Origin of the sequence: Salinivibrio sp. SS3 (assembly GCF_001722105.1) — a bacterium.
GTDB classification, from domain to species: Bacteria; Pseudomonadota; Gammaproteobacteria; order Enterobacterales; family Vibrionaceae; genus Salinivibrio; species Salinivibrio kushneri.
In genome coordinates, this window is the sequence record NZ_MEBQ01000023.1 from 57,672 (window position 1) to 270,468 (window position 212,797).

165 protein-coding genes, 2 pseudogenes, 2 CRISPR repeat arrays and 2 riboswitches (1 of these 171 running past the window's edge) are annotated in these 212,797 nt (G+C 49.8%); of the genes and pseudogenes, 62 read left to right on the forward strand and 105 right to left on the reverse strand.

All coding sequences use genetic code 11. The features are described 5' to 3' along the window. Positions 1 to 570, reverse strand: partial view of a cytochrome-c oxidase, cbb3-type subunit II gene (ccoO, locus tag BGL48_RS09505; protein ID WP_021023209.1) — the 5' portion only. Its footprint begins 45 nt before the window's first position; the window shows 570 of its 615 coding nt (coding positions 1-570); it begins with the start codon at positions 568 to 570; its stop codon lies off the left edge, out of view. Between the two features lie 13 nt (positions 571 to 583). Further along, the gene (gene ccoN, locus BGL48_RS09510) at positions 584 to 2,011 is read right to left on the reverse strand and encodes a cytochrome-c oxidase, cbb3-type subunit I (RefSeq protein ID WP_021023210.1); all 1,428 of its coding nucleotides are present in this window, start codon (positions 2,009 to 2,011) and stop codon (positions 584 to 586) included. 277 nt (positions 2,012 to 2,288) lie between these two features. Here ccoN and BGL48_RS09515 point away from each other — a divergent pair, with 277 nt between their 5' ends. Beyond that, positions 2,289 to 2,708: a hypothetical protein gene (locus tag BGL48_RS09515; protein ID WP_069362408.1), complete on the forward strand. Its 420-nt coding sequence runs from the start codon at positions 2,289 to 2,291 to the stop codon at positions 2,706 to 2,708. An 87-nt stretch (positions 2,709 to 2,795) separates the two neighbouring features. On the opposite strand, the gene BGL48_RS09520 is transcribed toward BGL48_RS09515, so the two are convergent. Continuing rightward, a complete protein-coding gene (locus BGL48_RS09520; RefSeq protein ID WP_069362409.1) occupies positions 2,796 to 3,356 on the reverse strand; it encodes a hypothetical protein in 561 nt (186 codons plus the stop codon). 142 nt (positions 3,357 to 3,498) lie between these two features. Here BGL48_RS09520 and BGL48_RS09525 point away from each other — a divergent pair, with 142 nt between their 5' ends. Both BGL48_RS09525 and BGL48_RS09530 read left to right on the forward strand, forming a co-directional pair. Beyond that, positions 3,499 to 4,689 (forward strand): FIST signal transduction protein, encoded by a 1,191-nt coding sequence (locus BGL48_RS09525; RefSeq protein ID WP_069362410.1) that lies wholly within the window; start codon positions 3,499 to 3,501, stop codon positions 4,687 to 4,689. A 2-nt stretch (positions 4,690 to 4,691) separates the two neighbouring features. Then, positions 4,692 to 6,812 carry an ATP-binding protein gene (locus BGL48_RS09530; RefSeq protein ID WP_069362411.1) on the forward strand — a complete coding sequence of 707 codons (2,121 nt, stop codon included), beginning with the start codon at positions 4,692 to 4,694 and terminating at the stop codon, positions 6,810 to 6,812. 267 nt (positions 6,813 to 7,079) lie between these two features. Here the strand turns inward: BGL48_RS09530 and BGL48_RS09535 are convergent, their stop codons facing one another. Further along, positions 7,080 to 7,370, reverse strand: a complete 291-nt coding sequence (locus BGL48_RS09535) for a DUF3634 family protein (RefSeq protein WP_046073224.1) — start codon at positions 7,368 to 7,370, stop codon at positions 7,080 to 7,082. 31 nt (positions 7,371 to 7,401) lie between these two features. Then, positions 7,402 to 7,851, reverse strand: coding sequence for a macrodomain Ter protein MatP (gene matP / locus BGL48_RS09540; RefSeq protein ID WP_069362412.1), 450 nt, complete (start codon positions 7,849 to 7,851; stop codon positions 7,402 to 7,404). Between the two features lie 184 nt (positions 7,852 to 8,035). Between matP and BGL48_RS09545 the strand changes: the two genes are divergently transcribed. Continuing rightward, a complete protein-coding gene (locus BGL48_RS09545; protein WP_069362413.1) occupies positions 8,036 to 9,691 on the forward strand; it encodes an AAA family ATPase in 1,656 nt (551 codons plus the stop codon). A 68-nt stretch (positions 9,692 to 9,759) separates the two neighbouring features. After that, a complete protein-coding gene (gene fabA, locus BGL48_RS09550) occupies positions 9,760 to 10,275 on the forward strand; it encodes a bifunctional 3-hydroxydecanoyl-ACP dehydratase/trans-2-decenoyl-ACP isomerase (RefSeq protein WP_069362414.1) in 516 nt (171 codons plus the stop codon). A 229-nt stretch (positions 10,276 to 10,504) separates the two neighbouring features. Here the strand turns inward: fabA and rmf are convergent, their stop codons facing one another. The 9 genes from rmf to pepN form a co-directional block, all read right to left on the reverse strand. Then, a complete protein-coding gene (gene rmf, locus BGL48_RS16015) occupies positions 10,505 to 10,675 on the reverse strand; it encodes a ribosome modulation factor (RefSeq protein WP_077458712.1) in 171 nt (56 codons plus the stop codon). Between the two features lie 191 nt (positions 10,676 to 10,866). After that, positions 10,867 to 12,777, reverse strand: a complete 1,911-nt coding sequence (locus BGL48_RS09555; protein ID WP_069362415.1) for an ABC transporter ATP-binding protein — start codon at positions 12,775 to 12,777, stop codon at positions 10,867 to 10,869. After that, the gene (locus BGL48_RS09560) at positions 12,764 to 13,018 is read right to left on the reverse strand and encodes a glutaredoxin family protein (RefSeq protein WP_069362416.1); all 255 of its coding nucleotides are present in this window, start codon (positions 13,016 to 13,018) and stop codon (positions 12,764 to 12,766) included. Before BGL48_RS09560 ends, BGL48_RS09555 begins: the two co-directional genes overlap by 14 nt. Further along, on the reverse strand, positions 13,015 to 15,144 hold the full coding sequence (gene rlmKL / locus BGL48_RS09565; RefSeq protein WP_069362417.1) for a bifunctional 23S rRNA (guanine(2069)-N(7))-methyltransferase RlmK/23S rRNA (guanine(2445)-N(2))-methyltransferase RlmL: 2,130 nt from the start codon (positions 15,142 to 15,144) through the stop codon (positions 13,015 to 13,017). Before rlmKL ends, BGL48_RS09560 begins: the two co-directional genes overlap by 4 nt. 646 nt (positions 15,145 to 15,790) lie before the next feature. Next, complete coding sequence (locus BGL48_RS09570; protein ID WP_069362418.1) at positions 15,791 to 16,345, reverse strand: cell division protein ZapC; 555 nt, start codon at positions 16,343 to 16,345, stop codon at positions 15,791 to 15,793. Between the two features lie 139 nt (positions 16,346 to 16,484). Beyond that, complete coding sequence (gene pyrD, locus BGL48_RS09575; RefSeq protein ID WP_069362419.1) at positions 16,485 to 17,498, reverse strand: quinone-dependent dihydroorotate dehydrogenase; 1,014 nt, start codon at positions 17,496 to 17,498, stop codon at positions 16,485 to 16,487. Positions 17,499 to 17,564: 66 nt separating this feature from the next. Next, positions 17,565 to 22,385: an NAD-glutamate dehydrogenase gene (locus BGL48_RS09580; protein WP_069362420.1), complete on the reverse strand. Its 4,821-nt coding sequence runs from the start codon at positions 22,383 to 22,385 to the stop codon at positions 17,565 to 17,567. Between the two features lie 203 nt (positions 22,386 to 22,588). Then, positions 22,589 to 22,807, reverse strand: a complete 219-nt coding sequence (locus tag BGL48_RS09585) for a DUF2835 domain-containing protein (protein ID WP_069362421.1) — start codon at positions 22,805 to 22,807, stop codon at positions 22,589 to 22,591. Between the two features lie 124 nt (positions 22,808 to 22,931). Further along, complete coding sequence (gene pepN / locus BGL48_RS09590) at positions 22,932 to 25,541, reverse strand: aminopeptidase N (RefSeq protein WP_069362422.1); 2,610 nt, start codon at positions 25,539 to 25,541, stop codon at positions 22,932 to 22,934. Between the two features lie 278 nt (positions 25,542 to 25,819). On the opposite strand from pepN, the gene pncB reads away from it, so the two are divergent. Continuing rightward, a complete protein-coding gene (gene pncB / locus BGL48_RS09595) occupies positions 25,820 to 26,992 on the forward strand; it encodes a nicotinate phosphoribosyltransferase (RefSeq protein WP_069362423.1) in 1,173 nt (390 codons plus the stop codon). Positions 26,993 to 27,089: 97 nt separating this feature from the next. On the opposite strand, the gene BGL48_RS09600 is transcribed toward pncB, so the two are convergent. From BGL48_RS09600 to BGL48_RS09615, 4 genes are all read right to left on the reverse strand, one after another. Next, positions 27,090 to 27,740 carry a hypothetical protein gene (locus BGL48_RS09600; RefSeq protein WP_069362424.1) on the reverse strand — a complete coding sequence of 217 codons (651 nt, stop codon included), beginning with the start codon at positions 27,738 to 27,740 and terminating at the stop codon, positions 27,090 to 27,092. A gap of 188 nt (positions 27,741 to 27,928) precedes the next feature. After that, the gene (gene prc / locus BGL48_RS09605) at positions 27,929 to 29,938 is read right to left on the reverse strand and encodes a carboxy terminal-processing peptidase (RefSeq protein ID WP_069362425.1); all 2,010 of its coding nucleotides are present in this window, start codon (positions 29,936 to 29,938) and stop codon (positions 27,929 to 27,931) included. A 17-nt stretch (positions 29,939 to 29,955) separates the two neighbouring features. Continuing rightward, a complete protein-coding gene (gene proQ, locus BGL48_RS09610) occupies positions 29,956 to 30,612 on the reverse strand; it encodes an RNA chaperone ProQ (RefSeq protein WP_069362426.1) in 657 nt (218 codons plus the stop codon). Positions 30,613 to 30,726: 114 nt separating this feature from the next. After that, complete coding sequence (locus BGL48_RS09615; RefSeq protein ID WP_069362427.1) at positions 30,727 to 31,185, reverse strand: GAF domain-containing protein; 459 nt, start codon at positions 31,183 to 31,185, stop codon at positions 30,727 to 30,729. A gap of 76 nt (positions 31,186 to 31,261) precedes the next feature. On the opposite strand from BGL48_RS09615, the gene BGL48_RS09620 reads away from it, so the two are divergent. Genes BGL48_RS09620 through BGL48_RS09630 form a run of 3 tightly spaced genes read left to right on the forward strand, consistent with a single transcriptional unit; the run spans position 31,262 to position 36,917 of the window. After that, entirely contained in the window at positions 31,262 to 33,061 is a 1,800-nt protein-coding gene (locus tag BGL48_RS09620) for an ABC transporter ATP-binding protein (protein ID WP_069362428.1), read from the forward strand. Positions 33,062 to 33,064: 3 nt separating this feature from the next. After that, positions 33,065 to 34,318: a paraquat-inducible protein A gene (locus BGL48_RS09625; protein WP_069362429.1), complete on the forward strand. Its 1,254-nt coding sequence runs from the start codon at positions 33,065 to 33,067 to the stop codon at positions 34,316 to 34,318. Then, complete coding sequence (locus BGL48_RS09630) at positions 34,281 to 36,917, forward strand: PqiB family protein (RefSeq protein WP_069362430.1); 2,637 nt, start codon at positions 34,281 to 34,283, stop codon at positions 36,915 to 36,917. The genes BGL48_RS09625 and BGL48_RS09630 overlap by 38 nt, the downstream gene beginning before the upstream one ends. A 243-nt stretch (positions 36,918 to 37,160) precedes the next feature. On the opposite strand, the gene BGL48_RS09635 is transcribed toward BGL48_RS09630, so the two are convergent. Continuing rightward, positions 37,161 to 37,994: a CvfB family protein gene (locus BGL48_RS09635; protein ID WP_069362431.1), complete on the reverse strand. Its 834-nt coding sequence runs from the start codon at positions 37,992 to 37,994 to the stop codon at positions 37,161 to 37,163. Positions 37,995 to 38,176: 182 nt separating this feature from the next. Between BGL48_RS09635 and BGL48_RS09640 the strand changes: the two genes are divergently transcribed. The 3 genes from BGL48_RS09640 to BGL48_RS09650 all read left to right on the forward strand — a co-directional run bounded on the left by BGL48_RS09640 (position 38,177) and on the right by BGL48_RS09650 (position 41,452). Next, the gene (locus tag BGL48_RS09640) at positions 38,177 to 39,646 is read left to right on the forward strand and encodes a protein adenylyltransferase SelO (protein ID WP_069362555.1); all 1,470 of its coding nucleotides are present in this window, start codon (positions 38,177 to 38,179) and stop codon (positions 39,644 to 39,646) included. Between the two features lie 169 nt (positions 39,647 to 39,815). Continuing rightward, positions 39,816 to 40,871 carry a 3-deoxy-7-phosphoheptulonate synthase gene (locus tag BGL48_RS09645; RefSeq protein WP_069362432.1) on the forward strand — a complete coding sequence of 352 codons (1,056 nt, stop codon included), beginning with the start codon at positions 39,816 to 39,818 and terminating at the stop codon, positions 40,869 to 40,871. A gap of 98 nt (positions 40,872 to 40,969) precedes the next feature. Further along, positions 40,970 to 41,452 carry a YajQ family cyclic di-GMP-binding protein gene (locus BGL48_RS09650; RefSeq protein WP_069362433.1) on the forward strand — a complete coding sequence of 161 codons (483 nt, stop codon included), beginning with the start codon at positions 40,970 to 40,972 and terminating at the stop codon, positions 41,450 to 41,452. A 113-nt stretch (positions 41,453 to 41,565) separates the two neighbouring features. Here the strand turns inward: BGL48_RS09650 and BGL48_RS09655 are convergent, their stop codons facing one another. After that, positions 41,566 to 42,303, reverse strand: coding sequence for a substrate-binding periplasmic protein (locus BGL48_RS09655; protein ID WP_069362434.1), 738 nt, complete (start codon positions 42,301 to 42,303; stop codon positions 41,566 to 41,568). A 479-nt stretch (positions 42,304 to 42,782) separates the two neighbouring features. Between BGL48_RS09655 and BGL48_RS09660 the strand changes: the two genes are divergently transcribed. The 4 genes from BGL48_RS09660 (at position 42,783) to BGL48_RS09675 (ending at position 48,071) form a co-directional block, all read left to right on the forward strand. Further along, positions 42,783 to 44,474 carry an NAD-dependent malic enzyme gene (locus BGL48_RS09660; RefSeq protein WP_069362435.1) on the forward strand — a complete coding sequence of 564 codons (1,692 nt, stop codon included), beginning with the start codon at positions 42,783 to 42,785 and terminating at the stop codon, positions 44,472 to 44,474. 118 nt (positions 44,475 to 44,592) lie between these two features. Beyond that, entirely contained in the window at positions 44,593 to 45,264 is a 672-nt protein-coding gene (locus BGL48_RS09665) for a SanA/YdcF family protein (protein WP_069362436.1), read from the forward strand. A gap of 230 nt (positions 45,265 to 45,494) precedes the next feature. Further along, entirely contained in the window at positions 45,495 to 46,865 is a 1,371-nt protein-coding gene (locus BGL48_RS09670; RefSeq protein ID WP_069362437.1) for an SLC13 family permease, read from the forward strand. A 123-nt stretch (positions 46,866 to 46,988) separates the two neighbouring features. Beyond that, complete coding sequence (locus BGL48_RS09675) at positions 46,989 to 48,071, forward strand: ketoacyl-ACP synthase III (RefSeq protein WP_069362438.1); 1,083 nt, start codon at positions 46,989 to 46,991, stop codon at positions 48,069 to 48,071. Between the two features lie 44 nt (positions 48,072 to 48,115). Here BGL48_RS09675 and nagK read toward each other — a convergent pair whose 3' ends face one another. The 3 genes from nagK to BGL48_RS09690 form a co-directional block, all read right to left on the reverse strand. Continuing rightward, positions 48,116 to 49,018, reverse strand: a complete 903-nt coding sequence (gene nagK, locus BGL48_RS09680; protein WP_069362439.1) for an N-acetylglucosamine kinase — start codon at positions 49,016 to 49,018, stop codon at positions 48,116 to 48,118. A gap of 124 nt (positions 49,019 to 49,142) precedes the next feature. After that, on the reverse strand, positions 49,143 to 49,892 hold the full coding sequence (locus BGL48_RS09685) for a tRNA-uridine aminocarboxypropyltransferase (protein ID WP_069362440.1): 750 nt from the start codon (positions 49,890 to 49,892) through the stop codon (positions 49,143 to 49,145). A gap of 122 nt (positions 49,893 to 50,014) precedes the next feature. Further along, a complete protein-coding gene (locus BGL48_RS09690) occupies positions 50,015 to 50,359 on the reverse strand; it encodes a DUF3802 family protein (protein ID WP_069362441.1) in 345 nt (114 codons plus the stop codon). Positions 50,360 to 50,709: 350 nt separating this feature from the next. On the opposite strand from BGL48_RS09690, the gene BGL48_RS09695 reads away from it, so the two are divergent. From BGL48_RS09695 to BGL48_RS09705, 3 genes are all read left to right on the forward strand, one after another. Continuing rightward, a complete protein-coding gene (locus BGL48_RS09695) occupies positions 50,710 to 53,853 on the forward strand; it encodes an ATP-binding protein (RefSeq protein ID WP_069362442.1) in 3,144 nt (1,047 codons plus the stop codon). A 128-nt stretch (positions 53,854 to 53,981) separates the two neighbouring features. Further along, positions 53,982 to 54,668, forward strand: a complete 687-nt coding sequence (locus tag BGL48_RS09700) for a DUF3334 family protein (RefSeq protein WP_069362443.1) — start codon at positions 53,982 to 53,984, stop codon at positions 54,666 to 54,668. Between the two features lie 405 nt (positions 54,669 to 55,073). After that, positions 55,074 to 56,522, forward strand: a complete 1,449-nt coding sequence (locus BGL48_RS09705; RefSeq protein ID WP_069362444.1) for a glyceraldehyde-3-phosphate dehydrogenase — start codon at positions 55,074 to 55,076, stop codon at positions 56,520 to 56,522. A 113-nt stretch (positions 56,523 to 56,635) separates the two neighbouring features. On the opposite strand, the gene BGL48_RS09710 is transcribed toward BGL48_RS09705, so the two are convergent. The 4 genes from BGL48_RS09710 to fruB form a co-directional block, all read right to left on the reverse strand. After that, a complete protein-coding gene (locus BGL48_RS09710) occupies positions 56,636 to 58,072 on the reverse strand; it encodes an IS1182 family transposase (RefSeq protein ID WP_069362445.1) in 1,437 nt (478 codons plus the stop codon). 125 nt (positions 58,073 to 58,197) lie between these two features. Then, positions 58,198 to 59,925 (reverse strand): PTS fructose transporter subunit IIBC, encoded by a 1,728-nt coding sequence (gene fruA, locus BGL48_RS09715; RefSeq protein ID WP_069362446.1) that lies wholly within the window; start codon positions 59,923 to 59,925, stop codon positions 58,198 to 58,200. 27 nt (positions 59,926 to 59,952) lie between these two features. Continuing rightward, positions 59,953 to 60,909, reverse strand: coding sequence for a 1-phosphofructokinase (gene pfkB / locus BGL48_RS09720; protein ID WP_069362447.1), 957 nt, complete (start codon positions 60,907 to 60,909; stop codon positions 59,953 to 59,955). Continuing rightward, complete coding sequence (fruB, locus tag BGL48_RS09725; protein WP_069362448.1) at positions 60,906 to 62,075, reverse strand: fused PTS fructose transporter subunit IIA/HPr protein; 1,170 nt, start codon at positions 62,073 to 62,075, stop codon at positions 60,906 to 60,908. Before fruB ends, pfkB begins: the two co-directional genes overlap by 4 nt. 428 nt (positions 62,076 to 62,503) lie before the next feature. Here fruB and cra point away from each other — a divergent pair, with 428 nt between their 5' ends. Next, entirely contained in the window at positions 62,504 to 63,517 is a 1,014-nt protein-coding gene (gene cra, locus BGL48_RS09730; RefSeq protein WP_069362449.1) for a catabolite repressor/activator, read from the forward strand. On the opposite strand, the gene BGL48_RS09735 is transcribed toward cra, so the two are convergent. From BGL48_RS09735 to rsuA, 7 genes are all read right to left on the reverse strand, one after another. After that, a complete protein-coding gene (locus BGL48_RS09735) occupies positions 63,514 to 64,602 on the reverse strand; it encodes a lipocalin-like domain-containing protein (RefSeq protein WP_083238516.1) in 1,089 nt (362 codons plus the stop codon). The two genes, cra and BGL48_RS09735, sit on opposite strands and share 4 nt — an antisense overlap. Positions 64,603 to 64,641: 39 nt before the next feature. Continuing rightward, positions 64,642 to 67,107 carry an ABC transporter permease gene (locus tag BGL48_RS09740; RefSeq protein WP_069362450.1) on the reverse strand — a complete coding sequence of 822 codons (2,466 nt, stop codon included), beginning with the start codon at positions 67,105 to 67,107 and terminating at the stop codon, positions 64,642 to 64,644. Then, on the reverse strand, positions 67,088 to 67,759 hold the full coding sequence (locus tag BGL48_RS09745) for an ABC transporter ATP-binding protein (protein WP_069362451.1): 672 nt from the start codon (positions 67,757 to 67,759) through the stop codon (positions 67,088 to 67,090). Before BGL48_RS09745 ends, BGL48_RS09740 begins: the two co-directional genes overlap by 20 nt. Positions 67,760 to 67,909: 150 nt before the next feature. Beyond that, on the reverse strand, positions 67,910 to 69,283 hold the full coding sequence (locus BGL48_RS09750) for an MATE family efflux transporter (RefSeq protein ID WP_235607519.1): 1,374 nt from the start codon (positions 69,281 to 69,283) through the stop codon (positions 67,910 to 67,912). Between the two features lie 97 nt (positions 69,284 to 69,380). Next, a complete protein-coding gene (locus tag BGL48_RS09755; protein WP_069362453.1) occupies positions 69,381 to 70,022 on the reverse strand; it encodes a DUF2913 family protein in 642 nt (213 codons plus the stop codon). Beyond that, positions 70,019 to 71,227: a Bcr/CflA family multidrug efflux MFS transporter gene (locus BGL48_RS09760; RefSeq protein WP_069362454.1), complete on the reverse strand. Its 1,209-nt coding sequence runs from the start codon at positions 71,225 to 71,227 to the stop codon at positions 70,019 to 70,021. Before BGL48_RS09760 ends, BGL48_RS09755 begins: the two co-directional genes overlap by 4 nt. A gap of 217 nt (positions 71,228 to 71,444) precedes the next feature. Beyond that, positions 71,445 to 72,137, reverse strand: coding sequence for a 16S rRNA pseudouridine(516) synthase RsuA (gene rsuA, locus BGL48_RS09765; RefSeq protein ID WP_069362455.1), 693 nt, complete (start codon positions 72,135 to 72,137; stop codon positions 71,445 to 71,447). A 288-nt stretch (positions 72,138 to 72,425) separates the two neighbouring features. Between rsuA and BGL48_RS09770 the strand changes: the two genes are divergently transcribed. From BGL48_RS09770 to rplY, 3 genes are all read left to right on the forward strand, one after another. After that, the gene (locus BGL48_RS09770; RefSeq protein ID WP_069362456.1) at positions 72,426 to 72,887 is read left to right on the forward strand and encodes a GNAT family N-acetyltransferase; all 462 of its coding nucleotides are present in this window, start codon (positions 72,426 to 72,428) and stop codon (positions 72,885 to 72,887) included. Positions 72,888 to 72,948: 61 nt separating this feature from the next. After that, the gene (locus BGL48_RS09775) at positions 72,949 to 74,754 is read left to right on the forward strand and encodes a DEAD/DEAH box helicase (RefSeq protein WP_069362457.1); all 1,806 of its coding nucleotides are present in this window, start codon (positions 72,949 to 72,951) and stop codon (positions 74,752 to 74,754) included. A gap of 191 nt (positions 74,755 to 74,945) precedes the next feature. Further along, the gene (gene rplY, locus BGL48_RS09780; RefSeq protein ID WP_046073181.1) at positions 74,946 to 75,227 is read left to right on the forward strand and encodes a 50S ribosomal protein L25; all 282 of its coding nucleotides are present in this window, start codon (positions 74,946 to 74,948) and stop codon (positions 75,225 to 75,227) included. A gap of 81 nt (positions 75,228 to 75,308) precedes the next feature. Here rplY and BGL48_RS09785 read toward each other — a convergent pair whose 3' ends face one another. The 4 genes from BGL48_RS09785 to BGL48_RS09800 all read right to left on the reverse strand — a co-directional run bounded on the left by BGL48_RS09785 (position 75,309) and on the right by BGL48_RS09800 (position 80,070). Next, on the reverse strand, positions 75,309 to 76,271 hold the full coding sequence (locus tag BGL48_RS09785) for an ion channel (protein WP_069362458.1): 963 nt from the start codon (positions 76,269 to 76,271) through the stop codon (positions 75,309 to 75,311). A gap of 85 nt (positions 76,272 to 76,356) precedes the next feature. Further along, positions 76,357 to 76,644 carry a DUF1289 domain-containing protein gene (locus tag BGL48_RS09790; protein WP_069362459.1) on the reverse strand — a complete coding sequence of 96 codons (288 nt, stop codon included), beginning with the start codon at positions 76,642 to 76,644 and terminating at the stop codon, positions 76,357 to 76,359. Between the two features lie 60 nt (positions 76,645 to 76,704). Beyond that, positions 76,705 to 79,071 (reverse strand): DNA polymerase II, encoded by a 2,367-nt coding sequence (locus BGL48_RS09795; protein WP_069362460.1) that lies wholly within the window; start codon positions 79,069 to 79,071, stop codon positions 76,705 to 76,707. A gap of 111 nt (positions 79,072 to 79,182) precedes the next feature. Then, on the reverse strand, positions 79,183 to 80,070 hold the full coding sequence (locus BGL48_RS09800) for a hypothetical protein (protein ID WP_069362461.1): 888 nt from the start codon (positions 80,068 to 80,070) through the stop codon (positions 79,183 to 79,185). 124 nt (positions 80,071 to 80,194) lie between these two features. On the opposite strand from BGL48_RS09800, the gene BGL48_RS09805 reads away from it, so the two are divergent. Then, complete coding sequence (locus tag BGL48_RS09805; protein WP_069362462.1) at positions 80,195 to 80,896, forward strand: DUF2786 domain-containing protein; 702 nt, start codon at positions 80,195 to 80,197, stop codon at positions 80,894 to 80,896. A 274-nt stretch (positions 80,897 to 81,170) separates the two neighbouring features. After that, entirely contained in the window at positions 81,171 to 82,193 is a 1,023-nt protein-coding gene (locus BGL48_RS09810) for an outer membrane beta-barrel protein (protein WP_069362463.1), read from the forward strand. Between the two features lie 86 nt (positions 82,194 to 82,279). On the opposite strand, the gene BGL48_RS09815 is transcribed toward BGL48_RS09810, so the two are convergent. Beyond that, positions 82,280 to 82,849, reverse strand: coding sequence for a gamma-glutamylcyclotransferase family protein (locus BGL48_RS09815; protein ID WP_069362464.1), 570 nt, complete (start codon positions 82,847 to 82,849; stop codon positions 82,280 to 82,282). Positions 82,850 to 82,960: 111 nt separating this feature from the next. On the opposite strand from BGL48_RS09815, the gene BGL48_RS09820 reads away from it, so the two are divergent. Together BGL48_RS09820 and BGL48_RS09825 are read left to right on the forward strand one after the other, a co-directional pair. After that, complete coding sequence (locus tag BGL48_RS09820; protein ID WP_069362465.1) at positions 82,961 to 84,448, forward strand: carboxypeptidase M32; 1,488 nt, start codon at positions 82,961 to 82,963, stop codon at positions 84,446 to 84,448. A 65-nt stretch (positions 84,449 to 84,513) separates the two neighbouring features. Beyond that, positions 84,514 to 85,161 (forward strand): HEPN domain-containing protein, encoded by a 648-nt coding sequence (locus BGL48_RS09825; protein ID WP_069362557.1) that lies wholly within the window; start codon positions 84,514 to 84,516, stop codon positions 85,159 to 85,161. A 646-nt stretch (positions 85,162 to 85,807) separates the two neighbouring features. Here BGL48_RS09825 and BGL48_RS09830 read toward each other — a convergent pair. The 6 genes from BGL48_RS09830 to BGL48_RS09855 form a co-directional block, all read right to left on the reverse strand. Then, positions 85,808 to 88,030 carry a dynamin family protein gene (locus tag BGL48_RS09830; protein ID WP_069362466.1) on the reverse strand — a complete coding sequence of 741 codons (2,223 nt, stop codon included), beginning with the start codon at positions 88,028 to 88,030 and terminating at the stop codon, positions 85,808 to 85,810. A 143-nt stretch (positions 88,031 to 88,173) separates the two neighbouring features. After that, a complete protein-coding gene (locus BGL48_RS09835; RefSeq protein WP_069362467.1) occupies positions 88,174 to 89,361 on the reverse strand; it encodes a TerB family tellurite resistance protein in 1,188 nt (395 codons plus the stop codon). A 22-nt stretch (positions 89,362 to 89,383) separates the two neighbouring features. Beyond that, positions 89,384 to 90,367 (reverse strand): hypothetical protein, encoded by a 984-nt coding sequence (locus BGL48_RS09840; RefSeq protein WP_069362468.1) that lies wholly within the window; start codon positions 90,365 to 90,367, stop codon positions 89,384 to 89,386. 66 nt (positions 90,368 to 90,433) lie between these two features. After that, complete coding sequence (locus BGL48_RS09845) at positions 90,434 to 94,057, reverse strand: patatin-like phospholipase family protein (RefSeq protein WP_069362469.1); 3,624 nt, start codon at positions 94,055 to 94,057, stop codon at positions 90,434 to 90,436. Positions 94,058 to 94,069: 12 nt separating this feature from the next. Further along, positions 94,070 to 95,689: a dynamin family protein gene (locus BGL48_RS09850; RefSeq protein WP_069362470.1), complete on the reverse strand. Its 1,620-nt coding sequence runs from the start codon at positions 95,687 to 95,689 to the stop codon at positions 94,070 to 94,072. 21 nt (positions 95,690 to 95,710) lie between these two features. After that, positions 95,711 to 96,772, reverse strand: a complete 1,062-nt coding sequence (locus tag BGL48_RS09855) for a helix-turn-helix transcriptional regulator (RefSeq protein ID WP_069362471.1) — start codon at positions 96,770 to 96,772, stop codon at positions 95,711 to 95,713. A 224-nt stretch (positions 96,773 to 96,996) separates the two neighbouring features. Between BGL48_RS09855 and BGL48_RS09860 the strand changes: the two genes are divergently transcribed. Beyond that, positions 96,997 to 97,632, forward strand: coding sequence for a GGDEF domain-containing protein (locus BGL48_RS09860; protein WP_069362472.1), 636 nt, complete (start codon positions 96,997 to 96,999; stop codon positions 97,630 to 97,632). A gap of 215 nt (positions 97,633 to 97,847) precedes the next feature. Then, positions 97,848 to 99,452, forward strand: a complete 1,605-nt coding sequence (locus tag BGL48_RS09865) for an ABC-F family ATPase (RefSeq protein ID WP_083238519.1) — start codon at positions 97,848 to 97,850, stop codon at positions 99,450 to 99,452. Between the two features lie 74 nt (positions 99,453 to 99,526). Here BGL48_RS09865 and BGL48_RS09870 read toward each other — a convergent pair whose 3' ends face one another. Genes BGL48_RS09870 through BGL48_RS09890 form a run of 5 tightly spaced genes read right to left on the reverse strand, consistent with a single transcriptional unit; the run spans position 99,527 to position 108,091 of the window. Further along, positions 99,527 to 100,105 carry a DUF1566 domain-containing protein gene (locus tag BGL48_RS09870; RefSeq protein ID WP_069362473.1) on the reverse strand — a complete coding sequence of 193 codons (579 nt, stop codon included), beginning with the start codon at positions 100,103 to 100,105 and terminating at the stop codon, positions 99,527 to 99,529. Further along, positions 100,105 to 101,568, reverse strand: a complete 1,464-nt coding sequence (locus BGL48_RS09875) for a DUF1566 domain-containing protein (protein ID WP_176719650.1) — start codon at positions 101,566 to 101,568, stop codon at positions 100,105 to 100,107. Before BGL48_RS09875 ends, BGL48_RS09870 begins: the two co-directional genes overlap by 1 nt. A 43-nt stretch (positions 101,569 to 101,611) precedes the next feature. After that, positions 101,612 to 103,888 carry a proprotein convertase P-domain-containing protein gene (locus BGL48_RS09880; protein WP_069362475.1) on the reverse strand — a complete coding sequence of 759 codons (2,277 nt, stop codon included), beginning with the start codon at positions 103,886 to 103,888 and terminating at the stop codon, positions 101,612 to 101,614. A gap of 9 nt (positions 103,889 to 103,897) precedes the next feature. Beyond that, positions 103,898 to 106,066, reverse strand: coding sequence for a TonB-dependent hemoglobin/transferrin/lactoferrin family receptor (locus BGL48_RS09885; protein ID WP_069362476.1), 2,169 nt, complete (start codon positions 106,064 to 106,066; stop codon positions 103,898 to 103,900). Positions 106,067 to 106,078: 12 nt separating this feature from the next. Beyond that, complete coding sequence (locus BGL48_RS09890; protein ID WP_069362477.1) at positions 106,079 to 108,091, reverse strand: prolyl oligopeptidase family serine peptidase; 2,013 nt, start codon at positions 108,089 to 108,091, stop codon at positions 106,079 to 106,081. Between the two features lie 165 nt (positions 108,092 to 108,256). On the opposite strand from BGL48_RS09890, the gene rrtA reads away from it, so the two are divergent. From rrtA to BGL48_RS09905, 3 genes are all read left to right on the forward strand, one after another. Then, positions 108,257 to 108,862, forward strand: a complete 606-nt coding sequence (gene rrtA / locus BGL48_RS09895; RefSeq protein ID WP_083238523.1) for a rhombosortase — start codon at positions 108,257 to 108,259, stop codon at positions 108,860 to 108,862. An 87-nt stretch (positions 108,863 to 108,949) separates the two neighbouring features. Next, positions 108,950 to 109,432, forward strand: coding sequence for a DUF2780 domain-containing protein (locus tag BGL48_RS09900; RefSeq protein WP_069362479.1), 483 nt, complete (start codon positions 108,950 to 108,952; stop codon positions 109,430 to 109,432). A gap of 119 nt (positions 109,433 to 109,551) precedes the next feature. After that, entirely contained in the window at positions 109,552 to 110,451 is a 900-nt protein-coding gene (locus tag BGL48_RS09905) for a DMT family transporter (protein WP_069362559.1), read from the forward strand. 112 nt (positions 110,452 to 110,563) lie between these two features. On the opposite strand, the gene BGL48_RS09910 is transcribed toward BGL48_RS09905, so the two are convergent. From BGL48_RS09910 to cas1f, 7 genes are all read right to left on the reverse strand, one after another. Then, a complete protein-coding gene (locus BGL48_RS09910; protein WP_069362480.1) occupies positions 110,564 to 112,303 on the reverse strand; it encodes a methyl-accepting chemotaxis protein in 1,740 nt (579 codons plus the stop codon). A gap of 614 nt (positions 112,304 to 112,917) precedes the next feature. Continuing rightward, positions 112,918 to 115,405: a CRISPR direct-repeat array (repeat unit 28 nt; unit sequence TTTCTAAGCTGCCTGTGCGGCAGTGAAC). Positions 115,406 to 115,555: 150 nt separating this feature from the next. Then, positions 115,556 to 116,203, reverse strand: a complete 648-nt coding sequence (gene cas6f, locus BGL48_RS09915; protein WP_069362481.1) for a type I-F CRISPR-associated endoribonuclease Cas6/Csy4 — start codon at positions 116,201 to 116,203, stop codon at positions 115,556 to 115,558. A gap of 9 nt (positions 116,204 to 116,212) precedes the next feature. Next, the gene (gene csy3, locus BGL48_RS09920) at positions 116,213 to 117,196 is read right to left on the reverse strand and encodes a type I-F CRISPR-associated protein Csy3 (protein ID WP_069362482.1); all 984 of its coding nucleotides are present in this window, start codon (positions 117,194 to 117,196) and stop codon (positions 116,213 to 116,215) included. 16 nt (positions 117,197 to 117,212) lie between these two features. Beyond that, complete coding sequence (gene csy2 / locus BGL48_RS09925; protein ID WP_069362483.1) at positions 117,213 to 118,205, reverse strand: type I-F CRISPR-associated protein Csy2; 993 nt, start codon at positions 118,203 to 118,205, stop codon at positions 117,213 to 117,215. Continuing rightward, positions 118,205 to 119,554, reverse strand: coding sequence for a type I-F CRISPR-associated protein Csy1 (gene csy1 / locus BGL48_RS09930; protein WP_069362484.1), 1,350 nt, complete (start codon positions 119,552 to 119,554; stop codon positions 118,205 to 118,207). The genes csy2 and csy1 overlap by 1 nt, the downstream gene beginning before the upstream one ends. A gap of 258 nt (positions 119,555 to 119,812) precedes the next feature. Next, on the reverse strand, positions 119,813 to 123,259 hold the full coding sequence (gene cas3f, locus BGL48_RS16490) for a type I-F CRISPR-associated helicase Cas3f (protein ID WP_069362485.1): 3,447 nt from the start codon (positions 123,257 to 123,259) through the stop codon (positions 119,813 to 119,815). Beyond that, on the reverse strand, positions 123,256 to 124,227 hold the full coding sequence (gene cas1f / locus BGL48_RS09940; protein WP_069362486.1) for a type I-F CRISPR-associated endonuclease Cas1f: 972 nt from the start codon (positions 124,225 to 124,227) through the stop codon (positions 123,256 to 123,258). Before cas1f ends, cas3f begins: the two co-directional genes overlap by 4 nt. 255 nt (positions 124,228 to 124,482) lie before the next feature. On the opposite strand from cas1f, the gene BGL48_RS09945 reads away from it, so the two are divergent. After that, positions 124,483 to 124,806, forward strand: a complete 324-nt coding sequence (locus tag BGL48_RS09945; protein ID WP_069362487.1) for a type II toxin-antitoxin system RelE/ParE family toxin — start codon at positions 124,483 to 124,485, stop codon at positions 124,804 to 124,806. After that, positions 124,799 to 125,083: a helix-turn-helix domain-containing protein gene (locus tag BGL48_RS09950; RefSeq protein ID WP_069362488.1), complete on the forward strand. Its 285-nt coding sequence runs from the start codon at positions 124,799 to 124,801 to the stop codon at positions 125,081 to 125,083. The genes BGL48_RS09945 and BGL48_RS09950 overlap by 8 nt, the downstream gene beginning before the upstream one ends. Positions 125,084 to 125,296: 213 nt before the next feature. Here the strand turns inward: BGL48_RS09950 and BGL48_RS16610 are convergent, their stop codons facing one another. Genes BGL48_RS16610 through BGL48_RS09955 form a run of 3 tightly spaced genes read right to left on the reverse strand, consistent with a single transcriptional unit; the run spans position 125,297 to position 125,867 of the window. Continuing rightward, positions 125,297 to 125,473, reverse strand: a complete 177-nt coding sequence (locus tag BGL48_RS16610) for a type II toxin-antitoxin system RelE/ParE family toxin (protein WP_218089802.1) — start codon at positions 125,471 to 125,473, stop codon at positions 125,297 to 125,299. Further along, positions 125,470 to 125,622, reverse strand: a complete 153-nt coding sequence (locus BGL48_RS16615) for a type II toxin-antitoxin system RelE/ParE family toxin (protein ID WP_218089803.1) — start codon at positions 125,620 to 125,622, stop codon at positions 125,470 to 125,472. Before BGL48_RS16615 ends, BGL48_RS16610 begins: the two co-directional genes overlap by 4 nt. Continuing rightward, on the reverse strand, positions 125,619 to 125,867 hold the full coding sequence (locus BGL48_RS09955) for a type II toxin-antitoxin system ParD family antitoxin (RefSeq protein WP_069362489.1): 249 nt from the start codon (positions 125,865 to 125,867) through the stop codon (positions 125,619 to 125,621). The genes BGL48_RS16615 and BGL48_RS09955 overlap by 4 nt, the downstream gene beginning before the upstream one ends. A 445-nt stretch (positions 125,868 to 126,312) precedes the next feature. Continuing rightward, positions 126,313 to 128,503: a CRISPR direct-repeat array (repeat unit 28 nt; unit sequence TTTCTAAGCTGCCTGTGCGGCAGTGAAC). A 218-nt stretch (positions 128,504 to 128,721) separates the two neighbouring features. On the opposite strand from BGL48_RS09955, the gene BGL48_RS09960 reads away from it, so the two are divergent. Continuing rightward, on the forward strand, positions 128,722 to 128,991 hold the full coding sequence (locus BGL48_RS09960) for a TIGR03643 family protein (protein WP_069362490.1): 270 nt from the start codon (positions 128,722 to 128,724) through the stop codon (positions 128,989 to 128,991). A gap of 334 nt (positions 128,992 to 129,325) precedes the next feature. On the opposite strand, the gene BGL48_RS09965 is transcribed toward BGL48_RS09960, so the two are convergent. Both BGL48_RS09965 and BGL48_RS09970 read right to left on the reverse strand, forming a co-directional pair. Further along, a complete protein-coding gene (locus tag BGL48_RS09965; RefSeq protein ID WP_083238525.1) occupies positions 129,326 to 130,504 on the reverse strand; it encodes an amidase family protein in 1,179 nt (392 codons plus the stop codon). A gap of 200 nt (positions 130,505 to 130,704) precedes the next feature. Beyond that, positions 130,705 to 131,871: a J domain-containing protein gene (locus tag BGL48_RS09970; protein WP_069362492.1), complete on the reverse strand. Its 1,167-nt coding sequence runs from the start codon at positions 131,869 to 131,871 to the stop codon at positions 130,705 to 130,707. 259 nt (positions 131,872 to 132,130) lie between these two features. After that, positions 132,131 to 132,218: riboswitch (glycine riboswitch) on the forward strand. Positions 132,219 to 132,221: 3 nt separating this feature from the next. Next, positions 132,222 to 132,299, forward strand: a riboswitch (glycine riboswitch). Positions 132,300 to 132,380: 81 nt separating this feature from the next. Between BGL48_RS09970 and BGL48_RS09975 the strand changes: the two genes are divergently transcribed. Continuing rightward, positions 132,381 to 133,799, forward strand: coding sequence for an alanine/glycine:cation symporter family protein (locus tag BGL48_RS09975; protein WP_069362493.1), 1,419 nt, complete (start codon positions 132,381 to 132,383; stop codon positions 133,797 to 133,799). Positions 133,800 to 133,916: 117 nt separating this feature from the next. Here the strand turns inward: BGL48_RS09975 and BGL48_RS09980 are convergent, their stop codons facing one another. Continuing rightward, complete coding sequence (locus BGL48_RS09980; RefSeq protein ID WP_241828147.1) at positions 133,917 to 134,591, reverse strand: HAD family hydrolase; 675 nt, start codon at positions 134,589 to 134,591, stop codon at positions 133,917 to 133,919. A 324-nt stretch (positions 134,592 to 134,915) separates the two neighbouring features. Here BGL48_RS09980 and BGL48_RS09985 point away from each other — a divergent pair, with 324 nt between their 5' ends. From BGL48_RS09985 to BGL48_RS10010, 6 genes are all read left to right on the forward strand, one after another. After that, on the forward strand, positions 134,916 to 135,500 hold the full coding sequence (locus tag BGL48_RS09985) for an FMN-dependent NADH-azoreductase (RefSeq protein WP_069362494.1): 585 nt from the start codon (positions 134,916 to 134,918) through the stop codon (positions 135,498 to 135,500). A gap of 216 nt (positions 135,501 to 135,716) precedes the next feature. Further along, positions 135,717 to 137,138, forward strand: a complete 1,422-nt coding sequence (gene sbcB / locus BGL48_RS09990; protein WP_069362495.1) for an exodeoxyribonuclease I — start codon at positions 135,717 to 135,719, stop codon at positions 137,136 to 137,138. 269 nt (positions 137,139 to 137,407) lie between these two features. Continuing rightward, a complete protein-coding gene (locus BGL48_RS09995; protein ID WP_069362496.1) occupies positions 137,408 to 137,911 on the forward strand; it encodes a hypothetical protein in 504 nt (167 codons plus the stop codon). Positions 137,912 to 137,996: 85 nt separating this feature from the next. After that, the gene (locus BGL48_RS10000) at positions 137,997 to 138,734 is read left to right on the forward strand and encodes an ABC transporter substrate-binding protein (RefSeq protein WP_218089804.1); all 738 of its coding nucleotides are present in this window, start codon (positions 137,997 to 137,999) and stop codon (positions 138,732 to 138,734) included. A gap of 203 nt (positions 138,735 to 138,937) precedes the next feature. After that, entirely contained in the window at positions 138,938 to 139,828 is an 891-nt protein-coding gene (gene cdd / locus BGL48_RS10005) for a cytidine deaminase (protein WP_069362498.1), read from the forward strand. A 97-nt stretch (positions 139,829 to 139,925) separates the two neighbouring features. After that, a complete protein-coding gene (locus tag BGL48_RS10010) occupies positions 139,926 to 140,825 on the forward strand; it encodes a DMT family transporter (RefSeq protein WP_176719651.1) in 900 nt (299 codons plus the stop codon). Positions 140,826 to 140,925: 100 nt separating this feature from the next. Here BGL48_RS10010 and BGL48_RS10015 read toward each other — a convergent pair whose 3' ends face one another. Further along, positions 140,926 to 141,546: a thiopurine S-methyltransferase gene (locus BGL48_RS10015; protein ID WP_069362500.1), complete on the reverse strand. Its 621-nt coding sequence runs from the start codon at positions 141,544 to 141,546 to the stop codon at positions 140,926 to 140,928. Between the two features lie 189 nt (positions 141,547 to 141,735). Between BGL48_RS10015 and BGL48_RS10020 the strand changes: the two genes are divergently transcribed. After that, positions 141,736 to 142,152, forward strand: coding sequence for a hypothetical protein (locus tag BGL48_RS10020; RefSeq protein WP_069362501.1), 417 nt, complete (start codon positions 141,736 to 141,738; stop codon positions 142,150 to 142,152). Between the two features lie 35 nt (positions 142,153 to 142,187). On the opposite strand, the gene BGL48_RS10025 is transcribed toward BGL48_RS10020, so the two are convergent. After that, on the reverse strand, positions 142,188 to 142,619 hold the full coding sequence (locus BGL48_RS10025) for a hypothetical protein (RefSeq protein WP_069362502.1): 432 nt from the start codon (positions 142,617 to 142,619) through the stop codon (positions 142,188 to 142,190). A 292-nt stretch (positions 142,620 to 142,911) separates the two neighbouring features. Continuing rightward, positions 142,912 to 143,277, reverse strand: coding sequence for a MarR family transcriptional regulator (locus BGL48_RS10030; protein ID WP_069362503.1), 366 nt, complete (start codon positions 143,275 to 143,277; stop codon positions 142,912 to 142,914). A gap of 262 nt (positions 143,278 to 143,539) precedes the next feature. Between BGL48_RS10030 and BGL48_RS10035 the strand changes: the two genes are divergently transcribed. Then, positions 143,540 to 144,226 carry a DUF2982 domain-containing protein gene (locus tag BGL48_RS10035; RefSeq protein WP_069362504.1) on the forward strand — a complete coding sequence of 229 codons (687 nt, stop codon included), beginning with the start codon at positions 143,540 to 143,542 and terminating at the stop codon, positions 144,224 to 144,226. 56 nt (positions 144,227 to 144,282) lie between these two features. Here the strand turns inward: BGL48_RS10035 and BGL48_RS10040 are convergent, their stop codons facing one another. Continuing rightward, entirely contained in the window at positions 144,283 to 144,927 is a 645-nt protein-coding gene (locus tag BGL48_RS10040) for an MBL fold metallo-hydrolase (RefSeq protein ID WP_069362505.1), read from the reverse strand. Between the two features lie 210 nt (positions 144,928 to 145,137). Between BGL48_RS10040 and BGL48_RS10045 the strand changes: the two genes are divergently transcribed. Next, entirely contained in the window at positions 145,138 to 146,886 is a 1,749-nt protein-coding gene (locus tag BGL48_RS10045; protein ID WP_069362506.1) for a GNAT family N-acyltransferase, read from the forward strand. A gap of 73 nt (positions 146,887 to 146,959) precedes the next feature. On the opposite strand, the gene BGL48_RS10050 is transcribed toward BGL48_RS10045, so the two are convergent. The 5 genes from BGL48_RS10050 to BGL48_RS10070 form a co-directional block, all read right to left on the reverse strand. Beyond that, entirely contained in the window at positions 146,960 to 148,735 is a 1,776-nt protein-coding gene (locus BGL48_RS10050; protein ID WP_176719652.1) for a L,D-transpeptidase family protein, read from the reverse strand. Positions 148,736 to 148,885: 150 nt separating this feature from the next. Then, complete coding sequence (locus tag BGL48_RS10055; RefSeq protein ID WP_069362508.1) at positions 148,886 to 149,983, reverse strand: DUF1513 domain-containing protein; 1,098 nt, start codon at positions 149,981 to 149,983, stop codon at positions 148,886 to 148,888. Next, positions 149,973 to 150,986 (reverse strand): imelysin family protein, encoded by a 1,014-nt coding sequence (locus tag BGL48_RS10060; protein ID WP_069362509.1) that lies wholly within the window; start codon positions 150,984 to 150,986, stop codon positions 149,973 to 149,975. Before BGL48_RS10060 ends, BGL48_RS10055 begins: the two co-directional genes overlap by 11 nt. A 25-nt stretch (positions 150,987 to 151,011) precedes the next feature. Next, entirely contained in the window at positions 151,012 to 152,409 is a 1,398-nt protein-coding gene (locus BGL48_RS10065) for a di-heme oxidoredictase family protein (protein ID WP_069362510.1), read from the reverse strand. 60 nt (positions 152,410 to 152,469) lie between these two features. Continuing rightward, positions 152,470 to 153,726, reverse strand: a complete 1,257-nt coding sequence (locus BGL48_RS10070; protein WP_069362511.1) for an imelysin family protein — start codon at positions 153,724 to 153,726, stop codon at positions 152,470 to 152,472. A gap of 412 nt (positions 153,727 to 154,138) precedes the next feature. Between BGL48_RS10070 and BGL48_RS10075 the strand changes: the two genes are divergently transcribed. Beyond that, positions 154,139 to 154,636 (forward strand): MarR family winged helix-turn-helix transcriptional regulator, encoded by a 498-nt coding sequence (locus tag BGL48_RS10075; protein WP_069362512.1) that lies wholly within the window; start codon positions 154,139 to 154,141, stop codon positions 154,634 to 154,636. A gap of 269 nt (positions 154,637 to 154,905) precedes the next feature. Here the strand turns inward: BGL48_RS10075 and BGL48_RS10080 are convergent, their stop codons facing one another. Continuing rightward, positions 154,906 to 155,766, reverse strand: coding sequence for an aldo/keto reductase (locus BGL48_RS10080; protein ID WP_069362561.1), 861 nt, complete (start codon positions 155,764 to 155,766; stop codon positions 154,906 to 154,908). A 288-nt stretch (positions 155,767 to 156,054) separates the two neighbouring features. Here BGL48_RS10080 and BGL48_RS10085 point away from each other — a divergent pair, with 288 nt between their 5' ends. From BGL48_RS10085 to BGL48_RS10095, 3 genes are all read left to right on the forward strand, one after another. Beyond that, positions 156,055 to 156,552, forward strand: coding sequence for a GNAT family N-acetyltransferase (locus BGL48_RS10085; RefSeq protein ID WP_069362513.1), 498 nt, complete (start codon positions 156,055 to 156,057; stop codon positions 156,550 to 156,552). A gap of 100 nt (positions 156,553 to 156,652) precedes the next feature. Continuing rightward, positions 156,653 to 158,968 (forward strand): methyl-accepting chemotaxis protein, encoded by a 2,316-nt coding sequence (locus BGL48_RS10090; protein WP_069362514.1) that lies wholly within the window; start codon positions 156,653 to 156,655, stop codon positions 158,966 to 158,968. Between the two features lie 208 nt (positions 158,969 to 159,176). Beyond that, positions 159,177 to 161,492 carry a methyl-accepting chemotaxis protein gene (locus tag BGL48_RS10095; RefSeq protein WP_069362515.1) on the forward strand — a complete coding sequence of 772 codons (2,316 nt, stop codon included), beginning with the start codon at positions 159,177 to 159,179 and terminating at the stop codon, positions 161,490 to 161,492. A gap of 55 nt (positions 161,493 to 161,547) precedes the next feature. Here BGL48_RS10095 and mukB read toward each other — a convergent pair whose 3' ends face one another. The 4 genes from mukB to cmoM are packed head-to-tail and all read right to left on the reverse strand — an operon-like array spanning position 161,548 to position 168,878. After that, complete coding sequence (gene mukB, locus BGL48_RS10100; RefSeq protein ID WP_069362516.1) at positions 161,548 to 165,999, reverse strand: chromosome partition protein MukB; 4,452 nt, start codon at positions 165,997 to 165,999, stop codon at positions 161,548 to 161,550. Then, positions 165,996 to 166,727 (reverse strand): chromosome partition protein MukE, encoded by a 732-nt coding sequence (mukE, locus tag BGL48_RS10105; RefSeq protein WP_069362517.1) that lies wholly within the window; start codon positions 166,725 to 166,727, stop codon positions 165,996 to 165,998. Before mukE ends, mukB begins: the two co-directional genes overlap by 4 nt. Continuing rightward, the gene (gene mukF / locus BGL48_RS10110; protein WP_069362518.1) at positions 166,708 to 168,072 is read right to left on the reverse strand and encodes a chromosome partition protein MukF; all 1,365 of its coding nucleotides are present in this window, start codon (positions 168,070 to 168,072) and stop codon (positions 166,708 to 166,710) included. Before mukF ends, mukE begins: the two co-directional genes overlap by 20 nt. After that, complete coding sequence (gene cmoM / locus BGL48_RS10115) at positions 168,069 to 168,878, reverse strand: tRNA uridine 5-oxyacetic acid(34) methyltransferase CmoM (RefSeq protein WP_106407335.1); 810 nt, start codon at positions 168,876 to 168,878, stop codon at positions 168,069 to 168,071. The genes mukF and cmoM overlap by 4 nt, the downstream gene beginning before the upstream one ends. A gap of 115 nt (positions 168,879 to 168,993) precedes the next feature. Between cmoM and elyC the strand changes: the two genes are divergently transcribed. After that, positions 168,994 to 169,767, forward strand: a complete 774-nt coding sequence (gene elyC, locus BGL48_RS10120) for an envelope biogenesis factor ElyC (protein WP_069362520.1) — start codon at positions 168,994 to 168,996, stop codon at positions 169,765 to 169,767. 86 nt (positions 169,768 to 169,853) lie between these two features. Here elyC and kdsB read toward each other — a convergent pair whose 3' ends face one another. The 5 genes and pseudogenes from kdsB to BGL48_RS10145 all read right to left on the reverse strand — a co-directional run bounded on the left by kdsB (position 169,854) and on the right by BGL48_RS10145 (position 175,819). Beyond that, positions 169,854 to 170,621: a 3-deoxy-manno-octulosonate cytidylyltransferase gene (gene kdsB, locus BGL48_RS10125; protein ID WP_069362521.1), complete on the reverse strand. Its 768-nt coding sequence runs from the start codon at positions 170,619 to 170,621 to the stop codon at positions 169,854 to 169,856. After that, positions 170,618 to 170,800, reverse strand: coding sequence for a Trm112 family protein (locus BGL48_RS10130; protein ID WP_046073143.1), 183 nt, complete (start codon positions 170,798 to 170,800; stop codon positions 170,618 to 170,620). The genes kdsB and BGL48_RS10130 overlap by 4 nt, the downstream gene beginning before the upstream one ends. Beyond that, positions 170,781 to 171,805: pseudogene (gene lpxK, locus BGL48_RS10135) on the reverse strand (tetraacyldisaccharide 4'-kinase). The gene BGL48_RS10130 and the pseudogene lpxK overlap by 20 nt, the downstream one beginning before the upstream one ends. Before the next feature lie 2 nt (positions 171,806 to 171,807). Beyond that, positions 171,808 to 173,562: a lipid A ABC transporter ATP-binding protein/permease MsbA gene (gene msbA, locus BGL48_RS10140; RefSeq protein WP_069362522.1), complete on the reverse strand. Its 1,755-nt coding sequence runs from the start codon at positions 173,560 to 173,562 to the stop codon at positions 171,808 to 171,810. A gap of 43 nt (positions 173,563 to 173,605) precedes the next feature. Then, entirely contained in the window at positions 173,606 to 175,819 is a 2,214-nt protein-coding gene (locus tag BGL48_RS10145; protein WP_176719653.1) for a DNA internalization-related competence protein ComEC/Rec2, read from the reverse strand. A 116-nt stretch (positions 175,820 to 175,935) separates the two neighbouring features. Between BGL48_RS10145 and BGL48_RS10150 the strand changes: the two genes are divergently transcribed. Continuing rightward, positions 175,936 to 176,493: a DUF2062 domain-containing protein gene (locus BGL48_RS10150; RefSeq protein WP_069362524.1), complete on the forward strand. Its 558-nt coding sequence runs from the start codon at positions 175,936 to 175,938 to the stop codon at positions 176,491 to 176,493. 204 nt (positions 176,494 to 176,697) lie between these two features. Here BGL48_RS10150 and lolE read toward each other — a convergent pair whose 3' ends face one another. The 3 genes from lolE to lolC are packed head-to-tail and all read right to left on the reverse strand — an operon-like array spanning position 176,698 to position 179,802. Continuing rightward, positions 176,698 to 177,936 (reverse strand): lipoprotein-releasing ABC transporter permease subunit LolE, encoded by a 1,239-nt coding sequence (lolE, locus tag BGL48_RS10155; protein ID WP_069362525.1) that lies wholly within the window; start codon positions 177,934 to 177,936, stop codon positions 176,698 to 176,700. Beyond that, positions 177,933 to 178,622, reverse strand: a complete 690-nt coding sequence (gene lolD, locus BGL48_RS10160) for a lipoprotein-releasing ABC transporter ATP-binding protein LolD (protein WP_069362526.1) — start codon at positions 178,620 to 178,622, stop codon at positions 177,933 to 177,935. The genes lolE and lolD overlap by 4 nt, the downstream gene beginning before the upstream one ends. Beyond that, positions 178,615 to 179,802, reverse strand: a complete 1,188-nt coding sequence (lolC, locus tag BGL48_RS10165; RefSeq protein WP_069362527.1) for a lipoprotein-releasing ABC transporter permease subunit LolC — start codon at positions 179,800 to 179,802, stop codon at positions 178,615 to 178,617. The genes lolD and lolC overlap by 8 nt, the downstream gene beginning before the upstream one ends. A 193-nt stretch (positions 179,803 to 179,995) precedes the next feature. On the opposite strand from lolC, the gene BGL48_RS10170 reads away from it, so the two are divergent. The 3 genes from BGL48_RS10170 to BGL48_RS10180 are packed head-to-tail and all read left to right on the forward strand — an operon-like array spanning position 179,996 to position 184,959. After that, complete coding sequence (locus tag BGL48_RS10170; protein ID WP_069362528.1) at positions 179,996 to 180,589, forward strand: hypothetical protein; 594 nt, start codon at positions 179,996 to 179,998, stop codon at positions 180,587 to 180,589. A gap of 4 nt (positions 180,590 to 180,593) precedes the next feature. Beyond that, positions 180,594 to 184,058 carry a transcription-repair coupling factor gene (gene mfd / locus BGL48_RS10175; protein WP_069362529.1) on the forward strand — a complete coding sequence of 1,155 codons (3,465 nt, stop codon included), beginning with the start codon at positions 180,594 to 180,596 and terminating at the stop codon, positions 184,056 to 184,058. A gap of 28 nt (positions 184,059 to 184,086) precedes the next feature. Then, positions 184,087 to 184,959, forward strand: coding sequence for a peptidoglycan binding protein CsiV (locus BGL48_RS10180; protein ID WP_069362530.1), 873 nt, complete (start codon positions 184,087 to 184,089; stop codon positions 184,957 to 184,959). A gap of 123 nt (positions 184,960 to 185,082) precedes the next feature. Here BGL48_RS10180 and BGL48_RS10185 read toward each other — a convergent pair whose 3' ends face one another. From BGL48_RS10185 to hinT, 8 genes are all read right to left on the reverse strand, one after another. Next, positions 185,083 to 186,414 carry a DEAD/DEAH box helicase gene (locus tag BGL48_RS10185; protein ID WP_069362531.1) on the reverse strand — a complete coding sequence of 444 codons (1,332 nt, stop codon included), beginning with the start codon at positions 186,412 to 186,414 and terminating at the stop codon, positions 185,083 to 185,085. Positions 186,415 to 186,677: 263 nt separating this feature from the next. Further along, positions 186,678 to 187,967, reverse strand: a complete 1,290-nt coding sequence (locus tag BGL48_RS10190) for an NAD(P)/FAD-dependent oxidoreductase (protein WP_069362532.1) — start codon at positions 187,965 to 187,967, stop codon at positions 186,678 to 186,680. 263 nt (positions 187,968 to 188,230) lie between these two features. Continuing rightward, the gene (gene ycfP / locus BGL48_RS10195) at positions 188,231 to 188,773 is read right to left on the reverse strand and encodes an alpha/beta hydrolase YcfP (protein WP_069362533.1); all 543 of its coding nucleotides are present in this window, start codon (positions 188,771 to 188,773) and stop codon (positions 188,231 to 188,233) included. 181 nt (positions 188,774 to 188,954) lie between these two features. Next, positions 188,955 to 189,800 (reverse strand): DUF6279 family lipoprotein, encoded by an 846-nt coding sequence (locus BGL48_RS10200; RefSeq protein WP_069362534.1) that lies wholly within the window; start codon positions 189,798 to 189,800, stop codon positions 188,955 to 188,957. Between the two features lie 18 nt (positions 189,801 to 189,818). Next, positions 189,819 to 190,682: a phosphotransferase gene (locus tag BGL48_RS10205; protein ID WP_069362535.1), complete on the reverse strand. Its 864-nt coding sequence runs from the start codon at positions 190,680 to 190,682 to the stop codon at positions 189,819 to 189,821. Beyond that, positions 190,675 to 191,310, reverse strand: coding sequence for a hypothetical protein (locus BGL48_RS10210; protein ID WP_069362536.1), 636 nt, complete (start codon positions 191,308 to 191,310; stop codon positions 190,675 to 190,677). The genes BGL48_RS10205 and BGL48_RS10210 overlap by 8 nt, the downstream gene beginning before the upstream one ends. 59 nt (positions 191,311 to 191,369) lie before the next feature. Then, positions 191,370 to 191,747, reverse strand: coding sequence for a DUF1425 domain-containing protein (locus tag BGL48_RS10215; protein WP_069362537.1), 378 nt, complete (start codon positions 191,745 to 191,747; stop codon positions 191,370 to 191,372). Positions 191,748 to 191,774: 27 nt separating this feature from the next. Next, a complete protein-coding gene (hinT, locus tag BGL48_RS10220; protein WP_046073123.1) occupies positions 191,775 to 192,125 on the reverse strand; it encodes a purine nucleoside phosphoramidase in 351 nt (116 codons plus the stop codon). Between the two features lie 203 nt (positions 192,126 to 192,328). On the opposite strand from hinT, the gene BGL48_RS10225 reads away from it, so the two are divergent. Together BGL48_RS10225 and BGL48_RS10230 are read left to right on the forward strand one after the other, a co-directional pair. Next, the gene (locus tag BGL48_RS10225; RefSeq protein WP_069362538.1) at positions 192,329 to 193,684 is read left to right on the forward strand and encodes a dihydroorotase; all 1,356 of its coding nucleotides are present in this window, start codon (positions 192,329 to 192,331) and stop codon (positions 193,682 to 193,684) included. Positions 193,685 to 194,338: 654 nt separating this feature from the next. Next, a complete protein-coding gene (locus BGL48_RS10230; protein WP_069362539.1) occupies positions 194,339 to 195,970 on the forward strand; it encodes an ABC transporter ATP-binding protein in 1,632 nt (543 codons plus the stop codon). 160 nt (positions 195,971 to 196,130) lie between these two features. Here BGL48_RS10230 and BGL48_RS10235 read toward each other — a convergent pair whose 3' ends face one another. Continuing rightward, positions 196,131 to 197,648, reverse strand: coding sequence for a fumarate hydratase (locus BGL48_RS10235; protein ID WP_069362562.1), 1,518 nt, complete (start codon positions 197,646 to 197,648; stop codon positions 196,131 to 196,133). A gap of 237 nt (positions 197,649 to 197,885) precedes the next feature. On the opposite strand from BGL48_RS10235, the gene pabB reads away from it, so the two are divergent. The 4 genes from pabB to BGL48_RS10255 all read left to right on the forward strand — a co-directional run bounded on the left by pabB (position 197,886) and on the right by BGL48_RS10255 (position 203,173). Further along, complete coding sequence (gene pabB / locus BGL48_RS10240) at positions 197,886 to 199,301, forward strand: aminodeoxychorismate synthase component 1 (protein WP_369801963.1); 1,416 nt, start codon at positions 197,886 to 197,888, stop codon at positions 199,299 to 199,301. Continuing rightward, positions 199,298 to 200,062 carry an NUDIX hydrolase gene (locus tag BGL48_RS10245; protein ID WP_083238531.1) on the forward strand — a complete coding sequence of 255 codons (765 nt, stop codon included), beginning with the start codon at positions 199,298 to 199,300 and terminating at the stop codon, positions 200,060 to 200,062. Before pabB ends, BGL48_RS10245 begins: the two co-directional genes overlap by 4 nt. A gap of 237 nt (positions 200,063 to 200,299) precedes the next feature. Next, positions 200,300 to 201,568 (forward strand): serine/threonine transporter, encoded by a 1,269-nt coding sequence (locus tag BGL48_RS10250; protein WP_069362540.1) that lies wholly within the window; start codon positions 200,300 to 200,302, stop codon positions 201,566 to 201,568. Between the two features lie 243 nt (positions 201,569 to 201,811). Further along, a complete protein-coding gene (locus tag BGL48_RS10255; RefSeq protein WP_069362541.1) occupies positions 201,812 to 203,173 on the forward strand; it encodes an L-serine ammonia-lyase in 1,362 nt (453 codons plus the stop codon). Positions 203,174 to 203,260: 87 nt separating this feature from the next. On the opposite strand, the gene BGL48_RS10260 is transcribed toward BGL48_RS10255, so the two are convergent. Together BGL48_RS10260 and nfsA are read right to left on the reverse strand one after the other, a co-directional pair. Continuing rightward, the gene (locus BGL48_RS10260; protein WP_069362542.1) at positions 203,261 to 203,848 is read right to left on the reverse strand and encodes an acetate uptake transporter; all 588 of its coding nucleotides are present in this window, start codon (positions 203,846 to 203,848) and stop codon (positions 203,261 to 203,263) included. A gap of 254 nt (positions 203,849 to 204,102) precedes the next feature. Further along, a complete protein-coding gene (gene nfsA, locus BGL48_RS10265) occupies positions 204,103 to 204,825 on the reverse strand; it encodes an oxygen-insensitive NADPH nitroreductase (RefSeq protein WP_069362543.1) in 723 nt (240 codons plus the stop codon). Between the two features lie 247 nt (positions 204,826 to 205,072). Between nfsA and BGL48_RS10270 the strand changes: the two genes are divergently transcribed. Then, positions 205,073 to 205,339 (forward strand): GrxA family glutaredoxin, encoded by a 267-nt coding sequence (locus BGL48_RS10270; protein ID WP_069362544.1) that lies wholly within the window; start codon positions 205,073 to 205,075, stop codon positions 205,337 to 205,339. A gap of 70 nt (positions 205,340 to 205,409) precedes the next feature. Here the strand turns inward: BGL48_RS10270 and BGL48_RS10275 are convergent, their stop codons facing one another. The 9 genes from BGL48_RS10275 to BGL48_RS10315 form a co-directional block, all read right to left on the reverse strand. Then, on the reverse strand, positions 205,410 to 205,682 hold the full coding sequence (locus BGL48_RS10275; RefSeq protein ID WP_069362545.1) for a DUF4282 domain-containing protein: 273 nt from the start codon (positions 205,680 to 205,682) through the stop codon (positions 205,410 to 205,412). Positions 205,683 to 205,726: 44 nt separating this feature from the next. Beyond that, entirely contained in the window at positions 205,727 to 205,990 is a 264-nt protein-coding gene (locus BGL48_RS10280; RefSeq protein WP_069362546.1) for a Txe/YoeB family addiction module toxin, read from the reverse strand. Continuing rightward, positions 205,987 to 206,229: a type II toxin-antitoxin system Phd/YefM family antitoxin gene (locus BGL48_RS10285; RefSeq protein WP_021022842.1), complete on the reverse strand. Its 243-nt coding sequence runs from the start codon at positions 206,227 to 206,229 to the stop codon at positions 205,987 to 205,989. Before BGL48_RS10285 ends, BGL48_RS10280 begins: the two co-directional genes overlap by 4 nt. 87 nt (positions 206,230 to 206,316) lie before the next feature. Continuing rightward, entirely contained in the window at positions 206,317 to 207,132 is an 816-nt protein-coding gene (locus tag BGL48_RS10290; protein WP_069362547.1) for an arylamine N-acetyltransferase family protein, read from the reverse strand. Between the two features lie 60 nt (positions 207,133 to 207,192). Next, a complete protein-coding gene (locus BGL48_RS10295) occupies positions 207,193 to 207,681 on the reverse strand; it encodes a GNAT family N-acetyltransferase (RefSeq protein ID WP_069362548.1) in 489 nt (162 codons plus the stop codon). 121 nt (positions 207,682 to 207,802) lie between these two features. Next, a complete protein-coding gene (locus BGL48_RS10300; protein WP_069362549.1) occupies positions 207,803 to 208,444 on the reverse strand; it encodes a LysE family translocator in 642 nt (213 codons plus the stop codon). A 126-nt stretch (positions 208,445 to 208,570) separates the two neighbouring features. Beyond that, positions 208,571 to 209,188 carry an FMN-binding negative transcriptional regulator gene (locus tag BGL48_RS10305; RefSeq protein WP_069362550.1) on the reverse strand — a complete coding sequence of 206 codons (618 nt, stop codon included), beginning with the start codon at positions 209,186 to 209,188 and terminating at the stop codon, positions 208,571 to 208,573. Between the two features lie 319 nt (positions 209,189 to 209,507). Then, complete coding sequence (locus BGL48_RS10310; RefSeq protein ID WP_069362551.1) at positions 209,508 to 210,563, reverse strand: lipase family protein; 1,056 nt, start codon at positions 210,561 to 210,563, stop codon at positions 209,508 to 209,510. Between the two features lie 627 nt (positions 210,564 to 211,190). Next, positions 211,191 to 212,039: a hypothetical protein gene (locus BGL48_RS10315; protein ID WP_069362552.1), complete on the reverse strand. Its 849-nt coding sequence runs from the start codon at positions 212,037 to 212,039 to the stop codon at positions 211,191 to 211,193. A 100-nt stretch (positions 212,040 to 212,139) separates the two neighbouring features. Here BGL48_RS10315 and BGL48_RS16620 point away from each other — a divergent pair. Further along, positions 212,140 to 212,259: pseudogene (locus BGL48_RS16620) on the forward strand (IS110 family transposase); the annotation flags it as partial. Positions 212,260 to 212,797: the final 538 nt, after the last annotated feature.

Genomic DNA, 212,797 nt, shown 5'->3' on the forward strand with positions numbered 1-212,797 from the left:
TGCTTCGATCTCTGTTTTCCCTTCAACTGATGCCTTCGCATTCGCGATGTCCTCATCAGTGTATGGCACACCGAATTGGTCACGGAATAACTTCAGCTTCGCGGCCGTTGTTTCCCCATCTAGCTTGTTTTCTGCTAACCAAGGGAAGCCTGGCATATTCGATTCAGGTACTACGTCGCGAGGGTTAATCAAGTGAACGCGGTGCCATTCGTCAGAATACCGATCCCCAACACGAGATAGGTCAGGACCTGTACGTTTAGAGCCCCATAAGAAAGGATGCTCCCACACGCTTTCGCCTGCAACGCCGTAGTGGCCATAACGCTCGGTTTCGGCCCGGAAAGGGCGCACCATTTGACTATGGCAAACAGTACATCCTTCACGCACATAAATATCGCGTCCTTCCATCTCTAAGGCCGTATACGGGCGAAGGTTATCTACCGGTTCAGTGGTTTGCTTTTGGTAAATCAGTGGTGTTATCTCCACCAGCGCACCAAAACTGATTGCAACGATAATTAAAATCGCGAGCAAGCCTGTATTTTTTTCTACTATCTCGTGGCGATTTGAACTCATTTAATCGTCCTCCTTACACCGCAGGCTCAAGCGATTTCAAGCTAGCTTCCGGCGCACGAATTGTTTTATATGCGTTGTAAGCCATCAAGAACATGCCTGATAGGAAAATTACACCGCCGATAAAGCGGACAAAGTAGAACGGGTAAGAGGCTTCCAATGACTCCACAAAGCTGTACGTCAATGTGCCATCCGTATTCACTGCGCGCCACATCAGACCTTGCATCACACCAGAAATCCACATGGCAACGATATACAGCACAGTACCAATCGTGGCAAGCCAGAAGTGTACGTTCACCAAAGACACCGAGTACATACGCTCTTGACCAAACAGCTTTGGAATGAGGTGATAAATGGAACCGATCGTTACCATCGCCACCCAGCCCAAAGCACCAGAGTGCACGTGTCCAATCGTCCAGTCGGTATAGTGCGATAACGCATTCACCGTTTTGATTGACATCATCGGCCCTTCAAACGTCGACATACCATAGAAGGACAGAGATACGATTAAGAAACGCAGAATCGGATCATAACGCAGTTTATGCCATGCGCCAGAGAGGGTCATAATACCGTTAATCATCCCGCCCCAAGAAGGCGCAAATAAGATCAGCGACATAACCATACCTACAGACTGAGTCCAATCAGGCAAAGCCGTGTAATGAAGGTGGTGAGGTCCCGCCCAGATATAGAGAGAAATCAATGCCCAGAAGTGGACGATGGAGAGTCGATAAGAGTAAACAGGGCGTCCCGCTTGCTTGGGAACGAAGTAATACATCATACCCAGAAAGCCTGCTGTTAGCAGGAAGCCAACCGCGTTATGTCCGTACCACCACTGTACCATCGCATCAACTGCGCCAGCATAGATGGAGTAAGACTTCATCGGTGAAACAGGGATTGCCATGCTGTTAACGATGTGCAACACCGCGATGGTCAGAATAAAGGCACCGAAGAACCAGTTGGCCACATAAATATGTGACGTCTTACGCTTGATAAGCGTGCCAAAGAACACGATAGCGTATGCGACCCATACCACCGCGATGGCGATATCAATTGGCCACTCTAGTTCCGCGTACTCTTTAGAGGTGGTGTATCCCATTGGCAGCGAGATGGCTGCAGAAAGGATAATGGCTTGCCAACCCCAGAAGGTGAACTCTGCTAACTTCCCTCCGAATAACCGTGTTTGACACGTACGTTGTGCAACATAATACGACGTTGCAATCAGCGCACTAGCGCCGAATGCGAAGATCACTGCGTTAGTATGCAGTGGCCGCAAACGGCTATACGTCAAATACGGAATATCAAAGTTCAGTGCAGGCCACACTAACTGGGCGGCAATAAGTACACCTACAGCCATGCCCACAATACCCCACAAAATAGTTGTTAGGGTAAATAAGCGGACAACGCGGTAGTTGTAGTCTTGTTCAAGCTGCTTAACTTGGCTCATATTGCATGCTTCCACTTTTAGTTAACTACACTCACGTTTGATACGGACGAAGCCTCCGCTTCGCCTGTTAACATACCATTTTTAAGAAAACGCCCCGTTGCGTATGGTTTTTAACCACTTTGCACACTCCGTTGCTATTTCTTTGTAAAAATGGCATTTTCGACCAGAATCATACTGTAGATACTGGTTAAAAAACAGGGTCTAACCCACACACTTAGTGCGGCTTACCTACCTTTCTTATAAAACTTTGACCTCTGTAACACGGAGAAAGCGACTCATGGCAGCAGAAAAACTCACTCGAGGACGACTCGCGCAAATTATCGTTATGCTTACACTTTTAGTGGTTGCTTTCTTCTGGAGGACGCTGGTCTATACACCCGGATTGACCATTATAGACTGTGAAGGGGGGCGTGGATTTTGTGGCACGTCACAATCTCAGCAAGCGATAGCGTTCTCGTGGAGAAAAGAGCAAGATAATGTAACTTTTTCAGCCACTTCATACCAAAAGCCACACTTGGCTTATTGGGGAGAGGAAGGGAATAAGCAGATCGAAATTAGCGATCAGCTAGACCGAAATGGGGAGAAGATCACGCTAACTTGGCAGTGGAAAACCCAAGATTTACCTCGCAATCCGATGAGGTTTAACCTTGTCTTTGATCGATATCAATTTAAATTTAATTACCCCAAAAGCGAGTGAAAAACTGCGGTTTAAAGCTTATTTTTTCTCGTTTATGACGATTATAAAAGAAAATGCTTATTTATGAGTGTTTCCTTTTTTATCTTGTTACAGCTTAATTTTAAACTCTTGATCATTAATGCTATTTGACTCATCACTCAAAAGAAAGCATACCAAAGGAGATAAAACTTCGCTCTTTTTACGCGACGGTAATGTTTCTACATCAGTGTTAATATTGTGATCCGACCAGAAACTTATACTGTTAATCCGTTGCAGGCGATTTGTAGCCGGCTTGTCATTGAGAGACACGCTACCCAGGTGCCTGTTTGTAGCAATAACGACACAACGAGCCTCCACCTGACAAAACGCATCTAACCCATCAATCCCCAGCGATTGTATATAGGCATGCCCGAGCTCAGAGACGATAACGGCACCGATAAAAGGGGAGAGTTGCGCAGTACACTGATCAAGCGTGACTTGGAGCGTATCTTGCGTGAGCGCAGGGGCTTCTTTAAACCTGACTCGGGGATCATGAGCGACAATGTCGAGCGCTGTCGTTTGATTATGATCGATAATAACAGGGGTATAGCCTTTCGCAGCTAATTGATAGGCGATAGTGGCACCTAAGGTGCAGGCCCCACCGAATAACGCAACGGGTCGACAATCCATGTTGAGCGCTCTAGCGATATAAATGAAGTGATAGAATACGTGATTTCAAGCGCGATTTCAGTGGGTAGCGCAATGATTTGATTGCCTGATACAAGTATCATTAAAATCGTGATAAATAGCGAAAACAATAACGAACGTTAAAATGAAAATAGCCACAGCATGCACACAACAACCAGACGCAGTGGACGCCGCGCAAACACTGGCGCGCACTTTATTGAGCCGCTTAAGCGCACCGAGGCTTTTAATGGTCTACTGCACGGAGCAATACGATGTTGATGCACTTCAGCGAGCAATGGTTGCACTCTTTCCTAGCGTGCCATTGATAGGTTGTACGACCTGCGGTGGTGTCATGACGCAAGCCGGTTACATCGAAGGGCCAACAGCCGCAGTGTGGGCTTGCAATGATGAAAAGGGGAGTTACGGTACATCCCTTGTGCCACATCAAGCCCATCGCCCAATACGCGATTCAGCACGTATTGCGCTTAATCAAGCCATAGAAGAGAGCGGCCGTTGTGGTGAACTTCCCAAACTCATCGCTTTACACAGTACACCAGGGGATGAGGAGACGACGTTAGCTGCCATTCGCGAAGAGTTGGGCGTATCGGTTCCGGTGATAGGTGGCTCAGCGGCGGCCGATACCGTCGGCGGACGATGGGCCATTTTCGATAACAAGCAAACCGCGCAATCTGGCATCGCAATCAGTGTTTTTTATCCAACCGCACGGGTGAGCTATTCATTCCACTCCGGTTATGCCGCCACAACGAAGAAGGCCATCGTTACAGAGGTACGTGGTCGCACCTTAGTGAGTTTGGATCACAAACCCGCATCGGTGGTTTATAGAGACTGGTACGAAGAAGAAACCGGGCAGACGCTAGACTTAGATGATTCGTTATTTGCGCGATCAACCTTGTATCCGCTCGGGACACAAACAGGCAAGATACACGGCTTACCCTATTACACCTTGTCACACCCCATGTTTGTGAACCAAGACGGACACATGGAGCTCTTCTCGCAAATCGCCGTTGGGCAAACCGCACACTTTATGACAGGCACCAGTGAAGGGTTAATCGCCCGTGCAAGTCGAGTCGTGGAATCGGCAAACGATCATGCATTGCGGACACCTCAACCTCTTGGTGGGCTGGCGATTTATTGTGCAGGGTGTATGCTTCACGTCAAAGATCGCCTGGATCAAGTCGCCGACAATATCAACACGGCCTTATACACTGCGCCGTTTGTGTGCCCGTTTACCTTTGGTGAACAAGGCCTGTTTAAGGGTGGGGAATTGTCCCATGGTAATTTAATGATCTCGGCTGTGTTATTTCATAAGGATTAATCATGACGTCGAAACGCGTATCGACCTTTGAACGTTCAGACTCTGACTCTTTACAAGAAACCTTATTTGAACTCAGTCGTGTTGAAGCAAGAGAAAAGCGTTTAAGGGAAGAAAACGACGCAATTTTATCGGCGATCTCAGCCATGACGGAAGCGACGTCAAAAACCGATATTTTTGCTTCCTTACTTGATGTGATCCGCCGGTATGTCAGCTTTGATAGCGCCGTGGCGCTAAGCCGTAACCGAGAAACAGAAGATGCGTTTCGCTGTTTAGTCTCGACTGAACGCTTGCTCGAAACCGTCACTTGGCAAACAGGGGATGTGTTTCGCCGCTGTGTGAGTGGCGAAACGGTTGCTATCTATAAACCTGGCATGGTGAAAGAGCTGCATTGCTTAACGCATCAATATGCCAGTTATTTACAAGGCACTGCGCTGATTAGCGGGCTGACGGTCAATGACAGTGAAGTCATGCTTATTTTACTGTCACACCGCCGTGATGCATTTAATAACGAAGCTCAGCAAGTAATCGACCGGTTTCGCCCCTTGATTGAGCGGACCATTATGGATATCGACTACCGCCATCGCCTCCATGCATTAGTGGGGAGTCGCACCCAGGAACTGAATGCTAGCCGCCAGCGCTTTCAAGACTTTGCCCAAACAGCCAGTGATTGGTTTTGGGAGCTCGATAACCAATTTCAACTGACTTACCTGTCGTCACCCAATACTGATACCGACATTGATGCTGAAGCCCTGCTGGCAAAACTCAAATCAGATGCCGAATTAAAAACGACGCTAGAAGAGTACATATACGCAGAAAAAGCCTTTAGCGATATTGAGTGGCATATAGCATCTCGTCACCATGATTATTGGGTCAGTCTATCAGGCCGTCCTTGCTACAATAAACGCGGTGAACTTGCAGGTTATCGGGGGACGGCTAAAGATATCACCGCGACCAAACGTCGCGTCGTTGAATTGCAGCAGGCGCGTCAGCAAGCTGAGTTGGCGAATAATGCCAAGTCGCAATTCCTTGCGGTCATGAGTCACGAGATCCGCACACCACTTAATGCTGTTTTGGGATTGATCGATGCGTTGCAACACTCTTCATTGACGCAAGAGCAAACGCAGTGGGTAGGGCAAATGGATAAATCTGCTCAGTTATTGCTGACATTGATCAGCGATGTGCTAGATTTGTCTAAAATTGAATCTAACCGCTTTTCACTTTCTCCCTCATTGATGAAGCCCAGCGATAGTGTGTCGAATGTCTATCAACAGTTGATTGAGCGGGCTGATAAAAAGCGCATTAACCTCTCTGTCAGTGTCTCTCTTTCTGTGCCTAACACCTTGTTTATGGACGAGAACCGCTTTACGCAAATACTGCTTAACTTGGTGGCCAATGCTTTAAAATTCACGGACCGTGGTGGGGTGACAGTGTCACTTGACGCTCATGGTGAGCACCTTGAGCTATGGGTGAGAGATTCAGGAATCGGTATCGACGAAAAGCAGATTGATCGAATCTTTGAGCCTTTTACTCAAGCGGATGGCAGCATTACTCGCCGCTTTGGTGGTACCGGCCTCGGATTATCCATTTGCAAAAAACTGGTAGAGATGATGGGAGGCAGTATCCACGTAGAAAGTGAGCCTTATCAGGGAACTGACTTCTGCGTTCGCTTGCCGATTGTCGAAACACCTCAAGATGCAGAAAAGTACCAAGCACCGCCCAATGTCCCGCCTGATGCCGTGCAGCCTATGTCGATATTGGTCGCCGAAGATAGCCGCGCTAATCAAATGGTGGTGAGGTTAATGCTTGAAAAACAAGGCCATACCGTGACGCTTGCATCCAATGGCGAAGAGGCTCTGGCACGGGTAGAACAAACAGAATTCGATCTTGTGCTCATGGACATGTCGATGCCCGTAATGGATGGCATAGCAGCCACCAAAGCACTGCGCGCGTCTGGATTTAAACGTCCAATTGTTGCGTTAACGGCTAATGCGATGGATGAAGACAAACAACGGTGTGTCCGTGCCGGTATGGACGACTTTGTGACTAAACCTATTAGAGCCGCGAGCCTTACCGCCGTACTGCATGTCCATCAGCCATTAGATCTGTCCACTAATTACCGCTGACTTGAATCGATTTAGGCCAATTCATTTGGAATAATCAAGATTAAAGGAAGTAGTAATTAGCTATTTTATGGTAAATAGATAATTACGTTTAATGGCAGCAAGCGAGTAGTGCTGGGCGAGCAGAAACAGTGTCCAACGTCAGACCTCAAACCTTTATTTAACATAATAAATATAATGCGCACTTGTAGGTGTGCGTTAAGATAGGAGCGATATGGCGTTTTTCGCTTATCACATCGCTCCTTGTCCAGCACGGCGTGTAATCTGATGCTATTTGAATGACTGATGTGGAAATACGTTTTTGATACGTTGTTGAATACGGTTATCGATGCTGCGCGACATCACCACCTTCGCGGGTTTAAAGCGATTGCTATACACTTTCACAGTGCCCGTAAACGGATGGCGCTTCGCGATGTCTTGGCAGTCATGTAAGAAACCTTTCGGCACTTTTCCTTTGTGACGCACTAACTGACCATCTTTAAATGCAATCACGATCAGTGGCCGGTCAATCAACATAAATGCGAGAAAAATGGCAAAAGAGATCAGTAAAAAGTAGCCCATACTGCAATGCTCGCTTATCGGTTAACAGGTTTCACATTCCTAGCAAGTTACTCAGATCTTGCTTTAAGGTGTCTACTTGCTTGTTGGCACTTTCTGAACGATTGGCCTCAGATAATAAATACTCAATAGTATCGGATAAGGTCGCGTCAAGCTCATTTGCTTTTTGCGAGAGCTTCTCCCACACCCGGTAATCCAAATCGATGGATTTTTTCCGCGTTTGCTCTTGCTCGGCGTTAAAGTGACGCTTACGCTTGGCGCGAATCGCTTGTTTTAGTTTTTTCTCCAGCGACGGCGCCATGTGCTTTTCAATCCATTGATGCACCCGCGTGGGTTCATGCTCTAAGGCTAACAAGGCATCAACAGCTGTTTTAGCCTCATCGCTATCAATGTATTTTGTGACAGCGTCACCGTCTTTCCACTTTTTCACCAGGTAGGCCCATTTCCAGCCTGCCTCAAGGTTCTCGAGTTGTTGATATTTCATATGCCAAGCTTTTGTCACGCCAAGTGGTGACAGCGTAACACTAACGCGCTGTCTGTTCAATTATCACACACCGCAACGATGCCACCGTGCGCCAATGGTTGATCCAATGGCCCCACTATCCTATTACCACAGTGTGTTATCCTTTATACTCTATCCATTCTAATCTTAGTCAGTAATCATAGACATGCATGAAGTTGATTGGCGTGATGCCAAACCACATTATTCTCAGTTTTCTCTCGACACTGCACAATTTGCGCATTTAGAGGCGGCCTCACTGTTATCACTGCAATCACGCTTAAAAAAGGCTCTGACTTGGTTAATGTCACCTTCGTGTCCAACGGCTTGTCTTACCGTGATGTCCGCTGACTTACCTCAATATCTGAATGCCTATCAAGCAGAATTAGCGACACAGTACCCAGAGGTGCCGGTTGTGATCGGTGATGCGATTACCGAATCAACACTGTTTGGCTTCGCTTATGATGCGAATAAAAATGTGACAGCGTCACAAAAAAAGTACGGTTTGCTACATCAAGCTCACGATGGCGTATTGATTTTAAAAGTCGCGGATATACTGCAGCAGCCGCGGATTTGGGTGCGTCTCAAGCAGTGCTTATCAACGGGCAAGCTCGCCTGGCAAACCGCTCGCGCCGATCAAGTGACGGAGTTACCCGATGAGGCAGTGAACGTACGCCTGGTGTTAGTCGGCGACAGACAGTGGCTGGCCGACTTTGAAACCAATGAGCCTGATCTCTACGACGGCCTGTCAGCTTATGCCGAATATGAGCAAGACATTGCGCTCGACGCGACCACCATTGTGCCCTACTTTGCTTGGCTAAAAGGCTTGGTTACCGCACAGACTCACTTACCCATGACAGAATCAGGCTTAGTGCGTTTGTTGCAAGCCGGGGCACGTGAGAGCGAAGATCAATGGCGGATGCCCTTGTGTCCGGTTTGGTATCATCAACTACTGGCTGAATCTGTCATAACGGCGTCGGATGCCCTCGACAAAGCTGCCATTGATGCTGCTATCTCTCAGCGTTACCAACGTGCTGCCTACCTCCCCGAACGTGCGATTGAAGATATCCACAAAGGGCAAGTTTTTATTGATACCCGCGGCGAGCATATCGGTCAAATAAACGGATTAACGGTGATCGAAGTGCCTGGGCATCCGATGAGTTACGGTGAGCCAGCGAGAATTTCTTGTGTCGTTCATTCCGGTGATGGTGATATTGCTGATGTTGAGCGTAAAGCCGAGCTTGCGGGCAACATTCACGCCAAAGGCATGATGATTATGCAGGCCTTTGTGAGCGTGGCGCTAAACCTCGATGACCCTTTACCGTATTCCGCCTCCATTGTATTCGAACAATCGTATAGCGAAGTGGATGGTGACAGTGCATCCTTGGCTGAATTATGTGCCTTTGTGAGCGCGTTATCTCAACAACCGATTAATCAAGCTATCGCCATCACCGGCGCCGTTGACCAATTTGGTCGCGTACAAGCGGTCGGCGGGATTAATGAAAAAATTGAAGGCTATTATCAAGTCTGCGCGCACCGTGGTTTAACCGGTCAACAAGGCGTGGTGTTACCCAAAACCAACCTCTCTTCTCTGTGTCTACGTAACGACGTGGTTGATGCGATTAAAGCCGGCCAGTTTCATATTTGGGCGGTGGATGATGTCGAACAAGCCTTGCCGCTTGTGACAGGTCTCCCATTCTCCGGAGATGATGAGGAGACATTGCTCAGAAAAATATCTAATCGAATAAATCATTTTCATACTGATGACAAACAAAGCTGCAACAGTTTGTTTAAACGCTTAAAAAACTGGTTTGGCCAGTACTGATCCGAGTTGTTTGGCGTACACGTGTACGCTAATCTGCTCGCAATTGAATAAGGAGCAGTTTAGATATAATGAAACGCCAAAATTCCTATAATCGCGACGATTTACTCGCATCTAGCCAAGGTGAGCTCTTTGGCCCGGGACGTCCACAGCTTCCGGCACCAAACATGCTGATGATGGACCGCATCACCAACATTACCGATCAAGGTGGTGACTTTGATAAAGGCGTGATTGTCGCAGAGTTGGATATCAACCCAGACTTATGGTTTTTCGACTGTCACTTCCCTGGTGATCCCGTGATGCCAGGTTGTCTTGGTCTAGATGCCATGTGGCAGCTAGTCGGCTTTTTTCTCGGCTGGGTTGGCGGCGAAGGAAAAGGCCGCGCCCTAGGAGTGGGTGAAGTGAAGTTTACCGGACAAGTATTGCCAACGGCTAAGCGTGTTCGCTATGAAATTCACATGAAACGCGTGATTAACCGCAAACTCGTGATGGGTGTCGGTGATGGCCACGTCTACGTTGATGACAAAGAGATTTACGTCGCGAAAGATCTGAAAGTGGGGCTTTTCCAAGATACCTCAGCATTCTAATCCTCGCTGTCTAGCCGGTGACTATCGCCGGCTTTTTACCGCCCGCCTTCTTGACCCACCATATTTTCCCTCGCGCTTTGCTCGACTAATGGTTCAATTTTTTAGTGGTTGTTAATTTTATCTTTGTACCTATCTTTATTTGGCGATAAAGATATAAAGTTATAGTGCATTAAGTGCTAATTAAAAAGGCCTTACCAAAATGGTAAGGCCGTAGAAGATTAGAAAGAGACTACTTCATCATTTCCGATTTACTGGTTCTGCCTTCGCGCCATCCGCCAAGCCAGCTACTTCTAGCATCCGTTTGTTGGTAAGGACATAGTTCAGACGATCGACCGTTTATACCTGCTTGAAAGCCCTTTGACTGTGCGCGTTCCAAACGATCTCGCTTCTGTCTTTTCATAGGGTCGCCCTCTTTATTCCATTTTGTTCAATGCTGCTTGCTATTTGCAAGGATGCTTCCGTCTGTGACGTTTTTATGAAGCACCTTCTACAGCTTCGATCATGATTATTTTTTAAGCAAGCACTATCGCGCAACAACTAAACAAAATGTGAGTCATATCCCTCTCATATGTGACAACGTCACTAGCGCAATTATTGCATCGCTTCCAATTCTTCCCAGCGTTCAAAGGCTTGCTCTAGTTCCTGTTCAGCCTCTGCTAATCGAGTCAGTTTAGGTTGGGTAACATCCTGACTTTTCGAGAAAAAGTCAGGATCGTTCATTTCTGATTGTAATGCTTCAATCTCTTCTTCTAGCGCCTCAAGCCGCGCTGGCAGGGCTTCTAGCTCACGTTGCAGTTTATAAGAGAGCTTGCGTGGCTTACTCTTAGGTTTTGCCGTCTTTTGTTCCGTATCAGCCTCACCACGCGTTGAATGCGTGCGGCTATTGGGTGTGATGGCTTTAAGATACTGCTCACGCTGTTGTTGGGCATCGTGATATCCCCCAACAAACTTATTAATGGTACCGTCGCCCTCAAATATCCAGCTATGAGTGACCGTGTTGTCGACGAATTGACGATCGTGGCTGACCAGCAACAAAGTGCCTTGGAATTGCGAAAGCAAGTCTTCCAATAGTTCCAGCGTTTCGATATCGAGATCGTTGGTTGGCTCATCAAGAACCAATAGATTCGCTGGCTTGAGGAACAACTTAGCCAACAGCAGACGGTTTTTCTCGCCCCCAGACAGTGCCTTAACCGGGGTTTGAGCGCGGCGAGGATGGAATAAGAAATCCTGCAAATATCCCATCACGTGACGCTTACGACCACCGACTTCAACCTCGGTTTTGCCTCCCGCCAAGTTATCGATAACCGTTTTTTCTGGATCTAGCTTCTCCCGGTATTGATCAAAATAGGCCACATCCAGTTTTGTGCCTACATGCAAAGTGCCACTGTCCGGGGTGAGTGTTTCAAGCATCAGCTTTAATAGCGTACTTTTGCCACATCCGTTCGGGCCAATCAGCGCAATGCGATCGCCGCGCATCACCGTGAAACTAAATGGCTTAATCAGCGGCTTGTCTTGATAGCTAAAGGCGACGTTTTCCGCTTCAAACACAATTTTGCCGGAGCGGCTGGCATCGTCGAGCTGCAAGTTAGCGTTACCCTGTAACTCAACGCGGCTCGCACGCTCTTGGCGTAGCGCTTTCAGTGCGCGCACTCGCCCCTCGTTACGGGTACGACGTGCTTTGATACCTTGACGAATCCAGGCTTCTTCTTGAGCCAGTTTTTTATCAAATTCAGCGTTCTGCTCAGCTTCCACTCGCAGCGCTTCTTCTTTACCGTCGAGGTAGGTTTGATAGTCGCCTGGCCATGAGGTCAGCTTACCGCGATCAAGATCAACGATACGTGTGGCCATCGCGCCAATAAACGAGCGGTCATGCGAGATAAAAACGATCGCGCCTTTAAAATCTTTTAAGAATTGCTCTAACCACAAAATGGTCGAGACATCCAAGTGGTTAGTGGGCTCATCAAGAAGCAACACATCCGGCTCACAAACCAGAGCGCGCGCTAAAGCGGCTTTGCGCTGCCAACCGCCAGATAAGGCTTTAAGCGCGGTATTGCCCTCTAGGCCTAACGCCCCTAACACCACCATAATCTGATTATCAAAGCGCCAAGCGTCAGCGTGGTCGAGCGCTTCTTGCACTTTGGCCAGCTCGGCAATATTGCGATCACTAGGATCGGTTTCGATCGTCGCGATCAGCTGATGATACTGCTTGAGTTTGTCCCCTGCTTCCGCGAGACCTTCGGCCACATAATCGAACACAGTTCCTTGGCTATCGCGGGGGGGATCTTGTTCAAGCCGGGAGACTTTGAGTTCAGACTGACTTTGAATACTGCCATCATCGAGCTGTACCTGACCATCAAGCACCTTCATCAAGGTAGACTTACCGGCGCCATTGCGCCCTACCAGACACACGCGCTCACCTGGCTGGAGAATAAAGTCAGTTTTGTCCAGTAATGGGTTGTCGCCATACGCCAACTGGGCGGAGGTTATTTTAATCAATGCCATGTTGCGTTAACCAAGCTTGTAATTGTGTGTGATCAAACGGCCATCCTAATTCAGCCCTCACCGTTCCAGACTGATCGCGTATTGCGATCACAGGGATAGTGACGCCGTAACGCTCAAAGAGCGCATCGTCAAAGGCAATGTCTTGACTGTTGAGTGGCGTTTGATAACCGAGAGATTGATAGAGTGCCCACGCTTGTTCACAAAGGTGGCACCCTTCCGTACTAAACAATACGAGTGTCATGCGGACATATCCTGATGACGAATAATCCAGCAATTGTGAATATGTGGGTTGCGGGCAAAATCTTCAGGAATCGAGCGTTTGCTAATATTTTCTGCACTGAGCCCTGCAGCCGCTAAACCTTCCAAATCCATCTTAAAGTGTCGCTTGTTATTGGAAAAAATAATTTCACCATCGGGACGTAAACGGTCTTTTAGTGCCAAAAGGACATCCAAGTGATCACGTTGCACATCAAAAGTGCTGTGCATTCTTTTCGAGTTAGAGAATGTCGGCGGATCGATAAAGATTAAATCAAATTGCTGATCTGATTGGCGAATCCATTGCAGACAGTCTGCCTGCTCAAAACGGTGTTGACGCCCGACAATACCATTGAGCGCCATATTGCGTTCCGCCCACGCCATATAGGTTTTTGACATGTCTACAGTCGTGGTAGAGCGTGCGCCACCGACCGCAGCATGCACCGACGCACTGCCCGTATAGGCGAAAAGGTTAAGGAAATCTTTCCCTTGCGCTTTCTCGCCGATTAAACGACGGGTATTGCGATGGTCAAGAAATACCCCTGTATCAAGATAATCATAGAGATTAACCTCAAGCGCCACGCCGTATTCATGGACCGTCATAGTACGCGACGCGCCAGCAAGCTTTTGATACTGATTATTGCCCTTTTGCTTTTCGCGCGTTTTTAACACCACTTTATTGGCATCCACACCCGTCACTGCAATGGCAGCACGCACCATATCCAACAAGCGACGACGTGCTTTCTCAGGCTCAATGGTTTTCGGCGCTGCGTATTCTTGAATCACCAAATAATCGCGATAGCGATCTATCGCGGCTTTATAGTTAGGCAAGTCGGCATCATAGAGTCGATAACACTCTAACGTTTGTTTCTTCGCCCATTTGTCGAGCTTCGCCATATTCTTGCGCAAACGGTTAGCAAAATCTGGGGCGACGTCCGCCTTTGGCGCTTCACTCTCCGGTTTTTCACCACGCGCAGTGATCGCATAGGTTTTCATCACACAGTCTAACGCACCGTTGCGTAACTTAAATTTGTCATCCGCGCGCATCCGCAAGCAACTCAGTAACTCTTCCGATCCCGAATACAAAGAAACCGTGTTCCCCGCAAATGCCCCTTTAAGGTGATCACCGAGCTGCGTGTAGAGGGCGATCAAGCCAGGCGTGGTTCCCAAGCGCTCCCCGTACGGCGGATTAGAAAGAATATGTCCCCCTGAGAATCCCTCAGGGGGCGTCACTTGCGTGGCATCACCCGTTGCAAAATCAATCAATTCACCCACGCCAGCACGTCGTGCATTCGCGCGTGCTGTCTCAATCATACGGGCATCGTTATCCGTGCCATAAAAACGTGTCTGGCACTGACTTACACCTCGTTTGGCCTTGACACTCGCTTCCGCTTTGATCGCTTTAAAGGCTTCATCATCAAAGCCCAACAACGATTCAAAGCCCCAGCGCTTGCGCTTTAATCCAGGCGCGATTTTCGCTGCCATCATCGCCGCTTCTATCAGCAGGGTGCCCGAGCCACACATGATATCCATCAAAGGCTGATCCATCTTCCAGCCACTCCTTGCGACTAAGGCTGCCGCATGGGTCTCTCGTAAGGGCGCAGCGCCTGCTTGGGTACGATAGCCGCGCTGATGTAGGCCGCTCCCTACCATATCAATCCCAAGCAGGCCTTGATCTTTCGATAACCGCATATGGATACGTAAATCAGGCTGCTCGCGGTCGACGCTTGGGCGGGGCAAATTCGACTTTTCAAACTTGTCTACAATTGCGTCTTTGACTTTCAACGCCCCGTACTGGCTATTGCGTATCTCGCGATTGGTCCCATTAAAGTCCACCGCAATCCGCTGACTGGCGTGAAAATAATCGGGCCAGTTAATTGCCGTTGCCCCGAGGTAGAGATCCATATCATCGCGCACCGCAAATTCGCCCAGCACTAAGACAAACCGTGATGCAATCCGACTCCATAAACAGCATTGATACAGTGTTGAATCGTCGGCTTTAAATTTAACCCCTGCATGAACTTGCTTGACGCTAGAGACGCCAAGTTGTTCAAGCTCTTGAGCTAGCATGTGCTCGAGGCCTCGAGCGGTTATTGCGAGATAGTGTTTCATTCAGTCTCTACACCCTTTGGGCGTCGTTATCATCATGGCGGCGATTATACATCAATCTTGCGCCTATCGTTGACCCAAGCGGTAGCAAACACCATTGAATGATGAATAAATCGCCGGGTTATTGTTTCCATATAAAAACAGATGCTAAGAAAGATTTGTTTCTATATGGAATCAATTATTCTACCCCGGCCCTCACCCGTGTTTCTCCCCGGAAACCATCTTGCTTCTACACTGACATCGCCTCGCGGAATGCGGTTTGAACCGACGCGTGTAAGTATTCACTGCTGCTATGATATCTATCAAACCTCACTTTATAACAATAAAAACGGACTTATTTTCCCTTTGGGAAAGAATGCAACACCATCAAAACTGGACTATACCAGTAAAGATTTACTCAAGCATTTTGCCGGATAAAATAGGAAGAAAGCAGTCAATAACTGCCGTGATAAGGGTGAAAATATCCCCAAATGAATGAAAAAATGATCAGAGATGCGCACACTTTTCGTTCATAAAATGAACTGATATCACATTTTTTATGCACGTCTGTTTGGTATAAGAAACGTCAAGATACAGCTATCGCGCTGTCATCTGTCTACGGAACAAGGAAAGTGAGGGAGAAAGGAGGCGTGGGCTGAGTGAAAACCACTCAGCCCACTAACGCAAAGCGACCTTTTTGGCTATTTGTTTGACATATTGGTTGCGATAGCCGGTCGTTCATTACTTTAATCGCACCACAAAACGCCATTTTTTTATTCACGCTCAGTTCAAAATCTGCTTCGCGCGCGAGCATACACAGTGAAGCGGAACCGGCGTTCTCTATGATAATAAACGGCGCCCTATCCCCTGTTTGGCTGGTGAGCTCGACTATTTGCCCCCACTCAGGGGTGGCAATAGTGTCTTGTTGTGGCTCGAAAAACCAGCTTTTAGGTAAGACAGGTTTGTGGAAGCGATAGGCTGCCACTGCGTTCAAAGCGAGTTCGGCCTGACGAGGGCCGGAAAGTGAAAGATTTGACAGAGGCTCTGTCAAACGTTGAAAGAGTGATGCATCCTCAACAGAAAATGGGGATGATGAGAACGCATCGGGGATGAGGTGTTTGGCATTAACCGCCACGCGAAAAACCATGTCATCGCCTAAATCCAGCATCAGTGAATTCGACGTATTATCGAAATACCATCTCCATGCATCATTAGGTTTTAACATACTTCAGCTCCCGCGATGACTCACTTACTGGGTGTCTGGCGATAACAACACTGCCATTGCCTGAAGTGTAATGGGCTGAAGCGAAAAAAAAAGGGGAAGAAAACGTCCCCTTTAATGCGTTAAGCGTTTATTTACTAAGCTAAATATGACGCACGATTTGTTTGATGAGCCCAGGACCTTGGTAAATTAACCCAGAGTAGACTTGCACCAGATCCGCCCCCGCTTCGAGTTTTTCTCGCGCGGCGGTGACTGAGTCAATGCCGCCTACCCCAATGATGGGCATCGCACCATCGAGTGCACGATGTAGTTGGCGAATGACCTCGGTGCTTTTTAGTTGCACAGGACGGCCACTCAGCCCACCCGCTTCACGATAATGTGGCATACCATCTACCAATGAACGCTCAAGCGTCGTATTGGTCGCAATCACGCCATCGATCTGATGACGAATCAGTGCTTGGGCCACTTGTTGAATTTCGTCTTCACTCAAGTCTGGGGCAATCTTAACTGTCAAAGGCACGTATTTATCGTGGGTGTCTGCCAAGTGTGCCTGTTCCGCTTTCAGTGTGCTAAGGAGTTCATCGAACATCTCGCCATATTGTAAGGTACGTAATCCTGGCGTGTTAGGCGACGAGATATTTACGGCAATATAGTCAGCGTGTGGGTATACTTTTCGCATGCAGGCGAGATAATCGTCGGTCCCCTGCTCGATGGGTGTATCTTTGTTCTTACCAATATTAATCCCCAACACACCATCGAAGTTTTTCGCACGTTTCACGTTTTCTACCAATGCATCAACGCCTTGGTTATTGAAACCCATTCGATTGATGATCCCCTCGGCAGCTATAATACGAAAAAGTCGAGGCTTATCGTTACCCGGTTGCGGACGGGGCGTCACTGTCCCCACTTCTACAAAGCCAAACCCCATCGCGCCAAAGGCTTCTATGCACTCGCCGTTTTTGTCCAATCCTGCTGCTAAGCCAACGGGATTATTGAAGTTGAGTCCCATCACGGTAACTGGACGAGGAGGAAGCTGTTGGGAATAGAGAAAACGAAGCGGGGTGTGGTGATATCGAGAAAGGGTGTTGATGGTTAGATCATGTGCTTTTTCTGGATCTAACTGAAAGATAGCCGGTCTGGCGAGGCGGTAAAGCATTATCCCTCCTAATAAAAAAAGCCCCGTATAAACGGGGCTAGATTATTGCGTTATTGGCGCGCTAATTCAATTTAAATTTAACAGCGACAATTCACGGAGTGCCACCGAGAACTTGGCAAACTCATGCACTGAGCCCACTTTGAACTCATCAACAATGCTCTGCCAGCGGCCGAGGATCACCACGTGCTCATCCATCCATTGCGCTAATCCTGTCTCAGCATCTTGATCATCCGCCATTTCAGACACAATATGAGCGGTGAGTAAGCGTTGTTGCCAATCCAGATCTTCACGGAAAGACGCACGGGCCAAAGCTTGCCAGTGGTTATCCACGGGTTGATTGTTGATTTGTTTCAAGAACCAGTGCAGTGACAGGCTATCCCCTAGCACGTAATACAAGCGCGCCACCAGCTCAAACGGCTTATTCAGCTGCTCTGACACCTGAGCTAAGTCTAAGCCAGAGAACACGCTAGTGAGACGACAGACTCTATTGGCCAGTGCATCCGGCACCCCAGCTTGTCGCAATGTCTCCGCCTGTTGGTCATGCTCTTTGATTTCACTCTCAACTAGATACTTGTCCAAGTGCTCAACCAAGTTTTGCAGCGCGGGGCGATAAAAGGCCACTTGTGCCTCGATGCTCTCCCCTTTACGTTTGTTGCGTAACATCCATCGCGTTGCGCGCCGTAACATCCGACGGCAACGGAACAAGATATCGTATTGCACCTTAGCACTGACCTGATTATCTAGCGCTCGGACATCGTCAAATAATTGTTCAAAGCCAAACACATCACGCGCGATAGCATACGATTTGGCAATCTCACTGACACTTGCGCCGGTTTCATCTTGCATACGCGTAATGAAATTAAAGCCCATGTCATTCGACATCTGGTTTGCCAACGCCGTCGCAATGATTTCGCCGCGAAGTGGATGGGATTCCATTTCTTGGCGATAGTGACGTTGTAACTCTTTCGGGAAGTAACTGGGAAGTAGCTGACCAAAGTGTGCATCTTGCGTCACGTCATCGACCACCAGCTGCTCTTTGAGCACCATCTTCCCGTACGCCACCAGCACGGCAATTTCTGGGCGCGTTAGGCCTGTGCCACGTAGATTACGCTCAGACAAGGTCTCATCATCCGGCAAATATTCAAGTGCGCGATCCAGCTTGCCCTCTTTTTCAAGATAATGAATAAAGCGGATCTGCTCTTTTAATAACGCAGCTTGTTGATTGTGAGTAACCGAAATCGACTCACTCTGACTGTACGCATCTTCAAGCACGATATCCGACACTTCATCTTCCATCCGCTCTAGTAGCTCGTTGCGTTTTTTCATGGTCAAGTCGCCAGCGGCCACCAGCCCATTGAGCAAGATCTTGATATTGACTTCGTTATCGGAACAATCGACCCCACCAACGTTGTCGATAAAGTCGGTATTGACGCGACCGCCTTTGAGCGCATATTCGATCCGCCCCAGTTGCGTCATTCCTAAGTTGCCCCCCTCACCGATAATGCGGGCGCCAATTTCGTTACCATTAACACGCAATCCGTCATTGGCGCGATCACCAACAGAGGTGTGGGTTTCATCAGACGACTTCACATAGGTGCCGATCCCACCATTCCAAAGCAGATCAACTTTGGCTTTTAAGATCTGCTTAATCAGATCATTCGGTGCCATTGACTGCTTGCGTGTCCCAAGCAGTTTTTGTATCTCTGGCGTTAAAGTAATCGACTTGGCGCGGCGAGAGAATATCCCCCCACCTTTGGAAATCAACTTGCTGTCATAGTCTTCCCAGCTTGAGCGCGGCAGGTTGAAAAGGCGCTGTCGCTCTTTCCAACTTTTTGCAGCATCTGGCTCAGGGTCAATAAAGATATGCATGTGGTTAAACGCAGCCACCAAGCGAATATGTTTAGACAGCAACATGCCGTTACCAAACACATCACCGCCCATATCGCCAATCCCCACACAGGTAAAATCTGTGGTTTGACAGTTGATATCAATTTCGCGGAAATGACGTTTCACTGACTCCCACGCACCGGAGGCGGTAATCCCCATCTTCTTGTGGTCATAACCGTTGGAACCACCCGACGCAAACGCATCGCCTAGCCAAAAGTCATATTGTGCGGAAACACTGTTAGCAAGATCGGAAAATGTCGCCGTCCCCTTATCTGCAGCAACCACCAGATAGGCATCGTCTTCGTCATGACGGACAACGTGTCGCGGCGGTGTCAGGGTACCTTCCACGATGTTATCGGTAATGTCGAGCAACCCTTGAATGAAGATCCGATAGCAGCGCTTCCCTTCCGCGAAAATCGCATCGCGACCCGAGAGCTGGTGCTGTCGCTTACAGACAAATCCACCTTTCGCCCCAACAGGCACAATCACGGTGTTTTTCACCTGCTGCGCTTTGACAAGACCAAGCACCTCGGTACGGAAATCTTCTTGCCGATCCGACCAACGTAGCCCGCCACGAGCCACCTTACCACCGCGTAAATGCACCCCTTCAACATCAGGGGAATACACGAAGATCTCGAAGGCCGGAACAGGCTTGGGCATATCCGGGATTTCAGAGGCCTCGAGTTTTAACGAGAGATAAGGCTTGTCTTGGCCATTATCCGGATCTTTTTGGAAGAAGTTGGTCCGTGTGGTCGCCAACATGATGTCCATGTAGCGACGAATAATACGGTCATCATCAAGGCTCTCAACATTATCGAGCGCTTCTTCGATATCATTGATAATAGCGTCCTGCGCGCGCTTGGTTTGCTTACCCGCCGGATCAAAGCGCGTATTGAACAGTTTTACCAAGAAGCTGGCAAGCTGAGAGTGTGACGCCAACGTCTCTTCTATATAGGCTTGACTAAATGGAAAGCCAATCTGACGCATATAACGCGCATAAGCACGTAAAATGGTCACTTCTCGTCCCGACAGCCCCGCATTGAGCACCAAGCGGTTAAAGCCATCGTTGTCCAAACGGCCATGCCAAATATCGGCAAAGGCATGTTGGAAACGATCTCGGGCATTACCAAGATCAAACGCCGAACCGGCACTGTGCAACATGGAGAAATCAAGGATCCAGTATGTGTCCCCTTGGCTAGTTGCCACCTCATAAGGCGACTCACCAATCACTCTCAGCCCGAGGTTTTCCAACATCGGCATCACATCAGACAGATGAATAGGCTCGCCCTTTTGGAACAACTTGAGGCTAATCGCGTTGGATTGATGGCTCACCTCTTGAGGACGGTAAAGCAACATGTCTAGCTTATTATCATCACTGAGACCTTCAAGGCGCTCAATGTCAGCAACGGCTGAGCCAGGGAGCATGGCTTCCTTGTACGAACGTGGAAACGCGCGTAAATAGCGTTTGGCGATTGGCGTACCTCGGTTTTCACCAAAGTTAGCAATCACCGCCTCTTGCAGGCGATCGTCCCACGACGACGCTGCCTCTGTTAGGTTTTGTTCGATCTTCTTCACATCAATATCGAAATTGTTGTTTTCTACTCGGACGATATAGTGCGTCCGTGCCAAGGGGCTTTCCGAGAAGAAAGTGGTAAATTCTACCGTCTGATCGGAACCAAAGTATTGCTGGAGAATACGCTGGGTTTGACGACGGAACTCGGTGTTGTAGCGCTCACGAGTGATATACACCATGCACGAGAAAAAACGCCCAAATGGATCGCGACGAACAAACACTCGCAACATGTCGCGATCTTGCATCTGCACCACGCCCATCCCAACGTCGCGCATTTCGTCTTCCGTCGCTTGGAACAACTCATCACGCGGATAGTTTTCCAAAATATTCGCTAATGCTTTCCACGAATGAGATTCACGATAAAAACCACTGTTATCGAGAATGCGGCGTACTTTATTTCGCAGGACAGGAATACTTGCCGTGGATTGGTTATAGGCAGATGATGCGTAAAGGCCTGTGAAACGGTGTTCGCCAATCACATTCCCTTGTTTATCGAACTTTTTAATACCGATGTAATCCACATAAGCCGGACGGTGAACTCGCGATTTGGCGTTACTTTTTGTGAGCACCAGTAGCTCTTTTTTCAACGCTTCAGCACGCGCGGACTCTGGCATTTCTGACAAGCTGAGTACCGCGGGTGATTTATGTTTTTTCGCCAAGCCAAGCGCATTGCAGTCTGTGCTTGCTCGCAGTTCATAATCCCCTTCAACAGGCACTAAATCAAAACACTTGTACCCCATAAAGGTAAAGTTGTTGTCAGTAATCCAACTCAAAAACTCGATCGCTTCTTGCCGACGCTCGTCATCAATCGGCAACGGTGTGTCTTTCAATTCCGACACTAACTCAAGCATCTGCTCACGCATCGGCTTCCAATCGTTCACCACCATCACCACATCCGTTAAGGTTTCAGACAGCTCAGCCTCAAGTGCCGCCATCTCTGACTCATCGGACATTTTGTCAATTTCGATATGGAACGTGCTTTGGAACTGGCCATTATCATCACCAATGGCAATCACATCACCCTGCTCATTCTTTTGTGATTTTATTGGGGTGTTAAGCATTAAGTGGGTGGTGATCCCCAAACGGTTGAGCGCCATACGCACCGAATCAACCAAGAAAGGGGCGTCAGGTGCCAAGATCTCGACAATGGTGTGGGTTGACTGCCACCCATTGCCACTAAGGCTGGGGTTAAAGACTTTTACAAAGACTTGATCTTGTTCAAAGGTGTTGAGGTGGTGCCACAAACTCATCACAGCACCGTAGAGATCTGACTCATTGCGTTCCTGCAAATCATCATCAGAGATTTGACCCAATATCCTTTTGGCTAATGCATCGACAAGTGGTTGTTGAGTTTCATCGAGTTTATCGGCAATCAACTGATAAACCTTCTCAAGTAACACAGGTACTATAGGGTCACGCGAGGTCATTCTGGAGCTCCGTTGTCCTTTTTAGAACATTATCGTTGTGAGTATTCAGAGGTAAACATTGCGTTAACAAACGCACTGTCTAGTGTAAGGCTTGGCAGATAAAAACGTTATAGATAAACGGCTGGATTTACGCGAATTTCGCCAGAATGTGACTGGTGTGGCTATTTAAACAGAAGAATTGATGAGGCTTTACTCGCGCACCACTAGGCTACCCGCATTAACGACTGGAACTTGTGGTTGGCGTCTGTCACCAGTTTAAAACGCCCGCGTATACCGAGGTGTGATAAGAAAGGACGAAAACGAGAAGCCGGGATCTGAAGACGCAGCCCCTGATCGGATGTCACCACCACATTAGCCGCGGCACCACTGTAGTAGTGTTGATACTCTGAGTAAGCAATGTAAACGTTAAAATAGTACTCCATCTCTTCCGCTCAACCTATCACCGTGACACCGCAAACCAATCAACCACCGAAAACAAAAAGCCGCCCAAGGTGGACGGCTTTTCACACTTGTTAACGCTTGGCTGATTTTATCCCAAATCGTTTCTTACTGCTCAAGTGTTTTTTCTACTTTTTCATAAAGATCCGCTGCTAAGTTATCCATATCGGCCAACTCTTGCAATATCTGGCGCATTTGCTGCTGGCGATCGTGATCGTAATGGGCAAGCTTGAGCATAGGATCAATCAATCGAGACGCCACCTGCGGGTTAGATTGGTTGAGTATCACTAAGATCTCTTTCAAAAACCGATAGCCGCTACCGTCTTTAGCGTGGAAACGCGCAGGGTTTCGGTTGCAAAAAGCGCCCACTAAGCTGCGAACACGGTTGGGGTTTTTAAGGGTAAAGGCCGGATGGTCCATTTGCACTCTAACTTGGTCAAGCGCATTGTCTGCTGGGTTTGCCCCTTGCAGCATAAACCATTTGTCCATTACCAGCCCATCATGCTGCCATTTATCACTGAAATCTTTCATCAGTGGTTCACGGCACGGCAATTGCGCATTGTTGGCGGCATTCAATGCTGCCATGGTGTCAGTCATATTATTCGCAGCGTGGTAATGACGCTCAACATGCGTATTGCCGTTTTCCGTATGGGCGAGATAGCTCAAGCAGGTATTGCGCAACGCGCGCTCACCGATAGCTTTATGAGTGATCTGATATTCAGGCTGCGCATACTGGCGGTATACCGCATCAAACTCATCAACCATATGATCGGCAAACTGCTGCTTGAACGCCGCCATCACCTGGTGAATAGCATCAACGTCAACGGTATCAAACCACCCTGCCACTTCGGTTTCACTTGGAAGATTAAGTACTTCTGCAATCAAAGCCGGATCCGTGTTGTCACTAAGGAGTACGCCACGGAACGCATCAATCACAGACAGAGGCACATCAATAGGCTGCTCGTTCTGTACCCGTGCGACGTTCGCTTTAATATGCTTAGCCAGTAGGCTCTGACCCGCATCCCACCGCGCAAAGTCATTACGCGCATGTTGCAATAAGAAGGCTAATTCATCATCTTGGTAATCGTGATCAAGCTTCACCGGCGCCGAGAACTCGCGCAGTAGTGATAGCACAGGTTGCTCATCCACCTCATCAAAAATAAAGGTTTGCTCTGTCTCCGTTACCGCGAGCACATTGGAGACGCTCTCACCGTGACGCTGTAACTTAATCACACTGCCATCACGACGATACAGCTCGATATCCAATGGGATGTAAAGCGGCAACTTCTCCTGTTGATCCGCCGTTGGTGGGGTGTGCTGAGAAACATGCAGTGCTAATTGTTTGCTATCAGGATCATACGTCGACGACACGCTGAGCACTGGCGTTCCCGACTGGCTATACCAACGACGGAACTGGGTCAAATCAATCCCAGAGGCATCCTCCATCGCTTGAACAAAATCATCACAGGTTGCCGCGGTACCATCATGGCGCTCAAAGTAAAGCTTAACCCCTTTTTGGAAGCCTGCTTCACCCAAAATAGTATGCATCATGCGGATAACTTCGCTGCCCTTCTCATACACCGTCAGGGTGTAAAAGTTATTCATCTCGATCACCTTCTCAGGCCGAATCGGATGAGACATGGGGCTGGCATCTTCAGCAAACTGCGGGCCACGCATAATACGTGCGTTATTGATACGATTAACCGAGCGCGAGCCTAAATCTGACGAAAACTCTTGGTCTCGGAATACCGTTAGCCCTTCTTTGAGGCTCAGTTGGAACCAATCACGGCATGTCACTCGGTTCCCCGTCCAGTTATGGAAGTACTCATGACCAATGACCGCTTCGATGCCAAGATAATCGGTATCGGTGGCGGTTTCTGCGTTTGCCAATACGTACTTGGAGTTAAAGATATTTAAGCCTTTATTCTCCATGGCGCCCATGTTGAAAAAATCAACGGCGACGATCATGTAGATGTCTAGATCGTATTCAAGATCAAAGCGATCCTCGTCCCATTTCATTGCGTTTTTGAGTGAAGTCATCGCGTGATCGGCACGATCCAAGTTGCCTTTATCAACAAAAATCTCCAACGCCACATCTCGGCCAGATCGTGTGACAAACGTATCGCGTAACACATCAAAATCGCCACCAACCAGCGCAAATAGGTAGCTGGGCTTGGCGTAAGGGTCATGCCATTCCACCCAGTGGCGGCCACCTTCCAATTCACCCGACGCGATCTTATTACCATTACTGAGTAAGTACGGATAATTTGCTTTATCCGCAATCACTTTGGTGGTAAAGCGCGCTAACACATCGGGACGGTCGAGATAATAAGTGATTCGGCGAAACCCTTCCGCTTCACACTGGGTGCAGTACGCCCCGCCTGAGATATAGAGCCCCTCTAAAGCAGTATTGTTTTCCGGGTCAAGCTGAGTTTGTACGGTTAACGTAAACGCTTCAGGAACGTCTCGGATAATCAATTTACCCGCTTCTTGACTATAAGCCGTCCAAGGATCGCCGTTGATGTCTAGGCGCACTAACGTCAATGCGTCACCGTCTAGTTCGAGATCCGTCGCGTCATTATTCAGGCGTTTTACCTGACTGACGGCAGTGACCAGGGTGTTGTTCGGATGGAGATCAAACTCAAGATTGATGTCCGTAATAGTGAAATCCGGTGCACGGTAATCATCACGGTATTTGGCGGTGGGTTGTTGAGACATGTCGTTTCCTTTTTATCGAGTGTACCTCAGCCAACGAACTGTATTCATTCGCCCAAGGGCGATTTTGCATGCCATACCTTACCGCGGCTTGGCATCGATGACTATAGATTTAACAGTTTGTTATCAAATGTTTGCGTTTACATTCAATAAATGCCGCATAATGTCAACGAAGCCTGCCAATCCCAACGGAAATATAATGTGACGACGGTTAAATTTTATAAAAATTGCGGTACTATGACGCTCATTTCGTTTTGTAACCCGTAAGGCGTTCACCACGCATGCACAATCCGATCATTACATCACTTTTGGATACTGATGCTTATAAAATCAATATGCAGCAAGCAGTATTCCATCATTATCCTGATGTCCACGTTACCGCTGACTTTTACTGCCGCAGTGATGAAGACCTCTCCTACCTATGTGAACAGGTGGTGGATCATATCCACCATCTCGCGACATTACGGTTTCGTGAAGACGAGCTCAGCTATCTGGACTCGCTAGGTCTGTATCAAGCAGACTTTCTCGCCTTTTTGTCAGGTTTTCAATTCGATCCTGACCAGGTCACTGTTGGTATCGAAGACGGTCAATTGGCGATTCATATCGCCGGCCCCTGGCACGAGGTGATTCTCTGGGAAGTACCACTACTGGCGATTATTTGTGAGTTGAGAAATCGCGCCTGCTACCCTCATCACACGTTCAATGACGCGCTCACGCGTCTTGATGATAAACTTGCGCATCTGCCCAAAGATGGCTTTGCGGATGGGTTTCAGCTGGTGGACTTTGGCACACGACGACGGTTTTCACGCGAGGTGCACCAAGCGGTAGTGACACGACTGCACGACGTCTATCCGCCTTTAAAAGGCACCTCTAACGTGTGGCTAGCGAAACAGCTAGGGCTCCCGCCTGTCGGCACCCAAGCACATGAGTGGTTTCAGGCCCATCAGCAGCTTGCCGGCCAGTTAGCTGACTCTCAGCAGCTTGCGTTACAAGTCTGGCTACAAGAATATCCCGATAGCCTCGGGATAGCGTTAACCGATTGCATCAACATGGATGCCTTTTTACAGGACTTTGATCGTTCACTTTGCCATGCCTTTAGCGGCTTACGTCATGACAGTGGTAACCCGATTGCGTGGGGTGAAAAGGCGATCGCGCATTATCGGGAGCATGGCATTGATCCCAAAGATAAGACGCTGGTCTTCTCCGATAGCCTCACGCTGGCGAAGGCTGTGCACATCTATCAATACTTTGCCGACAAAGCCACGACCTCATTTGGTATTGGCACGCAGTTGACCTGTGATCTGCCCAATGTGAAAACCCTGAATGTGGTGATCAAACTTACCACCTGCCAAGGGAAACCTGTCGCCAAAATTTCTGATGAACCTAATAAAGCCATTTGTAAAGATGAGGCGCACCTCTCTGCACTAAAAGCCGCGTTCAAGTTAACGGACTAAACCGTTGTCGGACGAGACGCTTCACACCTACAGAGAGGGCCGGTTAATTACCGGCCCTTTTTAATCTCGACTTCTTCTACTGATATAGCCACCACCGCTAACGTTGGCGTTGTAACACCGCCTCCATACCAAACACCTCATTGGTTAAGCGTAAGGTATCTGAGGCGAGTTGATACTGGGATGAATGGCGTCCTTGTTCATAAATAAGCATCAGGTTGTCACCTTCAACCAAATACACCCCGCGGTGAGTAATGGAGCGGCCATCGTTGCCACGCACCTGCATCGCGAACAGAAAGTCTGGGCGAAGTTTCAGCGACACACCATCCACCGCTTCACTCACATCTTCCCCTTCAATACGGTTTGAACGCCATACACCGGAGAGATCCTCCGGCAGCAGTTTGGTAAAAACCGCCCCCTGAAGCTGCAACTGGTTGTGATTCAACTGGTAGGCATGCACTTGATCCGCCCCCTGCCCATCGTACAACCGCAATGCTTGATGGTTCACCGTATATCTGCCGGCCGCCGTTTCAAGTTGCCCGTCACGACGCAGCATATCAATACGAAATTCATAATGAGAATTAAACGAAAGGTTAATGGCTTTATAAGGATGACGAGCCTCTGACTCTTCCTCAGCACTAAACCAATACCATTGACCAAGCAGTAACGGGACGTCAAACCGCGCTAAGTCGTCACCGTGTACTGGCAACGCCATCACTAAGGCCACAAAAGCACCCAATAAGCAACGCATACCTTCCCCCTTATTGGCAGTGATGCCCTACCAATAAGGTTAGACGGACTTCTCAGTTTTATGCAGTTTTTTGAGCAAGATCTCGTTTTATGTTGATTGACACCGTCTCGTCGTCACCATAATGTCATAAAAAAAGCCTAGACGAATGGCCTAGGCTTGGGGTGACTCGGACAATGCCGACCTGCTACCTAACGGTTGGCAGAAAGAAGATTAGCCAAATCTTTTGTGATGCTCGCGGCTTCATCTAAGTATGCATCTGGCTCTTCGTAGTCTTTAGGCACATCATCGAGCGTTTTAAAGGGGGGCTCACCCAATGCTTCCTGGCGCGTATTCAACCGCGCCAAACGCGCTTCGTCTTCCCGATCCATGTCTTTACGACGTTCTTGTTCGTTCAAAGAAATCGTATTTTTATCTTTCTCTTCTTGGTAACGCGCAATATCTTGGCGAATGAAGTCGAATTCACGATCATCTTTGATCCGCGCTTTGTGCCTTTCGCCCAGCGTGCTTACCAGCGACGAAGGCAGCGATCTTGGTTGATAATCTGCTTTTTCAATCCGATCCCAAGGAAGCGCATTCTCCTCGACACTCTCACCGGTTTCATCCGGTGTGACGGGAGAAGGAAAGACAATGTCTGGTACCACACCTTTGTTCTGGGTACTACCACCGCTAATCCGGTAGAACTTCTGGATAGTGTATTGCACGTAACCCAGCGGTTTGTCGAACAAGTCATAAATATGGTTGAGCGAACGGTGCTGCTGTACGGTTCCTTTACCAAAAGATTGCTCACCAAGCACGACCGCGCGATCGTAGTCTTGCATTGCCGCGGCAAAGATCTCAGACGCTGACGCACTATAGCGATTGATTAATACCGTCATCGGCCCGTCGTAGAAACGTTTGCCGTCCGTATCACTGTTCACTTTCACTCGCCCATAGCTGTCTCTGACTTGTACAATGGGGCCTTTCTCAATAAACAAGCCACTGAGCGCAGTTGCTTCACTCAGTGCACCACCACCGTTATTGCGTAAGTCGACAACGATGCCGCTGATCCCCTTTTCTTTAAGATTGGCGATCTCTTTTTTGGTGTCATCGGCCAGCCCGACGTAAAATCCGGGGACCGTCAGTACGCCGATTTTTTCGTCACCACGCTCAATCACGTCAGATTTTACCGCGCGATCTTCTAGGCGTATTTTGTCACGGGTTAGAGTGACGTTGTAACTCTTAGCGTTCGCCCCTTCGGGCAAGATCTTGAGTTTCACCTCACTGCCTTTAGGGCCTTTAATCAGCTCGACCACATCGTCCAATCGCCAGCCAATCACATCAACAACCGCCTCGTCTTCTTGGCCCACGCCAATAATACGGTCGCCAGGTGAAAGCTGTTTGGACTTAGATGCCGGGCCACCGGCGACGAGGGAACGAATCACTGTGTATTCGTTTTTCACTTGTAACACCGCCCCTATTCCTTCGAGGGACAAGTTCATTTCCGACTGGAATTGCTCGGCATTACGTGGTGATAGGTAGCTGGTGTGTGGGTCAACTTCACGCGCAAAGGCATTCATGTAGACCTGAAACACATCTTCGCTGTGACTTTGGGTTAAACGCTTCAATGCGCTGTTATAACGCTTGCCCAAGGTCTCTCGGATTTCTTCATCCTCTTTCCCCGTCAAACGTAGGTTCAAGGCATCGTTTTTAACCCGTTTATCCCAGATGGCATCCAGTTCGGCTTCGTCAGCCGCCCAAGGCTGCTCGGTCCGATCTAGCACCATGCTTTCGTCAGCAGAGAAATCAAAGGGCTTGTCCAACACGCGCAGCGCGTACTGATAACGCTCAAAGCGTTTTTTCAGCACATGATTGTAAATCGCATAGGCTGCTTGTGTATCACCTTCTTTAAGCTGGTCATCTAAACGCGTTTTCCAGCGTGATAGACGTTCGACATCACCTTGGGTTAAAAACACACGGTTATAATCCAGTGTTTCCAAATAACGATCAAAAATCGCCGCTGAGAAGGCATCGTCGAGCGCGAACTGCTTATAGTGGGATCGAGTGAAACGAGAAGTTACACGCTTGGAAGCGGTTTCGTGTTGAGGTTCAGCGGACAGTGAAGGGAGTTCACTGAGTTGAAAATTGGCTTCTACGGCCTGGGCAGAGGCTGCCAGCATCAAGCTGGCAGCGATAGCCGAAACGCGGCGTCGACAAAACATGCGTCGAGGAGTCTCCTTTAGGCGCTGAGGTGCTCCGCTTTTACTAACATGGTTAACCCGTTAGTCAGGCGAACACGCACCTCATCCTTGTTAATTTCAACAATGGTCGCTGGCAGATTACCGTTGCCCATGTTCACATTCACGTCTTTACCTACGACAACGTCGTTGGCGTTGAGTTCGCGACGTGGCTCACTCTCTTTCTTAGTCATTTTAGCGGGCTTTGGTTTACTCGTACGGCCTTTCGCTGATTGCGCAGCCGCCTTTTTGCCTTTTGGTGCGGTTTTACCCGCATTTTTCGCCTGGCCTTCTGACTTTTTCGCTTGTTGCTGCTTACGACGCTCTGCCGCACGCGCTTTGCTTTCTGACAAGGTCTGCGCAGCATGGTCGATATGCTCTTGCTCAAGCTCGCCACACGCATTGCCATCAAGGTCAACGCGTGACGCCCCCGGTTTCACGCTGTGCAGATAACGCCAGGAAGACGTGTACTGACGAAGCGCAGCGCGCAATTGGGTTTTGCTTACCTTGGGATCGCCTTCAAGACGTGTCGCAAGATCTTGAAAAATACCAATTTTTAACGGCTTGGCTTCGCCTTCAACAGTAAAACATTTAGGGAAACGTTCAGCAATGTAGGCAATGACTTCTTTGCTGTTCGCGAGCTTTTCAGTATTTTCCATGTTTTTTCCTGGCCTGCTGCGAGAAACCACAGCAGCGTATCTACGTGTATTTAAGTATGAAAGTGGTGCGTATTATAGATACCTGATATGAAAAAACTACCAAGATTGGCGAAATCACAAGTGTTTTTGCATTTCTTTGACCAAAGTAGCCAGTCCATGTTCATCTTCTTGGTCAAAGCGACCGATACTTGGACTATCAATATCCAGTGCTGCCTGTAATTGGCCATTGACCCGAACAGGCACCACAATTTCCGAGTTACTCGCCGCGTCACACGCGATATGCCCTTCAAAGGCGTGAACATCTTCTACTCGCATCACGGTATCTTGGCGATAGGCCGCCCCACATACCCCTTTGTCATAAGGGATACGTACACAGGCTGGTTGGCCTTGAAACGGGCCGAGCACTAACTCTGCGCCTTCGTCGAGATAGAAACCCACCCAGTTAATATCTTCAAGCTGGCTATTGAGTAACGCACTTATATTCGCCAGTTTTGCAATAAGGTTGGGTTCCCCTTCACATAACGCAACCGCTTGTTGGGTTAACAAACGGTAAAAATCAGCTTTGTTTTCCATAAATCACTGCATCTCAAACAACAAGACCATTACAATAGAAATAATCCAAAGACTTTTCAATTGAGTAACCCTATTTATGATCACTTGGCGCTGGCTTCTTGACCAAGCTCGACCCCATCGCACTCGGCTTATTTGGGCCAATGTGGTAGCCATTGCGGCCACCTTGGTCAGTGTGCCTATTCCGTTACTCATGCCATTATTGGTCGATGAGGTATTGCTAGACAAGCCAGACTGGGGGCTTGCGGTACTCAACACCCTGCTCCCAACGAGCTGGCAGCATGCGGCCGTCTATATCGCCGCTGTGTTGGTGATTGTCGTGTTAATGCGTGTGATTAGCCAGGGACTCAATATTTTACAAAGCCGCCAGTTCACGCTCGTCGGCAAAGCGATTACCTACAAGATTCGCCAACACTTGATCGCCAAGCTCGGGCGGATCAGTATGCGTGAATACGAATTACGCGGGAGTGGCGGCCTTACCTCTCACCTTGTCACCGATGTCGAAACCATCGATAAGTTTATTGGTACGACACTAAGCAAGTTTATTATTGGTCTGTTGACGGTGACTGGCACCGCGGTTGTCCTACTTTGGATTGATTGGCGACTCGGCCTGTTCATCTTGCTAATTAATCCCATTGTCGTGGCATTAAGCCGCACCCTTGGCCAACGGGTTAAGCATCTTAAAACAGAAGAAAACCAATCTTTTGAGCGTTTCCAGCAACGTCTCGTGGATACGTTAGACGGCTTGTATCAACTTCGTGCCGCCAATCGAGAGCGTGAATATTTACGTCAACTTGACCACAGTGCCAGTGAGATTAAAGACAGTGCTGACAAGTATGCCTGGCAGTCAGAAGCCGCAGGACGTTTATCATTTTTGATGTTCTTGATCGGTTTTGAGCTGTTTCGCGCCGTGGCCATGGGCATGGTCTTTTTCAGCGATTTGTCGATTGGTCTGATGTTTGCGGTGTTTGGCTATTTGTGGTTTATGCTCGGCCCGGTCCAAGAGCTGCTCGGGATCCAATTTGCTTGGTACAGTGCTAAAGCCGCAATGACACGTATTAATGAGGTTTTACAACTGGCCGAAGAGCCGCGTCGACCCGCGGGCATTGATCCCAGTCGTATCGCCACCCACGCACAGGGCTCGGGCTTAACGGTCGAAATTGATAACCTATGCTTCTCTTACGATGAGGATAAATCGGTACTCAATGGTTTAAGCATGGATATCCCTGCCGGCCAGCGTGTCGCATTAGTCGGTGCCAGTGGCGGCGGAAAATCAACCCTCATTCAGTTGCTGTTAGGATTGTATCCGGTAGAACAAGGGGATATACGCTTTAACGGCCACTCGATTAATCATGTCGACATGGATGCCCTCCGTCATCAAATTGCCGTGGTATTGCAACAGCCTGTGCTGTTTAATGATACGTTGAGAAATAACTTATGCTTGGGGCGTCATCTCGCTGACACCGCGCTTTGGCAAGCTATAGAGCACGCCCAATTGGGGGATGTGGTGACACAGCTCACCGACGGACTCGATACACCGCTTGGACGCCAAGGGATCCGTTTATCTGGCGGTCAGCGACAACGCGTGGCGATTGCACGCATGCTACTGAGTGACCCTAAACTGGTTATCTTGGATGAAGCCACGTCAGCGCTAGATACGGCCACTGAGCGCGCGCTGCACCAAGCAATGCAAACATTTTTGGCGGGACGGACAACCCTTATCGTTGCTCACCGTCTCTCGGCAGTTAAAGAAGCCGATCTGATTTATGTGTTGGATGAAGGACAAGTGACCCAGCAAGGCACGCACACAGAGCTTGTTAATGCGCCCGGTGTCTATCAAACCTTGTATGGGCCAATACAACAGGCGGCGGGAAAGTAGACCATGACACAATCACCAGACAAACCGTGGGCGACGTCTCCACCTTTAACGAGGTGTTCGGGGTGCGATCTGGTGTTACAACCGTGCCAAACAGGCTCCGCTCACCTAGCGATCTGTCCACGCTGCGCCACCAAGCTCGCACACGGACGGCGGCTATCTTTTAATGGGGAAATAGCCTTAGCGCTGACGATTTTGGTGCTGTTTCTGCCCGCTCACCTTCTGCCACTCCTTTCCATCGATTTACTGGGAAAAACCATCACCACGTCCGTGCTTACCGGTGCCGAAATACTTTGGTCTTCATTTCCATTTGTCGCCAGCCTCGTCATATTCTGTGCGTCATTCGCACCGCTTTTATTTACCTGTGCCTTATTGGTGCTGCACCTCTCTCGACGCCGACAATCTATCCGATGGTTTCGTCCAGCGGTGCGCGTGATTGCGCACAGCCGCCACTGGGTGATGGCGGATGTTTTAATGGTTAGCTTAGCCATCGCCTGTTTTAAAATCCAAGATTACGCCACCCTGCACTTTTCCGCAGGGCTTGCCTGCTATGCGACGATACAAATCTTGCTATCGGTTTTACTGGTGCGGGTCAACACACAAAGATATTGGGACGCGTTTGCACAGCCAACGCCGCTGGCCAATGATGCGCCACTGGTGCGCTGCGACCACTGTGGGCTGACTCAAACCGTCAAGCAAGACACTCGATGCCACCGATGCCACCAAGTGCTTCATCCTCGTCTGATACGCAGCGAACAAAAAACCTGGGCCTGTTTGATCACCGCTACCATTTTTCTGTTTCCGGCCAACCTGTTCCCAATCTCCATTTTGTTCTCCAACGGCATTCGACTTGAAGACACCATTTTTTCTGGGGTCGCGAGTCTGATTAATAATGGGATGCCAGGCATCGCTGCGATCATTTTTACTGCCAGTATCGTCGTGCCTGTTGCAAAGATACTAGGGCTAAGTTTGATATTAATAAGCTTACGGTGCACTACCGCCATCACACCACGTCAACATATGTGGCTATACCGAGGCGTGAAATGGATTGGAAAGTGGTCGATGATGGATTTATTCGTGATTGCGTTTATGGTCGCCTTAGTCGATCGTGGTCGCATTATGGACTTTATGCCTGGACCGGGTGCCATTGCATTCGGCTTGGTCGTGGTATTAACCATGCTTGCCACTGAATTTCTGGATACGCGTTTGATATGGGATCATCATGAGCGACAAACAAGACATACCCTCACCGATCGTTAAAAGCAGCTATGGCTTGTCTCCTCTATGGATACTGCCTGTATTAGCCTTATTGATGGCCGCTTGGCTGCTATTTCAATCCATCAGTGAAGCGGGGCAGCGGATCCAAATTGTGTTTAGCGATGCGCAAGGATTAGAAGCTGGCCAAACCACGATCCGTTACCAAGGATTAGAAGTGGGGAAGGTGCGCAATATTACACTCGCGGATGACTTGGACGGCATTTATGTTGATGCCAATATCTATCCAGAAGCAACACAACTGCTCACCAGTGGCACCGAGTTCTGGCTGGTGAAGCCACGCGCCTCGATCACTGGCATCAGCGGCCTCGAAACCTTGGTCTCAGGCAACTATATTGCTTTACAACCGGGTAGCGGCGACCCCAGCCTATCCTTTGTTGCGCGTGACGAACCACCGACAGACATCGCCGAAAAAGCTGGCACAACGGTCAAGCTACACGCACCGACATTAGGATCACTCAATGTCGGTTCGCCGATTTACTATCGGAAAATTCGTGTCGGCGAAATCTACAGTTACCGGCTCGATCAAGATGCGCAAGGGGTGACGCTGTCCGCGTTAATTGAGCCGCCATTCTCGCATTTACTCAAACAAGACTCACGCTTTTGGTCCATCAGTGGTGTAACAGCCAATGTTGATGTGTCTGGTGTTGACGTGCAGCTCGAGAGTGTGGCGAGCTTGATTGCCGGTGGCATTGCATTCGACTCCCCGAAAACAAGCCCAACACTTGAAGAAGGTCGCCCTTTCCAGCTTTATCAAAGCCTTTCACAGGCTGCACGCGGTCAATCAATACAAATAGCGCTCCCTGAACAACATGGACTGCCCGGCGCGGGAACGAAGATCACCTATCAAGGGTTAGAAATCGGTGAAATTACCCATATTGACATCGAAGCACAGCAACAGCAGCCTGTCGCGACCGCGCACATTGACCCCAGCATGACCTGGCTTCTCAACCAAGACACCTATTTTCAGATAGAACAGCCACAAATTGGTTTTGATGGACTAAAGAACCTGGGGAATTTAGTCCTCGGCAACTACTTGGCGATCCAGCCTGGTTCGGCAGATGCTGATCCCGCGATGCCTGACGATATCTTTACTGCCCGCACTTGGCACCAACAGCAAAAGCAACTGGCCAATGCCCTCACGGTCACCTTAACCGCAGACGATGCCTACGGCTTAACTCCCCACACCAAAGTATTACATCGTGGCATTCAAGTGGGTTTTATCGACCGTGTCGGGCTTAACGAAAGTGACAGTGTCACTTTGAAGCTGCTCATTTACCCAGAATACCGCCATTTGGTGAAGCAACAATCGCAGTTTTTTATTCTCGGTGGGATCACTGGCGAGTTCAGTGGTGATGGTCTCAATGTGGTCGTACCGGCGATGGAGCAAATTGCCGATCCGGCTTTAAGCTTTACCAGTGAGGGGGCAAAAGGCGTTAAGAAGACGTATCCACTCTACACCTCCCCTATCCAAGCGAAGCACGCCAAGCAAGATGCCCGCGGTGAAACACGCTTTACCTTAGTGGCGAGTCGTATGCCCGGTGTGAGCGAAGGCAGCCCGGTGATGTACCGTAACTTTGTGGTCGGCCACGTCGAAGGGTATCAGCTGAACGGCAACAGTGTGTCTATCGCCATCGCGGTGAATAATCGCTATAAGCATCTGATTAATCCGCAAACCGTATTTTGGAATCAATCTGGGCTGGATATCAAAGCTAACCTCAGCGGCGTCGAAATTAATACAGGCTCGTTGCAGTCACTGGTTAACGGCGGTATCGCGTTCGGCACCATGCCTGGCATCAGTAATCAACGAAACGGCGATTGGAAGCTTTATCCCTCAAAGCAAGACGCCGCCCAATACGGTGTTGATATCAGGCTAACGGTTGACCAGGCCAACGGGGTGAAAGTGGGCAGTGCTATCCGCTATCAAGGGGTCGATGTTGGCGAAGTGATCACCTTAAGCCCCAACTTCGACCAAGATAACGTGACCATTCAGGCTCGCCTCTATCCGGAATACAAAACCGCGCTTGCGCGAAGCGGCAGCTATTTTTGGCTGACTCAACCTGTCCTCAGCCTCACTAAAACAGAGAACTTGGACTCGTTATTTGGCACCTATATCTCCGTGGTGCCCGGAGACGGCGACTTCACCCAACAATTCACCCTCCATGACTCGCCCAAATATCCAAAAGGGCTGACACTCATCCTGGAGAGTGACGCTCGCCACTCTATCGCCCCTGGCACACCCGTGTTACATCGCGATATAGAAGTGGGTATCGTCTCTAGCGTTAAATTAGGCGAGCTATCTGACCGAGTCATTTTCGAGCTACAAGTCGCGCCACAGTATGCGCACCTGGTTCGTAAAAACACGGTATTTTGGAACGAGTCCGGGGTCGATGTATCCATCGGCCTGACAGGGGCGGATCTAAAAAGTGGCACGATTGATAGTTTGCTGAAAGGCGGTATTGCTTTCTCAACCCCAGACGATCAACCTTTGCAGCCGGTGGCCAATAATCATCGCCATTTCTTGTTGCACAGTGAGAGCAAAAAAGTATGGCGAGAATGGCGAACCGCTATTCCAACACCATAAACGCCCGTACAAAGTGACCATCGATAGGCGCTTTAACAGCAAATCAGGGACCTTGCCTTACTCGCTAGGCCCCTGATAATACTTTTTATTCCACAAAGTCGTGTCACAAACTGGCAAGCCGTTATTGATAGACTACACTTTAGTAATCACAACCTAAATATTGGCATATGGCTCTTTGAGCCTTTTCCCTGAACCCGGAACAGGACGTTCCGGGTATTTTTTTACGCTTATAAAGTGACACCGTCACTTGTTCAGGTAAATCCCGTCCGCTTCGATACGAATTTTACGTTGCTTGTAAAGTCCGCCCAACGTCTTTTTAAACGTGGCCTTGCTGGTACGAAAGAGAGAAAAAATAGCGTCCGGCGAGCTCTTATCATTGAGTGGTAAAAAGCCCCCTTTGCTCTCAAGCACCTTCATCACTTTGTCACTCAGGTCATCAACCCGCGCCTTGCCGTGCTTTTGTAGGGCAAGATCGATTTTGCCGTCCTCACGCACGGTTTTTACAAAGGCACTGAGCTTTTTACCGATAAACAGCTTCCCGAACGCTTCAGCGCGATAAATAAGCCCCCAGTACTGATTATTCACCACACACTTAAAGCCGAGATCAGTGATATCTGTAATGATGACCGACACTTTGTCACCCCCTTTTAAACGCGGCTTTTCGTCGCTGATAAACTTGTTGAATTTGCGGCTAGCGACGATACGGCCCGAGGCTTTATCCGTGTATACGCGAACCACATAAGGCTTACCCTCTTCCATGCGCGTACGTTGCTCGCTAAAGGGCACTAATAAGTCTTTGCTTAACCCCCAGTCGACAAACGCCCCGACCGAATTCACGCCAACACAGCGCAACGATGCAAACTCGCCCACTTGCACATACGGCGTTTCAGTGGTGGCAATAATGTCATCTTCGGAGTCAAAATAGATGAACACATTAAGCTCGTCGCCGACATGGGTATCCTCAGGGACGTACCGAGTTGGCAGCAAAATATTACCGAACTCATCACCATCAAGAAACACGCCGAAGTCTGCCTGCTTCACTACCGTCAATGTGTTGTATTGGCCTAGTTTAATCATTGTCTCAGTGCTGTAAAAAATAATGCCTGTGAGTATACGCAATTTGTCCTTCAGATGTGGAAGAAATGCGTTGTGGGTGAGGAAAAAAACACCAAACCATGCCAGCTAATATCCCTACATTCTATCTCTTGTTAGCCACCGCTAAGCTGTTAGGCTTACACCATAAAACCAAGGGGGAAGATATGGCAGTATTTGATGGTGAACACATTCGGTTTAGCTTTAGCCAGCTAGGCAGTGCTTTTGGCAATGCAGTGAAACCCACTCCCCTCGACAATGGCCGGCTTCTAACATACAACGCCGCACTGGCTGATGAGCTTGGATTAACGACGGCAGACATTCACAGTGAAAGCTTTCGAGCGATTCTGTCTGCGGAGGCGCCGCTTGCGGGCCGCCAACCCTTTGCAATGAAATACACAGGGCACCAATTTGGTCAATATAACCCTGAACTCGGTGATGGCCGTGGGGTGTTATTGGGGGAGTGGCGTGATGATAAAGGCACACTCTGGGATTGGCATTTGAAAGGGGCGGGAAAAACTCCCTATAGCCGCCACGGCGATGGTCGAGCGGTATTGCGTTCGACACTCCGTGAGTATCTCGCTAGCGCCGCCATGAGGGGGCTCAACATCCCCACCACACAAGCATTAGCCATGGCCACCAGCGATACCCCGGTGATGCGCGAACGTATCGAGACCGCCGCAACGCTGCTTCGCGTTACCGAGAGCCACGTGCGTTTTGGCCATTTTGAGTACTTATTTTACAGCCGACAGCACGATGCGCTGCGCACTCTCGCTGATTATGTCATTGCACGCCACTTCCCTGAGCTTGCCGAGGCCGAGACGCCCTATGCCGCATTGCTACAGGAAATTGTCGAACGCACGGCAGAAATGATTGCCCAGTGGCAGGCAGTCGGCTTTAATCACGGGGTGATGAATACCGACAATATGTCGATTTTAGGCCAGACCTTCGACTATGGCCCCTATGCTTTTTTGGATGATTTCAATCCGAGTAATATTTGTAACCACACTGATTACACCGGGCGATATGCCTTTAATCAGCAACCGGCTATTGCGCTATGGAACCTCTCTGCGCTTGGCTACGCCTTTACGCCGCTGCTTGAAAGTGACGTGATTAACGACATTCTCGGCGGTTACGAGCATCATCTCCAAGTTGCTTATAGTCAGGTAATGCGCAATAAACTCGGGATCTCCGATGCCCAGAAAGGAGACAGTGAGTTGTTCAATGCCCTCTTTTCGTTGCTCGAGTCTCAACGTGTCGATTATACCCTGTTCTTTCATAGGCTCAGCCACATCACACAAGATGCGTTATTAAGCACAAAGACACTCAGCCAGTTTAACGACCTCGTAGCAGATGCTGACACATTAACGGCTTGGTTAAGCGAGTACCACCAACGGGTAGCGGCGCATGACGACAACACTCGCCTCACTTGCATGCGGGCCACCAACCCCAAATTTGTTTTACGTAATTATTTGGCCCAACAAGCAATCGAGGCGGCAGAACAAGGCGACATGCAGCCGACGCACGATTTAATGCGTGTTCTGGCTGACCCCTTTCGATCACACAGCGGCCTCGACCATCTTTCCAAACGCCCCAATGATGATGAGAAAGATTTGACGCTAAGCTGCTCATCCTAAAACATTGTGCGCCTCCGCCATTTATTTGGCCGAGGCGCACGCTGCCCAGCCAAGAGGGCATTCTAATAAGAAAAACCCAACAGATGTCACATTGATGCTTTCATGGGCGGCGTTTTTTGCTATCTTACTGGCTTCGCAACAGAATAAGATGTGAGGAAGGCTGTCCTCTATGCCCCTGAAAACCGATGAGCTTCGAACACGCGTGGTCGATACCATGCCCACGCCCGCAGAGGTGGAAGCTGCCCACCCCATCAGCGACAGTGTTGCTCACCATATCACCGCCGCTCGACAGGCGATCAGTCGCATTCTAAATGGCGACGATCAGCGGCTTCTCGTGATTGTTGGGCCCTGCTCCGTCCATGATCCCGATGCGGCCCGTGATTATGCGGAAAAACTTAAAACCCTGGCGGACAAATACACCGATCAATTATTGGTGGTGATGCGCACCTATTTTGAGAAACCACGTACTGTGGTTGGTTGGAAAGGTCTCATCAATGACCCGCACCTTGACGGTAGCGGAGACATACGTGCAGGGCTATTCACCGCACGAGAGCTACTGTTAGATATCAACAAAATGGGTCTCCCGACCGCCACTGAATTCCTAGACATGATCACGGGTCAGTACATTGCCGACTTGATCAGCTGGGGCGCGATTGGTGCCCGTACCACGGAGTCACAAATCCATCGCGAGATGGCCTCTGCGCTATCGAGCCCGGTAGGATTTAAAAATGGCACTGACGGTAACATCCGTATTGCGGTCGATGCCATTCGCGCAAGCAGAGAGTCACACCTTTTCTGCTCGCCCGATAAAAATGGCAGCATGACCATTTATCGCACCGCAGGCAACCCAGATGGGCATGTCATTTTGCGAGGCGGTCATCAACCGAACTATGGCGCCGACGATGTGAAAGCCGCTGCGCAAACGCTGAGCGATTTCAAATTGCCTCGCAAGCTTGTGATAGACTTCAGCCACGGTAACTGCCAAAAACAGCATCGCCGCCAACTGGATGTGTGTGCCGATGTGGCTGAACAGATCCGTCATGGCGAACAAGCGATTGCTGGCATCATGGCTGAGAGCTTCTTACAAGAAGGTAATCAAGCCATGGGTAACGTCCAATCACGTGTTTATGGCCAGTCGATCACTGACCCCTGTCTGGGTTGGGCCGATACCGAGCGCTTGCTTGCACAACTGGCTGATGCCGTCGCGGCGCGCAACAACTCATAATGACTGACGATTTATCGGCGTGACTGACTCATGCCCCAAGGCGTGACTGACTCATGCCCCAAGGCGTGACTGACTCATGCCCCAATTAGGAAAAGACTATGCCTTCATTTGATATTGTCTCTGAAATTGACAACGTTGAGCTAAAAAACGCAGTGGATAATGCCAACCGAGAGCTTGCAACTCGCTTCGACTTTCGGGGTGTCGAGGCCAGCTTCGAACTTGATAAAGAAACCGTGAAAGTAACAGCTGAAGCAGATTTTCAGGTTAACCAAATGATGGACATGTTACGCAGTAACCTCGCCAAGCGTGGCGTTGACGCACGCGCAATGGAAACCCAAGACATGGTCCACTCTGGCAAAACCTTTTATCAACAAGTGAAGTTTAAAAACGGTATTGAAACGCCTGTCGCCAAGAAGATCACCAAAGCGATTAAAGATGCCAAGATGAAAGTGCAAACCCAGATTCAAGGCGAGCAAGTCCGTGTCACCGGCAAAAAGCGTGATGATCTACAGGCCGTGATTCAATTAATCAAGGAAAGTGACTTTGAGCAGCCTTTCCAATTTGAAAACTTTCGCGACTAACCTAAAGCCCTTTTATCGATACAATAAAAAAACGGGCCTATTAGACTTAGGCCCGTTTTATCCGGCGGTACGTGTATCGCTAAGCGCTTTTTCGTGACAACACTCGCGCTGCGTTACTTGTACTTGCTTTTGATGGCCTCAAGCGTGCCATCTGCGGTCGCTTGGTCAATGCCCGCTTGTAGCTTTTCAATATAGCTGTCTGGCGTGTTGTTACTAAAGCTATAGTAGAGCTGAGACTCATCCAAGACATGAACCACTTCAAACTGGCTGGTATCAATATTGTTTTGGCTCATAATAAAGGCACTGACGTTTTCCTCGTAAGCCCACATATCGACACGGCCCGCCGCCAATTGTTTGGCGAGTAAATCCGCTTTTGGCGACAAGCGCAGCGCGTCTTCATCGACCCCCATTGAGCGTAACAAGTGCTCGCCGACGTCATCGCGTACAACGCCTACTTTATAATTGGCAAAGTCACTCGCATTGTCGATAGTGATCCCTTTGCTTTTAGGCGCCCAGACCACAATTTTAGTGTCTGTAATCGGCCCAACCCATTTAAATTTATCTTCCCGTTCATCCGTCCGTGTGGTTGAAAACAGTACCGTATTGGGCTCAGACAGTGTCGTGGCATAACCACGGGCCCATGGCTGAATTTTCACTTGATCTCGGCTCACCGGATCGCCCGCTGCTTCTGTCGCAGCTTCGAGAAAATCAACCGCAATCCCCTTTAATTCACCGCGCTCTTCATAGTTGAACGGCGGATACACCTCAGTGATGTAATCCAGTTCGCCTAAGTTTGCAGCGACTGTGGTGGTTGAAAAAACCAGCAAGCTGGCGGCAATGAGTGACTTCATTGGACTACCTCTTTTAACCTTCCATTAAACATGCCTAGCCAACATTATTATTATTAGCTCGTACCAATAGGGTAAGTGGCACCCAACAAGGCATGACCTTATCGCGATTCACTTACTACTTTTAGTGTAGTCAGCTTCCATATCCCGTGCGCAGTTTTGCTAGAGGTTGTGATCTAACTTCCGTTTTTTCTATACACAAGCGTTTGAATAAAAAGACAAAAAAGAGCCCTTCAGCGCTGATTACGAATTTAAACGCGCCCTCGTATGCCTCTGCCAAACCCGCACAATCAAGTAAAAAAGTTGAATTAGGTCACCATTCATGCCTAAACTTTGTCCCCAATTACAGCGTAGTTATGGGTTATCGCAGACCAACGCCGTTAAAGCGTTTCGCAAGGGATCATTTTTGCCACGAAGGCACCAGATAACGCCCAATACTCATCATCGACCTAATTAAAAGACAATATCGAGTCTGATCATTCATGAATAACCAAAAACGTCCTCTCTATATTCCCTATGCGGGACCGGCCTTGCTAGAAACACCATTGTTGAATAAAGGCAGCGCATTCAGCGTCGAAGAGCGTAAGTTTTTCAACCTCGAAGGCTTGCTGCCTGACGCCATCGAAACAATCGAAGAACAGACGGAGCGCGCTTATCAGCAATATCAACGTTTCGAGAACGATATCGACAAGCATATTTATCTACGCAACATCCAAGATACCAACGAAACGCTTTTTTACCGGTTGGTTTCCAATCACATCACCGAGATGATGCCTATCATCTATACCCCGACAGTAGGGGCAGCCTGTGAGAACTTCTCCAATATCTATCGTCGAGGCCGCGGGCTTTTCATTTCCTATCCTAACCGTGATCGCATTGATGATGTGCTCAACAACGCATCACGTCACAACGTCAAAGTGATTGTGGTCACCGATGGGGAGCGTATCCTAGGCTTGGGCGATCAAGGCATTGGCGGCATGGGCATCCCGATTGGTAAGTTATCGCTTTACACGGCTTGTGGCGGGATTAGTCCAGCCTACACACTCCCGATCGTGCTGGATGTCGGTACCAACAACCCACAACGTCTTTCCGATCCCATGTACATGGGCTGGCGTCACACCCGTATAAGTGGACAAGAGTACGATGCCTTTATTGAAGAGTTTATCCAAGCGGTGCAGCGTCGCTGGCCAGATGCCTTGATTCAATTTGAGGACTTTGCGCAAAAAAATGCTATGCCGATCCTGGAGCGCTATAAGGATCGCGTCTGCTGCTTTAATGACGATATTCAAGGCACCGCCGCGGTAACGGTTGGCTCCTTGATTGCGGCGTGTAAGGCGGCAGGTACCAAGCTCTCCGAACAACGCATCACATTTTTGGGCGCGGGATCAGCGGGCTGTGGTATTGCCGAAGCGATCATCGCGCAAATGGTCTCTGAAGGGATTTCCGACCAAGAAGCCCGCGCACGTGTCTACATGGTCGATCGCTGGGGACTGTTAATCGATGCCATGCCTAACTTACTCGACTTTCAGCAACGACTGGTGCAAAAGAGCGAGGCGCTCAGCCACTGGCAGTTAGAAGACAGTAACATTTCATTGCTCGATGTCGTGCGTAATGCGAAACCGACCGTGTTGGTCGGTGTCTCTGGCGCACCTGGATTATTTACCGAAGACGTGGTGAAAGAAATGTATGCCAATTGCCCACGTCCTATTGTTTTCCCTCTCTCTAACCCGACCAGCCGTGTAGAGGCGACGCCCTTTGATATTCTGCGCTGGACAGAGGGCCAAGCACTGGTTGCCACCGGCAGCCCGTTCGAGCCTGTCCGTTTAGACAATGGCAAGACCTTTCCTATTGCACAATGTAATAATAGCTACATTTTCCCAGGCATCGGGCTGGGCGTGTTAGCCGTCGCCGCCTCCCGGGTGACAGATGGCATGCTGATGGCCTCGTCACGTGCTTTAGCTGAGTGCTCGCCGTTAGCCAAGCGTGGCACAGGCGCCCTACTACCGTCGTTAGAAGATATCACTCAGGTATCAAAACGCATCGCGTTTGCGGTAGCAAAAGAAGCGATCACTGAGGGGGTGGCATCAGAACTGTCTGACGAGGCGCTTAAAAAGCGTATTGAAGAGAGCTTTTGGTCACCGCAATATCGTGCTTATAAACGGACCTCTTTTTAACGCGAACCTAACAGAAAAAAGCGTCTACTCAGGCGCTTTTTTTGCTACTATTCCATCTACTTGCCCGCACACGTAACCCCGAGTGCGGCTTAATGCTCGCAAAGGTAATAAACGCACCATGGCTCTCCAGCGCCTTTTTCGTCAGGCGATTTTCACATTGATTGGGTTTACTGTGGTCACCGCTATCGTGATGGCTGCCAGTGATATCGCGATCACAGTTAACGCCAAAGGCCGGGTTTATCAACACGCTGAGACGCTACCCGCTCGGCAAGTCGGCTTGGTTTTGGGAACCAGCAAGTACATTGGTAAAACCCCCAACCCCTATTACACCTACCGGATTGAAGCGGCGGAGTCGTTATACCATGCAGGTAAGATTCAGCACCTTTTGCTCAGTGGCGACAACGCGCACCGCTCGTATAATGAGCCCTGGACGATGAAGCGAGATTTACGTCAAGCAGGGATCCCAGAAGAGACAATTCACCTAGACTATGCTGGCTTTCGAACGCTGGACTCTGTTGTCCGTGCGAAAACCGTTTTCAGTTTGGCGCGCTACACCGTGATCAGCCAACAGTTTCATTGCGAGCGTGCGTTGTTTCTCGCCGATGTAAACAATATTGATGCTATTTGTTACGCCGTACCGAGTCCGCAAGGCTGGGCAGGGGTCAAAATTCGCGCTAGGGAAGTATTAGCGAGAACCAAAGCGGTACTTGATAGCTTTATTCTCAACGTCAAACCTAAGTTTACCGGCCCCAAAGAGCCAATCAGTGGCGTCTCAACGTCGAAGGACTAACCCCAGTATCGACCAGTGCCGACCCAATCACAATTTTCACATTACTTTAATCATTTGTTTAAAAACCTGCCTGCAATCGATTAACACACTGACTATTTAGGCGTATATTAGCCGTCGCTTGACGGCCAACTGCCACCCAAATGGCAGCAACCCTGTCCCTATCAAGCACCTAAAAACTCAAAGTAAAACATTATAAAAACACTCAATAACGTTTAAGAAAAGGACGCCCTATGGATGTGCAAACCCTTTCCTCCCGTGCGCCGGGGCTGGATAGAAAAGCGTGGATCTTGTTTGCTGACATTGCCCTGTTTTTCATCTTGTATAACACTCTGCCGTTTGAAACAGATGTCACAACCGGCCTGAGCCTACTGATATTCATTGCCGTGCTATGGCTGACTGAAGCGATTCATGTCAGCATCACCGCGATCCTGGTGCCCATTATGGCCGTCGCGCTTGGCGTGTTTGAAACACCCGCGGCGATGTCAAATTTTGCTAATCCCATCATTTTTCTCTTTCTCGGTGGCTTTGCCTTGGCAGCCGCGCTGCAGGCCCAAGGCCTCGATCAAGCCATCGCCAATAAAGTGCTCACGATTGCGCAGGGCAAAATGTCAGTGGCCGTGATGATGCTGTTTGGGGTCACCGCCGCCCTTTCCATGTGGATCAGTAACACCGCGACCACCGCCATGATGCTGCCATTGGTGTTAGGCATTTTACACAAGGTGAACAATCAAAAAGATCATGGCACTTATGTGTTTGTGCTCTTGGGTATTGCCTATTGCGCGAGCATCGGCGGCATAGCAACCATTGTCGGTAGTCCCCCTAATGCGATTGCAGCGGCTGAAGCCGGGCTTAGCTTCGCAGATTGGATGAAACTAGGCCTGCCTGTCACTCTGATATTGCTCCCCGTCGCGGTTATCGTCTTGTATGCACTTACCAAGCCGAACCTTAACCACCGTTTTGAAGCGGATCAGCGTGACTTCACCTGGAGCACACCTCGCGTGATCACGCTTGTGATTTTCGCACTGACCGTCAACGCTTGGATTTTCAGTAAACCATTGAATGCTATGCTCGGTGGCCTGAGCAAATTTGACACCATTGTGGCGTTATCCGCGATTGTCTTGCTGGGAGCGACGCGGGTTGTAAAATGGAAAGAAGTCGAAAAAACCGCTGATTGGGGCGTACTGTTACTCTTCGGCGGCGGAATTTGCTTGAGCAATGTGCTCAAAGCAACCGGTACGAGTTTGTTTCTCGCCAACCACCTGAGCAATGCACTGACAGGATCTGGGCTGTTTTTCACCATGCTAGGCGTGGTGGCATTCGTGATCTTCTTGACTGAGTTTGCGAGCAATACCGCCAGCGCCGCATTATTGGTACCGGTTTTTGCCACCATCGCCGAAGCATTGGGCGTGTCGCCAGTCGCACTTTCTGCGCTGATCGCGATTGCCGCGTCGTGTGCCTTTATGCTGCCCGTTGCCACGCCACCAAACGCCATTGTGTTTGGCTCAGGGCATATAGAGCAACGTGATATGATGCGTGTTGGCTTATATCTCAACATCGTTTGTATTGCGGTCTTGGCGATTTTCACTCGCCTATTCTGGTAATCACTCTCCCACTACCTGGTGTTTGCGCCAGGTAGTGTTTTTCACGCCTTATCGACCATCAAAATTGTTTCATCCGAGTTTCAGGTTTACACTAGCGCCACGCTAAACAACCCGTAACTAACTATGGCATTTGCAGAAATTACAGGCTGGGGGAAGTGTCTTCCGCCCGCGGTGTTGAGCAATGACGATCTCAGCACAATTTTAGAGACCAATGATGAATGGATTCGCTCACGCACAGGCATTGAAGCACGCCGAGTGAGTCATGTCGAAACCTCTGAGCTCGCCACTGTTGCCGCCCAACGCGCGTTAGCGGCAGCAGGAATTGAAGCAAGCCAGCTCGATCTGTTGATTGTAGCGACCTGCTCACCAGATACCCTGATCCCTAATATTGCCTCCAAAGTGCAAGGCAACTTGGGGGCACTTCGTGCTGCGGCATTTGATATGAATGCTGCTTGTACCGGTTTTTTATACGGGTTAGAGACCGCAACCAAGATGCTCCAAGCTGGCCATTATCAGCATGCACTCATTATCGGCGCAGAGCATTTAACCTGGTATTTGGATTGGAGCAAACGCGATACCGCCGTGCTATTTGGTGATGGTGCCGGCGCCGTCGTGGTAAGCAAAAGCGAGCAGGAAGTGGGGTTACTTGATGCACAACTTGGTTGCGACCCAGCAGGCCGTGACGTGTTAGCGATCCCCGCTTTCGGGACGGCAATGGATCGCTTCGACCCGGATAATGGCTATTTTGCGTTTGATTTTATCGGCCGTGATATTTTTAAACGTGCGGTCAAAGGCATGGGATCAGCGGCAAATCAGGTATTAACACGGAATCAGCTCAACGCCGACGGTATTGATCTGGTCGTGCCGCATCAAGCCAACAAACGGATTATCGAAACCTTATGTGAGCACGCTGGCATCGAGTTAGACAAGGCGTTTATTAATATCCAGCGCTATGGCAATACCTCAGCAGCCACCATCCCTATCGCCTTGTGCGAAGCGGTTGAGCAAGGGGCCGTTAAGCCACATAGCCAGCTGCTCACCGCGGCATTTGGCGCTGGCCTGACATGGGGCGCAGGATTAATCCGTTGGGGCGAGCGTACAACACCGATCGCCGAGTCTGATGCGGCGTTACCGCCAACGGACAAAACGGCACTTGAGTTACTCGACAACGCCATCCGCCATTGTCAGCATAAAAAACCAGAATAAAATCGCTCACACAAAGCCGACGTTCGTCGGCTTTGTTATTGGCATCAGGTTAAATGCAAGAAGGCAGCGCCACGCACCCCTCCCGCATCACCGTGCTGCGCTTTCACAATATCAGGGGCGTTAGCCGCAGACAACAGATGTGCCGGTAAGCGCTCAGGCATCGCTTGATACAGCTCATCAAAGTTAGAGAGACCGCCACCAAGCACGACCATGTCTGGATCAAACGCGGTTAACACGCCTCCCAGTGCCATGGCTAATACATCAAAAAAGCAGTCAACAAATGCCACCGCATCCGGCTCACCTTGGCGATACTGTTCGATGATTTCGATCGCTGGCAACGGCTGATAAAAGTGAGCATAAAGCTGTTCAAACCCACGCCCAGATAAATAATTGTCCAGGCAGCCTTTATTGCCACAGCCACAGTCAAACATCGGCGGGTTATCACCCAACCGTAACCAGGCATCAATCGGCATACGCATGTGCCCGACTTCGCCCGCCATTTGGTTTTTACCATTAATGACCTTGCCATTAATCACTAATCCACCACCGAAGCCGGTGCCCAAAATTAACCCTAGAACGGTTTTTGCCGATTGCGCTTGCACATCCCATGCTTCCGACAACGCAAAACAATTGGCGTCATTGCTAATCCGCACTTCTCGCCCCACACGTGCTTGTAAATCATCTCGCAAAGACTGTCCATTTGCCGCGGGAACATTGACCGTCAGCACCGTGCCATCTTCTGCTTGAGAGCCAGGGATACCAATACCAATGGTTCCTTTTTGCCCTAGCTCCGCATCATACTTTTCCACCAACCGCACTAATGTGTCGATTAAGGCAGGGTAATCTTGCGTTGGGGTTGGGTGACGCTCGGTCGCGACACGATTGAGTTGTTTATCGAAGGCACCAAATTCAATTTTCGTGCCGCCCACATCAAAGCCGTAATACATGGCTGAGCCACCTTAAATTGTCGTTATTTAACCAGATTATTCAGCAAATCAAGGCAAAAGTCCGTGATTTGCCCCAAGTTTCGTTGTTTTTCAACCAGACGTTTCACTCAGGTGTCGGAATTTTTCAGGTGTCGGCATTTTTCGCCAGCGTTTGGTCATCAAGCAAGCGTGTCAGCGCATTGTCTTCTGCAAGGTGTTGTTGTCGTTTGCCTGCTAAGTATCGCTCACGAAAGACATCGAACCATTGGTTTAAGTACTCTGCCGCCTTGCGCTCTTGATTCACGGCAAGCACTTCTGCAGCCACTTCTGCTGTTGCCAGTTGATTTTCACCGTGAGCATCGCGCACGCGATAACGAGATAATGCCTGAGGCTCGATACTTAAAACCGGAAAGTGATCAAGCCAAGGGCTTTTGCGAAAGATTTTTTTCGCCTCCCGCCAGGTGCCGTCAATGATGATAAATAGCGGCCGCTTCGCGTTGTCATGGAGACGTGCCGGTGAGGTCATGCGCGTCGGGGTCGTGTACTGAGCAGGAAAGACCACATACGGTTGAAAAGCTGAGCGGGATAACAACGCCAGCATGTCAGGATCAGGGTGCGTGCGAGACCAGATAAAGGCGTAGGTATCGGCCACGCAGTCAGCAATCAAACGTCCTGTGTTACTCGGTTTTAGTACCTCGTCGTCGTACATCAGTAACATGAACGCAGCATGGGTCTGGCGGGCGGCACGGTAATCACACACACAGAAATGACGAACTAACATACATGCTGAACAGCGGTCTACACCAGCGCCACGTGCGCGATAGGGACGCGTTGCACGTGCCAAACGGGCGGAGTAAAGCTGATGAATAGCGTGACGCGGAGCGGATGGGGACATGGTAAAATCTAAGGTTGTCAATGGGCCGTCTAGTATACCGACCTGAGCTTGGCTGTCAGTCTCGATCGCTCACAATCGTACAAGGGGTATACAGGCATTAGACGGTTACCGTCAGGGGGTCACTAGCGTAACTCGACCATGGCACCATCGAACAGGTTTTTCACCAGGGCAACGTACTCTTCGAGAAAGCCAACCTGCTCGGCGGTGACTGGTTGCTCCCAGCGACCCGCCAGCACTTCTTCCATATCTTCCACTACACGATCTGCCTCTCGCAATATGGTGAAGCGCAATGCAGACGAAAGCCCAGGATTTTGCTCGCAAATGGTCATAATGTTAGAGGCGACTAGATCGTGCACAATATCCGCAACGGTATCATCGCCAATGGCTTCACCCGGTTTTTCAAACACAGAGAGATTAAACGCAAAATGTTCGATCAGTGCTTGATACCCGTCTGAATCTACTACCATGATTACTTGTCCTTAGACTGTTCAACTATCGTTATTGTATCGTGCCCGTCGGCTATTTGCGCCTCTTGAAGGCGAAATTAGAAAGCGAGTCACGCTTCGCAGTGCTTAGCGTACTGTATACTATAAACTAACCATCGTACTATGACACGATGGCTGCTCTCACCGCCCCTCCCTTTCATTCTAGCTCGAGCAAGGAGAGAGCAGAGCGGCAAGGCCAAATCATACAAACGACTGACGCCAGTCTCTTTGCAGTATAGTCTGGCTTCACCGTGATGAAAGCAAACAACACAACGCGCAATTTAACACGGATCACGCCCAAATCAATCGTTGACAAGGATGTAGGAATCGTCATGAAGGTAAATCGCCCTCGCCCATTTGGTAAGAGTATCGTCAGCAAGATTGGGTTGATTATGACGTTCATCACCTTGATGGTGTTGGGCCTGTCAGTCTCGAGCTACATCATGCAAGATCGGGTTAACCGTGATGTCGGCCGCGCCACTCATCAAGAAATCCCGAGCGCGATCATCACCATGCGCATGCAACGGGCCGCCAGTGATATGAATGCCAGCATGCTCAAATATGTCATGGGCCGTCATGAATCGCTCGCCGTTTTTTTAGAAAGTCAGCAAGATTTTGAGCAATTACTGGCGCGCCTTCGTGAGGTAAAACCCGACGCAGAGCAGCGGCTTTCCTTGATCAGCCAGCTTTATGAGCGCTTCCAGCGTATCGCTCATCAAAAAGTCTTAACGGAGTTTGATCCCGTCGCTGAGCAATGGGCGCGTAAACAGGTGATGCGGCTATCCATTGATGTGGTTCGCCCTATCGATAACCTGATTGCCGAATTAAAGGCCTCACAAGCGTTGACACAGCCTGATAACCTTGCCGTGTTGCAATACCTTGATGAACTGGTGGATGAAAATGGCGATATGCTGACTGAGCTTAATCAGTATTTAGATGGGCGAAAAAGTAGCCGACAGCGCTTTATGGAGGATATGGCAACCTTTGAGCGCTATCTTTCCTTGACGCAGTTCGAGATCAATCACCCTGACTCACTCAACAAACTGTCGAGCATCCGCCACCATTTCACCAGTTTAAAGCGCAGTGGTATCGCTATTTTTAACAACTATCAACCCAGTGCCAAAGTCGCCGCCATGACCGCAGTGCGAACCTTGAGTGACCAAGAATACCAGGCGCTTGAGGATGCGCTCTCTACGTTCGCACAAGAGACAGGAAAAGTGGTAACTCGGTCTATGGTTGATTTACGTGCAATACTCCATTCCAATCAACTCAACCTCGGTTATTTACTGGTTTTTATCTTATTCGTCAGTGGCGCAATGTACTTTTATATCTATCGTACATTCACTTTGCCGATCGCACAGCTCGCCGACTCCATGCAGCGACTTGTGGCTGGCGACATGACGCCCCCGGCCCGCAATTTTCAAGATCGGACGGATGAAGTCGGCAAAATCGCTAATGGGTTAGTCATATTTCGCGCGCATATTATTTCTCGTAACCAAGCACGCGAACAGTTAATGGCCGAAAAAGAGCGCGCCGAAAGCGCATCACGTGCGAAAGCGCAATTTCTTGCGACCATGAGTCACGAAATCCGCACGCCAATGAATGGCGTGATTGGGATGCTCGATATGCTTCGTCGCTCGTCTTTAACGCCATCTCAATATAGCCTGACGAGTACGGTGCGTGAATCCGCCCTTTCTTTGCTCTCCATCATTAACGACATCCTCGACTTTTCTCGCACCGAGGCCGGAAAGCTGCAATTTGAACGCGTCACCTTTTCTTTGTCCGACACCGTAGAACAAGTGATGGACACCCTCAGCCATCAAGCCAACAAGCGAAAGGTGACACTGTCACTATTTATTAATCCTGACCTCCCCGAACAACTGGTGGGCGATCCCAACCGATTAAAACAGATACTGTATAATCTTGTTGGCAATGCGATTAAGTTCTCCGGCGGCCAGCATCGTCAACCCGGTTTTGTCGCTGTCAATATTGACGCGATGGATAACCAAGACGCGCAAAAAGCCCAGCTGGTGTTTACCATCACCGATAACGGCATCGGCATTGCGCCTGATAAAGTCGACACCATCTTTCAGCCATTCAGTCAGGCGGAGTCGTCGACCACCCGTGAGTTTGGTGGCTCTGGGCTTGGCTTAGCCATTTGTAAGAATATTATCGATCTCCTCGGCGGTGATATTGACATTGAGAGTGAGCAGGGAGTCGGCACACGGTTTACCGTGCGTATCGATTATACAGTGAACCCATTAGCAGAACCTGACGATTTACCGATTACTTGCGAGCAGGCGCAACAATTATCGGTTGAAGTGGATATTCCTCAAGACGCACTCAATCACGCAGTGTGCCGCTATCTGGCGCACTTGGGTATCGCTTATCACCATGGCTCAGCACCGTCTAAAGCAGAAAAGCAACCGACGAAGCACCGATTATTGATAACCACCCACACCGAGCCAAGCACATTAATCACTGAACGCGCTGTCGAGCATGTGATTGCCCTCAAACATACCTTATCGCTGGCAACCCACCCTGATAAACGCATTGTCGAGCTGTTTGCCTCGCCATTAACCTATCGTCGTCTGGTCCACGGTCTACGCGTCTGCCTTGGCCTTGAGAGCCCTGATATCAGTATGTTAGCGGAATCTGACGCAATGCTTCCTCTTCCCGACGAGGCAGACGCCAAAACATGCGAGCCGGAACGCACTCGTGGATGTATTTTAGTGGCAGAAGACAACCCCACTAACCAACAGGTGCTGACTCAGCAACTCCATTACCTCGGCTATGAGGTGGTGATGGCGGATGATGGTAACCAGGCACTCGCGGCATATCAGAACCATCAGGTAGATCTTGTCCTCACCGACTGCCATATGCCCAACAAGGATGGTTATGCGCTCACCGCCGCTTTACGCGAGATCCAAGGTGCATCCGGTTGGGTGCCTATTATCGCCATTACCGCCAATGCGCTCAGTGGTGAACAAGCGCGGTGTTTTGAGGCAGGCATGGACGATTACATTACCAAGCCCATTGAGCTGGATCCGCTTGACGAACGCTTAACCTATTGGATTAACCGTCCTCACACCACGACAAGGTCGACGCCCCCCCCTGTGACAGCCAGCGCCGAAGAGCCACATGTACTTGATCCAACGGTGGTTGAGCGCTTATATGGCGGGCAGCAACAGGCCTATCAAGATATTGTCGATGTTTTCCTTAAACGTAGCGTCCCTAGCCTACGCGCCCTCGCGCACTCGCAACCGCCTTTTGAACATTGGCAAGCATTAAAAGAGGCCGCACACAAACAAAAATCTGCCGCAGGCAGTATTGGTGCAACAGCCCTTCATCAAGCCTGCCTTGAGGCCGAGCAAGCCGCTAACCAGCAGCAAACAGAGGGACTCATTCAGGCACTAACTCGTATCAACACCGCACTGGATCAGTTGCTAGCGGTACTACCTCGCGCCTCTCAATGATCGAATAGGCGCAATCACAGACGGATGAATGTGATCCCTTATCCGGATATCCAGAAAATCGGTGTACAAATTGCGCAATCCAGTGCCACACTGACAGTAAGTGTTATCAACCATGACGGTAGTGAATAATGAGAAAAACCAAAGTAGTCACCTCCGAGGACATTCTGCTCAAACTGTGTCAGTCCGCCACGGCAGTATTAACCAAAGCGACTGACTCTCCCGTGCACCATGCTGCGATGGTACAAAAGATTGCCAAAACCAGTCTCAAGCCTGACCTCGGCTGTTTTGTACTGTTTGATGGTGGCTTCTCTGGGCTTGTTGTGATCAACTTTTCCTCCGCCGCGGCGTTAGAAATCTACCGCAATTACATGCAGCATATGGGGATCCCCGAAGAAGAGTTGGCCAGCTTACACACCGCAGATGAAGTGGGTGATGTGCTCGGTGAACTCATGAACCAGATTATTGGCGATTTCACCGGCAAGATTAAGCGCTCAATCCAAACCTCGATCACCCAAAACCAACCGAAGATGATGGCGGTTAACAAAAATCTTACCGTGTCAGTGGATAGCAACATCGACAAGCCACAGGCGCGCCGCGTGAGCTTTACCACTGAGCACAACAATATCTTCTATCTTGAGCTTGCCATGGAACGTACCGAATTTATCCAGCTTCAAGACTTTGAAGAAGGGGAAGAAGTTGATCCTGATTCCATTCTGGAAGCAGAAACGGTTCGCCAATTAGAAGAAAAATCTAACGACAAAAACGATAAAAAAGACAGCGGAAGCAACGACTTACTTGATGAGCTAGGGATTTAACGTCTCCCTCTTTTGACTTTCGCTAAGACAGAAACACGAGTGACTCGCGAGTTATCATAGCCTCTCGGCAACGATCCGAGTGGCTTGTGTTTTCTTTTCGTCCACTGACTTTTTTCTTGCTAATTATTAAGATAATTCAACGAGCGAAGCAATTCACAGTTATATGTGCCCAATGTGATTCGTTTCATATAAGTTAAAACCTTGATCGCACTTGATAGATATCGTGGCCGTCGTTCCCCCACCTCTCACCGTCATAACGCCTTATCACTACCCACTTTTTTTTAGTAGGTGAATAATGCCGCATCATTTAGACTGCGCGGCATAATCAAAAGGCTGGCAACGATCAGCCAAATACCCTACTGGGCACCCTGCCCACCCACTATCATTCGTGAAAAAGGTCGATTCATGAGTCCAGAAAGCTACCTACTCGATTGGCAAACCAGTCAAACTCACTCTGAAACCATGTATCCGCTGCTTAGCCAGCTTTATCGCCAAAAAGGCGTCGAAATCCAACTGTTCGGTCGTCAACTGATCAATGCGAGTACCATTGATATCATTAAGGCACACCGCGTGGCGCGTCGCTATACGGGGGGCACCTTATCGCCCAGCCAGACGTTGCCATTAATCGAAGTGATGGCTGAATTGGATCTTGCTCCCAGTAAAATCGATATCGGTCAGCTCGCCTGGACATACTGGCAACAGCATGACAGTGAAAATGGCATTCCTGATTTTCTTCATAGCCAGCTTGGGCATTTGCTAGGGACAGGCAACGGTGTTGATCCGAAAGACGTGGTACTGTATGGCTTTGGTCGTATCGGTCGCTTACTCGCACGCTTACTGATTGAAAAAAGCGGTCCTGGCTACCCCTTACGTTTACGCGCTATCGTGGTGCGTGGCGGAAAAGAAGGCGACCTGGAAAAGCGCGCCAGCCTGCTGCGTCGCGACTCTGTTCACGGCCCGTTCAATGGCAGCATTACCGTTGATGAGTCGCGCAACGCGTTGATCGCCAATGGTAATTTCATCCAAGTCATTTATGCCAATAACCCAACGGACGTCGATTACACCCAATTCGGTATTCATGACGCATTGGTGGTCGATAACACAGGTATGTGGCGGGATGAAGAAGGCCTGAGTCAACACCTTGACAGCAAAGGCGCTAAGAAAGTCCTTCTCACCGCGCCGGGCAAAGGCGATCTTAAAAATGTGGTATTCGGTGTCAATCATGACGTGATTAACGACGATGATCGAATTATCTCTGCCGCTAGCTGCACCACCAACGCCATTACCCCGGTGCTCAAAGCCATGCACGATAAATTTGGTATTGATGGCGGACACATTGAGACTGTTCACTCGTTTACCAATGATCAAAACCTGATTGATAACTATCACAAAGGCGATCGCCGTGGCCGCTCTGCGTCTTTGAATATGGTACTCACGTCTACCGGTGCCGCGAGTGCTGTTGCCAAAGCACTGCCTGAGCTTAAAGGTAAATTAACCGGTAACTCAGTGCGTGTGCCCACGCCCAACGTCTCTATGGCTATTGCTAACCTGAATTTAGATAACCCCACTCACAAGGATGAAATCAACGCCTATTTACAAGACGTCGCTTTGTACTCGCCGCTATCGGGGCAAATTGATTTTACTCAGTCGACCGAATTAGTATCGAGTGATTTGGTGGGATCACGCTTTGCCGGTGTGGTGGATAGCCAAGCAACCATCGCCGAGGGCAACCGTTGCGTGCTGTACATTTGGTACGACAACGAGTTCGGCTATAGCTGTCAGGTAGTACACTGTATGGAGCAAATGATGGGAGTGCGCTATCCCATGGTTCCAGCGCCAGAAGCACTTTCTTAAGACATCCAAAACGAAAAGGCCCGAATGGGCCTTCAGATTGCTGACGAACCCCGCCTTTTTAGGCGGGGTTCTTTTTGATAAGCGGCCGTAGGCCGCGATCGCGATATTTTTTGTTAGAGAGTGGTCGTTACCGACCAACGCCTAAATTGGCGGATAGAAGCCAGTATTTGCCTTATATCCGCCATGTTAAAGCCACATTTTCTTAGATAGCTCACCACTAACGCTATCTTCTTGATGTTTGGAGCCGCCGCCGCCAGCCAGCATTGCATTTGCACATTTGCAAGCCCTCGGAAGCGTGCGTAGCGATGTCCATGATGCTGCTTAGCGTCGGCGAAGCTTCGCTCCACAGTCTCACTTCGTCGCTTGTATATCTTTTTGCCATAACGAGACAGTCGCATTTCATTGGCACGCTCGACTGCATCATTGTAAAGATGACGCGTGATGACCTTTTGCATGGTCTTACTTTGCGTACAGTCGTTTCTAACCGGACAGAACGCACACTGCTTTGGGTCTGAGTGATAAGTACGATAGCCGGCTCTTGTGGTTGTTTTATAGATAAGCGTTTGCCCTTTGGGGCAGCGATATGTGTCGGTTTTCTTATCGTATGTGAAGTGTTTTTTCTTGAACGTATTCTTCGTTCGAGAAGGGCGACGATAGCCGAATACGCCAAGAATGCTGCGACGCTCTAAGGATTCGGCAACCGGTGCCGTGAAGTAGCCAGCATCGATGCCCACGGCAATAGGATTGAGGTTAAATTGCGTGAGTGTGTGGTCAAGGCGACGGATATACGGTTGTGAGTCGTTGACATTCCCTGGGGTTGTATACGTATCGACGATGATACCGTGCTTACCATCAACGGTCCTATGGTCAAGATAGAAGAAGCCTTGGGGCTTATTATCTCTGGTCATAAAACCACTTTCAGGGTCAGTCGTACTCACTTTTGTGTTTTTGACGTCCGTTTTTAATGGCGCGTCCTTGAACGGCTTTTTTCCTTCTGCTTTGCGGTCACAGGCGATGTCTTCATCCAACATCTCTAGGTAAGCGCCGGCGCTCACCGGGCGCAGTTTATTCACATGCTTATTTTTGTTCGCACTGGCTTTAAGGTGTGTGCTATCGGTATACAGCTCTTGCCCTGCGACTAAGCCCTTCTCCATGGCTTGAACCACAATATGGTTGAATATGCGTTCGAAGACATTCGTGCCATTAAAGCGACGAATACGATTTTGGCTCAGCGTGGACGCATGGATGACCTTCTCTGTCAGCGACATACGCAAGAACCAACGATAAGCAACGTTGACTTCAATTTCTTTAACAAGCTGGCGCTCGCTTTTGATGCCGAAGAGGTAGCCAAGCAGGATGATTTTAAATAAGCGAACGGGGTCAACGGGTGGACGGCCATTATCTTTGCAATAAAGGTGGGCGACTTCATCTCGAATAAACTCGAAGTCGATGGCACGGTCGATTTTACGAACAAGATGGTCTTTGGGAACAAGTTGTTCCATCGTCACCATTTCAAGTTCATATTGGTGTGGAGAAGGTTCTTGAAGCATACCGGAGCATCCCTATTGCGACACTCCTATTAGATCAAAGGTCTAGCTCGAAAGCTAGACCTTTGTCAGCAGTCTGAAGGCCCGAATGGGCCTTTTTTATTGCGTGTTAACGACTCAATATAAGGTTAGGATTGCTCGGCCGCCGTCAACGGTGAGGGTTGGCTGACGGGCTTAAGCACCGCATATACCAGACCAGTTACTAGCGTACCTGCAGCAATGGCTGCCAGATACATAAACACAGGGCTGATGGCATTGGGGATTAACAACACGAAGAGGCCACCGTGTGGTGCCATCAATTTTGCCCCAATCAACATAGAGATTGCGCCTGTCAGCGCACCACCTGCGATGCAAGATGGGATCACTCGCATTGGGTCTTTAGCCGCAAAGGGAATCGCCCCTTCCGAGATAAAACATAGCCCGAGCACAAACGATGCTTTACCCGCCTCTTGCTCGGCATCATTAAATTTACGCTTGGCTAAGAAGGTTGATAGTCCCATCCCTAGCGCCGGCACCATACCGGCCGCCATGATCGCTGCCATCGGCATATAGGTACCACTCTCAATCAGGCCGACGCCAAAGGTATACGCCGCTTTGTTGACCGGACCGCCAAGGTCGAAACACATCATCGCACCCAATACCACGCCTAGGATTACTGCGTTCGTTGAGTTCATCCCCTGCAAGAAGCTGGTCAGGCTTTCCATGGCGACAGAGACAGGCCCGCCCACGACATAGATCATCACCAAACCGGTAAACAAACTGGCTAATAAAGGGATCACGAGAATGGGTTTAAGGGCTTCCATTGAAGCCGGCAAGCTGACTTTATCTGCCACAAACTTAGCACTGTAGCCGGCGATAAACCCCGCCAGTATGCCCCCTAAAAACCCAGCGCCGGTGGACGCGGCGAGCATGCCACCAATCAAGCCTGGTGCCAGACCCGGGCGATCCGCAATTGAGAAGGCAATAAACCCGGCCAGTACCGGTACCATCAGCGCGAACGCACTACCACCACCAATTTCCATCAGTGCGGCTGCAAGTGTTCCCTCCTCTTTAAAAGCTTCAATCCCGAATACAAATGAGAGCGCAATAGCTAAGCCACCGGCCACAACCAGTGGTAACATATGTGATACGCCTGTCATCAAGTGCTTATAGACACCGGTACGTTCGCCTTGGTTAGCACTGGCGTTCGATGAACTCGCTTGCGTTGTTTGGTAGACCTCAGCGTTAGCAAGCGCATCATCGAGCGTCTGCGATGCTTTTTTCAGCGCCATGCCCGTACTGGTTTTATATAAACGTTTACCCGCAAATCGGCTCAAATCAACCTCAATATCTGCGGCGATAAACACGAGATCCGCGGCTTCAATTTCCTGATCTGTTAATGCATTTTTCGCACCTACCGAGCCACGTGTCTCAATTTTGACCTGATAACCTTTCGCTTTAGCCGCTTCTTCAACCGCTTCCGCCGCCATAAAGGTATGCGCAACACCGGTAGGACACGCCGTAATACCCACGATGCTGACGGTGCTGCTCTCGCTTTGCGTCTGCGCGTGATACGGCTGTGCATGATTCGCGGCGGCATCCAATACCGCTTGGGTATCGGCCATCACTTCATTCAAGCTTGCTTGATAGACAGGCTTGCCGTTAAAGCGAGCCGACTCTTTTGGCTCACCGACCAAGAGAACACGGTCAGCGTTTTCAATATCAGCAGTCGATACCGCCTGTGTTGGTTGCACACTAGACTGACACTCGATCTGTGCCGTCCATCCTTTTACCTCGGCAGCCTTTTCTAACAAGCCCGCCGCGATAACGGTATTGGCGACGCCACTTGGGCACGCCGTCACAATCACCAGATTCATACCTTTTACCCCACTCATGGATTGGTTTTATTCCGCGTGCACTGACAGCTCAACAGGCGACACGCTGATTTTTTCGATTAATTGGTTCACGTCTTCATCATTGCGCACCCCGACCCCCACTTGGGTAACCGCGAGCGCAGAGATAGCGACCGCGCGACACAGCGCCGCTTCTTTGCTGAGGCCGGTCTGGCATCCTGATACCAGCCCTGCCACTAAAGAATCCCCGGCCCCAACGGTACTCACCACCGATTGCGCCGGTGCCACAGCCTTAAGCCAGCCTTCCTTATCGCGCCAGAGCACCCCGTCTACGCCGCGAGAAATAACCACATTCGCGATCCCTTGGTTAAACAATTGCTCGCCGCGCGCCAGCAACACGGCTTGCTCATTACTGATGGGCGCGTTGAGGCATTGCGCCAGTTCTGCTTCATTAGGCTTTACCAACCAAGGTGTTGCCTCAACGGCGGCGCGTAAGGCGTGCTGGCTGGTATCGACAACCACTTTTTTCCCTGCATCGCGCAAGGTGGTGATCCAAGTGGTCAACTGCTCGGTCGAGACACCAGGTGGCAAACTGCCCGCTAGCACGATCCACTCATGGTGCTCAGCCAGACTGAGCAAGCGTGCCGTCAATGCCTCAATATCGGCCTGTTCAACCGCCATACCAGGAAAATTCAAATCAGTGACACGTCCCGCTTTTTCAACCAGCTTGACGTTGGTGCGGCTAACGCCCGGCACACGCAAAAAGTGATCGGCAATGCCGTGCTCGGTAAAAAGGTGAGCAAACGGGTCTTGGTTATCTGCACCAAGAAAGCCTGACGCCGCGACCGTCGCGCCCAAATCCGTTAAGACACGTGCGACATTGACGCCTTTTCCCGCCGGGTGCAGTGTATAGTTTTGCACCAAATTGACATCACCAGGCTGCAACGCACTGACTGAGCCTGTCATGTCGAGTGCGGGATTGAAGGTTACGGTCAGAATGGCACTCATGCGTTCTCTCCCAACCCATCTTTAATGGCATCACCCAGAGCCGCAATCGCTTGTTCGGCGTCGCTTCCTTGGGCGGAAAACTGTAACTGGTGCCCATGTTTCACCCCAAGCGCGATCACTTTCATCAAGCTTTTTGCGTTAACAGGCGCAGACTGGGTGGACGCGTTGGCAACCTGTATATCAGCACTGAATTTTTTCGCTGTATTGACCAACATCGCCCCAGGACGAGCGTGCAAACCATGCGCATTCGTCACCGTATACAGGCCTGTTGACCCCTCTGCGGTGAGCGCTTCAGACGGCGCCTCTGTATGAGGTTGTTCGGGGGCGGGTTCAGCAGACAACGCATCAACCAGCGCTTGTGGCGAGTAACGGCCGGATGCCGCCAGTTGTTTATCAAGCTTCCATTGCATCAAAGTATTAAGCACAGGAAGATGCGCACGGTTGTTGGCTGCGACACACCAAAGCGCACTGACCGACTGGGATTGGTGAGACAGTGACGTCGCGGGCATGACCACCGACATCCCGGTCTGCAGTACACCGTCTCCCACACCGAGCAACCAATGCCCTTCACCAAGGTGCACCGGCTGGCCCGCGACAGCGTGGCTGACGCCATCGCTATTTAAACAATGATGGTTTTTGAGCAACCCCGCGCCCACGGCTTGCAAGGTAGTGATATCTGACGCTGGAAAGCCGGTTAACACCATGTCGCTGCTAAACGTGAAGGCCTGAGTATCGGCCGTTTGCCCATTGAGTAAGGTAACCAGTTGTTCTGATCCCGATATCGTTTTTAATTGTTGCTCGATGCCGTCTTGTGACAGCACACGCGTCAACTGACGTAAGATACTCAAGTGTTCGTCTGATTTGGCGGCGATACCAATGGCCACGTAAGCGAGGTTTCCCTCTCCCCAGTCAACCCCCTGGGGAAAATGAAACACTTGTACCCCTGTTTGTTTAACTTGATCGCGGGTATCCGTTGTGCCATGCGGGATGGCAATACCGTTGCCCAGATAGGTACTGGTTTGGGCTTCACGCGCCAGCATTCCGTCTTGATAGCCCGCTTCAACTAGCCCTTTTTGGGTGAGTGCTGCGGCCATGGCTTTGATAGCCTCGTGCTTAGACGCCGCGTGTTGCTGCATATGAATATCGTGTGCGTTGAGTGCCAACATGAGGTCATTCCTCTTTTTTCAGTGCCGCGGCACGGGTTGATGTTGTCGTCGGCCACATCAGTATCACTAAGACATGGCGGACATATTGGTTGGTCGCAAGTCACCGTTCATTGGCAGTGTTCGTGTTTGACTTGCCACATTCGCTTTACCTAAAAACTGAAACGATTCAGCTTTTAGGTAAAGCGATAGAAATTGCTCCCCGCGTTTGGTCAATCTCTTCCACTTATAAGCGCTGGAAGAGATAAGCCGCATCGTCGTTCCAGCGTCTTGAGATCAGCCGCCAATAATTGACACAAGCTGAAACCTTTCAGCTTTAAGGCTGAATCGTTTTAGCTTATAATGCAAATAAATTATGGATCTGAAGTGCGTAAACTTTGATCGCATTCACAAAGCCATCAATAACGATCGGCCTACTTAAGGATCGCTTTATGAAGCTTGATGAAATTGCCCGTCTTGCCGGTGTATCACGCACAACGGCCAGTTATGTGATTAATGGCAAAGCCGACCGTTATCGGATCAGTGAAAAAACGCGAGCACGCGTGATGGCGGTGGTCGAACAACACAATTATCAGCCGAACCGCGCCGCCACCGCCTTGCGTGCAGGCACCACACAAACGCTGGGGTTGGTCGTGCCTGACTTAGCGAACACCAGTTACGCCACGTTGGCAAAACTCTTCGAACGAAAAGCCCACGATCAAGGCTATCAGGTTATTATCACGGGCTCTGATGACGACCCAGAACGAGAAAAAATAGTGGCTGAAACCCTCGTCTCCAGGAAAATTGATGCGTTAATCGTGGCCTCTTGTTTGCCTGCAGATAATACCTTCTACCCCAAATTACAACAGCAAGGCACTCCCATCGTTGCCATTGACCGTGGGCTGGATGCCAACCAATTCGCGAATGTGCTGAGTGATGATGAAAAAGGCGCTTACCAGCTCACCGAGATGTTAATTGCCCCAACGGATGTCTATCAAGCAGGACTGATTGGTGCCGTCCCCTCGCTGGCCATCTCACAAGACAGGGAGAACGGCTTTCGTGGTGCGTTAGCGGCACAAGGCGTAGATGGACAAGTGCGTTACGGTCAAGCTTTCAGCCGTACAGAGGGGCAAAGGCTGATGACAGAGTGGATTGAAGCCGGTGACTTACCCGATGCCTTACTCACCACCTCCTTCACGCTTTGTGAAGGAATACTGGACGCCATCCGGCAAACAGGGATCGCCCCCACCGCACTGTATTTTGCCACTTTTGGGGATAGCCGCATCCTCGATTTTCTTCCTTTTGGGGTGCAGTCTCTCCCTCAACAGTTTGAAGCGATTAGTGACGCGGCACTCAGTCTCGCGGTGTCGGCCGCACAAGGAGACAATCAGCCTGGGGTTATCACGGTTGAACGCCAACCCATTTGGCGCCCCCATCAAACGCAAGCTTGGGTCGGACTGGGTTAATAGCCTGTCGCTTCCATAAAGCCACGGCCTGTGGCACTGCCATGCACTTCCACAGGCCCTTCCCAATAGGGAAAACTCAAATCCATCCAGCTTTGTGGATTAAGCGGTTGCGTAGTCAGGCTAATGCCCTCACTGGGTACTTTGATCTGCCAACGGACCGGCAAGTTAGCGCCCTCCGCCATCTTGGCATGACTGATTGGTAGCATACGAATATCATCCTGACTCAGCGTCACGACTTGGCCATCAGGATACAGTAAGGATCCAAACATAAACGGCTCCTTGCCGCGTATTTGGGTAACCATTAACGCACGGCCATCATCTAAGTTAAGCCCGAACCAATCCCATCCCGTTTGTTCGGCGGCCATCGCGCCGCTCGACCATTCCTTGTCAAACCAGCCTTTGCCTGTCACAGGGATGGTTTCACCTTCAATGGTTAGCGCACCCTTGATGGTTAGCTGTGGCAAAGAAAAATAATACGAGGCCGACGGTTGACTGGCATGACGGACACTGTATCCCCCTTCACCGTGCTTGACCTGGTGTCCATTCTCTCGCACCTCCAACGTAAAGCCGACTGGCTTACCTTGCGCAGGCCATATCGCACGCACACGGGCGGGAAAAGGTTGTTGACCGCCCTGCCATTGCCAGTCGTCTAACCAAGCCTGAAAAGGTGACAGCGTCACTCCTGCTTGATCAATCCCGCCACGGGCAAAGCGCTCCGACTCCCATTGTTTATCATCGCTCGTGATCGCGACATGCGCCATATACAGCTGCTGACTCGCCCATCCTTCTTTGCGATCCGGAGCTAACGCGCGGCGAAACAATGTCCATTGCACGCCATACGCTTGTCCATTAGCGTCGGTTAAGGTCGCGGTCAAATACCACCATTCAGTAGCAAAATCTGAGTGTGCCGCCATGTCTTGGGGATAGGTAGGCGTGTGGTCTGGGGTTACAGAGGCAAAGCCACTTTGCGAACCAAAAACGGCAAAATTTCCACGGGTATCAGGAGACGATGACGGCGGCTGACCCCACCATACCAGTGCGCCGAGCGCGATGATCACTCCGCCTCCTAACAATGAACGTATCATTTTCCGCTTCCATCGCTGAATCACTTCACTGCCTCTTTTTTACTGCGCATCACGCAACGACGCCGCCGCGGTGCGTTTTAGCATGCGATAAACAGGCCAAGCCCCTGCGACCATAAGCGCCAACATGGACAGCCCGATGGTGGTGGCATAGCTTATCGGGAAGAAGCTCATGGTCATGGTCCACCCAAACGATGCTTTCAGGACAACATGGATCAACATACCCGCCAGCACAAGCCCCAACGGGATAGCAATCAGCGCACTGGTGAGACCAAGCAGCACCAATTGCCCTCCCCCGAGCGCGATAAGCTCACGCCCTGACAGACCAAGGTAACGTAGCAAGCTATATTGCCGTTGGCGCGACAGCTCGGTCGCCAAGGTAGAAAAGAACAACCCACATATCGCGACAATCAACATCAGTGCACACAAGCTTTCCGTCACGGTAAAGGTACGATCAAAGATACGCATTGCATAACGCATAATATCCGCTTGGTTTTGCACCTGCCCAGTGGTCAGCGAAAAACGGTGATTGATGCGATCAACAAACTGCTCGGTTTGCGTGTCCTGATTGAGGACCACCGCCAGCGATGATCGGCCCTGCTTTAGCCATTGTCCCGCATCACTGCGGGTAGACACTACTAGCTGGCCATAGGGGTTGCCATAATCGTAATAAATCCCAGCAACCTGCCAGTGCTCGCCCATTGGGGCGGGAAGATTGATGCTCTCTCCCACGCCAACGCCAAATTTAGCCGCTAACGCTTCACTGAGTAATACCGTGCGCGCTTGATGTAATTGCGCCCAGTAATCAGGTTGGGACGCCTTCATCGCTAACGTTTGCTTCTCAGACATACGGTTGCCTACCGACAGCACTTCAAGCCGCCCTTGGTTTGTCGTCAGCTCACGCCGATACGTGGTCCAAAATTGCGCCACGTCTTTATTTTTTACCAACCATGTTTCCATCTCCGCGAGAGCAGCATGGCTCGGCCTAACATAAACGTCCGCTGCCAAGCGTTGTTGCAGCCAAGTCTCAGTGCTGGTGCGAAAGCTACCGACCATGGTTTCCATACCAATATGTGCCGAAACCGCGAGCATAAACGCCATCGCCGCCACACCACGGTAACTTAAACTTGCCGCGGCATCGGTGAAAAACCATCGCCATCGCGCGCCCGCATACACTGCTGCACTGGTATGAAACAGCCAGCCACACAAATAAGGCAGCGCTAAAGCGGCACTTAGCATGGTAAAGGCAATCAAGGTAAACCCTTGCCATTGACTGGTCTCCCAATACGACACGCCCCACGCCGCCACGCCAAGCAACACCGCTAAAATAGCCTGTACGGCATATTCTCGATGTGTACCACGCATCAGGGTCATCCGTTGCGATAAGCGCCCCGGGGAGGTGTTGACTAAGCGCACCAGAGGCCAAGCGGACGCCATCGCCGCCCCTAAAATAGCAAGCAGTAAACTGTAGAGCCCCCATTGCCACTGCCAATGCATCACTAAATTAATGTCTGCGCCGTACAAATCAGACAAGGTCGTGGCGACCGCGGGAAGTAATTGATTGGCAAGTAACATACCCAGGACGTTGCCACTAACCACGCCGAGTAGCACCCAAAGCAACAACTCTGTTGACATGACAGCTGAGAGTTGGCGTCCATCAACGCCAAGCTGCCGCAAGGTTCCGACCAAGGGCTGACGCTGAGTCATGGAAAGGGAAATCGCCTGATAAAAAATAAACAAACCCACCACAAAAGCCAATAACCCCATCGCGAGCAAATTTAAGTGAAAAGCACGGGTGAGTGGGCCAAGTTGGGTTGATTGGGTTTTGGTCAACGTCAAGGCTGAGGGTAACGCTTCGCGAATCGTTTGTCGCTCCGCTTGAGACAAATCGCCGCATAACACCTCGGTAAACCCAGTACGCGCAGAGAGATGACGCAGTAGCGCCATATCAGCCACCAAGTAAGTGCCCATACTCAGCGCATCATTATCGATAATACGTAAAGGGCCGATCGGCGGGTAATCTAGCAAATCAATCATTTGCCCCTCTTCCCAGCCTTTATGTTCAGCCATGGCCTCTCCCACATAGACAGGATATGGCATTGAGATCGCATCCATAGGGGACAATGAAGGGGCTTCATCGGCTCGCTGATTGGCGATAAATGGCAGCATCGCGATTGTATCCACCCCCATCAGATGGATGTCACTAAGTGACGGTGTCACAACATCGAGACGATCAATCGGCACACATTGGGTTAAGCCTTGATGGCGCAAGCCAATGTAAAAGGCATGCGGCACGCGTTGTGTTCGCTCGGTATGATGAATGCTAAAAGGGTAAGGGTTGCTAAAAAGCTGTTCACCTTGGCGATAGCTTTGCTGCGCATGTTGGTTTATCGATAACACGCCAACCAGCAAAGAGACACCCAGGGTTAACCCAAGCCAGACGAGAAAGACTTGAAACGGATGGCGACGATAATGCCCCCATAAAGCGCTAGCGACGGGCCCGAACACTGAGCACGCCTCCTTGTAGCCCTACACTACCTTGCAAATAGCTAGCCACGGTATCACTGTGTGTCACCAGCAGCAGTCCAGCCTCCTGCTGACTGGTTAGTGTGATAAGCAGACGCATCACCGCGTCCGCATTGCGCTCATCCAAACTCCCCGTTGGCTCATCGGCAAGTAGCAGTTTGGGCGACATATATAACGCGCGTGCGATGGCGGCGCGCTGCTGCTGACCACCAGACACCTCTTCTGGGTAACGATTGAGCAACGGCATTAAATCAAGCTGAGAAACAATTTGTCGCCACAGACAACTGTCTTCTTTCAAGCCTTTTAGTTGACGACAGAAACGAATGTTATCCGCAATAGAGAGGGTGGGAAGCAGATTAAATTGCTGGAAGATCAAGCCGATGTTTTGGCGTCGAAACTGCGTGCGTGCCCCCTCGCTCAATCGATGGAGCGGGGTATCGTCAAACCAGATCTCACCGCTATCGGGTTTATCCAGTCCCGCAATCACATTTAACAAGGTACTTTTACCCGACCCACTCTCGCCCATCAACGCCAGTTGACTGGTCGACGACAGCGACATCGCGGCGCCTTGCAGCACAGGATGGAAGTCGCTCCCATCCTGATAACCTTTACACAGCCCTTTAATTGCTAACATGCCAATGCACACCCTTATAGTGTCTTAAAAACAGCAATAAACGAGAACTAGGTCACACTGTTTGATTAATTTGGCAATGTACCCCAATTAAGAGGCTGAGAAAAGCGTTAAAAACGGTGGGCAGCTTCCCAATTTCTTTTTCGCTGATCCTTAGCCGTCATTAACAAGATTATTGAGCCAAACGCCTGACTTCACCCGAATCAAAGACCCAACCCATTTGACTACTTCTTCCACTCCCAAAAGCGCATAAACCCAATAAACCGGCCACTCAAAGACCACCGCGGCGGTCAATACCACAGGAATACCAATTAGCCACTGTGCAACAAAATCTTGTCCCAGGCAGTAGCGCACATCACCCCCAGCACGCAGTACCCCAACGATCATTGCCATGGGGATGGTTTTCACCACAATCAACGCACACATCGCCCAGTAAAAGTAAGCCGTGATCTGTGCCGTCTCGCCCGTTAATGCAGGGAAGAAACTCAACACCCAGGGCTGAATCATCAGCATCACGCAGGCAATCGCCACACCGGCAATAAAATTAAATATCGCCACCTGCCAGGCTTGGTGATAAGCGGTGTCCGTTTGTTGGGCTCCCAGGTTATTACCGACCAACACCGCCGCTGCATTGGCTGTACCAATCAAGAACGACAGAGAGAGTGACTCGACGGGAGTGATAACCGCAATAGCAGCCAGGCCGGCTTCGTTAACATGACCGATAATCGCGTGGTAAACGAACAGACCGGACGACCACATTAAAAAGTTAAACGCCGTTGGCAACGAAAGCGACAAAAACCGCTTTACTGCCACAAGCGTCAGCGAGGCTTTCCAATCAGATAACGAGAAGGCAACCAGATGTTGGCGACGATATAGATAAGCATACAAAGCGACAACTTCGACGATACCACTCAGGACGGTAGCAACCGCTGCCCCTTTCGAACCCAGCTCAGGCGCGCCCAGATTACCGAAGATAAAAACCCAGTTGAGCACCACGTTGACACTGATCCCGACCCCGCTAAAAAAGGTGCTAATGCCTGGCTTGTGCATGGCACGAAGCCCGGCAGCCAGCCCTGAGACACTGGCCAAACAAAATAGTGATAAGCCAGCTATTTGTAAGTAATCTTTCCCCAACGCAATAACAGTAGGATTGTCACTGGCAAACCCCACAATGACATCCGCATAAGCCCAGAAGACAAACGCACTTAAGGCCGCCGTGGCATTGGTTAAAGTCACCGTTAGCGCTGTTTTTTCACGAAAACCTTGTCGATCCCCCGCGCCCCAATATTGCGCCACCAACATAGAGCCGCCAGTCATGGCACCAAGGATCAGTAAGGAGGAGACAAACATCGCTTTACCGGCAATACCAATGGCGGCGACATCCGCTTCACTTAATTGTCCCACCATCAAGATATCGACCAAACTACGGCTCGAAAACATCATGGTTTGTAGTGCAATCGGTACGGCAATTAACAGCAAACGCTTTAAAAACACAGGATCAAAGAAAGGACGGGAAAGTACGCTCACAAGAGACTCCAGCTTAGAGGGGACCGATGTAGTTTACGTGCCTTTAAAACAGAAAAAAACGCCCGAGAGCGTTTTCTTATCTGCGAATCAATGCCGATTAGCGCGGCATCACCATTAAGCCATCGGCTTGATTGTTGGGCCAAATACGGTACTCAGCATGGTATTTGACGATCGATTTATAAGCCGTCACCTTCGTCGGTGCTATCCATGCCTGATGCGCCCATTGTATTACCTCAGCTTCTGGCCCACGAACATACACACTCAGTGGTGAGACCAAGTGCTGATCATCATCAAAAGCCGATTGCATCGCGTCTGGGCACACGGCCATTGAATGCTGCCCACCTGATATGATTTTCACTTTTCGATCAATCGTATCTTGCGTATGCACGCACCACCCCGCGTCAATTGCACAATCAACCCACTGTTGCAATTGCTGTTTGTGCACTGGCTTGACGGGCTCATCGACGGGAAACCACTCGGCATACACTTGTTGAATTTGACCAAACTCGGTGTCTAACCCGGCTTGGGTCCCGGCACTGCGGGCGCGCTGGGTCCAGCGTTGTAAGTCCGCTTTGACACTGTGATGAAAACGTTGCTGCTTCACCGCTTGTGCCACCCAACGGCCCAAAAACGCTTCGCGTGCGTGGGGCGCATTAGCCACTTTTTTGGCGGCGATCGCAGCCGAGAGATCGTCATAGGCGGCGGCCATCACAGTTTGAATTTCGGTGACATAACTCATGGTTCTTTGCTTGCTAATAGCCAATAGAAAGCGGCAGAGAGTATCGCACAAAGGGCTATCGCGCCAACCATGCCCCACGGCGTACCATCAGAGGCAACCGCCACACCCGCACCAACCAGCGAGCCGATACCAAACCGCATCGTCCCCGCCAATGAAGAGGCCGTTCCCGCCATTTGCGGATAGCAAGCCAACAAACACGCCATGCTGTTGCTGCCGATAGTTGAAATCACGCCAACGTATATCATCACTGGAATCACGGTGCCCCAAAGCCCAATATCTAACCATTGGAACGCGGCAATGGCTATCCCAGCCACCAGCTGTAAGCCTAACCCTAGGCGAAGCATCCAATGCGAGCCCATTTTGCGCACCAAACGGCCATTAATAAAGGTCATCACAATCAGACAGACAATGTTTAACGCAAACAAGTAGCCAAACATCTTCGCGCTGACGCCATAATAATCAATGTAAACAAATGAGCCTGCGGTCAAAAAAGAGAACATCCCAGCAAAGGAAAACCCGGAACAAAAGATCATGCCCACAGCAAACGGTGTTTTCAGCATACGGGCATAGTTACGCAGTGACGCTCCAATCCGCATCGGTGGCCGATTGTGTTTAGGTAAGGTTTCAGGGATCCGGACAATAATGCAAAGCGTCACAAAGCACGCCCATCCGGCCAGCACCCAAAAAATTGCGCGCCAGTCAAACCAGGTCAGCAAATAACCACCAATCATCGGGGCAGCTAAAGGCGCAATCGTCATGACCAAGGTGATGAACGACATAGTCCGCGCAAACTCCTCGCGCTCAAACATATCACGGACCAAGGCTTGGATAATGACGGCGGCAGCGGCTCCGGCAAACCCTTGCGTTGCACGTACAACGGTCAGTACGTCTATATCTTGAGCCATCGCACTGACCACGGCACAAATGAAAAACAGTGCCACACCGGCCAGCATCACCGGTTTGCGGCCATAACTGTCAGATATTGGGCCATGAAAAAGCTGTCCAATCGCAAAGCCGGCCGTGTACGCGACCAAGGTTGATTTCACCGCACTGCTGGGTGCATTTAAGTCCGCGGCAATCGCTGGCATGGCAGGGAGGTACATATCAATCGCCAACGGCGTCAGCGCCGCAATCGCGCCAAGCACCAAGATCAAAAGCCAGCTTAATTGCGTCGGGGACGACGTGACAGCCGATGATTGCGACATAACTCTCCTTAACGTAAAAGACAGGAAAAAAGGAAATAACGTGAGCGTGGTCAAAGTGTAACAATTTATTGTGTCGCCGTGGGAAATAATGTCTTTCTTTTTATCACACCATCGTCACACTCCCCCTTAGGCTGAAGGCAAAAAAAAGCACAGCCCATGCTGTGCTTACCGTTGCTTAACGAGAACCTGCAATGACGAAGCGAGCCAGTCACCTGCGTTAACCCAGTAACGCGATCTCTTCGTCTGTTAATGGACGATATTCCCCCGGCTCCAAGTGTTCGTCTAATACCAAGTTACCGATGGATTCTCGATGCAGCGCGTCGACCTTATTGCCCACCGCCGCAAACATACGTTTGACTTGATGATACTTGCCCTCTTGAATGGTGAGCAGAGCCTCGTAATCACCCACTTTCTCTAGGGTTGCCGGTAGCGTGGGTTGCTTCTCGCCTCGTAGCATCACCCCTTCTTTAAACGCAGGAGCAGTCTCAGGACTAATCGGATCAACCAGCCACACACGATAGGTTTTAGAGCACTGATGCTTGGGTGAGGTAATACGATGTGACCACTGACCGTCATCAGTCAATAGCAACAGCCCGGTTGTATCCGCATCCAAGCGACCCGCAATGTGCAGCTTCTCCGCATTGACTTCATCCAGTAATACAAACACCGTCGGATTAAACGCATCCTCATGCGAGCACACCACGCCAGCAGGCTTGTGCATCATAAAATAGCGCGGGCCTGATAACGTCAGCGGTCGTCCCTCAAACGCCACCTCTTCATGCTCGTTCACTTTGACGGCCCCCGACTTGATCACCTCACCATCAACCGTCACCAGCTCGCTTTTAAGCACACGCCCTGCTTGCTTGCGTGTCACCCCTAGGGTTTCACATAAAAATTTATCTAATCGCATATTACCGCTTATTGCACCTTTGTTTGCCGCGGATTATACGTCACATTGCGGCTCAGACACAGATCAAGTTTTACGAGATCTGACGGAAAAACAGGCCGTGATGGGATAAACTGGGTGTCATTGTCCACGTGATGGACAGATGACAATGCAAGTAAAACCCAACGCTTTTTGCTGAGACGCCGAGTCTGTCACAACCTGCCAATCAAAATATTGTTGGTGATTGAGCGTGCCAGCCTGGCGAGTATGATACGGTCGTCTTGACCAATCAGTGATATAGAAGGAAACACCATGATTGTCTCTCTTCGCCGCCCCGACGCCGATGCCTTTGAAACCTTATTGACGCTGTCACACGAACAGCACGACCACGAAGCGCTGCCTTTTGATCGTACTCCCGTCGCGGCCACCTTCAGCACCTTGCTCTCACAGCCAGAGCGTGGTGACGTTTTTCTGATTGATGTTGAGCATGAGGGAGAAACCGAAACCATTGGCTTTTTAGTCGTCGCCTATAGCTTCAGCGTGGAAAACGGGGGGAGCGTCGGTGTGATAGATCAATTCTTTATCCAACACAGCTGGCGACGGCAAGGCGTGGGGTCGCAAGTGATCCCACACGTGGAAGCGCGAGCCAAAGAAAAAGAGTGTGTGGCCGTCATCCTTGAGGTCAATATTGGCAACAAAGGCGCTCGGCTTTTCTATGAGCAGTTCGATTACCAGCCTCGCCGCCAGCACTGCATTATGACGAAACGACTTTAATTCTGTACCTGACGTCACAAGTCAGTAAACTAAACGGCCTCACTTAGGCCGTTTTTTCATTATGTATACCCTACGTCCCTATCAATCTGACGCGGTGAAGGCCGTGCTGCATTATTTTCGTCGCCATGCGTCTCCTGCTGTCGCCGTGTTGCCGACCGGTGCGGGAAAAAGCTTGGTGATCGCAGAACTTGCGCGTATCGCCAAAGGCCGAGTACTGGTGCTTGCCCACGTTAAAGAGCTCGTCGAACAAAATCATGCCAAATATGAAGGCTATGGATTAAACGGAGGGATCTTTTCCGCGGGGCTGGGCCGTAAAGAGTCCCACGACAAAGTGGTTTTCGCCTCCGTTCAATCGGTGGTGCGAAATCTGGATGCCTTTGCCGATCAGTTTTCCTTACTGGTCATTGACGAGTGCCATCGAGTGCCTGATAACCAAGACAGCAGTTATCGCCGCGTGATTGCGCATCTGCAAACGGTCAACCCTGGCCTCAAAGTGTTGGGGCTCACAGCCACCCCTTACCGGCTTGGACAAGGGTGGATATATCAGTACCACACCAGTGGCAAGGTGCGCACCACAGAGACACGCTTTTTTCGCGATTGCGTGTTCGAACTGCCGATAAGTCACTTGCTTGATGAGGGCTTTCTTACCCCTGCCCATGTCTTGGATGCGCCATTACTGAGCTATGACTTTTCTCAAGTCTCTCGCACTGCAAACGGCTATTACCGCGAAGCCGATCTAGAAAAAGTGGTGGCCAACGCCCCTCGTGCAACCCCGCAAATTGTCGAACAAATTGTTGACTATGCACGGGAAAGGCAAGGGGTGATGATCTTTGCCGCCACGGTGAATCATGCGCGAGAAGTCTTGTCTTATTTACCAGCGCAAACATCCGCGATGATCGTGGGTGACACGCCCAGCACAGAGCGCGATCGCTTGATCACTGCGTTCAAGCAAAAAGCACTGAAATATTTAGTCAACGTGTCAGTCCTAACCACCGGCTTTGATGCGCCTCATGTAGACTTGATAGCGATTTTACGCCCCACTGAATCGGTCAGTCTCTATCAGCAAATAGCCGGGCGTGGCCTTCGCCTCGCGCCAGGAAAGCAAGATTGTTTGATTCTCGACTACGCCGGTAATGTCTACGACTTGTACCAACCAGAAATAGGCATGCCCAAACCTGATAGTGACAGTGAGCTGGTGACGATCCCCTGCCCGGCATGCGGGTTTAATAACAGCTTTTGGGGCAAACTTGAGGACAATGGTTTCTTGATTGAACACTATGGCCGCCAGTGCCAAGGCTATTTTGAGGATGAAGATGGCGAACGCGAAATCTGTGGTTACCGCTTTCGCGCCAAGTTTTGCGATGAGTGCGGCGCCGATAACGACATTGCCGCGCGTCGCTGTCACCAATGCGATGCCTCTTTGATTGACCCCGATAAGAAATTGCGAGAGGCACTCAAATTGAAAGATGCGCTGGTCGTGGCGTGTAACGACATGACACTGACCGCCGGAAAAAACCGCTATCAAAAACCACAGCTCAAAGTGACCTATCACACCCATGAGGGCAACGACTTACACGAAGTGTGGCCGCTCGCCAGCAAAAAACAAAAACAAGACTTTCTGGCACGATTTGTCCGACCCCACCTGGTCGATCGCCACCGCCCATTCGACGCCACCGCCCCGACAAAAGTGACCGCGTCACAGCATCGATTTCGTCCGCCTGACTTCGTGATTGCGCGTAAACAAGGCCGGTTCTGGCACCTGCGCCAGAAAATCTTTGATGTGGAGAACTTTATTAGCCAAGACAGGCTAACGGCCCTGTTAGCGCAAAGCCGAGGGCAAGCTTTCGCCGAATCCGACGCGAGTTGAACGCACTGAGGGTCAATCCATAAACGATTCCACGAGAAAAGGCACAGTGTGGGCGGCTTGGGCACTGATGCCCCCACCGATAAGGCTTGTTTTAGCGGCCAAGCGGTGCTAATATCCGCGCTCGTTTTTGGGTACTGAGTTAGGTCGCTACGCTCAGTACTGTGTTTTCACTCTAAAGAGAGTTATTAATTATGTTTAAGTTCGAAGCTGAAGTACGTACAGAAAAGGGTAAAGGTGCGAGCCGCCGCCTACGTCATCAGAAGAAATTCCCTGCGATCGTTTACGGTGGCAACCAAGAGCCTGTATCAATCGCACTTGACCACCCAGTGGTTGTTAACCAAATGGACAAGCCTGAGTTCTACGAAGGCATCATCCTGGTTATCGATGGCCAAGAAGTAAAAGTTAAGCCACAAGACATCCAGCGCCACGCGTTCAAGCCAAAAGTTGAGCACATGGACTTCATCCGCATCTAATCGCCCTGCGATCATGATAAGATGAGAGAAGGCGCCTTAACGGCGCCTTTTTTGATCGCTCGAGAGTCCTCTCTCTTACCCCTACCTCGTCATCTTCTTCACGAACACCACCACAAAAAGCGCCATAGTAAAGCTTCCTAGAAACGCCTCAAAGGCGGCGATAAAACGGGCAAAGCCAGACGGCGTAATGTCCCCGTAACCTAAGGTGGTAAAGGTCACCACACTAAAATATAACGCATTCAGCAGCTCATAAAAGCGAGCCTCTACGCCAGTTAGATCCGGATAAATCGGGTTGGCTTGCGTGGTGCCAAGCGCGAAATACGCCAGCGCACAAGAGACGATCACTAACACGGAAAAAATCACTACCCGTAGCGGATCTTCGCCGTAACCACAAAACAAATCGACCGTTTTCGACAGAGCGCGCTGAAAACTGAACGTCGGCATTTGATAGCGACGAAAACGCATTTCCTTTTTAAAAAAATAACCCGCCACATCAAACAGCCCTTGTTTTTCACACTGCTTACGAATATTTCGGCATACCTCTTCCGACTCTTGGAACAGAGACTGACGCCGAGACGGATCCTTTTCCAAAAAGGCCAATCGCTCTTGCTTAAATTGCTCGCCCCAATCGACATTTTCAAGCCCCGTGCGCGCCATATCTGCACCCAATAAATTACTACCATCAAGGTGCGTACAGTTAAGGTTGGCGCGCAGCAAATTGGCTTTCATTAGCGACGCATTGCGTAAATCTAAGCCAAAGCAATGGGCTTCGGTCAAATTGGCACGATAGAAGTCTGCCCCTTGGCAAGAGTACCCTTGCTTATTGCCACGGTTGACCAAATGAATATCTGTCAAGTTGGTACGCGCCAGCTGAAAACCATCGAGTGGCCGGCCCGAAGCCGCCCAGGCTTCCACATCCGCTTTGACATCGTGATGCCGCTTATCAACATTTGGATCATGCCAATAGCAAAGACCGGACTCACCCGCTTGCTGATCACATTGCCATCCATTTCGCGCTTTAAAACCACACACTTTACCGCTCATCGCTTATCCTCCTATTATTATTTTAGAAAGGACATGCCAACTCGCCAGCAAAAGTGACGTTCAATCAAGGAAGAAGGAAAGCCAATCACTCAGATGAGAGATCGTCGCTTGGTTCATCAAACAAGGAAGGTTGGTAAGGCAGGGGCTCAGCACCCAAAGCGGCGTCTTGCGCTTGTTTTCTTTTCGCACGTAAGATGCGCAGATAGCGCTGATGGCAAAGGCGGACAACATTACGTTTTTGCTCGTTGGTGAAGTCATACCAATAAAAGCGCTCGTCGCGACTGCGAAAGCACCCTTTACAGTACCCTTTATTGTTCACCTGACAGATGCCTTTGCATGGACTCGGCACCTCGAAAAAATCGAGCTGTTCCACGTCATCCTCCCTGCTGATTCTTTTATTCAAGCGGGTGGACAGCAAAATTGCAAATTTAGATTAAAACAAGCCCAGTTGCGGCAAGGCTAAGGTATCAAACTCTTTGCCAATAAAAGGTAAAATACCGTCGGCAATCGGCTTAAGCTGTTTATCGATATAGTGCTGATAGTCAATTGGACTACGCAGGTAATCACAAGGTTCGGGGCCATTGACCGTGATCACGTATTCTATCCAACCACCACGCTGATACTGCGCAGGCCGCCCCCGTTTATGGTTTTCGCTCTCTGCCATCCGCGCCGCGCGCACGTGCGGTGGCACATTTTTTTGATACTCCGCCAAGGGTCGGCGAAGCCGTTTGCGATAGACCAATGCATCGTCATGCTCACCTTGGTTGGTACGCTCGACAATCTCACGAATAAACCCGTCTACCTCGTCGCCATCAAACACACGTTGGTATAACTGTTTTTGGAAGGTTTGTGCCAATGGCGTCCAATCGGTACGAACGGTTTCTAACCCTTTAAACACCAACCTCGATTCGCCAGACTGTCTGTCTATTACGCGGCCGGCGTAGCGCTTTTTACTGCCCGTTTCCTGACCGCGAATGGTGGGCATGAGAAAGCGTTGGTAATGGGTTTCGTATTCAATGTCTAACGCCGAGTCCAAACCGTATGTGTCACTAAGGTGTGCTTGCCACCAACCATTCACCTCACTCACCAAGTGCTGCCCGATCTGATCAGCTTGCTCGCTCGACTTCTCGCCCCCCAAAGAGACAAACGTCGAGTCCGTATCGCCATAAATGACCTCAAAGCCTTGCGCCTCAATCAATTGACGGGTGGTTTTCATGATTTCGTGACCACGCATGGTGATCGACGATGCCAAACGATGATCAAAAAACCGACACCCTTGTGAGCCCAGCACCCCATAGAAGGAATTCATGATAATTTTTATCGCTTGTGAAAAGGCTTTTTCGCCGGCTTTTTTGGCCCGATCGCGAGCTTGCCATAAATCATCAATCAAGGCAGGAAGGTAATGCTTTTCTCGGTGAAAGACGCCGCCACGGAAGCCAGGTACCGTCTTTGCCTCTTCACCCGTTTCTTGTGCTTTTAACCCCTCGATAAGCCCCAGCGGATCGATAAGAAAGGTACAAATAATAGAGGGGTACAGGGATTTGAAATCCAAAACCAATACCGAGTGGTACAGCCCCGGCTTGGAGTCCATCACGTAACCACCAGGGCTTGCGATCCACCCCTCACTGGCAAGATTCGGTGCCACATACCCCGAACGATGCAAACGTGGCAAGAACAAATTAGTAAAGGCCGCTACCGACCCCCCGACACGGTCAAGCTCTGCTCCTGTTAACCGCGATCGCTCAATAAGAAAATCCAGTAAATGGGTGTGAGCAAATATGCGGTTGACTAATACACAGTCTTGCAAGTTGTAGGTCGCCAGTGCCACCTTATCGTGGTGAAACATGCGATTGATAGAGGCCATCCGGTCATGGGGATTATCAATCGCTTTTCCCTCACCCAATAACGTTTGTGCAACCGCCTCCAGTGCCCATGAACGAAACCCATAAGTCGCGGTTTTTAGTGCGTCGATACCATCAATCACCACCCGTCCCGACAAACTGATAAAGCCAGATTTATTGCTTCCCCCATCCCGCCAATAAGCCCGCTCTCCACCGCGACCAAGGCGCAGATCGCGCTGATAGGCCTGGGCGCGCTTCACAAGCAAGCGAAAATCAAAATCAATCACATTCCAGCCAACCACAACGTCAGGATCGTAATAGGAAAACCATCTTTCTAACGCGCCCAGTAACGCTTCCTCGTTATCGACCCACTCTATCCAGTCAGGCGCATTGTCTTGAGGCGCACCCACCATGATCACTCGACTGTCTTTTTCACTCGCGAGTCCCACCGAATAAAGCTGGCCTTTTTGTGAGCATTCAATATCGAGAGAAACATGATGCAACGTCGGAGTGTAGTCTGCCTGTTTGGCCTTGCCTTGAGTCACCTCTAGGCAACCTTGGCGTTGACGGGCTTGGCCGGTGAATAGCAAGCTGCCACAAATGTACCGCTCCATTAAATAGCGGTCGGCGAGCCGAATATCGCCTTCATATAAAGGAATAGCCGCCCCGCTTATCACCCTTTGTCCCTCTTGCGCGCGTTTCACACTACTGAAATAACAAGCCGCCACGGGCGTGTGTTGAAAGGTGGATAATGACACTGCTTTACAGTAAGCGTGAGGATCAACCGATGGGAGTAAAGCATCTACGCGCGCTTTTTCTTCTTGCGGTACAAAAAACACGCTTTGCTGATCATCAACGCACAGCTTGACCGGGCCATCTGGCGTCGATAGCCAAAGTATAATCGACGTGGTTTGGCCGCGATCACGCTGTTGACGTGTGATCACAAAGCCTTGCTGCATGTAGGACGAAGAGAGTGAGGACACAGGCGTTATCAGGGTTACGTTGTGTGATTCATCTTCTCAGTGTAACAAACCCCACCAATTACTGTATAGATAAACAGCCCTGAGGAATTAGTCGGGATGCTCTGCGCGCCCGGCACCACCAATGACAATCAACCCAATCACCACAACTGCAGCCGCGCTCGTGAGGCGCATATTCATCATGCTGTTTTGATCCCAAGCGACCAGACCCATCAAGGCGAACAAAACGGTCACCCAGATGATTGGTTGTACCAGTAGCCTCTGAGTTGAAGCCATCATGTGCCAGAATACGCCAGCAGCCAACACAAACAATGCGCCAGCAAAGACAGCGAACTCAACACCGCGCAGTGAGAGAAACCCATTGGGTAAAGTAAAAATGAGTAAGGGCAGCACAAACAATAAACTCACCCGTAAACTGGTCGCCACGATGACGTCGGCTTGATGAGCACGTTGGGTCACTTGCAGCCAAAAACTCGCCCATGCACCACCACTCATCAGCCCAAGAGTCATGCCTAATGGGCTGGGTGCATACATGCCCGGGGCAAGTAAGTACCCCAACCCCGCAAAAATCAACATTAAACCCATCCATAATCGGTGTTGATGGGGAGAGCGAGATGCCAGCCCCAATACACCCTGCACACTCGCCACCAGCACCAAGCCCAAGGTGGCGATATCCAGTAATCGGCAGGCGAATACCGCACTGGTCACCGCAAGGAAAAGCAAGCCTGCAAGACGCCATGTCGAAAAAGGCGGCATTTGACGCGAGAAGCATGCTTCTCCTTGCCAACGCTCGGCCACGTCCTTTAGCGGGTAAAGTCGCTGCGCTACCAACGCCATGACGGCGGCAGATAACAACCAAAGGCCAATGTAACTGGCCGGATCCACCCATTGGTTAATCGCACGACGGCCCACCTCGGCATTGATCACCGCAATCACGACCACTACTAACGCGCCAATGACACCACCCGCTTTTTTCATTCGTATTCACGCCTTGTTACTCATCCCTTCTATAAGACCGAGCACAACCGTCAATACTTTCAACCCTTTGTTGTCTCTCGCGGACGCGATACAATACGCGTTTGTTCGTTTCCGGGAAGTATGCATGTCAGATCCGAAAAGCAAAGCGCTCAAAAAAATTGCTAAATGCCTGGAGCTTAGCAATTCCGCCAATGTGAATGAGGCAGCGCAGGCGATCAAAATGGCCGAGCGGCTGATGCGTAAGCATGGTCTCGATCAGGACGACATTGACTTCATCAGCATGGGTAAAACGCGCTCAGAAAAACTGTTACCTGCTTCGATTAGCCAATCGATCTTAAAAATTATTCGCGGTATTAATAGCCGGTTTGGGGTGGAGTGTGTGCTCGTCAATCACAAGGGGTTAAAACAGGCTGAGTTTATCGGTGATGCAGACCGCGCTATCTTTGCCGCTTTTGCTTTCGATGTCGTCTATCGTGATATGAATGAGCATATCGGCCAGTTTCGCAATAGCTTTGCAGGCACCGGCACCAGTACGCAAGAGGTAACGCGACGCGTACAGTCATTTACCACGGGCTGGCTTGAGGGCGCGCTCGATAAGCTCCCACAGCTTGACGCACGTGATAGCGATGACAAAATCAAAAACTATATTGATAAAGAGTTCGCCAATATTGACCGCGAGACCTTTAAGCAACAATTGAAAGAAGCCATGGCGGCGATGACAGATGATTACGAGCGGGGGATGAAAAAGGGCCGCGAAATCTCAGTCAGCCGCCCTGTGAATGGGCAAGGCCCACAAAAGCGCCTGACGGGGACCCGAAAGTCATAACCTTGATGAATCACAGGCCGGCTTATGTCCGGCCTTTGTCAGCACTTTCCCATCAATAAGACACCTGTGTTAAACACGTCAAATCATGGTCAAATCGCTTCTCGCCTATTGTGTTACACGCCTCTCAGGTCTAGCCTAGGATCCACGTCACGTTATCCATGTTCAGCCTGCCCTACTCGCTGGCAGTTGCAACCGCATGGTCTAAGGTGACTGAATAACAAGCATTCACAATGCGTAAAATAAGATACTTCATATCCTTGAATAGGAGAGTGGCATGAAAAAAGTCGTGACAGGTCTTGGCCTCTTACTCGCCGTCGCACCAGCAGCTTATGCACAGCAAGACAGCGGTCTATACATGGGTGGCCGCATTGGCCCTTCGTTTTTAGAAGATAGCTGTGTGACTGACACCGATTGCGGAGATTCAGAGCTCGGCGCGGGTATTATTACCGGCTATGATTTCAACAATTGGTTTGCGCTCGAGGGAACCTATGATTATTTAGGCCGCTTTGATACCGCATTTGACCAATCAGGTACCACTGTTGGCGCCTCGGGCGATCTGACTGCGTTGACACTTGCGCCCAAGTTTTCTTATCACTTCAAACCTGATACGGCCCTTTACGGTAAGCTTGGTGCCGCCATGTGGGACTTTAATAGCAACGCCGGCGATCGTGACGATGTTTCACTGATGGGAGCACTCGGTGTCGATCACCAAGCGACGGAAAAACTCAACGTTCGCCTGGAATATCAGCACATCAACGATATGGATGATGGCTACTTCTCAAGCGTCGATAACAACTTCGTGACTGTCGGCATGACGTATCACTTCGGACGCACTGACAACCAGCCAATGCCAGAGCCGATGGTTGAAGAGCCAGTTATGGCAGAGCCAGAGCCCGTTCAAGAGCCAGAGCCGGTTGCCGAACCGCAATCGATTGTGCTCTCTGAGGCCGGCGAAACTGAAATGTTTGGTTTTGATAAAGCCAGTCTTTCTGAGCAAGCAATCGCCTCCTTGCAACCATTAGTTGACCGGTTGCTTAAGCATGAAGAAGCCACAGCGACGATTGTGGGTCATACCGACAGCCAAGGGCCAGCCGCTTATAACCAAACACTCTCTGAAGAGCGTGCACAAGTCGTTGCGGATGTCTTCTTAGACGCAGGCATTGCGGCTGAGCGCTTAACCGTGATGGGCAAAGGCGAATCCGCCCCGACGGCCAGTAACGATACTGCCGATGGTCGCGCGAAAAACCGCCGCGTAGAAGTTACCTCGCCAGAGTTCGTTTATGTGGAAATGAATTAATCACATCGACGATCGCATCATGTAAACACGCAAAAGGCCACCGCATTGTCGGTGGCCTTTTCTTGTCATGAACAATCAATGAATGATTAGCCGCGCGCCGTAAAACCCGTCAAGTGCACCTGCATCAAACGATCAATGTCGATTCTATCTTGATCGCTGACTCCCGCCACCCGTGGGTATCTGGGCTCAGCGCGATCATTATGATAAGCACCTTCCCATCCCTGAGTAGTGGTTAAAAACGCGCGAGCAAAGTCGCTCGAATAGCGCAAACACCCTGCCATAACCGTATCGACATAGGATTGGGCAATCGGCTTGTCTGCATCTGGGGGACGCCGCGTATCGGCAACATACACGTACACGGGGCCATCAAGCGTCACGTCTTCGGGCAGCGCGATGTTTGATTCAGCTAACTGTAAACGCTGATAGCCTGCCTCACGCCGATCAAAGTCGGGCAGTGACTCGGGATCGATGTTGACCAGTACCCCGTTGCATTTTCCTTCCCCTTCAAGCACTACCAGCGGTGAGATAAGCGCCTCACTCACATTGCTCCAATGGCGGCTTAGTCCACTGACAGTCACCGGACACGCCCACCCTGAATCGCCTGTCAGCGCCCGTGAGGCTGGATTCATCAAACTCCCGTACCCAAATAGATACATGACGTTGCAAACTCCTTTATTGCATTCACTGGCAGAACCAGAGGCGCTGCCTTGCTTTTCTCTCTGAAATTGCCAGAATATCCGGCAACGTTGTAAACAAGGAAAGTGATTATGGAACAACTAGATAAGCTGGAAGCTCACTTCAAACGTCTATCGCATTTTCAGCACCTTGCCGCAATCTGCGGTTGGGATCAAGCCACCATGATGCCAGATGGCGGCAATCACGCCCGTGCAGACGCCATGGCAGAACTCGCCCTCTACTGTCATCAACAAATGACCCAGCCAGAGCTGGGTGACTGGTTCGCGGACGTGGATGAAAAATCCCGCCACCTAAGCGCCACGCAAAAAGCAAGCGTGGCAGAGATGAAGCGCCAGTGGCAGCAGGCCAGCGTACTTCCCGACACCTTGGTCAAAGCCAAATCTTTAGCGGGCGCTAAATGCGAGCATGCTTGGCGTCAGCAACGCCAAGATAATGACTGGGACGGATTTGCCAAAAATTTAAAAGAAGTGGTCGCCCTAGCGCGTGAAGAAGCCCATATCCGCGCTGACCAGAAGCTGTGTGCCCCTTATGATGCGCTCCTTGATTTGTACGAGCCCGGGATGACGGCCGAGCGTATTGATGAAGTGTTTGGTGCCCTCAAACAATGGCTACCAGAGACCATCCAAGCCGTGGTCGACAAGCAAGCACAACAGCCGGTGATCACGCCTAAAGGTCCTTTCCCACAAGCGCAACAAAAAGCCTTGGGTGAACACGTGATGAAGCAGCTTGGGTTTAGCTTTGAATATGGTCGACTCGATATCAGCACGCACCCATTTTGTGGTGGTGTGCCCACCGATGTGCGCATCACCACCCGCTATGATGAGCAAGATTTCACCTCGGCATTAATGGGCGTGATCCACGAAACCGGCCATGCGCGCTATGAACAAGGATTACCTCAAGACTTAGCAGGCTTGCCGGTGGGACAAGCGCGCTCAATGGGCGTACATGAAAGCCAAAGCCTGTTTTTTGAAATGCAGCTCGCCCGCAGCGCCCCCTTCGCGACTTTAATCTGCCAACAAGCCAAACAGGCCTTTAACCGCCAGGATGATCCCGCGTTTCAGGTCGAAAACCTCCACCGCGTGCTCACTGAGGTATCACCTGGCTATATCCGTGTCGATGCCGACGAGGTCACCTATCCTGCCCATATCATGCTGCGCTATGACATTGAACGCGATCTGATCAGCGGCAAAATGGAGGTGGACCATATTCCTGAGCGCTGGGACACCGCGATGCAGCAATACCTTGGCCTGAGTACCGCCGGCAATTACAAAAACGGCTGTATGCAAGACATTCACTGGACCGATGGCAGCTTTGGTTACTTCCCCACCTACACCTTGGGTGCCCTCTATGCCGCGCAATTAATGCAAGCGATGCGCCAGCAACTGGATGTCGACGGTATAATCGCCAGCGGCAACCTCTCGCCTATTTTTGACTGGTTGTCCCAACATATCTGGCAACGCGCCAGCACCACTTCAACCGACAACCTACTTAAAGACGCCACCGGCGAAACCCTCAACCCCGCCCACTTCCGCGAGTATATTCAAGGGCGGTATTTGTAAGCTCACAGCATCTCCATGGCCAGCCCAGCTGGCCATGGAGCCTCTTATTAATGACGGGAGGCACTATGCCCAACTATGAATCCCTTAAAGCGCGGCAGCGCCAAGAGCGCGAGTTTTACCCAGAAAACCTATCTATTCGCGTACACAGAGCTCTCAGCTGGCTAAAGCAAGCCGAGCAAACGGATGACACAGACAGCCAGTTTATTTTCTTATGGATTGCATTTAACGCCGCTTATGCGCAAGAGTTTGCGCAAAAACGTCAGTTTACCGAGAAAAACCTCTATCAAGGCTTTCTAGAAAAACTGATTCACCTCGATAAAGAAGCGCGTTTAACCCATTTAGTATGGCAAGAGTTCTCAGGCCCAATCCGAGTGATCCTCGATAATGATTATATCCTGCAAGCCTATTGGGAATATCAAGCTGGATATATCACTGAAGATAGCTGGCAAGCTTCACGCAAAAGCGCCAAAGCCCGCGCACACAAAGCCTTGGCAAACAGTGATACCGCAACAGTATTAGCCGCTGTTTTTAGCCGTTTGTATACGTTACGTAATCAATTACTCCACGGCGGCGCCACCCACGGCAGCCAAGCCAACCGCGCCCAGCTAAAAGACTGCGTATGCATGATGCAAAAAATCGTACCTTTAACCATTGAATTGATGATGGACGGCAACACCGCCACCTGGGGCGATCCTGTGTATCCGTTGGTGTGAGTGTGGACACTGACTGGCTGTAATACGTTGCTCCAGTTTAGCAAGGTACATACGCTAAGATATGTACCTTTCATCAGCGTTAAAACACGGGGTTGGGTACAAAGTGCATTTGCACAGCCTCGAAAAAGGACCATAAATACGCTTAATGAAACGTTTTTTAGTTAGTACATAATGAGCGTAATCTTGTCCGATCGACATTTAGGACATACAAACTTCTTTACACGCATCTTGATTAAAAATGCTTGTCTATCGGATAGAATATAACCACATTCTTTACACGCTATATTTGATTTTCCAGGTGGTTTTATTGGCATATCTTTCCCGACTTTAAATATTAAAAACTCTCATGAATAACTATTTTCATTAGACAATTTCTCATCAGAATTGGTTATATTTAACCTTATAGTTCACAAAAAAACGACTGATGGCTTGATTACTTTATTGGTGTTGGTGTTTACATAACCTCTGAGCAATACGTGTTGGATCCGTTATTCCGCACCTAATTATCTATTAAATTATGTGACTCCAATCACATTTAAAGTGGCTGGGTCATTCAATGGCGGCTACACAAGTCGCTTTCTGTTGGTAGTGTTCGTTTAAACTATCTCACTACTATCAGGAGGTTAAACATGACTCTAAATAACCATCAACAACTCAATTTTCGCTTATCTTCCTCAATCATTTCAATGATATCGCTGTACTCTTTTAAGGCATGCTCCTTGTTCTCTAAGTCTATACTAAGCTGCTCTACATTAGACTGCAAATCGCCTATCAGAGAAGGAAGAAATTCTTGCTCTTCATTTGAGATCCTACCAAGCATATCAGAGCCGCATCTATTCACTTCCTGAGTGATCTCAGTTAGCAACACGCCCACCACTCTCACCTGTTCTTCTCGAAGTTTCTCGATTTCATCACCTTCAACTTCATTTACAGAAAATTGTTGTCTAATAGAGTTGATATGATGGTCTAGATCCAAACTAATTGTTGGAATCGTAATTCTGTCAACAGAGTTACTTAAAGGAAGCAGTATCATTTCAGGATCGAAATCAGGATCAGAAAAATCAAACAAGCTTTTTACTGCTTGTTTGATATCTTCACGGAACTGGTTAATGTTGATAGCTTGAGCGCTTGACTGGTATAGTCTATCGCTAGTCTCGACTACAAAGTCTTCCAACTTTTGAACAGCATCTTGAACATTCGCATAGGTGTAATTAACTGTTCTATAACTAGTACTAGAAACCGTCTTCTTTGAAAACCAAGTAGATGGACTAAATAGCTCAGGATCATAGACCTCACGCGAGGTAGTATATGCCTCTTCTCGCCTACCTGTATGAGAATTAACACGTTTAACTGAAAGTGAGTCTTGCTTTATACCTTGCTCTACTTTATGTAGTGTTTTTTCGATCTGTACTCGGTATTTATCGAAAACCATGCTCACTTGCGATTTACCCGCACTGATACGCTTAGCCAAATCTTCTTGTTTCTTTTGGGCTTCTACTAGATCGCCTTTCTCAAGATTATTTCGCTTATTAGCAATATCATCAGCAATAGCCGTAAGTTTGTGTAATAGGTCACGCTCAGCCCCTTTTAGAATATTATTAAGTCGTTCCGACATTATTTTATCTTTATTTTCACGAACAGAATGCAGCTTAGAGTGGACTTTCTTAAAGTTAGCTATCGCTTCTAAAATTTGGGGTGTAAAAGTAAAGCCATCAAACATTTGGTTCATACGGGTTAGAGTGTGTTGCTCTTCTTCACTTAGATCATCACCCTTCCTTGCTAAGTCATAACAACGAGAAGAAATAAAAATAGGTGGCAAAGCATTTTGCAGAGTTTGCATCAAGTGTGACTGACCACCGTTATTCAGTTCATCCTGGCGGCAAACAGCATTAACTTCCGACTGAGCTTGATCATTTAAGCTCGCGGTTAAAGAAGGCAAAGCTTGTTGAATAGAATCGTAATTGCTGTATTCATCAAGCAAAGCACTGTCGAAAAGTGAACCAATTAAAACAATCTCTTCAATGCCCTTATTAGGGATGCTTTGTGCCAACAACGACATATCTTGACTATCTAAGAACTGTCCACAATAGCTAAGCAAAAAGATAACATCACATTGTCCTAGAATCTCCTGTGTTCGTCTGCCCCTCGATACTATCGGGTCATTCATACCAGGAGTATCAACAACTTCAATATCTTTCAGTTCAGAAAGGTTCAATGCTAATGATGAACTCTTGACTATTGGAGCAAACTTACCTTGAGCACCCACAAATGGTGTTAAGTCAGCGATTAACATCTCATTAGAATTTTTACCATCAACAAAGTATTTGGTGTCAAGATACTCATCCACATTTAAGCCTGAACTCAGTACCATCTGATAAAGCTCAAAACAAGCTTTAGACTCTTCAGAATAAGTTGGTTTTTTTGGTGGTCGAGCACCTTTCTGAAGCTTACGACCTGATCCTTTTGATAATATAAACTCATTGAGTTTCTCGTTATAAACTTTTTCTTCTTGCTCTACCTTATAAGCTTTTTCTAGTACTTTATGCCACTCTTTTTTGCTGTAGAATTCAATCGTTGCAGATGGCTGCTTAGAATAACTAATATTAGTAAGTGCTGCTGTCATTGGTGTCGCAGCTTTAGGGAGAACCGATTTACCATCAAAAAGTAAACTGTTTAGAAACGATGATTTCCCACGTTTAATTTGACCAACAATACCTATGCGCAATACTCGGTTTTCTTGTTTGGCGTTGTCAATATCGGTTTCAAATGTATCCCTAAGAAGACTAATATCACCTAAGAACTTCTCATCAATAATTCCAGTGTAAGATTCATACTTGGAGTAAATTTTATTTATTTTGTTTTTAATCATGAAAAACGATCGACCTTCTTTATATGAAAGGATTTATACACAGATGCCAATTTCAGTAATTACACACCGCATTCATAAAACTAAACCTACTCAAACCTTAAAGGTCAGACAAATAAACTCTGACCTTTAAAGCAAAGATTTATTTATAGTATTTGTACTCTATAAAGAATACCCTTTTCATCCATATCTTCGTCATTAAATCGTAATTTAATTCTATCCTGACCTTCGTCAAACAAAGTGTCACCTCTGTATTTACCTGTTGAGAAATATCTCCCATCACAATATATAGTTGTATTGCCAATAATATTAAAATCTCTACCACGTTTATATTTCCAAAGAACATCATCCATTATTATACACATACCTTCTTCATATGGCTTAGATAACTCGGCTCTATACTTTGGTCCAATGCTTGCGAATATAAGACCATTTGGCTTATTATAGAAAAAACTATAAGTATCTTCTGGCGTTAATCCTATCTGCTGACCAAAGTATTTTAAAACAATACTATTCGTAACATTTGCATCCTCAACGATATATATATATTTATACTCTTGATCATATGCCAAACCCAATTCTGATAGTTCACAATCCACATCTAATAAATTAATTTTGTTATCGATGATTTTGTTATCACCTCTGTCAATAGATGACTGAAAAAGAGGGATCAGTAATTCATTTGGTATGTCTATTTTCGGGTCATCGACATCAATTCTCTCATTTAATCTATTTTTTAAAATAGACATGAATTTTTTTCTTCTTAATTCATCAACCTTATTAACAATTTCATCAAGGTTAACTTCATAGTAATCTAACAAATGATTGAAGTGTTCAGGGTTTAACAAGTGACTAGTGAAATATAAAGAGCTATCTTCCCAATCTTTATTTTTTATATGGCAGAAAAGATCGAATATATCCTGCTGAGCCCCTTTAAGTATCTCCAATTGCTCAGCAATTTTATCAACTACGACTTTCTCCTTTTCATCTACAGCATCATCTCTGCGTGTTAACATTAAAGCGTCAAACAGAAACAATTGCGCAACTGGTCTTCGCCTAAAAGTACGGAAGAACGCTTGAACTGTATCTTTTTCGGGCCGATTTGCAAACTCGACAAACTCTTCTAGAATAGATTCGTCCATTTCAAACGATTTGATCAAAATACGAATATATTCTCTCTCCTCTGGGTGAATATCTCCATCAGCGTTCATTACAAGAGCTAAACCTTGCAAATAGAGCAAACGCTCTTCGAGCGGTAAATCCTTTGCCGCATGATTTTCAAAAGAATTTGCTTCTTTCGTTGCTTCATCAATCACATCTAATATGTCCATCATATTATAAACACTCCAGTTTTTATCAAATTAAATCGCGAATTTCTTTAAGCGCATCCATGCTAGCGTCTAATTGCTCTGCGCCTCTTTGAACTGAATCTACTTCAGAAACACCTTCAAGCTTACAGTTGTTAAATAAATTTCTTTTAAAAAATAATGTTAGCACTAGTATTTTAGAGTGGACGCTAACAACATTGCAATTAGATATTGACTCCAAACTAAGTTTGCTAACCGTCATTTCATGGCTATGTGCATTGAAAGGATCTCCTTCATCGAAACTAGGATTCTCTTCGCCAATCAACCATATTTTTGTTTTGTTTGCTCCCGCGCCATTTATTGTAGCGCCAAATAGTTTATCAACATCCTCTTCTGACAACCAAAACTCGCCCTCACCCAGCTTTATATTTACATTGAAAACATCTCGACCAAGAAGAATGCGAAATTTTTCATAGCTTGAAACCTTCACGCTTTCAGGTTCATATTTAATTCTGGTATATTCTAATAAATGCTTCCAATCCCAATACTCTTCACCCTCAATAGCTTGAATGTTAGATTTATCTCTAGAATTTATAGCCTTAATCACTTTCTCTACTATTTCTAAATTTTCGCCTGGAAAATTTAACAAGTAGCTCATCTGCTTAATAACCTCTTTTTTTTGCTTATCACAGTTCCCGCCTTGGTGGCATATCATAACAGCGTCGTAAAAAAACGTGCTCACTAGATTATTAGAAGTAAGTATATCTTTTAATCCCTCGATAAATCCTTCATCTATTGATTGTGAGTTTTCTTCAACTCCTTCTAATACCTCTTCAGGAAGTTCCAATGTTCTCAGTAACGTACATATAAACCTTTTCTCTGATTTATCGGCCTGCTCATCAGATCCCATAATAAGCCCAAGACCATAAAGGTATGTCACTTTGTACTCTAAATCTAAGTCACCTATTGGATGCTCTAACAGTGTGAATGTTTCATCATTATATTTTTTTAGTGATTTTAAAATATAACTCATAATTGCCTCGAATAAAGCTGGTTAGCTATAGCGCTTTGCACTTTCACAAAACTCCATAGCGTTAAGCTAGCTATTATCAATTTTCTGCTTTAGAGTAGACATTGCAGCTAGCGCTTGCGTTAGCTGCTTCTTCGTCTCTTCAAATGTGTCTGCTTGTTCTTTATGTTGTTTTTGCAGTTCAACAAGCTGCTCGTTATGCGCTTGCTTCTTCTGCTCAAGAGTAATATGAAGTTGCTGATTAAAGTTTCTTACTAGACGAGCTAGATGATCAGCTACTGTATCCATAATTTGGCTTGTCGCTTCTGGTATCACTTGGTCACGAATTTTGTGCTCAATTTGCGAGTCTCGCTCCGCTTCGTTGTCTTTTTTCTTACCAAGCAAACCGCCTACGATACCAACAACAAGACCAGCAATCGGACCTAGTACAACTAAGCTAATCGCCCCTGCAATGGTTCCTGAGCTTAGTGAGAATTTCTCTTTCTCTTGCGGTGGAATATCTAGATGAACTCCAATGCCATTTACATCGACAGTGTCGTTACTCTCTAACTTACTCTCGAATCGTTCTAGCTCTTTTTCAATGAGGTCATCTAGCTCAACCTGTACTACTGGTCGTACGATGCTAGCCATGGAGTCAGACAAAGTATTACTCTTAGCCGCACTTACTAAGCGGTGTGTATTGTTCGATAATATAGAGCTAATTTTAGCGGTAAGTTGCTCTTTACCTACGCTGCATAGATTATACTCAAGCTCGGTTATCATCCGTTCAAGGCGTTGCTTTTCTTTATTAAAGTTATGCTCTAGGCCGTTTATCTTATCTTCAATTTCAACCGCACTATTTGAGGTATAAAATATTTTCGCTTTTAAAGCTTCTCCAATGCTGGCAATCAATGATGACAGTGCTGGGTGATAACGATGTTTCAGCAACGTATCAAACTGACTTGCAGCATTATCAATGATCGTTTCAAAGCCTTTTATCGCATATAGCTGTTTATCTTGCGTTTCGATACTTGTTACTTCAAAGTCATCTTGCATTCTTTCATTGAGCGTTTGCTTCACTTGCTCAATGGTTTTTGCTAATTCGACTTCAGACTTACGAGCCGCTTTGGAAATTATACAGGCAATGTCTTTATTGTAGTCGTAGTAAATCTCTTCGATGCGTTCTACGACTGTGTTATCAAACGGGATATTAGCAGGGAATAGAGTAACAAAGTAGTCGCCACGCTCTAGGTAGGTTGCTATCGCTTTCTGATGCGCTTTGTTACGAGCGTCAAAGCCAGGCATGTCGACTAGCACTATGTCTCTTCTATTCTTTAAGCGTTGGTTATTAAGCTCTACAGTCAGATAGGCTACTTGTTCAGTAGGCTGAAAAGCTTGTAACGCATTCAACGAGTAAACCGCTGGTTGAGTACCATCAACGTAATGAACCGTAAATTGCTCCACGTCACCGTAAGTCAATTCGGTGGCTACTGCCGTTTCTGGTGCAATATTTACCTTTAAGTAGTCTTTACCTAAGTAGCTATTAAGTAATGAACTCTTACCTGCTGAGAATTTACCGATGATCGGAATGACCACTGTGTAGTTGTTAATTCGTGAGTTAAGAAACTCTAACTGCTCTTTGATACTTTCATCACTCAAGTATTGAGTGTTAGCTTCTTTTAACTCTGCAATCACTGATAACCACTGAGCCTGAACTTGAGAAGCAATAGATCCATTTGGCAGTAACGGAGTTTCCGCTGATGTCAGATTAAGTGTCACTGGTCTGCGATCATTTTGCCGTATGGAGTGAAGAAGCTCTAAACCTAACTCTTTTGCAGGACGAGGAGTAAAGAGGTTCAATCCAAGCTCGGACTCTAACTCACCAATAATATCTCGATCACTTGATACCTCATTCGCCATCTGAATGCCTTTCAGTAGAGGGAAATCATTCTCTTTGTGGCTCGCTACAGGCAAAATGTACTGCCCACCAATATTATCGATAAGTTTGCCTTGCTGAGACTTCCAGATAAGTGAAGCTGGCACTAGCTCCTCTTCATCAATCCTCAAAGCTTTCATCGCATTTACATACCGAGCTAACTCATTATTTCCCCAAGTATGACCAGACGTTAGATAAAAGCTACTCGTGAGATCAAGTAGGGACTGATAGGCATTAGAACCTAAGCCTCTAGCCGTAGCGACATGAAACCAGTCATTAATGATTTGGTTTCTTTCTAAAACCTCAACTCTTTGAGAGACATGCGATATTTTTTGAGAAAGTTCTGCTTCCAACACTTTAAAACCATTATTCATAAGTGCTAACGAACGGCTGAGTCGATGCTCTGCCATCTGGATGCTTCCATATAATACATTGACATGGTTCATTAGATAGTTGGTTTTATTTGATAGAGAGGCAACAACTTCTACTGTTAGCTTGTTTTTCTCATTCAGCTTTTGTATTAAGCGTTGGTTAGCATAAATTGCTCTGTTTAAACCATGATTAACCTCTGCCTGTCGATCATTATTACTGCCAGTCAGATTACCGATGATACGCCCAAACCTGCTTTGCTCTAGCTGTGTATTTATTGCGCCTTCAGTCGATGCAAGTGTTGTAATTGATGAAAAAGCCTCATTGAGTAACTCGGTAGAGTTGTCTTTCATTTCGGCGATTAAAGTATCAATGCTGCTATCAATGAAGGCTTGTTCTTGTACACCAACCTCTTTTGCAACTTGTTGTGTGACGTCTTTAATGGTTTCATAGCTATCAAGCTGACCACTTCTTAGTTGCTTATTCAGATAGACGCTTTGATCGAACTCTTTTGCATCTTCTGCAAGCTTATCGATAACCGCTACAAACTGCTCTTCCGTATCCTGAAACTCTTTAAACTGCTCCAAAATTCGCTTCACATCCTCATAGCCTTCATCAATCAGTTTGCCTGCATTTTCAGGAGTAAAATTAAGAGGTGCAATTAACCCATCAAATTCTCTATTGGGTACGATGTTCCAGAAACGAACATTAGGGTATTGTTTCTCTGTCTGAGATAACTGTGGGTCTCGCTCTAAATATAGATTAATGATGTGAGTACAGTTGTGCTGTTCGATCAACACCTTATAAGGGGTGTTATCGCTATACTCACCAGGCAATACGCCACCATCGAAGTAAGTCGTTCCATCAATATCGATGCCATCAAAGACAATAGGAATGGCTGCTGATGCCAGTAGCCACTGAACTATACTTGTCGGTGTTTTATCTGTTAGATCTGGGTACTCTAATTTTCGGGAACTAGAGTTCAATGCACTAACATGGAACGGGATTTGACTTCGACTAACGTCATCACAAGCACCACTTGTTTCAATTAGGTATTTCAGCCCACTTTGATTAAATAAACCCTGTGATTGACTCAACCCCGTGATAGCCAAAACTGCTCTAGCTGCCAATGACGGTGTGAACAATATACTCGTATAGGAAGCGGCTTTTCTAGCAAGATTGTCTTTATTCAAAGACATAATTTGGTCTTCAGAGATGCCACGCCATAGCTTTTCTGCGGCTGATACATCACCTTGTACGAACAAAGCGCCATTCAAGCCCCCTACTGACGTACCAGCAACCGCTTCTACATTTTTGTCTAGGCCAAACTCGTGCAGTGCTTTCCAAGCGCCGACTTCGTAAGCACCTTTACCACCACCACCTGAGAAAACAATACCTAACTTGCTCATAATTCAACCTACTTAATCGAAACTGACAGACACTGATGCTTTTTTGCTACTAATGATTTGCACTTTCACTTCTTGCGAAACATAAAATTGCTCAAACTTGAGTGACGGTGCTGTTTTATTGATCACATTTTTCATGACCATAATTTCTAGATTTGGGGCTTTATCCAATTTGATAGACAAACCTAAGACACTTACCTTCGTCACCTCCCCTTCTAGACTATCGAGGTTTGCTAAATGTGATAAGGCGCTTTGATCTCCTTGAAGAAGCGCATCAAACTTAAATGTCGCGCTTTGTGCTACGCCTGACTTCTTTCTCATCGCTTTTAGTTGAGTAATACTTGGCTTATCGGATAAAAAAATTTTCTTTGATTTACAAACTTCCCTCAACAAATCTTCTATCTGAACATGAATTTTTTCAGAGTCTCGTTTATGACGTTGTAAGGTATCTAGTTGAGATTTAACTTTCTTATAAAAATCAGTCAGGTGCTTCTTCTTATCACCTGTCAGTTTTTCATCAAAGATTAGCTCGTTTAATGTACCAACAGTTAACTTAAGCGTTTGTTGTGTTGCCAAATATTCCCGATGATACTCATCAAAGATTTTTGAAAGTTGCCATTTTAATGTTGATCCTTCGCTGCCTCGGTTAACATGATTAAGAAACTCTTTAAGGCGACCACCATGCTCTGAAACTTCTTTGTCGTCTACCGCTGAGTAGCCGATAACATCAAGGTAATCAATTTCCGCATTATCAAGATCTTCTTTTGCCTGTGTGATAATTCCTTTTACTTCAGACTCAAGTTTTTTGTCAGCTTTACTAATCACAAACAATACAGGACTGTCTAAATCCAAACTTTGAAGAAAATCGATATCTTGCTGAGGCACTGTTCCGTTTTGACTATCAACAAGCCAGATAAGGTAGTCGGAAACTCTTAAATGTTGACGGGAGATGTTTTCATCAATTTTTTTCTCGTTATCAGACTTACTGTATCCTGGCGTATCCAAAAAGATAAGATTAGCGTAATTAAAGGTCTCTCTTTCAACAGCAATCATTTGAAGAATATGACTGAACGTAACTTGATACTTCTTATTAAAAGCATGACAGATTGCTTTAATCGCATCTTCATTGATTTCAGTTTTTTTGCCGTAAAAATTCAAAGCATCTATTCGGTTTTGGTCGCCTTTAAACAAGAAGGTAGGAATAGATGTTGTGGGTGTTGTATCTACTGGCAAAAGCGATGGGCAACCTAAAACTGTATTTAGAAATCGTGTTTTACCCGCACTAAAAGAGCCACCGACAGCCACAGTATGGCTCTGTTGTAGCTGAGGAAAATATGCAGCCTCTTTTAGTAAATCAAACCACTTTAACAAACGAGCATAAGCTGTTGCCCCACTGGTATTTTCACCTTGTTCTGTATGTGATAAAAACGTTTTATTTATTAGACTTCTAACATCATCTAATATTTTATCACTAGAAGTTCTTAATTCTGGTTTTGCTACTAAGCTAGCACATAGTTCTAAGCCTAGTTCCGCGTCTTTAAGGTAGCAATTGGAGTATGATGATATAGGTGTTTGGTCTTTTTTTTCTTCTTCGGATGATGCCAAATGACGATTCATCAAACTATCAATATCCATCTCATTTAACCTCTACTGTATTTATTTAAGTTGTGGTCTGGGAAGATTCGATTTATTAGAAGATACACCTTTATCATCAGGAAGATGTTTGTCATCCAATAAGGTTTCACCATATGTTGAAAGCACTGCCTCGCTGATCTCTCTGCCCCACACCAACTCCCCAAATCCATCCAGCCAGTGGGTGAGTTGTTGCGAGCGGATGACCGTGGCGGTGACTTGGTAATGATCATCGTGCTCGGTCATGGTTTGATCGGTAGACAGTGGCGTTTCTTGTAAATAGTGGCCGGCGCTTTTTTTAATATTAAAGGTCAGTGAGCAGCGCTCGCCTTCTCCAAAGCCAAATCGGCCGTCGTCATCGTATTTTTTCAGATCAAAATCTGATGGCGGCGTAAATGGGAATTTAGACACATTGGCACGGTTAATGCGGTGAACCGCTATGCTACGTTCGTTGTCGTAGCCCTCGAACCGACATACTAAATATAAGCGTGGGCCTTGTTGCGCGAGGCCGAGTGGGTAAACCCGTTGGCCGGTTTTTTGTTGTTGTTTGGCATTGTAGTAATCGAGGGTCAGCGGATAGTCGTTGTAGAGTGCGTCGGTAACATTTTTAAAAACCTCGTCACTCATCTTGGGGGGGAGCAACGGCTGGGTCTCGCTGACCACACGCACTTTCTTGGTCCAGGCGCGCGCTTTTTCGGCATCACCCGTCGGGTTTAATTCATAGCGCGCTGCCGCAAACATGGTACTGAGTGATTCGGTAACATTAGCCGGCAACAAGTTGGTGAGGTAGTTTTCAGCCAGCGACAACAATAACGCCTCTTGCGTGGATAACTTGCCGTTGCTCAGCTCTGGGGCATAGCGCGATAACCGATAGCCATAAGGCTTGCTCGTATCATCACACTCGGCAAACCCTTCCTCGCAAAGCATCTCTAAGTTACGTTGAATGGTACGGATATTGCGTTCTATCCCATCGCTGGCAACGGCTTTTTGCAGATCGCCTGCGGTTTGTTTGATCCGGTGTGAAAGGTGGCGCAATAACAAGAATGCGAGCTTTAGCGAGTCACTTTTAGGCGGACGGGTTGTCATAAATGTTTCGCTGTCTAATGATGTTTCCACTATTATTTACCTGCCTATTTTCACAAACAAGCCGCGATCGCGGTTCCATTTCATAACTGAGCCTACCATCACAAAAAGGCAAAATGCGTCGCATATAAAACAATCAGTTAAACCGATTCAATCAGACATATTCTGTCGCACCATACCGATAAAGTGGCGTCATACCGTGTTAGGGTGCGTAAAGGAATATAGTCATGAACGATGTGCTAGAACAAGTCAAAACGCTGATAAACGATGACACTAAAACCATTAAACAACTGCGTTATCAGGTGGGTCAGTGTGAGCAATTGATTGCCGCGTTAGAAACGGAAAACCAGCGCTTGGTCGATCAGTTGGGGCATTTGGTACAAAAGCTCAATACCGATGACATGACAGGCCTTGCCAATCGGTATCATCTCGAAACCAGCTTCAATACACTGCTAAGTCAACCTCAATGCCACCAGTTGGCACTGGTGTTTATCGATATGAATAAGTTGAAGACGGTGAATGATCAATACGGCCACCTGGTGGGCGACCAGGCGATTTGTCACCTGGCTACACTGCTCGCCAACAATACGCACGAGGGGATCGCGGCGCGCTTTGGCGGGGATGAGTTTGCGGTGTTATTGCCCAACACCACACACGCGGCTGCCACTGATTGGGCCCAATCACTGGTGATGCAACTGGCTCATTCACCACTCCTGATTGATCAACGCCCGCATTATTTAAGCTTTAGTTTTGGTGTGAGCGACATGCGCGCGGATAATGCCCCTCAGTTAACCAGCAGTAAAACCGCATTGGATCAGTTAATTCGTCAAGCCGATACACGTATGCTCAGTCGCAAGGCCTAACACAATATACGTACCTAAGTAAAAGCCATGACATCACAAGGTGATAACCAGCATCGCCTTGTGATTCTGCACCATTAATCTGTTAATTCCATCACATTTCTGTACAATGCGCGCTCAGTCATATTTATCTTTACACCCTCTCGCTTGGCCGTGAGTCAGATGCTTTGTTGGCATGACTACACGCCCTGGTTGAGCACAGTCGCTAGGAACCTCTTTTGATTTCAATCGCCAATATCACCATGCAGTTTGGTGCCGAGCCGCTATTCGAAAACATCTCTGCCAAATTTGGTAACGGTAACCGCTACGGGTTAATCGGTGCTAATGGTTGTGGCAAATCGACCTTGATGAAGATTATGAGCGGTGCCCTCACCCCGACTGCAGGCAATGTGTCCATCACCCCAGGACAAACCTTGGGCGAGCTTAGCCAAGACCAATTTGCTTACGAGCAGTATTCAGTGATTGATACGGTAATGATGGGTGACCGCAAACTGTGGGAAATCAAACAAGAGCGTGAGCGCATTTATTCTCTGCCGGAAATGAGCGAAGAGGACGGCATGGCCGTGGCTGAGCTAGAAAGCCAGTTTGCCGAAATGGACGGTTACACCGCCGAAAGCCGGGCCGGCGATATTCTTTTGCAAGCGGGGATTGAAGAAGAGCTGCACTTTGGCTTGATGTCACAAGTCGCGCCGGGCTGGAAATTACGAGTGCTACTTGCTCAAGCCCTGTTCGCCAACCCTGATATTTTGCTGTTGGATGAGCCGACCAACAACTTGGATATTCACACCATCAATTGGTTGGCCGGTGAGCTGCAACAGCGCCAGTGCACCATGATTATTATTTCCCACGATCGCCACTTCTTGAACGCCACCTGCACCCATATGGCGGATATCGATTTTGGTGAGCTTCGTGTTTATCCCGGTAACTATGATGATTTCGTCGCGGCATCTAGCTTGGCACGTGAACAATTGCTCGCCAGCAACGCCAAAAAAGAAGCCGAACTCAGTGAGCTGCAAGACTTTGTGAACCGTTTTGGTGCCAACGCCTCTAAGGCCAAGCAAGCCAGTTCACGCGCTAAGCGTATGGAAAAGATCCAGCTTGATGAAGTCAAAGCATCCAGTCGCGTGCACCCTTATATCCAATTCACTGAAAGCAAAAAGCTCCATCGCCAAGCGGTTGAATTGCGCGAGGTGGGCCATGCATTTGACGATACGCCCCTATTCCGCGGTGGCCATTTCTTACTCGAAGCCGGCTCGCGCCTCGCGATTATTGGCGAAAATGGTGTCGGTAAATCGACGTTACTGCGCTGTTTAGTCGGTGAACTTGCGCAAAGTGAAGGCACAATCAAATGGTCAGAAAACGCATCCATTGGTTACTGTGCGCAAGATAACAGTGCCGAGTTTGATAACGATCTCACCGTGTTTGAGTGGATGTCACAATGGCGCACCGCTAAGCATGATGATTTGATGGTTCGTGGCATTTTGGGTCGCTTGTTGTTCTCAGCCGATGATGTGAACAAAAAAGCCAAAAGCTGCTCGGGGGGCGAGAAAAACCGCCTGATGTTCGGCAAGCTGATGATGCAAGATATCAATGTGATTGTGATGGATGAACCCACGAACCACATGGATATGGAAGCCATCGAGTCACTCAACAAAGGCTTGGAGCAATTCCCCGGTACTTTGATTTTTGTCAGCCACGACCGTGAGTTTGTTTCCTCACTGGCGACCGACATTATTGAGATAAAAGATCAGCAATTGATCCACTTTAACGGCAGCTACGATGAATACCTCGCCCACTTAGAAAAAGTGCGTGCCGTGGCTTGATCACCTCGATTATCGATCACCAATAACGATTCACTCGCCCCAGCCACATTCCATGCCGCTGGGGCGATTTTTTGTTACTGGTCTGTCACTAGCAGTACGCTGCCCTCAAGCTGCGTCGGCCCGTAAGCAAAGATCTCCGCGTTACGCACGTCAAACATCAAAATCGTATTATCCGCTTGCACATGGCTATTGCTCCACACGTAAGCGCGCACATCACCACTGCCATAGCCTTCTTCTGACGTAGAGTATGGGAATCCGGCGGCAAATGCCTTTGGATTAAGCGCGGGTTTCATACAGGCATGTTCAGCCAAGGACGCTAGCTCTTTGATATTGGGCATGCGCCACTTCGAGTGACCTGCAAATTGATGCAGCGGATGCGCTTGGCTTTGATTGATCGCCTGCACTTCATTAAGTGCGGCTTGCCAATACATTCCGGTGCCCTCGCCACGACACGCCTGTTGTTCGGCTTGCCAGGTTTTACCCAGAGGGCAACGCATCCAAGTTAATCCGGTAAAGGTGTCCGTTACCGTGCCATTATCATCAAAGCTGTAACGGACATTCGGTGCCGTTTTGGTTAAATCAATCGAGCATTCTTGGCCCGCCCATGCGGTTGCAGATGCGAAGATACTGGCGGCAATAATCAGCTTGTTCATTATTTTTCTCCTTGGGCGACAAGACGAATAGGCAGTTGCCATGAGGTGTAGTCAGACTCGACCTGATCGCTATAGATCTCGAGCGATACCGTCGTGCCACGATCACTGCCTCGTGTTTGCGGAAGCTGGATATAGCGCGCGCCCGGTGTTGTAAATGCGGAATATTCGGTTAAGAAAGAGGTGGAAGACCACAGCAAGCCAGCATCATATTGACTGGCGGAGGATTGATGAGGGAAATACCCGGTATCGAGCCCATAAACACGTCCATCGCTGTCGGTTTGTGTCTCACCGAAATCAATCAGACTGTACAGCTCAATAAAGGTGGGTAAGCGCCATTGCTCAATCCCACAGACCTGTTGCTGATTCAGGTACGCTTGGTATTGGTCAGTGGTGCAAATACCCTCAGCGTCTTTGCAGCCTGTCGCCTCAATATCTTTGCCAAACGGTTCGAACTGCCCAGGCACTTGATAGGCAAAAAGGCGATCAACATATCGCGGGGATTGAGGATCCGTCTGTTTGCTCTCCCATACCAGTCCGCTGCGATTATCTTGCACACAATCCCACGTGGTCGCGCTATCGGGCAAAGGCTGACCGTTGCCATCCAGTTTAGTGAAGCTAAACCCACCTTCTGTTGCATCAAAACCATAGTCAGCATCTTGACCGGGATAATCGACAGGCGCGGTGGCGACATCCCCGCTGTCGGAATAATAGCTAACAATGCCGGTATCGTTCACGGGGCGCATTTGGGTCCGTTTATCCAACTCAACCAAAATAGCGCTGAGCTCAGCCTCACTCGGGGCACCTTTTAGCAAGACATCCGAATAACGCGCCAGTTCACCGCTTAGTAGCCCCAGCATGCGATTCGCCCGTGTGGGCGTCATACCCGATATTAGCGACAAAACGTTATTTTCAAGCTGTACAAAGCGGTTATCCGCCCCGCTGGCAATTAAGTCCTTTGGTACTGCAACGCCCATCGCCTCGAGTTGTTCACGCAAATTCGCAACCGCATCTTGATAGGCATCCCCTGCCGCCATGTTGCTAGCGACCAGTGTGCTGATCACATTGATCTCATTGCCGGTAGTCTTACCCACGCCGGGGGCAACAAGGAATGCATTCGCTTGGCGAGGCGCGTCAGCCTGCGCATCCATACGTTGCGACGATAACGTGGTCACGCCGGTGTCGATTTGCGCGACAATCGGTGAGGACAAGATCGCTTTATCGGCGCTGGTGAGGGTAAATGCCCCCTGCTCCGCTTGTGTTGTAGGTTCGTTAGCGTTACAGGCAAAGTCACCATTTAAATCAGCACACACGGTTTCATTACCGGTGGCATTGGTGGCGCTAATGGTGCCAGAGACGCTGTAGGTCGGCGCGATTGAGTCACTTGCACTCGTCTCTGATCCGGAACCATTACAGCCTGCCAGTAGCAATGCACTGGCGAGTAGAGAGTAGTTAAATTTCATCATATCTGTCTTTTTAGTCAGGGTGTTAAGGTGATTGAATAACGCGTTATCGGGACTCGCCCTTTCGTGCTCGCCAGCCGCCCCAAAGCAAGCCCACCAGCAGCAGTGGCCATGACAACGCGCCGCCTCCCGAGCTAGCGTTATCGATCGCATCCTTGGTGCTAAGGTCGGTATCTTGGCAATCGAATCCCGTCACGCGTCCCACTTGCCATGCCACCAGTTCACCACTGCTGCCTTGGGCATAGTCCGTCACTTCAAGACGCCAATTCCCCGCAAGGGGGTCGCCATTAAAGGCTTGCAAAAGATCGTCGTGCTGGCTGGTCCAATAGCGCACCAAGTCATTGCTCTGACGGGCGGTATTGGCATGTAACGTCACCCGTGAGCCTGCGGGGGAGACAAGAACAACGCGTAAATCTGATGGGCTGGCATGGTTGATATGGACATACACGCCAAGATCGGAGCGAATGGCACTCGCGTCATCATTAATAATGAAGTTAAAACTCTTGAAACCATTGTTTTGAGCGCCATTACTGGCCACCGATGCATCCGGTAAGGTCGTATTCAGGGTTTGGCGCGATTGGGTGAGTTGGGGCAAGCCTTTAATCACCGTCAAATTGTCTTGCCATTGATGGGTTTGCAACGTGTCATCAAATTGATAGTCAATTCGCGCCTCAAGAGTTAGCGGCTGACCGCATTGCGCCGCAAGCGGTAGAGGGATAGAAAACGACTGAGCCTGATCAAGTGATTGATTAATGGACGTGGGCGCTCCACCCTCCACCTGAATATCACCACGAATTTTGGCTGTGCGCCCTTGTGGTGTTAAGCGTGTGTGGATCGCCGCCGTATCTGCAACATAACGCTGGCTTGTTTCAAAGCGAAACGGTGCTTTGAGCAAACCGTGTTTTTCAAAGTTCGCTTTCAACAAGGCTGCATAGTCGCGTGATGGATAATAGGTTTTAGCCAGATAGAGCATGCTTTCTGCCAGATCGTGCATTTTCATGCCCCGGCCTAGCCCAAACATCGATTCCAGCACCAAGGTATCCATCTCTTTAAAAGCGGGTTCACCATACAGCGCGACGGCTTGCTTGAGGGTTTGGAACAAAGGCGTCGACCAAAGCTCATCCCCTAATTCACCACCGACGTTTTCATGCGCACGGTATTCACTGCTCTCAAAATAGCGCGCTTTTTGATTCCACAAACTGCGCGTGCCTTGCTTAAAACCGAAATAACCATCCCAGTTAAAGACGGTATCAATCTCGAAGTCATCACCTTGTTGATACAAGGTGCGATAGCTGGCAGAGCCCGCCCAATAATCAGCAAATCCCTCACCCAAAGCGCCCGTATGGCCGTACGCCCAGTCGGGCAAAATATGGTAGTGAATCCCATGGGCCAACTCATGAACCACCACATCGGCATCGAGCGTATCAGGCGAGCCAGATACCCCAAACATCAGGGCGTTAGGACCCGCATAGTAAGACGAGTTGTTCGAGCTGAAGGCGTGCGCATCAAAGCGTACCGGGCCGTCAAATAATGAGTACCCTAACGAAGACACATATTGCAGGGACTTATCCAAATGATAAAACGCCATCATTTGTGCAAAATCTTGACTGTCAAAAGGCAACGCTGTGAGCGAAGCATGGCTCGCAAACTGTGTGACACCATCCGGATTTAAAAACGAGACACTGTCACTTTTCTGCCATTGTCCAGACTCAGGGTTTTTGTCTTCAAAGGCGATAGCATCAACGGCTTGGACTCTGGGATTATTCAGGTAGAGCGTACCGCCCACATCCAATAAAGAGACATCACGCATAACAAAGCGTGGCGCGTGGGGATAATCCGCCAGCGTTGTCCAGAGCGTTTCGGGGGCGGGCTGTTTATCCATACTACGCAGATCCGGATCAACCACATTGACGGTGCGCGTCACTAATTCTCCGTCTGATAGCGCTGGCGGCGCATCCGCGATCAGGCGACGCGGGATCTCAATCGCCGCCTCTTTCACTGCCTCACCCTGCCGGATCATGGTGTCGGTTAGGCTTTTATACACCCGAGTCACCAAACCGTGTTTGTCGGTATGTAACACCAACGTACGCTGCGGCTGATACTCGCCACCGCGATAAATATCAAAATTGTACTGACGACCAAGCAAACTGCTGGTTTGGTAGCGTAACGACAACTCCCCCACTGACGGATAGTGCTCGCGCAAATACTGCTGTGCTTGAGTGGCATCACTTGCTTGATAATTGCCCGCAGGGTAATCCCATTCCCCTGCCATGACATTGGCACTGGCAAGTACCAACGCCACAAGACTGATCGCTGATTTCATGGTTTTTCCTTAAAACGCATAACGTGCATTGAGGGTGAAGTAACGACCGGGCTCGGTCGAAAAACGAGTTTGTGACTCAGAAATACCGGCAACGTCTTGATAACGAATGTATTCGCGGTCTAACAAGTTATAGACATTGAGATTGATAGAAGCCTGCGACGAAAACTGATAGCCCAAGCCAAGGTCAACGCTCGCCCAGCCAGACGTCTGAGCACACTCAGTGCGGGTGCCTAGCTCGGTGTAACACATGGGCGTGCGGGTCATCTTATCTGCCCAGTTCAAACGGGTATAACCGTTAAGGGATTGATTGTCGAAGTGAAGCGACAGGCTGCCCTCTAGCGGGGCTAAGTTGCGCACATATTCGTCATTGTCGTCTTTGCCAGAGATCCAGCCGATCTGACTTTTCGCTTGCCATTGATCGGTCAATGCATAGACCGCTGATGCCTCAACACCATACGTTTTTACACCTTCAAGGTTTTCATAGCGTTTCTCAAACAGGCCGGTTTCCGTATTAAAGCCCTGATCGGCAATATCAATAAACTGGCTAAACCGGTTGTAATATGCCGCGGTATACAGGCGCAGCTTGCCGTCATCATATTTGGCCCCGAGCTCAAAACTATCGCTGGTTTCCGCGTCAAGAGACGGATTAGGCAGCACCACAAATGCCATCCCCGGCATAGAGGCGTGATTAGAGTAGCCATAGCTTTTGTCGTATTCAGGCGCTCGGTAACCATGCTTATAGCTGAGATAGGTATTGAACGCGGGCGTCCAGTGATAAGCCACCGAAGCACTAGGCGACACCGCTGCACTGTTATTGTCCGCCACACTCGCCATGCCTATGGCTTGGGGATCGTCTGCGCTTAATCGGTACGCATCAGCACGTAGACCTAGCATTACACGCCACTGCCCGATACTCATTGCATCTTGCGCGTAGACACCTAACGCATAACTCCGTGCTGGCGCGAACGGTTGCGTATCACTCACCGTGACACCGTTCCAATCGAGTTTCGTTTTCGTCACAGGACGTTCATGGTACGCCGTTTCTAACACACCACCGTAAACCAGCGTATGCACCACGTCTCCGCTGATTTGCTCAGCGTTGGCATCTACCGACCAACCGATTGACTGGTCTTGAAAACGGCGATCATCCAGCACCCGACGTTGCTCATTGATCCCCATGTTCCAGCGGGTCATCAAACGGTTCGTGTTCTGGGTAAAATCGGTATTTCGGTAATAGAGCTTGGTGTTGAGGGTTTCTAACCAAGGCTGCTGGGCATGATATTCACTGCCAAGCCAAAATTGGGTGGTTTCGATTTGTTTGGCTCGGTCAAAGGTTTTGATATCCCACTTACCGTCAGGTTGAATCGATGCTGTCCCTTCTCGTCGCGATGCATCTTCACGGTAGAGCTTGGCTCGGGCACTTAGCTTCCAACGGTCGGAGACATAATGATCCAGACGCAACGACGCACTGCCACCGTCCAAGGTGCGGTTATACAAATCTTGCTGGTAATTACGGGTTTCTTCCCCTTCCCAATAGCTCACATCGAGCAACGCACTGGTATCACCATGACGGAGCGCGAGACGACTGCCGACTCGGCCTTTATCACTGAGCTCGCTATAGGTAACTTGCGCGTCGGCGTACCAATCCTGGTTGCGGAGGAGATCGTCAGCGGACAGCGATTTCACGATCACGGCACCGCCCAATGCGCCTGATCCATGACTGGTTGAGCTAGCGCCCTTCACCACTTGGATTTGCTTGGCGCTCGCGATATCAAAGGAATTACGCCCTGCTTTATCATTCAAATCAGCGGCACCGAACCCATCCGCGACGGGGACGCCATCTTCCACAATCAAGATACGGTTACCGGACATGCCACGAATAGTGATGTTTTGAGGGCGGCCCGCGCCACCTGTCACATTAACACCCGGTTCGTTTGTCAGTGCATCATAGAGCTCTGTGGCGCCCTTTTTTTTGATATCTTCGCCACGATAAATGGCTACCGACCCCGCTGTGTCTGACGGTAATTCAGCAAATTTATTGGCCGTGACGACTACCCTATCGACGTGGCGATTGGTCGCGTCACCAGAGGTATTCTCCTCAGTGTTGGCAGAATTGGAGTGCACGGTGCCAGTAGCCAGTGCTGTCAGCACTGCCACAGAGACAGAAGACAATTTCATTTAATACTCCGGTTAGTTCACACGCTTCAGTTGATGTAAGAGAAAGGCATAGTCGGTCGCTTGTTGCGTCAGCCCATGACGCGCATCGGCTTGGTGGCCACGAGAAAAATCCGTCAACAACAAATAAGGGCCCGATCGGGTGCTGGTTGCGGCTAAATGCGAAAGGTATTGCGCCCCCTCCCAAAAAGGCACACGCTGATCGTCCCAACCGACGCGCACCAGCATAGGGGGATAAGGTTTTTGCTGGATGTTGCGCAAAGGATCATAACCTTGCATGACCTCGCGCTGATCGCTTTTCGCGGGGTTGCCCCATTCTTGGTATTGCTGTGCCGTTAACGGCAATTCTGGGTCAGACATACTGCCAAGCACATCGACAAACGGAACATTAAGACTAGCGGCTGCAAACGCGGCGGGCGCTTGGTTAAGTGCCGCGGCAACCAAGGTAGCGCCAGCGCTGGATCCCACAGCCGCGACTGCGCGTTGCCCATCTTGGTAGCGGCGCATTGCTTTGGCGACATCAATAAAATCTTGGATGCCATGCTTTTTATTCATCCCGCTGCCCGCTTGGTGCCATGTTGCACCGTAATAGCCGCCGCCACGCACATGCGCAATTGCATAGATGACGCCTCGGTCCATTAGCGAGACGGTTTGCGGCATAAAATACGGCTTCATGGTAAAGCCATACGCGCCATACCCATACAGCACGACTGGCGATGACGGGGTCAGGGCATCTTTGCGATACGCCAACGTGACAGGAATACGATGCGGTCCAACGTATAGGCGTTCAGAGTGATAACGAGATGCATCAAAGTCGGGGTAATGATCGACACTGACTTCACGACGTGTGCCGGATTTAAGATCCAGCGCTTCCCATCGTGGTGGCTGTACGAGCGACATACTGCGAATAAACAACTGATTGCTAGCATAGTCGCCTCCGCGCGCAAACCAAGCGACCTGCCCTTGTGCCGCCAAAGGCTGCTTAACCACGCGCTCACCGTCCGCATTAAGTAAGACAAACCACTGCTCACCCTTTTGCTGTTGGGTGAGGACAATACCATCTTCAAAGAGGTAAAACGTGTTTAACTCAGCGCCCGACTCGGCAGCATAAACCACATGCCAATCATTCGGCGTCGCAATCGCAGCACGATAAAGCTGCTTGGTTCCTTGATGATTGCTCAGCATCCATAACGCATCATCCGTCTTATCGGGGTAGTATTCGACACCCGGTTGACGCGCTTTGAGCGGTGCAGACAGGCTGCTTTCATTCAGACGGAGTAGACGCTGTTCGGTCGACGATTCATTGTTGACTTGCACAATGGCCGTATCTGTGTGGCTAGCACGGTATACCGACAACAACCAAGCAGGATCGACTTCTTCATACACCAAGGTATCGCCGCCGGTAGTGCCTATTTCATGGCGGAACAACTGGTAGGGACGCGCGGTTTTCGCCTCTTTGCCGACATAGTAGAGCTGCTGATTATCCGGCGACCAGATGACAGATGCATCAGCCTCGGTGGCAATAATATCGGTTTGCCCAGACTGGCGGTTGATCAGCACGATGCGGTAGTCTTCCTCACCGTGAATATCCTCGGCAATGGCGAGCCATTGTCCATTGGGACTTAACGACCAACTCCCCAGATGATAATACGCATGCTCAGCGGCTCGCGCCTCTATATTGAGCAATAGCGACCCTTGTTCGCTGCCTGCTTTGCGCATACGCAGCACGCGCTCACCATTAACCCGTGTTTGCAAAAATTCGCGACCATCGCGCGCTAACCAAGGTTTGGAACCGGTTTGCGGTGTGCGCTGCCACTCATTCAACAGCTCATCGCGAAGCGATTGACTCGCCATCAGCGACTGCTGCGCATGCTGATTTTGGCGTTCCAGATATGCCCGAATTTTATCCTGTTGTTGCGTCACATCTTGCAGCCACGAAAATGACGACAACGTATCCGTTTCATCATCGCTATGGCTCAATGGCGACACAAACATAAGCCCGATTAACAGCGCATTCACTAACTTCATGTTATACAAACATTAAATTGGGGGTAAGTTCAGGGCGCGCATCATAGATGCAAATACGATTGAGATCAATTATCATTTATGATGATCTTTGAGGGAGATCTCATTCAGTCATATTGACTGTAATAAAGCGTTGTTATTTAAGCTGTAACGAGATAAAAGGCGCTCATGAAGCGAAAACGACCTATCACCCCACACGCGCCAACTCAGACACTTGGATTGCTGACAGTCGTCGCGTTAGTGTGCGTGGGTGTCCATTATTCGTCGCTCGCGGAGACGTGGATGTGGCAGCGAAGTGCGCTGATATCCGGTCAATGGTGGCGATTCGTGACAGGCAACCTGGTTCATCAAAACCTATTTCATTTGTTGGTCAATATGGCGGGATTAGGCGTATTCGGCCTTGTTTTTTATCGCCATATCAGCGCCGGCACGCTGGTGTCGCTGATCTTGTGGCTTGCGTGTGTGGTTGGTCTGGTAATGTGGTGGGGCCCCTACCAGCAATATATGGGGCTGTCTGGGGTGTTATACGGGTTGTTTATGTTTGGGGGGTTAAGCACGATTCACACCCCTAGCGGAAAATGCATCGCTTTAGTCACGGGTATAAAATGTGTGGCTGATGCCTTGTTGGGTCAAGCTCTGCCCATGCATGCCGCATTGGGTATCGATATTGCTCACCTCGCTCATGGCGGGGGGATTGTGGGGGCGCTGGTCTTTTTTTACATCAAATCACTAATACGTAATTGCTTTGCTCATCATGGTCAAACACAACACTGACTACTTCAACGCGGATTTCTTCCATTCAGCGGCAAGTCCCGCTATACCTAGAGTAACGTGCTTATTCTTTATAACGAGCGAGGGATCATGAAATACGCGACCACACTGTTAACGCTTTCCAGTCTTCTTCTTACCACACCGAGCTATGCCCTTTTCGGCCAGGGCGATAAAACCACTGATGCGATGACGCAAATGGCGACCCAATTTGCGGATGACCAAGCCAGTCAATCTCCCCTTGTCCAATCCATTACCGAGAAAGTGGATGTGAGTTCAACACAAGCCGCCGGTGGTGCCAGCGCGTTGCTGGCAATGGCAGCCGATCGTCTGACGGGGACTAAACAGCAAGAGCTTGCTAGTCTCCGCCCTGATTTAGGCTCGCTGTCTTCGTTACTCGGTGACACTGGTGTTAGTAACAACATCAGCTCACTCAATAGCCTGTATAGCGTGGCAGAAAAGCTAGGGGTCAATGCGGCAACCTTGCAGCAATTTGTTCCGATTATTCTTAAATACCTCGGACAACAGGGCGCTAGCCAGGAATTACTCGGCTCACTCACCCAGCTTTGGCCTTAACCTTCTAACCTTGTAATCACACGCGGCTATCAAGGCCGCGTATTTATTTGCCCTATCCTCAAGCAAAAAATAGCGAGACGCGTTATCATGTTCGCCTTGTTGTTCAACGCCGTGTGATTATGCCTGCCTTATCTTTCTCTGCGATCCCCATTGGGATCCGCTATATGCTGCTCTCTGCATTCGGGTTCGCGCTGATGTCCGCCTGTGTAAAATATGTGAGCCTCAACGGTATCCCAGTGTTTGAGATCGTGGCATCGCGGGCCTTGGTCTCACTCATCATCAGCTACACCGATGTCAGGCGCAAAGGTCTATCGCCTTTGGGCAACAACAAACCGCTACTTTTATTGCGCGGCGTATTGGGCACCATGGCATTAATGTGTGTGTATTATGCGGTTACGACACTGCCGCTCGCCGAAGCCACAGTGCTGCAATACACCCACCCGGTATTTACCGCTATCCTAGGGCTCGTGCTACTTAAAGAGCGCTTACAAGGGGCAACGTTAGTGTGTATCGCCCTCTGCTTAACTGGGCTCTATATCATGGTACAACCTAACCTCAATGCCTCTATTGACGATGCCCTCCCCACCTTTAGCGTGGTGGTTGCGTTAATGGGCGCCTTAGGCAGCTCGATTGCCTATGTGATTGTCCGCAAGCTCAGTCGCACCGAAGACAGCTCAGTAATTATTTTGTACTTTCCCATGGTTGCCCTGCCCGTCGCGACCGTGCTGATGTGGCCGTCTTTTGTACTGCCCAGCCTGTCACTGACCTTGCTGTTGGTGTTAGTGGGCGTCTTTACCCAAGTTGGCCAATACGGCTTAACTAAAGCGATGCAAACCCAACAAGCGGGACAAGCCTCCGCCTACGCGTATATTCAAATCGTGTTCTCGACATTAATTGGGGTATGGATATTTAACGAAGTCCCGTCTATTTGGACCTACATCGGTGGTGGGTTAATTGTCGCTGGCGCTGTGTTCAATGCCATGGGGCATCGTCTCTTTAGAAGACGCGCGAATGCTTAGTCTCGAGCCTGCTTTTAAACTGGATGGCGGTGAAAGGTCACGCTGAAAGCACATGCACTGGCCTGGCGTGAATTGCTGCTTGCCTATCTCTGGCAAGCAGCTCAACGGGCGGCTATTCTGTGCGAAGATGTCGAATAGCGCCACTAAGCGAGTCAACATTCTCTTTCAAATTAGAGACAATCGGACCTAATTGCTCAATTGCCTCGTTCATATCACTCGACAAGTTCTTTATATTCGATAAGTTGCCAGAAATCTCGTCACTAACAGATAACTGCTCTTCGGTCGCGGAGGCAATCGAAGTATTGAGGCGATGTATTTCCACCGCCGACTCTTTGATCGTCCCCAGGGCATCATTCGCTGTGGTCATATTATCCCGTGTGGATGAGATCTTTTCTGCATTGACGCGGATGGTTTGTGTCGACCGCTCGGCTTTCCCTTGTAAACCACCGATCATTTCCTCAATCTCGCCAGCCGACTTTTGCGTGCGCTGTGCAAGTGACCTAACTTCATCCGCTACCACCGCAAAGCCGCGGCCTTGGTCACCTGCACGTGCTGCCTCAATAGCCGCATTAAGGGCCAACAAGTTTGTTTGCTCGGCGATGCCTTTAATCACATCCAGCACATTACCCACATTAGTAGATTCATCGGCAAGCTCTTGGATCACCTCTGATGTCTTTTTGAATTCAGTTTCTAAACTGCCAAACTCGACCATGGTTTTATCGAACACATCTTTACTAGTGGTGGTTTCTTTCTCAGTACTACCTGCGTACTTTTCTGCCATGGAGGTGTTCTCCGCCACCGTGGCAAGGGCAGAGGTCATTTCTTCCATGGCCGTGGCACCCATCTCGAGCTCTTGGTTTTGCTGGTTAGATATTTTGGCATTTTTACTGGTAATATCGACCAAACTATCCGTAATCTGAGCGATCATATGATTAACGTCATTAATTTTATTAATCGTCGATGAGTAACTTCCGATAACTTTATTAACAGTATTACCAATCGTGCCAATTTCATTCTTTTTACTATCGTCGACTCGCAACGTAAGATCTGAATTATCATCTACTTTTTTTAGCGTGGATGCCATCCTATCGATTGGATTAACAACCGTTCGTTTCGTGATGATGTATCCCAAAATCGCAATTACGATCACCACTGCTAACGAGATATTGCCGATGAGCACCGTTTTTTTGACACTCGCTGCTGCCTCGTTAAACTGTGCATCCGTTCGCTGTTCCAACGCAATAAAAAAGCTTTCGATGGGTTTCATGATTTTTGCTTTTTCTTGGTGATACTGCGAGCTATGCAATAGCTCAATCGCCATTTGTTTGTCGGGCTCTCCTCGAACAGTATAATTACCGCTGCTGTCCGGATATAGTCCTTTAACCGCGTTCATGGCTTTGACTTCCATATTCACCAGCCCATCCGAATTGGCCTGAGCCTTTTTGAGTAAATCAAACTCTTTCTCGGTAAAGCCTAAATCTCTCATCCGTTGATTTAACGAAATAGCTTGGCCATCTGGTTTAGGTTTTTGACCATGTTCTAACACTAAGTCCCAGTAGATCGTATGATAGTTAACAGGCCGAGGTTTCTCTCCGTTACGGATAGCAATAATATCCATGTACATTTTTTCGTACTTTTCATCCCCCGTCACCACATACGTTCTTCCTAAGCGGGTCAAGTCATCAGAGCTTTGCCTTAATTCATCAGCCGTTTGATACGATTGATATCGCACCTGAGCCATCTCATCGACTTTATTCATTAGGCCGTTGAGTTGAATAATCGTTATAAAACTAACGACAATCCCTGCCCCAATTATAAAAAACACTAACTTCATGGTGTTATTGATATTCATACCCAACTCCTACCAGTCAACAACAGACAACACCGACCAAAAATCACTACTTTCTTATCGTAGAATAGATTCTTGCCACCGGTTAAAAAGAACTAGACAGGAGTAGTCTCCCCGTCGATTAGTTTTTGATTGATCGATAGAAAATATTCAACGATTAAAGTCAGGGCATAAAGCTTAATCACTTAGAGGTATTTCAAATTAGTCATTTCTATGAAAAACCCAGACAGGCATCAACAGTAAGAGAAATAGAGGTAAGGAGGAAAGCTCAAAGCAGCTGCGGGGATCAAACCAACCATGTACCCCGGCTTGTGTCACCTGCGCTGCCTGTCATCAGTACGTATACTGCGGCGCGTCGCGGACGTTTCTAAGCTGCCTGTGCGGCAGTGAACAATGGTTTACCTTGGCGGTTTCTGGCTCGGCTTTTTAAGCTGCCTATGCGTAGGTCGGACAAGCGCCAACTCGATCGTACAAGCTTGGTGTGATTTGCGCCGCGCGCAGTGCAACTGGCGCCAGTTGCACTGCGCCATCCGACATTGAGGCCAACGATTAACCCCTGTCGTGACAGGCGCCCGTTGGAAATGTGCACCTATCCAACACCGTGCTGGGGCTTGTGTCACCTACGCTGCCTGTGCGGCAGTGAACACTCAGGGCGTCTACGTATCCAATACTGGATTTTTCTAAGCTGCCTGTGCGGCAGTGAACGTTTTCTTCTCTCGCTTTAGCCTCCGCCTCTATTTCTAAGCTGCCTGTGCGGCAGTGAACCTAGAGCACGCGATTAAGACTGGTCAAGTTGATTTCTAAGCTGCCTGTGCGGCAGTGAACCTTGCCGCGAATCCTAACGCCTGAATTTCCCCTTTCTAAGCTGCCTGTGCGGCAGTGAACACCCCCCGCTGATGAAACGCGACCGCCCGCCATTTCTAAGCTGCCTGTGCGGCAGTGAACCGCTCAATGGCGAGCCGGACATTGCGCCAAACTTTCTAAGCTGCCTGTGCGGCAGTGAACGCTAGGGCGTAGTCTGAGCCTATGTTCTGCTTTTTCTAAGCTGCCTGTGCGGCAGTGAACATCAGGCATAAAAAAAGCCCCGACCGGGTTAATTTCTAAGCTGCCTGTGCGGCAGTGAACGGTAATACAAACGTGCCGGTGAATGCGTTTGATTTCTAAGCTGCCTGTGCGGCAGTGAACCCCCGCGTGAGCATCCCGCGCCGTTTCGCGGTTTTCTAAGCTGCCTGTGCGGCAGTGAACATAGAGTTTTACAGAGAGGCAGAGCACGTCGATTTCTAAGCTGCCTGTGCGGCAGTGAACAATTCGAGCATGACCATGCTAAATACGGGACGTTTCTAAGCTGCCTGTGCGGCAGTGAACAGGCACCTGCCCTTTTTTTTGCTTGAAAGTATTTTCTAAGCTGCCTGTGCGGCAGTGAACATAGACATTAAAAGCGGCATTATTCGCGCGTCTTTCTAAGCTGCCTGTGCGGCAGTGAACCTGGAAAGTGGGGCGATACGGTGCGCGTGAAATTTCTAAGCTGCCTGTGCGGCAGTGAACACGATAAGGCGTTAGTCGATAAAAAGCGCATCTTTCTAAGCTGCCTGTGCGGCAGTGAACAATATTGCGATCAGCCGATTGATGATGGCCAATTTCTAAGCTGCCTGTGCGGCAGTGAACAGAAACAGAGCAACCTAGAGCCTTTGCGGTCTTTTCTAAGCTGCCTGTGCGGCAGTGAACGCGCGGCTTTGGCGCGACGGCCACCGCGAAACTTTCTAAGCTGCCTGTGCGGCAGTGAACGCTACGCGGCAAAGGGACAGAACGCAGAGCAATTTCTAAGCTGCCTGTGCGGCAGTGAACTTTGTGCTCGCTGTTTCGCGCCATGCCATTATTTTCTAAGCTGCCTGTGCGGCAGTGAACATAGCGCCTCGTGCAAATGCTTCACGCAACAATTTCTAAGCTGCCTGTGCGGCAGTGAACTGAGCGGTAGCCTGACTCAAACGCTTCTTTGGTTTCTAAGCTGCCTGTGCGGCAGTGAACGGCCAATGTCTTTGCGCTCAATGGTCGTGAAATTTCTAAGCTGCCTGTGCGGCAGTGAACCTGATCACGACTCAGGTTCGTCGCGTCATCATTTTCTAAGCTGCCTGTGCGGCAGTGAACCCTTGCATTGTCTTGTTTAGGTCTTTCATAACTTTCTAAGCTGCCTGTGCGGCAGTGAACTGTGCGCCGCTGTCCGTATCTAAGCGCGTTTCTTTCTAAGCTGCCTGTGCGGCAGTGAACACTTGCAGGTGCTGCCAGTGTTCCAGTTGAACTTTCTAAGCTGCCTGTGCGGCAGTGAACGCCGAGTTGTGGCGACTCGACTTTTTTAGGGATTTCTAAGCTGCCTGTGCGGCAGTGAACCGTACAGATCCATGTCGAACGTATACCAGTCTTTTCTAAGCTGCCTGTGCGGCAGTGAACCTCTTCGCAGATGACATGCGCTGCATCTTCGGTTTCTAAGCTGCCTGTGCGGCAGTGAACAGTATGAAGCGTTGGCGGGTAAAAAGCCCCACTTTCTAAGCTGCCTGTGCGGCAGTGAACAAGATCGCGTGTTACCACAAGCGCAGCCGTTATTTCTAAGCTGCCTGTGCGGCAGTGAACGTAAATCCCGTCCACATATCCGCCACCTGTGCTTTCTAAGCTGCCTGTGCGGCAGTGAACCGATTAGCCAGGCATTAGAAACCAGCATCACATTTCTAAGCTGCCTGTGCGGCAGTGAACCTTGGCCGTCTAGAGTCATACCAAATCGTTCATTTCTAAGCTGCCTGTGCGGCAGTGAACCATGATGATTGACGCTTTCCGCACGCTTTTTTTTTCTAAGCTGCCTGTGCGGCAGTGAACTTTCATAGCCGACCAGCCCCACGCCTAACCGTTTTCTAAGCTGCCTGTGCGGCAGTGAACAAGAATATACCAAGTTATTGAAACTCCGTACATTTCTAAGCTGCCTGTGCGGCAGTGAACCTGGTTACGCTGTAACTCGTGGCGCTGGGATATTTCTAAGCTGCCTGTGCGGCAGTGAACGGTTGATATCTTGTTTTGCACTATGAGCCTTATTTCTAAGCTGCCTGTGCGGCAGTGAACAATAGAATAACGTAATAATCGTCAGTAACAACAGGCCATTAGGATAAAAATCGCCTTTTACCCTTGTTAAAAATGGCCTGCCGTAACTAACTGTATTTCCTGTCTATTTTTAAAGAGCCCAAAAAGAAGGGGTAAAGAGGGGTTTCCCCCTCAAAAACACGGTACCGCTGATTGCTGATCGGGTTCTCGTCGGCTGAGCCCATAACAGGTGAACGGTTGGTCCTTGTTTGGCGGCTTTTTGGTTGTTTCCCGCTCGATGTACAAAGCAAACTCGGTATTTGGCTGCCCTGCTCGTTTTTGGCTCGAAAGGCTGGTCACTTGAATAAAAGGCAGTGACCAGCGTTTGTCGTCCGTTTTAATGTTTTCCAACAAACGACGCTTTACTTCCTCCTCATCGTACCCATTTTTGCTGGCAATCGCGCCCGCGCGCCGGTCGAGGTTTTTATACAGTCGCTGCGGCGATTTGTAGTTCCAGCGTTTGAAGTAGGCATAGTCTTGCACCCCGTCTGGTACCGGCTTAACCGCTTTAACATGTACATAATCGGTCAAGCGAGACAGCCACCGATGAATATTAAGCTGCTCAAATTCTGCCTCTGTTTGTGCAAACAAGCGCAATCGGTGGCCGAGTGGGAAATCACCTTGGCGATAGTCCGGAAACCCCACCGCAATGGCTGACTGATTCGGCCCGATTTTGTTTTCTGCTAAGGCGATATGCACTTGCTGAAACACCTTGTGCCAGAGAAAATCTGCCGAAATATCGGTGTCGGGCAACAAGGTGATATCAATGTAATACTGCATTGTGCCTCCTTATGCGCCAAACACGCCGCCGCGGATCAGCATCGCCATAATGTAATGCTGCTGTTCAAGCGTTGGGGTTTTGTCTTTTAACATCCATCCATCGAGCAAGTTGTAAAAGTCGTTCTTTTCTTTTGGCTGACGATACGCCGCCCCGCGGTTAGTCACCGAGCCATAGGGTTCGATGGCGATCGCGCCGACTTCGTCATAAGCAGGATGCCAAGTATCAATGGTGCGCAGCGCGTTGCCGATTTTTTGTGAGTGCATCGCGGCTTGGCCATCTAATTGATACAAGAACTTGCTTTTATCGCCTTTACCGCCGCCCATTACCAGCTCTTGAGAGGGGTAGACCGCTTGCCCCTCGCCCAGTTGGCAGTAGGCTTCAACATGGATAAGCGCATGCGCTTCTGTCAGGCCATATTGGATCACCTCTGCTAGCGCGGTGACATCTGGGTGCGTGTCAAAATCACGTAGGCTGAATTCATAACTATCAAAACTAATTTGCTTCTCGCCTGCGGTGACCACCACCTTAACTTGCTCGGCACCGACACGGTTGCGCCACAAAAAACGCCCATTAGCAATGTTGTGTGCATAACGTTGCGCCAGCTCTTTAAAACCGGTTTCTGATTGATAGTCACGCACTTTATCGGCTAACGCTTGCTGATAGTCTGGATTATTACAGGTTGACGGTACATGCAGTCCGCTGAGCACGCGCAGTGAGAACGTCACTTTGAGCGTATCAGCATCATGCGGTAGTGCCGCAACATCAACCGTTTGTAGGTTTGGTTTAGATACTTCCGCATCCAGCTTGGCGGGATCATTGGCGGTGGCCGCTTTTAAGCGGTTAGAGATGGTGCCTCGCACTGATTTCTCGCCTACTTGAATAGATTGCCAATCGCCTTTCTCCCAGTTGCCGGCATACAGTAGTGCATCCGAAGGCACCAGTTTCGCTTCAAAGGCAAGCACGGAAGGGGTAGTCAGTTTTTTATCAGCCATGATGAAATCTCCTTAATTACAAAAAGTCGGGGTCAAAGTCAGTGTCGTCATCGGTTGTGGGCACGACGTCAGGTTCAATGGGTTCGGCATGCGTCGCTGTCGTCACACGGGCAAGGTACCAAGGATGCTCACCGTGATAACGCCAGCATGCCTCGTCGATATCGGTGATCCGGTGGACGCTGCGCCACTCACCCACGCTGTACGCCGCTTCCACAAAACTTACCGGTACCTCTGGATCGCGCACATTAGCGACCTCGCCTGCGGCATAACAAGGGGAAATTGCGCGGTAGCCCGTCATAATCGGCACAAAGTATCCTGGTTCAGTTTTTTTCACGCGCTGCCATTGTGCCGAAACGGGTTGGTTATCGTCGTCAGGTGCGCTTTCATTATCGGCGACGGCTTGGTACGTCAACATGGCAAACTCACACCAAGCATCAAATAAGCTGGCCTGCGCATTGTGTTGCAATAGCTGTTGATGATGCTGGGCGAGATAATCATGTCTATCACAAAGGACAAAGCCCGGCATGAGACGGCGCAACGCTTTTTTCTGCATACTTGCATCCGCGAGCAGTTCAATCTCACCAATGGTTAAGATTTGCCCACCTGCAAGCCGTCGCTGAGGCGCTAAATCTTTCACCGCCGCGATCAACTGTGCTGCGGCGGCTTTATCACCGGCTATCAGCCCCTCAACCTCAATCAGCAAAGAGATTTGCATATTCATGCGTCCTTCTTCATTGATCGATGCTGTCTCACCTTTGGCGTTCACCGGATTGCGGGTTAAGGCAAAAACATAGTCGCCCCACCCTGTGGGCTGCCGTGCATGAACGTTGTTTTTATGGCTCACCACGGTCACACCACCCAAACGCAATCCCATCGCATCGGGGAGTTGACGTGATAGCGCATGGGCAAAACCGAGAAAGTGCGTGATCGCCGGAAAACCATAAGTCAGCCCTGCGATCGCGTTCGCGTTTTGCACCTCAATGTGCTTAAGCAATAAATACTGTGCCATTATCGGGTCTCCTCAAATTGAGGCGTGTCGCGCTCAAACGCTTTTAGTTGGGTTAGGAACACTTTGCGGATGTAATTGAACTCCGTACCCCCAAGCAGGTAGTGTTTTTTGTCCTCAAGCTGGCGCAGTAACCAAGCAGCAAAATCAGAGGCGACAGTGTCCAGCCAGTCTTGTGCCTCACGCTCACGCTGAAATTGCGCGTCGGGGTTGTACACATCCAGCCAAAGTGCGTGTTCACGTTTTAGTCGGCATGCCTTATCATCAGCGCCTTTGCTCCAACCGGCTGAGACTTGCTGCTGAACCCGCGCGGCATAGTCAAACACCACGTCAGTGAGTGGCAGAATAAAGTCATGATCACGACGATAACGGGTGGCAAAGTTGCGGTCCCGTTCGGTCAGGCTTGCCAGAAAGGCGCGAAAATCGTGAAGCAAATGGCTGGCTTGGTAGGCTAAACGGCGGTTGAAGATGCTGGTTTGCTTGCTTGGATCCTCCGGCTGCTGCTGATAGCTTGGCGGCGCAGCATGGAGCAAAAAGCCCTCACCATGACGCTCACTATTAAGCTGTGACACGTTTTGCGGTTTAGAGCCGCCAAAGGTTTGTTTAACGGTACGCGGAAACGCTTTTAACGACTCTGGATGATAATGCTGTTTGTTCTTTGCCTCGCGAATCGCTTTAACTTTCTCCCCAAACCGTGTCGCACGCACCTTGGCGTACAGTGTGTGCGCAAGGCTGGATGAATATAGCGGGCACAGCAGGTGATACTCACCTTCATTCACCGGAAAATAGGTTTGCTTAATTAAATTATGGGCTGACAACGTCTGATCATTCAAAGCAAGTGAAAATCCCGCACGCCAAGTCTCTAGCAAGGTAACGTCATCCGTGAGTGGCTTAAGCGCGTTGATATGGCCGGCTTGCAATTGAGAAATAAGCGACTCACCTTCCACAGTGACTTTTAAAAAACGTGCCACATCCATAGCAGCCGCATTGCCGACTGCATCAATGGCTTTCTCGGTCAGCGAATAGCTGGTGAGGTAGCTAGACTCGCTCTTATCGACCTCAGTGACCAGCATACTCGTTGCTTTAGCATCGCCGTGAGTAAATTTAGGGCAATGGGTGGCGAGGCTGATTTGCTTGGCCCGTCTCGCGGCGTCTGTAATCCAGCGAATTGGCTCATACTTCGCTTCGATCGGCGCGGCTTTTTCCGCGTAATCGGCATTAGCGATCGCCACTTGCTCTTCGCTGGCGGCGGCTTTTAGGGCCTTATTAAGCGCCTTTTGCTCGGGATCGAGCTTAACCTGCTTATTCTGTTCGATATCATCTAGCAACTTTTCGTTCAGGCTGTGTTCCATAAGCGCTTCCTTTTATCCTTCAAGACAACAGTGTCTAACTTACCGCCACTAGAAGCGCACATCAACAGCCTTATAGTGTCTATCAAAAATAAAATAATTTGATGGATAGTGATCAAGGTCAGGTTTGAGCTAAGGAACCAAACTCCGTTATACTATTGGCTCTATCGCATCGATAGCTTAGAAATTATATTGTTTTTCAAACGGTTACACTGCCGCATAGGCAGCTTATTTCTGAGGGCAATACACGTTGCCCTCTTTTTATTCCCGATAAGCACCCAGCTGTGGATGCCAACACCAAGTGATGTTTTGGCCTTCTCGCTCAGCCGCGAGGCGTATTTCGCCCAAATGCTGGCTCGCTTCTTTAACCGGCCACCCCAATTGGTCAGCAAAGCGCTGATAGACGGCCTCCGGATTAACGTCAAACCACCAGTGGCAACCGGCTGCCATGGACGTTTCGACAGGTTTAAAGCGATATGAGTGATCAGCGTATTGGTAGGGGTAACGTGAGGTATCTAACTGCTGCCAATCTAGCTTGTCATCGTCGTTATACGCCAGCACAAAGCTTTCTTGGGGCTGGCTGTGACGAAACGGGGTGCGACGGATCAGTTCGCCGCTCCAGCTGGCATGTTTACCGGGAAAACGAAGCCCGGCAGCTTGACTGCTCAGTGTTTCATTCCACCACAGCTCGGCTTCCTTACCGGTTCGGAAGAAGTCAGGTTGGTACTTTTCCCCGCCCGTCAGCTCTAATGTAAAGCGCAATGCTCGGTGCTCTTGTACGCCCCAGTGGCTCACCGGCTTGGCCTCTATTTTTTTCGGCAAAGCAAACTCAAAGGCGCATTTTTCCAGCTTAGGAACTTCCTGAATACGCGGTGTGGCGGAAATTGCCGTTAGCCCTTCATCAAGCGTGACCTTGTAACCTTTTTCGAGCGGGACAGCCGCGCTTTCAAAGCCTGGCTTACAATAAGCGGGATGCTTGCCTTTTAACGCACGGACGTTCTGCTCGAGCACATGAATATTGGCGGTCGCCGGCGCTTGCTGTCGGTGACGTTGTACCCGCCCCGCCAACTGAATTAAGGCACGCATTGAACTCGGCTCGGCAATGGCCCAGTCGTAATCGTGATCGCGCCCGACTTCCACCACCGCCGTGCCCACCACCACAAACATCAGATGGTTGGCATCACAGTGTTCAATGGCATGGCGAATCTCCGGCTGTTCGAAAATCGCCGCTTCATCATGGCGATTTAACGCCGCATCAAGACGACTTTCTCGATAAGACCGCAACGCCAGCGGAAACTGGGAGTGGTACGGGCAAACAAAGAGCGCATGATCCGGATCTGGCGAGATTTGCACCAGCGCGCGGGTCAGCGCTACCATCGGATCGATATTGGCCATGCGCACCACGCCTATCGACACTGTTTTGCCGGATGCATGAGTTTGGTGATGCGCATGGTGCAGCTGATGAATATGGGTATGGATAAGTTGCGCTAGCGGCCCAAAATCGAGGTTAGGTTCGCTGGATATTGGGGGAGCAGCCAGAGAGGTAATCGCGGAGGTGTCTACCGTCTTCCCTTTGCGTAGCACCTGTTGCTCGCCCTCTAATCGCTTAACGCGTTTTGAGACAAAATCACGGTGGTAAGTCACGTAATCGGTTTTGCTCGTTACCGTCTGGATCTCGCTGGTAAATTCATCAAACCAGCCGCAAATCACAGGTGCACCGTCAGCGCCGTTTGTCGTCGCGCTGTCACCAAACTGGGCATGATTAAACTGCGCCCTGCCCGCACGATAGGCATCAAACAAGCTTTTTACTAACGAAGGCGGCAAGGTCGCCGATGAGAGCAGCACCCGTGACCCTAACATGCCTGCCCAGTTCACCAAGCGGCACAGCGCCGGTAAGTCTTCAAGACCAAAATCATCGGGCTCATCAAGGACTAAGTCAGTACTGAGCAGACGTAACATGGGCGCAATTTGATGACCGCCGCGCAGGCTTTCAGTAGCGGGCATCAGGTGATCAATCGTGCTCACTAACACTGGCGCACTGACCAATTTCTCCAGCTTAGGCTGATTATTCAGCCAGTGTTTCAATCGGCCATCGTAGATTTGCCCTTCGTAGCTAATAAACAGTTGCTCGAGAAAGTCTTCGGTAGACTCACTGCCGCCGGAAGACTGATATGACGTATTTTGCGCCTCGTGCAAGCGTTGGATCGCTTGCGAGCCAACGAGCACAGCCAACTCGTCATCGCCAAGTTTCAGCAAGTCGCGATACGCATCGCCGGTTTGCAAGGTCAATGTTCTCAACCCGAGCGCCACCGAGAAACGGCACCCCTGCCAAGGATCGGATAACGCATACATAATGCGCGCATTGGCGATGGTTTTCCCACAACCTGTCGACGCCATATTAATGCCGAAAAAGCCCTGCGTTTCCGACTGAGTGGCTATGGTTTTGGTTTTCCGATAAGCGATATCTTGCCAGTGATACTTCTCTTGTTCGGCGCTTTGGCTAAAACGGCGGTGCTGGGCAATCGCCGGCAATGTCCATTTAAGTGAGGGTAAATTCTCCGCAAAGCGTCTCGCATTAATGGCCACGCCGATGTTGTGTTCATCTAACTGTTGTTTAGGTGGCGCGTTTTTGCGCTTGCCTTGAGACTGGTCTGTGTTAGCAATAGGCGCGTAGTGGCCATCGCGCCATTTGGGTTTGGACTTTTCCAACGGAAGCGACGAATAATAGCGATCCGCCAGCATTAATGATAAACGTGCCATATGGCTGACAAACCGCTGCGATAACCAATCAACTTGTCCATGAGCGCTCCACGAATATTGGCGGGCACGCTGGGCCAATTGACGCGCTTTGTGTTGCCAAGGCTGGCTTAAAAACGGGGTGCCATTGGGAAAGCACCAGTTGTCGACAAGCGCTTGCGGATCATATTTAGCGAGGTCAAGTGCGTTGGGCGCATTCCAGTGGCTGCCAAAGCAACGGCTCAGCCATTGGTCAATTTGCGATAGCTCAACGGGTGCTTCGCCATCATCATAGTTCACCGGCAACCGATGGTGCGACACAATCAGCCAAGCCACGATACGTGCAAATGGCGATAAATCATCAAAGACCGGCTGATAGCCGTCTGTTTCAGTAAACAGTCGTGCCAGTATCTCTGCCTCATGCTCGACAGCCGTTTCAGGCGTCAGCTCGCTGAGTTCATCAAGCCATTGCTGATCCTTTTTGCCCTTGGCAAACGCCTCAAACAAACGCAAGGATACCCACTCATGACGATACGGTTCACCTTGGTGTGTCGTTTGGCCGCGAAGCTTTTGCTGAAACAACGCATTGGCTTTGCCAAAATCGTGAAACAATCCCGCCATGGCCGTTGCCAGCACAATCACCTCATTAAGCTGCCAGCCCTGCTCCCATTCTTTGTGGCTAAGATCAAGCTCAGTGCGATTGACCGGTACATTGCCTTCTAAGTTAAACTTGCGGCGGTTACCCACAATCCACACCAGTTGGCTATGGGTTCTCGAACGAACCCAATGACAACTGACGGCGGTGCTGCGGCTGGCGGTTTTGCTCAGCATTTTTCGCACCGTGTTTAGGCCATCGTCGGTGATCAGCGTTTGCCAGGTGTTGTCACCAATTCGGTTAGCAAAGGCATCGAGCACGCGGCGGGTTTTCTTCAGTGCCTTTTTCTCGCACTGAGAAATAAAGGTCACCATCATCGTTGCTGCTCCGTTATCTCATCCTCAGAGAAATCTTGCAGCGCAATGGCTTTGATGGTGTTGAACATAAAGTCCATCGCTTTGTGTTCAATAAAGGCTTGCAGGACTTGCTGGCGAAATTCTTGTTCGGTGGCGTTTTCTTTGGCGCATACAAACGCCCAAGGCAGCACGATGGCATCTTTGATTAGGTCAGCGGCATCAAACACCAGCGCGCCGCGACGGGTTTTGCCATGCATCACCGCAAATCCGTGCGGGATCCCGAGCACCCACAAACAGCTCGCCGCCAAGCCATAGGCTAAGTAGTTGCCATGATTTAAAAAGCGGTTGGCGAGATCGTCGGCTTCATGCTGGCGTTTAAAGCTGGTTTTTTGGGTGCGGTTGGCGGCGTGCTTGTAGAGCGCTTTGGTCAATTGTGCTTCGGTAAGGAGCAAATCAGCTGACTTGCTGGCCGTCTCGGTTCGCTCCACAAAGGTGTCGAGCGCCCCCGCTAGTTCAGCCACATCGAACCCTTCAAGCTTAAGCTCACGGCTCGCTTGCCAGACCTCCTTTAAGTAACTCAGACGTGCCAGCTGAAAAGCCCGTGCAGCGTCCAGTCGCTTTTGATCATCAAACCAAAAGGATAACCAACCTTGCAGATATTCTGTGGGTCGATACTCACTTTGTGGAGTAAACCATTCCACGTCGGTTGCCATATGCAGCGGTGTGCCTCCACCTCCGCAGAATCCAACCAAGACGCCTGCTTGCGAGAGCATACGCATCGCCGCTTGCGTGATTGACGTGCCAGTGCCGAGCAGTAAGACAGTGGTATTAGCAATGGGGATATTAAAATAGAGGTTTTCGCGTTTCGCCTCCGCCAAGTACAACACCCGCCCGTCTTTTTGCATTACACGGCAATGCTCGAGGTAGTACATATTGGCGCGTTTGGAATGAAGGATGGTTTTAAGATCCGAGGGCGATAGATCGTCCATGCGTGTCCCTTTCGTGGTTGTCCCGAGTGACAAAGCAGATCACTCACAAGCGCTAGAAAGGTAACAAAAATAGCAATGCATGCCCGTGAAACAAGGCACAGTTTAGGGTTTGAAGGAAGATCGTAGTCTGCTATCTGTACGATTGTTATGCGAATCAGGTAACACTAATCGCTCAGGATTGCTCGAGGTTATTCGGTATGATGAGTGGATTTTGACTCACAAAAACTTATCATATATGATAATAAGAAGTGAAGGATGCACTGGAACATTGTTTTTTACCCAGGCGTAGAAGAGAGCATTCTCAACATGCCTCCTAAGATTCAAGCGCGAATGCTCAAGCTGCTCGAACTAATAGAAAAACATGGCGCAAACTTGGGTCCTCCTCACACAGAATCAATAGGTAACGGCCTGTTTGAAATTCGCGCCAAAGCAAAAGAGGGAATCGGACGAAGTCTATTCTGTTATTTAGACGGTCCCAACATCTATGTCCTTCATGCATTTGTGAAGAAAAGCCAAAAGACACCAAAGAAAGACTTAGCATTGGCAACAGGGCGTATGAGAGAGGTGAAAAATGAATAGCTTACAGGCATTAAAAGCGAGAGCATTACAAAACCCAGACGTGAAACAAGCATACGATGAATTGACGCCTGAGTTTGAATTGATAGATATGTTGCTCAGTATGCGTAAGCAGGCGGGGCTAACTCAACGAGAGGTTGCAGAACGTATGGGGACGAAAGAAGGCAATATTTCTCGACTTGAAAAAGGGAAAGGCAATCCAACCGTTAAAACCCTGTTTAACTATGCAAAAGCATGCAATTGCAAGCTTAACTTTGGCTATAAACATGCGTCAAATTAACGTGTATGGTCATTGCTAGTCATACGCTTTTGTTGATATTGAACCATCCCCCTACTTCCTCTATGCCACGACCCACTAACAATGAACTGGTATCAAAAAAAGTAACTATTTCAGTGTCTAAGCTGCCTATGCGGCAGTGAACATAGCAAAGAATTTGAAGGAAGATCGCATTAGTAGTGCGTATGTCAGTAGTTATCAATCACAATGAACGCACTAACCAATAGTGAAATGGTTAATAATGTCCATTTCTTTATGAGGAACACCAATGATATCAATTGCATGGCGTCGGATAAGATAAAAGACAAGATGTTGTCCTTCAGGAAAGCAATAGTATCCGTCTTCAATGTCTGTTCTATGCTGGCCTAGTTGCGGGTTCTCTGCTAGTGTCAACGCCAGTTAAACCGCGTAGCTAGGCGCTTTAAATAAGTGTTACGCTGTGCTTTTCCCCATTTACGCTCAGTGTAACGACCAATATTTTTAAGATCATCACGTGCTCTGGGCGTAATACGAACCTGCTTTTTTGTTTGGCTCGCCGTCAAGATTCTGTGTCCAAGTCGTTAATCAGTTCATCCATTGAAAAGTCATCGACAAACGTGTCACTGGCTGCCTGTTGAGCCCCCTCATCAAGATGTGCGCGCAACACATCCAATTTGGTTTTGCGTTCCTCAAGCGTGCGTAATGCATCACGAACAACCTCGCTAGCAGAGCCGTACCGGCCACTTGCTACCTCGTTTTTAATAAACACTTCCCAGTGCTCCCCTAAGCTTAAACTTGTTGTTGCCATAACTATCGCACTTATTCATAAATATGAATAATGAATATAGCGCTTTTTGTAAGTGACTCCCAACTTTTTGACTCATATTGATTCAGCCGAACAACGTTGGATTTACAGCAGCACACATAAGACTTCTCATTCAAGCTTGGTATGACTTACGCTATGCACCATCGTCGTCAAATTAGCACTGATCGTGACAGGCGCCCGTTGGCAATTTGCACATATCCAACACCGTGCCGGGGCTTGTGTCACCCACGCCAATGGTATCATCGGGCCAAAAGTGGCTGTTCCGATAACCAATGTAAGCCAATGGCACCGCCGATATTAAAGTTCGCGTAGGTCGGCATAAGCGCCAACTCGATCGTACAAACTTGGTGTGATTTACGCCGCGCGCCATCCGACATTGAGGCCAACGATTAACCTCGATCGTGGCAGACGGCCAGGTCGTTAATCTTTTCTAAGCTGCCTGTGCGGCAGTGAACGAACGAGGGGTTGAATATGAACACCTGGAAACTTTCTAAGCTGCCTGTGCGGCAGTGAACTATCGATACCTCGTTGTTTGCCTTAATTTGATTTCTAAGCTGCCTGTGCGGCAGTGAACTTGTCGTCGCTTTTCTTTGGCTTTACCGGCTTTTTCTAAGCTGCCTGTGCGGCAGTGAACGTGAAACCGCTTCTGACAAAATTACCTTCAAATTTCTAAGCTGCCTGTGCGGCAGTGAACCACGCGCGGTGCGTCGTGCGGCGGAATCGCTGTTTCTAAGCTGCCTGTGCGGCAGTGAACTGAATGAGTGCGCGTCAGATGAATTTTCATGGTTTCTAAGCTGCCTGTGCGGCAGTGAACTCAGAGCTGGCGGGCGTCTTTTACAACTCATTTTTCTAAGCTGCCTGTGCGGCAGTGAACGCCGCTTCTTTTAGCTGCGTGATTTCAGTAATTTTCTAAGCTGCCTGTGCGGCAGTGAACTCTGTCACCAAATCGGCTGCACGCGCTGGATATTTCTAAGCTGCCTGTGCGGCAGTGAACTTAAGCACCAAAAGACGGGGAAAATCTCAGTTTTTCTAAGCTGCCTGTGCGGCAGTGAACTACACCCAATAAAATAACTGCACATCACTTTTTTTCTAAGCTGCCTGTGCGGCAGTGAACACTAACCCACAGACGGGTGAAGTGACGAAAACTTTCTAAGCTGCCTGTGCGGCAGTGAACCAGTGCTCAAAGCGCTGCAAGATAATTTTGCGTTTCTAAGCTGCCTGTGCGGCAGTGAACGCCCTGCTCAAACTCTTACCTTGTGAATACAGTTTCTAAGCTGCCTGTGCGGCAGTGAACCTATAACGTTTGGTTAGGGCCCATCGCTTGATTTTCTAAGCTGCCTGTGCGGCAGTGAACACCACGGTTCACCATCTCTGGCTGGCCTTTAGGTTTCTAAGCTGCCTGTGCGGCAGTGAACATATTCGATCGTCGCGTCGATGCTCATACGTGCTTTCTAAGCTGCCTGTGCGGCAGTGAACTTATCGGTTATGACTCCTTAAAAGTCGTCTTCTTTCTAAGCTGCCTGTGCGGCAGTGAACTAACAGTGATATTAAGCTCATGTTTGTTTATCTTTCTAAGCTGCCTGTGCGGCAGTGAACGTCGGGCTCGAAGATCTGATGGCGCGCAAACTGTTTCTAAGCTGCCTGTGCGGCAGTGAACGACGGCTTACCGCCAAAAGGCGAAAAGTACCATTTCTAAGCTGCCTGTGCGGCAGTGAACACAATGGTGCCGTTGCACGAATCCTGCGACACTTTCTAAGCTGCCTGTGCGGCAGTGAACTTGCATACGGCTGAGCTTCAATGGACGACTATTTTCTAAGCTGCCTGTGCGGCAGTGAACGGATTTGAGCGAATGAGCGCATCTAGTTTATCTTTCTAAGCTGCCTGTGCGGCAGTGAACTACCTCGAAAGCAATCCATTCGAGAAAATAAATTTCTAAGCTGCCTGTGCGGCAGTGAACATTCGCTTTCTCTCTTTTCTATGTTCAGTAAATTTTCTAAGCTGCCTGTGCGGCAGTGAACCCGCCAAATAAGTGAAAACGTCTGTCGCTATATTTCTAAGCTGCCTGTGCGGCAGTGAACACGACCATAGGTTGCCTTAGTTAGATCGGGAATTTCTAAGCTGCCTGTGCGGCAGTGAACGTAACACTGTCCGCGACCACTTGCGCCAAGGTTTTCTAAGCTGCCTGTGCGGCAGTGAACAGTATCTTGTAAATGCACTGGCGTATCTCAGCTTTCTAAGCTGCCTGTGCGGCAGTGAACCATCGAGATTGTCTGATATTGCGGCAGTGGCTTTTCTAAGCTGCCTGTGCGGCAGTGAACATGCTGATCCGCTGCGTGGTGTGCCAGCAGGTTTTCTAAGCTGCCTGTGCGGCAGTGAACAATCCAGCGCAATGCCAACGAGTGCTGTGTTTTTTCTAAGCTGCCTGTGCGGCAGTGAACTTTAAGGTGTTGAATGCAGAGATTTTAATATCTTTCTAAGCTGCCTGTGCGGCAGTGAACTAAAAAGCGCGTTAATGCGTAGCGCGTCAAATTTTCTAAGCTGCCTGTGCGGCAGTGAACGACGTTTGTGACGATAAAAGAAACTCAAGGGTTTTCTAAGCTGCCTGTGCGGCAGTGAACAATAGAATAACGTAATAATCGTCAGTAACAACAGGCCGTTAGGATAAACATCATCTTTTACCCTTGTTAAAAATGGCTTTTCGTAACTATCTGTATTTAATGTTTATTTTTAAAGAGCCCAAAAACAAGGGTAACAGTATTGATGGGTTAGAAGGAACACGCTGATCGGTTTTTCCGACTCTACGCGTATTATTGGCCACCAGCACAAGGAGACCGACATGGCATTGAACGAACAACCGGGAGAGATTGACCGAATTATAGAAATGGCGTGGGAAGATAGAACCCCGTTTGAGGCGATTGAAGCACTCTATGGGCTACGCCAAGACGATGTGATTGCGTTAATGCGACGTGAATTAAAACCGCGGAGCTTCAAAGTATGGCGCGAACGGACTCGCAGGCGAAAAACTAAACACACCGCCCTGCGTTCGAGGCACGTGATGCGTAGCCATTGTAAGACACAGTACAAACTTAAATCAGCCAAAAAGTGACAATAGTGACAATAGTGACAGCATCACTGGATCGGAATATGGATGAATACAGTCTCTACGCGGTGTTAAACCAAAGTGACAGCTAATTTGTCACTTTCTCGTAACACTCACCGGAGTTATCACCGAAAGCGAGAACATATAAAATAAACCTATTTTTCATGACCTTATAAAGTTAAACACCGACTAATCCAAGCGGTTATCCACAGTTTCTGTTGATAGTAAACGCGTAACCCATGACTTATTTTTTATTTGATTATCAACACATTACAAGCAATAAACGGTTTTTTATAGAAAATTATTGACGGCTGGGCGGATAAAGGTGCAATCCAAACGGTTAATCGAGCCAACGGCGTGCTACTTCCATCAATAACTTATCTTTGTAAGGGTGAGCCAGTAATGTTACTCCGTAAGGTGTGTTTTGATGCTCAAACAACGGGATAGTGAGCTGGGGCAAACCACAAACCTCCGCTAGCGCCATCAGTCGGCGCTGCGATAAATTAAACGCATCACTGTCTGACGCATCCGCAGCACGAGATAAAATGGCGCCCGGTGTGGATGGGAGCAGCAACACCTTATCACTTGGCCACATAGCACAAACGGTATCTCTCAACTGCTTGCGGGTTTTCTTCGCCTGATAATGCGCTTTGTAGTCGACCGCTTGTAAGCGATCTAAATACTGTTGCGTTGAGGTGGGTAAATCAAGCTTGGCCTGTTGCAACCACGTACCATACATCAGCAAAAATTCTTGGCTAGCAATCGACACCTGCGCATTTTCAAGCCGCGACAGCACCAGTTTGTTCATGGCTAGGGTCGACTCTTGCGGTAAGCTTAAACGCTCAAGATGCTGATAAACCTGCGCCATCGCTTCGTCACTGTAAAACAAAGCAAACACCGCTTCGGCGATGACTACGCCCTGGATATTCGTTACCGCAGAGGAAGGCTTGGCGACCAGCTCTTGAAACTGACTGAGCGGGCCAAGTGCCGCGCTGCAGACACCCACATTATCAAAGGTTTCTGCGACAGAGATGATCCCCTGGGTATCGATCAGGCTTGACGTGGGACGATAACCAAACAGGCCGCAGTGTGCTGCAGGGATCCGCACGCCGCCAAATGCATCATTACCAATGCCCAAATCAGCCAATTTTTTTGCCACCGCCACCGCGATACCTGCGTTTGCCCCTCCCACGCGGTACTGACGAAAGTGGGGGTTGCGAAGCTCCGCGTAAAAGGGATTAAAACCGGTAATACTAACGCCTGAGGGGTCCATTTGCAGTTGCCCTATCAGGCTGGCCCCTTGCGCCATCATGGTTTTAACCACCGCAGCGTCTTGGCTGGCGGCGGTGCGTCCCTCAGACCATGAGGGGATCCCGATACCAGCGACATGTTCCTCAACAGACACCGAGTGAGAGACTGCCAGTTTATAACGCCGAAACACCCCATTGAGGCTGTCTTGCCGTGGTGGATCGAATTGGTGCGCAAACATCGCTTGATCGAGCATGTACACAGGCCTCATCAGTCACGCTTATTACTTATGGGTCAGTGTAATACATGGGCATGAAATTAGGCGCACTTTCACGGTTTACCGCACTGATACCTTGGGCGTGTGAACTCGCCGCGTGCGAACTCGCCGCCTGCTAGCTCGCTATCGACTTTTTTGCGATGCGATGTGATAAGCAAGGCAATGTAAGCCCCTCTGCTTAATCACGGTACTGTTTATAAGTTTACCGCGGTTAAGCCGGGTACTTGTCGGCACGATTGTTCAAATGCGCTGAGTTTGGGCGCCAAGTCAGCACTAACGAAGGTGTGTTCGAGTATTTGTACCTTACGTGCCAACTGCCAACTATCCACCGACGCCCCCTGCCCGTAAGGAATAGCATAAACATGAAAGTGCTGACGCTGTGCTACGTAATCCAAGTTTGGTGGCACACGGAGAGGCTGATAGCCCTGATTAAGGTAGATATAAAACTCGCCCATACAATTCGCGACCACATATGACCCTTGCTCACTGCGTAAGGCCAAGTAAGGCCGTGCGGTCTCTGCATATTGATTGATATGCCACTGATTCGCGTCAGGGTTAAGCTGAATCATTGGGGCAACAGGTCTCACTGGCGCAGGCGCCGCCTGAGGCTGAGGCACATTATTCACTTGCGTGGGCTGAGGCTCTGCGGGCGCTGGATCAATAATACGTACACGTTGAGCCGTCTGATCCTGATTTTGACCCAAAACGCGATCAACCCATTGCTGCCATTGATGCAAAGGGCTAATTAGCAGTGCTATCATTGCCCAAGACGCAAGCACCCAGCGCCACGATAAGCCAGGTTTCGCTGGCTTTAATGTGACAGGGGTGGCTTTGCGGGTAAGATCGGTTTCCAGTTGCTCTGCGCGCGTTAGCGCTTCTTTTAACTCGCGGTTCACCTGCAGCAAATCTTTTTTGCGTTGGTCCTGCTCGCGCTGTAAAGCATGATGTTGAGATTCTAACGACTGGTGCTGTCGCTCGAGTTTTTGATATTGCTCACGCCATTGGCGGTTATCAAACTCAAGCTTGGCCATTTTGGCCGTCAAGTGGGCGGGGATTTGGGTATTGGCTTGGCGGGACTTCAGTGTTCGGTTTTCTTGTTGCAACGCCGACACTTCTTTTTGCAGTTGCGCGATCTGGCTGCGCAATGCCGCTTGGCTGGCGTCACTTTGTGATTGACCGAGCGCACTCCCCTCGCCCTTGCCTGACTTCACCGCTTGATAGGCTTCACTGACCAGCTGCATTAGCCCCGTACTCCCTCCTTTGTCTGGATGTACGCGGCTAGAAAGTCGCTTATAGCGTTGTTTTATTTGCTCGGCATTATCGCCAGCATTCACGCCTAAAAGTTCGTTCCACGTGGTCATGTGACTGCTCGTTATCCTAGTATACGCCTGCCTAGATTAGTCAATTTATCGGCCAATGTGGTAAAAAATTAACCCCCTTTTGTCTCATTTAGCGTTAACAAACTCGGAGAAAGCGAGAGTTGTCGCCTCGGTTGTTAGAAAAAAACACTAGAAATTTGTATTTTTTGCTCTTAAGAAAGAATTATTCCCCGTTCACTCATTTTTGCATTGCATTCAAATTTTTGTGATCTATCATACTTTCCGTCATAACGACGTTCCGATGAAGACAGCAGGAGAGAGGTGGCCGACGCCATCCGCCGAAGAAGTAAATCTTTCAGGCACTTAATTGTATGGACTGCTGTTGGAGGAGACTCTGGAGAGACCCGTTAGTTCGGGCGCCGAAGGAGCAAGCTTGTTTTCAAGTGAAACTCTCAGGCAAAAGGACAGAGGAGATACCCACCCCAATATGTAGCACTTTTGTTAATATTAGTGTGGTCTATCTCCTCCTTTGATGTTTAAAGGGGGAATTAATGCCATTTTTTTCGCAACTACCGGATATACAAACACTTCTAGGCACCATTGACGACTGGATATGGGGGCCACCGCTTCTTTTGCTACTCACCGGTACGGGGCTCTTTTTTACAGTACGGTTGGGGTTACTCCAACTCCGTCGCCTGCCGTTTGCGCTCAAGCAAATCTTTAAGCCGTCGAACGCCAAAACCCAGGGGGATGTGTCAGGGTTTGCGGCACTGTGTACAGCCTTATCCGCGACCATAGGGACGGGGAATATTATCGGCGTGGCTACAGCCATCTCTCTTGGCGGCCCTGGTGCGCTGTTTTGGATGTGGCTCGCCGCCTTTTTGGGCATGGCGACTAAGTACGCCGAGTGTCTACTCGCGGTAAAATACCGTGAGGTCGACCATAAAGGCAACATGCTTGGTGGACCAATGATGTACCTGTCTAAAGGGGCCGGTAAACCTATTCTCGCCAAGCTCTTTGCTTTATTTGGACTCGGCGTGGCATGTTTTGGCATTGGCACCTTCCCACAAGTCAACGCCATTAGCAGCGCGGCGACCCATTTATTCAACATTCCTACTGTCGCCGTTGCTGGACTTTTGACCGTGCTTGTCGCCTTAGTGACACTAGGCGGAGTTAAATCCATTTCTGCCGTCGCCGCCAAGATTGTGCCCGTAATGGCAGTACTCTATGTAAGCGCATGCTTATGGGTACTCGTGGCAAACGCCGCGCAACTGCCACAAGCCGTCAGTTTGGTGTTTGAGTCTGCTTTCAACGGTATGGCCGCAACCGGTGGCTTTGCGGGTGCCGGCATGATGCTGGCGATTCAATCGGGTATTGCACGTGGGGTATTCTCTAACGAATCTGGCCTCGGGAGTGCGCCCATTGCCGCGGCCGCAGCAAAAACCGACTCCTGTGTCGAGCAAGGTTTGGTATCAATGACCGGCACCTTTATCGATACACTGGTGATTTGCACCATGACCGGGCTCACCTTGATCCTCACGCAATCTTGGTCGGGTGAGTTAGCGGGGGCCGCCATGACTTCACATGCCTTTGCGGTAGGGATGGAAAGCGCTGTTGGTCCGATGTTGGTGAATATTGGTCTATTGTTTTTTGCCTTCACCACCATTTTAGGGTGGCACTATTACGGTGAACGCTGTGTTGCGTACCTGTTTGGCAAAAAAGCGATTTATATCTACAAGCTATTCTTTATTGGCTTAATTGCATCTGGTGCCTTTATTCAATTAAACACCATTTGGATACTGGCCGATATCGTCAATGGCTTAATGGCTATTCCTAACTTGATTGGCTTATTGCTGCTGCGCAAGGTAGTGATAGCGGAAACTCAAGCCTACTTTGCTTCCTATGACAACCGCGCAGCCTCAAACGCTGTGCCTAACCAAGGCAACAATGCGGTGGTTGATACACAGTAAGCAAGTCATGTATTGGCGAATGCTCGTCTGATAAAAAGCCGAAGCATCGATGCTTCGGCTTTTCTTGTCTGCTCATTGTTCGCGTTCACGCATTGTATCGCGTTTACACACAAGCGATTAGGCGTATTGGCGCTGCGATTCTTCAATGCCAAGCTTACCCAAAATAGCACGTGGGTTAGTAAAATTACTTACCCTCACATCATGCTCCACTTTGTCACCGACGGCGACAAACTCATAGTTAAGAGACTGTGTGGCTTGTTTATCCCACACCCCATCACCAAAATAAATGCGACGCTCAAAATGGACACCGTAATCTTGTTTGGCACGGAACGCTGCCAATGCCATTACCTCGCTGCGACTCATCGCATCTGAGCAAGAAGAAAAGACAATACCGTCAATATTAAAACCAGCGGCTTTGAGTTTCATCCGTGCGGTTTCTTCCCAACCGCCTGTTGCTATCGCCAAGGCAACCGTGGGCATATGACGCATCTCATCAATAAATGCCACCGCGCCTGGCAACGGCTTTAATCCTTGCTGAGCAATGGCGTTGGCCAGTTTATGGGTGAATACGCGCTTTATTTCTCGAAACAACATGATTTTTTCGCGCTGAAGCTCATGGCTATCAATCAGTTCTTCAATGATCCCCGCATCGGTGACATTGGTATAGCCTCCCCAATCATCCGGCACCGTTAAGCCGGTGACGTCATAAACCGCTTCGCTAAAACACTCGTGGTCCATCTGGCAGCTGTCGACCAGCGTGCCATCCACGTCTAACATAAATAAATTTTTCACGCGCATTTCCTCAAACCCCGTTGCGTCCCACAAGCGACCGACTTGTGATTTGATCTGGCGCTTTGCCGTTCTTTGTCCTGGGTACCTAGCCAACACAACGGGCATTATAACATTATTTTTACATTTAGAACGACTATCGGCCGCCATCATACGCTCATACTCACGTCGCGCAACTCACCACGCCACGCGTATCGACATCAACAAAAATTTTGAACAAGTTTAACGAATCTGTACGCTGGTGTTCGTTGTGAAAATCTCTAGACTACATCGAGTCAACAAAACAACATCATGTGCAATACGCCCATTAACTTTAAGGAGAGACGCATGAAAGCGCTGGTATTGAAATCAAGTATTCTTGGCCCCTACTCAAGCTCAAACGCGGTGATTAATAGTGTGGTGGATGAGCTATCTCCTGACACGCTGATTGAGCGCGATCTTGCTTCTACCCCATTGCCAGTTCTCACTGGTGACAATGTGGGCGGTTTACGCGGGGCAGACGGGCTTACTGACGCCCAGCAACAAGTACAGCAAGCCTCCGATCAGTTGATTGAAGAAATTCAGCAAAGCGATACCTTGGTGATTGCGGCACCTATGTACAACTTTACGATCCCCGTGCAACTCAAAGCCTGGATCGATCTCGTTGCCCGTGCCGGCGTGACCTTCCGTTACACCGAAAATGGCCCCGAAGGTTTATTGCAAGGCAAGCGCGCGATTGTTGTAACAACCCGTGGTGGCATGCATAAGGGCGGCGCGACGGATCATGTCACTGGCTATATGCAAACCGTACTTGGCTTTATCGGCATCACCGACGTCGAGTTTGTTTACGCCGAGGGACTGGCGATGGGCGAAGACACTGCAAGCCAAGCCATTGATGAGGCCAAGCAAACGCTTAAGCGCCTTGCCTCATAACGGAAAGCGGTGCGGTAAACCGATTTCGCAACGAGCAACACTCTGCTCGCCTATGAGAGTCTGCCTACTGGCAGGCTTTCTTTGTTTCTGGATGCGTCACGCCTCCAATCACCCCAACCAAGCCAAGATTGGTGTTAAACGGTGCCAATGTTACCATGAGCCTTTATCGCAGGGTCTCAACCTGCCCCCTTTTGATTGATCAAGTTGGATTCGATTGTGACAGACGCCGACCAGCCAAGCTTTTTTTTCTACGACTTTGAAACATTCGGCACCCATCCAGGTAAAGACAGACCTTGCCAATTTGCTGGCGTGCGTACCGACAGTGACTTTAATGTCATCGGTGAACCCTTAGTCCTGTACTGTCAACCCCCCAATGACTACTTACCGGCACCGGAAGCCTGTTTGGTCACCGGGATTACGCCACAGCTGGCATTGAAAAAAGGCTTACCCGAGCCAGAATTCATCGCACAAATCCATGCTGCTTTCTCGCAACCCAATACCTGTATCCTTGGGTATAACAACGTCCGTTTCGATGATGAAGTGACGCGCTACACGCTGTACCGCAACTTTTTTGACCCATACGGCTGGAGCTGGCAAAACGGTAATTCGCGCTGGGATTTGCTTGATGTGATGCGCGCCTGCTACGCACTGCGCCCCGACGGCATTGAATGGCCCTACGATGACAACGGCAAGCCCAGCTTTAAACTCGAAAACTTATCCGTCGCCAACGGTATTGAACATAGCGACGCGCACGATGCCATGGCCGATGTACACGCGACCATAGAGCTGGCGAAAAAGATCAAGGCGGCACAGCCACGGCTATTTGATTATTTGTTAAAACATCGGAATAAAAACAAAATCAAGCATCTGATTGATGTGGTCAATATGACACCACTGGTTCATGTTTCCGGTATGTTCGGCACAGAGCGCGGCAACACCAGCTGGATCGTGCCCGTCGCCTGGCATCCTGATAACCCCAACGCTGTGATTACTGTCGATCTGGCCCGTGATCCAGCCCCTTTGTTTGAATTGGATGCCGATGCGCTTCGCGAACGTTTGTATACGCCCCATCACGCACTCGCTGACAATGAGTTACCCGCACCACTCAAGCTGGTGCATATCAATAAATGTCCCGTTCTCGCCGATGCGAAAACCTTACGCCCCGACGATGCCACCCGGCTCGGTGTGGATCGCGAAGCCTGCTTACAACACCTAAAAACATTGAAAGCCGCACCAGAATTGCGTGAAAAACTGGTTAATGTGTTTGCCGATGCCAAGCCTTTCGACGATCAGGACGTGGATACGGCCCTGTATGCGGGCTTTTTCTCGAAAAGCGATCGCAGTGCGATGGATATCATCCGTGCACGCGATCCAGAGAATCTTGCCGCCCTGGATCTCAGCGTTGACGACTGGCGTATCAAGCCACTGTTATTCCGGTATCGCGCGCGCAATTACCCGTGGACGCTGACCGAAGCCGAGCAGAAAAAGTGGTTTATGCATCGACGTGATTACTTTGAAACACACCTTGCTGCCTATATGGATAATCTGCAGCACCTCGCTGAACAGCACCAAGCGGAGGAGGATAAGGTGCGCATTTTAAAAGCGGTTTACCACTATGTGGAATCACTGGTTGGCTAACACGGGGACGGTTACGATAGACGCATCGCCGATACACCGACTGGTCAATACGGCGACCCAACCTCATTCCGACGTTCGTCTACCCACCAGGTAGCGAACGTGGATTCGCTGAGTCGCCTTCTTTTAATAACTTTATGTTTTTAAAGTAATTAACTAGCAATGCTGACACACTGCCTGCTTTGCCCTACCAAAAAAAAGATAGCTTGACCAGTTGCAGTTCTGTGATTTGAGTCCACACTTTTAAAAAGGATGTTGTTTGGAGTGTGGCAATGATGACAACAAAAGTAGATACGCGCTGTTACCGCTTTCCTGAGGTTGATTTCGAGCCAGAAAGCCGTACGTTATATTGGATCGATGACACGATGACGGTCCTCTCTTACGAAGAATCTCGTTTGCTCGAGATGCTATGCTACTATGCCGGAGAGGTACTCTCTAGCCGCACATTGTTCAAACAAGTTGCCTTACCTGATAGCTCATTTGCCCAGCATCAAAGTGTAGTGACATCATTAATGGCCAAATCCTACCGCAACGGCAAAAAATGCCTGCCGTTTGAGGTGGTCGGTGAGTTTGGTTTTCGTGTGTCACTGCCACAGCAAACACTGGCTAAGCGTCCAGGACGCGCTGCAAACGCTGCATCGCAGACGCCCCCAGCGTCTTTAACGGATTCAGCCACCATTGAGGCGTCATCGTTTAGTATTGCTAAACCACTCACGATCCTGATCACGGCAGCGGCAGTCATTATTGGCATGACAGCGTTACTGACCCAAGCTTAGCGTTGATGCCCGTGCTATGCCGCGGGCATGTTGTGTCAGAGCGTCATGGTAGCTTTGTCGATTGGTCTTGATATCCGGGAGAGAAATGATGCCACGCCACTACTTACCGCCTCTGTTGTTTATCACGCTGCTCATTCTCTCCGCACCGACTCGGGCGACTATTGAACAAACCTATGTGGCACACCTTGGCGCACTGCCTGGCTTGATCAATTTGGATGGTAGCGGCGCGTTTGTCGATTTTGTCCGCTATCTCGACGCGCAAGACCCAAGCACCAAGATCAATATCGAGGTTTTTCCGATCCATAGAGCGATTAATCATGTGGCCCAAGGTCAGGCTGATTTTGGTTTACCCGCCGTGCGCCCAACGCGGGAGGTATCCACCCTGCCATTCGACTTTAGCGAGGTATCATTTGGTCTGGTCACCCATGTCCTTTACACCAATAAAGCGGTCCCCCTTACAGTTAAAGAACTCTGGGCGAACCCCTCGCGCTATACCGTTGAGGCCGTCCCCTACTATATGCCTTTTAAAGTGCAACGCTCGCACAGTATTAAACAATCTTTGTTGCGTTTGGCGGCGGAAAGAATTGATGGCTTTGTTTGGGCGCAAGAGGAAGCAGACATGGTACTCAAAGAGCTAGGTTTGACCACGATAAAACGCGCGCACTTTGCCGACTTAGAAGATGTCTTTATTATCCCGAAAGGAGAAGCAGGTCGAGAAATCGATGCCTATCTCACACGCTTGATTACCCGTTTACGCGAGGAGGGGGATCTCGCGCGCGAGTATCGTAAGGTGCATCGCCCCTATGTCGATTGGCAGCCATAAATGCATTAACCGCCTTTCGGCTCGCAAACGTTTCTGCCTACTCACGCCGTCATAATGGCCACTTTCATCGTCATAGAAACATTGATGTCACTCTAACTTTCAGCAACAAATATCTCTTTGCAAACCACACGTGACATTAATCACACAACTATCAGAAAGGCTTCTCTACACTATCCGCCCGTTAATGATAAAGAAGAGATGCTATGCGAACCGCACTTACTGACGCACTGACACAATTACCCGACGCCCTACAAAGCGTCGTCTCTGATTGGATAAATAACGCAAACTTTGGTGCTAGCTTCACACCAGAGCAGGTGGCGCGGATGGAATCCGCCAGTGGCCTTAGCGGCGCCGCACTGCGTCTTGCTTTATTGCCTTTGGCGGCGGCCTACGCTGTTACCCCCATTTCGCAGTTTAATGTGGGTGCGATTGTCCGTGATGAGAGCGGCACCCTGTATTTAGGCGCAAACATTGAATTCACCGGGGTGCAGCTAGGGCAAACAGTGCATGCCGAGCAATGCGCTATCAGCCATGCTTGGACAAAAGGGGCAAAACGCCTCACCGATATTACGATCAATTACAGCCCATGCGGCCACTGTCGACAGTTCATGAATGAACTCAATGGCGCTGAGTCCTTAAGCATCCAGCTGCCACAATCCGACGCGAAAGATCTGCACACTTATCTACCTGAGCCGTTTGGTCCTGCCGATTTGGGCATTGAATCTCGCTTATTGACCGACGAGTCCAATCAATTATCAACGGATGATATTGATATCCCCTTGCTAAAAGCGGCCGCTGACGCCGCTAACCGCAGTCACGCGCCCTACTCAGGTAACTATAGCGGGGCAGCGGTTGAAACCAGTGATGGCGAGTTTTTCTCTGGCATGTATGCCGAAAACGCGGCGTTTAACCCAAGCCTTCCGCCTCTTCAGGTCGCATTAATCGCGGTTAATATGGCGGGCTACCATTGGACAGACATTCGCTCTGTTGCGCTGGCCGAGATGGCAAGTAGTACAGTCAGTCACCTTGCCGATACCCAGGCAACACTGGATGCCATTGACCCGGATATACCCTTAGTCTATTCAACCCGCTAAGCGCTTTCCTGATTGATCCGGTCTTCAGGGATTTCAGGTCGCCCTGAGGCCGGATTTGCGCTACTATCCGTGCGTCTTTTCTCTGATAGTCACGGCAATGAAACAGATTCATCACCCACTCCAAGGCGCGACCTGGATGCTGACCGCAGGCTTGTGTTTTGCCCTTGTTAACAGCCTGTCTCAGTACGTTAGTTTTAAAATGGGCTTACCCTCTACCACGGTTGCCTTCATTCAATACGCCATCGCCCTGGTGGCGATGATCCCTTGGTTGAAACAACTGGGGGTCCGTCAAGCACTGAAAACCCAGCACCTTAGTCAGCATTGCCTGCGGGTGTTTATCTCTGTGATTGGTATTCAACTGTGGCTCTGGGCGCTGGCCTATCCAGTGCCCATTTGGCAAGGGATTGCGCTATTAATGACCTCACCGCTATTCGCCACGGTCGGCTCGGGGCTATTTTTGCGTGAGCGGGTCGGGATCGCACGCGGCCTTGCGACGCTCGCTGGATTTTGTGGTGCCATGATTATCCTCGAGCCTTGGTCAAGTGCGTTCACTTGGGCAACCTTGTTGCCCGTGGGAGCGGCGTTTTTCTGGGCAACTTACTCTCTGATGGTGAAACGTTTATCCGCTTACGACCCACCCACCACCATGGTGGTATACCTACTCTTGTTGATTACGCCCTTTAATTTGCTACTCGCCGTACCTGATTGGACGCTCCCCCAAACATCCACTGCTTGGTGGATGTTATTTGGCGCTGGCATACTGACTGCCCTCGCCCAGTGGGCCATTGCGAAGGCATATGCCGTTTCCGATGCCTCTTTTGTCCAGCCTTTTGATCACGCTAAACTCCCTCTTAACGTCCTCTTTGGTTGGCTGGTGTTTAGTTGGGTCCCTCCCGGCCGACTATGGTTAGGGGCGGGTATTATTATTGCAGCGGTCTTTTTTATTACTCACTGGGAATCACGCCAATACACACAGGCCAAAAACAAGCTCGCGTAACCGGTTTTCCCGCTTCTACGTTCACTTGCCCACTAAGAAAGCGCTGTCAAAGAAAAGGGGCCGTTATGGCCCCTTGACGCGCTCTCATTCAAATCAGCCACTACGACGCCGCCGCTTTGATTAACCACACTTGTTCACCGCGCTCGCCGTCTGGTTCCGTGTGGGTTTCAAGCAACCGAATGTCTAACCCTTGGAACGCCTCTTCTACCACTGACGCATCAATGGAAAATGGCGGCGTGTCATCCGCTTGCGGATAAAATAAGGTAATCAGCAGCAAACGCCCCCCAGGTGCCAGCAAGGTTCGAATATGGCTGACATACTGCGCGCGCATCGCAGGCGGCATGGCCACCAAGGCCGCGCGATCATAAATCAATGGCATAGGACTCAGGCGCGCGGTAAAGAAATCGCCATTGATCAGCTCCAGTTCATCAAAACAATAATGGGTATGCCCTGACGGTGCGCGATAAACCTGCGGGGTATATAAGTTTTCCGAGAAAAAGGCACGAACGGCGATCTCACTAAGCTCGACGCCAATCACATGCTGGTGTTTTTCCGCAAGCCAGTTGAGATCGATCGACTTTCCGCAAAGGGGCACCAAAACCGTTTCGTCACTTTGTGGTGCCAGTGACGGCCAATGGCGGATAAGCATCGGGTGTACCGTATCTCGGTGAAAGCCTATTTGATTTTCAGCCCAGCGCTGATGCCAGAACTCTTGTTCCATGCGCTCTCCAACGTGATGAAAACCGTGATTTTAGCAAGTTATTTCCCCAAACTCATTCATCGTATTAACGCGATGCCTCGCGATCTAATTCCGATCCTGATCACAAACTAACCACTGAGTGACTTGCGAGTGACGCCACAAAACATTACTGTTTAAACATACAGTAATGATGATATATACAGGTTTTTTATGTACGTGACGTCCAATGTGTCAAATCAAGCGAAAGCTCAGTCTTCTGCGCGTGTCACGCCATCGTCTTGCTATCATGCTGCTTTTACCGTCACCACACAGGTAAACGCACACTGGCAGGCGATCTTACGCGCGATTGCACTACAAGCACGCCAGCCCAAGTGGGTCACGATCATTAATCCACCTCGCGCTTTAAATGCGGCACAGCTTAGCCTCTGGGGTATCAATACCAATCAAGTGCGAGTGGTCCATCGCCAAGCGGGGTACGATGATGAAGCGCTTATTGACGCAGCGTTAGCCGCTGACACCTCATGTGCCATTATTGCCTTTACCGCAACAGACAAGCCGTTCAATTATTGTGAGCAAAACAAACAAGGGATCGCGCGCGTCGATCCCGCCTTCATCCAGCGTCACTAATTCACGCAGTATCAATAAACTGGGCGTACGGGTGGTTAGGATTGAGGGTTAAGACTTGAGGATAGCGTTAGGCGAACCCATTCATGGTTCTCATTGCTGTACTCTATTTGCGCATCGGTTTGCTGGCTAATCGCTTCCATTTGCCGATATTCAAGGGCATAAGGCATTAAAATCGTTAGCTCTTCAATGCCTTGTTGACGTGCAATGCGTGCGAGCTGTACCAAGTTGGCTGTATCAGTGTTACGCACCGACATTACGCGAGTGGCTTGCTGGTAAAGCTGCTCTTGTGCAGAAAGCGGTGGGTTGCCATCACTGGTTTGGTGTTCAAGCACAGTCGTAAAGATGGGCAATAAACTGCGAAAAATATCGGTAAACGTCCAATTGGGTTGCTGACTCTCACACAAAAAGTGGGTGTAGTCGAAAACGACTTCTGTGGGCGCTTTCAGCTGGGTTGACAGCACATCCATGGCTTACCTCCAGACAGAAAATGAAATAGACACTCCCACTATAGGCAGTTTTAAACGTATGTCTGGAAGATCGTACAGTATTTTGCGCTTGATCATGCTTTAGATAAGGGAATACGCAATAAAGACATACTTCATTAACACCATAAAAACAACTGGTTGATAATAGAAATTTTTATTTACCCTTACATCACAATGCGGGAAAAAAATCAGACAAGCATATTAGCGAGTCGGGTGAACATCCGCTTACGCATTAAATACCGTCATCAAACACGTAAGCGGGTGCGCAAAGGGATCAGCAAGCTTTGTAAATCACCTTGTTAGCGGCGACTTGAACACGCTCAACGGCGCCTTCTTCGGTCAGCTTTTTCAATGCACCTGTCGCCCACGATGCCGCTTTGGTGTCTTCTTGACCTGCCGCAAGGCCAATCCCTTTTGGATTAATTCCTTCGGGGTTTGCTTGAACAATCTCGAGCACTTGCTGTTGCTTCGGCGTCAATGAAGAGGCTGCGCTCGCCACCGGTGCCTTGGTAGATGGTTTTGCGGCGGGTTTCGCAGCGGCAACCGGTTTTGATTTAACCGGACGCTGACGTGCTGGCGATGATGCCTTAACACGTTTGTTGAGTTTAAGTTGTACCTTACGCTTGTGAGAGATTTTCATTCAATCATCCTACTCCGACGCACTGCGTTCAGGCTTGCTGAATGCAGCGGGTGAAAAACAAAGCGCGTGTTATACCAAATTTCCCGCCACTTTTGTAGGTAACCGCCCCCTAATAGGCGCAAAGATCGTGATATTCAGCGATAAATGTTTACCAATCCAGTGATTCTTAGGCAAACTAATCAGACACTATGGGCGTATTATCCACCGATAGTTTATGAAAAATGCGGAGCGGTTCCGTCCCCCTTGCGTAGAATGGATGATCATGGATGCTTTAAAAACGATCAAAATCTATCCCCCTCAATTTGAAGCGGCGCGCTGGAGCATGTTAGCCGCCATGGCGGTCGCATTTCTTTTGATCTGCTTTTTCTTGGTCCAACCGACGCTCTCTCTTGGCCAGGGCGTATTGGGCTTGGCGGCGATGATGGCTATTTTTTATACCGTCAACCAGTTGCTTCAACGTGCTCAGCTCTCTTTTTCCTTATCATTTATGCATTTACAACACCATAGTTTTCGTGGTGGTTGGGTGCTAAAGTGGCGAAACATTGAAGCCATTGGCTTTCCGCATCTCCATCAGCAAGGGTTAGGTGAGCCACTTCCATGGGTTGGGATTAAGATTAAGGGTTACGATGCGCTTTTAGACAGCATCAGCTTGCGCATGGTGACCCATATTATTATGACGCAACGCGCGTTGCTGATCACGGCGTATCGGCGTGGAGACCATAAACCCAGCAAACCGCTGGAAGACATGATGTTTGATGACACACCCTATCGGGGAAGTAACGGCGTGCTCTACAAAGGCTTGATGGCCATGCTGGCAAACCGTATGCGCTACACCAGAGAATTGCTGGGGTACGATTTGTTTGTCAGTGAAGACTTGCTCGACAGGCCGCTCGAAGACTTTGTTGGCGTCACTCGGCGCTACTTGGCCGCTGCCAGCGGTGATCACTAACAGCCCCAGTCCTTAGCCTGGGGCACCCGCAAAGGCCAGCAGCTTTCGACGATATGCTAGAACGCGCCCGTCAAAAAGGGATTCGTTTTCCGCTCATGACCCAAGGTCGATGTCGGGCCATGGCCAGGGATAAAGGTCACATCATCCCCAACCGGCAGCAGGGTGTTTTTAATGGCGTTGATCAAGGTCGCATGATCCCCTTTAGGAAAATCAGTCCGCCCGATCCCCCCGTTAAACAGCACATCCCCGACCCAAGCGGTGCGCCCTTCTAAATCGACAAACACAATGTGGCCTGGGGTATGTCCTGGGGCAAACAACACTGAGAGTGTGCTATCGCCGACCGATACGGTGTCACCTTGTTGTAGCCACTGATCAGGGTCAAACGGCTCAGCGTGCGCGAAACCAAACATTTGGGCTTGTGCCGGCAACGCTTGTAACCAAAAAGCGTCTTCTTTGTGCGGTCCCACCACGGGGACATTCAACGCCCTAGCAAGCTCGACAGTGCCACCAACATGATCTAAATGGCCATGCGTTAAAAGGATTTTCGTCACTGTCACGTCTAGTGAATGAATGACCTGGCGAATTTTAGCTATATCCCCACCGGGATCCACGACAGCCGCCTGTTGCGTTTGGTCGCACCAAATAATGGAGCAATTTTGCTGAAATGCCGTGACTGGCACAATGTCATAATGCAACGCCATGGGGTTAACCTTCTCTTTGTCTGTTCAGTGGCGCAATAACACGCAATCCGTGACACGCCCTCAGGTTTTGAATCGTCAATACGCGCCTCACTATGCCATCCTGTCATCAGTTTGCAACTATGCTGCCAAGGAGGTGTCACTTTTACTATCTAGGCTAACGACGGGATATCTGGATAAATCAGATACGCATTTTTGCATGCAGGGTTGCTTATGTTAGATGTTGATAAAGTTCTATCGTCTCATTATCCCCAACTAGAACAGCGAGACTGGCTGAAACGCCCCGTCAGTAGAACCCTTAAACGGTTACTTCATGAACAGGAGTTTCAATCCTTTGCCGAGCGGTATCCTCATCTGCAAGGGTTTGAGTTTGTTGAGCAAGTGCTCGACTACTTTAACTTTAGCTATCGGGTGAGCGATCGTGAGAAAGAGCGAATTCCCGAATCAGGACGGGTAGTGATTATCGCCAACCACCCTATCGGCTCGTTGGATGGATTAGCGCTGTTAAAACTGGTGCGTTCTGTCCGACCGGACGTCAAAGTGATTGCCAACGATTTATTGATGCAAGTTAAACCGCTCCACGGTTGCTTATTGCCCGTCAACAATATGGGAGGATATACCCCGAAACAAAACCTACAAAATATCAGTCAGTGGCTGGAAAATGACGGGGCATTAATCATTTTTCCGGCCGGTGAAGTGTCCCGGGTGGCACCAACCGGGATCCGTGATGGTGCCTGGCATCCTGGCTTTTTACGCATGGCGACCAAATCAAAGGCACCGATTCTCCCGATTCACGTCCATGGCCGCAATTCCGCCCGGTTTTATGGCGCCTCCATGGTATACAAGCCGCTCTCCACCCTGCTGCTGGTTGAAGAGATGTTTCGCCAAGAGAACAATACCATTGCTTTTACCGTCGGCGAATTGATCCCGCACCACAGTTACAGTGCCACCGCCTCCCTCCCCGTCAAAACACGGGTTAAGCTATTCCATAAGCACTTGTATCGTATTGCCAAACGCAAACCTGGCTTGTTTCCCACAGAGTCAGCAATCGCCGCTCCCGAGCCTCGCTTAGCGCTTAAACAAGCCCTCAATGCCGGCCAGCAACTCGGACAAACACCTGATGGCAAACTAATTTATTTACTCGACTATCAAGCCGACTCCCCAGTCATGCGCGAGATTGGACGATTGCGTGAAGTCGCGTTTCGTGCGGTGGGAGAAGGCACAGGTCAGCGACGTGATCTTGATAAATATGATCAGCATTACTGGCATTTGGTCCTTTGGGATCCTGCCGAGCTCGATATTGTGGGCGCCTACCGCTTGTGTGACACCCAAGCGACGCTTAACACCCAAGGGCTGGATGGGATCTATAGCGCCAGCTTATTCGACTTTGAGCAAGGCATGCAGCCGTTTCTTGCGCAGGGGTTGGAGCTGGGACGTAGTTTTGTGCAACCCAAATATTGGGGAAAACGGAGTTTGGACTATTTATGGCTTGGTATTGGCGCGCTGCTCGCCCAGAAGCCACAGTATCGTTATTTATTTGGTCCAGTCACCATCAGCAACGCCATGCCACAGGCGGCTAAAGAGTTGCTGATTTTCTTTTACCGTACCTACTTTACTGGCGAGAGCGAGTACGCACGCTCTAAACGCCCCTTTGAACTGGCAGACAGTAAAGAAAGTGAGCTTCTGGGTCACTTCTGCGGGAACGATTACGCCAAAGACCTTAAACAACTTAAAATGCTACTCGATCACTTGGGCGTCGGGATCCCCACCTTGTATAAACAATACAGTGAGTTATGCGAGCCCGGAGGGGTCCAATTCTTGGACTTTGGTGTGGATCCTGACTTTGCCGATTGTATTGATGGCCTTGTGTTGGTCGACCTTAAACGCTTAAAACCCAAACGCTATCAACGCTACATTGCCCCTCACTTCAGCCACCAGCCTAACGCTGATACTTCTCATTGAGATAACGACAATGGCGTGGCTCGCCGACATCGACATGAAGAGGGAGCCACGGTTGTACGCGGCTTCCTGATGACTATTGCGCTTGCATCTCCACGGAATGACGCTGCTGGGTTAAATAACTGGGCTTTTGTGTGGTGATCGTCCGTTTTGCGGGGACATCGTAGGCGTACACGTCATCGCGAAAGGTCACCTCCCCGTCATCCGTGACCCAAGCCGTCTGATAAATGGTCTGCACCGCCAAACGTCTTTTGAGTGGTACCCACTTGGTCTGGGTTTTATCAATATAGTGCTGATAATCGGTCAGCTGCTTACCCGATAAATCCAGTAATAAGTCCGCCAGTTGCTCCGCTTGCTCGACACGGATACAGCCGGAACTAAATGCACGCCGTGATCGGCTGAATAAACTTTGCGCTGGCGTATCATGCAGGTAAATCGCGTTACGATTGGGCGTGTTAAACTTGTATTTTCCGAGGGCGTTGCCACGACCTGGTGCCTGCTGAAGTCGGTAGGGAAATCCGTCGACTGACACTTTTTGCCAATCAATCGAGCTAGGATCTATTTGGGTATCACTTTGCCAGTTGGGCAGAATGCGGTACTGATGCTGAGAGAGGTAGTCGTGCCCATCAACCAGCTTGGGTAGAATATCTTTTTGCACGATGCTCCGGGGCACATTCCAGCTCGGATTGAGTACCACAGAGTCGAGTCGTGACGAGAACAGGGGCGTACGTCTCGATTGGCGACCGACCACCACCTTGCTTTCGAACACATTCTGATCGTTAGCCCACAGACGCATACGATAATCAGGGATATTAACCACAATGCGATCCGGTTGTTGCGCTGACCACAAGCGTAACCGCTCTGCGTTGAGAGCAAGCAACCGGATCCGCGCCGACGCATCTAAATTAAGCCATTTCAAGGTTGATGGGCCAATGATGCCATCCACACTCAGCCCATGTTGTGACTGAAATCGTTTGACAGCATCGAGTAAATCGCCGCCATATCGCACCGTTTTACCATCCAGTGCCTCCAACCGCTGACTGTCCCCCCAATAACCCTGCATACTTAGGTTATCGACGAGATTGAGCGCCAGAGATATCGTGACTGCTTGGTCAGGGTAAATTAATCCATCGCTGTTCACGCTGGGCCACATTGAGCGGGCTTGCCGTTGTAAACGAACAATCTGCTTAATAAGCGCGGTATATTGTGGATGCTGAGGTCGAAGCTTACGCAGAAAAGCAGGCAAAGACGGCCCCAAACCGGCTTTAAAAACCGCCTTTCGCTGAGACACGGAGGGAGCAGGCAATGGCGTGTGATGCAGCGAGCCAAAAAACCAGCGCATACCTTTATCGGGCACCGCGTTCAGGTAACTCATCAAGGCATACGCCGTGTCAGTAGCAAAAATATCATACGCGGTATCGCTACCCTGTTGGCGGAGTTGGCGAAGTTGCCAGGCACGCCACTCAAATTCAGGACTGAAGCTGGCCAATGAAATCACATTAACTTGCGTTGCCAGCTCGTCCCGCGCTGCATCCTGGGTCCAAAGCAGAGAAAACCCATTATCGAGATAGTCTTGCGTCAGCGCTGAGGGATAGGCTAAGACAGTGGCATCGGGGGCGGCCGACTCCAACCAGTCGCGCGCATACTGATAGGCGCGTTGACGATGATCGTCAGCCGACAGGGTTTGCTCAACCGACGCCGCTGGATCGGAGGCCGAGTGCGCCGAGGTGGATGGCGTCGCCAGCAATCGCATGCCATCGGCTTCGATCGCCTCATTTGCCATACCGGGGTTTACCCAAAAACAACATCCTATCAGAAGGTTAGCCAACCAGGCATCGTGCCTTCTCACCATACGCCCCTCCTCATCCATGCTTTAATTATGGCAAATTTTGCTCCCGTCTCGACAAAATCATCGTCTGATTTTTTTCTCTCTCCCAACCCGCAATAAAACAAAAAGCGGCAGCCTGTTCAGACTACCGCTTTTCACGCTACCACGCGTTCATTACACCAGCGTTATCCAATGATTATCCCATCGCACTGGCGTCATCTGATAATCGGGATGGTGTGCGCTATCAAGTGTCACCATTTTGCCGCCCCCCGAACTCAAGTTGATCACATCACCGTCACGACTGGCACCAGAGGCATCCACCAATGGATGCAAACCTATCATATTTTGGCTGTCTAATGACCAGATACCATAGCAATTGCCTCTGGGTGAGGTCGCCACCACCCAGCCATTGAGTGTCGCGATACTCGCTACATAGTTGTTAAATCGAGCCCATTGTTCAGGGGTGGCATTAAGCATTTTCATCGGCTCACCACGACGGTGAATGGCCACCAAGGGCGCATTATCCTGGCTATGGTATTGCTGTCCCGTCACCACATAGCCATCCTCCGACACCATCAAATGACGAATACTCAGCTTTTTATTGGCTAATTCAGCACGCTCAACCACCTCACCCGACTCGATGTCGATGTACACCAACGCCGGTGACATTGAATCGATATTTAGCACGGTGCGGCCATCGGTATGCATGCCACCGACCCCGACCACTAGCGTATTAGCATCCGCCAGTGCAATCTCATGAGGACCAATCCCAAAACCACTGATCTCACGTACTTTTTCCACCTGGCCACGGGCGCTTAGCCGATAAACACCGACCACGCCCTCACTGGTTTGACGTTTACCTTCAGTGGTATATAACCATTGACCCTCATCAGAAATCGCGCCATGCCCATAAAAGTAGCGGTCTGCACTGGCTGTTACCTGTGACAGCGTCACGCCACGTTGATAGTCAAACACCTGCATAAAATCACCGGGCCGACGCGCAAATGCCACACCCAGTGTCCCGACCGCTCGACGTTGAGCGGCGACACCATGACCGCGCGCGGGCAACGGAAGACGGAATACGGGCTGCCCGTTTCGATCCGCGCCGACAACCGCGAACCTTCCATCACTGCTTAGCGCGCAGCCGAGTAGATCACAACGCGCTGACGTGCTGTTACCGCGACAACCACTCAACGCATTGACCACTGTAGGCAACGCCGCCCCCATCAGTGCCGCTTTTAATAAGCGGCGTCGCTTTAAACTAGTCTCCATCTGATGCATTAAACCCGACGATAATCCCTAAATCTTGCGCGACCTGACCGCCAAGCACCAATTTGAGATATTCAAGATTATTGTAAACAGTGAGCATGTCTCGATATCCCGCCACACTATTAAGCCTGTCAAATAAGGGCTCACCATCTTGCGGCACGCTGTTATATGCCAACTGCCAATGCTCGCTGACACGATCCGCGACCTCATCATAACCTCGCTCACGGAGGGATTGTTCAATGCCACCCTCAGCGTGATATTGGGTTTGCATCGCTTTGATGCTTTGGCGTAACAGTGTGAGAGAGTGCCGTGAGCGCCACGCTTCCCCTTGGTAAGGATTAGGAAAGCCCGGTTTACCCAGAGGGCCGGAGAGCTTTTTCAGCACATAATCCAGCTGATGGGTCAGCGCACCGAGCTTTTCTGACACCGCCATCGAAGGCGGCATGCCACGCCAAGGGTTGTGCTGCCAAGCCGCATTGAGCGCAGATGCCGTTTGTTGCAAGCGAGCACTGACCGCCATCGCCACTTCACAGTGCTTCGGTTGGCTCAAATCAGCTTGCTGGTCATAGAGCAACCACTCCATCGCGCCAACGCCTTGCACGGCCACACTTTGCTCGGCCAATGCCTCCGCGGTCCACTGTGTGTCGCTGGCCAGCAAGGCATTAATTTTTCGCCCTGTGGTATTCTTTTTGTCCGGATAAAACTGAATACGCCAACTTTGCGCCAAGGCGTCCTCAGACCCTTTTTCTACCCCTTGTAATGGCATCCAATTGGCCATCACTGTTTTCCACGCTTGGCGCGCATCATCAATCGGCGTGCCCTGAGTACAGACCGATTGCGTGGTCTTAGCCAGATCCGTGGTCGCAGAAAGAAACTGCTCACTTCTCTGCTTTTGTAGTTGCCAAAGGCCGTGATTCGGCCCGGTCTCGGTTTGAGATAAACACCCACCGAGTAATACCGTGGCGCTCAGAGAGAGCGCGGCGATAGGATTGAGTCGAAAACGCATGCGACAAGACTCCAGCATATTGTTGTTATAAGGAACGTAAAAACGCGATTAAGGCGTCACGCTCCGCTTTCGGCATCGCCAGCACCCGCTGTTTCGCACTGGCGGCTTCGCCATCATGCCATAAAATGGCTTCCATAAGGGTACGCGCGCGACCATCGTGCAGATAGGTGGCATCCGCATTCACTTCTTTGGTGTACCCAATCCCCCACAAAGGTGGTGTGCGCCACTCTCTACCGTTGGCGATAAACTCTCCTCGATGATCCGCTAGCCCCGCTCCCATGTCATGCAACAACAAATCCGTATAAGGATGGATACGCTGCTCGCTCAGTGCGCTAAGTTCGGGGCGTTTTGCGGTAGTAAATGACGCCACATGGCACGCATTGCAGCCCGTTTGCACGAAGATATCTTGCCCCTGTTTCACGGCAGGATCCTGCATATTGCGACGCGCTGGCACCGCCAAATGACGGGCGTAAAATTCGACAAACCCGAGGATATTATCGCTGACTTCTGGATCGCCACCATTAGGCATCTCGTCGCACACAGACTGTGACGGCATACAATTGTGGTGCGGAAACATGGAAGTGGTTAATCCCACATCGCCATTGAAGGCCGCGGCGTTTTGTTGGTTAACCGTGGGCAGTCCCGCCTTCCAACCAAACCGACCAAGCGCAGTGCGTTGCTTCTCGATATCCCATACTTGATTGGGACGACCTGAGATCCCATCACCATTGGCATCTTCAGGATCAGCCAGTGCGTAAATGTCTTCCTCTGGAATAGATTCCAACAATCCCAATCCAATCATAGGGGGCGCAATCCGCGCCGACATCTGAACATTCTCTGCCATCGGCCCATAGTTAAGCTCGGTGACGGTTAAATGTGGCTGACGCAGAGTGACTGTCTCACCATCGGCAAAAGTCACAGGAACGGCTGAATAGGTTAAGGCAACCTTTCCTTCTGGCTTCGCACCTGGCAGGGCAAAATCTTGTAACTGTCCCCCGTAATTTGGCTCGGGCATATTGCCATATTGGATCAATTTCTGCCGTTCTGCTTCGGTCATTGCCGGCACACTCAATCGCACCAACATCGACACGGCATTAGTATCACCAGGAGAAGGCGGATGCCCACGGCCATCTTTAATATGACAATTCTGACAGCCATTGGTATTGAATAAAGGGCCAAGCCCATCACGCGCATCGGTTGAAGCCGGCGAGCTGACCCAAGGGTTACGAAAAAAACTGTTCCCGACACTGAAGTCGATGCGCTCGCTCATGGGTAAGTTAGCGGCAGGCTGGGAGAAAGCGTTGGCCCCTTCTTTAATCACCGTGGTACTGCCACCCGAGGTGCGTTCGAAAGCAACCGCTGACGCGCTCACCAAGGCACTGACGCCGATTGCACCGAGGTAAACAATGACTTTGGACTTCATGTTGTATCCTGACAAAGCAAAAAGCCCCGCGGCACGGGGCTTGACATCATTAGCGGACAATTAGAATTGATGATCCGCGGTATCTGGATTGAGGTTATCAATGCCGATGATCTGAGCGGCTTTCTCAATGTGTTTGGTTTGGTCAACCAGTGCGGTGATGGATGCATTGACGAGTTGGTTACCCTCATTGTTGCCCGCCGCGATTAATTGATCAAAATGCACATTGTCTTTTTCCGCTGACACAACAAGTGTTTTTACTTGCTCACGCGCTTGATCAAAGCTTGTCTTGATCACGTTGGCCGCGTCAGTATCTTTGTCTTTAACTAAGTCAAGCACGGATGGCCCTGTCAGTTTGCTACCGTCAACACGCTGATAAGCGCCCATCATGACGTTGTAAATACCCTGCTCATTGTAAAAGTGCGAGTTGTGGGTATTATCAGAGAAACAATCGTGTTCGTCTTCGGTCGAGTTGGCTTCCAATGCGACTTTCATGCGCTCACCCGCCAATTCACCCAACGAGAGAGACCCCATACCAAACAGCATCTTACGTAAGCCGTTCTCGCTAGAATCCGCTAACAGACTCGCGCGGTAGTTGTCTTTATTACCGTCCACCCACTGGTCGCGCATCCAGGCTAAATCATCCACCAAGAGATCCGCGGCCGCTTTCAAGTACTCGCGGCGACGATCGCAGTGGCCGTTCGTGCAGTCTTCCCCGTAAGCAAAGTCAGAGTATGGGCGCTCGCCCGCACCTGGGTTAGTACCATTTAAGTCTTGCCCCCACAGCAAAAACTCAATCGCATGATAACCGGAAGCAACGTTCGCTTCTGACCCGCCTACCTCATTGAGACTGGCCAACAGTTTTGGCGTAATGTCAGCCACATCGAGATCCGTCGCACCAATTTGAATGCTTTGGTTAGCAATAATGTTTGCTGTCGCACCGGCGTTACCCAGCTCGGCTTGGTAACCGTCCGCCACATAATCAATCAAACCTTCATCCAGTGGCCATGCGTTCAGCTGCCCTTCCCAGTCATCAACAATCGCATTGCCAAAACGGAACACTTCTGACTGCTGATAAGGCACTCGTGCGTCTAACCATGCTTTTTTTGCTGCCTGAAAGGTTTTTTGAGAGGGGCTGGCAGTAAAAGCCTCAATGGCTTCATCAAGCGCGACCGCCGTCGTGTGGGAGTCTGCGAATACCGCATGCGCGATATCGGCGTAATGTTCAACAACGTCTTCTTGCGTCGCCGCATTAACGCCCAGAGACGCGGCAAATAAGGAAAGCGCAATAAGGTTACGCTTAAAAGGGGTCATTTCCATAGTGCTTTGTCCTTCGCTTTAGTATGAACAGTTATGAGAACTATTATCGTTTGTATGCGAGAGATTCTAAGCATTATGTTACTAAATGCAACAAGGAATTGAGGCTATTATCAAAGCTGTGATCTCCACACTCCAAGCAGGGTTTGGTGCAACTTGTTGCAACGCTGATCCGACCTCTTGACTACTTAAACTAATGACTATGTAGCACTTTTTGCGTCCGCTCACTGAAACAGTTAAAAATAACAATAAATTAGATTTAATTTACACGCTAAGGGTTATAATAGACTGAAAGCACATTGATTATTTGATAGTGAAAAAACCATAAAAAATCGATTTTTCTCTCGATGCCTTTGCACTCCAACCGCGGGTATTGTAAGTTTCGTTGGCGATTTTTTCTGGTGGAGGTGAATAAATGGAAAAACACGAAGAAGTACTGGTTGCGCTGCGGCAAATCATCCGCGCAATAGACTTGCATTCACGAAAACTTAACAAAGTCTCTGGGATCACGGGCCCACAGCTGGTGTTGATGCGTGCGATCAAAGAGTTGGGTCAAGTGACTATTCGTAAGCTCTCTACTCACACCAACATGAGCCAGGCAACGGCAACGACGATTCTTGATCGTCTTGAGAAGCGCGGATTAATTTTGCGTGTTCGTAGTGAGCTTGATAAACGTAAAGTGCATGCCCACTTGACCGAGCAAGGGGAAGCGGCGTTAGAACAAGCACCCAAACCCCTACAAGAAAACTTTATTTCACGCTTTCAAAGTTTAGATGAGTGGGAGCAATCGTTATTACTGTCTTCGGTACAGCGTATCTCTTCGATGATGAACGCCGATGATATTGATGCGGCACCGATGTTAGAAGTGTCTGCCCTCACCTCACATAATTCGCAACTCCAAGCAAAAAAATAATGGTCTCCGGCGGGTAAACAGGATGTCTCCACCGGTCTCACCTGCCTACTACGGCGTAATAAAAGAAAGTGGCGTATTAAAAGCAAGGGATGTTCGCTTTTTGTCGCCATCAGTCATGAACTGGCTCTACATGTAACACCCAGTCGCACCGCTTTCCGCTCATCCGTTATCAATGTGCCATATTGCCCCTTTCCGTCACCAAACAATCAACCAAAAAACGGCTAATGGCCGCCTTATTAATTGAGAGTCAGTCGGTTACACGCTGTTATTTAAGGGACATTGTGTCCTTTTGACGCCACCCATATCCGATACCATTGCTCACGCGTGAGGTTAAGGTCATGAGCCGCTTTGGATGCTTTAACGCGTTCAATATTCCCCGAGCCAATAATCGGCAAAGGTTGAGACGGATGACGCATCACCCAGGCATAAATCACCTGATCGATCGTCGCACCACCTAGCTCTTCGCCAATAGCATGCAAGGTATCACGTACCCGTACAGCCTGCTCAGACTCACCGTTAAACATCTCGCCGCCTGCAAGGCAAGACCACGCCATCGGTTTAATACGCAACCGCTGTAACTGATCCAGCGTACCGTCATGCACCACATCAAACCGTAGCGGGTTGATTTCCACTTGGTTGGTCACCAAGGATTCATCCCAACGAGACTGAAGCAGGTCGAACTGTGAAGGCGTGAAGTTAGAGACACCAAAGTGCGCCACCTTGCCGTGGTGGCGCAGCGTAGTGAAGGCTTCAGCCACTTCATCTGCATCCATTAACGCATCAGGACGGTGGAGCAGTAACACATCCAGTTTTTCTACGCCCAAGCGTGACAAGGAATTATCCACCGACGCCAAAATATGCCGGTAACTGGTATCGTAATGGTTGATTTTACGGTTTGGGGCCGCCTCACTGACCAAATTGATATCGCATTTCGACACCACTTGGATATCGTCTCTGACGCTGGGGTCAAGCTTCAGCGCTTGGCCAAACAGTGTCTCACAGCGATAATCGCCGTAAATATCCGCATGGTCGACCGTGGTAATACCTAAGTCGATGTGCGCCTTAAGAAAGCTTAAGCGCTGCTGCGGCGTCATTTGCCAATCATCCAGCCGCCAGTAACCTTGCACCATGGGCGAGAAAAACGGACCGACTGGAGAAATAGATGTCGCTTTAAACTCTGACAAAACGGATCCTTTATGCCGAGAACTAGAAATCTCATGCTAATCCGATCTTCCGCCACCCTCAATGCCTTATCGAGCATTTTGTTAGCCTAACAGTGCGTGCGTTTGTTTTCGCGCAAAAGCCAGCAACATTTGGGTGTTAAATGCACGACAAGTGTTTCATTTATCACCAACACTTGGCGAATGCGGTGAACTTCGTTATCTTATATCGTGCAAAAAAGCGAAAAGGAAGCAAAAATGCTTATTCGACGCATGGAATTGCGTGATTGTGACGCGATCAATACGATTTATAATTATTACATTACACACACTGCCATTACGTTTGACTTGTGCCCATGGCCATTAGCTGAACGTGAACAATGGTTGGCTCAGTTTGATCCGTCCTTCTGCTATCAAGCCTGGGTGGCAGAGCAAGACCAACAAATCCTTGGCTTTGCTTACAATACACCTTTCAATTCCAAGCAGGCGTTCCACATCGTCTCAGAAATCACCATTTATGCGGCCCCCGACGCAGGAGGCCGTGGCGTTGGCTCGGCATTAATGCAAACCTTGCTCGACGGGATGCGAGAAAAGGCACTGCGCCGCGCCTATTCTCTCGTCACGCTACCTAACCCAGCGTCATTGGCATTGCATCGTCGCTTTGGCTTCCAACAAGTTGGACAGCTGAATGATGTCGGTGAAAAGTTTGGCCAATACCACAGTGTGGCCATGTTAGAGTGCGACCTGACGGTTTGAGCATGTTATTTCCCTGTCGAATAAGCCCCCACCTCCACTTTACGCCAGTAAGGTGCCTTGATTTGATGCCGTCATAACGACGTTTCAGGAGTTTAGTAGTATGAAAGTTCGCACCAAGGTTTCTGCGGCGATCATCTCCGCCTGTGTTATTTGTATTGTCGCCACCGCCGCGGTGTTGGCAAACCGAACCACCACACTGTTTGGCGATGAAATGCGAGAGCAGGCCATTAGCCAGCTAAAAGCCGTACGCGAAGCCAAGCAATCTGAGTTAACCAGTTATTTTTCATTTATCGGCCAACAACTCACCTCAATGGCCGACTCTACCATGACCGAAAATGCGGTAACGTCTTTTAGCCAAGCCTATCGACGCTACAGCCGTGAAGTTCGCACCGACAGGGCGGCTCGGCGCGCACTGCAAGACTACTATACCGACACTTTCGGTGATGTTTACCAAGCGCGCAACGATACCAACGCCAATGCACGCTCCAATCTCGCTGCGCTCGCCCCTGCCACGCGGACACTGCAGCAATTTTATATCAGCGGCAGCCCCCATCCTTTGGGCGAGAAAGACAAGTTGGTGACCACCAATGATGGCTCCACGTATGACAAGGTGCACACTCAATATCACCCTAACTATCATCGCTTTGCCGACACCTTTGGCTACCAAGACATCGTTTTAGCCGATGCCAATGGCCGTATTGTCTACTCGGTGGCCAAAGAGATTGACTTTGGAACCAGCTTATTTGCGGGTCCCTACGCTACTAGCGGCATGGGTGATGCCTTTTTAGAGGCGATTGATGCAAAAGCCGGCGCCATCAGTTTTGTGGATTATCGCCCTTACTTTCCCAGCTACGATGAACCGGCCTCATTTATTGCCACCCCTATCGTCGAGAACGGCGAAACGCAGGGTGTACTCATCTTTAAATTGCCGATTCAGCGTTTAAGTGGCGTGATCAGCAGTCAAGGCCAATGGCAGTCAGCAGGCTTTGGACAAAGCGGCGAAATGTTTATGGTCGGGCCTGATAACGTCCTTCGCACCGAAGCGCGCGCTTTACAAGAGGATAAATCTGAGTATTTACACTTGCTGCGCACCAATGGCGTCAAACCCGATTTGATTCATCGCATTGATTTCACCGATACCGCCGCGGGCCAAATGCCGATGGCGTCGCAAAGCATTGCGCAAGCGCTGGCGGGCGAAACGGGCACTGGCAAAGAGCAGAGTTATCGCAACCAAACCGTCTATACCGCTTACTCACCGATTGATGTCTTCGGCAAACGCTGGGCGCTGGTCAATCAAATCAGTCAACAGGAAGCGCTATCACAAGTGGCGACCATGCAGGGTACCATTCTCAAAGCGACGGTGATTACCTCATTGGTGTTAGTGGTTGTCGCAATCGTGATTGCCTATATTCTCGGTGGCAATATTGCTAAACCCATGATTGCGGTCACTACACGTATTAAATCCATTGCAGAAGATAAAGACTTAACCCAACGTTTACCCGATAGCGGTAAAGACGAAATGGCGCTGCTTGGTCGCTCGCTCAATGATATGTTCGCGAGCTTCCAACAAGTGATCCAAGAGGCGCACCAAGCATCTGGGCTACTCGGCCAAGCCTCCAGCGACATCAATCAAGATGTGGTAACCATGCGCGATCGCGTGACCGATCAGGTCAAGCATACCCATCAAGTTGCTTCGGCGGCGACGGAAATGGCTACCTCCGTCACCGATGTTGCCCAGTATGCCGATCAAGCCTCCACCGCGTCTGATGACATCACCCAAGCCGTCAACAAAGGCTCACAAATTGGTGACGACCTGGTTGCGCAAATCCGTACCTTGTCATCGAGTATGGACGCAGCCACCGCCACCATGGGGCGTTTATCGCAACAGAGCGAAGAAATCGGTACCGTACTGGATGTGATTCAAGCCATTGCCGAGCAAACCAACTTGTTGGCATTAAATGCGGCGATTGAAGCGGCGCGCGCGGGCGAGCAAGGCCGAGGGTTCAGCGTGGTTGCCGAAGAGGTACGCACCCTCGCCTCACGTACCCAAGACTCGACCGAAAGTATCCGCGATAAAATTGCCGCATTACGTCAAGAGACGCAGTCAGCGGTGGCAGATATGGATAACACCAGCCAAACCGTTGAGACCTGTGTGGACTATTGTCAGCAAAATAACGCTGCGCTGGTTGATATTGCCAACATGGTCACCGAAATCAATCAGATGACCTCACACATTGCCAATGCCACCCAGCAGCAAACACAAGTGACGACAGAAATCAGCGAAAGCATCACAGACATTGCACAATCAGCTGAAACTGTCTCACAGCGTACGCATGACACCGCCGAAACCGTCACTGGCTTAAGCCAACGATCAGCACGCTTGGCTGACACTATCGGTCATTTTAAAACACAATAAGTACTCTTGGCGTTGAGAGGAGGCCCTCACGCCTCCTCTTTTTATTGGAACAATTCACCCATATTTAGTGATGTTTTTGCCTAGAACTCACGTATAACGACTACCTTGCTAGGCAATAACATCCATTTTTAATCAATTGATCTTTTTTTCTGTGCACTTTTATCGGTCGTGACTAGATTCAAAATGTGAGGTAAGAAGGAGTGTCACGATGAGAATCAGCAATAAGATCACGCTCGCCATTGTTGCGGCATCATTAACCTGTGTGTTAACCATTGCGGCTATCTTAGCGTTTCGGACTATCGGCTTATCATCACAGGCACTGGATAAGAAAGTAAAATCGCAACTAACAGCGGTGAAAGCGTCTAAAAAGTCAGAAATAAGTAATTATTTTAAGTTCATTGGTGATCAAATTAATACGCTGTCAGACTCAACCATGACAGAGGATGCACTGGCACAATTGACGCAAGCATTTGAAAACATCGCCGCAGACAGCGGCATCTCCCCCGATCAAGAAAGCCAATTGGCAAGTTATTACCGCAATCAATTTGGCGCAACCTATCAAGAGATAAATGATACATCCACCGACGTAATGGGAAAATACAATCAGTTACCTGATGTAGCGAAACGGTTGCAACACGCGTATATCAGTGATAACCCCCACCCATTAGGAAGTAAAGATGCGATGGCAAAAGCCAACGACGGCAGTGTCTACAGTGAGATCCACAGCGTCTTCCATCCCAACTTTCAGTATTATTTAAAAACCTTCGGCTATTACGATATTTTCCTGGTCGATAATCAAGGCAATATTGTTTATAGCGTCTATAAAGAGCTAGATTACGCCACTAACCTATTAGCTGGCCCGTATTCAACCAGTGGCCTAGCAGATGCCTATAAAGCGGTGAGAAATGCGCCTCAAGGGGAGCTGGGCTTCGTTGATTTTCGCCCTTACTACCCTTCATACGACAGCCCGGCTTCGTTTATCTCCAGCCCGGTTTACAAAAACGGTCAGCAGATTGGGGCTTTAATTTTTCAAATGCCGATCGATCGTATCAGTGAACTCATTAGCAATAATGGTCAGTGGGCAGCGTCAGGGATGGGCAAAAGTGGTGAGATATTATTGGTTGGCCCCGATAACCTATTACGCACGCAACCCCGCCTGTTGAGTGACGACAAAGACGCCTACCTCGATGCGTTAGAGAGCCAAGGGCTTGATGCCGATACCATTCACCGCATTGATTATCAAAACTCCGCCGCTGGCAATCAACCCCTCGATAATCCCGCGGTAAAACGCGCGCTACGGGGGGAGCAAGGGTTTATCACACAAACGAGTTATCGCAGTACCGAGGTGCTTGTATCTTACTCACCCATTGAGGTCTACGGAGTGACATGGGCGGTGATTAGCCAACAAGATACCGACGAAGCCTTTACCGCCATAACCCAATTACGTTCCGACATCGGTGTTGTGACCGCATTCACTGCATTACTGCTCGGCAGCATCGCCGCACTGGCGGCGTACTGGTTGGGCAGAAGCATCGGCGCACCTATTCTAAAACTCGCCACCAACATTAAACAGGTGGCAGACAGTAAAGACTTAACCATTACATTGCACCATTCTGGTAAAGATGAGCTTTCCACGTTAGCTAACAGCCTCAACGAGATGTTCCAAAGCTTCCGAGAGGTGATTCAAAAAACACATGACGCCTCAAAAACCTTGTTGTCATCAGCCAGCGATATCAGTGATGACGTGGTCGCTGTACGTGGTCAAGTTGACGAGCAAGCCAAAAGCTCGAACCAGGTGGCCACCGCAGCCACACAGATGGCTGCCTCCATCAGCGAAGTATCAGAGCATGCGAGCAATGCCTCTGAGGCGTCAGATACGATTACCCAAACCGCCAATGAAGGCAGTCAAAAAGGCGAGGCCTTGGTTAGCCAAATGCAAACACTCAAAGATCACATGGACAAAGCCACCCGCTCGATGGAGAAGCTATCGCACGAGAGTGAGTCGATTGGAACGGTGTTAGATGTGATTCAAGAAATTGCCGAACAAACCAATTTGTTGGCGCTCAATGCAGCGATTGAAGCGGCACGTGCCGGTGAACAAGGACGCGGATTTGCGGTGGTCGCTGACGAAGTGCGCTCTCTAGCGACGCGGACCCAATCTTCTACAGAGGAAATTCGCGCCAAGGTCGATGCATTGCAACAGGAGACGCGCGGTGCCGCCGATGGAATGACCCAAGCCAATGACGCAGTGACCCAAAGCGTCGAGCATTGTTACGAAAACAACGACAAACTGGGTCAAATTAAAACCATGATTGAGCAAATCAACGAGATGAACATGCAGATTGCCACCGCAGCCAACCAGCAAACGCAGGTGACCGATGAAATCAGCCAAAATGTCAACACGATGGCGCAATCGGCTGACCATGTCTCAGAGCGTACGCGCAACACTGAACAAACCGTCAATCACCTACGAGAACACGCCAGCACCCTGGAAGCGCGGATCAGTCACTTTAAAACCGACTAAAACGCAAAGGGGTCTGCCTTAAGGCCGACCCCTTCGTTTTCACCTTGACTGACGATTACTCCATCACCGGCTCGCGATCGAGCTCCCGACGCTTCTCTTCACCAAAGCCGCGTAAGCCCACGACATGGACGTGTTCGCGATCGTTGAAGATTTTACGCACCAGTTTATACGTCGTCCCTTGCTCTGGGCTGATGTTTTCCGGTGCCGCAATCAACAGCTGCATATCCAAGCGATGACACAACTCAAACAAGGTCGAGATCGATTTAGCATCCAAACGCGCGGCCTCATCCAGGAAGAGTAAGCGACAAGGGATCACATCTTTGCCCCGCAGTCGGCGTGATTCTTCTTCCCAGCTTTGGATCACCATCAGCAAGATTGCCTGCCCAGTACCAATCGCTTCACCGGTCGACAACGCGCCGGATTCCGCTTTCAACCAGCCGTCGGTGCCACGATTCACCTCAATATCTAATTCGAGGAAGTTGCGATAATCTAACAACTCTTCCCCTAAGGTCTGTGGCGCACGTTGCCCCATTTCAATATGCGGGTTTAAGCGCTGGAACAGTTTAGCCATCGCTTCCGAAAACGTCAGGTTTGGATTACCAAATAAATCTTGGTGCTGGTCAGCATGTTCAGCCAAGCCCATCAGCAACTGAGCATGGGTTTCACGGATAGACACATTCAGGCGCACGCCTTGCACTTGACCAAAGCCTACGTTCTGTAGCCCTTGGTTAAGCATGCGGATCCGGTTTTGTTCGCGCTGAATCGTCTTGCGAATAATATTAGCTACCGACTCGGAGCTGATCGCCAAGCGTTGTTCACGCTGCGTAAGCTCTTCAGTAAGACGGGCCAGTTCGACTTCCATTTCCTCAATCGCTTCGACCGGATCATCGGTGCGAATGATATCGTGACGGATACGTTCGCGCAGATGCTGATACACAGCCACGTAGAACAAGACTTTACGCTCTGGTCGTCCAACATCTTCAGACGCCCGCAAGGCATCGCGCAAGGTTTCGTTGTCAGCAACCGCCAGACGCAATGCCCCTAACGATTTATCTGATAACGAACGTAACTCGTCAGCAGACATATACGCCATTTCTCGACGATGCAGTTGTTTTTCTACCCCATTGTCGCGCGCGATGCGCAGGACGCTACACCAGCCCGCTTTGGCGTTGACCACAAACTGACGCAGCTCTTTGTACTGCTTAAGCAGTTTACGCAGCTCTTTGGTCAGTGATTTGGTCTCCATCTCCAGCGATGTGATACCGCGGGAAAGCTCGCTATGGCGCTGCCGTGCCTGATGCATTTGCTCGTACAAAGCATCACGACGACTTTGCGCACGCATCAGGGCGTCTTCATCCGCTTGCACACCTAACTCACTAAGCTCACGCTTAAACTCGTTCAATGTCTCTTGCTTAGATTGATGGGCGCTTTTGAGCGATGCGAGCACCTGATGATATTGGCTATTCTGCGACTGAATTTGCTTGAGCGATTCACGCTCACGTTGGCGCACCTGCTCGGCGTCTTTGAGTTTGGCTTTAAGCTGTTCGTTAAGCTCACTGCTTTGCGTCAGCATGTCTGACGCATCTTGATAGGCAAAATGCGGACGACGCTCCGCTAAATCGGCAACAGCAAACACTTGCTGCTTAATCGCCTGTAAGGTGTCATCCGCCTCTTGGTAGGCCTGTTCCAGTTTATCAAATTGCTCAGGGTCACTGTCGAGTGTTGCCAGGCTACTTTCCAATGCGGCCAAGGTTTCACCATGTTGTTGGATAAAGCCTTGTGCTTCTTTGGCGGCCTCTACGCGCTCAACCGCTGCTTGCACGCGCGCGTCGAGATTCTCCTCTGTGAGCGCGTCGGCACAGTAGCGAAGCTTATCGAGAATTTGTAGCGCTTGCTGACAACGCGCCACCGCCGCCTCGTGTTGTGCCAATACCTGCTTGGCTTCGGTTATTGCCCGCTGAGTCTGCGCACGTTTCTCGCGGCAAGCGGCGATCGCCTGTTCAGGATCGGGCTCAAACGCCACCGTGAGATGCTCAGCAATAAATTGGCTAAATGCGTGTGACAAACGTTGCCACTTTTGTACATCAAAAGAGGCTTTGGCATGCTCTTCCACCAAGGCCTCCCGTTGTTCACGTAGCTGCTCAAGGCGGTGCTCACGGGCAGCTCGACCAAACAAAGGCGTAGTCGGGAAGCGCGAATAGCGCATTTGCCGATCGTTTAGGTGTACACACACGGCACCCGACAGCTCTTGAGCATCAAACACGCTATCATCAAACGCGTCGGCATCCCCCTCAATGATGTATAGATCATCAGGGCAAGCGTCTAAATCAGTGAGTTTGTCTTTAACGCCTTTAAGATCAGGCACCACGATGGCATGCCGCGCCGGGCCATAGAGTGCGCTGAAATAAGGAGCGTCATCGAGCGTGATATCATCATAAATTTCAGAGAGTAAAGTACCACCCAGGGTGTCGGCGAGGCCTTGCAATTGCGCATCGTCGCTGCCACCTGGCTGCGCTAATTGCTCAATCGCTTGTTCAATCTCTGTTTTTTGTTTACTCAGCTGATCTTGGTGCTGCGTGCGCGTGCGTACCGCCTCATGCGTGGCATGCATCGCCTCCATCACCGCTTGACTGTCCACCAAGGTTTTTTCAGTTTGGCTTTCCAGTTTGGTCAAGGCGTCATTGGCCGCAAACCAAGTCGGTGCTTTTAACTCAAGATCTTGGATTTGCGCGTCAACCGCATCCTGTGTCCGCGCAAGCTCACGCAGTTGCTCAGCTTGGGTGTCTTTTTGCTCTTGTAGCGCGTCGCGTCGTGCTTGCTGCAGCGCGGCGGCTTGCTCGACCGCGTCACTGTCAGCCAGCGATTCGCCTGTTAGGTCCTGATATTCCGACACGAACTGGCTCGCTTGCTGATATTGCTCGGCCCGTTGGCTCAGTTCACGCTGCTCATACTGGCGCTGCGTCAGACTGTCGGCTAGATAGCGACGCTCTCTGCCCAGCTCAACCCAGCGCTTGGCCGCCTTGCCAGCCTCAGCACGGGGCACAGAGGGATCAAGACGGTGCAAAAGATGCAAGCCCTGTTCAAACTGATTGGCCGTCGCTGACGCCAAATCGCGTTTATGCTTGAGTGACAGTACGCGATCGGTTTGTTCAGACTCTTGTGCCTTTAACGCGTGTAATCGTGTCGTGGCCTCGTCTGCACTGAGGGTCTCATCGCCAGTGAGGCGACGCGCGGTTTCCAAGGCATTGAGGGCTTGTTGGTACTGCAGGGAACGCGTTTGTTGCGTGTTGAGTGCTTGTTGGTAGTCAGCAAGCTGAGTCTTGAGACTATCCACTTCCTCTTCACTTTGTGCCGCACGCAATTCAGCTTCAGCAAGCTGCTCTGTGGCCTCTTCCACCACCATGATTTGCTCTTCCAGCTTTTCAGAAAGATCGAGTAAGTCTTCCTCGTAACGCTGAATCTTTTCTTGTTGGCGCATCGCCGATTGCACCAACTGCAGATGATCAGCCGCCGCTTGGTGATCTTGTTCGAGGTGATCTTGTCCCGCTTCAAGCTCGGCTAATTCTGCGCGCATGGTTTCCGCATGCTGCTGCTTTTGCTGCAACGTCTGCTGGGCAGCGTTCAGCTCCGCCCGCAACGATAGCGCTTGCTCAAGCTTACTACGACGCTCATTGGCATGGCGCATATAGTCTGAGGCCACGTAATGGGTCGCTTCGGTGATCAAATGCTTAAACAAGTCACGGTCGCGTTGCGTCAGCTTGATCGCCTCTAGCGTCATACGGTTTTCTTTCAGCGCCACTTCCATATCTTGGAAAGCTTTTTTCACGCCACCGTTTTGCGGTAACAGATATTCACGCAACGATTTAGTGATCGCGCTGGAAATACCGCCGTAGAGTGACGCCTCAATTAATCGATAAAACTTGCCTCTATCTTGCTGGGTGCGCAGCTTTTTCGGTAGCACACCAAACTCAAACATTTGCGCGTGATAGTCGGTGACCGAGTTAAAGGCTTTAAAGTGCGCGGTTTCATAGGCACTCGCCGCCTCTTTTACCTCGTTAAGCTGGCGTACACGCGCTTGACCGTTATTTAAGGTCTCGACCAACACATCGGTCGGCGCCACAGAAGAAGGCAAGCCTTGTAAAACGAACGGCTTGATATCCACCTTCTTATCACGCCCCGCCACTTGTTGAAGACGCACCCCAAACAACACCCGCTGTTGGCGTGAATTCACCACATCCAAGGCGGCATAACAGGCACCTGGCTGCAGTTTACCGTGCAAGCCCTTATCACGAGACGCGCTCGAGCTACCTGCCTCTGTGGTGTTACGGAAGTGCAACAGGGTTTGGTCAGGGATCAACGAGGTGATAAACGCCGCCATGGTGGTCGACTTACCCGCGCCATTCCCGCCTGATAAGGTGGTGACAAGGGAGTCAATATCAAAGGTTCGGGCAAAAAAGCCGTTCCAGTTCACCATGGTGAGTGAGTGATACTTACCGCGCTGGCTCATACTGTCGGCTCCTCCGTTGTCTCTGTATCGGCATTGTCTGCGTCTTCATCCGAGTGATCATCGAGCAGGCTTGATTGAATATGCGCTTGGCTATGCACCACAGCTTCCCCGTCACGAATCAGACGCAACTGGGCTTCTTGTGGATCGTCCCCGGCTCGTACATCGGCACCAAAGCGGAAAGTCGCTTCACTGACGCGGAATTTACTGCCTTCACCGATAGGTAAAATCATCCCAAGACGACGCAAACGTCGCAGCGAGGTTTTCACTTTGTCGAAAAGCTTTTCCCGGTCAAGATCTGAGCCGGTGGCACGATGCGTGACCAACTTCATCAGTTTTTTCTCATCCGCCAACGCCAGCAGCTCATCAAACAGCTCTTGGGTGGTAAAGATCCCCTCTTGTGCCAAGCGCTCTGGGCTTAAGTACAGAAAACACAGGACTTTGCCAACCAGCATATCCAGTTCAGACAACACGCTGCGCCTAATTAAACTGGTTGAACGCGGGCGAAGATAGAAAAAGCCCTCTGGCGCGCGCACCAATTCAGCGTTATAACGCTGGTAGAAAATATTCAGCGCTTGCTCGTATTCCATCAGCAAGGCGTGGTTATCCAGATCGTCGCTGGCAATATGGCGGCCAGCACGCAATGCACTGTCCAACGCCGGGAACAAAGGGTTAGCAATGGCTTTGGCCAGCCCTTCTGGCATTGGCTGTTCAGTATTTATCGATGACATTCGCTTGTACCTTAGCTCCGAAGTCGTTAATCGCCTGCCAATCAGGCTGAATCGCGTTAAGATCAGATTGGGAGTAGCCCATGCGGACCGCTTGGTTGATCACTAAGCGCGCGAGATCAAAATGGCGAGCTTGTGGATGCTCGGCTAAGTAATCTTTCAGAACACGACCCAAGTCGATCGCTTGTCCGGTTTCTCGATGGCGGTTGAGCATCTGTGACACTGCCTGTGAAAGGCCATCGTCAACCACACTTAATTGTTCAAACGCCACCTCTTCTGGCATCTCGCCCGTGACTTCATCGTCACGTAACACCAGCGCTTCATCGCGCGTATCACGCAGTCGCTCCGCATCGGCGTAAGTCAAAAACCAAGGGCTATCAAAATAGTCGGAGACCGACTGGCGCAATCGCTGACTGAATGCACGGTTTTTATCCATATCAATCGCGGTACGAATAAATTTATGCACATGGCGGTCGTAACCTATCCATAAATCGATGGCTTGCTGCCCCCAGTTCACGATACGGTCCAGTTTCATCTGCAAGCTGTATACCATGCTATCGACGAAATCGAGGTCATCACGGCCGCGAACCACTTCTTGGATCTCCAGCAGCTGGCTTTGAAGTTCATCCCCCGCCGCCTGCAGTGTCTCCTGCAACTCTTGCAAGGTGCTCGAGGTTTCGTTGAGCAAGTATTCGCAGTTAGCGATTGCGGCTTGCCAGTCCTGGGTAAGGAGCGCGGCAATGTCTTCTTTGACCTGTTGCTGCTGCTCATCCATTACCCGCTGGTTAAGATCGATGCGGTCAAAAATCTCAGCGACCGAGTACTTCAACACGCCATAAACGTTATGGCGCCAAAAAGTGGCATCCCCATCTTCTTCCGCCGCTCGGCGCGCCTTGGCAATTTCATCGGCCACCATGGATAGCTGTACTGAAAGCTTTAAGGTCGAGTACTCACGATGACGGGCGTAATAATCGGCAATACCGAGCGCCAATGGCGTGAGGCGGTAAATGCTGTCGCCATCAGTCATTTCACTGGTAAACCGACTTAGCAGTCTCGCTTGTACCATTTCGTTGATGGCATTGTTGGCGCGGAAGGCAACATTACCAAGACTGCCTCCTTCATCGTTGGTAAACTGCTCGCTCACCAACCGAAAGACGTCCACGAGTTCGTGTTCACTCAACTCATCTTCTAGTCGTTCCTGGCTCATCACCGCCATTGCCAGCAAGAATGCCAAGCGCTCCGGCGGCAGGTTTAACCCCAAGCCACTTTGTTTTACCCAACTGACCAACTCAGGTACTGTCTGAGCGTCGTCTGCCCAATGCTGGGAAGACTGAGCCTGATCACTCATCCGTTGTCCTTGTTTTCATCTTGATTGCTTGGGGCATGATGTTGGCCCCAGACATGAATATATCGCCCAAGAGACACAAACGGCTCTTGGCGGCAAAGCTGTTGCTCTAATGCAATAACTTGCTCAAAGGTAAAATCACCAATGTTGGTATCACGCATATAATCGTGAAAGGTGCGTACGCCTGTTTTACCTTTGAGGGTAATGTCACTGTCTTGCATCCATTGATAGACACTCTCGGGGTGCAAACCTTTGGGTGGCTGAAGTTTAAACCGCTTGCGATGCGGCATGCCTTCCTCAACATGGGTGAGGTTACCGCACACAAGATTCTTGAAGAGCAACCCGGTTTGGTTATAGAACATCACTGACGCCATCCCACCCGGTCGCAAGTGCTTGAGCAAGTCTTTCAACACCTGCTCCGGTTCGGCAGTCCACTCCAATACCGCATGGAATAAAATCACATCCGGTGGCTCGCTCAAATATTCGCCAATCGTCTGCACCGAAGAATGAATCAGCTGATACTGCGCAAGTAAGCCCTGTTGTTCAATCTCCTGACGGGCTAAGTCGAGCATTTGCGAAGAAAGATCACATAAAGTGACCCTGTGACCACGCGCCGCCAAGTGCCGAGACATAGGGGCAACCCCACCACCCGCATCTAAAATATGCAGGGTCTGCTCAGGCGGGAAACAGTGCAGGATCTGCTCTATGTCCTGCCAAACAACCGCTTGGCGGATTTCGCCTTTGCCCGATCCATAAATGTTTTTAACAAATTTGTGGGCAATGTCGTCGAAATTTTTATCCTCAGTCACAATGGCATTCGTTATCATTGAGTGGTAGAAAGGCATATTCTGTCACAAGCCTTACGTTAATAAAGGTTTATGGCACTATTTGTGCCTCGTTTGACTATATTTCGGGCGACATTGCATGTTTGAATTAAAAAAACTTATCTCAACCTTGATAATGCCCTTGCCCGCGCTGCTGTTGTTGGGTCTTTTCGGGCTATGCCTGCTTTGGTTCTCTCAGCGTAAAAGGCTGGCATCTTTTGTTATCTTCGTTGCGTTTGCTGGGATTTTTCTCACTTCGTTTCAACCGGTCGCCTCGGGGCTCCTTCGTCCACTTGAGCGTCAATACACCGCGTTTCTCCCTACGGAAAAACCGGTAGACTTTGTAATGGTACTGGGCAACAGTCATGTGGTCGATGACGCTATCCCCCCAACCTCTGAGCTTTCTCGTGCGGCGTTAATGCGTCTGGCAGAAGGCATCCGTATTCACCGAATGTACCCCACTTCCAAGCTGATTTTGTCAGGCTATGACCATGGTTATGAAGTCAGCCATGCGCGTATGTTGGCACGAGTCGCAATGGCATTGGGGGTCAATAAAAACAGTATCCTGTTGCTTGAAACCGCCAAGGATACATGGGAGGAAGCCTACCAAGCCGCGTCGGTGGTTGGGAGGAGTAATCTAGTTCTTGTCACATCCGCGGCACACATGGATCGTGCCGTCTATGAGTTTCAAAGCGCTGGCCTCGATCCCATCCCCGCACCGACTAACTTCATGGCGCAAAAGCAAATTAAGCAGCCATGGATAAAATACGGTCCACGTGCGCAATACCTCGAGCAGTTCGAGCGCTATTGGCACGAGCGATTGGGACAAGCATGGCAACGGCTCCGTGACTTTATCGCTCAGCCGACCAATTAAGCTCACCAACGCGTATCACCCACCAAAAAAGCCGCGATTAATTCGCGGCTTTGTTATTTTCATTCGCAGTAGGCGTAAAACTGCACCTATGCGTTGCTATCGGCGGCTAAATAGGCGCGCACTGCCTCTAAGTCTGCTTGGGTATCAACGCCATGCGGCGGCGTCTGTGTGGCAACGGCTACATGGATCTTCTCGCCATGCCATAGCACACGCAGTTGCTCCAATGACTCAATCTTCTCCAACGGGCTCGGTATCCAGTGGATGTAACGGCTAATAAATCCTGCACGATAGCCATAAATACCAATGTGCCGCAGCAATGCTTGCGGGATCTCAGGTGATTCAGCCTCGAAGTGGGTGCGATCCCACGGAATCGTGGCGCGGCTAAAATACAGGGCAAACCCTTTTTGATCCGTCACGACTTTGACCACATTGGGATTGAACACTTGCTCTTGGTCATCAATCGCAACCGCCAAGGTGGCCATCGGTGCCTGATCATTCTGGCTAAGGTTCTCCGCCACTTGACCGATAACCGCTGCGGGGATCAAGGGTTCATCGCCTTGCACATTGACGATAATATCATCATCAGCAAAGCCATAGCGTTCGACAACCTCGGCCAAGCGCTCAGTGCCAGACTTATGGTCGGCACGTGTTAAACACACCTCTCCACCAAAGGCTTTGACCGCCGCTTCGATACGCTGGTCGTCGGTGGCAACAATCACCTGACTGGCACCCGCCGCTTGAGCGCGCTCGTACACATGTTGGATCATCGGCTTACCGGCGATATCAGCCAACGGTTTACCCGGCAAGCGGCTTGAGCCAAACCGCGCTGGGATCACCACATAAAACGGGCTCATCCCTGGACCTCTTCCAATGACATATCGCGAGCTTCTGATTCAAGCAGCACGGGGATACCATCAATAATCGGATAGGCAACACGATCAAATTTACAAACTAACTCATTGTTATCGCGCTGATAATAGAGTTTGCCCTGGCATGATGGGCAGGCCACAATTTCAAGCAGACGGTGATCCATAGCGTTCCTTTATTTTTTATTCGCGTTTGTTTGCAAACGTTCTATCTTGGCGAGTACGGCCTGAGCTGCCTCGTCAGGCAGCCGCGCCTCTACCGGTAAATACCACCAGTTATCTTGGGCGATCCCTTGGTATTTTACCGCATCTTTTTCTGTCATCAGTAAATGTTGCCCCTTCTTGCTCAAGCTGTCCAGCTCGTCGGCGTTGAGGGTTTGATGATCGTTAATCCCTTGGCTATAAACAGGTGTCACGCCCATTTGCTGCAAGGTGTTAAAAAAGCGGGGCGGATGGCCAATCCCGGCAACTGCCACTACTTGCGGTAGCATTGAGGCTTGGCATCGTTGTCCCGTACGTAGGTTAACCGCCAAGCCAGGGACCAGATGCATCCCCCATTCTTGGCCTTGTGGTGCTCCACCGTTAGTGACCAACATATCGACACTCTCAAGCCTATCGAGTGATTCACGCAACGGTCCCAGGGGCAGATAGTGACCGTTACCAAACCGACGCTGACCATCGATGATCACGATCTCTATGTCTCTATCCAGCTGGTAGTGCTGAAGGCCATCATCCGTGACCACGATATCGACACCTTCTTGCAGGATAAGTTTAACCGCCTCGCTGCGGTTGGGGTCAACACAAACCGGCACCTGAGTGCGGCGCGCAATTAATACTGGCTCGTCTCCCGCCGTGCGCGGTGGCGTGGTTTGGCTGAGTAATAGTGGATACTGCTCAGATTTGCCGCCATACCCGCGTGACACTACCCCTGGTCGGTAGCCATGCGCTTTTAGTTGTTCCACCAACCAAATCACAAACGGGGTTTTGCCATTGCCGCCAATCATGATGTTCCCCACCACGATAACCGGCACTGGCGCCGAATAGCGCCGTGTTTTGCCGCGTAAATATTGACGACGGCGATAGCGTGCCACGAGGCCAAATAAGGCGCTAAACGGCCTTAATAATACCGACCATAGCGGGCGTTGATGACCAAACCACAGTTGCTCTAGCATACTCAGTCACCAAACTGAATACGGTGAAGTTGTGCATAAGCACCGTCACGCTCAAGGAGTGCTTGATGACTGCCTCGTTCGACGATCTCTCCTTCATCCACAACCAGTATCTGATCGGCATCTTCAATGGTCGACAGTCGGTGTGCTATCACCAACACAGTACGATCTTTTTGCAGCTCATCCAATGCCGCCTGAATCGCACGTTCAGACTCGGTATCCAGTGCCGACGTGGCTTCATCCAGGATCAAAACGGGCGCATTACGTAGCAAGGCACGCGCAATAGCCAAGCGTTGGCGCTGTCCGCCCGACAAGCTCACCCCGTTTTCACCAATCATGGTGTCATAACCGTGGTCAAGCTCTCGAATAAAGTCATCCGCGTAGGCAAGCTTTGCGGCATGCTCTATTTGCTCACGGCTGTATTTATGTTCTGCGGCATACGCGATGTTATTCGCCACCGTGTCATTAAACAGGTGAACGTTTTGCGACACCACCGCGACATGCTGACGCAAATTACCCAGGGTATAGTCCTCAATCGGTACGCCATCGAGCGTAATCGCGCCACTGTCTAGTTCATAAAAACGGGTTAACAGGTTAGCAATGGTGCTTTTTCCTGACCCTGAACGTCCCACCAGGGCTAGGGTCTGACCCGCTGGCAGCTCAAAGCTGACATGATTTAGCGCGGGTGCGTCGCGAGTGGGATAAGTGAAGACCACATCCTCGACTTTAATGTCGCCACTCACTTGCTCCACCGCGTGTGTCCCGGTGTCTTTTTCCGTTTCCAGCTCCATCAGGTTAAATAAACTGTGGCAGGCCGCCATCCCGCGTTGGAACTGAGAGGTCACGTTGGTCAAGGATTTAAGTGGGCGCATCAGACCAAACATGGCACCAAATACTACTGCAAAGGTACCTGCAGTTAGCTCAGAGCGAATCGCCTCGGTGTTGGCCAAAATCAGTACCACCACCAATGCCATGGAGGCAATCAACTGGATCACCGGGTTGGCAATCGCTTGTGCGGACACCAGCTTCATGGTCTGCTGGCGCATACGATTACTGACTTTCTCAAAACGCGTCTTTTCAACGTCTTGGCCACCGTAACTTAACACTACTTTGTGCCCTTTAAGCATTTGCTCGGCGGAGCTAGTCACCGACCCCATGGCATCTTGCATATTGGAAGAAATGCGACGGAAGCGCTTAGAGACGATGCGGATAGAAATCGCCACCACTGGCGCAATCACCAGAAGAATGGCGGAGAGCTGCCAGCTTGACCAAAACATCAACGCCATCAAACCGATAATGGATGCCCCTTCGCGCACCAAACTGACCAAGGCGCTACTGGTCGCTGACGCGACTTGTTCTGAGTCATAGGTAATCCGAGAAAGCAGAGCCCCGGACGACTCTTGGTCAAAAAAGCTGACGGGCATTTTCATAAAGTGATTGAACATCCGGCGGCGCATGGTCATCACCACATGACCCGACACCCAAGATAAGCAATAAGCGGACACAAAGCTCGACAAGCCACGTATCACCATGAGTGCGACCAAATAGACAGGCATCCATTTGAGGAAATCGCCTTTGACATCATCATAGGTAAAGCCTTGGTCAAGCAGAGGCTTTAGCATTGAGAGCATCAGGGTGTCACTGGCGGCATTAATCACCAAGGCGATAATGGCAACAATCAGCCCTACTTTATAGTTGGCAATGTAGGGCCACAGCTGCTTAAACGTCTGCCAGGTCGTTTTATCTTGATATTCGCTCATTAAAATCGTTTAGATGTGTTAAACAGACGGGCATTCTACTCTTTTACAAGTCCGCGTCCAAATATACTGGCCGACGTTTAAACATCTGACGATACCAATAATCGCTGCGGTCCTGCCGCCAACGTGTTAACTGCCAACCCGAGTCGACACCCTGCCAACGCACTTGGCCATTTGCCGCCGTATCAAGCCAGGTGATACCGGCGTTTTGATAGGCCAATTTCACCTCTGGTGACGGAAGCTGCCATGGGTTGAGAAGCCCAGTTGACGCGACTGCCCAAACCGGATCAACGGCGCGAATAAACGCTGAGGAAGACGAAGACGCACTACCATGGTGGGGCACCAAAATGATGTCACTATTAAGCGCCTGTTTATCGGTCAGAGACGCCAACAAATCAGCCTCTCCACTCGCTTCTATATCGCCTGTGAGCAACAGGCTACGTCCATCGCCAGACACTCGGATCACACAGGAATCATCATTATCAGCACGCGCCTTTTGTGCTGGGGGCCAGAGTACCGAAAAGGTGAGTCCTTGCCAGCGCCAACGCTCGCCGGCCACACAGGCTTGATACCCAGCACGACGCTCACTGGCACGTCGCCACTGTGGTGAATAGGTATCAGACATAAACGTCGCCCCACCATCATGATCACTGTCGCCATGACTGAGAATGAGGCCATCTAACTGCCTGATTTGACGATGGGTCAGAATCGGCGCGATCACCGCTTGCGCAATGCCGCCCACCTGCCAGCGGTTGCCCGTGTCATAGAGCACCGCGCGGTGATTCTTACTGATCAATACCGCCAACCCATGCCCGACGTCCAACACATCAATTTGCCAATTGACCGGTTTAGGATCTCGCCACGCCACCACGGCTACGACCAGGACCAGCATCACCGCCTTTAAACGATGCCAGCGCCACCCGTAGAGTCCCCAAGCGAGCACCATCGCCGATATTGCCCAGCCTGCCGATGTGACTGGGGCGGGTAACCAGGTATCAGCCGCCAGATCGGCGAGTGCCATCACTGGTTGCAGGCTGGCATTTGCCCCACCCCATACCCAATCCGCAACCCAGGAAAGCGATAGACTCTCACTCAGCAGGCCAACAAAGACCAGTGGAACGGTCACCATACCCACCCAAGGCACCGCCACGAGGTTAATGGGCGTGGCAGCGGCGCTGATCCCTGCAAATAATCCTAACTGCAAAGGAAGCATTCCTACCAATAGAATCAATTGTATGCCGATAAGCTGCTTGATAGGACGAAGCCAAGGCCGTGTTTGTATTCGACCATCAGAGGCGGCATGGGTCAGCGTGTAATGCGCCATGCATAAGGCCCCCACAGCGGCAAACGAAAGCCAAAAACTCATTGAGAAACCGGCAAAAGGGTCGCGGAGCAATACCAATAATAAGGTTAACTGCAGCAAATTGAGCGGGGAAATCCGCGCTCCCAAGCGTTTACTGATTGAGACCAGCATCAAGGCAATGAGCGCGCGTTGCGTGGGCAGTGCAAACCCGGCCAATGCCGCGTAGAGCGAGGCCACCCCCATCGCCACGTACAAAGGCATCCATAAAAACAGGCGTCGTTCCGGGAGAAAGACGCGCGCCCAACGGCCGATTTGCCACCCTACCCCGTAGGCCAAACCAATATGCAATCCTGAAATAGCCATCAAATGGGCTAAGCCACTGTGCGTCAGGGTGTCCCAGTGCGCTGGAGTTAACCATTCCCGCTCGCCAAGGCTCAATGCTAATAAATGCGGCCCAAAGGCAAGCGGCGACAAAGCTGGGCTGAGTGTATCAAGTAACTGCTGACGCCAACTCACCTGCTCGGTTAGCCGCGTTGCTTCTTTGAGTCGGGCCTTGGCATGCACTCGCCGTGCAACGTAGTATTTTTCCGCATCAAATCCCGCCTCGTTTAACCGTCCGTAAGGGGGCTTAAACGTCACCACCAATTGCCAACGTTCACCTTGCTTGGGATAAGGGGGAGATTGCCAATAAACGCGCACTCTGGCTGAGCGAAAAGGCGGCAATCTTGTCTGATTAATTTTATCAACGTCAAAAATAATCGCTTGCGCCCCCGTTTTTGCGCTGAAAAGGGTGCCCACTGTCCCACTGATTGTAGTATCCTCTTGGTGTGAAATGACGTGGATCACGTCGGCTTGATACAAGTTTGCGGACAATACAGCCCAAGTGAGCCCTAACGCGCTTCCAGCAAGCCACCACCAACGTCTTTTCCACCCAACAACGAAGACGATAACTGTCATGATGCAGACCCAAATTGGCGGTAACATTGACCACCAAGGTAGCGACAGCACAGCCAGTGCGGCAGTCAATGTAAAGGTCAGCGTCATTGCGTAATTTCCAGGTAATGTAAACAGGTATGCCTAAGAAGTTTTTCCAACGCTATATGCCCAAGCGCGAAACATTGCGCGACAATAAGGCACTCAGGGTGTTTGGTAGCCTGTTGCATGACCCCAACTTATGGTGCCTTAACCGCCGGTCGGCATCTGGTGCCTTTGCTGTCGGCCTGTTTATGGCATTTGTCCCCTTGCCCAGCCAAATGATCATGGCCGCCGGGCTCGCGATCTTATTTGGGGTCAACCTGCCGCTCGCCGTTGCGCTAGTATGGGTAAGCAACCCCATCACCATGCCTGTGCTCTTTTACCTCGCTTATAAGCTCGGCACCTGGATGATGAATAGTCCGCCGTACCCGTTCCACTTTGAACTATCGTGGCATTACTTGGCGGAGCAAATGAGCCACATCGGCCCTCCGTTTTTATTAGGCTGCGCCACCAGCGGACTGTTGATGGCTGTCATCGGCTATTTCGCTGTACGTGGCATATGGCGCTATTCTGTGGTCAGAAGCTGGGAAAAACGTAAATTACGTTTACCCAAGAAAATAAAAGAAGTGTTGCCTAACCCAAACAAGCCTTCTTAAATCGTCCTGATTTAATCTACGCGAGGCATCAGACGCGACCAACCATCGTCGGGCAAAAGTGCGATGCAATCGTCAGCCCCGCGTCTGCACATGGTATTCCCTTCAGGGGTCAGCAAGGCAGATCAAAAAGAGCCCATTGTCGGGCTCTTGGTGTTAATACAATAAAGCGTATCAGTGATGACAGCATGCCAAGCGGCATAGCCACTATTTGGCACTCAACACCGCGGCAGGCTCGAGCTGACAAGCTCTTCGGGCAGGATACCAAGCGGCAAGCAAACTAAGCAGTATGGCAGTGATACTCACAAGTGCCACGTCCGCAGCATGCAGTTCACTGGGCAAGAAATTAATAAAGTACACATCCCCTGATAAAAAGCGATGCCCGAGCCACTGTTCGACCTGAGACAATATCGCCGTGAGATGAGTGGCGAGAGTGACGCCCAAGATACTGCCCAACACACTGCCTAAGGCACCAGAAAAGAGCCCATACCAAATAAAGATGCGACGAATCAGCCGATCTTCTGCCCCCATGGTACGCAAAATCGCGATGTCCGCGGCTCTATCTTTTACCGACATCATCAAGGTTGACACCACGTTGAAGCAGGCCACGCCAATCACCAGCACCATGACCAAATACATGATGGTTCTCACCAATTGGATGTCTCGATATAAATAACCGAACTCACTGGTCCAGTCTTTTAGATACACATAGGTGGTTAGCGTTTGGCCGACTTCATGCACAATCTGACGGGCCTGCAACACCGGAGACACCTTTAGAGACACACCGGTCACTGACTGTCCCATTTGCATAATAGATTGCGCGTCCTGAAGTCGCATCAGGGCCAATGAATGGTCAATTTGGCCACCAAGGCGTAACAGGCCTGCCACTTGCATTCTCACTCGCTTTGGGGCGCGTAATGCAAGTTGGCTGTCCGTCGCAGGGACCATGACCGTTAACCAATCCCCTTGACTAACGCCCAGCTTCGCCGCCACACCTTGTCCCAACACAATCTGCGACTGCCCGACTGGCAAGCTCTCCCAGCCACCTTCAATATAATCACCAATGCGACTCACGGTTTGTTCATTACTCGGATCAACCGCGCGAATTTTAGCAGGCTGTAACGCCGAGCCATGCTCCATCAACACCGTCAGCTCAACATAGGGAGCCGCAGCCTCGACATTGGGATGCTGCTCAGTCTGACGTTTGACCTGTTGCCAGTTATCGATAGGACCATTAACACCAAACACTTGGGCATGCGGTACCACAGACAGCACACGTTGATTCAACTCACGTTCAAACCCGTTCATCGCCGACAGGCCGACAATGATCACCATGACCCCCACTGCAATCCCGATCACTGACGACAAGGATATAAAGGAGACCAAACGGTTTCGTTGTCTGGCACGACTGAAGCGACGACCGATGGCCAGCGATAAAGGCTTCATGCTTCCTCCTGCCCCAGCAGTTGACCATCTTGCATGGTCAGCTGACGGTCTAGCTTGGCGGCGAGTTCGCTATCATGGGTCACCACCAAAAACGCTGTGCCATGCTGCGCGTTGAGCTGGCGCATCAAATCGTAGATTTCCAGCGCGGTGGTATGATCAAGGTTCCCCGTAGGCTCATCGGCTAACACTAATTTAGGTTCATTGACTAACGCACGCGCAATGGCCACACGCTGGCGCTCGCCACCTGAGAGTTCCGATGGACGGTGACTGAGTCGGTGTCCAACCCCGACCGCATTGAGCATAGCCGTTGCACGCTCAGACGCGGCGCTGTGGCGCATTTTGTTAATCAACAGCGGCATCATCACATTTTCCAGCGCGGTGAAATCGGCGAGTAAATGGTGAAACTGATACACAAACCCCAATGTCTGATTGCGCCGTTTCGCTTGCTGCGTGGCCGTCATTGCATTGACCGCCTCACCCTCAATCCACACATCACCTTCCGAGGGCAAGTCGAGGGTTCCCAGGGTATGCAGTAAGGTGCTTTTCCCCGAGCCTGAGGAGCCCACTATCGCCACCAGCTCTCCCGGGGCGATGGTCAAGGAAACATCATTTAATACGCAGGTCGGCTGTCCGCCCTCTTGATAGGTTTTACTGACGCGGTGACAGGACAACAAAGATTTACTCATAACGCAGTGCCTCAGCAGGGTGAACAGATGCCGCTTTAAATGCAGGAAATAGCGTGGCTAGCACACTTAGCACGACCGCTAAGCCTAATACCATCGCCACATGAAAAGGATTAATAACCACAGGTAACGCTAGGCCGTTACCCAGCAGACTCACGCCAAAAATAGACATGACTTCATTGATGTATGCCGATAGGAGCACACCAAGTACGCCGCCTACCGCCGCGCCCAGCACACCACTCAAGCTGCCTTGAGCAACAAAGACAGCCACAATGTCTTTATCTTTCATCCCAAGGGTTTTTAGAATCGCGACCTCAGATTGCTTCTCCATGACCACCATGATCAGCGCGGAAATAATGTTAAAGGCGGCGACAATCACAATCAGGCTGAGCATCAAGCTCATCATGTTCTTTTCCATTTTTACCGCTTGAAACAGCTCGCCACGCCAAACGCGCCAATCCGTCCAGGTATCGGGATCGGCGTGTGTCTTTAATTGGGTAATGGCAAATGGATCATCTAAAAACAGGCGTAAGTCGTTGGCTTGAGACGGCGGCTCCCCACTGAGTCTCGCCACATCCTCAATGTTAGCCAGCATTAACTGCCCATCGACATCCGTGCCGGTATGAAAGATCCCCGCTACCGTAAAGAGACGCTGTGCGGGGATCCGGCCTATCGGTGTAAAGCGGCTGGCACTGGTTACCATCACGCGCACGGCATCCCCGACGCGAAGTTGTAACTCAGAGGCCATACTACGCCCAATGATCACTTGATAGCGCCCGGCGGCCAGTGCCGATAATTCACCTTGCAATAAGTGGGCAGCCAAGGGCTCATGCGCACTGGGGTCGATACCCTCTAACAAGCCGGCGCTTAAGCCTTTGCGGCTTTGAATCACGGCATCCGTGGTTTGTATCGGCGCCGTATCAATCACATGAGGCCAACGCTCAATCACGGTTTGATCTGGATTTGCTTGCCCGTTAGCAATAATCGCATGGGGCAACACGCCAAGGATTCGGCCTTTCAGCTGAGCTTCAAAGCCATTCATCACCGACGAGACGGTGATTAACGCCATCACGCCAATAGCAATGCCTGCCGTCGACATCGACGAGACAAATCGGCCAAAACGGTCGGCTGAACGGCCGCGTAAATATCGCAAGCCAATAAACACCGACAAGGGTTGAAACATAGCGCACCTAGCTTACTGTTTTGATTCGTTGCAAGCATACCTGTCCCACACTGGGACGCCAAGCCAACCTTGCGTTAAAGCCAGGATTCACAGCATAAACACCGTCTCCTTTACCAAGAAAAAGCCACTAACCTTTACCTCTTGCCAAGGGTGCGTGATAATCATTAATACAACTGCAACCTAAGGCACAGTGATGAGCCAAGACGAATATTTTTCTGTGCGAGCGGCGATTCGCATTAATGTTGAGCCTCTTGCCGACAATCAAGTCCAGCCGGATGCGCAGGCTTTTACCGCCGAAATCCCGGCACCTTTTCGCCTAGCAAGTCAATGCGGCCAGCTCGATAGCGACGTAGAAAAAGATTTAAAGGCTATCGATCCAGAAGATGCCTCTGCGTTATTCCGGGTGCTGCAGGCTCAGAACGAAAAAATGACACTGATGATGGGCTATATGCTCAGTCACGAAGATCAGCCCAATCATCGCTTTGTGACACACGCCTTTGGGGCGAGCAGTTTTTCTTATCATAGTCATTCACCGCTTAAAAAAGGCGTGCATGCGCGCGTGAAGTTATTTCTCGATTATCCGCCGACGGCCATCTATTGCTACGGCGTCGTCACCGGGTGCGAGCCTGATGCCGACAGTGAGCAAGAAAATCCTGACTATGTGATCCAAATCCAGTACACCCGTTTATTGGAAGAAGACCGCGACACGCTCATTCGTGCGGCGCTGCATCATCAGCAGAAACTACTAAAAAAACGTGCACGAAACCGCAAACAATCAAGCAGTTAAAATCATGACCCAACAACCGCTCTATGCTTTTACGCTGCCCTCAGGGCCAGGCGATGTTAAACATCTCGGTAATCTATCAGGGGCTGCATTACCGCTAGCCATTGCCACGCTCACGCAGCAACACGCCGGCCCGGTGTTTCTTTTGGTGCCCGACAACCAAACCGCCGTGCGTTTGCAGCCCGCCATTCGCCAATTTACTCAAGGCCATTGCGACCTCTTTCCTGACTGGGAAACCCTGCCCTACGACAGTTTCTCCCCCCATCAGGATATTATTTCCGCGCGTTTGTCGTGCTTGTATCAGCTCCCTCATCAACAAGACGGGGTACTCATTGCGCCAGCGAGCACCGCATTACAGCGCGTGACACCGCGACATTTTCTCCATCAACATGCCTTAATGGTGAAAAAAGGCGATATCTTATCGCTAGAAAAACTGCGCGATCAGCTCACCGATGCGGGCTACCGTCATGTTGATCAAGTGATGGAGCATGGCGAGTTTGCCAGCCGAGGTTCGATCCTCGACCTGTTCCCAATGGGCAGTGACGAACCTTATCGTATTGATTTTTTCGACGATGAAGTCGACACCATTCGTCAATTTGACCCGGAAAACCAACGCTCAACCGGAGAGCTGGAACACATCCAGCTGTTGCCGGCGCATGAATTCCCCACCGATGACGCCGCGGTGGAGTACTTTCGTGGCCGGTTTCGCGAGCATTTTGAAGCGCGCCGAGAGCCAGAATCCATTTACCAGCAGGTAAGTAAAAAAACCTGGCCGGCCGGGATTGAATACTGGCTGCCGCTGTTTTTTGAACAAACAGAAACCTTGTTTGATTATTTGCCTGACAATACATTGGTGTTATCGGTCGGCGACATGGAAAGCGCTATTGATCATTTCCAAGCCGATGTGGCAAACCGTTATGATCAGCGTCGCGTCGATCCGCTTCGACCGCTGCTCCCCCCCGATGCGCTCTGGTTAAGTAAAGAGTCCCTGTTTACTACGCTTAAGCACTACCCACGCTTAAAGCTAGAAAGTGACACTGTCACTGAAAAAACAGGACGAGAAAACCTCGATATTGCGCCGCTACCAACGTTAACGGTCAATCATCAAGCCAAAGAGCCCCTTGCGGCGCTGCGCCAGTTCAGCGAGCAATTTGACGGCGACATCATTTTCTCAGTTGAGTCTGAAGGGCGACGCGAAGCGCTACTCGATCTCCTCGCCCAAGCCAAAATCCGCCCGATGGTGGCTAATGGCCTGCCCGAAGCCTTGTCGCAACCCGGTCGATTTGGCCTAATCATTGGGCCCGTTGATCAAGGCTTTATTGATAACACCCGCCAATTTGCGCTGATTTGTGAAAGCGATATGTTTGGCGAGCGCGCGGTACAGCAACGCCGCCGCGACAAACGCAAGCAAAACGTCAGCAGCGATGCGGTGATCAGAAGCTTGGCCGAACTAAAACCCGGCCAGCCCGTTGTACATCTCGAGCATGGTATTGGTCGCTACCAAGGCTTACAAACCCTGGAAGCCGGCGGGCTTAAAACCGAATATATGACGCTGGAATACCAACAGGGCGCCAAGCTATACGTGCCGGTGGGCGCACTACACTTGATTAGTCGCTATTCCGGTGGTGCGGAAGAAAGCGCGCCTGTGCATAAACTTGGCGGCGAGGCGTGGGAAAAAGCACGTCGCCGCGCCGCAGAAAAGGTGCGCGATGTCGCCGCCGAGCTGCTTGATGTTTATGCCAAGCGAGAAACCAAACCTGGCTTTGCCTTTAGCCATGACAAAGACGCCTATCGCGCCTTCCGGGCGACGTTCCCGTTTGAAGAAACCAGTGATCAATCACAAGCTATCAACGCGGTGCTGTCGGATATGTGTCGTCCCATTGCCATGGATCGCTTGGTGTGTGGCGATGTTGGCTTTGGTAAAACCGAAGTAGCCATGCGTGCCGCCTTCTTGGCGGTTAATAACAGCAAGCAAGTTGCCGTATTAGTCCCCACCACCCTGCTGGCGCAACAGCATTTCGAGAATTTCCGTGACCGCTTCGCTAACCTTCCTGTCCGTGTGGAGGTGTTGTCACGCTTTAAGTCAGCAAAAGAGCAAAAAGCGATTTTGGCCGATTGTGAAGCGGGTAAAGTGGACATTCTCATCGGCACCCATAAGTTACTGCAATCGGATGTTAAGCTGCGCGACCTCGGTTTATTGATTGTTGATGAGGAGCACCGCTTTGGGGTTCGCCAGAAAGAGAAAATTAAGGCGATGCGCGCCAATGTGGATATTCTCACCTTAACCGCCACGCCGATCCCCAGAACACTGAATATGGCGATGAGCGGCATGCGCGATCTTTCGATTATCGCCACCCCACCGTCGCGCCGCCTCGCAGTCAAAACCTTTGTCCGTGAACGCGAAGACAGTCTGATTAAAGAGTCATTACTGCGTGAGATTATGCGCGGCGGCCAAGTATACTTTTTACACAATGATATCGAGACCATAGAAAAAACGGCCAATGAAATCAGTGAAATGATCCCAGAAGCTCGCGTGACCGTGGCCCATGGCCAAATGCGCGAACGTGAGCTAGAAAAGATCATGAGCGATTTCTACCATCAACGATACAACGTGCTGGTATGTACCACCATTATCGAAACCGGTATCGATATTCCCTCAGCCAACACCATTATTATTGATCGCGCCGACCACTTTGGTCTTGCGCAACTCCACCAGCTGCGCGGTCGAGTGGGTCGTTCGCACCATCAAGCCTATGCGTATCTGTTGACCCCCCACCCAAAACGGATGACCAAAGATGCGGCAAAACGGCTGGACGCCATTGCCTCGCTCGAAGATCTCGGTGCCGGGTTTACCCTTGCGACTCAAGACTTGGAGATACGCGGCGCGGGCGAGCTACTCGGTGACGAGCAAAGTGGTCAAATCCAATCGGTTGGTTTCACCCTATACATGGACATGCTTGAGCAGGCCGTCGAGGCATTGAAAGAAGGAAAAGAGCCGAGTTTAGATGTATTGCTGAATGAACAAACCGACATTGAGCTACGCCTGCCTGCGCTGTTGCCGGATGACTACATTCCCGATATCAATATGCGTTTATCGATGTATAAACGCATTGCCAGCGCCAAGTCCAATGGTGATATTAATGAGCTGCAAGTTGAGTTGATAGACCGCTTTGGCCTGCTGCCTGACGCTACCAAGAATCTGCTTCATATCCAGCAATTAAAAATACGTGCTGCCGCATTAGGGGTGAAAAAGATCGAAGCCAGTGATCGTGGCGGCATGGTCGAGTTTCAAGAGGACGCGCAAATTGATCCCGGATTCTTGGTCGGGCTGTTACAATCGCGGCCAGACAAGTATAAATTTGACGGGCCAACCAAAATTAAGTTTATCGAAAGTCTCACCGATCGACGGGAGCGGATGAACTTTATTGATGAGCTGTTGACTCAATTTGCAAGTCACCAACTGGTCGCATAATGGCTTGCCAAAGAAAACGGAGTAACCTGTGAAAAATCATTCATGTCACCCACCAGGCTGGCTAGCACGCTATACCAAGCAGAGCCTTTGGGCGTTGCTACTGATCTCACTTAGCCAACCGGTTTTAGCTAAGCGACTTTATGATGTGGAATTGATTGTGTTTAAACGCAATCAAAACCCGGCCAGTGTCGAAGAAAGCTGGCCCACTCAAGCGAATGCCACGTCGGTCAGCCGTGCTATTCCCGTCACTAACAATAGCGCGCTACAAAATGCGGGACTCACCCCGCTGCCACCCAGCCAATGGCAGCTGACCAATGCTTACAACAAACTCTCTAACCATGCGGGCTTTACGCCCATGGTGCATGTTGCATGGCGTCAAGATGACAGTGGCCGCGCTGCTCTGCCTTTGCTGCGTGTCAGTGCCGGAAAAGACTATCGCGACCGTTTTAATCCAGACGGTACGCCGGTGACAGCGCAAGCCACCCCGTCAAGCAATACAGCGTCAGATAGCGAACAAGCGTGGGATGAGCAGGCGCTTGAAACCGCGCCCCCTCGCCAGCCCCTCTATGAGCTAGATGGCACACTGCGCGTCTACGTCCAGCATTACTTGTTCGTCGAGGCCGACATGGTGCTACGAGAGCCAAGCGAGCGGCGCGCACTGGTTGAAGACGTGATCAATATGCCACTGCAAACCACAGATGCGCAGCAAGGTGCCTCATCACAGACAGATAACGTGCAAGTTGCAGGCCTAGAAAAGGTCGAGAAGCAGTACCACATTGAGCGCTTTTTGCAGCCTTACGCGTTCACGCACAAACGACGGATGCGCAGTGGCGAAACCCACTATTTGGATAATCCCATGATGGGCATGATTATTCAGGTGCGTAAAGTTCAGGGTCAATAAGTCCCCGACTACTGGTGCGACCGATCAGCGTTAAAACAAGAAAGCCGGTGTGACCACACCGGCTTTTTACCACACCATCGAAGGCACGCAATCAGCATGCCGATGCCAACCCGTGCGCCTCAGTTATGATGGCGTTTTACTCTGTGAACGAGATGAGTTGGGCTTACCGCCACTTGGTTTGTGGGTATGGCGACGGTTTTTTCCCACCGGTTTGTGACCACGTGCATTGTCACCAGAGCGTTGACCATCCTGACGCGGTTTGTTCTTTTTCGGTTTCTTTGGCTTAATTGGGCGCGTATCAAGCTTAGACTCTGGCACTGGGTTCGCCACCGGAAAGTCCGCCAAGCTATGGCGCGGGAGGACCTTTTTAATCAAGCGCTCAATGGCAAACAAATCTTTGGCTTCATCCGCACACACCAAAGACACCGCATTACCCACCGCCCCCGCACGACCGGTACGGCCAATACGGTGAACATAATCTTCCGCCACATGAGGTAAATCGAAGTTCACCACTTGTGGCAGTTGGGCAATATCAATACCCCGCGCCGCGATATCGGTTGCTACCAATACTCGCACGTCACCGGTTTTGAATTGTTCAAGTGCTTTGGTGCGCGCGCCTTGGCTCTTGTTACCATGAATGGCGGCGGCACTGACGCCGTATTCATCCAGATAACGTGACAAGCGGTTGGCACCGTGCTTGGTTTTGCTAAACACCAACACCTGTTGCCAGTTATTGTCAGCAATCAAAGAAAGCAGCATCGCGGGCTTTTTCTTTTTATCAACCGGATAAATGCACTGCTCCACCCCTGTCGCGGTTTGGTTCGCAGGGCTCACCGAGATCTCAACCGGGTTATTCACCAGCTCTTTCGCTAGCTGGCGGATGTCAGCCGAGAAGGTGGCAGAGAACAGCAAGTTTTGACGCTTGGCTGGCAACAATCCCAAGATCTTGCGGATATCACGAATAAACCCCATGTCTAACATGCGATCAGCTTCATCCAATACCAGCACTTCCAGCTGAGAAAAACGCACCGCATTTTGCTGATACAAATCCAATAAACGCCCCGGCGTCGCCACCAGCACATCAGCCCCTTTGCGAAGCTTCATCATTTGCGGGTTTATCTTCACCCCGCCAAATACCACCATAGAGCTCAGCGATGTATGCTGGCTGTACTGCTCAACATTTTTATGTACTTGGGCGGCAAGCTCACGCGTTGGAGTCAGAATCAGGGTGCGCACGTGGTTAGGACGCGCGCGTTTACCTGCTTGTAAACGCTCTAAAATCGGCAAAGTAAAGCCTGCGGTTTTGCCCGTGCCGGTTTGCGCGGCCGCCATCACGTCTTGCCCTTCAATCACCGCTGGAATCGCTTTTTCCTGAATCGGTGAGGGTGTGGTATAGCCTTGCTCTTGTACGGCTTTTAATAGTGGTGCAGATAGTCCTAAAGAGGAGAAACTCATCAATTGATCTCAATAAATAAAAAATGTCGTCACAGGCCGCATGGCCCGTCACTTAGGGTCATGAATATCAATATCGTGGTGTGAGAAAAACTCGGCGTCAGGAGGGTTGCTCTAGAAGTGATATCAATAATCTTGATTGCGACGCTATTGTGACGCCTTTCATGTCAGGCGGCAACCACTATTGGTCGCTCATAGTAATAAAAAGACCGAGGCATCCTCGGTCTTATTACTTAAGTTCGCGGTGCCTGATTCAGGCGCAACGTTTAGTGCAACTTTAGACTTGGACGCAACACGCGGTTAATCCGCCCAACCAGCATCATCAAACCGGTTTTGACATAACCGTGCAAGGCAATTTGGTGCATCCGGTATAGGGAGATATAAACCATGCGAGCAATCCGGCCCTCAATCATCATCGAGCCTTTGGTCAGGTTACCCATCAAGCTACCCACGGTAGAAAAGCGGCTGAGTGAGACTAAAGAACCGTGATCTTTAAACACATATGGTTTCAATTCACGCCCATTCAACTTCGCCACAATGTTACTAAAACAGCGACTGGCCATCTGATGCGCAGATTGTGCACGCGGCGGTACTTTGCTGCCGTCTTCTTGTGTACACGCCGCGCAGTCACCGATCACAAAGATGTTCTCGTCACGGGTGGTCTGCAGAGTGTTGTTTACTTCGAGCTGATTGATACGGTTGGTTTCTAAACCGGCAATATCTTTCAAAAAGTCAGGGGCTTTAATGCCTGCCGCCCACACCATAATATCAGCATGGATGCGCTCGCCTTCTTTGGTTTCCAACCCTTCCTCATCGGCCTTGGTGACAAAGGTATTGGTTTTTACCTTCACACCCAGCTTCAATAACTCCTGGTGTGCGGCACTGGAAATACGTGGCGGCAGCGCAGGCAAGATCCGCTCACCGGCTTCAACCAAGGTCACGTTCAGTTTTGAGTTCTCTAAGTCACGGAAACCATAATTACGCAACTCTTTAATCGCATTGTGTAGTTCCGCAGACAGCTCCACCCCTGTCGCGCCCGCACCGACAATGGCAATATCCACACTGCCGTCACCGTGTTTCGCGTGTAGGCGCATAAACTCGTTATTCATCTCACGACGGAAACGATGCGCCTGCTTGGGGTTGTCGAGGAAAATACAATTATCCCGTACCCCTGGCGTGTTGAAATCGTTCGACGTTGAGCCAATCGCCATCACTAGGATGTCGTATTCCAGCTCACGCTCAGGCATCAACAGCTCATTGTTTTCATCATACATGGGCGCGAGCGTGATCACTTTCTGGTCACGGTCAATGTCCCATAGCGTGCCCATTTGGAAATCAAAGCCATGGTTTTTAGCGTGGGCACGATAGCTCAGTGCATCGACACCCTCGTCCATTGAACCGGTCGCCACTTCATGCAGCAATGGCTTCCACAAATGGCTACTGTTTTTATCCACCAAGGTGATCTCTGCACGACGTTTGCGGCCTAACGTGCGGCCCAGCTTGGTTGCAAGCTCAAGCCCGCCTGCACCGCCACCGACAACGATAATTTTGGTCACTTCTACATCCTTACCTAACTAAAAAAATACACGCTAGCCGCCCACCGGCGACTGGCTAAAACTGGCACTCATTGGCATTTTGTCAGTAACTAACAACATCTATTGCGTATTTTGCGTTCTTTTTTGTTGTGTTGTTCGTCAACGCGCGGCTCTATTTTGCCGTAAAACGACAATTACTTCGAGCCTTGTCTGCGCTTAATTAATGGATAATATGTAGGAAAATTACACCAAATGCTCGCAACACTAGGGTTACGAGCATGGCATTAGGCCGATTGTTTAAACTGGGCAATGGCTTGTAGGTGGGCGGAGAGATTTTTAAATTTGTGGCTTTGTTTTTCATCCCAGCGTACGGGATAAAACGGAGAGAGCAAATGGTAGCTACGTTGGCTATCTAACACTTCATCTTCTCGCGACAAGATAACTAATGCACGCTGCTGATTACGTTGGCGAAAGTCAGTCACGCATTTAGTGGCGATGTCTTCATACTCTTCTGGGCGGTCGATTTTGCCCTGCATATTTTCATAAGGATGGAGGTTGGGGTTAATGATCACCTGCTTGATACCACACAGAAAGCCAATGCGCTCAGACCAATAAGCCCCCAAGCCGACACCGCAGATCAAAGGGTCTGGATCGCTACTGGCGTCAATTTGAGTCTGAACCTGTTTCAACAGATGTTGCATATCGTGCTTGGGGTGCATGGTGCTGTAGTTGATGGTGCGCACATCATCATCGACAAATTGAAGCTGCAGCACTTTTTCATGGTTGCCGGGGCTGGTGGCATCGAAACCGTGAAGATATATGATCATGTAAATCCATCCTTGGTTGTCGCAAAGCTGTGGCCCTTATCAATAGCATAGCCCTCCGGACAGAAAAATGAGCAAGATCACCCTAAAAATAATCAGGGTATTGACCCGCCACGATGTCGGCACCTCGTCGCGATAATAAGACAACGCGACCCGCTCCAGCAGACATTGCGAGAGGCAAGGATCAACGGCTCATGTCGCGAAGACGCGTTTGCCACTCATTGAGGCTCTCGACTAAGCGGTTGCGTTGCGCATCATCTAAACTGCGATCCAGGCGCAACAGCCAATCAAGCCGCCGCGAACGATAGATTGCCATTTCGGTTTCGGTCTCTGGTCCGGCTCGCCACGCCACCACATCGTCCACCCATTGCGACAACGCCGCTTCGGTATCAATCGATTGTCTGTTATTGATAATGTTGAACAGACGGCTGACTAACTGCTCGCGTACATGACGGAATGTCGGCATCGCCGCTTGTTGGTATTGCGCCATTTCGGCGAACAGCGGCTGCTGATCGCGGTCGGTATCACCCACCCACTCTTCGGTATCTTCTTCTAAATCATCCCGCTGATAGGCGAACTGCTCATCCTCCGAACGCTTGGCACGACGCTGGGTGGCTTGTTCAATTTCCTCTTCCATCCACTGCGTCAGTGCTTGCGCTTGCTCATCGTCAAAACTATCCAGTAAACGTGCGGTGGCGGGTATAAACGCCTTTAGCGTTGTACGAATTCTCTCTTTCACCGCCTCTTGATGGTCGCGCAACTGCGCCATGGTCTGCCGCTCGGTACTTTGTGTGGCGATCAGTCCTAAGCGCTCGGCAATCGCCGGTAATTCGTGAGTGCGGTGCCATTGTTGAATCTTATCGAGATCGGCTTTGACTTGGCGGGACTGCTCGGGGCGCAAATTAACAATATCGTCAATGTAGTAATGAATCCAAAACGGCAAGGTGTTATAGGCCAGCTCTGTGGTACAGCCCACCAGCAAGAGCAAACAGCCAGCTAACCACCCTGTTCGACAACCTTGTTTGACCATCCCTTCCTCCGTGTTCAATTAGCCTCGCCTTTGCGCCGCCAGCTGTTCAAAAAGCTGATTAGCCGCCTCTTTATAGGCCGGTAGCCGATACAACTTAGCACCTACCTCATACCAGCATAGCGCCAAATAGTCGGCAAACGGCAACCAAGCCAACACGCGCCTGCGCACCGCCTCCGTCGCTTTTATCTGTTGCTGCGCACAGTAGGTTTCAATCACCGCATCAGGTTGTAGGGCATTGGCACGACAAAACAGCGCAATATCAAGGTGCGCATCGGCCGTACGTGCATATTCCCAATCGAGCACGACAGCGCCACGATGGGGCGTCATCACAACGTTGTAAGCGCCCAGATCCATGTGACATACCACCGGAATATCGCCCTCCGTGGCAGGTCGCTGCGCGATTGCCCAGGCTTTAATATCTGCTAGACGATGCACGTTCGCGGCTGATAGCTGCTGCTCGTAATGCTGGCACTGTGCATCCACCGATGCGGTTTCAAGTTCAACCGGTAACTGGTGTATACGAACCAACAGGTCAATTAAGATCGCTGTTGGATCATCGTCGCGCTGATCAAGTGGTTGACCGCTCACCCAGGGCACCAGCAAGCCTTCTGCTAACGACGCAATCGGCTGAGGTGCCAATCCATGATTGGCGGCCAAAGATTGTGCGCTAGCTTCACGCGCCCGATCGATGTCAAACGCTCTGACGGCTTGGCTATTAGGACGCCATACACTCTGTCCACCCTGTGAATCAGTGATGCGCCAACAACGATTGGTCAAACCGGCGGCCAGTGGCTCAGCATGGATTATCTCTGTCGGCTTGGCGTAAAAGCGGCTCAGGGCCGTGTTAATTGGCGCGTCAAACGCCGGTAACTCATCACTCACTGACAAACGTCTCAACCCCTTGCCACGCAATCACACCTGAGTGTAAGTCCATCAGTTGCAAGCGTAGATGATAGGGGCTCCCCGCCGTTATTTTGCCACTTAGCTGGTACTCAGCCCCCAGCATTCGTCCATATTGAACAATGGTAGAGGGATCCACCAATGCTTGATTTTGCGCCAGCCCAAGGGATTGACGCACCGCTTGCACTCTCGCCTCAGGCACTGGCGTAATGCGACCAGCACTCACTAACCCGGCTTTAAGTTGCTCGGAGTACGTCTGTGTCGGAAAGTAGGTGTTACTCAGGTTTTGAATGGGCTGCACCAGGGTGACGGGTGACGATTGCAACGGCTGGCTGTCAAGTAGTGCACTTACTGCCGCGTGCATTGCCTGATCCAAGCTCGGATGAGGCCGACGAGAGGGGGTGGTTGTCGATGGGCTCTGCGCACCCGGTTGATAAACCGGTTGTGTGCGTGGCGCACAGCCAACCACGCTCAGTAAAAAAAACGTCACGACCAGTGTGGTGAACAGTGAAGGCTGTCGCAGTGAACGCTGTCGCAGTGAATACTGTCGCAGCGAAGGCTGTCGCCCCGCCGACGGCATGGGTAAACAAGCAAAGCGGACAAGTGCCATTGTTATTTCCTCAACAATAAGTAAGAGCCTGGCTGATGATCTCGGCGTAAGGAGACACGCTAGTGAACAATCACCATGCGGTACTGGGTCGCGCTCGCGGTCGGCATCCGAGTGTTGATACGTTTAGAGGCCTTCGCAGGCAACGAAATACGCTGCCACTCAGACGGCGAGGCCTCCACTTGCAGCCCTTGTTTGTCGTACCAATAGAAGCGGTAACGCATCCACTGGGAATGCTGGCTACGATTGATCAGCGTTAAACAGGTTTGTTGTATGGTCTTCGCACCGGCACACGCCCGCCGTTTAACGTCGAGTACCTGCGCCAGTGTATTATCCGAATAAACCACAGATTGTCCTGGCGTGATAGAAAGCGATGGCTGGCCGGTGGCACATCCAGCCAACAGGCTAAGGGTTGCCAGCAAACACAGCCATTTACCCATATATCACCCTCTTAACGCTTATCGCGACTACCCAACCACCATCGGCCCCAACGCCCGGCCACCAACTAGATGCATATGAATGTGGTACACCTCTTGCCCACCATGTTGGTTACAATTCATGATTAAGCGGTAACCGTCTTCGGCAATCCCTTCGTCAGCGGCTAATTTTTTCGCCACCGTAATCATACGTCCCAGCGCAAGCTCATCATCGGTATCCACATCGTTAGTGGTCGGAATCAACTTATTGGGCACCACCAAGATATGCACAGGGGCACGCGGGTTGATATCGCGAAAGGCGGTCACGAGTTCATCCTGATACAAAACATCCGCAGGGATTTCTTTACGAATGATTTTGCTAAAAATTGTTTCTTCCGCCATGGTTCACTCCCTTTTATTGTTGTTTACCGCGCCAAGTATGCGGCAGCCCTACTTGAAGGGCAATATGCTGACAATGCTAATGTACAATAATTGCGTCAACATTCGGTTAAGACTTGATTAATCTCCCTAAACAATCAGGGGCTGAATCAAGTAATCGATTGCGTTACTATAACGCCAATGCCTTGACATGTAAGGATCACAGCATGACCACCCTATTATTTAAGAATGTCTCCGTTGTCAACGAAGGACAGATTGTTGAAACGGATGTCCTGGTTGAAAATGGCCGAATTAGTCAAATCGCCCAAGATATCAGTGCCCCCGCCGCGGCCGATTGCCGCGTAATAGATGCCACCGGCAAGCACCTCCTCCCAGGAATGATTGACGATCAAGTGCACTTTCGTGAGCCAGGCTTCCCGAAAAAAGGCACCATCGCCACCGAATCCAAAGCCGCGGTCGCGGGGGGCATTACCACCTACATGGAAATGCCTAACGTCAACCCGCCCACCACGACGCTAGAGGCACTGGAAGAAAAATATCAACGCGCCGCGCAATCCAGCCATGCTAACTACGCGTTTTACTTGGGCGCGACCAACGACAACATTGATGAAATCCGTCGTTTAGACCCAAATAGCGCCTGCGGGGTAAAAGTGTTTATGGGCGCCTCTACGGGCAATATGCTGGTCAATGACCCAGAGACACTCAACGCCATTTTTGCTGACTGTCCCACGCTGATCGCCACCCATTGCGAAGACACCCCCATGATCAGCGAACTCGAGAGCATCTATCGCGAAAAATATGGTGAAGACGTGCCGATTGACGCCCATGCCCATATTCGCTCCAAAGAGGCATGCTTAAAATCCTCACAGTTGGCAGTCAATCTCGCTAAAAAGCACGGCACACGCCTGCATGTGCTGCACTTAACCACGGAAGATGAGCTGTATCAGTTTGAGCCAGCTAAAACGCTCGAAGCTCTGCAGCAAAAGCAGATCACTGCTGAAGCCTGTGTCCATCACCTGTTTTTCAACCGGGATGATTACGCGACCAAAGGCACTTTGATCAAATGTAACCCAGCGATCAAAGAAGCTCACCATCAGCAAGCGCTGATTCAAGCGGTCAAAGACGGGGTAATTGATGTGATTGCCACCGATCATGCGCCTCACACCTATGAAGAAAAACAAAACAGCTATTTCAACGCGCCGGCTGGCCTGCCACTTGTACAACACGCGTTGCAGGTGGCCTTAGAGTTTTATCATCGTGGTATCTTCGATTTGCCTTTGGTGGTGCAAAAAGTCGCACACGCCCCTGCAGTTCGCTATCAGGTGAAAGATCGTGGCTTTATCCGTGAAGGCTATTGGGCCGATTTGGTGCTGGTGGATCTCAACCAAACCCAGACGGTTGGTCAAGATAACCTCTTCTACCAGTGCCAATGGTCACCGTTTGACGGCCACACTTTCGGCTCTAGCATTGATATGACCATCGTCAATGGCCAAATCGCCTTTGAGCACGGTCAACACAGCGACGAACGCTATTCAACGCGCCTTGAGTTCGACCGTCAGTAAGTCATTGAACATGCGCGTCTAGCAGGCATGCGCGTGACCGTGTGTCGCGCGCATCTTGTCTCCCCTTCCCTTTGCAAGCCACATACGTTAACCGCACTGCTCGGTTCACTCAGCGTCTTCAGCGAGAATCAGCTATAGTCACCTCCACGAAAAGACAGATATTTCACTGTCTAATGCGTCAACAAGGGTGTTTTTGTCTGACAGCTCAAACTCTGGCATCACAAACCTTGCGCGCAATAACGATTTGCTTTTATATCCGAATCGTATATTGTGTGGGTGATATATGGATATTCACGCTGCTTGGTTTCAACACTGGATGATGTTGAAAAGCTGTGTTCGCAAGGAGAGGTAACCTTAAGCGTCTTTCGGTTATCGCGACACTCGTATCCTACCTCTTCCACTGGCGCAAGCTGTTCATCATGCCTGTTTTGGCCTTTGATGAAACGCCCCAGCTGGCTGATATCCGCATCAGGGCGTGCATTGTGGCTGCGGCCAACAATGACCAACCCAACACGAATGACGGGCGTTTGCGTACAAGTCGCAGACGACCATCCAAATCATCGAGTATGTACCGTGTCAACGATACTGAGCGCATTCAGCGTCGAAGGCTGTCGGTGAACTCGTGACGTCGAATAATCAACCAGTGAGGTGATGATGTCTTCATCTGCTTCTAAGCCACTTCTCAGTGTCGAAAACCTGAGTGTGTCATTTACCACCAACGACGGCATGGTCGATGCCGTTAAAAATGTTAGCTTTGACATCATGCCCGGTGAAACCGTGGCAATCGTTGGTGAATCCGGGTCGGGAAAATCGGTTTCTAGTAGCGCCGTGATGGGGCTGCTCCCCAATAACGCACTGGTAAAACCGGCCTCTAAAGTGACCTTTAACGACACCAATGTGTTGACGCTGTCCACCAAGCAAATTCAGAAGATGCGCGGCGATCGTGTTGCCATGATCTTCCAAGAGCCGATGACCTCGCTTAACCCGTACATGCGCGTTGGCGAGCAGTTGACCGAAGCGATTCAATGTCACCATCGCACCACAGGTGAGAAGGCAAAACAGCGCATCATCGACTTGTTAAACCTGGTTCACTTGCCTAATCCAACCAGCGCGTTAGAAAAGTATCCGCACGAGTTTTCTGGCGGTCAGCTTCAGCGCATCATGATTGCCATGGCACTGGTTAACGAACCGGATTTGTTGATTGCCGACGAGCCAACCACCGCCCTTGACGTCACGGTACAAGCGGAAGTGCTTAATCTGATTGGCGAGCTTCAGCAAAAAATGGGCATGGCCATCATGTTTATTTCGCATGATCTCGGCGTGGTTAAACACCTGGCCGATCGTGTGGTAGTCATGTGTAAAGGCGAAGTGGTCGAGACCAACGACACCCAAGCCCTGTTCGAAAATCCACAAAAAGATTACACCAAGATGCTGATCGACGCGGTGCCACGTGGCCGTAAAGAAGCCCCGCAGGACGATGCAGAAAACTTGCTCACCGTGGATAACGTCACCATCAAGTACTTCTTGGGGGCAGACTTCTTTGGTGGCAACAAACGCTATTTCGAAGCGGTCAGTGATATCAGCTTATCACTGCGTCGCGGCGAAACCTTGGGTATTGTCGGTGAGTCTGGCTCAGGCAAATCAACCCTAGGCCGCGCGATTATGCGCCTGTTGCCCGTCGCTGAAGGTCGCGTTTGCTTTAAAGGCCAAGATATCCACGGGATCAAAAACAGCGAGAACAAAGCACTCTGCCGCGACATGCAAATGGTTTTCCAAGACCCATTTGGCTCTTTGTCGCCACGTATGACAGTCGGTGAAATCGTTGCCGAAGGCCTGCGCACTCACTTCCCCGAGTTGAGTAAAAAAGAACGTTTAGAGCGGGTGAAAGATGCGCTGTATGAGGTGCGTCTAGACACCTCGGCGATCAACCGTTATCCGCACGAGTTCTCCGGCGGTCAGCGTCAACGTATCGCGATCGCCCGTGCACTGATTTTAAACCCTGCGTTTATCTTGCTGGATGAGCCCACCTCGGCACTGGACCGCTCCGTACAGCTGACCGTGATCGACTTGCTGAAAGACATTCAGAAACGCCATAACATCGGTTATCTGTTTATCAGCCACGATTTGAGTGTGGTTCGTGCCCTCTCAGATCGGGTGATGGTGATGCAAAAAGGGAAAGTCATGGAAGCGGGTACCCCAGAAGAAATCTTCCATCACCCGCAAAACGAGTACACGCGTAATCTGATTGCTGCCTCGTTCGACCTGGCAGAAGAGGAAGTGGCCTAGCCCACGCTGTAACGTCTTTACGCGTTACTCCATCTGATAGACAAAAAATGCGCCAAATTGGCGCATTTTTTTATGGTTTCTATCCACTTAAACGCTGCCCGACGCAACGCCCTCTCGCTAACGCAAGCAGACGTTGGACCGAACAAACCAAGTTAGTGGATTAATCATCCATTTCGGCGATCTTCACCTTCCAGGTGTCTGGGCCAATCTGATGCGCATTTTGTCCTTGTGAGTCGACGGCCACCGTGACTGGCATGTCTTCGACGTCAAATTCGTAGATGGCTTCCATTCCCAAATCTTCAAACGCCACCACGCGTGCATGCTTGATCGCTTTCGAGACCAAATAGGCTGCGCCGCCAACCGCCATCAAGTACACGGCTTTGTGGTTCTTGATTGACTCAACCGCCGCCGAGCCACGCTCAGCTTTACCAATCATGCCCATCAAGCCGGTTTCGGCGAGCATCATGTCAGTGAACTTATCCATACGGGTCGACGTGGTAGGGCCTGCTGGGCCAACCACTTCATCACCCACCGCATCAACGGGGCCCACGTAATAGATAAAGCGACCATTAAAATCAACGCCCTCAGGAAGGCCTTCGCCATTGCGTAGCATTTCTTGCAAGCGTTTGTGTGCAGCGTCGCGTCCGGTCAGAATTTTGCCTGATAACAGCACGGTTTCACCGGTTTGCCAGCTTTGCACGTCTTCTTTGGTGACCGTGTCGAGGTTGACACGACGTACATTATCCCCCACTTCCCAAGTCACTTGCGGCCAGTCGTCCAATTTGGGTGGCGCCAATTCGGCAGGCCCGGTGCCATCAAGTGTAAAATGCACATGGCGGGTGGCAGCACAGTTCGGAATTAAGCACACAGGTTTAGACGCAGCGTGCGTTGGGGCGGTTTTCACTTTGACATCCACCACCGTGGTTAAACCGCCTAGCCCTTGGGCACCGATGCCCAGCTTGTTCACACGATTGAAAATATCGAGACGCAGCGCTTCATCGGCATTGCTTGGACCACGCTCGATAAGCGCTTGAATGTCAATGTGCTCCATCAGTGACTCTTTGGCTAACACCGCGGCTTTTTCTGCCGTGCCGCCAATGCCGATACCCAGCATGCCCGGTGGACACCAGCCCGCGCCCATTGCAGGCAAGGTTTTTTCTACCCATTCAGCGACATCATCCGATGGGTTAAGCATCACCATTTTGGTTTTGTTCTCCGAGCCACCGCCCTTCGCGGCAATTTGGATATCCACGGTGTCGCCTGGCACCATATCAATGTGCACCACCGCTGGACTATTATCACGGGTGTTTTGACGTTTGCCTGCCGGATCAGCCACCACAGAGGCACGCAACGGGTTATCAGGATTGGTGTACGCACGTCGCACCCCTTCATCCACCATTTGCTGCACCGTCATATCGTGACGGTCCCACTGCACTGCCATCCCTACTTTGACAAAACAGGTCACAATGCCGGTGTCCTGGCAGATCGGACGCTTGCCCTCGGCCGACATGCGCGAGTTAATCAAAATTTGCGCGATGGCATCTTTTGCCGCTTGGCTTTGCTCCTTGTCGTAGGCTTTTTCAAGGGCTTGAACAAAATCAAGAGGATGGTAGTAAGAGATATATTGCAGGGCATCTGCAACGCTTTCGATCACGTCTTGCTGTTTAATAGTGGTCATCATTGCCTCTGGTGTCATTTGCAGGACCCAAAGCGGGTATCCAGTGTTGGGGAGGCCTTCCCCTCGTTATTATCGTTTGGCTAGGCAGTTTTACTGCTCTGTGATAGAGAAGTCGATGGTTGACAGCAACCTCGCTTCGTCTTTTATTGTTGCTTGTGCCGGAAAAGGCCTAGCTATGATACGCTTAGCGCTATCTGCGCGCCACACGGCGTCTCAACCGTGATCACAAAAAGAAGAATGCAACCACAGAACGCCATGAAGCTCACTACCACGCCAATCGACTACGCCCCGGATCTTGCGTTGACCCTGTTTGATAAGATCGCTCATCAGCCCTGGGCGATGTTGCTCCACTCGGCCACACGGACGCATCCAGATAGTCGCTTCGATATCCTGGTCGCCGATCCCATCGCCACGGTGACCGCGCGCCACAATCAAGTGACCACGCGATACCCCGATGGGCATACCACCACTGACGATCACGACCCCTTTCGCTGGGTCGCGCAATTACAAGCACAGCTATTACCAGCGGTTTCTGAAATCGCCCCCTGGCCCTTTACCGGCGGCGCTCTCGGGTATTTTGGCTATGACTTAGGGCGCTGTGTTGAAACCCTACCCACGCGGGCTAAAGACGAGCTCAATGTCCCCGACATGGCGGTTGGTCTCTACGACTGGGCAGTGGTGATTGATCATCACCAGCATCAAGCGGTGGTGATTGCACCGGACAGCGATCAGCGCTGGCAATGGCTCACTCATCAGGCTGCACCGTCCCGCCCATCGTTTGCACTCACCGAACGCTGGCGCGCTAACATGACCGAGACGCAATACCAGCAAAAATTTGCCCAAGTACAAGCGTACTTACATGCCGGTGATTGCTACCAAATCAACTTGGCTCAACGCTTTTCCGCCTCCTATGAAGGTGACGAGTGGCAAGCGTATCGCAAATTAGCGACCCGTAATGGTGCGCCCTTCTCTGGCTTTATCCGCTTAGCGGACAGTGCCATATTATCCGTGTCACCGGAGCGGTTTCTTTCCGTACATAATCAACAGATTGAAACCAAACCTATCAAGGGCACGCGCCCTCGCTATACCGACCCGCAACAAGATGCCGACAGCGCTCAAGCACTGAAATCGGCGGAAAAAGATCGCGCTGAAAATTTGATGATTGTCGATTTGCTCAGGAACGATATTGGCCGAGTTGCCTCGCCAGGCTCGGTTTCTGTGCCTAAACTCTTTGATATAGAGAGCTTTCCCGCCGTCCACCATATGGTGAGCACGGTAACAGGTAGGCTCCCTGATGAAAAAACAGGCCTCGATCTGCTTCGCGCGGCGTTTCCCGGTGGCTCAATTACCGGTGCTCCCAAAGTACGCGCCATGGAAATTATTGAAGAGCTTGAGCCACACCGTCGCCATATTTATTGCGGCAGTTTTGCCTATCTCAGTCGCTGTGGCCGGATGGATTCGAGTATTACCATTCGTACCCTGGTCGGCCACCAAGGCCAACTGCATGTGTGGGCCGGTGGCGGTTTGGTTGCTGATAGCGAGGCAGACGCCGAGTATCAAGAAACGCTCGACAAAGTCAGCCGCATCCTCCCCGTGCTGGCAGACGATGATAGCTTGGCTGCCCCTTTAACTGATTTAACGGAGTCACGATGACGCTAATCGCCGAGGAACATGCTTATTTCACGCCAATCCGCTGTACGTTGGGCGCGAAAGCAGCTTCTTGGTCTGCATCCCTGACGCATCCTCAATCCATTTGTGACGAGCCAGGCCGCCCCTTATCGCCTGCGGATGTAACCCGGGCTTTTTCGTTAACCCCGCTTGCGCGCCACGATAGCCGCATTTTGAACCGCGTTCGCCTCTCCCCCAGAATTTTGGGTGGCGCTGACTTTCAACCCGCGGCGGTGCTAATCGGCCTAGTGCCGCGCGAAAACGGGATCCAACTGGTATTAACCCAGCGCGCGAGTCACTTAAAACATCATCCTGGCCAAGTCAGTTTCCCAGGCGGCAAGCGGGAGCCTTCTGACAGAGATAACACCGCCACCGCCACGCGGGAAATGTGGGAAGAAACCGGGATTCGTGTTGCCCCTGAGGCGATTATTGGCCACTTATGCCCACTTCCCACCGTTACTGGCTATTACATTCACCCTGTCCTGGCGTGGGTCGATCCCGAGTACCAGCCTTGTCTGGATGACAACGAAGTCGCCGCCTGCTTTGAAGTGCCGTTAGATACTCTTTGTCGTCCGGGGCATATTCGCGAGCAGTCTTTCTTACTCTATGGCCAGTGGCACCCTGTGTGTGCGTTTTATCACCAAGACCGGCTGATTTGGGGCGCCACTGCGCAATTGCTTCGTGCGTTAATCAGCCAACTAACATTGTTTTCCCCCTCGGGTCACCACTCGTCAATCTGCCCATAACCACTCAAAGAGTATGGCTTTAGACGCACATTGATGCATATTTATCCAACAAATATCTATACATTTATGCCTGCATAGTAGAGCAATCCACCTTTCGTTATTGATAGTCATCACATTTTGGTGCAATAGTCTGCGCACCACTTTTCATATAGCGATCTAGCTCTTGGTTTTCTCTGTGGAAATCGCCAGAATTCGCCTTCCCTGATTTCTGTTCCCGACAATGTGAGTAGTATTGTTATGCAAACCACCTCGACGACTGGTACCCGCGCAACGTCGCGCCCGCGCTGGACCAAACAAGATACAACCTGGGCGCTTTCCCTTTTTGGCACCGCGGTTGGCGCGGGTATTCTTTTTCTTCCTATCAACGCAGGCATGAGTGGATTCTGGCCATTAGTGGTCATGACCCTGCTTGTCGGCCCAATGACCTTCTTTGCCCACCGCGGCCTCTCTCGTTTTGTTTTATCTTCTAAAAATGCGGGCAGCGACATTACCGAAGTAGTTGAAGAACACTTTGGTGTTGGCGCGGGCAAATTGATCACCTTGCTGTACTTCTTTGCCATTTATCCGATTGTGCTGATTTATGGCGTGGGGATCACCAACACCGTTGACTCCTTCTTGGTCAACCAGCTTGGCATGGCGTCACCGCCACGTGCGATCCTCTCGCTAGCACTGATCCTCGGCATGATGTCGGTGATGCTACTGGGCGAGAAAATGATGCTGCGCGTCACCCAGTTTTTGGTCTACCCGCTGGTTGGGATCTTGGTCTTTATGTCCATCTACCTGATCCCAGAGTGGAACACAGCGGCGCTATCGCAAGTGCCGTCCGCGGGTGACTTTACTATTACCCTTTGGATCTCGATTCCAGTGCTGGTTTTCGCCTTTAACCACAGCCCGGCGATTTCGTCTTTTTCCTTGGCACAGCGCCGTGATCACGGCGACGACGCGGAATACAAGTCTGGCCAGATCCTGATGCGCTCAGCGGCCATGTTGGTCGGTTTCGTGATGCTGTTTGTGTTCTCTTGCGTGCTGTCACTGACGCCAGCAGACCTAGAAGCGGCGAAAGCGGAAAACATCGCGATTCTTTCTTACTTGGCCAACAAACATGAAAGCCCGTTCATTTCCTTCTTGGGTCCATTGGTGGCCTTTGTTGCCATTGTGTCCTCGTTCTTTGGTCACTACCTGGGCGCACGTGAAGGCCTGAACGGGATTGCTACAAAAGCGCTACGCAGCATGGGTAAGCCGGTTGATCGCAAAAAAATCAACGTGTTTACCGTGGTATTCATGATCCTAACCATTTGGCTCGTCGCTACCCTCAATCCAAGCATTTTGGGGATGATTGAATCACTTGGCGGCCCAATCATTGCCACCATCCTGTTTATTATGCCAATGTATGCCGTGAAAAACGTGCCAGCAATGCAGAAATATTCAGGTACAATCAGCAACGCTTTTGTTCTGATTATGGGGCTGGTAGCCATTTCAGCGATTACGTACAGCATGATCTCTTAATCTCCAACGATTCTGAATCAGCCGTCTTGCTTAATCTGACACAGCGCGCGCAGCAGGCGCTATAGGACTGCTGCATTGGGCGCTATGCCCTCCGCATCCATCGATGTTTGCGGCTAACAAGGAGCAGTGAAGGCTGCTCCTTTTCATTGTGGCGAGCCTGTGCTTGCCATCACAGTCAATACCATGGACGGATGGCGTAAACACTAAATCCATTGCCCTTAGGGCATTGACTGAGGTAGACACATGATCAGTGTTTTTGACATTTTTAAGATTGGCGTTGGCCCATCCAGTTCTCATACGGTTGGCCCAATGAAAGCGGGCAAGTGCTTTGTTGATGAGCTAACCGCCAGTCAGCGTTTAACCGATATCGATCGAGTCACGGTTGACGTATACGGCTCATTGTCACTCACCGGTAAAGGCCACCACACCGACATCGCTACCATTATGGGCTTAGCGGGCAACACCCCTGAAACCGTTGATATCGATTCGATCCCCCGCTTTATTAAACGGGTTGAAGAGACAGAGCAATTGCCACTGGGTGAGCAGCAACACGCGGTGGCCTTTCCACGCGACGGAGGGATGAACTTTCATACCTCTAACCTCTCACTGCACGAGAACGGCATGCAAATCCATGCTTGGCAAGGCGATGAGTGTGTACTGAGTAAAACCTATTACTCGATTGGCGGTGGCTTTATTGTTGAAGAAGCCGAGTTTGGTCAGCCTGCCATGCAAGCGGTGCAAGTCCCTTACGACTTCAATAGCGCTGACGGCTTACTGGCACTCACCCAGGAAACTGGCTTTTCCATCAGTGGCTTGGTGATGGCCAACATGCGTAGCATGCACAGCCAAGAAGAAATCGACACCTATTTCGCCAATATTTGGCAAACCATGCAGGCGTGTATGGACCGCGGGATGGAAAACGAAGGCGTGTTACCTGGCCCGCTGCGCGTACCGCGCCGTGCGGCCGCCTTACGTCACCAGTTAAAAACCAGCGAAAAATACAACATTGACCCCATGACAGTGGTCGATTGGGTGAACATGTTTGCCTTTGCCGTTAACGAAGAAAACGCCGCCGGTGGCCGCGTGGTCACTGCCCCGACCAACGGCGCATGTGGCATTATTCCTGCGGTGCTAGCTTACTACGATAAGTTTATCGAGCCGGTTGATAAGCCAACCTACACCCGCTTTTTTGCCGCCTCTGGCGCAATTGGTGGTTTATACAAACAAAACGCCTCCATCTCTGGGGCAGAAGTGGGTTGCCAAGGTGAAGTCGGCGTTGCCTGCTCCATGGCCGCAGCCGGCCTCGCTGAGCTGATGGGCGGTAGCCCGCACCAAGTGTGCATGGCGGCTGAAATCGCCATGGAACACAACTTAGGCCTCACTTGCGACCCGGTTGCCGGGCAAGTACAAGTGCCTTGCATTGAGCGTAACGGCATTGCCGCGGTGAAATCCATTAATGCCTCACGCATGGCACTTCAACGTTCGTCCGAGCCGCGTGTATCACTAGATAAAGTGATTGAAACCATGATGGAAACTGGCAAAGACATGAACGCCAAATACCGCGAAACCTCACAAGGCGGATTGGCCGTTAAAGTGATGTGTTAACCCTTCACTATCACGCTTAATCGCGCATAAAAAAGCTCGGCCATTTGAGTGGCCGAGCTTTTTTGATCTCAACAATCTATCAGGCGTTTACGCGGTTTGCGGTGCTAGCGTTGCTTTTTGCTCGCCAACAGGCAACACGGTACGGCCATATTCTTCGTTAAGCACCTGCGCCATCGCGAAGTAAATCGCACTCAAGCCACACACAATGCCCTCAAAGCCTGCAATGGTGCCAATCAGCGCATTGCCGGTAAAATCGCGTGCCGCCAGCAAGAAGAAAAGTACGGTCAAGCTAGCAAAGACAAACTGCTTCGCCAGGCAGTAACGACGTGAACCGATGTACATAAAGCCGGTAAATATGCCCCACATCACCAAGTACCAACCCATAAAGCCAGCTGGACTCGGTTGAGCAATCCCCATTTCTGGCATGACAATTAGCCCTACCAGCGTCAGCCAAAACAGGCCATAAGAGGTGAATGCCGTGGTACCAAAGGTATTGCCCTTTTTGAATTCCATGATGCCGACAATCACTTGTGCCAAGCCACCATAAAAAATGCCCATCGCCAAAATCATGCTATCAATGGGGAAAAAACCCGCATTATGAATGTTCAATAATACCGTGGTCATGCCGAAACCCATCAACCCCAAAGGGGCAGGATTTGCCAGTTTGTTTTCCATCAGAGCCCTACTTCGTATAAAAACAATTTAATATTAAAAATGAGCGCGGATAACGTCAGATAAAAGTGATTATCACGCGCAAAAACGCGGCAATATTACGGTTTACAGGGCAGATGTAAATAGGTTTTAGGGCTTAGCGGCAGGATTAGACAATAAATCCATCAAATCGGATAGCAAACTGGACAAAACGAGGCGATAAATAATAAAAAAGCAGCAAAACGCTGCTTTTTTATCCATCACGTTTAGACACTCTCTTAACGGGTGCTAAATCCTTTGCTGTGCAGAAAGTCTTTCATAAACGGACGCGCTTCTTTTTCTAGCGTAGCGGAGATCTGCTCGCTCCAGCTCATGTCTTTATTGCCGCCCGTGCGGGTTTGATAATACTCACGCACTTGGTTGTCATAGTCGCTTAGCGCCGCCTCATCAATGGCTTGATAGCTGTTTTCGTGCACCAAAAGCTGTGCGGGTAATTTAGGCTTGGTTTCGGGGTCTTGCGCCGGCACACCCAAGCACATACCAAACAAAGGCATCACGTGATTCGGCATCGCCAACAACTCGGCCACCTTTTCTGGCTGGTTGCGCAAGCCGCCGATATATACGCCGCCAAAGCCCATCGACTCCGCGGCCACCATCGCATTTTGCGCCATGATGGCACCATCAATCGCACCGATCAGCGTCTGCTCGGTAAAGCCTAACTTGGCATTCGGGTTGATTTGCTCGTGGCGATGGAAGTCCGCACACCACACCAAAAACTCGGCACAATCAGCCACATACGCTTGGTTGCCCGCGTATTCCGCCAGCACGCGTCGTTTTTCTTTGTCCGTCACACGAATAATACTGGTGCACTGTAAAAAGCTTGAGCTGGATGCCGCGCGCGCCGCATCAATAATCTGGGTTAATTGCTCGGGAGAAATGGCATCTTGAGTAAATTTACGAATAGAGCGGTGAGAAAGAAGTGTCTCAATCGTTGGATTCATTGTGCTTCCTTATTTGACGTTGAGCCGTTAAAGAGGGATTGAGAGGTTGTACACCTTTCTACACATGGAAGCAATCACCCTGCTCTGGCGCTTTACTCCCCACCAATCCCACAAGCTCGCCACCGCACGCGTTGATACATTTTGGCGCTTATCATCGGTTTTTCCTATTGGTGCGAGAGGGAAATTCATCTTTTCTAACGTTCGCCCATCAGGCATAGTAGTGGTATTAACGCTAAAGGAGATGACTATGTTCGTCGTAATTTTTGGCCGCCCTGGCTGCCCATTCTGTGTTCGCGCTAAAGACCTCGCGGAAGAGCTAAAAACAAACCGTGAAGATTTCAACTACCGCTATGTGGATATCCACGCAGAAGGTATTAGCAAAGCTGACCTAGAAAAAACCGTTGGCAAGCCAGTTGAAACCGTGCCACAAATCTTTGTTGACCAAGCGCACGTTGGCGGCTTTACCGAATTTGAAGCCTACGCCAAAGAAAACCTCGGCCTGTATCAAGAATAAGGCGCCAATAATCTTGCTAAAAAAGCCAGCTTCTCGCTGGCTTTTTTAATCATCAATGATATCAACGCATTTACACGTCTGAACGCTCCTTCACGTCTTTTAAACTTTGAAGATTTTCGTTGATTTTAAAGATCACAATCATCAACTCACACCAAATCCTTGCCCCTACTGCACCGGCAACAATAGTAAACAGGCCAATAGCAACGTTTTCCAACCGCATCCCGCCGTAGCTACCAAACATAGTGCCCAGCCCAGAGAACAACGCAATCAGCAACAACAGCCAATACAGTCCGATGACCAGTTTTGGCGTCAACATCGAATTAAAAAAGAAGATAGATTTCACACTTTGTTCCTTAAAAAATGAGAAAAAGGGATTCGAATCAGCCACTATTCATAATGGCTCCAGAGCCTGAGCACTTTCACCACTTGTTCATCCTCGAGGATTTGATAGACCAAGCGATGTTGAATATTAATACGGCGTGAATAGGCACCAGTGAGATCACCGACAAGCTTTTCAAATGGAGGAGGTTTACGGTAGGGATCGTCTTCAATCAGTGCTAACAGTTCTTGCGCTTTTGGTTTGAGGCCACTGGAAGCCAGCTTTTTTGCGTCTTTCTGGGCTTGTTTGGTGTAAACCAACTTCCATGTCACCAGTCCAACTCCTCATCGCATTCATCCGTCGGCGTGGCGATGCCTTCGCGAATTGACTCACGCATCCCTGGTACAGAAAGCAAATAGAGTGTTTCCTGAATCGCTGACCAGTCTTCTTCTGAAATTAGCACCGCTTTGTTACGTTTGCCCGCAATAACAATGGGCTGATGTGATTCGGCGGTTTCATCAATGAGCCGATACAATTTGCTACGCGCTTCAGTGGCAGTGATCCCCGTCATAGCGCCTCTCCGGTGATTACATTTTAAACAATTGTACGGCATCGAGTACGTACGTCAAGACGAACGTACTCGTTAATATCCGCTCACTCAAGCCGCCGCGTTGGCCGCTACCTGTGCAAATGCGGTTTCCAACACCGCTTTGGGCGGTTGCAATAAAAACACCTCATGAACCAACTGGGTTAATGCCTCGAGGCTATCGATACTTTTATCGGTAATGAGTTGCCCTGCCGCATCCCAGACCAAAAACTGCTGATTACGGATCAAATAGCGGTGTGAACCGGTGATCAACGACACTACAAGGTTATTGACGAAAATAGCTTCAGGGTGTTGATGAGAATAGAAATGCGCCACGTCAAAGTCGGCTTCTACCACATCATAAAGCTCAACCTCGTACAGTGTTAATGGCGGTTGCTCGGGCTCGTGTAATACCACCGTCACTACATCGCCATTGCGCGTGATTTGATAGGTATCGTGCCCGATATTGCAGGTGTTCTGGTTGATATTGAGTAACCCGCGCGGGGTTTTGTTGCCAAAACCAACGTCCACCAGATACGTTTCACCATCGAGCTCAAGCACATTCATACGGTGAGTGCGGGGATTGGTGGGTTTACCATTAAGCATCACCCGCGCCAGCACACTGCGCACATCAAACCCCAAATGTTTCAGGGCAAGATAGGCAATTTTATTGTGCTCAAAGCAATAGCCGCCTTGTTGGTTCACCACCAACCGTTCAAACAAAGCATCGGCCTGTAAAGAAAGCGGCTGCCCTGCCATGGCATTCAGGCTAGAAAACGCATACCGCGCCAAGTGCTTTTCAATAAACTCAGTGACCAGTGCCCCGCCCTTCGCCTCACTCAATCCGAGGCGATGTAAATACTCTTTAATCATGGGTGCTGATGTCATCGTCGGCTCCTTATGTGAATGGCACCAGATTAATCCCTCAAGTAGGGTTGAGGTAAAGCGTTAATCGGATGATAAGAGCGACTTTTCCATACGTAGCAATACCCATGACTCACCGCGAAATGAGCGCATACCGCTTTCTCGAGAAGTGACCACAAATCCCAATGACTCATAGCATCGTTTAGCCGCGGTGTTGTGCTCAAACACTGCGAGCGATAACGCGTCAGCACGATATTCTGACTTGGCCAATTGGATAAGCTGGTAGAGCATTCGATTGGCGATGCCTTGACCTCGAAACGGCTTAGCAATAAAAACACGACAAATGCGAAAGTGACCCTCACTGGTTTCGACCAGCTCTGCGTATCCCGCGCTCTCCCCCGAGACAGAAAACATAAAAGGCCACACATCGGGGTGTGCACAATGCTGGCTGATCTGGTGCGCATTTAACGGAAAATCAAAGGTTGGGCCGCCCCATTGGTAATTTAATTCGTCTGAGTCGATCCAGTTTATCAATCGCTCGTAGTCAGATCGGGTGAAGGCTCTGAGTGCCATTTATTGAGACTCCAATATGCATGACTACGTCAGTAATAGCGCGACAATTTTCTTTATCAAAGGGCTGAGTCCCGCGCACCTGGCAATAACACACTTACTCTAGCGCCTTGTGTGTCACGACTCACGCAGGATTGCGGCTAAAGGCGGAGCGCAGCAATCCTAATCCTGCCAGTGCAAAGATCCCAGACACTACTCGCTCAACCCAATGCGCCACTTTTTGGTAGACGTTCATCACGCCGTTGATTGAAAACAACAGGGAGTACAACCCATTCACCAAAAAGCCGACCAGCATACAAGTCAGCACCGCCGCGACAAGAAACAACCCATCACTGCTTGAACCCATCCCAACCGACAAAGCCGCCATCCAAGCCACCACGGTTTTAGGATTAGAGGAATTTAAAACCACGCCACGAACAAACCACTTTCGGTATCCCGCTTCTTGGTTATCGTTTGTGGATACCGTCGCGGCGGCGTTAAAGGATGATTTAAAAGAAAGGTAAGCCAGCCATAGAAGATAAACGCCACCCACGATTTTTAGCAGCATAAGTAAATATACCGACCCTTGTAGCACCATCCCCAAGCCACTGGCGGCGACAATGCCCCAAAACAGCAGCCCAATGGATAACCCTGCGCCGTAAACAAGGCTAACTTTTCGCCCCTTACTCATGGCGATAGTTGCATTGGAGATATTCGCTGGCCCCGGGGAGACCGCAACAACAAAAAATGCGAACCCGATTGAAACGAGTGATAAAACGTCAGTCATCCTTGCTCCTTATTATCGATGTTGTGTCTAGAGTAGTTTTTCTTGTTTTAGATTTTAGAGAAGCTGCCGTACTCATCTTCCTGAGTCTTCGACGGCTAGCTGCTAATACACCACGAGTGGCAGGTGCTACTTATTACCGATCCCAAGATTGCGTTTTTTCATATACGCCGACAAGGCGATATCATTTGGATGCGTGCTGTCACTGAGTGCGGCGAACACGCCCGTTTGATCGTCCGCTTTACGATGTTGGCCCAGCTTTTCCTTTGCATGAATGTCGTCAACAACAATTCTAAAGCCCACGACTGACTGGCGCAGTTTCGCTTGATAATCGCTTGGCATCATTTCCGGTGCATCCAGCAGATCAGGCTCATACTTCGCCACAAGCCGCTTCATTGCCCATTCGTTTTCTTTGTCACTCAAAAGCTTTAAGACACCGTAACAATGCACAGCCGCATAATTCCATGTGGGCACAGCGGGCTTTGTCTTATACCACGATGGTGATATATACGAATGCGGCCCATTGAAAATAACCACAACACGCTGATTTTCAGTTACTTTCCAATGCGCATTCGCCTTGCCAAAGTGCCCATAAAGACAGCCTAATGTCCCTTCCTCTGCTTCATAGATTAAGGGCAAGTGTGTTGCATTCAAATCATTAGAAACGAGAACGCCAAAGCCATAATCGGAAATGAACGCCTTAATGGCGTCCTCGCCAGTCATTTCCATATTCTTGGGTATGTGCATATGCTCCTTCTAGTATCAGTCAGCTTTATTCACGAGTGCGAACATGTTTTAAACTTTTTAACTCGTTCCCACGCTCCTGCGTGGGAATGTATATGGATTTTTAATCATAAGGAGAGTTGGCCACAAGATCACCGAACTGCACTTGATCGTTGTTCTAACACTAGCGAACAGCGCCACCTTTGGCGAACAGCCAGTTCAATGCCCTAGGCAGCATAATGTTAAAATGCTTATGGTGCTGTTTGTGTTTGAATGATAGCAAGAGCTAGATATGCATTCCCACGCAGGAGCGTGGGAACGAGAAATCAAAGCTGTTACTGTTTCAATTCCTGCGCAAAGCGATAAATGCCAGCTTCGAACGGTAGACTGACATGCTATGGTCTGTTCCAAATTTTTTCCAGGTGAACTTCTTCCTCATCCATCCTTTAAGCCGGTACCAAATATCAACATGAGTGAGTAATCTAGCCTTATCGTATTCACCAGTTTTGACATTTGTTAGAAAACGCATATCACCACCGTGAATATAACCTCCGAACTTATCTCGAAGAAAATATTTTAATTTATCCCCCACTGCAGGTGTAAAACCTAAAATCCAAGAAAGAGGCTCTATGAACATATTGGGTGGTGGTACCATAGTTACGCCATCAGACGAATTCACCACTCGGTAAATTGGTGTTTTCATTGTCATAAGCCAATGATCGTCTGACACTCTGGGGGCGCCAAATGTATAACATGCTGCATTACCGCCGCTATGAGTTATCCTCTTCGCAGCTATTGTTGCCAGTGCTCCGCCAAGAGAGTGCCCTGTAATAAATAGTGGTAGTTCTCTATACTGTTCGAGTGCCTGAATGACTTCTACTTCGATTGAGTTATACGCATCATGAAATCCAGAGTGAACTCTCCCCTCAGTCACACATTTAGTTAGAGTGGCATGAGCATCTGATTTTATATCTTTTAACTCGAGTGGCTCAGTGCCACGAAATGATAAGACGATAAAATCATTAGTTTTAATCAATATTGCCTGGCTGCCATTTGCATTGAACGTAGCGACAAGTTCAGCATCAAGTGTCTGAAGTTGCTTTTCAAGAAGCCGCTTTTCTTCTACGTGATCATAACTAAACTTCTGTACAGCTAATAGAATTGATGCTTTTAGCATATGGCTATTTTCTTTCCCCGCCAAAAGCATACTCTCAATTCTTTTACCGACATCTTCTGTAATAACAGGCGGATTGAATTTAAAGTAAGCAAGCTCAGAAAAACATGCCATTAACCAAGCCGTTCTATCACTATATGCCTCTCGATACATTGGGATGCTTTTTCCCAATAATTCTTTGGTTTGTTTAATATCATCACTTGTTTCTATAACTAATTTCGACATAATTAATCCTTGTCAGCACTGAAAATTAAAAAAATATCCCTATAAATAACCACGCACCATTTTAAAACTATCACCCACCAAGCAATTATTTATAGGAAGAATTATTAATATCATGCAAGTATATAAAGCTCTATTTTTTTAACGAACACATATCTCGTTAAATTCTTCTTAACTCGTTCCCACGCTCCTGCGTGGGAATGTATATGCATTTGAATCATAGGCAGGGTTCGCCACAAGATCACCGAACTGCACTTGACCTCTGTTCTTACACTAGCGGACAGCGTCAATACCTTTAGCGAACAAGCCAGTTCAATGTGCTATGTATCACAATGTTACAATGGTTATGGTGCTGTTTGTGTTTGAATAATAGCAAGAGCTAGATATGCATTCCCACCCAAGAGCGTGGGAACGAGAAAAATCACTGCGAAGAGGTGATGTCAGCTGTGGCCCGCTTGAATGCTCGACCGAGGAAATGTTTTGGCTTTAGGCAGCCTCGCGTTATGTTTAACAAATTATGCCAGGCTGCAGACGAGAGTGTTGCACTTCGCGGTTGAATCCGCGCCTCCTCAGGTCGTCGATGCGTGTCCAGTAAAACGGATCAAGTCCAGAGCGAACTTAATTGCATTGTTAAGCGACTTTTCCACTTGGCTTGAGCCTGAAACCGTCATCATCAAAGTCAGCAACTCGGATTTCAATAGATTCAATCAAATCACTCAGTTTAGTCGTAAGCTCTATGATTGTTTCTTTATTTATATCGAGTGGATTACCCTCTTTGTCATACCCACCTCGATGAGCGCAATGATGTCGATTACTTACCGCACGATAAAACCAAGATATGTCCCCAAAACCAAAACCAAAAACACTAGCATACATTTTTGTCGTAGATTTAAGGTTATGAAAGATTACCGAATTAAGATGCTTAGCTATAGTCTCTTTAAGTGTTTCTTGGCGAACAAAAATTTCCGAAAGATCAAACCTCATTTTAGCGACCTCAGGGTCACTTTCAACGAGACGCCTTAGTAACGTATCAGACTTAGTCACATAGTGATTAAATGTAGAGAACAGATACCCCTCAGCTGAAGCTATTAAATGACTATAAAGCATTACATGATGTGCATATTGTGCCTCTGGATCCACTTCAGAGTTTACCAACAACATTACATATTTTAACTGTTTTCGAAATAACTTGATTCGGTTGCTTTCTTCTGGGATAAGCAGTTGCAACTCATGTTCTTCATGCTGTGGCTCTGTTATTTCAACCCGTACTTCACCATGATTCACAACACACTCGGTGTCATACGCATTATTCTTTATGAGCACGTGATATGGTCTACCACAACTATCACATTCAACTTCAGATTCAGTTTCTTGAAACTGCTCTCGTTCCTTTTCTGTATCTGCGATATGTACTGGGTAGAAAACACCCTCTCGAACAACACTGCCACATTCGCAGTCGAAAGTAATATTAGTGTACATGTTTCCTCTTTATTTATTTTTGCTGCTTAACGAATGACATGGACTCCCCCTCTTGAAGACTTGCCACACTTAGGTGCGGTCTTTAATACCGGAGGTAACTATGTCTACTCAATTCTCTTGTGGCGTTGATCTCGCCAACTACCACTTTTCTCTTCACGCAGTGGATGGCCACGGAAAAGTCATTCTTCATAACTCGTTCCCACGCAGGAGCGTGGGAACGAGAAATGGCCCTGTCACATGATTGGCAGGCAGCGGTGAGACCGCAGTAAGAGACCTTATATATGTGTTTGTCGTAAGCAATGACTTAATGGCGGAAATGACAGAACGAAGTAGACGACTTTGTTGTTCGAGAGCATTGGTTGCTGCGCAGCCAAAAAAATGCTATTGCCTATTGACCGGAGAAGGGCTCATATGTGCTAAATTACGATTTCCGTCCAGCATAAATTGCTAAAGACAATACAACTAAACAAATAGTTGTAAGTACCTGCGTGTAAACTAAAAACTGTTCAAAAACACACAAGCTTTTATGAGCACTCGATATCGTTGATGTGCCAATCGAATTTAACAATGATCCCAACGCAGTGTCTTCATTCGGCGTTTTACCAAAGAAAAAATATACAGAAGCGTAATTTAATACATTTTCAAAGTAACTACTAATAGCGAGTTTAATTCGATCAAACTTTGTTAAGCTAGACTTACTGTTATCTTCTTCTGTAAGTGCATCAACTGTAAAAGCATGGCTCTTCATCGTTCATGGT

Bases quoted from the DNA above. Each gene is read 5' to 3' on its own strand.
- mukE (WP_069362517.1), bottom strand. From the start codon at position 166,727: ATGTCATCGATAAATACTGAACAGCCAATGCCAGAAGGGCTGGCCAAA.
- csy3 (WP_069362482.1), bottom strand. From the start codon at position 117,196: ATGGCTGATAAAAAACTGACTACCCCTTCCGTGCTTGCCTTTGAAGCG.
- lolC (WP_069362527.1), bottom strand. From the start codon at position 179,802: ATGTTTCAACCCTTGTCGGTGTTTATTGGCTTGCGATATTTACGCGGC.
- BGL48_RS09615 (WP_069362427.1), bottom strand. From the start codon at position 31,185: ATGGAAAACAAAGCTGATTTTTACCGTTTGTTAACCCAACAAGCGGTT.
- BGL48_RS09535 (WP_046073224.1), bottom strand. From the start codon at position 7,370: ATGGGCTACTTTTTACTGATCTCTTTTGCCATTTTTCTCGCATTTATG.
- nagK (WP_069362439.1), bottom strand. From the start codon at position 49,018: ATGTATTACGGCTTTGATGTGGGCGGCACGAAAATTGAATTTGGTGCC.
- rlmKL (WP_069362417.1), bottom strand. From the start codon at position 15,144: ATGAAACACTATCTCGCAATAACCGCTCGAGGCCTCGAGCACATGCTA.
- lolD (WP_069362526.1), bottom strand. From the start codon at position 178,622: ATGAGTAAATCTTTGTTGTCCTGTCACCGCGTCAGTAAAACCTATCAA.
- pfkB (WP_069362447.1), bottom strand. From the start codon at position 60,909: ATGAGTGCCATTCTGACCGTAACCTTCAATCCCGCACTCGACATGACA.
- BGL48_RS10290 (WP_069362547.1), bottom strand. From the start codon at position 207,132: ATGACATCAGCACCCATGATTAAAGAGTATTTACATCGCCTCGGATTG.
- BGL48_RS09645 (WP_069362432.1), top strand. From the start codon at position 39,816: ATGCCCCTGAAAACCGATGAGCTTCGAACACGCGTGGTCGATACCATG.
- BGL48_RS09855 (WP_069362471.1), bottom strand. From the start codon at position 96,772: ATGACAACCCGTCCGCCTAAAAGTGACTCGCTAAAGCTCGCATTCTTG.
- BGL48_RS10015 (WP_069362500.1), bottom strand. From the start codon at position 141,546: ATGGAACAAGAGTTCTGGCATCAGCGCTGGGCTGAAAATCAAATAGGC.
- BGL48_RS10295 (WP_069362548.1), bottom strand. From the start codon at position 207,681: ATGGCACTCAGAGCCTTCACCCGATCTGACTACGAGCGATTGATAAAC.
- BGL48_RS09530 (WP_069362411.1), top strand. From the start codon at position 4,692: ATGACGTCGAAACGCGTATCGACCTTTGAACGTTCAGACTCTGACTCT.
- BGL48_RS10025 (WP_069362502.1), bottom strand. From the start codon at position 142,619: ATGGATGTGCTGTCAACCCAGCTGAAAGCGCCCACAGAAGTCGTTTTC.
- BGL48_RS09735 (WP_083238516.1), bottom strand. From the start codon at position 64,602: ATGATACGTTCATTGTTAGGAGGCGGAGTGATCATCGCGCTCGGCGCA.
- BGL48_RS09690 (WP_069362441.1), bottom strand. From the start codon at position 50,359: ATGGTAGTAGATTCAGACGGGTATCAAGCACTGATCGAACATTTTGCG.
- mukF (WP_069362518.1), bottom strand. From the start codon at position 168,072: ATGAGTGATCAGGCTCAGTCTTCCCAGCATTGGGCAGACGACGCTCAG.
- fruA (WP_069362446.1), bottom strand. From the start codon at position 59,925: ATGAATCTGGTGATTGTGACGGCGTGCCCAAGTGGCGTCGCCAATACC.
- BGL48_RS10170 (WP_069362528.1), top strand. From the start codon at position 179,996: ATGAGCCAAGACGAATATTTTTCTGTGCGAGCGGCGATTCGCATTAAT.
- BGL48_RS09795 (WP_069362460.1), bottom strand. From the start codon at position 79,071: ATGCAGCAAGGCTTTGTGATCACACGTCAACAGCGTGATCGCGGCCAA.
- BGL48_RS10130 (WP_046073143.1), bottom strand. From the start codon at position 170,800: ATGGATCACCGTCTGCTTGAAATTGTGGCCTGCCCATCATGCCAGGGC.
- BGL48_RS10145 (WP_176719653.1), bottom strand. From the start codon at position 175,819: ATGACAGTTATCGTCTTCGTTGTTGGGTGGAAAAGACGTTGGTGGTGG.
- BGL48_RS10215 (WP_069362537.1), bottom strand. From the start codon at position 191,747: ATGGGTAAATGGCTGTGTTTGCTGGCAACCCTTAGCCTGTTGGCTGGA.
- ycfP (WP_069362533.1), bottom strand. From the start codon at position 188,773: ATGATCATATATCTTCACGGTTTCGATGCCACCAGCCCCGGCAACCAT.
- BGL48_RS09880 (WP_069362475.1), bottom strand. From the start codon at position 103,888: ATGAAATCAGCGATCAGTCTTGTGGCGTTGGTACTTGCCAGTGCCAAT.
- BGL48_RS09775 (WP_069362457.1), top strand. From the start codon at position 72,949: ATGTATACCCTACGTCCCTATCAATCTGACGCGGTGAAGGCCGTGCTG.
- BGL48_RS09600 (WP_069362424.1), bottom strand. From the start codon at position 27,740: ATGCGTTGCTTATTGGGTGCTTTTGTGGCCTTAGTGATGGCGTTGCCA.
- BGL48_RS10000 (WP_218089804.1), top strand. From the start codon at position 137,997: ATGATGCCACGCCACTACTTACCGCCTCTGTTGTTTATCACGCTGCTC.
- BGL48_RS09520 (WP_069362409.1), bottom strand. From the start codon at position 3,356: ATGGATTGTCGACCCGTTGCGTTATTCGGTGGGGCCTGCACCTTAGGT.
- BGL48_RS09845 (WP_069362469.1), bottom strand. From the start codon at position 94,057: ATGAGCAAGTTAGGTATTGTTTTCTCAGGTGGTGGTGGTAAAGGTGCT.
- BGL48_RS09870 (WP_069362473.1), bottom strand. From the start codon at position 100,105: ATGAACAAGCTGATTATTGCCGCCAGTATCTTCGCATCTGCAACCGCA.
- pncB (WP_069362423.1), top strand. From the start codon at position 25,820: ATGCACAATCCGATCATTACATCACTTTTGGATACTGATGCTTATAAA.
- BGL48_RS09560 (WP_069362416.1), bottom strand. From the start codon at position 13,018: ATGACACTCGTATTGTTTAGTACGGAAGGGTGCCACCTTTGTGAACAA.
- BGL48_RS10315 (WP_069362552.1), bottom strand. From the start codon at position 212,039: ATGTACACTAATATTACTTTCGACTGCGAATGTGGCAGTGTTGTTCGA.
- msbA (WP_069362522.1), bottom strand. From the start codon at position 173,562: ATGAGCGAATATCAAGATAAAACGACCTGGCAGACGTTTAAGCAGCTG.
- cas6f (WP_069362481.1), bottom strand. From the start codon at position 116,203: ATGCAGTATTACATTGATATCACCTTGTTGCCCGACACCGATATTTCG.
- rrtA (WP_083238523.1), top strand. From the start codon at position 108,257: ATGAAGCGAAAACGACCTATCACCCCACACGCGCCAACTCAGACACTT.
- BGL48_RS10255 (WP_069362541.1), top strand. From the start codon at position 201,812: ATGATCAGTGTTTTTGACATTTTTAAGATTGGCGTTGGCCCATCCAGT.
- lolE (WP_069362525.1), bottom strand. From the start codon at position 177,936: ATGAAGCCTTTATCGCTGGCCATCGGTCGTCGCTTCAGTCGTGCCAGA.
- BGL48_RS09910 (WP_069362480.1), bottom strand. From the start codon at position 112,303: ATGAATATCAATAACACCATGAAGTTAGTGTTTTTTATAATTGGGGCA.
- BGL48_RS10300 (WP_069362549.1), bottom strand. From the start codon at position 208,444: ATGACTGACGTTTTATCACTCGTTTCAATCGGGTTCGCATTTTTTGTT.
- pyrD (WP_069362419.1), bottom strand. From the start codon at position 17,498: ATGCTTTACCGCCTCGCCAGACCGGCTATCTTTCAGTTAGATCCAGAA.
- BGL48_RS10075 (WP_069362512.1), top strand. From the start codon at position 154,139: ATGGAAAAACACGAAGAAGTACTGGTTGCGCTGCGGCAAATCATCCGC.
- BGL48_RS10070 (WP_069362511.1), bottom strand. From the start codon at position 153,726: ATGGAAATGACCCCTTTTAAGCGTAACCTTATTGCGCTTTCCTTATTT.
- BGL48_RS09890 (WP_069362477.1), bottom strand. From the start codon at position 108,091: ATGAAGTTAGTGAATGCGCTGTTAATCGGGCTTATGTTTGTGTCGCCA.
- BGL48_RS10060 (WP_069362509.1), bottom strand. From the start codon at position 150,986: ATGCGTTTTCGACTCAATCCTATCGCCGCGCTCTCTCTGAGCGCCACG.
- fruB (WP_069362448.1), bottom strand. From the start codon at position 62,075: ATGTTGGCACTCAACGCACACGATATTCATATGCAGCAACACGCGGCG.
- BGL48_RS09810 (WP_069362463.1), top strand. From the start codon at position 81,171: ATGAAAAAAGTCGTGACAGGTCTTGGCCTCTTACTCGCCGTCGCACCA.
- BGL48_RS10235 (WP_069362562.1), bottom strand. From the start codon at position 197,648: ATGACCACTATTAAACAGCAAGACGTGATCGAAAGCGTTGCAGATGCC.
- BGL48_RS09755 (WP_069362453.1), bottom strand. From the start codon at position 70,022: ATGAGTTATGTCACCGAAATTCAAACTGTGATGGCCGCCGCCTATGAC.
- BGL48_RS10225 (WP_069362538.1), top strand. From the start codon at position 192,329: ATGACCACCCTATTATTTAAGAATGTCTCCGTTGTCAACGAAGGACAG.
- BGL48_RS09625 (WP_069362429.1), top strand. From the start codon at position 33,065: ATGACACAATCACCAGACAAACCGTGGGCGACGTCTCCACCTTTAACG.
- BGL48_RS09620 (WP_069362428.1), top strand. From the start codon at position 31,262: ATGATCACTTGGCGCTGGCTTCTTGACCAAGCTCGACCCCATCGCACT.
- BGL48_RS09900 (WP_069362479.1), top strand. From the start codon at position 108,950: ATGAAATACGCGACCACACTGTTAACGCTTTCCAGTCTTCTTCTTACC.
- BGL48_RS09670 (WP_069362437.1), top strand. From the start codon at position 45,495: ATGGATGTGCAAACCCTTTCCTCCCGTGCGCCGGGGCTGGATAGAAAA.
- BGL48_RS10080 (WP_069362561.1), bottom strand. From the start codon at position 155,766: ATGGTGCAAGGTTACTGGCGGCTGGATGATTGGCAAATGACGCCGCAG.
- BGL48_RS09985 (WP_069362494.1), top strand. From the start codon at position 134,916: ATGAAAGCGCTGGTATTGAAATCAAGTATTCTTGGCCCCTACTCAAGC.
- BGL48_RS10260 (WP_069362542.1), bottom strand. From the start codon at position 203,848: ATGGAAAACAAACTGGCAAATCCTGCCCCTTTGGGGTTGATGGGTTTC.
- BGL48_RS09705 (WP_069362444.1), top strand. From the start codon at position 55,074: ATGAGTCCAGAAAGCTACCTACTCGATTGGCAAACCAGTCAAACTCAC.
- BGL48_RS09770 (WP_069362456.1), top strand. From the start codon at position 72,426: ATGATTGTCTCTCTTCGCCGCCCCGACGCCGATGCCTTTGAAACCTTA.
- BGL48_RS09700 (WP_069362443.1), top strand. From the start codon at position 53,982: ATGAGAAAAACCAAAGTAGTCACCTCCGAGGACATTCTGCTCAAACTG.
- BGL48_RS09555 (WP_069362415.1), bottom strand. From the start codon at position 12,777: ATGGCATTGATTAAAATAACCTCCGCCCAGTTGGCGTATGGCGACAAC.
- BGL48_RS10085 (WP_069362513.1), top strand. From the start codon at position 156,055: ATGCTTATTCGACGCATGGAATTGCGTGATTGTGACGCGATCAATACG.
- BGL48_RS09805 (WP_069362462.1), top strand. From the start codon at position 80,195: ATGTCAGATCCGAAAAGCAAAGCGCTCAAAAAAATTGCTAAATGCCTG.
- BGL48_RS09695 (WP_069362442.1), top strand. From the start codon at position 50,710: ATGAAGGTAAATCGCCCTCGCCCATTTGGTAAGAGTATCGTCAGCAAG.
- pepN (WP_069362422.1), bottom strand. From the start codon at position 25,541: ATGTCTCAACAACCCACCGCCAAATACCGTGATGATTACCGTGCACCG.
- pabB (WP_369801963.1), top strand. From the start codon at position 197,886: ATGCAACCACAGAACGCCATGAAGCTCACTACCACGCCAATCGACTAC.
- BGL48_RS09800 (WP_069362461.1), bottom strand. From the start codon at position 80,070: ATGAAAAAAGCGGGTGGTGTCATTGGCGCGTTAGTAGTGGTCGTGATT.
- BGL48_RS09950 (WP_069362488.1), top strand. From the start codon at position 124,799: ATGAATAGCTTACAGGCATTAAAAGCGAGAGCATTACAAAACCCAGAC.
- BGL48_RS10050 (WP_176719652.1), bottom strand. From the start codon at position 148,735: ATGGTGAGAAGGCACGATGCCTGGTTGGCTAACCTTCTGATAGGATGT.
- BGL48_RS10310 (WP_069362551.1), bottom strand. From the start codon at position 210,563: ATGTCGAAATTAGTTATAGAAACAAGTGATGATATTAAACAAACCAAA.
- BGL48_RS10020 (WP_069362501.1), top strand. From the start codon at position 141,736: ATGTACGTGACGTCCAATGTGTCAAATCAAGCGAAAGCTCAGTCTTCT.
- rplY (WP_046073181.1), top strand. From the start codon at position 74,946: ATGTTTAAGTTCGAAGCTGAAGTACGTACAGAAAAGGGTAAAGGTGCG.
- BGL48_RS09995 (WP_069362496.1), top strand. From the start codon at position 137,408: ATGATGACAACAAAAGTAGATACGCGCTGTTACCGCTTTCCTGAGGTT.
- BGL48_RS10030 (WP_069362503.1), bottom strand. From the start codon at position 143,277: ATGAAAATCTCTCACAAGCGTAAGGTACAACTTAAACTCAACAAACGT.
- BGL48_RS09585 (WP_069362421.1), bottom strand. From the start codon at position 22,807: ATGGAGTACTATTTTAACGTTTACATTGCTTACTCAGAGTATCAACAC.
- prc (WP_069362425.1), bottom strand. From the start codon at position 29,938: ATGTTTTGTCGACGCCGCGTTTCGGCTATCGCTGCCAGCTTGATGCTG.
- BGL48_RS09685 (WP_069362440.1), bottom strand. From the start codon at position 49,892: ATGTCCCCATCCGCTCCGCGTCACGCTATTCATCAGCTTTACTCCGCC.
- BGL48_RS10065 (WP_069362510.1), bottom strand. From the start codon at position 152,409: ATGAAGTCCAAAGTCATTGTTTACCTCGGTGCAATCGGCGTCAGTGCC.
- proQ (WP_069362426.1), bottom strand. From the start codon at position 30,612: ATGGAAAATACTGAAAAGCTCGCGAACAGCAAAGAAGTCATTGCCTAC.
- BGL48_RS10305 (WP_069362550.1), bottom strand. From the start codon at position 209,188: ATGCACATACCCAAGAATATGGAAATGACTGGCGAGGACGCCATTAAG.
- BGL48_RS09515 (WP_069362408.1), top strand. From the start codon at position 2,289: ATGGCAGCAGAAAAACTCACTCGAGGACGACTCGCGCAAATTATCGTT.
- BGL48_RS09660 (WP_069362435.1), top strand. From the start codon at position 42,783: ATGAATAACCAAAAACGTCCTCTCTATATTCCCTATGCGGGACCGGCC.
- BGL48_RS09905 (WP_069362559.1), top strand. From the start codon at position 109,552: ATGCCTGCCTTATCTTTCTCTGCGATCCCCATTGGGATCCGCTATATG.
- BGL48_RS09875 (WP_176719650.1), bottom strand. From the start codon at position 101,568: ATGATGAAATTTAACTACTCTCTACTCGCCAGTGCATTGCTACTGGCA.
- BGL48_RS09840 (WP_069362468.1), bottom strand. From the start codon at position 90,367: ATGAGTTATATTTTAAAATCACTAAAAAAATATAATGATGAAACATTC.
- BGL48_RS09815 (WP_069362464.1), bottom strand. From the start codon at position 82,849: ATGTATCTATTTGGGTACGGGAGTTTGATGAATCCAGCCTCACGGGCG.
- BGL48_RS09665 (WP_069362436.1), top strand. From the start codon at position 44,593: ATGGCTCTCCAGCGCCTTTTTCGTCAGGCGATTTTCACATTGATTGGG.
- cas1f (WP_069362486.1), bottom strand. From the start codon at position 124,227: ATGGACGATCTATCGCCCTCGGATCTTAAAACCATCCTTCATTCCAAA.
- BGL48_RS09945 (WP_069362487.1), top strand. From the start codon at position 124,483: ATGCACTGGAACATTGTTTTTTACCCAGGCGTAGAAGAGAGCATTCTC.
- BGL48_RS09570 (WP_069362418.1), bottom strand. From the start codon at position 16,345: ATGTTAAAACCTAATGATGCATGGAGATGGTATTTCGATAATACGTCG.
- BGL48_RS09835 (WP_069362467.1), bottom strand. From the start codon at position 89,361: ATGATGGACATATTAGATGTGATTGATGAAGCAACGAAAGAAGCAAAT.
- BGL48_RS09965 (WP_083238525.1), bottom strand. From the start codon at position 130,504: ATGAGGCCTGTGTACATGCTCGATCAAGCGATGTTTGCGCACCAATTC.
- BGL48_RS10270 (WP_069362544.1), top strand. From the start codon at position 205,073: ATGTTCGTCGTAATTTTTGGCCGCCCTGGCTGCCCATTCTGTGTTCGC.
- kdsB (WP_069362521.1), bottom strand. From the start codon at position 170,621: ATGAGCCCGTTTTATGTGGTGATCCCAGCGCGGTTTGGCTCAAGCCGC.
- BGL48_RS09825 (WP_069362557.1), top strand. From the start codon at position 84,514: ATGCCCAACTATGAATCCCTTAAAGCGCGGCAGCGCCAAGAGCGCGAG.
- BGL48_RS09635 (WP_069362431.1), bottom strand. From the start codon at position 37,994: ATGATTAAACTAGGCCAATACAACACATTGACGGTAGTGAAGCAGGCA.
- BGL48_RS09525 (WP_069362410.1), top strand. From the start codon at position 3,499: ATGAAAATAGCCACAGCATGCACACAACAACCAGACGCAGTGGACGCC.
- ccoN (WP_021023210.1), bottom strand. From the start codon at position 2,011: ATGAGCCAAGTTAAGCAGCTTGAACAAGACTACAACTACCGCGTTGTC.
- BGL48_RS09960 (WP_069362490.1), top strand. From the start codon at position 128,722: ATGGCATTGAACGAACAACCGGGAGAGATTGACCGAATTATAGAAATG.
- BGL48_RS10285 (WP_021022842.1), bottom strand. From the start codon at position 206,229: ATGACGGGGATCACTGCCACTGAAGCGCGTAGCAAATTGTATCGGCTC.
- BGL48_RS10055 (WP_069362508.1), bottom strand. From the start codon at position 149,983: ATGGAGACTAGTTTAAAGCGACGCCGCTTATTAAAAGCGGCACTGATG.
- cdd (WP_069362498.1), top strand. From the start codon at position 138,938: ATGCGAACCGCACTTACTGACGCACTGACACAATTACCCGACGCCCTA.
- BGL48_RS10045 (WP_069362506.1), top strand. From the start codon at position 145,138: ATGTTAGATGTTGATAAAGTTCTATCGTCTCATTATCCCCAACTAGAA.
- mfd (WP_069362529.1), top strand. From the start codon at position 180,594: ATGACCCAACAACCGCTCTATGCTTTTACGCTGCCCTCAGGGCCAGGC.
- BGL48_RS09955 (WP_069362489.1), bottom strand. From the start codon at position 125,867: ATGGCAACAACAAGTTTAAGCTTAGGGGAGCACTGGGAAGTGTTTATT.
- BGL48_RS09830 (WP_069362466.1), bottom strand. From the start codon at position 88,030: ATGATTAAAAACAAAATAAATAAAATTTACTCCAAGTATGAATCTTAC.
- csy1 (WP_069362484.1), bottom strand. From the start codon at position 119,554: ATGGAACACAGCCTGAACGAAAAGTTGCTAGATGATATCGAACAGAAT.
- BGL48_RS10250 (WP_069362540.1), top strand. From the start codon at position 200,300: ATGCAAACCACCTCGACGACTGGTACCCGCGCAACGTCGCGCCCGCGC.
- hinT (WP_046073123.1), bottom strand. From the start codon at position 192,125: ATGGCGGAAGAAACAATTTTTAGCAAAATCATTCGTAAAGAAATCCCT.
- BGL48_RS09820 (WP_069362465.1), top strand. From the start codon at position 82,961: ATGGAACAACTAGATAAGCTGGAAGCTCACTTCAAACGTCTATCGCAT.
- BGL48_RS09850 (WP_069362470.1), bottom strand. From the start codon at position 95,689: ATGGATATTGATAGTTTGATGAATCGTCATTTGGCATCATCCGAAGAA.
- BGL48_RS09675 (WP_069362438.1), top strand. From the start codon at position 46,989: ATGGCATTTGCAGAAATTACAGGCTGGGGGAAGTGTCTTCCGCCCGCG.
- BGL48_RS10010 (WP_176719651.1), top strand. From the start codon at position 139,926: ATGAAACAGATTCATCACCCACTCCAAGGCGCGACCTGGATGCTGACC.
- BGL48_RS09630 (WP_069362430.1), top strand. From the start codon at position 34,281: ATGAGCGACAAACAAGACATACCCTCACCGATCGTTAAAAGCAGCTAT.
- cra (WP_069362449.1), top strand. From the start codon at position 62,504: ATGAAGCTTGATGAAATTGCCCGTCTTGCCGGTGTATCACGCACAACG.
- BGL48_RS10245 (WP_083238531.1), top strand. From the start codon at position 199,298: ATGACGCTAATCGCCGAGGAACATGCTTATTTCACGCCAATCCGCTGT.
- BGL48_RS09760 (WP_069362454.1), bottom strand. From the start codon at position 71,227: ATGTCGCAATCATCGGCTGTCACGTCGTCCCCGACGCAATTAAGCTGG.
- rsuA (WP_069362455.1), bottom strand. From the start codon at position 72,137: ATGCGATTAGATAAATTTTTATGTGAAACCCTAGGGGTGACACGCAAG.
- BGL48_RS10090 (WP_069362514.1), top strand. From the start codon at position 156,653: ATGAAAGTTCGCACCAAGGTTTCTGCGGCGATCATCTCCGCCTGTGTT.
- BGL48_RS09580 (WP_069362420.1), bottom strand. From the start codon at position 22,385: ATGACCTCGCGTGACCCTATAGTACCTGTGTTACTTGAGAAGGTTTAT.
- BGL48_RS09710 (WP_069362445.1), bottom strand. From the start codon at position 58,072: ATGCTTCAAGAACCTTCTCCACACCAATATGAACTTGAAATGGTGACG.
- BGL48_RS10040 (WP_069362505.1), bottom strand. From the start codon at position 144,927: ATGGCGTTGCATTATGACATTGTGCCAGTCACGGCATTTCAGCAAAAT.
- BGL48_RS10230 (WP_069362539.1), top strand. From the start codon at position 194,339: ATGTCTTCATCTGCTTCTAAGCCACTTCTCAGTGTCGAAAACCTGAGT.
- BGL48_RS09860 (WP_069362472.1), top strand. From the start codon at position 96,997: ATGAACGATGTGCTAGAACAAGTCAAAACGCTGATAAACGATGACACT.
- matP (WP_069362412.1), bottom strand. From the start codon at position 7,851: ATGAAATATCAACAACTCGAGAACCTTGAGGCAGGCTGGAAATGGGCC.
- BGL48_RS10185 (WP_069362531.1), bottom strand. From the start codon at position 186,414: ATGAGTTTCTCCTCTTTAGGACTATCTGCACCACTATTAAAAGCCGTA.
- BGL48_RS09745 (WP_069362451.1), bottom strand. From the start codon at position 67,759: ATGTTAGCAATTAAAGGGCTGTGTAAAGGTTATCAGGATGGGAGCGAC.
- BGL48_RS09785 (WP_069362458.1), bottom strand. From the start codon at position 76,271: ATGAGCGGTAAAGTGTGTGGTTTTAAAGCGCGAAATGGATGGCAATGT.
- BGL48_RS09640 (WP_069362555.1), top strand. From the start codon at position 38,177: ATGGCAGTATTTGATGGTGAACACATTCGGTTTAGCTTTAGCCAGCTA.
- BGL48_RS09650 (WP_069362433.1), top strand. From the start codon at position 40,970: ATGCCTTCATTTGATATTGTCTCTGAAATTGACAACGTTGAGCTAAAA.
- cas3f (WP_069362485.1), bottom strand. From the start codon at position 123,259: ATGATGGTGACCTTTATTTCTCAGTGCGAGAAAAAGGCACTGAAGAAA.
- BGL48_RS09545 (WP_069362413.1), top strand. From the start codon at position 8,036: ATGCATGAAGTTGATTGGCGTGATGCCAAACCACATTATTCTCAGTTT.
- BGL48_RS09885 (WP_069362476.1), bottom strand. From the start codon at position 106,066: ATGAAATTGTCTTCTGTCTCTGTGGCAGTGCTGACAGCACTGGCTACT.
- rmf (WP_077458712.1), bottom strand. From the start codon at position 10,675: ATGAAAAGACAGAAGCGAGATCGTTTGGAACGCGCACAGTCAAAGGGC.
- BGL48_RS10150 (WP_069362524.1), top strand. From the start codon at position 175,936: ATGCCTAAGAAGTTTTTCCAACGCTATATGCCCAAGCGCGAAACATTG.
- BGL48_RS10210 (WP_069362536.1), bottom strand. From the start codon at position 191,310: ATGGCACTTGTCCGCTTTGCTTGTTTACCCATGCCGTCGGCGGGGCGA.
- BGL48_RS09970 (WP_069362492.1), bottom strand. From the start codon at position 131,871: ATGACCACGTGGAACGAACTTTTAGGCGTGAATGCTGGCGATAATGCC.
- fabA (WP_069362414.1), top strand. From the start codon at position 9,760: ATGAAACGCCAAAATTCCTATAATCGCGACGATTTACTCGCATCTAGC.
- nfsA (WP_069362543.1), bottom strand. From the start codon at position 204,825: ATGAATCCAACGATTGAGACACTTCTTTCTCACCGCTCTATTCGTAAA.
- elyC (WP_069362520.1), top strand. From the start codon at position 168,994: ATGTTTGAATTAAAAAAACTTATCTCAACCTTGATAATGCCCTTGCCC.
- BGL48_RS09975 (WP_069362493.1), top strand. From the start codon at position 132,381: ATGCCATTTTTTTCGCAACTACCGGATATACAAACACTTCTAGGCACC.
- mukB (WP_069362516.1), bottom strand. From the start codon at position 165,999: ATGAGCCAGCGCGGTAAGTATCACTCACTCACCATGGTGAACTGGAAC.
- BGL48_RS10035 (WP_069362504.1), top strand. From the start codon at position 143,540: ATGGATGCTTTAAAAACGATCAAAATCTATCCCCCTCAATTTGAAGCG.
- csy2 (WP_069362483.1), bottom strand. From the start codon at position 118,205: ATGGCACAGTATTTATTGCTTAAGCACATTGAGGTGCAAAACGCGAAC.
- BGL48_RS09655 (WP_069362434.1), bottom strand. From the start codon at position 42,303: ATGAAGTCACTCATTGCCGCCAGCTTGCTGGTTTTTTCAACCACCACA.
- BGL48_RS10095 (WP_069362515.1), top strand. From the start codon at position 159,177: ATGAGAATCAGCAATAAGATCACGCTCGCCATTGTTGCGGCATCATTA.
- BGL48_RS10200 (WP_069362534.1), bottom strand. From the start codon at position 189,800: ATGGTCAAACAAGGTTGTCGAACAGGGTGGTTAGCTGGCTGTTTGCTC.